The following is a 229,391-nucleotide window of genomic DNA, read 5'->3' as shown; positions in this document are numbered from 1 at the left end:
CGACGCCGAACCATTCGCGAAAGCCCAGTCGCGCCTGGTGCAGCAGCATGCCCGTTCCGTCCACCACCGGCAGCCCCCGCGCGGCGGCGGCCCGCAGCAGCGGGGTCATGCGCGGAACATAGACGATGTCGGCCACCACCATGCCGGCCGGCGCACGCGCCAGGTCGGGCGCGAACACGTCGTCCGGTCCGCCATGCATGCCCAGCGACGTCGTGTTGACCAGCAGGGCATGGTCCGGCAGGCCGTCCGTCCAGCGGTCCCAGTCGGTCACGGCAATCCGTGTTTCGGGGGATGCCAGCGCGTGGGCCAGATCTTCCGCCCGGGCGCGGGTCCGGTTGGCGATCGAAACCGCAATCCCCCTGTCCGTCAGGCTGGCCACGATCGCCCGCGCGGCACCGCCGGCGCCCAGCACCAGGGCGGGACCGCGCGTGACATCGACGCCGTGGGCTTCCAGATTGGCGACGAAGCCGTCGCCATCGGTCGAATGGGCTTCGATCCGGCCGTCCCCGGCGAAGACCAGGGTGTTGACCGACCCGGAACGCACCGCCGAGCGATGCAGGTGATCGGCGATGGCGAACGCCGCTTCCTTGTGCGGGATGGTCACGTTGGCGCCGCGAAAGCCCGCCGCCTGCAAGCCGCGCACCGCGACATCGAACAGGCCCGGCCGCACCGGCAGCGGGACATAGGCCCCGTCGATCCCGTACCGGGCCAGCCAGAAATTATGCAGCAGCGGCGAGCGCGAATGCGATACCGGCCAGCCGATCACTCCGGCCAGCATCGTCCCGCCGCCGATCGCCCGTCGCATGGGGGCGGTGCCGGTCATGCCGAGTACCGTGCCCAGGCGCGCGGCAGCAGCCGCGCCAGGCGCCCGGCCCATTCGCGCTGTCCTTCCGCATCGGCCACCAAATCCTGGCGGATTTCCAGTTCCACATGCGGCAGGCCACGGGCCTCGGCATGGACGGGGATCGTGTAGTCGCTGCCGTCGGTCAGGGCATAGGGTTCGTTGTCGCCCACGACCAGGCCGCCTTCTTCCTCCAGCAGATCCTTCAGGATCAGGCCGAAGCGCGGGTCGTGGTTGTGCAGGATGCCGACATGCCAGGGGCGCGCGACGCCGCCCATTTCCGGGGTGAAGCTGTGCAGCGCCACCACCACCGTGGGCCGGTCCCGCCGGGCGGCCAGTTCGCCGGCGATGCGATCATGATAGGGGTGAAAGATCGCGGACAGGCGCCCCGCGACCGCCTCCGCATCCAGATCCGCATTGGCGGGAACCACGACCCCGTCGCTGGCGCCCACGATCGAGGTCGGATGGCCCGGCGCGCGGTTGCAGTCGATCACCAGCCGGGAATAGGCCTGTTCGATCAGGATCGTGTCCAGCCGTTCGGCCAGGAGGCGGCCCAGTCCGGCCATGCCGATATCCCACGCGATATGACGGTCCCAGTCCGGCGCCGCCACGCCCAGGTCGCCCAGTCGCGCGGGCACGGCCCGCCCCCCGTGGTCGCTGACCAGAAGAAAGGGCGATTCCCCGCTGCGGCCACACACGGCGACCGGCGCCGGATCACCCGCCCCCAGCAGCGTTCCCTGCCCGGTTTCATCGCGTCGCGCTGCTTCGTCCCTCACCTGTCTTCGCCCCCTGCCGGCTCCGTCCGTCGGGCAGCTTTACCCCGTGCGGGAATGCGGCGAAAGCCGCATGGCATCACCCGCCGGCCGCCAGATGGCGCAGCCGGGCGGGCAGGTCCGGCGCGTCCCACAGCACGGGGCCGCTGATGCGCAGGATTTCGCGCCCGCCACGGTCGATCACCAGGCTGACGGGCACCCCGTCCTCGTGCAGCGCGGTCGGGACGCGCATGTCCGGGTCGCACAGGACCGGCAGGCCCGCGATGCCATGGGCATGGTAGAATCGGCGCACGGTCGCGGCCCCGCCATGGTCCACCGACACGGGCAGGACGGCGATGTCGCCCGCAGGCGCCACCTGCCGGGCCAGCACCGACAGGGCGGGCATTTCGGCGACGCAGGGCTGGCACCAGGTGGCCCACAGATTCAGTACCACGATCCGCCCGCGCCAGTCGGCCAGGCGGTGCGTCGCCCCGCCTTCATCCGTGAAGGCAAGGTCCGGCAGCGCGCGCGGCGGATGCCCCGCCCGGGTCGGCAGCGCGACCGGGGCCGGTCCCTCCTCGGCCGTGGCACGAGGCGCGAGGATGGAATTGCACCCGAGCCATGCGGCCAGTAGGGTGCCGCCATTCGCAAGCAGGGCGCGGCGATCGACGGGTTCCGTCAGAACGCGTTTCGTCAGGATCTGGGGCATGGAATGTCTGTGAACGAAGAAAATGGTGCGGGCAACGACGCGTCACGGGCGAACGCCCAGTGGGGCGGCCGGTTCGCGGGTGGCCCTTCGGCCATCATGCAGGACATCAATGCCTCGATCGGCTTCGATCATGTGCTGTGGAGGCAGGATATCGCCGGGTCGCTGGCTCACGCCGCCATGCTGGCCAGGACCGGCATCATCAGCGCGGACGATGAAGCCGCGATCCGCCGGGGCCTGACCGAAATCGGGGCGGAGATCGAAGCCGGACGCTTCGATTTCAGCACCGCCCTGGAAGACATCCACATGAATATCGAGGCCCGCCTGTCCGACCGGATCGGCGAGGCGGGCAAGCGCCTGCACACCGCACGGTCGCGCAACGACCAGGTGGCCACCGATTTCCGCCTGTGGGTACGCGACGCCATCGACGGGCTGGACGCGCAGGCGGCGTCGCTGATGCGCGCGCTGTGCCGCCGTGCACAGCAGCACGCGGCCGACCCCATGCCCGGCTTCACGCATCTTCAGACGGCCCAGCCCGTGACCTTCGGCCATCACCTGATGGCGTATGTGGAAATGCTGGGGCGCGACCGGGGGCGGCTGGCCGATGCGCGCCGCCGCCTGAACGAATGCCCGCTGGGATCGGCCGCGCTGGCCGGCACGTCCTTCCCCATCGACCGGCGGATGACGGCGGCGGCGCTGGGCTTCGACCGGCCCACCGCCAATTCGCTGGACGCCGTGTCGGATCGCGATTTCGCCCTGGAATACCTGTCGGCGCTGTCGATCATGGCCATGCACCTGTCGCGCCTGTCGGAGGAAATCGTGATCTGGTGTTCGGCCCCGTTCGCGTTCGTCCGCCTGTCGGACGCGTTCACCACCGGGTCGTCGATCATGCCGCAGAAGCGCAACCCGGACGCCGCCGAACTGGTGCGGGCCAAGATCGGCCGCGTCACCGGGGCGCTGGTCGGGCTGCTGACCGTCATGAAGGGCCTGCCGCTGGCCTATGCCAAGGACATGCAGGAGGACAAGGAGCCGGTCTTCGCCGCGACCGATGCCGCCGCCCTGTCGCTGGCGGCGTGCGACGGCATGATCCGCGACCTGACCGCCAATACCGACCGGATGCGGGCCTATGCCGGATCGGGCTTTTCCACCGCGACCGACCTGGCGGACTGGCTGGTGCGGGTGCTGAAGCTGCCGTTCCGCACCGCGCACCACGTCACCGGCCGGCTGGTGGGCCTGGCGGAAAGCCGGGGGGTCGATCTGTCCGACCTGTCGCTGGCGGACATGCAGGCCGAGGAAGCCGGCATCACCCAGGACATCTTCTCGGTCCTCACCGTCGAATCCTCGATCGCCTCGCGCACCAGCGAGGGGGGGACCGCGCCGGACAATGTCCGCGCCCAGGCCGCCCGCTGGCTGGCCGTGCTGGAGACCGGGGCATGAAGCGCGCGACCGGCCTGCTGGGTGCCGTGCTGCTGCTGGGCGTCCTGGCCGGCAGCCTTGCGGCCTGCGGCAAGAAGGGTGCCCCCGAGGCCCCCGGGCCGGCCTCCAAGATGACCTATCCCCGCACCTACCCGGCCCCCGACTAAGGGGGCCGCTCCTAGACACGCGCCGGGGCGGTTCCCTTTCCCGAAGGATCGGATGCCCGTTGCGTGCCGTCGATGACCCTGCGGATCCGCTTCGTCAGCGGGCTCTCGACAGAGCGATAGACCGCGACACCGGTTGCGATCGCCAGAAGGACGGCGGCACATCGTGTCGGCACCGTATGCAGGCCCGGTCCGTAATGCAGCAGCCGGAGCGCCGCCTGGGCCGCGTCGAACGCGACCTGCTGGAACAGGTAGATGGAATAGGACGCATTTCCCAGCATCAGCGCGAAGGGCAGCGTCGGCATCAGGTCCCGGCGTTCAATCCACATCAGCATGGCGACCAGGAAAACCGTCGCCGCGCCGCTGAACAGAAGGGGAAAGACAAACCCTGCCCCGATCATGGCGCCGACAAGGGCCGCGACAAGACCGGCCGTGGGCCAGGGGCGCAGCTTCGCGAGGTTGAGCCCGAATATCGCCCCGAGGCAGCAGCCGGCCAGGAATTCCAGCAGATACGGACTGGTATAAAAACGCAGGAGATCGCCCCCCTGCGGGACGACCACGCCACAGACTGCCAGCGAGAGGAATATCAGTGCCAGGACAGCCAGCCGGTAGCGGCCCGGCATCAAAAGCAGGGCGCCGAAAACCAGATAAAAGAACATCTCGTAATTCAGCGTCCAGCCGATAAACAGCGTCGGCATCATGACGCCGTGCTCGTTCGGCGAGGGAACGAACAGGCACGAGAGGAAAAGATGCCCGATCCCATGGGAATAGATGGACGGCGTGCAGATCCCGACGGACGCCAGCACGAACGTGGCAGCCGTGGCGATCCAGTACATCGGCGCGACACGCGTCACCCGGTCGACATAGAAATTCAGCGGCCTGATCGTCCGCCCTTCCGTCAGCGAGACCATGATGATGCCGCTGATGATGAAGAACAGGCCAACCCCGTATTTCCCCACGCGCAAAACGGGCGACACGCTTTGAAACTGGTGAAACAGCACCACCCCGACAGCGGCAAGGGCCCGGAGATACTGAAGCGACAGTATGACCCTGCGGCCTTGCCTTATGCTTGACGGCATTCGAGCATGTCCTGTCCTGTCGGGGTCCGGCAAAAAGCGTAAAGACCGGCCTCGGGGCTTGTCCACGCTTTTCTGCCTTCCTGTCCCCGGGGCTTCTGGACAGCCTCAGAAGGATTTCAGCAGCCGGTCCAGGTAATCCAGTTCCTCGCGCGGGCGGGTGCGGTCGGAGTCGCGGCGGCGGAGTTCCTGCTCGATCTCCCGGGCGCGTTCGCGCGACATCGTATCCGGCACGTGGGTGTCGGAATCCAGCCCGTCCTTGCCCTCGCCGGTCCGGCGGCCCAGCGGGTCCCGGTCGCCGTGCTGGTCGTCCGCCTGGTCGCCTCCCTGGTCACTTCCCTGATCACTTCCCTGGGCACTGTCGCCGCTATCGCCCGGTTCGCCCTGGCCGCCCTCGCCCGATCCGCTGGCGAAGCCGGGCAGGAAGCTGGTCGCGCCGCCCTTGCCCGAGCCCTTCATCGCCTGGCGCATCTGCTGGTCGCCCTTCTGCAGGTCGGCCAGGGCCTTGCGCTGGGCCTCGGCGGCGGCGGTGTCGTTGCCCTGGGCCAGGGCGGCGCGCGCGTCCTTCATCGCGCCCCCGGCATCGGCGAAGCCGGACGGCGCGTCCTTTCCGGTCAGGCCCTTGAATTCCTGCCCCAGTTCGTCCAGCGCCCGCCCCAGCGCGTGCTGCACGGCGCGGTCGGCGTGCCGGACCTCCTCGTTCGGCGGATTGGGCGCGCCGGGTGCGGACGCATCCCCCGACGGCGGCGCGTCGGGCCCCTGCGCCGGCCCGGCGTCTCCGGGCTGCGGCTCGTCGGCCGGCGGCCCCTGCATGTCCGGCGGGGGGCGCAGCCCCAGCCGGCGCAGCAGTTCGGCGGTGGGCATGCTGGCCAGGTCGCCATCCATTCCCTGTCCCGGCATCTCGCCCTGGGCGGCGCGGCGCGCGGCCTCGGCGCGTTCCTGGGCGTGGCGGACGCGGTCCAGGCGAGACTGGCTGTGGTCCAGCAGGCCGGATTGCCGGCGGATCAGGTCCTGCAGCGCGTCGCGCTGTTCGTTGGCCTGCTGGCGGGCCTGCATCTGGCGCGCCATGTCGGCCAGGTCCTGCGGCGTGGCGGAGCGCATGTGCTCCAGCATGTCTTCCATGCGCTGCAACGCCTGCATCGCCTCGGCCGAGCGGCCGTTGCGGGCGGCGTCCTGCATCTGCTGCATCATGCGCGACAGGGCCTGGTCGCCGTTGCGGGTCAGGCCCTGCAGGTCGGGTATGGCGGTGTGCGACTGCACGGCCTGCTGCGCCAGCGCCTGCATCCGGCGCATGATCGCCTGGCGCAGCGTCTCCATCCGGCGCTGCAGTTCGGCCTGTTCCTCGGGCGACTGGCCCTGCGCCCCCAGCGCGCGCATGCGGTTCAACTGCGCCGCCACGGCGTCCTGCGCCGCGCGGACATCCAGGGCCGCTCGCGCCGCGGCGCTTCCGCCCTGCCGGCCGTCCTCGATCTCCAGCGCCAGGTACCACAGCCGCGCCACCGCCTGGTCCACCGCCGCGTGCGGATCGACATCCGGGCTTTCCAGCAGGGCGGCGGCGCTGGTCAGGTTCAGCAGCAGGCCGGCGTCGTTCTGGAACGGATCGGGCGTTTCGCCCAGCGCCATCAGGTCGCTCGCGGCGGCGGTGCGGCGCTCGCGGCCCGTCGCGACCCGTCGCCGGACATCCAGCACCGCCTTGGCCATCGGGCTGCGGAACAGGCGCGCGCCCAGGTGGAACCGGGCTTCGGGGCTGACGCCCTCATGGCCGCTGGCGCTGGTTGCCACCAGCCGGCCCACGACCTCCTCGCCCGCCCACGGGTCGGCGGACAGGTCGGGCATGGCGATGCCCGTGACGTCCTTCGGGTGGCCGTCGATCGGAATCGGCACGGTCAGCACGCGCGGGGCTCCCCCCTTTTCGCCGCCGGCCAGACGCAGCTCGGCCCGCAGCGACGTGATGCCGTAGGCCTGCCGCGCGGCATAGGGCAGCCGCGTGCGCCATTCGCCCCGTCCGGCGCCGGCACCCGCCCCCCATGCGACCGTCGGCGCCGCATCGGGCAGGACAGTCACGGTCCACCGACTGAACGACCGCCCCCGTCCGCGCAGGGTCAGCGACGCGCTGGCCAGCAGCGGAACGTCCGCCGACCAGCTTTCCGCCCCCAGGGCGCGAAACCGGTCGGGCCCCACTGCCGGGCCCGATGCCGATCCGGTGGCGGCGACGCGCAGCGACGGACGGCCGCGCAGGTCGGTCACGCTGATGCTCAGCACCGCCCCCTGGGGCACGGTGGCCTGGCCCGTGCGATCATCCAGGAAGACCGGGGCCCCGGGGGCGTAGGATGGCGGCGTGATCCAGGCCTGGATATGCGGGCGCGGCGCCCCCGGATCGTCCAGGCCAGGCCAGAAGGCGGCTTCCAGCCGGCCGCGGGCGTCGCCGCCCGCCCACAGCAGTGCGGCCAGCAATCCCGGCAGCAGCACATAGCCCACGCGCCACGGATCATGCGCCGCCAGCGACAGGCGCGGCCAGCCGGCCCGCAGCCGGCCGATCGCCCGCCCCGTCCGCCGCAGATGCGCGTCCCACAGGGCGACCCGTTCGACCCGGGCGGCGGCATCATGGGGAGCGGCATCGGCACCGGCGGGGTGGTCGCCCAGGGTCTGCAACGGGCGGTGCGCCAGACCCGACGCGCGTTCGATCCGCCGGTCCACTCCGGCGGGGGTGGGCGCGGTCACGCGGCGCCCGCGCCAGACGATCCACGCGGCCGCGCCACCGGCCAGCGCCAGCAGAAGCGCCGCATGCGCCAGATCGGGCAGGTCCTGCGGCAGGCCCAGCAGGCCCGCGATCAGATAGGCGGCAAGTCCGCCCAGCACCGGCAGCAGGACCGGCCAGGCGCCCTCGACCCACAGGACCTGCCGCGCGCGATACCGCGCGGCCGCCAGCCGGACCGGAAACGACGACAGCGCCGCCCCCGTATCCGCGACATCCTGGGGGGGAGCGGTCCCGCCCGTCATGCGGCGCTCAGGCCCCCACCGGCTGGGGGGCAAGCCAATCGGGAACCCGGTCCGCCGCCCACAGGCTTTCGACCGGCTGCCGGGCGCGGATCACGCTCCAGCGCCCGCCATCGACCAGGACCTGCGCGGCCAGCGGGCGGCCGTTATAGGTCGAGCTCATGACCATGCCGTAGGCGCCGGTATCCAGCAGGGCGACCGCCGCGCCGTCACCCATGCGCGGCAGCATCCGGCCGGTGGCGAAGGAATCGGCGCTTTCGCAGACCGGTCCCACGACGTTCACCGATTCGACCGGCTGGACCGCGTCACGGGCGGACAGCGGCAGGATGCCATGCCACGAATCGTACAGGCTGGGCCGCGCCAGGTCGTTCATCGCCGCGTCCAGGATCAGGAACGGCGGCAGCCCGTCCTGCCCGGCCTTGCGCAGGATCACCCGCGACAGCAGCACGCCGGCCGGACCGGCCAGCCAGCGGCCGGGCTCGATCGCCAGGCGCACGTCCAGGTCACCCAGTTCGGCGCGGATCGCACCCGCCAGGGCCATGGGCGCGCCCTCGACCTCGTCACGGTAGCGGATTCCCAGGCCGCCGCCGCAATCGACCAGCCCGACGGACAGGCCGCGCGCCCGCACCGCGCGCACCAGGTCGGCCACCCGCGCGAATGCGGCGCGGTAGGGGGCCATGGCCACGATCTGGCTGCCGATATGCACCGAGAACCCCAGCGGATGCAGTCCCGGCAGCGCCGCCGCGCGGGCATACAGGTCGGCGGCCCGGGCATAGGCGATGCCGAACTTGTTGGTCGAAAGGCCGGTCGTGATCTTCTCGTGCGTTCCGGCGTCCACATCCGGGTTCACCCGCAGCGTGATGCGCGCCGTGCGGCCGGCCGCGACGGCGACGTCGGACACGACGTCCAGTTCCTCGGCGCTTTCGACCGCGATGTGGGCGATGCCCTCGGTCACGGCCAGGTGCAGTTCGTCCCGCGACTTGCCGACGCCGGAAAAGACGATACCGGCCGCCGGAATGCCGGCGGCGCGGGCGCGGCGCAGTTCGCCGCCGCTGACGACGTCGGCCCCCGCCCCTTCGGCCGCCAGGATGCGCAGCACCGCCAGATGGTCGTTCGCCTTCACCGCGAAATGGATCGACGGGGCCAGCCCCGCGTCACGCAGGGCGCCCGCCAGGCGGCGATAGCGCGCGCGCAGGGTCCCTGCCCCCATGACCCAGGTCGGCGTTCCCACCGCGTCCGCGATCGCGTTCAGCGGAACGTCCTCGAACACCAGGCCGTCGAGCGCATGCATCGACAGATGCGGGCGGGCGGCCAGCAGGTCTGCCACGGTCGGGTCCTGCTCGGCGAGCCGGGAAGATGGGTCGGTCATCCCGTCAGGATAGTGGCTCCGGCCCACGGTTCCAAGGTCCGCGCGCATGGGCCGCGCGATACTGTTCGCAGCACCGGCGATCCGATAGACAGACCCTGCCTTCGGGAGGAACGACAATGTCCGACGATCCGCTGATCGATGCCGCGGTGGCCGTCCGCGCCAACGCCTATGCCCCCTATTCGCGCTTCCACGTCGGTGCGGCGCTGCGCTGCGCGGACGGCCGGATCTTCGTGGGCTGCAACACCGAAAACGCGGCCTATCCCGAAGGCATCTGCGCCGAAGGGGGAGCGATCGCGGCCATGGTGGCCGGCGGCGGCCGGCAGATTGCCGACATCGTCATCAGCGGCGGGGGCGATCGGGCCTGCGCGCCCTGCGGCGGATGCCGGCAGAAGATCCGTGAATTCAGCGCCCCCGGCCTGACCGTTCGCATGGTCGGGCCGCAGGGCACGCCGCTGCTTGTCCGCTCGCTGGCCGAATTGCTGCCCGACGCGTTCGGCCCCGAAGACCTGGCCTGACTCTGCCTAGGCCCGCCGCCCTGCATTCAGCCGCCGTTCGCCCGCCACGTCGCGCGACGCCGCCAGCCCCCATCCGACCATCAGGAAGAACCACCCCGCCGTCCGCACCGTGAACAGCGCGCTGTTCGAGGCCACCGGCCACAAGATCACGCAGCAGATCACGCACAGCATGGCCTGCTGCGGGGCCTCGACGGGCGAAAGGGCCCGCAGCATCCGCCACAGCCAGGCCGCCGCCATCGCGACGAAACAGGCCAGGCCGGGCAGCCCCGCCGTGGTCGCGACCTCCAGATAGATATTATGGGGATGAATGTTGCAGCCGGCGCCGACGGGGACGTGGAAATCGTATCCGAACAGCGACAGGTCGCGGGCAAAGGACGGATTCGGACAGAAATCGCGAAACCCGTCCGCGCCCAGCCCCAGCCATGGATGCTGGCGCACCATGGCGGCCGCGCGAATATAGATATGGCCGTAATCGCTGTCGGGAAAATCGCGGATCTGCGCCAGGAAATGCACCACCAGCTTGGCATAGGCCGGCGGCGAGAGGATCGGCAGCAGGAACAGCCCCACCACGCCGGCCATTCCGGCCGCGAAGACCGCCCAGCGGGTCGAGGGAACGAACAGTGCCGTCAGCACCAGCCCCAGCCCGAACAGCAGGGTGGGCATGCGCTGCCCGATCAGCAGCATCGTCACCACCAGGAACATGATAAGGGCGATGCCCGCCAGTTTCGGCCGCCAGGACGCTGCCTGCAGCCGGCGCAGGGCGAAGGGCATCAGGCCGGGGAACACGACCATCAGCAGCGCGGCGCCCGCGCGGGGTTTATAGAACGGCCCCGTCAGCGCCCCGTCCGGCCAGCGCGGGAAGCCCCAGATGTTGTAGCCCAGCAGATATTGCTGCCAGCATTCCACCACCAGCCAAAGCGCGGCCACAGTCACGACGGCCCCCAGCCAGCGCCGTGAGGCCGCGTCGCGCAGCACCCAGCGTTCCAGCGCCGCGCTGAACAGGAAGAACCGGATCAGGACGCAGGCCTCGGCCACCGCATGGGACGATCCATGCAGGGCCGACGACAGGATCGCGAGCCCGCAGAACAGCAGGGCGAAGGCGAACCATCCCCGGCGCCACCAGTCATTCGCGCGCGTGCGGATGCAATGCACGAGGAACAGCAGGCCGATGGCCGACATGATGCCGTCGCTGATCGCCCGTCCCCGCAACTGGAAAAACGGCATGACCATCATCATCGCCAGGGCGATCCATCGCGCGACCGAATCGAATGCCGCACCGCGCCAGGTCGCTTTTTCCATCGTCATCCACACGCTCGTGTCCGTTGTCCGGGGCATCTTCCATACAAGCAGGACCTGCGCATGGCGACCCGTGGCGCACGATCAGGCCGCCGGAGCCTCGCGGGTCGTCACGCGGCGAATCCGGCTGCCGGCGTGCGGATTGACGTAATGGAACAGGGCCGTCGCGCGGATCTGGTCGTGATCGCAGGGTTCGTTCGCATGGACCGAGCGATAACCCCAGAAAAAATAGACATTCCCCGGTCGCATGCGCACCAATGTCGGCCGCCGGGTGCGCGACGTGGCGATCCTTTTCAGGGCCATCTGGGTCAATATGTTGTCCAGCAGGACCTTGTCGACCAGGTTGCGCAGATAGGTCTTCCTGATTGTCCGCGTGTTGGGAAACATGATCAGGTCCCCGGCCCGCCCGGTCGACGGCATGATGATCGGGACAAGCGCCGTGACGACATAGGAATCATAATGGAACAGGTAGGCGTGCCGTTCCCCGATCCTGCCGGACAGGCAGCGCAGGACCTGATAGAACGGCTTGTCCGGCGCGGGCTCCCCTACTCCCTTGCGATAGATCGTCCGGACGGCCTGCATGAATTCCGGCGACGATGCCAGCATGCCCAGCAGCGTGTCCCGTACGCCGTCCAGCCCGGTCAAGGCGACATATTCCCCGCCGGCATCGGCGACCTTGCGTTCGACGAACAGCCTCAGGGACGCCAGATGGTCCACGGAAATGCAATCGACGGCCACGCCAAATCCCTGCCGGTCCATGTCCCCGGCGATGCGGGCCAGACAATCGTCGGACAGGGCGGGAAATACCGGTTCGGACACGGCGGCCTACGAACCCGGACCAGGATCGCAGCCGGAAGCGTACCGTACACCTTCGTCGTCGCTCATTGCCGCGCCCTCGGGAGTGCGGAACACACAACGACACAGAAAGGCCCCCGGTTGCTACGAAGGCGTTGTCATCCCGCAACGGGAGCTGTCGAAAACCGGCCATAAAATCAGGTGGCAAAACGGCACCGAACGTCCGAAAATACGTTATCAAATCGACAACGATACAAAAACGCCCCGATCTTGTTTCAGGTTAGAAACAAATAGAGCGAAACGACGACATCTCGGCTCACTGAATCGTGATTTCTGATTCGTCTATGATACCATTGGGACGTCCGCTCACGACCGGAGCCGGCCTGCAGAACATTGTTGGAAATCATGGAATTGGCGGAGGGGATGGGATTCGAACCCACGGTACGGCTTGACACCGTACAACGGTTTAGCAAACCGCCGCCTTCAGCCACTCGGCCACCCCTCCGCCGAGGAGCGTGTTTACACACGGCGTTTGCAGCGCTGCTTGTAGACTGTCGTCACAGCGCCGTCAAACCCCAAACCGGCCCGTGGCGGGCGGTTACAGAACTTTCTTCAGGGCCTCGTTCACCAGGGCTGGATTGCCCTTGCCGGCCATCGCCTTCATGACCTGACCGACGAAGAATCCGAACAGCTTGTCCTTGCCCGAACGGTATTCGGCCAGCTTGTCCGCGTTCGCCGCCAGTACGGCCTGCACGGCGGCGTCGATCGCCCCGGTATCGGTGACCTGCCGCAATCCCTTGCGCTCGACGATCGCGGCGGCGGGGTCGCCGGTCTCCAGCATATCCTCGAACACTTCCTTGGCAATCTTGCCGTTGATCGTGCCGTCCGTGACCAGGTCCAGCATACCGCCCAGCGCGTCGGCGCTGATCGGGCTGTCCTGGATCGTGCGGCCGGTGCGGTTCAGTGCCGCGAACAGGTCGCCGATCACCCAGTTGGCCGCCAGGCGCGGGTCCCGCCCGCGCGCGACAGTTTCGTAGAAATCGGCGGTCGCCTGTTCGGCCACCAGCACCCCGGCATCGTAGCGCGGGATGCCGTACTCGTCCTGGAAGCGCTGGCGCTTGGCATCCGGCAGTTCCGGCAGGACGGCGGCCAGCGATTCGACCCATGCTTCCTCGATCACCAGCGGCAGCAGGTCGGGATCGGGGAAATAGCGGTAGTCGTGGGCGTCTTCCTTGCTGCGCAGCGAGCGTGTCTCGCCCCGGGCGGGGTCGAACAGGCGGGTCTCCTGATCGACCTCGCCGCCGCTTTCCCAGATTTCCACCTGGCGGACGGCCTCGACCTCGATCGCCTGCATCACGTAGCGGATCGAATTGACGTTCTTGATCTCGCACCGGGTGCGGAACGGCTCGCCCGCCTTGCGGACCGACACGTTCACGTCGGCGCGCATCGAACCCTCTTCCATGTTGCCGTCGCAGGTGCCCAGGTAGCGCAGGATCATGCGCAACTTGCGCAGATAGGCCCCGGCTTCCTCGGGCGTGCGGATATCGGGTTCGCTGACGATTTCCATCAGCGCGACGCCCGCGCGGTTCAGGTCGATGAAGGACCGCGTCGGGTCCTGGTCATGCATCGACTTGCCGGCATCCTGTTCCAGATGCAGGCGCGTGATCCCGATGGTGCGGGTCGCGCCGTCGGCCAGTTCGATTTCCACCGCGCCCTCGCCGATGATCGGGTGGGCGAACTGGCTGATCTGGTAGCCCGTCGGCAGGTCCGCATAGAAATAGTTCTTGCGGTCGAACCGGCTTTCCAGGTTGATCCGCGCCTTCAGCCCCAGGCCGGTCCGCACCGCCTGGGCCACGCATTCGCGGTTGATGACCGGCAGCATGCCGGGGAAACCGGCATCGACCAGGCTGACATGGGTGTTCGGCTCGCCCCCGTACGAGGCCGAGGCGCCCGAGAACAGCTTGGACCGGCTGATGACCTGGGCGTGGACTTCCAGCCCCACGACCAGTTCCCAGGGGCCGGTACGGCCTTCGACCAGATAGGTCATCACACCACCTCCGCGCGCAGGGCGGGACGGTGCGTGAAGGCCGCCGCCCGTTCGATGGCGCTGGCGGCCGCAAGCACCGATTCCTCGTCGAACGACCGGCCGATCACCTGCAGCCCCAGCGGCAGGCCCGTGGTGCTGAGCCCCGCCGGGACCGACATGGCGGGTACGCCGGCCATGCTGGCGGGCACGGTAAATACGTCGTTCAGATACATCTGTACCGGATCATCCATCTTTTCGCCCTGCGCGAAGGCCGGCGACGGCGCGGTCGGCGTCAGCAGGACATCGACCGTGCGGAACGCCTGTTCGAAATCCCGTCGGATCAGGTTGCGGACCTTCTGCGCGCGCAGATAGTACGCGTCGTAATAGCCTGCCGAGAGGACGTAGGTCCCCATCAGGATGCGGCGCCGGACCTCGGCCCCGAATCCCTCGCGCCGCGTCGCCTCGTACAGCTCGTCCAGAGACGCCGCCGGCACGCGGCGACCGAAGCGCACGCCGTCATAACGCGCCAGGTTGGACGAACATTCCGCCGGCGCCACGATATAATAGGTCGCCAACCCGTATTTGGTGTAGGGCAGCGACACCTCCACGATCTCGCACCCCGCGTCGCGCAGCCAGGCGATGCCCTGCTCCCACGCCGCCTCGATTTCGGCGGGCATGCCGGCGACGCGGTATTCGGCGGGAATGCCGACCTTCATGCCCTTCAGCGACCGGCCGCAGGCGGCGCGGTAGTCCGGCACCGCGATATCGACGCTGGTGCTGTCGCGCGGATCGAACCCCGCCATCGACTGCAGCAGGATGGCGCAATCCTCGACCGTGCGCGCCATCGGGCCCGCCTGGTCCAGGGAACTGGCGAAGGCGATGGTGCCCCAGCGGCTGCACCGTCCATAGGTCGGCTTGATCCCCGCGATGCCGCAATAGGATGCCGGCTGGCGGATCGACCCGCCGGTGTCGGTGCCGGTGGCGCCCATGGCCAGGCCGGCGGCCACCGCCGCCGCCGACCCGCCCGACGACCCGCCGGGGACCAGAACGGTGTCGGCGTCACCCGCGCGCTTCCACGGATTTTCCACCGCACCGAAGGCCGAGTTGATGTTGGCCGAACCCATCGCGAATTCGTCCAAATTGGTCTTGCCCACGAACACCGCGCCGTCGCGCAGCAGGTTCGCCGTCACCGTGCTTTCGTACGGGGGGACGAAATCCTCCAGCATCCGGCTGGCGGCGGTGGTGCGCACGCCGTCGGTGCAGAACAGGTCCTTGATCCCCAGCGGAATGCCGGTCAGCGGCGCGGGCGCATCCCCACCGGCCAGGATCGCATCGGCGCGGCGCGCGGCGTCCAGCGCCTGCGGGGCGGTGACGGTGATGAAGGCGTTCAGCCGGCCGTTCAGCTTCTCGATGGCCGCCACGTGGGCGCCGACCAGTTCGACGGCGGAAAATTCCCGGCGCCCCAGCCCGTCCCGGGCCGCGGCGATCGTCAGTTCGGTCAGCATTATTCAACCACCTTCGGCACGGTATAGAACGGCCCCGCCGCGTCGGGCGCGTTCGACAGGACGGCATCGCGCGCGGCCCCGTCGGTCACCACGTCCTCGCGCATGCGCAGGGCGGCATGTCCGGTGCCGACCATCGGTTCGACGCCGTCGATATCCACCTCGTTCAATTGCTCGATCCAGCCGAGAATGCCGTTCAACTCCCCCTGGAGGGCGTGCAGGTCGGATTCGTTGATACCTATCCGCGCCAGCCTGGCGATACGTCGGACGGTCGCGGGATCAAGCGACATGAAGCATAACTTTCCATCATGATCTGAGGGGAATATCCTGCCGGCAGGACACCGCGCGGACCATAGACCCAGACCATGCCCCTGTTCAACATGCACCAGATCCGCGGCCAGCTTGGCCGCGACCAACGGCTGCTGGGACTCGATCCCGGCCAGAAGACGATCGGCCTGGCGCTGTCGGACGTGTCGCTGATGCTGGCCTCGCCCTACGGCGCATTGCGGCGGGGCAAGCTGTCGGTGGTGGCGGCCGAGATCCGGCGCATCGCCGCGCGCGAAGGCGTGGGGGGGCTGGTGTCCGGCCTGCCGCTGTCCATGGACGGCAGTTTCGGCCCGGCGGCCCAGGCGGCGCGCGACTGGATGATCAGCCTGTCCGAACAGGTCGGCCTGCCGGCGGCGATGTGGGACGAACGCCTGTCGTCCAGCGCCGTGAACCGCATGCTGATCCAGGATGCGGACATGACCCGGCAGCGCCGCGCCGAACTGGTGGACAAGCTGGCCGCGTCCTACATGCTGCAGGGCGCGCTGGACGCCACGGCGGAATGACCCCGCCACGATAACGCGGCGGCGGTTCGACATGGCATGATTTCAAAAGGAAATCCCGAAGGATGGTGGGCGCAACAGGGATTGAACCTGTGACCCCTACCATGTCAAGGTAGTGCTCTACCGCTGAGCTATGCGCCCATCCGTTCGGTGAACAGGCTTCTAGCCGGGCTGGTGGCGTTGCGCAACCCGTCCGTGCGGAAAAAACGACATCCCGTATCCATTTTCGCGAAGCCTTTGAGAAAACGGGATAAATCATCCTGACGATCATGATATGGATGCGCCGGAGCGTCTGTGAGCAACCGAGGTGAATGACGAATCAGCCCCTGTGCCGGCCCCTTTCGTGCTGGTGCCGCCGCGTGTCGCGGGCATACCGCTGGTCGTCGCCTCGCCCCATTCGGGCCGGGCCTATCCGCGGGATTTCCTGGCGCTGTCCCGCGTCGACCATATGGCGCTGCGCCACAGCGAGGATTTCCATGTCGACGAATTGCTGGCCGACGCACCCGACCTCGGCGCCAGCCTGATCCATGCCACGTTCCCGCGCATCTATTGCGATACGAATCGCGAGGCCGGGGAACTGGACTCCGCGATGTTCGACGCGCCGCTGCCGCCGGGCTGCAACAGCACGACCCAACGGGTGCGGGCCGGACTGGGCGTGATTCCCCGCATATCGGCCACCGGCCTGCCCCTGTATCGCCGGCGCCTGCCCCTGGCCGAGGCGCATGCGCGAATCAGCCGGTTCTGGGCGCCCTACCACGCCGCGCTGTCAACGCTGCTGGACGCGCAGGTCGCGGCCCATGGGGCCTGCCTGCTGGTCGATTGCCATTCGATGCCCGGAATCCGGCCCGGCATCGGGCAGGAGGCGCCGCATTTCGTGCTGGGGGACGTCTGGGGCACATCCTGCGCCGCCCCGATCACCGCCGCCGCCGAGGAGTCGCTGCGTGCGCAGGGGTTCAGGACCTGCCGCAACGCGCCCTATGCCGGGGGGTACATCACCCGCCATTACGGCAACCCGGCCGCCGGGCGGCACGCGCTGCAGGTCGAGATCAGCCGGCCGCTCTATATGGACGAGAGCCGGCTGGTCCGTCGCGAGGGATTCGCCGCCATGCGCACCGTCATGACGACGCTGCTGCGCGCGATGGCCGGTGTGGCCGCCGGATTGTCCCGCGCCCCCGTGCCGTTACCCTGACGCGGTCAGCCCGCCGCGGGCGGCTGCCCGTTGGGGGTCTGCTGGTTCACCGCGGCCGGCAGGAACTGCGCCAGCGCCGGCAGCAGCGTCGAGGCCGGCAGGCCCGTGCGGTCCACCATGGCCTGCACCTGCTGGTTCGACAGGATCGAACGCAGTTCGTCGGGCGATACCGGCAGGTTCTGCCCGTTGCCGATCCAGGATCGCACCTTGTCGCCCAGGCCCGCCTGCTCGGCCTGCGCCAGCAAAGTCGAGATTCCCTGGGGCGAGGTCAGTTCGCCCAGATGCTGATGAAGCTGATCGGTCAGGCCGAACTTGTCGGCCAGTTCCGTCACCGTGTTCATCAGTCCGTCAAAGAGTCCAGCCATGATCCACCTGCCTATGCCGATCGCGCGTCTCGCGAACGTCCTATTATCACGCAGGCCTGCGCGCCCGGGGCAAAAAAAAAGCGGTGCCGAAGCACCGCCAAGTCTAGGGAGGAAACGTCCAAGAAGCAGGTGCTCACGCAACGCTGCAACACCCCATTGATGACCCAAATCACATTTAAGTGTCAAGAAAATTAGTGAGCCGCACTGCAACTGCCAGGCCCGCCGCGAATCGCGATGATGCGCGACACCGCTATGCTGCTGGATATGCTGGGAATATGCCGGGCCTGAAAAGCTGGATCTCTATGGCGAATCCAGCCGGATGGTGGGTGCGACAGGGATTGAACCTGTGACCCCCGCCGTGTGAAGGCGATGCTCTACCGCTGAGCTACGCACCCATCCGTGCCGGTGGGGCCCTCTTAATGGATCTGCCCCCCCGTCGCAAGGGGGGCATGTCACACGGACGTCAAAAACCGAACATATGGTCCAGCGAGAAGGCCCCGTCCTGGCCCATGACGCCGTGATATCCGAACAACCGGCATGTGGTGTCGCGGATCATGACATAGGCCCCCTGCCCCGCCTGCGCGATGGCGGCGGCACCGAACAGGCGGTGCGGCCAGATCATGGCCGAGCCCGAGCAGGCGATGGTCATCGCCGTTTCCGCCACCATGCGCCCCGCCCCGTCATGCAGGCCCAGCACGGTATGGGAATACGGGCGCCACGCCGCCGATGCCGGATAGATCAGGCAGCAGAACGAGTCGCCCAGCCCGTTGCCGCCCTTCAGGAACAGGCGCGTGCTCAGGCCCGGCGGCGGCCCGGAATAGGATTGCGGCTCGCCCCGATAGGTCATGACGGTGTTGAAGACATGGGCGCCGAAGCTGGTTTCCGCCGCATGCCCACCGTCACGGGCCACGAATCGCACCAGGGCGTGCAGCCAGCCATCGGCCTGCCCACCGTCGCGGAAATCATAGACCAGTTCGGCATGACCCTCCGGCACGCCCAGTTCCGCCAGATCCTGCGCCAGATCGTGGTCGCGCGGCAGGCAGCCCAGGAATTTCCGGCCGGTCGGCCGGCCCGCCGGATCGAAGCAATCCAGGCGCAGCGGCAGGGTCATCTGCGAGTCGGCCATCGGCACCGGCTGGACGATCGTGCGGAACCGCGCGGGGTCCAGAATCGGGAACGGCAGAAGGTAGCCACGCCCCAGGCTGGCCGGCAGGGCCGGAATGCCTGGATCGGGCCGCAGGTCCGCCCGCTCGACGTTCAGGTGGGCGATGCGCGTCCTGGCGGCCGAGGTGACCTCGTAGCGCGGGCGCACGACATGGCGGCCCGAGCGGAATTCGATCTGCGCCGGCCATGCCAGACCGGACAGGCTGTCGGAAACGCGAATCGCCACCGTCTGGTAGGGACCGATGGACTGCGTGATCGGGACATGCCGGTCCTCCCCCATGCGATTGAGGCTCATCGTCCCCGGGGGAATCGTCATGGCGTGGCTGTTCTGCACCCACAGCACCACGTCCTCGCCCGCATCGGGGGCCGGCAGGTTGGCGTAGCGGTCGGACGGCCAGGCATTGGCGTCGTGCGTCACCGACAGGCTGCGATTGCCACCGGTGCCGTATGTGTCCAGCGCGTATTTCACCACGTCATGGCCCGCAACGCCGACGGCATGCACGAAAAGCTGTCCCACGAAGGGCGCCAGACCGAAGCGCGCGCGCACCGCGCCGCTGTCGATGACGATGGCGCCGCCCCCGTCGGGCACGGTTTCCTGCCACGTCGCCAGCACCGTCCCGTCCGCGCCGAACAGGCGCAGCCACAGCCGCACCCCGGACGCGCCATAGCGCGACCAGTAATTCGCCGTCACCAGCCGGGTGGACAGCCCGTCCGCATCGCGAAAGAAAGCATGGTTGGTCGCGAAATTCAGCCGGTCCAGGTAGCGGTCACGAACGGTCAGCAAGTCGTCCGGAAGGCGCAGCGCGTCCAGCGCCAGGAACCGCGCCCCCGGCGGCAACAGATGGGCGATACGGTCGCGGATACGCGCCCCGTCGAAGGTCACGGCCAGCACGACCGAAGCCCGCGCCTGCCCCAGATCGACCAGCGCCCGCGCCGGCCCCGCCGCCGTCGGCTGCCCGACACGCAGCGTGTCATGGACATACACGCCCTCGACCACACCCAGTCCCGCCGCCTGCCCTGGCGCCGGATCGGGGCACAAGGCGTGCAGCATCGCGAACACGCCGTCCGGATCATACACGGCCACAGGCCCGGCGGCGCGGATCTCCGCCGCCAGGACGGCCAGCGCCTCGGCCGCCAGCGGATGGGCCAGCGCCTTGTAGAGAACATTGCCGCCCGCCTGGGCGTCGTAGGTGTGGATGTCCAGCATGCGGCATTCATATCGCAGAATCCGGCAGCCAGAAATCGGGCGGCGGATTACGCTATGGACACCTATCGCCACACAGAAGAAATCGAGTCAGAAATCAGAAATCAGACAGCTATCTCCAACTATACCGTAGAATAGAAACCGATTTATCCTCACATTGCGCTCATATAAAAGATGAATTTTTTATTTATCGATAAAAGTGCACTGCAATTATCTACACACATCGACAGATTTATTTTCTTTTATAGATATATTAATAGATTCTACAACTCTAATATTTGAAAGTCCAGCCGATGCTGGCATAAGTGGGACATCCAATCCGAGTACTACATCCTCGAAATGATGAAGTTGCTGTTCAAACGGGTCGGTTTTCAGCGCCGAGAGTTTGTGCGTATCAAATTTTTTCCACCAGGACGGAGTTTGATTTCCACTATAGGTACGAACATTGAACGTCGGGAAATCAAGAGAACCAAGCGTCCCGGCAAAATGGTAACAATTAGCGTCATCGAAATATGGATAAGCGGGATTTTCTCCAGATGTCATTTCCCAACTTTGGTTGCTAGCGGCAATATCCGAAAGGATGAACGTGCCCAACGCTCCATTTTCGAATTTAAACCCAATAATAACAGTATCTTCAACCTCAAAACCTCGCCGCTCATTGCTTGCCTGCGCCCAAACGGAGCAGATAGGACCGTACAAATACTGCAAGATCCCGACTTCATGAATCATATTGATGAGAATCGGACCGCCCCCTATCCGCGCACGCCATGGCCCATCGTTGAAGTAGTCATCAGGTTTGTAAAAAAGCGCTGATCCATGCACCGCAACAGGCTGACCGAAAGAAGGAGAGCAAATAAACTTCTTAGCAACAGGAAGAAGACCACTATAAGTTCTGTGATGACCCACGAGGACGGGGGTAGAATTCCGTTCCGATGCTTCGCAAATCACAAGAGCCTCCCTAGAATTAGTGGCCAGAGGCTTCTCGACTAAAGTAGGTATACGACGATCGAGACACATCAGCGCCTGCTCGCAATGAAAAGCGTTGGGAGAAGCGAGAATCGCGGCATCTATGGGAAAGCGGTCCAGTGCCGCGTCAATCGTTTCCACGAGAGCGACGCCGCGTTCCTGAGCAAACGTCATATTTCGGGCCGTTCGTGGAGCCACAATGACCTTAAGGGCACAGCGCGGTGAATTGGCCAACAGGTCGGCATGTTTCCGACCAATCAGACCCGGCCCCGACAGCAGGACGTTCAAGATGGACATTAGCGTGACGACAACGTGTTAGTGAGTTGATCAAATAAATGACGCACGGTTGGATAGGACGGTGCCTCGATAAACATCAGCGCAGTCCTCTGATAGCCGACACCGGACAGGCGTTCACCCGGAGTACGAAGGGGAATAAGACGCATGACGGCCCCCATAGTGGGAACAGTAAATTGAGTAAAAATCGTTCCGGCCCTCTGCTTGACGGTGTGTCGAAGCACAGATCGCGGAACAAACTCCCATTCCGGCTCAGACAGTCCCAGAAAATAAGAAGCATAACACGCGGCATAGCGGAAGCCTGTACTCTCCTGGATTAAGCGAGAATAGAGATCACCAGGACATCTGCGTGTTATCTCAATAATTCGTGGGCCCTCTTCTCCGACGATGAACTGAACATGCACAAGTCCATCACACAGATTTAGTTTGTGAGCGATACGTTCAATAGCGTTTCCAATAACGACAGCTTCAGGCATATCGTTTGGGTGCACGACATAACTGGTATCGACAGCAAAGAGATCATACCGCGAGCCTTCCCTCACGATAAAAGCGCGCGTGATTTTTCGATCCGTCAGGAACGCACTGTAGCTGAAAAGAGAACCACTGATGAAAGATTCGCATAGAATGCTACCAGAAGGACTGTGGCCTCGCGCTAACTCAAAAGCGGCTCTAGTCGCCTCCGCGTCAGTTGCATCAAACACGGACACTCCGCGCCCGCTAAATCCGTCTGTAGGCTTGCAGATAAAATGACCTCGCGAAGGGAGGCATTCGGGTAGAAACGCTCGTGGGGCAGGCAAATCGAGCTCTTCACAGAGATCGCGGAAACGGCTCTTGATGTTAAGGATACGATCAACGTCTGGATCATATGGATAAGCGCGATTGCCTCCAAGGCGAGCGAAAGTCGCCATGGAAACGTCTGTACAGCCAGGAACCACATCGGCGATTGCATATTCGTTTATAATGGAACGAATAATATCCGCATCGCTATAGTCAGCCTGTATCCAACGCTCGGGGAATGCCAGAGCCAAAGCATCATGAGGGCGGTTGCCGACGGTCCAGACGGTGCAGCCAAGGAGTACAAGCTCATCATGTATAGGAACCGCGGCAAAGGACGCATCAAGAAGAAGAACGTTACGTGGCGACGGGTCGATACTCATATACGTTTCTCTCGAAGGGTCTTAAACAAAGGCCAAAGCATCAGGAAATCCAGAACGAAGGATGCCCGCCACCCTGATTTCATCAGCAATTCGAAGAAGAGAATTCATCCAGACTCTCCCATCAAAATGGCTAGAAATAAAATCAGCCCCGATTTGGGTTGCGTCAGTATAGTCCACATCGGAAAAATAAATTTCAGAAATACAATCCGAAAGATTGGGTTCGTTTACATTTATCCCAAAAAACGTAGGAATATGTCTGATATTTTTCTTCGTAAAAGCATTTTCGTCTGACACAACACAACAACGGGCATCCATTCCGTAAGCAACACGCTCGTGAATGCCAGAAGATATATTGGGACTCGTGTTCAGAATAAATTGCGTAGCAGAATAGATCGATGACAGGTTGGAAGCGTCGATAGGAGCATGGAAGCGCGCCCGTGTCGTCTTGTGCGAAAGATGATCCCATCCACGTCCGTAGATGTCTACCGGCAGGTCTAACAGAGCCGTGACAAGAGAAGTCATGCGACACTCCCTCACGTAAAGATCAAGTTCCTGCATGAGGGTGAAGAGAATTTCAAGACGATGCTCATTAGAAAGTCCGTGCTCTTTGCAAGATGCGAATAAAATATCTGTAATATCTCCACTACCATGCCGAAGGGCGACAACAGCGGCATCTTCCAAAATGGCACGCCAACGCGGAGGCAGCACCGTCCATTTTTCCCGGCGATCTTCTGGGTTTCCACCGGTTTTGATAAACGCCATCCTCTGGGGGCGATCACGCCAGGGGATAATGTTCCGTTCCGATTGCGGAACCACACCAACGCAATTGATGAGGGTGGAATACTGCGGCGAACGAATGATTTCCCTCTGAATACGAAGCCATTCAGAAAATACGTACGCATTGGCCACATAGTGTGCACGCATGAAGTGATTTTGCGGCATCGCGCAGGGAGGATCAGCGAGAACCGACACGAAGGGAACTTTGATGGTATCCCACAAATTTTTGCCTTGATGGTCTATGTTCGCGCCGATCCCTGCATGGCTCCAGGCCATGGCAATTCCGTCGTCGATAATCTCCGCAAGCTTCTGAAACCAGTCCGACGTCTTGAGATCAATGATGTGCCCCCGGTAGCCGTCTGGTTCAATGAGATGCATGAGATCCTTACTGAATTGGCGCAGAACTCCATTTTCGTTCTCACCAACAAACGCAACAACATTACGTAAGGAAGACATGACAACTGACCTGACATTGGTAAAAATTTAAAAAAATTCTGGAGATTCATTATTATAATAATTTGGCCTCTTCCGGCAGGACGTCCCGAAGCGTGGCGCAGACACGCGTGACCTGTTCCTCGGTCATGTCCTGATAGAAGGGCAGACCGATGCCGCGATATCCATATTGCTGCGTCGTCGGAAGGTGTTCCCGTGGGTAGCCCGCATAGGCGGGTTGGGTATGACAGCCGCTCCCCCACCAGGAGACCGTTCCTATTCCGCGCCTTGCCAGCGTTTCCGCTACTGGCTGGGATTTTTCAGGACAGATGACGGCAAGTGTCGAGGCCACCCAGTTGTGGCCGAAAGCAGGCGGCAGTCTGACGGAAGCAGGAAGCAGGCCCAGATAGAGACGTGTCAACGCATCCCAATGTGACCGGGTCTCGGCCCAGACATCGAGGCCGGCGAGACCGACGGCAGCCGTATATTCCGATATTTTCGCATTAATTCCAGGGGATTGAGCGGATCGGCTGCCGGAAAAACCGAACCGGGCAAGGGTACGGATATGCTCGGCCAAGACCGGATCGCGGGAAATAACCGCGCCTCCTTCGCCAATACCGAACACCTTCGTCGCATGGAGGCTGACAACGACCGTACTCTTGCCGATGCGCATGGGACCGTCGGAGCGCAACGTGTCGAACGCGGCGGCCGCGTCGATGATGACAGGGCGACCCGTCCGCTGGCTGACCGCATCCCATACCGCCAGGTCGATGGGTGACCCGAACGGAACCACAATGAGGATCGCCCCGACATCGGGGGACCGGGCGAGATCTTCGATCGTGTCGGGGTCAGGGATCCATGTGTCGGGATCGACGTCGACGAAGTGGGGCACGAGGTCGGCAGCCGCAACGGCAGCGGCACTTGCCACGAACGTCCATGACGGCATCAGGCAACGGGAGCCCTGTCGAAGAGCCTGCGCGCGCAAGGCCAGGGTAAGGCCAGTGGTCGCGTTGGCCACAAGGGCGATGTTATCATATGCCATGCCCCAGAAGCGGCCCAGGCGCTCCTGGAAGGCCTCGCACAGAGGTCCCTGATTCGAGTACCAACGGTTTGCATCGATCTGGTGGAGATAGGGTGCGATATATTCCATGGCAGGCAGGCGCGGCCAGGCGACGGGAATGTCGATAATATCGGAACTACTCGATTTTGTATTTGCAGCCTGAGTTGAAATATCGCGGTCCAGGGGTTTTCTATTGAGTGTTTCCGGTGCGTTTTGAACTGACAATACCACCGTTGATTCCCCCTAAATCCACCGCCCGGTGCGGTTGCGAGAACGGTGGAAGACGCGTTGAGCACCCTCGGTGCAAGGCCAGCTTATTGCTTTGAGTGGCAAGGTCAACGGGCGGTATGTAAGACGTTGCGTCGGTACTCCTCGCGGTCGGGCAGTCTCAGGCTGCCAAAATGGGACGGTGGACCGCGGAAAGAAGGCGAAAATAACTATGGGAAACGGTGAAATCCTCTCGGAAGACGAGAAAAACCAGCTCGTTCATGGGAAAATTGCTTTATCTATATTGGGCGCACTAAGCGGAACCGACGGCAATATACTTGCCAATCATATCTTGCAAACCCCCTCTTCTGTCAAAGATATATTGTATAAAATTTCAACGGGAACGCCGGTTGAAATGTTGAGAAAGGAAGCCGCTTCTCATACTTCTGACGAAGGAGGGAGGATAGAAGCGGACTTCAATTACGTCGGTTTGCCGGACGAAGCGAGCCACGTCAGTTTCGAAACAGGATTTCAGGAATTCATGCGGCCTCGCCTGGGGGCGCGTCAGAAAGGGTTTTCGGTTTTATTCGAACACCTGTCTCGTCATGATCGTCCGTTCATTCTTGAAACAGGCTGTTTGCGCATCCCGAACAATTGGGAAGGAGATGGACAAAGCACTTTCCAGTTTGATTGGTATGCCAGAGAAAACAGCGGAACGGTCATCACGATCGATTTAAACAGAGAGAGCATAGAGAGCGCCCGCCGCGCATGCAGCAATGTCACCAATACAATACTCAATGATTCCGTTTCAGCACTTAATGCATTGAGTTCTTTGACATCCTCTCCCGCATCCCTCATTTACCTTGACAGTTTTGACCTGGATCCGAACAACCCGATGCCGAGTGCCATTCATCATGCAAAGGAAATGATGGCAGCGCGTCACTTGATTGGACCAGGAACCTTGATTTGCGTTGACGATTTTCAGGTCGGGCCATTGGATGGCGGCGGCAAGGGGCTGATTATCGATCAGTTCATGGACACAATCCGAGCCAAGGTCCTGTATTCAGGCTACCAGAAAATCTGGCAGATAGCCTCCTGACACGACATTCGGGTACGGGCCGGATGCTATGACGTGGTCACGTTCGGCCCCATGCCCGGGCAAATTTCGCCAGATCAGCCGTGATACGGTGCATGGGAGCCGACCAGTCAAGCGGCTGGCTTTGCTGGTAGATCCGCAGGCTGTCATACCACGGCGAGTCCGAGCGGCCGGAAAGCCATCGCCAGCACTGATCGTAGCGGGACAGCATCCAGACGGGCTTTCCCAGTCCGGCGGCGACATGTGCGGTTGACGTATCGACCGCGATGACCAGGTCCAGATTGCTGACGAAGGCAGCCGTGTCGCTGAAATCATGAAGCAAGGGCGTATGGTCAATCAGTTGCATTCCGGCGGGGGGCGTTTTGGCCTGAACGGATTTTTCCCCGATCTGCAAGCTGTAGAACAGGGTATCGGGCACGGAGGCGAGCGATGCCAGCGTCGCCAGATCGGTGGAACGGCGCTGGTCGGCGATGTTGACCTCGCGGACGCCGCGATGCGGCGCCCCCGCCCAGACGAGGCCGACGCGAAGGGGCGCTGAAGACAAGCCCCTTTTTTCCAGATCGTCCTCGAGTTTTTCAGCCCAGAACGCCACCTTTTGCGGGTCTGCCTTCAGAAAGCCCCCTGGCGACGGAATGGTTTCCAGAGTCGTGCCTAACGCACGCGGAAGACTGGCTGCCGGACATTGCAGATCGTGAGGCGGAACAGGGTCGTCGATCGATATGAATGTCTGGTCCGGGAACGAAAGTCGAAACAGGGACAGTAATTCCTTCCGGACCCGAACGAGGGTGCGCCCGCCGAATTGCGCTGCAAACGGAATGAAGCGGGAAAACTGAAGCATATCCCCGAAGCCACCTTCCGTATGAATCAGCAGGGTGCGTCCGGTGAAATCTCCACCCTCCCACAACGGGGCGGTCATGCGGTGATGACCGAGCATCCGGGTTTTCCAGCGCCATTCATATTCCTCGAACCCCTCCTGGTACTCGCCCAGGGCTAGGAGGCAGATGGCGTAGTTGGCGTGGCTTTCCGCGTTTTCCGGGTCCAGCCTGACCGCCACGCGATGGAAGTTCCGCGCCAGCGCATGCTCCCCACGCCGGTCGAGCGCGACCCCGAGATTGCTGAGGGCCAGGACATGCTGGGGATAACGGGTCAGGCACTCCTTGTACGCGGCAATCGCGTCGTCATAGCGCTGGAGTGCCAGCAATGCGTTGCCGAAATTGGACCAGGCATCGACCAGCGTCAGCTTCAGATTGAGCGCACGAATCAAGACGTCATGCGCCTCCTGGAAATCACCAAGGGTGCAGAGCAACCCGCCATAGTTACTCAGGGTACGCGCATCATCCGGCGTCTGGACCAGTTCGTGCCTGTAGGCCTCCGCCGCTTCCTGCAACAGACCGGCCCGATGCAATGCCTCTCCATCCTTCGGACGCTCTCTCTCGTGTCCAGAGGTTGCCGACGAGGCATCGGAAGAAAAAGACCCGCCATTGTGGCTCATGAAGCGTGTGACCTGATTTCTGTGACATACCCGCGCAGTCCGGCCCGGCAGTCTATTCCCCCGGGGATAGCCGGTCGAGGGGCGCTTTGCGCGCCAACGATCGCCACTCGACCATCTGGGACCGGCAGCCTATGCTGCGGCGCATCTCGCCGGGGTCTTTCGAAACCTTCTCCAGGTCAGGACGCCCGGGGCGTTGTGCCCGCGCACGCCAGACCATGAGAAAGAGAGTTTCCCCGCATGTCGTCCAGCGTCCAGGACTTTCTTCAGCACGATTCCGACCGTCCCGTGGGGATTACGATCTGCGCGGTGGACGACATAACGCCGCGGCTCGCCACGGATGCACTCAGGCGGTCATGTCGGAAAATGCGCTTCGACCGGGCCGTGCTCCTGTCATCTTCCCGGCCCGGAAGCCTTGCGGAGGGGATCGAGCATATCGCGATTCCGCCCATCACCAGCCATGAAGAGTATTCGCGCTTCATGCTGCACGATCTTCATCGCCATATCGACACGCCCCATGTCCTGATCGTGCAGTGGGATGGCTTTGTCCTGGACGGTTCAGCGTGGGACGCGTCGTTTACGGCTTATGACTATATCGGCGCTGTATGGGGAGGGCACGCCCAGCGCAGGGTAGGAAACGGTGGCTTTTCCCTCCGCTCGCGCAAGCTGCTGAAAGCCGTGGCGCAGATCGCGCCGGACCAGCCGGCGGGAAGGGGCGAGGACGATCTGATCTGTCGCATTCTGGCCCCTCGGCTGGAGAGCGAGTTCGGCATCCTTTTCGCGCCCGAGGCCGTGGCCCATCGCTTCGCATATGAACGTGTCCTGCCGGACGCACGCACGTTCGGATTCCATGGATTGTTCAACCTGTGGCGCCATCTCGGGGACGATGAACTGCTTCAGGTCATCGAGGATCTGCCTGCCAGCGTTGTCACGGGCCGCGATTTTCTGCAGTGCATGGCCTGCTGCCTGGGGGTGAAAAGATTCTCGATGGCGCGTGCCTTTGTACAGCGACTTTCGACCTACGTGGACAAGGACAGGCTGGACGCGCATTTTCGCCTGATCGGTGCCAAGCCGGGGTTTGCGGAATTTCTGTCGAAACTATAGCCGCGAGCCCCTCGCGCCCCCTACCCCAGACCCAGCCGGCGGCGCATCTCCGCCGCCACGGTGATCGTGTCGTCCAGCGGCGTGACCGGCCAGTCCTGCATCCGGCCGGTGAAGGGGCGGGTACGGCCGGCATCGGCCAGGTCGCGCAGGAACAGGCCGATCCGTCGCGACCGCCCCGGCAGGTCGGCGATCATGACCGGGGCCGTGCCCGCTACGGCCTCGGACACCATCGAGACACTATCCTTCGTCACCACCACCGCGTCCGCGCAGGCCAGCAGGCCCAGATAGGGATTGTCGCCCTGCATGTCCCACACCCAGCCGCCCAAGGGGGACAGGGTATCGCGCATGATGCGGCAGACCGCGTCGCCCGTCCGCCGCGACGGCGTGACCGCCGCCCCCACCCGGTCGCGACGCATCATGTCGGCCAGTTGCCCGGCCAGGACCTGCCCGACCGCCTCGTCCAGCCGGAAGCGGCCGTTGGACCCGCCCAGCAGCACGGCGACCAGCGGACGCGGCAGGTGCGCCAGGCGCGGCAACCATTCCGCCCGCGCGGCCGCCAGCAGAGCCGGGGAGACACCGTGCAGCGCGGTGCGCGACAGCAGGACGTTGGGCCCCGCGATTTCGTCGTGACGGTTGGCGATCACCAGGTCGAAACGGTCCAGCCGCATGCGGGGATTCTGGATCTGCACGACGCGCCGGGTCGTGCTTCGCAAAGCGGCACCGACCGCGCCCCCCTTGCCGGCGACACTGAACACCAGGTCGGCCGTTCCAGGATCGACCGGCGGATCGATGGCACGCAACGGGGCGGGCCACCAGGCGGCCGGCATGCGCCTCCACACGCCGCGCGCCTTCACCGGACAGAAAAACGGTGCCAGCCCGGCCCGTGCCGCCAGCCCGAACGCCTGCGAGCGCATCCCGGCCAGGTCTTCGGCCACCACGGCCACCGGGGGCGTCTCGGATCGGGCGGAGGGAGGCGAAGTCGGCTCGGTCATGCCGCCATCTGCCGACAGGCCATACGGGCCGTCAATGGCGCGCCGCGCGGGAATCGCTTCCCCGGTACCGTCCGGGCGCGGTATCCCGTCACACGATGACCGATACCGCCCCCCTTTCCGACCCCAGCGACATCCCCGCATTCGATACGTTGGGCCTGGACCCGCGCATCGTGGCGAATGTCGCGCGGGCCGGCTATGCCACCCCGTCGCCGATCCAGGCCCTGGCCATTCCGCCGATCCGCGACGGCCGCGATGTCGAGGCCCTGGCCCGCACCGGAACCGGCAAGACGGCGGCCTTCGCCCTGCCGGTGATCCATCGGTTGCTGACCGGTGCAGGAGGCGCCGCACCTTCCGGGCCTCCGGGCGCGGTGCGGGCCCTGATCCTGTCGCCGACCCGGGAACTGGCCAGCCAGACCGCCGGCACCGTCCGGACCTGCATCCGCGGCTGCGGGCTGACGGTGGCGCTGGCCATCGGCGGGGCGCCCAAGGACCGGCAGGCACGCGCCTTGCTGGACGGCGTCGATATCCTGGTGGCGACCCCGGGACGCCTGCTGGACCATCTGGCGGACGCAACCATCACGCTGGACCATACGACCTGCCTGGTGCTGGATGAGGCCGACCGGATGCTGGACCTGGGCTTCGTCGAGGATGTGCGGGCCATTGCGGCGCGCCTGCCGGTGCGGCATCAGACCCTGCTGTTTTCGGCCACCATGTCACCCGCCATTTCGGCGCTGGGGCGGCAATTGCTGCACAAGCCGCTGCAGATCGCCCCGCCGGAGCAGGCCGCCCCGCCGCCGCGCATCCGCCAGCAGGTGATCTTCACCCCGGCCGCGCGAAAGGCCGCGTCCCTGCTTGCGGTGCTGCGCCGCGAGGCAGGCGGCCGGACAATGGTCTTCACCCGTACCAAACAGGCGGCCGACGCGCTGGCGCGGACGCTGAATACGGGGGGCGTGACCGCCGCCGCGCTGCATGGCGACCACGGCCAGGTCCGGCGCGACCGCACGCTGGACGATTTCCGTCGTGGCAGGCTGCTGGTGCTGGTCGCCACCGACGTCATGGCGCGCGGCATCGATGTCGAGGACGTGGCCCTGGTGGTCAATTTCGATATCCCGGAGCAACCCGAAACCTATATCCACCGGATCGGCCGCACCGCGCGGGCCGGACGGCGGGGCACGGCGCTTTCGCTGTGCGATCCCGCCGAGCGGCTGAAGCTGCGCGACATCGAAAGACAGAGCGGCGCGCGCATCACCGTCATCGATCCCACCTGAGCATTCTTGGGAAACAGGCCTGCGCAGAGACGTGAAGGGAGACCGCACGTCTGGCGGCATTGCAGCGGCGGCCCGACGCTATAAAGTCTGTCGCCATGGCCTGGCCGATCCATCCCGTCGCGCGTGGCGATACCGGAACAGACACACGCCCGCCGGGCCGGCGCATCGGCCAGGAGGGGAATGCGGCATGATGAGCTGTGGATCCGGAGCCCGCCTCGGCCGGTCGCCCCGCACACGCGGGCGTCCGACCTTTCTGGAGACGCTGCCGACGCCCCCCCAGCCCCTGCCCCGCTTCGCGGTCAACATCGCCCCGCCCGACCTGTCACCCTGGCTGATGGACCATGGCGGCATTCCCGGCATCATCCACCGCGAGGGAGCGCAACCCGGCCCGCATGTCGTCCTGACGTCGCTGATCCACGGCAATGAATATGCGGGGGCGGTGGTGCTGGACCGGCTGCTGCGCGAGGACATTCGCCCGGCACGCGGACGCCTGTCCCTGGTCTTCGCCAATCCGCAGGCCTTCGCGCGCTTCGACCCGGACAATCCCGTCGCCTCGCGATTTGTCGAGGAGGACATGAACCGGCTGTGGTGCCGGCAGGTCCTGTCCGGCCCGCGCCGTTCGGTGGAACTGGACCGCGCCCGGGCGATTCTGCCGGTGATCGAATCGGCGGATATCCTGATGGACCTGCATTCGATGCTGTGGCCCGGGACGCCGCTGATCCTGGCCGGGCGGATGGAAAGCGGGCGCAGACTGGCAGCCATGATCGGCGATCCCCGGCTGATCGTCTCGGACCATGGGCATCAGTCTGGTCCGCGCCTGATCGACTTCGAACGGTTTTCGGCCCCGGGCAGCCCGGCCGCCGCCTGCCTGCTGGAAGCGGGCGCGCATTGGAACAAGGACACCGTCGAGGCCACCGACCACGCCGTCCGCGCGCTGCTGCGGCATTCCGGGTTGCTGCCGGCGGATGAGGCCGCCCCCCTGCCGCCACCCCGGCACATGATGGTGACGGATATCGTGACGGCGCAGACCCCGCGCTTCCGTTTCGTCCGTCCCTTCCGGGGCGGCGAGGTCATTCGCCGGCGCGGCACCCTGCTGGCGCAGGACGGCCCCGACGAGATCCGAACCCCCTACCCCGACTGCATGCTGGTCATGCCCAACCTGCGTCCGGGCCTGGGGCAGACCGCCGTCCGGCTGGCGACGGTCGTCCCGGAATCTTTCCCCCCCACACCGTGACCGCGACATGCGGCATCACTGCCGGATGTCCTGCCTTTATCCACCTTCCCAAGCCATTGATTGGATGAATTTCCTGATTTAACGTAATCCTCCTCCTTATCGGAAGGCGTTTAGCAGGGTATCGCTCAATTTCTTCCATATAAAACTATTTCTTGCGATTGGATAAGTTATAATGGGAAGCGCTCTTCCATCATCCCTGGATGAATTTTACCAGTCAGTTCTCGGAATAAGCATTCACGGTCTGAAGTTTAATTCCTATCAGGACAATTTTGATGCATCGCGCTTCAACACTGACGAAAAGGACCATTCTCAGGACTTCGACCTGAATTCAAAAATTTTCTATTTTACGTGGTTTTTCTTTAATCGTGAAAATTTATTCCGGGCATATTGCAACCTGTCCGACGATTCTTCAAAACTGCTTTTCATATGCTTATACCAACTCCTGTTTGTTAAAACCCATGTGCCCATTGTCGTAGCCCGAGGGACATGATGCGCCAGGGCTGGTCGACGAGCTGGTTCCAGGCGTGGCAGCAGATATCGACGATGTCGTCGTAGGTGCGGAAGATCCGGTTCGACAGCCAGGTATTGCGCATGAACTGCCAGACGTTTTCCACCGGATTGAGTTCGGGCGAGCGTGGCGGGAGCGGCAGGATGGTGATGTTGGCGGGGATATCGAGTTTCGGGCTGGTATGCCACGCTGCCTGATCGACGATGAGGATAGCGTGAGCGCCCGGCGCTACGGCCTGCGAGATCTCGTCGAGATGCCGGTTCATGGCGTGGAGGTTGCACCAGGGCAGGACGAGGGCCGCTCCCTTGCCTAGCGCCGGACAGATCGCTCCGAAGATCCAGGCCGAACGTGTGCGCTGATCGGCAGGCGCGCGTGGACGGGTGCCGCGTCTGGCCCAGCGGCGCGTCAGCTTCGTTTTCTGGCCGACCCTCGCCTCGTCGCCCCACCAGAGTTCGATGGCCTTGCCGGGATGCCGGGCCCGGATCCCGGCCATGACGTCGGGGAAGCTTTTTTAAAAACGTCCTGGGCCTCGGGATCCTGGGCATGGTGCCGGGGGCGTCCCGTCAGAAGGCGGAAGTCGAGGCCCCGGATAACGGCGCTCAGCCGGCTGCGCGAAAGAGAGACGCCGAATTCCTCATAAAGCCATTGCCCCAGATCAGCCTGCCGCCAGCGCACCACCCCATGCACGGCAGCGATCGGGCCGTCCTCGATCCGGCGCATCAGCGCTTCCAACATGGCTGGTGTCAGGCGGGGAACGACACCGCCCCCATGATGATCCCGCACGCCATCCGGGCCCTCGGCGTTGAAACGCACCACCCAGTCCCGCACAATCTGCCGATCCGTCCCAGCCAGTCGTGCCGCGTCTCCGCGTGACGCACCATCGTAGATCGCCGCCAGCGCCAGAAGCCGACGCGCCTGGCCCGCATGCCTCGTTGTCCGCGCCAGAGCACGCAGTCCCGCCGCATCATAATCCTCACGCAACGCTAACGCCCCGCCCATTCGGATGCCTCCCGCCCGGTTCGGCATCCTGTGAATCACAGCTCGTTCCAGAACGATACCGTCAGGCAATCACATATGAGTCAGGGCGGACCGGAGTTGGTATTAATTGCATACCGCATGGCGGGACACCTCTCCTTCAAGATTCCAGCCGAATTTCTTCGGCGGACGGAAGAACTGGCAGCCTATCGCAATGCCGAAAAGTCGGTCGAAAGTTCTCTTCCCGTCACGGGAATGTTCGGAAAACTGCGGCATTTCGATTTTGAGTTCGAGGGCAAGCGCTACGTGGTGGACTGTCTCGGCCTCGAGTATTGTTTGCACCGACACCAATATTTTTACGATCAGGACGGTATCCGAATCGCACCTGAGCAAGGCGATACTGTCATCGATGGTGGCGCCTGCACGGGAGATACAGCGATCGTATTCTCGAATGCGGTAGGGGCGGAAGGAAAAGTCTATTCCTTCGACCCCGTCCAGGAACACATCGATATATTGACGTACAACGCCAATCAGTTCCCCTATCACAACGTCGAAATCATGCCCTATGGCCTTTCGAACCGTGAAGTGAAGGCGGCACCGATCATAACGAACTACTATGCACCCGGATTTTCGTCCGCAACTCCGAACATTCCACTGACGTCCCTCGATATTCTGGTCAGGCAGGGGACGATCGGAAAAATCGACTTCATCAAGCTTGATGTGGAAGGAGCCGAACTGGACACGCTAAAGGGGGCCGAAGACAGCATTCGAAAATTTCGGCCCAAAATGGCCGTTTCCCTTTATCACAAGCCGAATGATATTTTTGAGATAATCAATTATATAAAAACAAACTTTGATTTTTATAGTTTGCATTTGGGACACTATACGATTCATTCAGAAGAAACCGTTTTATATTGCCGCCCTATCCCGGTCTAATAGTGAAAATCTCCTCCGACCGTTATGACCAACACGAGATCAGGTGTACCACCTGATCTCGTGTTCTATTTATCCTAGCGATAGATCGGGAAGCGCGCGCACAGGGCGCGGACCTTGTCGTGCACCGCCTGTTCGGTGGCGGGGCATCCGTCCTCGCCCTTGCCGGCCATGGCGGTCAGGACCTCGTCGATCATCTCGCCCACCGCGCGGAATTCGTCGGTGCCGAAGCCGCGCGCCGTGGCGGCGGGGCTGCCCAGGCGAATCCCCGACGTGATCGCCGGCTTTTCCGGGTCGAACGGCACCGCGTTCTTGTTCGCGGTGATCCCGGCGCGTTCCAGGCTGCGTTCGGCGGCGCGGCCCGTGACCTTCTTGGGGCGCAGGTCCACCAGCAGCAGGTGGCTGTCCGTGCCCCCCGTCACGATGTCGAACCCGCGCGACAGCAGCGTTTCCGCCAGCACGCGGGCATTCGCCGCCACCGCTTCCTGATAGGCGCGGAATTCCGGCTGCAGCGCCTCGCCGAACGCCACGGCCTTGGCCGCGATCACGTGCATCAGCGGGCCGCCCTGCAGCCCGGGGAAGACCGCCGAGTTGATCTTCTTCGCCAGGTCCGCGTCATTCGTCAGGATCAGGCCGCCGCGCGGGCCGCGCAGGGTCTTGTGCGTCGTGCTGGTCACCACATGCGCATGCGCCATCGGCGAGGGATACAGGCCCGCCGCGACCAGTCCGGCATAATGGGCCATGTCGACCATCAGGTAGGCCCCGACTTCGTCCGCGATGGCGCGGAAGCGGGCGAAATCGATCGCGCGCGGATAGGCCGAGCCCCCCGCCACGATCAGCTTCGGCTTCTCGGCCCGGGCCAGGCGCTCCATCTCCTCGTAATCCAGCAGCCCGTCCTCGCGCCGCACGCCGTACTGCACCGCGCGGAACCATTTGCCGGAATAGTTCGGCGCCGCCCCGTGCGTCAGGTGGCCGCCCGCCGCCAGGCTCATGCCCAGGATGGTATCGCCCGGGCTGACCAGCGCCATGAACGCCGCCTGGTTCGCGTTGGCGCCGGAATGGGGCTGCACGTTCGCGAAGCCCGCGCCGAACAGCGTCTTCACCCGCTCGATGGCCAGGCTCTCGACCTTGTCCACCTCGGCGCAGCCGCCGTAATAGCGGCGGCCGGGATAACCCTCGGCGTATTTGTTCGTCAGCACGCTGCCCTGCGCCTGCAGCACCGCCTCGGACACCATGTTCTCGCTGGCGATCAGTTCGATTCCGTCGCGCTGGCGCTCCAGTTCACCCGCGATGATCTCCGCGACCAGGGGATCGCGTTCGGCAAGCGGGGAGCGGAAATAGGCGTGCAACCCGCTCTGGCTCATCTGGTCCGGCATCGTTATATTCTCCAGTTCCTTCAACGCCGCAGCCAGTCACCGGAAGAGTTCCAATGGCCCTTGCACATGCGTCAATGTGATTTCGCGCATTCTAGCGTCTCCACGTCGGCGAGGCCACACAACGATGCCCGTTGGCCGCCGTTCCGCGTTTCATCGACCCGCTTTTCACCACCCCCGCTTCGGGGGGCCGCTTTTTCAGGAGACGCATTGCATGGCGCAGCCGCCCGCTAACCCGCCGACTTCCAGCCTGCTTCGCCGCAAACGAATCGAAATCCCCGCCGACGCGCAGGGGCTGCGGCGGGTCCTGGGGCCGGGCAGCCTGATCGCGCTGGGAATCGGTTGCACGATCGGCGCCGGGCTGTTTTCGCTGACCGGCATCGCCGCGTCGGAAAACGCCGGCCCCGCCGTCGTGCTGTCCTATATCGTCGCGGCCATCGCCTGCGGCTTCGCGGGCCTGTGCTACAGCGAACTGGCCAGCATGATCCCCATCGCCGGCAGCGCCTATACCTATGCCTACATGGCGCTGGGCGAGGTCGTGGCCTGGATCATCGGGTGGGACCTGGTGCTGGAATACGCCGTCGGTGCCGCCGCGGTGTCGGTAAGCTGGTCGCGCTATGTCACGTCGCTGCTGGGGGGATGGGGAATTTCCCTGTCGCCCCGGCTGGTGGCCTCGCCGTTCGAAGCGGTGGTATTGCCCGACGGCAGCCATGTCGCGGGAATCATGAACCTGCCCGCCGCCTTCATCATCTGCGTCGTGTCGCTGCTGCTGATTCGCGGGGTGTCGGAATCGGCACGGGTCAACAGCGCCATCGTGGTGGTGAAGCTGGCGATCATCGTCGCGGTGATCGCGTTCGGCCTGCCCTATATCAAGACCGCGAACTACGTGCCCTTCATCCCCGCCAATACCGGCACGTTCGGCCATTTCGGCCTGTCGGGCATCATGCGCGCGGCGGGCACCATCTTCTTCGCCTATGTGGGCTTCGACGCCGTGTCCACCGCGGCGCAGGAAGCCCGCAATCCCGCCCGGGACATGCCCATCGGCATCCTGGGCAGCCTGCTGATCTGCACCGTGGCCTATGTGGCGTTCTCGCTCGTGCTGACGGGGCTGGTGAATTACAAGGACATGCTGGGCGATGCGGCGCCGGTGGCCACGGCCATCGACCAGACGCCATTCGGCTGGCTGAAGCTGGCCGTGAAGTTCGGCATCATCTGCGGCTTCACCTCGGTACTGCTGGTCCTGCTGCTGGGCCAGAGCCGCGTCTTCTACGCCATGGCGCGTGACGGGCTGCTGCCGGGGCTGTTTTCGTCCATCCATCCGCGGTGGCGCACGCCGTGGTATTCCAACCTGCTGTTCATGGTCATCACCGGCGGGCTGGCCGCCTTCCTGCCGATCGACCAGCTTGCGCACATGACGTCGATCGGCACCCTGCTGGCCTTCGTCATCGTCTGTATCGGGGTGATGTTCCTGCGCCGCAGCGCGCCGGACATGGAACGCCGCTTTCGCGTGCCCGGCGGCCCGGTGATTCCGGTGCTGGGCATCGTCTGCTGCCTGGCGGTCATGCTGTCGCTGGACCGGCTGACCTGGGTCCGGCTGGTGGTCTGGCTGATCGTCGGCATGGCGATCTATTTCGGTTACAGCCGGCGCAGCAGCCATCTGGCCCGGGGCGCATAGGCGCCCCGCTGCCCGAAGCTGGCGGGACAGGTGGACGCGGTCCATACTGCCCCACCTGGCCCCGCCCATCTGGGCCCCCGCCAATTTCGGAGTTCGCTTTCATGACGCTCGGCCGCTTTCCCGCCACCCGTCCGCGCCGCAACCGCCAGGACGATTTCACCCGACGCCTGGTCGCGGAAACGACGCTGACGGTCGACAACCTGATCTGGCCGATCTTCGTCATGGAAGGCACCGACACGCAGACCGAGGTCGCCTCGATGCCCGGCGTGCGCCGGGTGACGCTGGACCGGCTGGCGGCCCATGTCGAACCGGCGGCGGCGCTGGGCATTCCGGCCCTGGCGCTGTTCCCGATCACCCCCACCTCCCTGCGCGACGCGGAGGGGACCGAGGCGATGAACCCCGACAACCTGATGTGCCGGGCGGCGCGCGTGCTGAAGCGTGAATTCCCCGACATGGGCCTGATCGGGGACGTGGCGCTGGACCCCTATACCGACCATGGGCATGACGGACTGATCCGCGACGGATATGTCGTCAACGACGAATCCGTCGCCGTCCTGTCGCGGCAGGCGGTCAACCAGGCGGCGGCCGGCATCGACATCATCGCGCCGTCCGACATGATGGACGGCCGCATCGGCGTCATCCGCCGCGACCTGGACGCGCAGGGCCTGACCGGCACGCGGATCATGTCCTATGCCGCCAAATATGCCAGCGCGTTCTATGGCCCGTTCCGCGACGCGCTGGGATCGGGCGGGCTGCTGAAGGGCGACAAGAAGACCTACCAGATGGACCCGGCCAACAGCGACGAGGCCCTGCGCGAGGTGGAGCAGGACCTGGCCGAGGGGGCGGACATGGTCATGGTCAAGCCCGGGATGCCGTATCTGGACATCATCCGCCGGGTCCATGACCGCTTCGCGGTGCCGACCTTCGCGTACCAGGTATCGGGCGAATACGCGATGCTGACCGCAGCCATGGACCATGGCTGGCTGGACCGCGACCGCACCATGCTGGAAAGCCTGATGGCCTTCCGCCGCGCCGGCGCCAGCGGGGTGCTGACCTATTTCGCGGTGGACGCCGCACGCCGGCTGCGGGGCGGCTGACCCGACCCGGCCGGGGGAACAGCCTCTTTCATCCAGACGTCACAAATCCTCGCTCACGCGGCGGATTGTGATGCAAACCGGGCCCTGTACCGTTACCATCCGTTTCGGAGCGGTACCGCGTGGCGCCAGGAGACATGCGGACCCGTCGCCGTTGGCCCCTGACATCGGCCGTGGGGGCGCTGAATCCCGTCGAGGAGGCGTATGACCTATACATCGCCGCGTCGTCCGCAACTTTTCTACACGACCGCCCCCATGCCGTGTCCCTATGTCGCAGGCCGGATGGAACGCAAGGTGGTGACCGACATTGGCGGGCCGGACGCCGAACGGCTGCATAACCGCCTGTCACGCGCCGGTTTCCGGCGCAGCCACACCATCGCCTATGCCCCGGTCTGCCCGTCCTGCAGCGCGTGCGTGCCCATCCGGGTGCCGGTGGCCTCCTTCGCGCCCGACCGCACGCAGCGCAGGACCCTGCGCCGCAATGCGACGATCGAGGGGTTCGAGGTTCCGGCCCACGCCACGACCGAGCAATTCACCCTGTTCCAGCGCTACCAGTTCGCCCGCCATGCCGAGGGCGACATGGCGGCGATGAATTTCTACGATTACCGGGCGATGATCGAGGACACCCCGATCGACACGATGATGATCGAGTTCCGCACGCCCGAGGACCGGCTGGTCTGCGTCAGCCTGATCGACCGGCTGGATGACGGGCTGTCGGCGGTCTACAGCTTCTTCGACCCCACGATGGACGCCCGCTCGCTGGGGTCCTACGCGATCATGCACCTGATCGCGCACACGCGGCGGCTGGGGCTGCCCTATCTCTATCTGGGCTACTGGATTCGCGACAGCGCCAAGATGGCGTACAAGGCCCGCTTCCAGCCGGCGGAAATCCTGTTCCACGGCGCCTGGACGCCGCTGGACCGCGACCGCCTGCCCGAGGAAGGCGATCGCGGGCCCGCCCGCTTCCCGGCCAGCCTGACCGAGTAGACCGGCCTACCCGCCGGCCGGGGTCTTCGGCTTGGGCTTGCGGGTCGCCCAGGCCGGGGCGGGTCGGCCGACATCGGCGCGCTTGCCCAGATAGTCACGGAAATCGGCAAAGGGACGGATTCGCGCCGGATCGGGCCACGCCGCGCCGTCCGTCGAGGACAGGAGGCAGGCGTCCATCAGGCCGCCTTCCTTGTATTTCTGCAAGGCCACGCCCAGGCCGCGCGCCATTTCCGGCAGTTGCGCTACCGGGAAGACCAGCATGCGCCGGTTCTGCCCCAGCACCACGACGTGGTCGCCCTCGACCGGCAGGCAGATCCGCGCACTTTCGGCATCCTTCAGGTTCAGCACCTGCTTGCCGGTACGCTTTTCGGCCACCAGGTCCTCGTCGCGGATCACCAGGCCCCGCCCGGCGCTGGAAGCCAGCAGGTGGCGCGTGCCCTCGCGCACCGGGAAGACCGCCACCAGATCCTCGTCATTCGACAGTTCGATCAGCAGGCGGATCGGCTGGCCGTCGCCGCGCCCGCGCGGCAGGTCGGCGGCGCGCAGGGTGAAGGCACGGCCGTCGGTGGCGAAGACGCACAGCCGGTCGGTGGACTGGCATTCCACCGCCAGGCGGAACCCGTCGCCTTCCTTGAATTTCTGCGTCGTCGGGTCGATGCCGTGGCCCTTCAGCGTCTTGACCCAGCCCTTGGCGGACAGGATCAGGGTCAGCGGCTCACGCTCCACCGCCTCGATGGCCGACAGTTCGATCGCGCGCGGCGGGGCGGCCAGTTCGCTGCGCCGCGTGCCCAGCGCGCCGGCGCCGAATGCCTTGCGGATGGCCTTCACTTCCTCGGTGATCTTCTTCCAGCGCAGGGGCTCGCTGTCCAGCAGGGCCGTCAGGTCGCCGCGTTCGGCCGTCAGCGCCGCGTGTTCCTTGCGGATTTCCAGTTCCTCGAGCCGGCGCAGGCTGCGCAGGCGCATGTTCAGGATCGACTCGGCCTGCAATTCGGTCAGCGAGAACGTGGCCATCAGCCCGGCCTTGGCGTCGTCTTCTTCGCGGATGATGCGAATGACTTCATCCAGGTTCAGATAGACGGCCAGGAACCCGTCCAGGATTTCCAACCTGCGGTCCACCGCCTGCAGCCGGTGGCGGCTGCGGCGTTGCAGCACATCATGCCGATGGTCCAGCCACGCGAGCAGGACCTCGCGCAGGCTGCGTACGCCGGGCACGCGGTCGGCGCCCAGCACGTTCATGTTCAGGGCGAAGCGGCTTTCCAGCGCGGTGGCGCGAAACAGCGTTTCCATCAGCACTTCGGGTTCCACACCGCGCGACTTGGGCTCCAGCACCAGGCGGATGTCGGTCGTGCTTTCGTCGCGGATATCGCCCAGAAGCGGCAGCTTCTTCTGTTCCATCAGGTCGGCGATCTGCTCGATCAGGCGGGATTTCTGCACCTGGTACGGAATTTCCGTCACCACGACCTGCCAGGTGCCGAATCGGCCCTGCTCGACCGACCAGCGGGCGCGGATGCGCATGCTGCCGCGCCCGGTCTCGTAGGCCTGCAACAGGGTCGCGCGGTCCTCGACGATCAGGCCGCCGGTCGGGAAGTCCGGACCGGGCATGTCCTCCATCAGGTCCGCCACCGTCGCATCAGGCGACCGGATCAGCCTGATCGCGGCCGAACAGATCTCGCCGACATTATGGGGGGGAATGCTGGTGGCCATGCCGACCGCGATGCCGGCCGCGCCGTTGGCCAGCAGGTTCGGAAAGGCCGCCGGCAGGACAACGGGTTCCTGCTCCTCGCCGTCATAGGTCGGGCGGAAATCGACCGAATCGTCGTCGATCCCTTCCAGAAGGGCGCGCGCGACCTCGGTCATCCGGGCTTCGGTATAACGCATCGCCGCCGCGTTATCGCCGTCGATCGAGCCGAAATTGCCCTGCCCCTCGACCAGTGGGTAGCGGACGGCGAAATCCTGCGCCAGGCGCACCAGCGCCTCGTAGACCGAAGCATCGCCGTGGGGGTGGTATTTACCGATGACGTCGCCGACGACGCGGGCGCATTTCTTGAACCCCGATGTCGGGTCCAGGCGCAATTGCCGCATCGCATAGATCATCCGGCGATGCACCGGCTTCAGCCCGTCGCGCACGTCGGGCAGCGAACGCGACATGATGGTGGACATCGCATAGGCCAGGTACCGCTCGCTCAACGCGTCCGCGAGACGGGTTTCCTCGATATGGCCGCTGGTATCCACTGACATGCGCACTCCTCCTGTCCCGGGAACAGATAGAGAAAATCCGCGATTTGTCCATCGCGTGCGTGCCTCAATCGTCGGGGTGGAGGGCGCCGGGCTGAAGGGCATCGATCATATCCACCAGCCGCAACCGCGCGGGCGGCAGCGGGCGATGGCGCTGGCCGAAGGCGTCACGGGCCAGGAAATGCCCGGTCAGGCGCAGCCCGTCCCGCCAGTCCTGGACGGTGCCGGGATCGGATTCGTTCAGGAACAGCGGCGGCAGGCGCAGCAGGCGCGGCCGCCATTCCCCCGCCGCCGCGTCGCTGACCGCGCGCCCGGTCCGGGGCGAGACCCAGGCCAGTTCCGCGCTGCCCCCCGTCACCGCGCATGCCGACAGGTCCATGCCATAGCCCAGGTCGCCGAGCAGGCAGGCCTCCCACCGCAGCAGGGCCGCCATGCCGCCCCACCCGGCCATGTCGGGGTCGAGGCTGAGCAGGCTGAAGAAGCGGGTCAGCAGGTGGAAGATACGGGGATGGGGTTCGCGCTCGGGCAGGGTGCCGTCGGCCACCGCGCAGGCCGAGGCCAGCATCGCCAGGGCCAGCGGCGCGGACATCAGCCGCGCGGCGGACCCATGGACCAGTTCGCCGGACAGATTGCCCAACTGGTCCGGCAGGCGCCCCCGCCAGGAGGCGCGGATCAGGTTACCGGGCTGCCACAGCGCGCGGTTGGCGCGGGCGGTGCCCCCACGGGCCAGGCCGTGGACCAGGCCGAGATCCTCGGTCAGCAGATGGACGATGGCGCTGCTTTCGCCATAGGGGGACGCAGACAGCACAAGGGCGGGTGCCTCCCATTCCATCAGGAAGGCCCCGCCCCGTTCAGGCTGCGATCAGAGGGTCGCGTGCCGGTCAGACGCCGGCCGCCTTGGCGACCTCGGCCGCGAAGTCGTTCTCTTCCTTCTCGATGCCTTCACCGAGCTGGAAGCGATCGAAGCCGCTCAGCTTGGCGCCGGCCTTCTGGACGACCTTGCGGACGGTGCTTTCGCCGTCATGCACCCAGACCTGCTCCAGCAGGACCACTTCCTCGTAGAACTTGCGGATGCGGCCTTCGACCATCTTCTCGATGATCGCTTCGGGCTTGCCGGAGGCACGGGCCTGCTCGACCAGCACCGCACGCTCGCGCTCCAGCGACGCGGGATCGACGCTGTCGATGTCCAGCGCGGCCGGGCGGGTGGCGGCGACATGCATGCCGACCTGGCGGCCCAGCAGTTCCAGCGCCTCGCTCTCGGACGGGGCTTCGATGGCGGCCAGGACGCCGATCTTGCCCAGGCCCGGACGGACGGCGGAATGGATGTAGCTGGCGACGACGCCCGACGGCACGCTCAGCACGCGGGCGCGGCGGATCGACATGTTCTCGCCGATCGTCGCGATCAGGTGGGTCAGCTCGTCAGCGACGGTGCGGCCGCTGTCCAGCACCACGGCCTTGATCTTCTCCAGGTCCTCGCCGGCGGTCAGCGCAGCGCGGGCCACGGCCTCGACGAACGCCTGGAAGCTCTCGTTGCGCGCGACGAAGTCGGTTTCGGCGTTCACTTCGACCATCGCGGCAGCGCGGGGGGCCGAGGCCACGGCCACCAGGCCCTCGGCCGTCACGCGGCCCGACTTCTTCGCGGCCGCCGCCAGGCCCTTGGTGCGCAGCCAGTCGATCGCGCCCTCGATCTCGCCGCCGGCCTCGTTCAGGGCCTTCTTGCAGTCCATCATGCCGGCACCGGTCTTCTCGCGAAGTTCCTTCACCAGGGCTGCGGTAATCTCCGCCATATGCGTCACTCCTCAAGGCAGGCGCGCGCCCTGCCGTGACGGCAGGGCGCGCCCTTGCATCTGTCATCGTGAAGATCCCACCCCGCGCCGCCCGGGCGGCGCGGGGTGGGACCCGTCAAACTCCAGTCCGCGACACTCAGGCCGCGGGGGCAGCCTCGGCCGCGGCGGCTTCGGCCGCCGTGTCGACCGGCAGTTCCTCGGCGGCGCCGAAATCCTGGCCCGACGCGCCCAGCTCGGCCGAGATGCCGTCCAGCACCGCGCCCGACACCAGTTCGCAATACAGGGCGATGGCGCGGATGGCGTCGTCATTGCCCGGGATCGGGAAGGTCACGCCGCGCGGATCGGAATTGCTGTCCAGGATCGCGACGACCGGGATGCCCAGCTTGTTGGCTTCCTCGACGGCCAGCTTCTCCTTGTTCGTGTCGATCACGAACAGGATGTCCGGCAGGCCGCCCATCTCCTTGATACCACCCAGCGACCGCTCCAGCTTCTCGCGGTTGCGGGTGATGTCCAGGATTTCCTTCTTCGTCAGGCCGTGCGTGTCCCCGGTCAGCATGTCGTCGATCTGGCGCAGGCGCTTGATCGAACCGGTGATGGTCTTCCAGTTCGTCAGCATGCCGCCCAGCCAGCGGTGGTTGACGTAATACTGGCCGGACCGCTTCGCGGCCTCGGCGATCTGGTCGGCGGCGGCGCGCTTGGTGCCGACGAACAGGACGCGGCCACCGCCGGCGACGGTGTCACGGATCGCCTTCAGCGCGCGGTCCAGCATCGGCACCGTCTGCTGCAGATCGATGATGTGAACCTGGTTGCGCACGCCGAACAGGAACGGCGCCATGCGCGGGTTCCAGCGGCGGGTGTGGTGTCCGAAATGAACGCCGGCTTCCAGCAGCTGGCGCATCGTGAAATCGGGCATAGCCATGATCGGCCAAATCCTTGATCTTCTGGTTGGTCCTCCGCGAAGCGCCGGTCCCGGGGGAAATCCCGCAGGACACCAGAGGCACTGCTTCGCGTGCGAATTGCCGGCCGAGGGGCCGACGGGCGTCGATATGACCTTTTTTGCCGTGCAATGCAAGCGCGGCGCGGCGGGAAACTGCCCCTATCCCTGTTCGACCCGGGCCACGCCGGCGACGGCCTTGATCATCTGGGCCATGCGCGGCGTGACGCGATAGGCGCCGCCCAGCCGCACCTCGACATCGCGGGTTTCGGCCACCGACGGCAGCAGGATGACCTTGCCGCGCCCCCCCTTCTCCTCGGACAGGATGGCGTGGATCGGGGTGATCGCGTCCTCGCGGTCGAACCAGATGCGCAGTTCCGCCGCCGCGTCGGCCGCCGCCTGTTCCAGCGCCACCACGTCGCTGCCGGTGATGCGCAGGGCCTCGCCGTCCAGGCGCAGATCGGCCGTCACCAGCACGGCGGTGCCGGCGGTCAGGATGTCGCGGGTGCGCGACAGGACCTCGGAAAACAGCGTGACCTCGCACCCGCCGCTGGAATCGGACAGGCGCACCCAGGCCATCTTGCTGCCGGTGCGGGTCGGGCGTTCCTTGCGGTCGACCACGCAGCCGGCGATCTTGACCCGCGTCAGCCCGGCCTGGGCGGCGGCCTCCAGCGCCGTGGCGCGCACGGCCCCCAGGCGGCGCAGCAGCAGGCCGTATGAATCGAGCGGATGCGCCGTCAGGTGGAAGCCGATGGCCTCGGCCTCCATCCCCAGCCGTTCGAATTCCGGCCAGTCGGTCACGTCCGGCAGGCGCAGCGGTTCCGGCGCCGGCGTGGGCCCTCCGCCGCCGAACAGGCCGATCTGGCCGCTCGCGGCCTCCTGCGCCTGGGTATTGGCGCGGCGCAGGACCGTCTCCGCCGCCGCCGCGACCAGGGCGCGGTTGGGCACCACCGTGTCGAAGGCCCCGGCCTTGGCCAGGTTTTCGATCTGCATCTTGTTCAACTGGCGCGGGTCCACACGCGCCGCCAGGTCCGACAGGTCGGCGAACGGACGGTCGCCGCGCGACGCCACCAGGGCCTCCATCGCCGCGAATCCGACCTTCTTGACCGCCGCCAGCGCGTAGCGGATGCCCAGGCGGCCGTCGGCCAGGCGCTCGACGGTGAAATCCGGCCCCGATGCGTTGATGTCGGGCGGCAGGACGGGAATGCCCAGCCGCTCGGCCTCCTGCCGCAGGGCCGCCAGCTTGTCGGTCTTTTCCCGCGCCAGAGACATGCAGGCGGCCAGGAACGGCACCGGATGGTTCGCCTTCATCCACGCCGTCTGGTACGACACCAGCGCATAGGCGGCGGCGTGGGATTTGTTGAAGCCGTAATCCGCGAACTTGGCCATCAGGTCGAAGACCTCGGCCGCCTTCTCGGGGTCGATGCCGCGACCGACCGCGCCCTCGGTGAAGATCTCGCGCTGCTTGTCCATCTCGGCGCGGATCTTCTTGCCCATCGCGCGGCGCAGCAGGTCGGCACCGCCCAGGCTGTAGCCCGCCATCTTCTGGGCGATCTGCATCACCTGTTCCTGGTAGACCATGATGCCGTAGGTCTCTTCCAGGATCGAGCGGATCTCCTCGTGCGGGGGCTCCCACGCCTCGCCGTGCTTGCGGCGGCAGTAATCGGGGATGTTGGCCATGGGGCCGGGACGGTAGAGCGCCACGGCGGCGATCAGGTCCTCCAGCCGCGTCGGGCGCATCTGCTTCAGCACGTCGCGCATGCCCGCGCCTTCGAACTGGAACACGCCGCCCGTGTCGCCGCGCGCCAGCATCTCGTACGTCGGGGCGTCGTCCAGCGGCAGCGTGGTCAGATCGACCGTCACGTCCAGCCCCTTCAGGAACTGGCAGGCGCGCTGCAGGATGGTCAGGGTGGTCAGGCCCAGGAAGTCGAACTTCACCAGCCCCGCCTGCTCGACGAACTTCATGTTGTACTGGGTGACCAGCATGTCGCTCTTGGGATCGCGGTAGAGCGGCACCAGTTCGACCAGTTGCCGGTCGCCGATCACGACGCCGGCCGCATGGGTGCTGGCGTGGCGGTACAGCCCTTCGAGCTGGAGCGCGATTTCCATCAGGCGGCGGATCGCCTCGTCGGTATCGCGCATCTCCTGCAGGCGGGGCTCGCCGTCGATCGCCTGTTTCAGGGTCACGGGCTTGGCCGGATTGTTGGGGATCAGTTCCGCGACCTTGTTGACCATGCCGAACGGCAGGCCCAGCACGCGGCCCACGTCGCGTACCGCCGCCCGGGCCTGCAGCTTGCCGAAGGTGATGATCTGCGCCACGCGGTCGGGACCGTATTCGCCGCGGACGTAGCGGATGACCTCGTCCCGCCGGTCCTGGCAGAAATCGATGTCGAAGTCGGGCATCGACACGCGTTCGGGGTTCAGGAACCGTTCGAACAGCAGGTTGAAGGGAATCGGGTCGATATCGGTGATCGTCAGCGCCCAGGCCGCCAGCGACCCCGCCCCCGATCCGCGCCCCGGCCCCACCGGAATGTCATGCGCCTTCGCCCACTGGATGAAGTCCGCGACGATCATGAAATAGCCGGGGAAGCCCATCTTCGCGATGATATCCAGCTCGAACGTCAGCCGGTCGCGATAGACCTGACGGGTCGCGTCATCCATGTCCATGCGCGCCAGCCGGCGGGCCAGCCCGTCCTCGGCCATGGCGCGCAGGGTCTGCTCCTCGGTCGCGCCCGGCTGCACCTTGGGGCAGACCGGCAGCAGGGGCTTGCGGGTTTCCACCCGCACCGCGCAGCGCCGGGCGATGGCCAGCGTGTTGTCGCAGGCTTCCGGCAGGTCCGCGAACAGGTCGCGCATCATCGCGGGGGGCTTGAACCAATGTTCCGGCGTGACCCGCCAGCGGTCGCGCTCGGCCATCGTGCGGCCCTGGGCGATGCACAGCAGCGCGTCATGCGCCTCGTACATCTCCGGCCGGGGGAAGAAGCATTCGTTGGTCGCGACCAGCGGCAGGCCCATCCGGTCGGCCAGCGCGATCATGCCGGGTTCGACCGCCTTTTCGACCGGCAGCCCGTGCCGGTGCAGTTCGACCGCCAGCCGGTCTCCGAAGGCGGCGTGCAGCCGTTCCAGCCACTGCGCGACCTCGTCCTGCTGCCCGTCGGCCAGCATGCGGAACAGCGGGCCGCGCGTGCCGCCGGTCAGCAGGATCAGTCCCTCCGCCCGCTCGCACAGCACGTCCAGCGTCACCGTCGGCTCGGCGGTGTCGCCCGTCAGGAACCCCTGCGAAGACAGGTATTGCAGGTTCATCAGCCCGGTTTCGTCCTGCGCCAGCAGGACGACGGGCTCGGCCGGCGCGCCGGGCTTGTCGTTGCGCGGCGGCAGGCCGACCTGACAGCCGATGATCGGCTGCACCCCCTTGCCCGAGCAATATTGCGAGAATTCCAGCGCCCCGAACAGGTTGCCGGTATCGGTGATCGCCACCGCCGGCATGCGCATGTCCTGCGCCAGGGACGCGATCTCGGGGATGCGGATCGCCCCCTGGCTGAGCGAATAGGCGGAATGAACGCGAAGATGGACGAAATCGGCGTGGGGCATGGCGCGATCCTACGCCACGGGGGCCACGTCCACCAACCGTCCGTCGCGCAGGGTCACGACGCGGTCCATGCGGGCGGCCAGGGCCTCGTTATGGGTCGCGATCAGGGCGGCCACGCCCTCGCCCCGGACCATGCGCAGCAATTCGTCGAACACCGCGTCCGAGGTGTGGACGTCCAGGTTGCCGGTCGGTTCGTCCGCCAGCAGGATGCCCGGCCGGTTGGCCAGCGCGCGGGCGATGGCCACGCGCTGCTTTTCGCCCCCCGACAGGCGACCGGGCAGATGGTCCAGCCGGTGCGCCAGCCCGAACGAGCCCAGCAGCGCGTCCGCCCGGGCACGGGCGTCGGCCCTGGCCACACCCGCGATCAGTTGCGGCAGCACCACGTTTTCCCGCGCCGTGAATTCCGCCAGCAGGTGATGGAACTGGTAGACGAAGCCGATGCGGCGGCGGCGGATGGCCGTGCGCCCGGAATCGTCCAGGCGCCCCGCATCCTGGCCGCCGACCAGGACCTGCCCGCGATCAGGGGATTCCAGCAATCCGGCCAGATGCAGCAGGGTCGATTTGCCGGTGCCCGACGGCGCGACCAGGGCCACGATCTCGCCCGCGCGCAGGGTCAGGTCCGCGCCCTGCAGCACGTCCAGCCGCTCGTCCCCGCTGTGGAACGTGCGCCAGACGTCGGACAGCACCAGCGGGTCCCGGCCAGCCTCATTCACGGTCTCACTCATGGCGCAGGGCCTCGACGGGATCGGTCCGGGCGGCACGCCAGGACGGGTAGAGCGTGGCCAGCAGCGACAGGACCAGCGCCATGACGATGACCTCGGACACCTGGGACCAGACCAGCTTGGCCGGCAGATGTTCCAGGTAATAGATTTCCGGGTTGAACAGGTTGGTCCCGGTCAGCGATTGCAGCCCCTGCCGGATGCGTTCGATATTCAGGCAGAACACGATGCCCAGCACGGTGCCGACCACCGTGCCCGTCACGCCGACCGAGGCCCCGCACATCAGGAAGATGCGCATGATCGCCCCCCGGCTGGCGCCGATGGTGCGCAGCACCGCGATGTCGCCGGTCTTGTCCTTGACCATCATGATCAGGGACGAAATCACGTTGAAGGCCGCCACCAGCACGATCAGGGTCAGGATCAGGAACATCACGTTCTGTTCCACCGTGACCGCGCCGAAGAAGGCGTTGTTGCTCTGTGTCCAGTCCAGCACGCGGATGCGCGGGTCGGCGACGGCCTGCTCGATCGCCATGCGCACCGGCTGGACGTTCGTCGCATCCCGGGTCGTCACCTGGACCTGCGTCACCTGGGCGGGCATTTCGAAATAGATCTGCGCCGCCGGCAGCGGCAGGAAGACGTAGCTGGAATTATAGTCGTGCATTCCGGCATCGAAGATCGCGACCACGCGATAGGCGCGGATGCGCGGCATGGTGCCGAAGGGCGTCGCCGCACCGTTGGGCGAGATCAGCGTCAGCTTCGACCCCACGGAAAGCCCGGCCCGTTCCGCCAGGGTCACGCCGACGATGATCGCATCATTGCCCGCGAAATCGTCCAGCGACCCGGCGATGAGGGAATCGCTGATTTCATGCAGGTCGTGCAGCCCGGCGCGGGTCATGCCCCGTACCATCCCGCCCGCGTTGTAGCTGCCGGAATTGAGCAGTACCTGCCCTTCGATCAGCGGTGTGGCGGTGACGACGCCAGGCACCTGCCGCACGGTCGCCGCCAGGTCGTCGTAGTTCTGGATGGTGCGGGTCACGCCGAACAGGCTGAGATCGCCGTTCAGGCCGAGAATCCGCCCCATCAGGTCGGCCTTGAACCCGTTCATCACCGACATGACGATGATCAGCGTGGCCACACCCAGCGCGATGCCGACCAGCGAGAAAATGGCGATGACGGACACGAACCGCTCACCCTTGCGGGCACGCAGGTACCGGCCGGCAACCGCCCGTTCGAACGGACCGAACATCGATCAGCCCCCGAGGATTCGGGCCAGGGCGTCATCCACCGACAGTTCGAACCGCGCGCCGTCGGCGCGGCGCTTCAGTTCCACCTTGCCCTCCTTGGCGCCCCTGGGGCCCACGATGACCTGCCACGGATGGCCCATCAGGTCGGCATCGGCGAACTTCACGCCCGCGCGCTCGCCCCGGTCGTCATACAGGAAGGATTCGGGGGCGGCGGCGTACACCTGTTCGCAGATCGCGTCGCAGGCCGCATCCCCCGTCTTCAGGTTCAGGATCGCGGCGCGGAAGGGGGCCACGCTGTCCGGCCAGATGATGCCGTTATCGTCATGGCTGGCCTCGATGATCGCGGCGACTAGGCGCGACACGCCGATGCCGTACGAGCCCATTTCCGGATAGAGCGGCGCGCCGTCCGGACCGCTGACGGTGATATCCATCGATTCGGTGTATTTGCGGCCGAAATGGAAGATGTGCCCGACTTCGATGCCCCTGCCCTCGCGCCGGCGCTCGGCGGGGACGTCGGCCCAGGCGGCCTCGTCATGCTTTTCGTCGGTCGCGGCATAGAACGAGGTCATGCGGGTGAAGAACGCATCCAGCGATTCGCGGTCGTCGATATCCACCGGGTCGGACAGCCAGTCCTGTTCCTCGAACGCGCCGTCGAAGAACACGCCGCTTTCGCCCGTGGGCGCCAGGATCAGGAATTCGTGGCTCAGTTCGCCACCGATCGGGCCGGTATCGGCCACCATCGGGATGGCCCGGACACCCAGGCGCTGGAAGGTGCGCAGGTAGGCCAGCATCATCCGCCGGTACGAATCGACGGCCGACGCGTAATCGAGGTCGAAGCTGTAGGCGTCCTTCATCAGGAACTCGCGGCCGCGCATCACGCCGAAGCGCGGACGGACCTCGTCACGGAATTTCCACTGGATATGGTACAGGACCTGCGGCAGTTCGCGGTACGACTTGACCACCTGGCCGAACAGGTCGGTGATCATTTCCTCGTTGGTCGGGCCGTACAGCAGTTCGCGCTCGTGCCGGTCCTGGATGCGCAGCATTTCGGGGCCGTAGGCGTCATAGCGGCCCGACCGCTTCCACAGTTCCGCCGACTGGACGGTGGGCATCAGCAGTTCCTGCGCGCCGATCGCGTCCTGTTCCTCGCGCACGATCCGGGCGATGTTCTGCAGCACGCGCCAGCCGGCCGGCAGCCACGCATAAATCCCCGCCGCCGTCTGGCGGATCAGACCGGCCCGCAGCATGAGCCGGTGCGAGATGACCTGCGCCTCGGCAGGATTCTCCTTGAGAGTGGGCAGGAAGCCGCGGGACAGACGCATACCGTTATCAACCTCGGAAAAACCGGCGGACGCCGGGCGGATCGTGAAACAGGAGAAGACGAATACGCCAGAATCCGGGCCGCCGCCACGCCCCACCGGCAGGTATCCGTCCACCCCTACACCCAGGCGTGAAACCCGGCCCGTTCAACAACTGCGTGAGGCAGGTGACAGGCCCGCCGCAGCCTCCTACAGTCCCGCCCGTCTGATCCGGTCGTGACGATACGCCGGGTCTAGGGAAAAAAACGTCCGGGAACGGCAGGAAGGGCGACCGCCTTTCCTGCCGTAATCCTTTAGGGCCCGATCCCTTCAGATATACCCACAAAAGTCGGTCCGGAAACGTGGTCTGGTGAGCGAGAGTGCCGCAAAGCGGCACGCCCGTCGCGTGTTTCCGAGCATCGCAGCGGAGCGGCCTTGTGGGCCGTGAGCAGCGAAGCGCAGGAAACGCGCGTCGGATCGCCACCAGAGCGCGTTTACGGACCGACTCAGACGCGGAGGAGGTGGACGTCGACCAGCGGCCGCTTCTGCAGCTTGCGGCCCAGGGCGCGGCGGAGCGCGGTCTTCGCGGCCTCGCGGAAGGTGGTGTCGTCGCGGCGCAGTTCGTCGGGGATTTCGTCCAGGGCGTCACCGAATTCCTCGGTCATGCGCGAGGTTTCCGGGTCCTCGGGGTCCAGCAGGCCCGGCGCGCTGACCTTGGGGTCGCCGATCAGGTAGCCCTCATCATCCACCGCGAAGCTGCCGATGACCATGCCGTTGAACAGCATGCGCCGACGGGCGGCCAGCACCCCGCCATTGATCGGCAGCAGGCGGCCGCCGTCCAGCACCAGGCGGCCGGTCGGCGCGGTGTCCACGACCTCGACCGCGCCGGGGGCCAGGTTCAGGATGTCGCCGTCTTCCAGCAGGATGGGGGACACACCCTTTTCCCGCGCGATGGCGGCATTGGCGGTCAGGTGGCGCCATTCGCCATGGACCGGCACCGCGAAGCGCGGCCGCACCATGTCGAACAGGCGCCGCACGTCGCCGCCGGTGGCGTGGCCGGACACATGCACCAGATGATCGCGGTCGGTCAGCACGCGTACGCCGCGGCGGGTCAGGTTGTCCTGCACCTGCATGACCGCCTGTTCGTTCCCCGGGATCATGCGGCTGCTGTAGATGACGGTATCGCCCTGGCCCAGCGAGATGTTGGGATGGCTGTCGCTGGCGATGCGCGACAGGGCCGAGCGCGGCTCGCCCTGGCTGCCGGTGATGATCAGCACTACCTCGTCATCCGGCAGCGAATTGGCTTCCTGTTCCGACAGGAAGGGCGGCACATCGACCAGGTAGCCGCATTCCCGCGCCGCCACGTCCAGGTTACGCAGCGACCGGCCGACGATCACCACCGAACGCCCGGCGGCCTGCGCCGCCTTGGCGATGGTTTCCACCCGCGCCACGTTGCTGGCGAAGCAGGTCACGGCAATCCGCCCCTGCAGCGAACCGATCAGGTCGGTCATGCCGCGCCGCACGTCGGCCTCGGACGCCGAAGGGCCCTGGGTCATCACGTTGGTGCTGTCGCAGACCAGGGCCAGCACGCCCTCGTCGCCCAGCGCCTCGAACGCCGCGATGTCGGTCGGCGGCCCGACCATCGGGGTGGGATCGAACTTCCAGTCGCCGGTATGCACCACGATGCCCTGCGGCGTGCGCAGGACCAGCGCCTGGGCCTCGGGCACCGAATGGGTGACGGGGATGAAGCGCAGGTCGAACGGGCCGACCATGAATTCGCCGCCCGGGGGAATGATGTGGATCTTCACCTGCTGCTGCAGATGGGCCTCGCTCAGCTTGCGGCGCAGCACGGCGGCCGCGAACGGCGTGGCATAGACCGGGCAACCCAGGCGCGGCCACAGATGGGCGACAGCGCCCAGATGGTCTTCATGCGCGTGGGTGATGACCAGTCCGGCGAGATCCGCCTTGCGGTCGACGATGAAGACGGGATCGGGCATCAGGATCTCGGCTTCCGGCGTGTCGTTGCCGCTGAAGCCGATTCCGCAATCCACCGCCAGCCATGTGCCGCCCAGCCTGTAAAGGTTGAGATTCATGCCGATCTCGCCCGTTCCGCCCAAGGGCAGAAAGGCCAGACCATCACTCAAATCGTTCATAACCAAGTCCTTTTATACCAGAGCAGATCGTGATGGGGTTGATGGCCTCATCTTATGAATACGCTCGTTAAAATCAGTCTCATGCGTCGTCTGGACCTGCCGGTCCGCACCCATCGCGGACAAAGCCCTGTCCGCCAGAATTCCGTACCGCCGGATCGGGCGGCAATCCCGTATCGGCCCTGGCCCCATCCGAACCGACCGGAGCCGAAGGGTGCGCCTCCGCTCGACGATCGTCCCGGCCTGCCGTCAGGCCAAAAAAATTCAGGCGTCGCGCCTGTCACCGTCGATCCCGCCGGCACCTAGTCCAGCAGCAGGATTTCGCCGGTGGAAATCCGTTTCAGTCCGTCGGCGCAACGCAGCAGGAGCATGCCCTGCGCGTCCAGACCAGCGAACGAACCTTCTACCTGCCCGCTTTCAGCGCGCACCACAAGCCTTGTGCCCATGGGGTGCGCGTGCGCCAGCCACGCCTGCCGCACCGCTTCGAACCCCAGGCCGTCCCCCTGCCCGCCACAAACCGCCATCCAATGGTCCAGTCCGGCGCAGATCGCCCGTGCCACGATCTCCGGCTCGGGCGCCGTTCCGTATTCGGCGACACAGGCCAGGTCCCGTCCCGTAATGGCGGGGGCCGCCCGCAGATTGGCGCCGAACCCGATCACCAGCCATCGCCCGGACGAATCCGTGCCGGCCTCGATCAGGATTCCAGCCGCCTTGCGCCCTTCCAGAAGCAGGTCGTTCGGCCATTTCAGCCGGAGAGATATGGGGTGGGGAATCCAGGGTGCAATCGCCCCGTGGAAAGCCAGGCCGGCAATGAAGGGCCACAGCCCGACGGGCCATTCCCCTTTCCCGCCCGGCCGGAGCAAGACCGAAAACGCGAGGTTCCCGCCCGGGTCCTGCCAGTCCCGCCCCCGGCTGCCACGCCCGCGCGTCTGGCGGCGGGCCATGACGGCCAGGCCGGAGCGTTCGCCCTGCCCGGCCCGGGCCAGGCAGGTATCGGACGTCGAGTCCAGTTCGTCATGAATCTCCAGCCGCCAGGGTGTCGGCCCCGGCGGCGGTACGGGTGCGACCGGCGTCGCGCCGTTCACCTGAACAGGGCCTGGGCCGCCGCCTGCGCCGCGCTGGATACCGGTCCCAGCACCAGCAGGAAGCCGGTGGTGGCGATGCCCATGCCCACCGAGACGAAGGACAGCGACAGCGGCCGGCGATCGAGGGGGGCCGCGGCGTCGTCAAAGAACATCACCTTGACGATGCGGACATAGTAGTAGCCGCCGATCACGCTGCTGACGACGCCGATGGCCGCCAGGCCGAACAGGTGGGCGTTGATCGCGGCATAGAACACCATCATCTTGCCGAAAAACCCGGCCAGCGGCGGCGCACCCGCCATGCTGAACATGAAGATCGCCATGGCGGTGGCCAGGCCCGGATCGGTCTTGCCCAGCCCGGCCAGGTCGGCGATCCCGGTCACTTCACGCCCCTTGCGGCGCATGGCGATGATGACGGCGAAGGCGCCGACATTCATCAGCAGGTACGTGGTCAGATAGACCAGCGTGCCGCGCATGCCCTCGGCCGTGCCGGCGCACAGGCCCATCAGGGCGTAGCCCATATGGCCGATCGAGGAATAGGCCATCAGCCGCTTGATGTCGGTCTGGGGAATGGCCGCCAGCGAACCGAACAGCATCGAGAGCATCGAGACGCCTTCGACCAGGATCTGCCATTGCGGCGCGACATGGCCGAAGGGACCGGCCATGACCCGCAGCAGCAGCGCGAAGGCCGCGAATTTCGGCGCGCCGGCCATGTACGCGGTCACCGAGGTCGGCGCGCCCTGGTAGACGTCCGGTGTCCACATATGGAACGGCACCGCCGACAGCTTGAAGGTCAGCCCGGCCAGCATGAACACGATGCCGAACATCAGGCCCATCGGCACGGCGGTGGAACTGGTGCTGAGCGCCATCTGGATGCCGCCATATTCCATCGTGCCGGCATAGCCGTAGACCAGGGACGAGCCGTAGAGCAGCAGGCCGGAGGCCAGCGAGCCCAGGACGAAATATTTCAGCCCGGCCTCGCCGCCCCTGACCTCGTCCCGTGCGAAGGCGCAGAGGATGTAGATGGCAAGCGACGACAGTTCCAGGCCGATGAACAGCGTCATCAGGTTCTCGGACGACGCCATCATCATCGCACCCAGGGTCGAGAACAGCAGCAGGACGGGAAATTCGAACCGTTCCACCTTCATGTTCCGCGCGTAGCCGACCGTCAGCATGGTGGCGAATGCCCCGCCCGCCAGGCTGAGGATCTTCATGAAGCGGGCGAAATCGTCATTGACGAAGATATGGTTGTATCCGACCCCGTCCGGCGACATCACGACCAGGAAACCGGTCAGCACGAACGCGCCGATCGTCAGCATGGAGCAGGACAGGAACGGCTGCTCCTTCTTCTGCACCACGCCGAAGACGAGGATAGCGAGGCCACAGAGCGCCAGGACGATTTCCGGCAGTGCAAGTGTCCAGTTCATCGGTTCAGACCCGTTTCCCGGAAAGATCAGTGGAAGACCAGCATGGTGGAGACGAGCACCACCAGGCCGATCAGCATCGTGAAGGCATAGACCGCGATCGACCCGGTCTGGGTCCGCACCGCCTGGGTGGCGGTCCCCGCCGTCATGCGGGCCAGCCCCTGGGGGATGGCTTCGATCACGCCTTCGTCCGCGCCCTTCCAGAGCAGGCGCGCCAGGGCACGGTACGGCCGGACGAAGATGTGGTCATACAGTTCGTCGAAATACCATTTGTTCAGCAGGAACAGGTAAAACGGCCGCAGGCTGTTCGCCAGGACGGACGGTATCGCCGGGTTGGCCATGTAGCACAGGTAGGCCACCACGATGCCGGCGATCCCGGCGAAGGTCGGCACCAGGGCGATCAGTTCCGGCGTCTGTTCCAGCGTCGCGATGATGGTGTTGCCCGGCGCGTTCACGATCGCACCGTTCCAGAATGCCGCCTGGCCCGAGCCCACGAAATACGGCGCCAGCAGCAGGCCGGCGAGGACCGCCCCCAAGCCCAGCAGCACCAGCGGGATGGTCATCCAGGCGGGGCTTTCATGCGCGCCTTCATGCAGGTGCGCGTCGCGCGGCGTGCCGTGGAAGACCAGGAAGATCAGCCGCCAGCTATACAGCGCGGTGATGAATGCCGTGATGCAGCCCAGGCTCCAGGCATAGAAGCCCAGTCCGCTATGCGCCATCCAGGCCGCTTCCAGGATCGCATCCTTCGACCAGTATCCGGCGAAGGGGAAGATGCCCGCCAGCGCCAGGCTGCCCACCCACATCGCGCCGTAGGTCAGCGGAATCTTCTTCCACAGGCCGCCCATGCGGAACATGTCCTGTTCGTCATGCACGGCATGGATGACCGAGCCGGCGCCCAGGAACAGCAGCGCCTTGAAGAAGGCATGCGTCGTCAGGTGGAACACCGAGGCCTGATAGGCGCCGACCCCGACCGCCGCGAACATGTAGCCGAGCTGCGAGCAGGTGGAATAGGCGATCGTACGCTTGATGTCCGGCTGGACCAGGCCGACCGTGGCGGCGAAGAAGCACGTCGTCGCGCCGATGAACACGACGAAGGCCTTGGTGCCCGGGGCGAATTCCACCAGCGGCGACATGCGCGCCATCAGGAACACGCCCGCCGTGACCATGGTCGCGGCATGGATCAGGGCCGAGACCGGCGTCGGGCCTTCCATCGCGTCGGGCAGCCAGGTGTGCAGGAACAGCTGCGCCGACTTGCCCATCGCACCGATGAACAGCAGCATGCAGATGACTTCATAGATATGATGGGTGCCGAACAGCGTGAACGTGTCGTCGCCATGCGCCGGGACGAGCGCGAAGATATTGTCGTAGGTGACCGAGCCGAATTCCACGAACAGCAGGGCGATGCCCACCATGAAGAACAGATCGGCCACGCGATTGACCACGAACGCCTTGATCGCGGCGCTGTTCGCGCTGGGGCGGTCGTACCAGTAGCCGATCAGCAGGTAGCTGCACAGGCCCACGCCTTCCCACCCGAAGAAGAGCTGGACCAGGTCGTTGGACGTGACCAGCATCAGCATCGCGAAGGTGAAGAGCGAGAGGTATGAGAAGAACCGGTAGGTCGGCGTCGTCTCGTGCCCCATATAGCCGACGCTGTAGAGGTGAACGAGCGCCGAGACACAGGTCACCATCGCGACCATCGACAGCGACAGCGTATCCAGCCGCAGGGTCCAGGCGGCGTGGAAGCTGCCGGCACGGATCCAGTCCGCCAGTTGCACCACGACGGGCATGCCGCCGGCATGCATCGCCAGGAACAGCGCGCCGGCTCCGCACAGGGCGGCGATGATCATCAGGCCCGTGGTCAGCGCCTGGGCCAGGCCGTCCCCCAGCAGCCGGCCGAACAGGCCCGCCACGAGGGCAGCGAACAGGGGGCCGAGGACCGCGATCTCGAAAAGGTAGGATGCCGTTTCCATGACCCGCTCAACCCTTCATCATGGTGATGTCTTCGACCTCGATCGATCCGCGGTTGCGGAAATAGACCGTCACGATCGCCAGCCCGATCGCGGATTCCGCCGCCGCGATCGTCAGGACGAACAAGGTGAAGACCTGGCCCGACAGGTCGCCGAGCGCGGATGAGAACGCGACGAAATTCAGGTTCGCCGACAACAGGATCAGTTCGATCGACATCAGGATGATGATGACGTTCTTGCGGTTCAGGAAAATCCCGAACACGCCCAGCACCAGCAGGATGGCGCTGACCGTCAGGTACGGGCCGATGCCGATGCTTCCGAGTCCGCCGGTCATTGCGCCAGCCCTCCATGCGTATCACTGGGCGTCGTGCCGGGCGTTCCGCCGGCCGGGGCGGGCTGCGGCACGGCATCGGCGCTGACACCGTACGATCCGGGGACCGACGCGACGTAATAAGACTGCTTCGGACGGCGGTATCCGCCATTGTCCACGACGCCCTGCCCCAGCGGCAGGGCCATCATGTCCAGGGAATCCGCTGCCGTACGCTCGTGCTGGCGTTCGATGTTCTGCCGCCTGCCCACCGGGCGTTCGCGCAGCGTCAGCACGATGGCGCCGATCATGGCGACCAGCAGCACCAGGCCGCAGGATTCGAACAGGAAGATGTAATGCGTATACAGGACATCGCCCAGGGCCGCGGTATTGGTCCGCCCCGGGGTCGGCACCAGGTGCGACACGTCCGCGATGTTCCGCGCGACCTGCCAGTGCCCGAAGGCCAGCGCCAGCTCCGCGAACAGGACGGCGCCCACCGCCGCGCCGAAGGGCGCGTAGCGCTGCAGTCCCTCACGCATCTCGGTGAACCGGACGTCGAGCATCATCACGACGAACAGGAACAGGACCGCGACCGCGCCGACATAGACGATGACCAGGATCATCGCCAGGAACTCGGCGCCCGCAACCAGGAACAATCCGGCAGCGTTGAAGAACGCCAGGATCAGGAACAGGACAGAATGCACCGGATTGCGGGCGCTGACCACCATGCCGGCCGACAGGACCAGCACCGTCGCAAAGACGTAAAAGACGATTTGGGCCATCATCTGTGACCTTGCTGTTTGTAGCGGGGCTGTTTGTAGCGGGCCTGCCGCATGGATATGTCCTCCCGATGCCCGGGGCTCGATGTCCCCACGCTGGATGTCCCTACGCCGGATGTCTCAACGATAGGGCGCATCGAGCTCCAGCCGCCGTGCCAGGACGCTTTCCCAGCGGTCGCCGTTGGCGAGCAGCTTGTCCTTGTTGTACATGAGTTCCTCCCGCGTCTCGGTCGCGAACTCGTAATTCGGTCCCTCGACGATCGCATCGACCGGGCATGCTTCCTCGCACAGGCCGCAATAGATGCACTTCGTCATGTCGATGTCGTAGCGCGTGGTGCGCCGCGACCCGTCATCGCGGGGTTCGGATTCGATGGTGATCGCTTCCGCCGGGCACGTCGCCTCGCACAATTTGCAGGCGATGCAGCGTTCCTCGCCGTTCGGGTAGCGGCGCAGGGCGTGCTCGCCACGAAAGCGGGGCGAGAGCGGTCCCTTTTCATAGGGATAGTTGATCGTCACCTTGGGCTTGAACATGGCCTTGAACGTGGCCCCCATTCCGGCCACGAGCTCGGCCAGAAGGAAGGAACGGACCGTCCGGTCGAAATGTCCCATCAGCTTGCTCCTCCCTGGGGCAGAAGCCCGGTCGCCAGCAGGAAGCCCGCCGTCAGCACCATCCACACCAGCGAGAACGGAAGGAACACCTTCCATCCCAGCCGCATCAGCTGGTCGTAGCGGTAGCGCGGGAATGTCGCGCGCACCCAGATGAAGACGAACAGGCAGAACAGGATCTTCGCGATCAGCCACAGCGGCCCCGGGATCCAGGTGAAGGGCGCGATCCCCACCGGCGGCAGCCAGCCGCCCAGGAACAGGATGCTGACCATCCCCGACATCAGGAACATGTTGGCGTATTCGCCCAGGAAGAAGAGACCGAAGGCCAGCGCCGAATATTCGACGAAGAAGCCGGCCACCAGTTCACTCTCGCCCTCGGGCAGGTCGAACGGCGCGCGGTTGGTTTCCGCCAGCGCCGAGATGAAGAAGACGATGAACATCGGGAACATCGGCAGGCAGAACCAGACATGGCGCTGCGCGAGGACGATGTCGTTCAGGTTCAGGCTGCCGACCGCCAGCAGGACCGAGACGATGACCAGGCCGATCGAGACCTCGTAGGACACCATCTGCGCCGCCGAGCGCAGGCCGCCCAGGAAGGCGTATTTGGAGTTGGACGCCCAGCCCGCGATCAGGATGCCGTAGACCCCCAGCGAGGAAATCGCGAGCAGGTAGAGTATCCCGACATTGATGTTCGCTATCGCCCAGCCGTTATTGGTGGGAATGACCGCCCAGGCGACCATGGCCAGCGAGAAGGTCAGGAACGGTGCGAACAGGAACAGGAACCGGTTGGCCCCGGACGGGATCACCGTTTCCTTGGTGATCATCTTGATCGCGTCGGCAAAGGCCTGCAGCACGCCGAACGGGCCGTTCACGTTCGGCCCCTTGCGGAGTTGCATCGCCGCCATGACCTTGCGTTCCCCGAGGGTCAGGTAGGCGACCCCCAGCAGCAGCGGCACCAGCACGGCCAGGGCCTCGAGGACCGTCAGGATCACCTGACCGATCAGGGTGTGCAGAAAGAAATGCGCCACGTCGCCTTACTCCGCCGCCAGGGCCCGGGGGGGGACATAGATCCGCGAACATTCGCCCATCGTCGGACTGGCCCGGCAGATCGGATTCGTCTGGTAATAATCGTCGAAGACCGGGCGGAACGGCGCCGACGATACCGCGCGCGGATCGCCGGCCGGCCCGGTCAGGCCCGAGACGTCCACCGCGTCCCGCCCCCCGATCACCCGGAAGACCGGGTTGACGGCAGCCAGATGCTCGCGCAGGGCTTCCAGCGTGTCGTAGGGCAGCGTCTTGCCCACGACCTCGGAAAAGGCGCGGAGAATACGCCAGTCCTCGCGCGCGTCGCCCGGCGGCATGACCGCGCGGAACGACCGCTGGACCCGGCCCTCGGTATTGACATAGGTGCCGGATTTCTCGGCGTAGGTCGCGCCGGGCAGGATCACATCCGCCCGGGCCGCGGCCGCGTCACCGTGATGGCCCTGATAGATGACGAAGGTCTCGGGCCCGATCTGGGCGGTGTGGAATTCGTCCGCGCCCAGCAGCCACAGCACTTCCACGCCGCCGCTCATCATCCCCGCGACGCTGCGGCCGCCCTGCCCGGGCACCAGGCCTAGGTCGAGGCCGGCCACGCGGCTGGCCGCGTTGTGCAGCACGTTGAACCCGTTCCAGCCGGCGCCGATCGCGCCCACCGCCTGCCCCAGCGCCCAGCTTGCCGCCAGGATCGCCTGCGCGTCCTCGCGCACCAGGGCGCCGTGGCCGACGATGATCATCGGCCGCTTCGCGGCCTTCAGCGTATCGGCGAAGGGGTGCGTGCCGTCCAGGAGGGCGGTCAGCACGTCCGGCCCATCCCCGAGGACCTGGGCCGCATAGGTCGGGTCGGCCGTGGGGGCGCCGATCAGGCCGATCGGGAACCCGCCCCGCCCCGCCGCGACGAAGCGCTTGCGGATGCGCGCGTTCAGGACCGGTGCTTCCTGCCGGGGAACGGAGCCCACGATCAGCAGCGCGTCGGCGTCCTCGATCCCGGCGATGGAACTGCCGAAAGTATAGTAGGCGCGGCTGGACAGGTCGTACTGCGCGCCGTCCTGCCGGCAGTCGATGTTGCGCGAGCCCAGCGCCGTCATCAGGTCCTTCAGCGCCAGCATGCTTTCGGCGTCGCACAGGTCACCGGCGATGGCGCCGATCCTGTCACCCGCCACGCCGTCCAGCCGGCGGCCGATGGCGACGAAGGCCTCCTGCCACGAGACGGAGTGCAGCTTGCCGTGCACGCGGACCCAGGGGCGATCCAGGCGGCGGTGCTTCAGCCCGTCGACCGAGAAGCGCCCCTTGTCCGCCAGCCATTCCTCGTTCACCTCGTCGTTCACGCGGGGCACGGCGCGCAGGACGGCGCTGCCGCGCGCATGCAGGCTGATATTGGTGCCGACGGCGTCACAGACGTCGATCGAATCCGTGCGCTTGAGTTCCCACGGCCGTGCGACGAAGGCGTAGGGCTTCGATGTCAGCGCGCCCACGGGGCAGATGTCGATCAGGTTGCCCGACAGTTCCGATGTCAGGGCCTTTTCGACGTAGTTGGTGATTTCCATGTTCTCGCCGCGCGAGACGGCGCCCAGTTCGGGCACGCCCGCGATTTCGGTGGCGAAGCGCACGCAACGCGTGCACTGGATGCACCGCGTCATCACCGTCTTGACCAGCGGGCCGAGATATTTGTCCTTCACCGCCCGCTTGGCTTCCTGGTAGCGCGAATGGTCCGCGCCGTAGCCGAACGCCTGGTCCTGGAGGTCGCACTCGCCGCCCTGATCGCAGATCGGGCAGTCCAGCGGATGGTTGATCAGCAGGAATTCCATGACCGCGCGCCGCGCCTTGCGCACGATTTCCGTGTCGGTCAGGATTTCCATCCCTTCCGACACCGGAAAGCCGCAGGACGCGACGGGCTTCGGCGCGCGCACCACCTGTACCAGGCACATGCGGCAATTGCCCGCGACGGACAGCCGTTCATGAAAACAGAAGCGCGGAATTTCCTTGCCCGCGGCCTCGCACGCCTGCAACGCGCTGGACCCGCCGGGAACTTCGACCGGAATCCCGTCGACGGTAACCTTCACCATCGCCCTTACTCCGCCGCCACGGGGATACCCGGGGGCACCTGCGTGATCTGACCGCCGCCGTGGGTGGCCTTGTAGGCCCGGATCCGCTCCTCCATCACCGGGCGGAAATGCCGGATCAGGCCCTGGATCGGCCATGCCGCCGCATCGCCGAGGGCACAGATCGTGTGCCCTTCGACCTGGCGCGTCACCTGTTCGAGCATGTCGATTTCCTCGATTTCGGCCCGGCCTTCGACCATGCGGTGCATGACCCGCATCATCCAGCCCGTGCCTTCGCGGCAGGGCGTGCACTGGCCGCAGCTTTCATGCTTGTAGAATTGCGAGAAGCGGGCGATGGCGCGGATGACGTCGGTGGATTTGTCCATGACGATCATGCATGCCGTGCCCAGGCCCGACCGTTCGGCCCGCAGGCTGTCGTAATCCATCAGCACGGTCTCGCAGACCGAGGCCGGCAGCAGCGGGACCGAAGAGCCGCCCGGGATCACCGCCAGCAGGTTGTCCCAGCCGCCGCGCACGCCACCGCCATGCTTTTCGATGATGTCCTTCAGCGGAACGCCGAGTTCTTCCTCGAACACGCAGGGCGTGTTCACGTGGCCCGATATGGCCATCAGCTTGGTGCCCGCGTTGTTCGGGCGTCCCAGCGACGAGAACCACGTAGCCCCGCGCCGCAGGATGGTCGCGGCGACGGCAATGCTTTCCACGTTGTTCACCGTGGTCGGGCAGCCATACAGGCCCATTGCCGCCGGGAAAGGCGGCTTCATCCGGGGCTGGCCCTTCTTGCCTTCCAGGCTTTCCAGCAGCGCGGTTTCCTCGCCGCAGATATAGGCGCCGGCGCCGCGATGAATGTAGAAATCGAAATCCCAGCCCGAGCCGGCGGCGTTCTGGCCGATCAGGCCGGCGGCATAGGCCTCGTCGATCGCGATCTGCAGATGCCGGGCTTCGTTGAAGAATTCGCCGCGAATGTAGATGTAGGCGACATGCGCCCCCATGGCGAACGAGGCGATCAGCGCGCTCTCGATCAGCTTGTGCGGGTCATGGCGCAGGATCTCGCGATCCTTGCAGGTGCCGGGTTCGGATTCGTCGCCGTTGATCACCAGGTAATGAGGACGGCCGTCCGAATTCTTGGGCATGAACGACCATTTCACGCCGGTGGGGAAGCCCGCGCCGCCCCGGCCGCGCAGGCCGGACGCCTTCATCTCGTTGATGATCGCATCGCGCCCGCGGGCGATGATCTCGGCCGTGCCGTCCCAGTCGCCGCGCGCCCGGGCGCCGGCCAGGCGCCAGTCCTGCTGACCATACAGGTTGGTGAAGATCCGGTCCTTGTCCTGAAGCATTGCCGTCTCTCCCGCTCAACCCTGGTCCGACCGGCTGTCCGCCGGACTGTCCGTCAGCGTCTTGCGCCCCCCCGCGGGGGCGGCACCCATTCTATCGATGGTCGGGCCCGGCTTCGGGCGATCGCCGCGCCGCAGCGCCTCGATCAGTTCGATCGTGCGCGGTCCGTCCAGATCCTCGTAGAAATCGTCATCCACCTGCAGGATCGGCGCGTTGGAACATCCCCCCAGGCATTCGACCTCGGTCAGGGTGAACAAACCGTCGGCGCTGGACTGGCCGAAGGCGGAGATGCCGGTGGCCTTCTTGCAGGCCGCGACCACGTCGTCCGAACCGCGCAGCCAGCACGAGGTGGTGGTGCAGACCTGCAGGTGATAGCGGCCGATCGGCTTGGTGTTGAACATCAGGTAGAAGGTCGCAACCTCGTAGACGCGGATCGGCGCGACCTCCAGCCGGCGGGCGATCTCGTCCATCGCCACCCGGGGCACCCAGGCGCTGCCGGTGACGCGGCCCATCTGCTTCTGCGCGACATAGAGCAGCGGCAGCGTGCCGCTGGCTTTGCGCTCGGGCGGGTACTTGACCAGGATCGTGGCGATCTCGGCCTCGCTCTCGGCATCGAAGGCGAAGGAGGAAGGCTGCTCGATCTGGTCAATGGGGGAGTGAGCGGACATCTCTTTCACCTGTCAATCTCGCCGAACACCAGGTCCAGCGACCCGATGATCGCCACCGCGTCGGCCAGCATGTGGCGGCGCGACATCTCGTCGATGGCCTGCAGATGGGCGAAGCCGGTCGGCCGGATCTTGCACCGGTAGGGCCGGTTGCTGCCATCCGCGACCAGATAGACCCCGAATTCGCCCTTGGGGCTTTCGACCGCCGTATAGGTTGCCCCCGGCGGGACGTGGTACCCTTCCGTGAACAGCTTGAAATGATGGATCAGGGCTTCCATCGACCGCTTCATCTCGCGCCGGGGCGGCGGCGTGATCTTGTGGTCCTGGATCTTGATCGGGCCGGGCTTCATCTGGGCCAGGCACTGTTCGACGATCCGCACGCTCTCGCGCATTTCCGCGACGCGGATCAGGTAGCGGTCGTAGCAATCGCCCTGGCGCGCGACGGGGATGTTGAACTCGACCTTGTCGTAATTGTCATAGGGCTGGGCGCGGCGCAGGTCCCACGGCACGCCCGAGGCGCGCAGGCACGGACCGCTGAAGCCCCAGGCCAGCGCCTGCTCGGTCGTGAAGATGCCGATCCCGACCGTGCGCTGCTTCCAGATCCGGTTGTTGGTCAGAAGCGATTCCAGATCGTCGATCCAGGCCGGGAACTGGCGCGCCCATTCGGCGATCCGATCCTCCAGCCCCGCCGGAAGGTCACGCGAGACCCCGCCGGGACGGAAGTAATTGGCATGAAACCGGGCGCCCGACGCGGCCTCGTAGAACTCGATCAGCTTTTCGCGTTCCTCGTAGCCCCACAGCGCCGGGGTCACCGCGCCGCAATCGAGCCCGAGCGCCGTCAGGTTCAGGATATGGTTCAGGATCCGGGTGATTTCCGCGAACATCACGCGAATCCATTTCGCGCGATCGGGAATGTCGATCCCCAGCAGCTTTTCGGTCGCCAGCGCGAAAGCCTGCTCCTCGCACATCGGCGAGACGTAATCGAGCCGGTCGAAATACGGCAGGGCCTTGGGATAGGTCTTGTATTCGATCAGCTTTTCGGTGCCGCGATGCAGCAGGCCGATATGCGGAATGGCGCGGGCGACGACCTCGCCCTCCATTTCCAGGACCAGGCGCAGCACACCATGGGCGGACGGATGCTGCGGGCCGAAATTCAGGGCGTGGGAATCGATTTCCACCGTGTGGGTCGCGGCCGCCGCGGCCTCGCCACCGGGCAGCAGGGATTCCGGAATATCCTCATGAAGGACAATGTCGCTCATCGTCCGCCTCCCCTCACCTTGCGCATGCATGTCCCGGTCATCGCGGCAGCTTCAGCCCCTGGCGGGTTTCATGCGCCTTCTCGTCGCCCGGCAGGGTCAGGATACCTTCCCAGGGCGATTCGAAATCGAAATTGCGGAAATCCTGCGTCAGTTTGACCGGCTCGTAGACCACCTCGCGCCGGTCTTCGTCGTACCGCACCTCGACATAGCCGGTCAGCGGGAAATCCTTGCGCAGCGGATGCCCTTCGAAACCGTAATCGGTCAGGATACGGCGCAGGTCCGGCTGGCCCGAGAACAGGACCCCGAACAGGTCGTAGCATTCGCGTTCCCACCACGTCGCCGCGGGCCACAGATGATGGACGGACGGCACCGGATTCGTCTCGTCGGTCGTGACGATGACCCGAATCCGATGGTTCAGCGTCACCGACAGCAGGTTGTAGACGACGTCGAAACGCTCGGTCCGCGCCGGATAATCCACCCCGCACAGATCCATGAGCTGCTCGCACGCATAGCGTGGATCGTCGCGCAGCATGCCCATCAGCGCGATCAGGTTGTCGCGTCCGGTGCGCACGACCAGCTCGCCCCCTTCGATCGCCGCGGACTGGATGCCCGGCACCGAGGTGGAGAGTGCGAACGCCAGGGACCCCAGGGCCCCGAATGCCCGGGTCGTCCGGGCCATCAGATCCGTTCCGGTGTCAGCCACGGAGAATCGTCCCTGTCCTGCGAATTTTCTTCTGCAGTTGAAAGATGCCGTAGATCAGGGCCTCGGCCGTCGGCGGGCAGCCGGGGACGTAGACGTCCACCGGCACGATCCGGTCGCAGCCGCGCACCACGGAATAGGAATAATGGTAATATCCCCCGCCATTGGCGCAGGAGCCCATCGAGATGACCCAGCGGGGCTCGGCCATCTGGTCATAGACCCGGCGCAGGGCCGGCGCCATCTTGTTGGTCAGGGTGCCCGCCACGATCATCACGTCCGACTGGCGCGGCGACCCGCGGGGGATGATGCCCATCCGGTCCAGGTCGTAGCGCGGCATGTAGGCGTGGATCATTTCAACGGCGCAGCAGGCCAGACCGAAGGACATCGGCCACAGGCTGCCGGTTCGGCCCCAGTTCACCAGCTTGTCCAGGCTGGCGACGACGAAGCCCTTCTCGGTGATTTCGCCGGTGATGCCCTTGATGACGGCATCCTGCTCCGGCCCCGGAGGCAGCATCTCCCTGTTCCAGGCGATGGCGTCCTGGCCCTCGCCCGTCGCGTTCGCGGCACTCATGCCCGTGTCTCCTTGCCGTACATCAATCCCAGTCCAGCGCGCCCTTGCACCATTCGTAAATGAACCCGACCGTCAGGATGCCCAGGAAACCCATCATCGACAGGAAACCGAACAGGCCGATCCGCGACAGGCTGACCGCCCAGGGAAAGAGAAAGGCGACCTCGAGATCGAAGATGATGAACAGGATCGCCACGAGGTAGAATCGCACATCGAAGCGATGCCGCGCGTCATCGAACGCATCGAACCCGCATTCGTAGGCCGATACCTTTTCGGCATACGGCTTCTGATGGCCGAACAGAAGGCAGCTTCCCAGCATGGCGCCGGCGATGACGACGGCCAGCACGCCGAAGATGAGGACCGGAAAGTAATCCGCGAGGACGGACTGCATGTTGCTTCCCCTGACTGGTGGCACGCCGTTCCGACGTCATGACGAAAACAGGGCTTCGACATGGCCGACAGGTTAGACCCAACATCCGGATGCGACCAGTGTGCGATGCACCATGGAATGGTGAACATTCCCGTGATGATGAAAAAACGCGCGTATCCGCGCGTTTACCACGATTTACTTGCGTGGCAATCAAATTCCGCATCAGATTTTTTCATGAATATTGGAGCGGGCAAGAAATGATCCGCTGGGCGCCGGTCGGCATCTTCAACGATGCGACCCTGGCGCGAGTGACGGGGCTCGAACCCGCGACCTCCGGCGTGACAGGCCGGCGCTCTAACCAACTGAGCTACACCCGCGAAGGCGTGAGCCGGTGTTTAGCCATCCCCCCGGGACGCGTCAACCGACGAGCAGGATTTTTGTTCGAACTATCCGAGGTATGGGACCCCGGCATGGTGGGCGATGACGGGATCGAACCGCCGACCCTCTCGGTGTAAACGAGACGCTCTACCGCTGAGCTAATCGCCCCAAAGACGGAAAAAAATAAAAGGGGCCACGGCACGACGCGCGGCCGGCCAGGCCCCTGCCAAAGTCAGCGCGTGATCAGCTCACGGCCTCCTTCAGGTTCTTGCCCGGCTTGAAACGAACCGAGGTGGACGCCGGAATGTCGATTTCCTCGCCCGTACGGGGGTTGCGACCCTTGGCTGCCTTGCGCGTCGCCGTCACGAACGTGCCGAAACCCACCAGACGCACTTCCTGCTTCTTCGACAGGGCCTTCTCGATAGCGCTGAACACGGCATCGACCACTTCTCCGGCCTTTGCCTTCGGCAGATCAGCGTCGTCGGCCACGGCGGCGACGAGTTCCTGCTTGTTGAGTGGCTTCTCCATTTTACGCCTTTCTTTCACTGCGCGCGCGCCAGGACCGATATGATTGCCTACGCCGCATTGGGCCGCACTATGCAGCCGTTTTTCGCGGCGTCAACCGACCAGCCCGCCCGGTCCGGCGGAAAACCCGGCCAAATCGGAGGGCTGGTGCGTTTTTGACACATTCAATGCGGCAGGGACGAGGCAGCTATTCCCGCGGCGGGGGCCGAAGCGGCGACGGGCTCGGGCGCTTCGCTCCACTCGATGGGTTCGGGGCGCGTCACCAGGGCCTGGCTGATCACGTCGTCGACATGGGCGACCGGCAGAATCCGCAGGCCCTTCTTCACCGTGTCGGGAATGTCGACCAGGTCCTTCTCGTTGTCCTTGGGGATGAAGACCGTCTTGATGCCGGCCCGATGGGCGGCCAGCAGCTTTTCCTTCAGCCCGCCGATGGCCAGCACCCGGCCACGCAGGGTGATTTCACCCGTCATCGCCACGTCACGCCGCACCGGAATACCGGTCAGCACGCTGACCAGCGACGTCGCCATGGCGATGCCCGCCGACGGACCGTCCTTGGGAGTCGCCCCTTCGGGCACGTGGACATGCAGGTCGCGCTTTTCGAACAGGGTCGGCTTGATGCCGAACGTCACCGCGCGGCTGCGGACATAGGACAGGGCCGCCGCCACGCTTTCCTGCATCACGTCACCCAGCTTGCCCGTCTGCTTGACCGCGCCCTTGCCCGGCACCATCACGCTCTCGATGGTCAGGATCTCGCCCCCGACCTCGGTCCAGGCCAGGCCGGTCACGACGCCGACCATGTCCTCGGCCTCGGTCTCGCCATAGCGGAACCGCTTCACGCCCGCGTATTTTTCCAGGTTCTTGCGCGTGATGGAGACCTTCTTGGCCTTGCCCGTCACGATCTCGCGCACCGCCTTGCGGGCCAGGGTCGCGATTTCGCGTTCCAGGTTGCGGACCCCGGCCTCACGCGTGTAGCTGCGCACCAGTTCGCGCAGGGCGTCGTCGCTGACCGACCATTCGTCGGCACGCAGGCTGTGGGCCTCGCCCTGCTTGTTCAGCAGGTGCCGCTTCGCGATTTCGACCTTCTCGTCCTCGGTGTAGCCGGACAGGCGGATGACCTCCATGCGGTCCAGCAGCGGCTGGGGCATGTTCAGGCTGTTGGCCGTGGTCACGAACATGACGTCGGACAGGTCGTAATCGACCTCCAGGTAATGGTCGGCGAAGGTGGAATTCTGTTCGGGGTCCAGGACCTCGAGCAGCGCCGAGGACGGATCGCCGCGCCAGTCGGCGCCCAGCTTGTCGATTTCATCCAGCAGGAAGAGCGGATTGGACGACTTGGCCTTCTTCATCCCCTGGATGATCTTGCCGGGCATCGAACCGATATAGGTCCGGCGATGCCCCCGGATCTCGGCCTCGTCCCGCACGCCGCCCAGCGACATGCGCACGTAATGCCGCCCCGTCGCCTTGGCGATCGACCGCGCCAGCGAGGTCTTGCCCACGCCCGGCGGCCCGACCAGGCAGAGAATCGGTCCCTTGATCTTCTTGGCACGGCTCTGGACCGCCAGATATTCCAGAATCCGCTCCTTGACCTTCTCCAGCCCGTAATGGTCGGTATCCAGCACCTTCTCGGCACCGTCCAGGTCACGACGGACCTTGGACGGCTTCTTCCAGGGGATGCTGAGGATCCAGTCGAGATAGTTGCGCACCACCGTCGATTCGGCCGACATCGGGCTCATGGTCCGCAGCTTCTTCAGCTCGGCCAGCGCCTTGTCGCGCGCTTCCTTCGGCAGGCGGGTCTTGGCGATGCGCTCTTCCAGCTCGGCGGTCTCGTCCTTGCCTTCCTCGCCCTCGCCCAGTTCCTTCTGGATCGCCTTGAGCTGCTCGTTCAGGTAGTACTCGCGCTGCGTCTTCTCCATCTGCCGCTTGACGCGGTTGCGGATTCGCTTTTCCACCTGCAGGACGCCGATTTCGGCTTCCATATGCGCGAAGACGCGTTCCAGCCGGGCGTTGACGCCCGGGATCTCCAGGATTTCCTGCTTCTCGGCGATCTTCAGGTTCAGGTGGCTGGCGATCGTATCCGCGAGCTTCGACAGATCCTCGATCTGGTTCAGCGACACCAGGACCTCGGGCGCGATCTTCTTGTTCAGCTTGATATATTGCTCGAACTGCGACACGACCGTGCGGCCCAGCGCCTCGCCTTCGCTGCCGCTGGCCGGGTCCTCGGCCACGGGTGCGATCTCGGCCTCGAAATGGCCGTCGATGTCGTGCAGCGCGGTGATGTGGGCGCGGCGGCTGCCCTCGACCAGCACCTTGACCGTGCCGTCAGGCAGCTTCAGCAGTTGCAGGATCGTCGAGACCGTGCCGTAGCGATAGATGTCGTCGGCCGCCGGATCGTCCTGCGACGCGTTCTTCTGCGCGACCAGCAGGATCTGCTTGTCATGCTTGGTCACGGCCTCCAGGGCGCGAACCGATTTCTCGCGGCCGACGAACAGCGGAACGATCATGTGCGGGAACACGACGATGTCGCGCAACGGCAGCACCGCCATCATCCCGGGGTCGGAGTCGGACACCGCCTGCGCGTCATCGGTGGTTTCGGGCGCGTGGACGGAGGTTTCCGCCTCGGCCGCAACGGACTGGTCGCGGTTTAGCCGTTTGGAATCGGACCGATTGGAATCGGGCATATCGTGTGACCTCCTGAAGGACGATCCCGGGCGGGCATCCAGACGCGGCCTGCACCACCCGGCGTGTCGCTGACGCGATCACCTGAGAGATATGTCGTCATTCGGGACCGCCACGGCAAGACCCCCGAATGACGGGGAAGGAACAGGCGAACCGGACCAGGCGGGCAGAGCCCGGTTCGCCGTGTGGAACGGGATGACCTTGCCGGGGCACCCCTGGAAAGCGGAAATCAGGCCGATTGTTCGGCCGGCTTCTCCTTGCCGTAGACATAGACGGGGCTGGTCTTGCTTTCAGCCACGTCCTTGTTGATCACGACCTCGTCCACGTTCTCCAGCCCCGGCAGGTCGAACATCGTGGACAGCAGGATGCTTTCCATGATCGCGCGCAGGCCGCGCGCGCCGGTCCGGCGCGCGATCGCGCGCAGCGCCACCTGCTTCAGCGCATCGTCGGTGAAGGTCAGCTTCACGCCTTCCATCTGGAACAGGCGCGCGTACTGCTTCACCAGCGCGTTCTTGGGCTTGGTCAGGATCTCGATCAGCGCGGCCTCATCGAGGTCCTCGAGCGTCGCGACCACCGGCAGGCGGCCGATGAATTCCGGGATCAGGCCGAATTTCAGCAGGTCCTCGGGTTCGACGTCGCGCAGGATCGCGCCGGTGCGCCGTTCGTCGGGGGACTGCACGTCCGCGCCGAATCCGATGCCCGAGCCCTTGCCCCGCGCGCTGATGATCTTGTCCAGCCCCGCGAACGCGCCGCCGCAGATGAACAGCATGTTGGTGGTGTCCACCTGCAGGAATTCCTGCTGCGGATGCTTGCGGCCGCCCTGGGGCGGAACCGAGGCCACCGTGCCCTCCATGATCTTCAGCAGGGCCTGCTGCACGCCCTCGCCGCTGACGTCGCGGGTGATCGAGGGGTTGTCGGACTTGCGTGAGATCTTGTCGATTTCGTCGATATAGACGATGCCGCGCTGCGCGCGCTCGACATTGTAGTCGGCCGCCTGCAGCAGCTTGAGGATGATGTTCTCCACATCCTCGCCGACATAGCCGGCCTCGGTCAGCGTCGTCGCGTCGGCCATGGTGAAGGGCACATCGAGGATACGCGCCAGCGTCTGGGCCAGCAGCGTCTTGCCCGAACCGGTCGGCCCGACCAGCAGGATGTTCGACTTCGCGATTTCGACGTCGTTGTTCTTCTGGCTGTGGGCCAGGCGCTTGTAATGGTTGTGGACCGCGACCGACAGCACCTTCTTGGCGTAGAACTGCCCGATCACGTAATCGTCCAGGACCTTGCAGATCTCCTTGGGAGTCGGCACGCCGTCGCGCGACTTCACCAGGTGCGTCTTGTGCTCCTCACGGATGATGTCCATGCAGAGTTCGACGCATTCGTCGCAGATGAAGACAGTCGGACCAGCGATCAGCTTCCGGACCTCATGCTGCGACTTGCCGCAGAACGAGCAATACAGTGTGTTCTTCGAATCGCTGGATTTGTTGTTCATAACCGCTCCTACCCCCGGGATGCCGGGCCGCGTGGCGCCCGGACCGGGGTCGAAAATCCTGACTCACGACAGGGTTTCATCAACCCTGCCCAAGCCCGCGGGCGCCGCCAAGCTAAAAAAGCGTGCCCGCCCCCGCCCCTCAGCTCTTGGCCGATGCCGGAGCCGCGTGATTGCGTACCACTTCGTCCACGATGCCAAAGGCCTGGGCCTCTTCGGCCGACATGTAGCTGTCGCGTTCCAGCCTGCGCTCGATATCCTCGAGCGTCTGGCCGGTATGGGTCTCGTAGATCTCGTTCAGGCGCTGGCGGATCGTCAGGATCTCGCGCGCCTGGATTTCGATGTCGCTGGCCTGCCCCTGCGCGCCGCCCGAGGGCTGATGCACCATGACCCGTGCGTTCGGCAGGGCGAAGCGCCGCCCCTTCTCGCCGCCGGCCAGCAGCAGCGAGCCCATGGATGCCGCCTGGCCGATGCACACGGTGCTGACCGGGCTGCGAATGTACTGCATCGTGTCGTAGATCGCGAGTCCGGCCGACACGACGCCGCCCGGGCTGTTGATGTAGAACGAGATTTCCTTGGTCGGATTCACGCTCTCCAGATACAGGAGCTGCGCCGACACCACGGCGGCCACCTGATCGTAGACCGGCCCGGTCAGGAAGATGATCCGTTCCTGCAGCAGGCGGGAATAGATGTCGAAGGCCCGTTCCCCGCGCGAGGTCTGCTCGACCACCATGGGCACTAGGGCGCTGCTGAAAATCTCCACGGGATCCCGATCCCTCATAGTATCATTCCCGTTCCTGAAACGCGAAGACCCGACGCACCGCCTGGGAACGGCGCCATGGGCGCCGGTCGAAGCCGGTGGCCGGGTCGTTCCCCGGTTATTCTGGATAAGATAGAGATAAACCGTGCGGATACCACCCCGCCGCCATCATTTCATGGCGATAAATCCGGCGAAGGGCGGTCCTCCGCGCCCGGCGCGCGCTGCGCGCCGGGGCGTTCCATCCAGGACCCGCGCCGCTCAGAGGTCGGCGGGCGGGATCTCGGCCAGTTCCTCGGGGGTGACGTCCTTGTCCTCGACCGTCGCCAGCTCGATCACATAGTCGACAACCTTGTTCTCGAAGATCGGGCCACGGAGGCTCTCGGCGGCCTGCGGGTTCTTGCGGAAGAACTCGAACACCTGCTGTTCCTGGCCGGGATAGCGCATGGCCTCGGCCCGGATGGCCTGCAGCATCTCGTCCTGCGAGACGGTGATGGCGTTGGCGCGGCCGATCTCGGCCAGCAGCAGGCCCAGCTTCACCCGCCGTTCCGCGATCTTGCGGTAGTCGGCGCGCAGGGTGTCCTCGTCCTTTTCCTTGTCTTCCTCGTCCAGCTCGCCGGCCTTCCGGTCGGCTTCGACGCGCTGCCAGATCTGCGCGAACTCGGCCTCGACCATGCCCTGCGGGGCCTCGAAGTCGGTCTTCTCGGCCAGGGCGTCCAGCAGCTCGCGCTTGATGCGCAGGCGCGACAGCTGCTCGTATTCCTGCTCGACCTGCCTGGTGATCAGTTCGCGGACCTGTTCCAGCCCCTCGAATCCGATCTTCTTCGCCATCTCGTCGTCGATCTCGACATCGACCGGGCGCTTCAGCGCCTTGGCGGTGATGTCGAAGGTCGCTTCCTTGCCCGCCAGGTTCTCGGCCGAGTAATCCGCCGGGAAGGTCACGGTGATGACCTTCTCCTCACCCGGGGACATGCCTTCGATCTGCTCGGCGAATCCGGGGATGAAGCCCGCGCCGCCGAGTTCGACATTGACGTCCTGGGCGGTGCCGCCCTCGAACGCCACGCCATCGACCTTGCCGACGAAATCCACGACCACGACGTCGCCCTGCGCGGCCGGACGGACGTCCTCGATCGTCTCGAAATCGCGCTGGCGGCTGGCGATGTCCTTCAGCGCCTTGTCGATCGTCTCGGCGTCCGGGGTGGCCTTCAGGCGGGTCAGCGACAGGGTGGACAGGTCGGGCTGCGCGATGTCCGGCAGCAGTTCGACCTCGACCTTGAATTCCAGGTCGGCCTTGCCGCCCGGCTCGGCACCCGCCACCAGGTCGACGCGCGGCTGCATCGCCGGACGCAGGCCACGCTCGTCCATCAGCGCGCGCGTGGCGTCGCTGACCGCCTGTTCCAGCACCTCGCCCTGCACGGCGTCGCCGTAGCGCTGCTTGACGATGCTCAGGGGCACCTTGCCGGGACGGAAGCCCGGCAGGTTCATGGACTGCCCCAGTTCCTTCAGGCGGGCGGTCCGCTTGCTCTCCAGTTCGCCGGCGGGCACCGTGACGGTAAATCCGCGCTTCAGGCCGGCGGAAAGCGTTTCAGTAACCTGCATCTGCCAGGCCATCCTCTCGGTCAGAACTTCATAGAACGCACGGGGCCCTTCGGGCCGGCATCCGCGCGCGACTGGCCGGGCTGGTGCGGGCGGAGGGACTTGAACCCCCACGACTTGCGCCACCAGAACCTAAATCTGGCGTGTCTGCCAATTCCACCACGCCCGCAACGACGCCCGGTCTTCCAAGGGCGCGGCTTTAGCGCACGAGACCCGATCCGGCAAGCCGACAATGCCGATAGGCCGGGCGCCGCGCGCCCAGTTCCACCGCCCGCGCCCGCGCGGCGCCCAGATGCTGGTCGAACTGTTCGGCCAGCGGCCAGGGGCCGGCCCGCATCCCGGCTTCGCCATGCATCCACACCCCGGCGCAGGCGGCCGGCCACGGCTCCATCCCCGCCGCCAGCAATGCCGCGATCACCCCGGTCAACGTGTCGCCCGACCCGGCGGTGGCCAGCGCCGAGGACGCGTGGGCATTGATCGCGACCCGCCCGTCCGGCGCGGCGACCACGGTATCGGGGCCCTTCAGCACCACCACCGCGCCGGTTCGCGCGGCGGCGGCGCGCGCGGCCGCCGGCCTGTCGTCGCCGGGATGGCCGAACACGCGGGCGAATTCCCCGGCATGCGGGGTGATCACCGCCACCCCCCGCAGCCGGTCCGGCTGGTCCGCCGCCACGGCAAAGGCCCCGGCATCGGCCAGCACCGTGCGCCCCGCCCCGACCAGGATCGGCAATGTATGATCGACCTCGTCCACCGTCAGGCCGGGGCCGCAGACCCAGACCGCGCGGCGCCGGTCGGCCAGCAGGTCGGTCAGGTCGCCGCCATCGACCACCAGCCCGGGTTCGCCCAGCCGGTACAGATCCGCTGCCGCCCCCGCCGCCAGACGCACCAGCCCCGCGCCCGCCGCCCGGGCCCCGGCGGCGGACAGGCGGGCGGCGCCCGGCATCGTGGCGCCGCCGCAGATGCTGACGACGCCGCGCGCGTATTTGTGACTGTCCACCGCGTCGCCCGGCACCCGCCACAGCCCTGGCTCGTTCCGCCAGGTGCGGATGTCCACCGCGTCCCAGACCGTGTCGGGCATGCCGATATCCGCCACCACCAGCCGCCCCAGCCGCTCGCGCCCCGGCAGCAGCAGATGGCCCGGCTTGGCGCGCACGAACGTGACCGTCATTTCGGCGTGCGGGGCATAGCCCCGGACCGCGCCGGTGCCGCCGTCGATGCCGCTGGGCATGTCCACCGCGACCACGCGGCGGGCCGCCGCCAGCACCGATGCCAGGCCGGCATCGATATCGCGGCTGAGGCCGGCGCCGAACACCGCATCGACCACGAGGTCGGCCCGCGCGGCCTCTTCCGCCGTGAAGGGTACGCGGGGGCCGCGCCAGTCGGCGGCGGCGGCGGCCGCGTCCCCGCCCGGACGGGGCGGCGCCAGGGCGGCGACCGCGACCGGCCAGCCGGCCTGGACCAGCCGGCGGGCGGCGACATAGCCGTCGCCGCCGTTATTCCCCGGGCCGCATAGGACCAGCACCCGGCACGGCCTGACATGCCGCAGCACGGCCCGCGCCACGGCCCGGCCCGCGTTTTCCATCAGGTCGCGCACCGGCACGGTGCGGCTGGCGGCGCGGTCGATCAGCCCCATCTGCGTGGGATCGGGAAGAAGAAGCGACGTACAGGTACCATCCATCGCGCGATATCACTCCCGTTTGCTGCCGACTTGCGCGGCGGTCCGGAATTAGCGATCAAGCATACCATCGGCGTGCACGGCAGGTCACCCGAGCTATCCCCGATCTCAGCGGAGCAGACATGTCCCATTCGATCCTCTGGAGCCTCGTGCTCGCCATCCACCTGATCGGAATGACCGCCTGGGTCGGCGGCATGGTCTATGCCGTCTTCATCGTGCGGCCCAGCCTGGGACTGCTGGATGCGACACAGCGCGCCTCGGTGCACCTGCAGACCCTGACCCGCTTCTTCCGCATCGTCTGGCACACGATGCCGACGGTTCTGGTCACCGGATGGCTGATGATCCTGCATGAGGGCGGCTTCGCCGCCGTGTCGTGGCAGGTGAACGCGATGCAGGTGCTGGGCCTGGCGATGGCGGCCCTGTTCGCCCGGATCTATTTCGGCCCGTTCCAGAAGGTCCGGCGCGCCATCCGCCCGCAACCCGCGACCTTCGACAGCATCCGGTCGCTGGTGATGATCAATATCGGAATGGGGTTCCTGACCATCCTGGCCGCCGCGATGGCGCGCGGGCTGTAGGCCCCGCGCGCCGCGCCCGCTACAGGACCGGCAAGGGGGCCGCGCCCATCACCGTGATGCGCCCGGCGCTGAGGATCGCCGCGGTGTTGATCAGCGAGAGGTGGGAGAACGCCTGCGGGAAATTGCCCACCTGCCGCCCGGTCACGGCGTCATATTCCTCGGCCAGCAGGCCGAGATCGCTGCACAGCGCCAGCAGCCGGTTGAACAGGGCATGGGCTTCCTCCATCCGTCCCTGGGCGACATAGGTATTCACCAGCCAGAACGAGCAGGCGATGAACGAGCCCTCGCCCCCCGCGACACCCTCGACCGCATGGTCGGGAAGGTAGCGGCGGACGAATCCGTGCTCGTCCAGCAATTCGCGTTCGATGGCGGCGATGGTGCCGGCCACGCGCGGGTCCTCGGCGGGCAGGAAGCCGACGACCGGGATCAGCAGCAGCCCGGCATCCAGCCCGCTGCCGCCAAAATACTGCACGAAGCTGTTCTTTTCGGTGTTGAAGCCCTCGCGGCAGACCGTGTCGTGGATTTCCTGCCGCAGGGCCTTCCATTCCTCCAGCGGGGCTTCCAGCCCGTATTTCTCGACATCGCGAATCGCCCGGTCGAATGCCAGCCAGCAGGAGATCTTGGAGACCGTGAACTGGCGCCGGCCGCCCCGCACCTCCCACATGCCCTCGTCGGGCTCCTTCCAGATCGTGGCCAGGTGCGTCAGCAGCCCGACCTGCAGCCGCCAGCCGTCGGTGATCGCGGACAGGCGCGTCTGACGCGCGACATGCAGGGCGGAGATCGCCTCGCCATACACGTCGAGCTGCAATTGCCCGGCGGCGGCGTTGCCGATCCGCACAGGGGTCGAGCCCGCATAGCCCGGCAACCACCCGGCCTCCCATTCGTTCAGCAGGCGTTCACCGCCGATGCCGTACATGATCTGTACCTGGTCGGGACTGCCGGCGACGGCGGCCTGCAGCCAGTTGCGCCATTCCATCGCCTCCTCATAATAGCCGCCGGCCATGATCGCGATCAGGGTCAGCGAGGCGTCGCGCAGCCAGCAATAGCGGTAATCCCAGTTGCGACCGCCGCCCAGTTCCTCGGGCAGCGAGGTGGTCGGGGCGGCGACGATTCCGCCCGTGGGCTGATAGATCAGCGCCTTGAGCGTCAGCAGCGACCGCCGCACCACCGGCGCGTGCTCGCCCTGATAGGTGCAGCGCGAGATCCAGTCCGCCCAGAACTGTTCCGTCCGGCGCAGCGCGGCCAGCGCGTCGATCGGGTCCGGCACCGGGCCGTGCGATTCCAGGTGCGTCAGCACGAACGGCACCTGGTCGCCCTCGGACACGATGAAGCGGGACACGGTGTGGCGGTCCTCGCCATGCAGGGCGACGGGGCAGCGCAGCACGCAGCGCGACGGGCCCGCAATGGCGGTGATGCCCATATTGTCCGGCAGGCGCGTGACCCAGGGTACGGACAGGCCGTAATCGAAGCGCAGCACCAGCCAGTTCAGGACCGGAACCGAGCCCCTTCGTCCCTCGACGATGCGGATCAGGGTCGGGGTTTCGGTGCCGATGGCCATGAAATCCAGGACCGCGATCGCGCCGGTACGGGTTTCGAACACGGTTTCCAGCACCATGCCCTGCTCGCGGTACGAGCGGGTGATCGAAACCGGCTCGCCGCCGCGTTCGTCGTCCGGGGCCAGCAGCCAGTGCCCGTTCTCGCCATCGCCCAGCAGGGCGGCGAAACAGGCCGGACTATCGAATCGTGGCCAGCACAGCCAGTCGATCGATCCGTTCCGCCCCACCAGCGCACAGCTTCGACCATCGCCGATCAGCCCGTAATCCTCAATTTTCAGCGGCTCGACAGTGACCACGACACCTCCAAGGGACACGACGCCAGGACCCGTTGCAACCCGATACGCATGAACCCGTATCCCCAACGCTCCGCGCTTGATTTTCGTTCCGTTTGTCGATAGGGACAGACACGCGGAATCGGGGGATTCGCCTTCATTTTCGCAAGGCCCTGCTTCGTTGCAGGAAAAACAGGCCGAAATGCCTGCCGAACCGCATCGTGGCGGAACGAACGGGACCACACCACTGACACGTTCGAGAGAATTTTGAGCGCCAAGACGAATGCCTCCCCTTCGGCCGCGCAAGAAGCCGAAGCCCATCCCGTCGCCCTCGTTCCGTCCGCCACGGACGCAGAGTCGCCCGCCGACGAATCGCCTGTTCCGGATGCCGGGGAGTCCGCCGCCCCGCAACCGCTCTTTTCCGACCTGGGGCTGTCCGACCCGATCCAGCGCGCGATCGACGACATGGGATACCGCCATCCCACGCCGATCCAGGCGCAGGCCATTCCTTATGTGCTGATGGGGCGCGACGTGCTGGGCGTGGCCCAGACCGGGACAGGCAAGACCGCGTCCTTCACCCTGCCGATGCTGGAAATCCTGTCCGGATCACGGGCGCGGGCGCGCATGCCGCGATCGCTGATCCTGGAGCCGACGCGCGAGCTGGCGCTGCAGGTGGCCGAGAATTTCGTCAATTACGGCAAGTATCTGAAGCTGAATCACGCGTTGCTGATCGGCGGCGAGAGCATGGCCGAGCAAAAGGACGTGCTGAATCGCGGCGTCGACGTGCTGATCGCGACTCCGGGCCGGCTGATCGACCTGTTCGAGCGCGGCGGCCTGCTGCTGACGCAGACGCGCCTGCTGGTGATCGACGAGGCCGACCGCATGCTGGACATGGGGTTCATCCCGGATATCGAGAAGATTGTCGCCATGCTGTCGCCCGTGCGGCAGACGCTGTTCTTCTCGGCCACCATGGCGCCGGAGATCCGCCGCCTGGCGGACATGTTCCTGCAGAACCCCAAGGAAATCACCGTCAGCCGCCCGTCCTCGGTCGCCACCACCATCGAGACCGGGCTGGTCGTCGTCGACGAGGCCGACAAGCGGCGGGTGCTGCGCCGCATGCTGCGCGACGACGCGGTGCAGAACGCCATCGTGTTCTGCAACCGCAAGCGCGATGTCGATGTCCTGTACAAATCGCTGGTGAAGCATGATTTCTCGGCCGGGGCGCTGCATGGCGACCTGCCGCAGTCGGTCCGTTTCGCGACCCTGGAGCGTTTCAAGTCCGGCGAACTGAAGATCCTGGTCTGTTCGGACGTGGCCGCGCGCGGCATCGATATCGGCGGCCTGTCGCATGTCTTCAATTTCGACCTGCCGTTCCATGCCGAGGATTACGTCCACCGGATCGGCCGTACCGGCCGCGCCGGGCGATCCGGCCATGCCTACAGCCTGGCGACCCCGTATGACCGCGCGCTGGCCGAGGCCATCGAAACGCTGATCGGCCATGCGATTCCCCGGCTGGAGGTCGAAGGCGTGACCCAATTGGAATGGTCCGAGGAATCGGGCACCCGTGGCGGGCGTGGCCGTGGTCGCGGCAAGGGCAAGGCCCCGGACCGGCGGGGCGGCAAGCCCGACCGCGCCCGGAACGACGCCACGCCGGTCGAGGACAAGGCCGAACCCGTCGCGCCCCCCCAGCCCGTTTCCGCCCCCGTTCCGCCCCCGTCCCCCGCGGCCGTCCCCGCCGAGGCGGCGTCGCCGCGCCGGTCCGGCCCGAACCGCCAGCGGGACCGCGATCGCGACCGGCATGCCGAGGACGGGATATCCGGCCAGAACGGGACGGTCATCGGGTTCGGCGACGACGTCCCCGCCTTCATGACGCTGCCCCGGCGGGGCCCCGCCATCGTGCCCGGTGTCGATGAGGTGATCGACGAGACGGCCTGAGAAAGGCCGGGGCCCTGCCCTTCGAAACCCCATTCGCCTGGATGACATGACGATCGAAGCCGATATCGCCCTTCTGGGCACGGACGGGGACGGCATTGCCCGCACCGCCGAAGGCGACCGCCTGTTCATCCCCGGCGCGCTGCCGGGCGAGCATGTCCTGGCCGACCGGGTGGACGAACGCACCGCCCACCTGACATCCATCCTGCGGCCCAGCCCGGACCGGGTGACGCCGCCCTGCCCGCTGTTCGGAACCTGCGGCGGATGCGCGATCCAGCATCTGTCGCTGGCCGCCGCGCTGGACTGGAAGGCCGGGCTGGTCGTCCATGCGCTGGAGCGCGCCGGATTCGCCGCCCCCGCGATCACCGGAACGGTCCAGAGCCCGCCCGGATCGCGCCGGCGGATCGACCTGGCGGTCCGGCGCCGGCCGGAGGGCGTATGCATCGGGCTGCATGCCCGGCGCGGCGACGTGGTGGACCTGACCGCCTGCCCGGTCCTGGAACCGGCGCTGTTCGCCCTGCTCCCGGCCCTGCGTGCCGTGATGCAGTCGCTGGGGGCCCTGCGGCGCGACGGTGACGCCCTGATCAACATGCTGGATTCAGGCCCCGACCTGCTGCTGGCGACCGACGGCCCGCTGGAAGCGGCGGACCGTGCCAAGCTGGCGTCCTTTGCCCGCGACCACCGGATTCCCCGCATCGCCTGGCGCCGTGCGGGCACGACGGACGTGCCGGAAACCGCCGCCCAGACCGCGTCGGTTCGGCATGAACTGTCCGGCGTCGCCACCATGCCGCCGCCCGGCGCGTTCCTGCAGCCGACGCGCGAGGGCGAGGCCGCGATCATCGCCGCCGTACTGGCCGGCCTACCGCGCCGACTGGTGCGGAAGGATACGGTGATCGAACTCTATGCCGGGTGCGGCACGCTGTCCTTCGCGCTGGGGCAGCACGTGCGCACCCTGGCGTTCGAGGGACAGCCCGACGCGGTCGCGACCCTGCGCCGCGCCACGACGGGCACGCGCGTGGTCGCCGAACAGCGCGACCTGAACCGCCAGCCGGTGATGGCGCGCCAGATTGCCGACGCGCGGGCGGTGGTGCTGGACCCGCCTTATACCGGGGCCGGGGCGCAGATGGCCGAGATCGTCGCCGGCCGGCCGGAGCGAATCGTCTATGTCAGTTGCAATCCGCAGGCGCTGGGCCGCGACGCCGCCGGACTGCAGGCGGCGGGCTATCGCCTGGACGGCGTGACGATCATCGACCAGTTCCTGTGGTCGACCGAGGTCGAAGCCGTCTGCGTCTTCACCGCCCCACCCGCCCCCCGCCGCCGGACGCGGTAATCACGGCGCTTTGGGTGACGACAGGGCCTGCCTTGCGCTAGGCTTGACCTGCTGTTCTGCATCAAGACGGTCTGTCCGGCCGGAGAGCCTGCCGCTGACGAAACCGGGCTGTGCCCGTCACGCTGGTATCGAACGTCCATCGGAAGCGATCGGGGCGGGTATGGCGAGCAAGGATGAACCGGATGAAGCCGAAACAACCGCGTCCAGTGTCGCGACGGCCCTGATCCGGATTTACGGCGCGGTGGCCATCGGCACGATCCGACGCCATATCAGCCGGTGCGTGGAGGACAACCTGACCGACGAGGCCGAATTCTGGCTCCGGGTCAGGAACCGGGCCACCGTGCTGCTGAGAACGTCCCGCTGGAAAAGCGACACGATCCATTGATCGGTCACATTCCACTGCAATTCCTGTTACGCTCCGAGTCCGACATCTTAGGAAAGTGGACTCATGACCACACGCAGGTTCTTCATTATTTTCGGCCTTGTCGGACTATTCAGCGGCACGGCGATCATGCCCGCCTCGGCCCAGCTTGCCGCGCCCGCCCTCCGTCACGGCGAGGGGGTTCGCATTGCCGCGGCGCTGAGCAACCGCGACCGGCCGGAGGCGGACCGTGCGGCGGACGCAAACCGCAAGCCCGCCAGCCTGCTGGCTTTCGCCGGCGTCAGGCGCGGGATGAACGTCGCGGACATCATGCCGGGCCAGGGCTATTTCACGCGGATCTTCAGCAATCTGGTCGGCGCGGGCGGCCATGTCTGGGCGGTGGTCCCGGCCGCGCGCCTGGCGCAGAATCCCAGGGCGGCGGACGCGGTCAAGGCGATTGCCGCCGATGCATCCTTCGGCAACGTCACCGCACTGGTCCAGAAGCTGGATGCGCTTTCGTTTCCCAAGCCCCTCGATCTCGCCTGGACATCGCAGAATTATCACGACGTCTATTACGGCGCCGGACCGGATGCGGCGCTCGCCCTCGACAAGGCGGTTTTCGCGTCACTCCGGCGGGGCGGGACCTTCATGGTGGTGGATCATGTCGCCAATCCCGGCATGACGCCGGACGCGGTCCGCAAGCTGCATCGGATCGACCCCGCCATCATCCGCCAGCAGGTCGAGGCCGCCGGCTTCCAGTTCGAGGGCGAGAGCAAGCTGCTGGCCAATCCCGCGGATTCCCACACCCTCACGGTCTTCGACCCGTCGATTCGCGGCCATACCGACCAGGTCGTGCTGAAATTCCGCAAGCCCTGATCCTCAAGAAGAACAGGAGGGGACCGAATCTGCTGCTGGACCTGGCAGGCGCGCCGGACCTGCAGCAGGCCCGCCAGGCCGGGCTCTTTCCGCTGACTCTCGGGGACCCGGGATCAGACGTGGAAGCTCTCGCCGCAGCCGCAGCGTCCCTTTTCGTTGGGATTGCTGAAGGTGAAGCCGGATTCGAGCTGTCTGGTCTCGTAATCCATCGTCGTGCCGATCAGGAACAGCGTCGCCTTGCGGTCCACCAGCACGGTCACGCCCTTGTCGGTCACGACCTCGTCCCCGGGGCCGGCGGCATCGACGAAGTTCATGTCGTAGGCGTGGCCCGAGCAGCCCTTGGTCGAGACCGCGATGCGCAGCTTCTGGCCGGCATGCGCGGTTTCGTACAGCACGCGCAGCCGGTCGGCCGCCCGGTCGGTCAGCGCCATCAGCGGTGGCAGGGGCCGCGCGGGGCGCGAGGGCGTGGCCGTGTGTTCGGTCGGAAGGGTCATAGGCGTCCTCCTGGGAATGATCAGAACATGTTCAGGGCCAGGCGGGCATCGTCGCTCATGCGCGACATGTCCCATGGCGGGTCCCAGACGATTTCGACATCGGCGCTGGTCACGCCCGCGACGGCGCGCACGGCTTCCTGCACCTGGGCCGGCAGTTCCTGGGCGCTGGGGCAATTCGGGGCCGTCAGCGTCATCTCGATATGCACGGCACCGTCGCGGTGCAGGTCGATGGCGTAGATCAGGCCCAGTTCGTAGATATTCACGGGAATTTCCGGATCGTAGACGCTGGCGATCGCGGCGATCACCGAATCCTCGTCCGGGGCATCCGATTCCGTCCGCGCGTCGGCGGCCGGCATGTCGTCCGGCGTCCAGCTTTCGACCGATCCCCCCTCGGCCGTCGCGGGGGGAGCGAACGAAAATGCCTCTTCCGCCGGTCTGGTCGCGGGTTCGTCCATCGCTTCCGTCTTCTCGGGTTGTGCGTTCATCCGCCTCATCCCTCCTTCGACTCGTTCAACGCGTCATCCAGCGCCGACCACGGCAATGTGGCGCAGCGGATTCGCGAGCGGTGCCGGTGCAGGCCGGCGAAAGTCGCCAGTTCGGGGTTCGGCGCGTCGCCCCCGGTCCGCAGCATGTCGGTGAAGGCGCGGGACAGAACCCCCAGTTCCGCGACGCTGCGCCCCGGCGCCAGGTCGGCCATCATATCGGCCGAGGCGACGCAGATGGCGCATCCCCGTGTCTGATGCCGGACCATCACGACCCGGCCCGCCGCGTCCAGCGTCACACCCAGCCGCACCCGGTCGCCGCACATCGGATTCGTGCCCTCGCCCTGATGGGTCGCCCCGTCCAGCGGGCCGGCATGAACGGGCGCGCGGGCCCGCTCGATCACCTGCCGCTGGTAGAGCCCGTCCTGGTCCATCGTCCTCTTCCCCCCGCGCCTTACAGGAAGAAGGAGCGGATCTGCTCCAGCGTCCTGGCCAGAGCGTCCACCTCCTCGCGCGTCGTATAGAGGCCGAAGCTGGCCCGCGCGGTGGCGGACAGCCCCAGGCGCCGCATCAGCGGTTCCGCGCAATGATGGCCGGCCCGGATCGCGATGCCGTTCCGGTCCAGCAGGGTGGCGATGTCATGCGGATGCACGTCGTCCATGGTGAACGAGATCACGCCGCCGCGTTCGACCGGCGACCCCACCACGTGCAGGCCGGGCACCTCGCCCAGCCGCCGCAGCGCATGGTCCAGCAGCGCGGATTCATGCGCCGCGATGGCGTCATATCCCACCGATTCGACGTAGGAGATGGCGGCCCCCAGCCCGATGGTCTCGATAATGGCGGGCGTGCCGGCCTCGAACTTGTGGGGCACGGTCGCCCAGCTCGATCCCTCGAACCGGACGGAGGAAATCATGTCGCCCCCGCCCAGGAAGGGCGGCATTTCCTCCAGCAGTTCGCGCCGCCCCCACAGCACGCCGATGCCCGTGGGGCCGTACAGCTTGTGCCCGGTGAAGGTGTAGAAATCGGCGTCGATCGCCCGCACGTCCACCCGGTGATGGACCACCATCTGGCTGCCGTCGAACAGCACCCGCGCACCGGCGGCATGCGCGATGTCCGCGATCTTGCGCGCCGGGGTGATGGTGCCCAGCACGTTGGACATGTGGGTGACGGCCACCAGCGCCACCTTGCCGTCATCCAGCAGCCGCGCCAGGGCATCCAGTTCCAGGTCGCCGGAATCGCTGATCGGCGCCACGCGCAGTTCGATGCCCGCGCGGTCGCGCAGCATCTGCCAGGGCACCAGGTTGGCGTGATGCTCCATTTCCGAGATCACGACCGCCTGGCCCGGACGCATCAGGCTGCCGAAGGAATGGGCGACCAGGTTGATCGCCTCGGTGCTGTTGCGCGTGAAGATGATTTCCTCGCGCGCCGCACCGATCAGGCCGGCGACCTGGTCGCGCACGCCCTCGTACGCGTCGGTGGTCCGCTCGCTCATCCAGTGCAGGCCGCGATGGATGTTGGCGTACTGGGTACGCATCGTCTCCGCCATCGCCTCGATGACCGGAAGCGGCTTCTGGGCCGAGGCCGCGCTGTCCAGGAAGACCAGCGGCTTGCCGTGCACCCTCTCGTTCAGGATCGGGAAATCGTCGCGGCGGGCGCGCAGGGCGTCGATCGGGTCGGGCATGACGGCGGGCGAGACATCCATGTTACGCGTCCTTCCGGTTCCACCAGGATTCGACCGCGCGATCCAGCACCGCGCGCAGGCTCTCGTCCCCGATCAATTCGACCGCATCGTGCAGGAAGGCCTTGACCAGGATGGCGCGGGCTTCATGCTCGGCCACGCCGCGGCTGCGGAGATAGAACAATTGATCCGGGTCCAGCGCCCCCACGGTCGCACCGTGGCTGCAGCGCACGTCGTCGGCATAGATTTCCAGTTCCGGCTTGGCGTCGATCTCGGCGGTATCGGACAGCAGCAGCGCCTGATTCATCTGGTAGCCGTCGGTCTTCTGCGCAATGCGTTCCACCAGGATCTTGCCCTGGAATACCCCGCGCGCATGGCCCGACAGCACATTCTTCACCGTCTGGCGCGAATTGCACGCCGGCGCCGCATGGGTGATGACGCTGGTCAGGTCGGCCACCTGCCGCCCGTCCAGCAGTTGCGCGCCGTTCACGTGCACGATCCCGCCTTCGGCCGCCAGCCGGGCGTGGACCTCGTGCCGCGCCAGCGAAGCGCCCAGGGTCAGGGTGAAACTGTCATAGCTGGCGCCCGCGCCGACTTCGGCGTGGATGACGGCCAGGTGCTGCGCCGCCGGGTCCTCGGCCTGCAGCTTGGCATGGATCAGGGCGGCATTATCCGCGACCGTGATGTCGAAGACCGGGTTGTGCAGGTAGGCCCCGCGCCCGACCGCGAGGTCCAGCACAGACAGGCGCGCGCCCTGGTCCAGCACGATACGGTGCCGGGGATGGACGGACAGCGGCGCGGAGTCCGCCACCGTCACCGACAGCAGCAGCATCCGCCCGGCATCGACGCCCGGCCCCACATGCAGCACCAGCCCGTCATCGGCCAGCAGCGTGTTCAGCGCCGTCGCGACATCGTCGTACGGCGGCAATTCGTCCCGCGCGGTCAGGCGCGTGACCGTCACGCCGTCGGGCAGGCGCGACAGCGCGGCATCGAACCGGCCATCGACCACGACGGCGCGCGGCAGGTCCGCATCCAGGGCGAACTCCCGCTCGGCCTCGGCCACGATGGCGTGGACCGCCGCCATGTCGGGCCGGGCCGGCGCGGCGGCGAAGGGAATGTCGGCCAGGGCCCGCAGCGAGGTGTATTTCCAGGCCTCGACCCCGGTGCGCGGCAGGCCCGAAGCCCGCAGCAGCGCGGCGGCGCGGTCGCGCGACGGGTTCGCGCCCGCCTGCCCGTCATACCGGGCCAGGAAGGACGCGGCGCTGGCGCCGGCGGTCCTGCCCCCCCGGGCGACCGCGTTCTCGGCGACCGCGTTCACGCGGCCTCCGCCAGGAAGCGGGCATAGCCCTGGGCCTCGAGTTGCTTCGCCAGTTCGGGACCGCCGCTGTGGATGATGCGCCCGCGCGCCATCACATGGATGCGGTCCGGGACGATATAGTCCAGCAGGCGCTGGTGATGGGTGATGACCAGGGCCGAGAAATCGGGCGCGCGCAGCGAATTGACGCCTTCGGCCACGATGCGCAGCGCATCGATGTCCAGTCCGCTGTCGGTTTCGTCCAGAATGGCGAAGGAGGGCTGCAGCATGCGCATCTGCAGCACTTCGTTGCGCTTCTTCTCGCCGCCCGAAAAGCCCACATTCACGTTGCGCTTCAGCATGTCGTCGGACATCGACAGATGCTTGGTTTCCTTGCGCACCGCCTTCAGGAAGGCCACCGCGTCCAGTTCGTCCTGGCCCCGGGCGCGGCGCACCGCGTTGACCGCCGTGCGCAGGAAATTCGCGTTGTTCACGCCGGGCAGTTCGACCGGCGCCTGGAAGGCCAGGAACAGGCCCAGCGCCGCGCGCGCCTCGGGGTCCAGCGCCAGCAGGTCCTGGCCCTTGAAGGTCGCGGTGCCGGCCGTCACCTCGTAATCCTCTCGCCCGGCCAGGACGTAGGACAGCGTGGACTTGCCCGACCCGTTGGGCCCCATGATCGCGTGGACCTCGCCCGCGGGGATGTCGAGATCGACGCCGCGCAGGATTTCCTTCTCCACTCCGCCATCCGAAATTCTGGCGCACAGGCCGGCGATCCGTACAAACTCGTTGCTCACGTCACTCATCTCCGTTCAGCCGACGCTGCCTTCCAGGCTGATCTGCAGCAATTTCTGGGCCTCGACCGCGAATTCCATCGGCAGTTCCTTCAGCACGTCCTTGCAGAACCCGTTGACGATCAGCCCCACCGCGTCCTCCTCGGACAGGCCGCGCTGGCGGCAATAGAACAGCTGGTCTTCCGAGATCTTGGACGTCGTCGCCTCGTGCTCGATCTTCGCCGACATGTTGCGGCTTTCGATGTAGGGCACGGTGTGCGCCCCGCATTGGTCGCCGATCAGCAGGCTGTCGCACTGGGTGAAGTTCCGCGACCCCGACGCCTTGGGCATCATCCGCACCAGGCCGCGATAGGTGCTGTCGGAATGGCCGGCGCTGATGGTCTTGGCGATGATCGTCGAACGGGTGTTCCGCCCGATATGGATCATCTTGGTCCCGGTATCGGCCTGCTGGTGGTTGTTGGTCACCGCGACCGAGTAGAACTCGCCCACCGCGCCGTCGCCCTGCAGGATGCACGACGGATATTTCCAGGTGATGGCCGAGCCGGTTTCGACCTGGGTCCAGGAAATCTTGGACCGCGCGCCCCGGCAGGCGCCGCGCTTGGTGACGAAATTATAGATCCCGCCCCGCCCGTTCTCGTCGCCCGGATACCAATTCTGGACGGTCGAATATTTGATCGACGCATCGTCCATCGCCACCAGTTCGACCACCGCCGCGTGCAGCTGGTTCTCGTCGCGCATCGGCGCGGTGCAGCCTTCCAGGTACGAGACCGAGGCTCCGTCCTCGACCACGATCAGCGTACGTTCGAACTGGCCGGTATTGCGCGCATTGATGCGGAAATAGGTCGACAGTTCCATCGGGCAGCGCACGCCCCTGGGCACGTAGACGAACGATCCGTCGGTGAAGACGGCGGAATTCAGCGCGGCATAGAAATTGTCGGCCACCGGCACCACGCTGCCCAGGTAGCGGCGCACCAGGTCGGGATGCTCGCGCACCGCCTCGGAGATCGGGCAGAAGATGACGCCGGCCTTGGCGAGGGTCTCGCGGAACGTGGTGACGACCGAGACGCTGTCGAACACGGCATCGACGGCGACGGGGGCGCGTGCCTCCTGCCCCTCGGGCACCTCGACGCCGGCCAGCAGCGCCTGCTCGTGCAGCGGGATGCCCAGCTTCTCGTAGGTGCGCAGCAGTTCGGGATCGACCTCGTCCAGCGATTTCGGGCCGGTCTTCTTCTTCGGCGCGGCATAGTAATGCGCGTCCTGGAAATCGATCGGCGGATGGCTGACCTTCGCCCAGGTCGGCTCGGGCATCGCCTGCCAGGCCTGGAACGCCTTCAGCCGCCATTCCAGCAGCCACTCGGGCTCCTGCTTGCGGTGCGAGATCAGGCGGATCGTGTCCTCGGTCAGGCCCTTGGGGGCCAGATCCATCTCGATCTCGGTCTCGAACCCCCATTTATAGGTGGATTGACCCAGGCCTTCGACCGTATCGCGGGTTTCGGCAACCGCTGGCATCTCTTTCCTCTCCCTCAGACCGCGACGGCCGGGCCGGCGCCGGATGTATCCTGGAGCCCGTGACGGCCCCCCTGCCCTTCGACGCATGGGCCCTGGACACCCTGGCCGTGCGCGCGCATGTCGGCCAGCGTGATCGCGGACAGGGCCCCGCGGATCGCATCGTTGACCGCATCCCATTGCCCGCACACGCCGCAGAACGGGCGCGTGTCGCACCCGCCGCCATCCACGCATGCCGTCAGCGAAATCGGCCCGTCCACGGCGGTAATGACCCGCGCCACGGAAATATCGTTCAACGGACGGGCCAGCCGGTATCCCCCCCGCGCGCCGCGCAGGGATACCACCAGGTCATGGACCGCCAGGATCTTCAGCACCTTGGCCACGGTCGGTTCGGGAATACCCGTCGCCTGCGACAGCGCGGGCGAGGTCATCACCTCGTCCTCCTGCGCCAGACGGACCAGGGCCACGACGGCATAGTCGGTCAGCTTCGACAGCTTCAGCATCCGCGCCCCTTTCCTACCCGGCCTGTGCGCCCCCGGCCTGTACGCCAGAGACATAACGGACCAAATCAGTCCTGATTTACCCAGATGCTTCGCCGCGACGCCAGCGTCAAGTGCAATCGGCGCAGTTCAGCACCCCTTTGGCCGCGCCACCGGCCGTACGATGCGGGCCGGCGATGCCGAGATCACCTTTTGGCGATAAGGGATATCGCCCCGCGGAGCGTCAGCCGGCGCCCCGGCCGAAGAGCAGTTGCAGCAGCAGCGACAGGCCCGCCCCGGCCAGGAAACCGACCAGCGTGCCGTTCAGCCTGACGAACTGCAGGTCCTTGCCGACCCGTAATTCCAGGCGCGACGACAGCAGGTCGGCATCCCATCCCGCCACCACCGAGGCGATGAAGCGCGACAGGCGTTCGCGCAGGAACGGCAGGCTGCCCAGGATCATGCGCCGCGCGGTGCCGACCATCCGCTCGCGCAATGCCGCATCGGTGCGCATCTGGTCGGCCAGGCGCAGCAGCGTGTCCTGGACGATCGACGCGGACCATCCGTCGGGGCGGCGCATGTCGGCCTCGATCATCACGCGCATCCGCCGCCAGACATCGCCGCTCCAGCCCCGGATACTGTCATGGGTCACCACGCCCATGATCGCGCCGGTGATGTCCCGGCGGCGTTCGGGATCGGTCTCGATCCGGTCGATCTCGCCACGGACCCAGTTCGTGAAGCTCTCGCGCAGTTCCGAGTTCTGGGGATCGACACGGTCCAGTTCCTGGTTCACCGCGACCAGGACCTTGGTCGCGATCGACCCGCCGATGGCCCAGCCCAGGACGCGGCCGCCCTGCTCGCGCACGCGGTCCTCGATCATCGCGCGCAGCGATGCCTCCTTGGCCTTCAGCCCGTCCTTCAGCCGGGCCAGCAGGAAGGACAGGACTTCCTGGTGGCGGTCGCCCTCGACCAGCGCGCGCAGGGTCCGCGCCACGATGGGGGCCACGTCCTCGCCGCCCAGGATCATGGGCATGATCCGCCCCATGGCCGATCCGGCACGGCCGTCCTCCAGCCGGTTCATCACCCCGGGGGCCGCGCCGGCCAGCATGCGGCTGACGGTCTCCGCCGTCGCGGGGTCGTCCAGCAGGCCGGCCACGATTTCCGGCAGGTCGATCCGGTCCAGCGCCGCGTTGACGTCGTCCTCGGTAAAGACATGGGTGGCGACAAAACGGCCCAGCGCCTCGCCCAGCCGGGCCTTCTGGGCCGGCAGGATGGCGGTATGGGGAATCGGCAGGCCCAGCGGATGGCGGAACAGCGCGGTGACGGCAAACCAGTCGGCCAGCCCGCCCACCACCCCGGCCTTGGCGCCGGACCGCAGGACATCCAGCCACAGCCCGTCCCCCACCAGGCCCGCGGCCGGCGCCGCGTATCCCGCGGCGGTCAGCACGCCCATCCCCGCCAGCAGTCCCGTGGCCGCGCGACGGTAGCGCCGCAGATTCAGCCAGGCTGCCCTGTCCGCTTCGGACAGCGTGTTCTCCGCAGTGGGGATCGTGTTCATCCCTCCGTGGATACCACCCCCCGCGCGCCGACCCAAGCACCCCCCACGCCGGCCACCGGTCACATTGATGCTGCCCGCGAAGGCCGCCCGGGGGGCCGCCCGGGGGACCGACAGCCCCGGTTTCGGCGAAATTCGGCGTGAAGTTGCCCCGGCAGACATTGCGATGGGAACGCGAACATGGAACCTTGCCGCCACGCACGGAATGGATGATTGGGCCCCGCGATGACCGATACCCCCACCCGCGATGCGGCAGAGATGCTGCTCGACCTTACGCGGCAAGCTGTCGCGGATCACGAGAACTCGTCATCGGGCAATCCCATCATCGCCCTGGCGCGCCGAATCGGCCGCCAGCTGACGGCCGGCACCCTGACCACCGACACGCTGGAACAGGTGGTGCGCCAGTTGCGCGACACGGCGTTCCGCGACCGGGCGGCGCGGCTGCATGCCTATGTCGGGGGCACGGATGACGCCGCCATCGCCGGGCGGATGCGCGGCGTGGCGCAGACCGTCGCCAGCGAACCCGGACCGGACGGCACCCCGCCGAATTTCGGGCATTTCCGCAAGAACCTGGAACGCAGCCGCTTCGCGGCCGTGTTCACCGCCCATCCGACCTTCGCCCTGGCCAACCCCGTCTATGACGTGCTGGCGACGCTGGCATCGTCCGATGACGGGCGTACCGGCACGGTGCCGGCCCTGGCCACCCACCGCCGCCCCGCCCCGCCGACGCTGGAGGAAGAATTCGCCCTGGCCTCGGCCGCGATCGTGCGCGGGCGCAACGCGCTGGACCGGCTGACCGGAATCCTGCTGGCCGAGGCCCGCACCCGCTGGCCCCACGAATGGTCGGTGCTGAGCCCCCGACCCGTGATCCTGACCACCTGGGTCGGGTACGACACGGACGGGCGGACCGATATCGGCTGGTGGGACACGATCCGCCTGCGGCTGCGCATGAAGCGCCTGCAGCTTGAACGGCTGCGCGACCAGATCACCCCGCTGCGCCCGGTGGCCGACGGGCTGCATGAACGCGTGGCCCGCGCGCTGGACGCGGTCACGGACCAGATCGAGGCCTGCCCCGTGGGCGCGGCGCCCGGCCCCGATTCCGTCGCCGCATTCGCCGCCGTGCTGATCGGCCGGCGCGAGGACGCGATCATGGGCGCCAGCGAACTGGCGTCCTCGTTCCAGGAAGCCATCGACACCGCGCCGCCGGACGACCGGATGGCCCTGGCCATCGCCCGGGCCGGCCTGATGGCCCACGGCATGGCCGCAGCCCACACCCATGTCCGGCTGAATTCGACGCAGATCCACAACGTCGCGCGCCAGCGCCTGGGCATCGACGACAGTCCCGAGATCCCGTCGCAGCGCCGCGCGCTGCTCAGCCGCATCAACGAGGCACTGGACCACGTCCAGCCGGTCAACATCGATTTCGGATCGCTGCTGGTCGAACAGGCGACGGCCGCGCGCCTGATGATGACGGTGCGCCAGATCGTGCGCCACATCGACCGCGAGAGCCCGGTCCGTTTCCTGATCGCCGAGACCGAGAGCGGCTATACGCTGCTGGCCGCCCTGTGGCTGGCCCGGACCTTCGGCATCGAGGAACATGTCGAGATCTCGCCGCTGTTCGAGACGCAGGAGGCGCTGGAGAACGGCGCCCATATCGTCGAGGAAGCGCTGCATTCCCCGCACTGGCGCGAGTATCTGCGCCGCACCGGCAAGCTGAGCCTGCAATTCGGCTATTCCGATTCCGGCCGCTATGTCGGGCAGCTGGCCGCGACCTACCTGATCGAGCGGCTGCGGCTGAAGATCTGCGAATTGCTGCGGCGCTGGAACCTGACGGATGTCGAGGTCATCCTGTTCGACACCCATGGCGAGAGCATCGGGCGCGGCGCGCATCCGTTCCGCCTGTCCGACCGGCTGGATTACCTGTCGCCGCTGCACGCCCGCGCCGTCTTCGCCGATGCCGGCCTGCGCATCCGCGAGGAAACGGCCTTCCAGGGCGGTGACGGCTATCTGCTGTTCGGCACCCAGGCGCTGGCCGACGCGACCATCAGCATCATCGCGTCGCATGTCTTCGCGCATACCGTGGTCGATCGCGACCCGGTCTATGACCAGCCCGATTTTTCGGCCGATTTCTTCTCGACCATCGGGGCCGGCATGGCCGGACTGGTCGAAGATCCGGGCTATGCCGCGCTGCTGGGCGCCTTCGGCCCGTCGCTGATCGACAAGACGGGGTCCCGCCCATCGGCCCGGCAGAGCGATTCCGGCGCCGCCGCCAGCCGCATCACCCACCCCAGCCAGCTCCGCGCCATTCCCAACAACGCCATCCTGCAGCAACTGGGCTGGTGCGCGAACACCATCCAGGGGCTGGGCACGGCCGCCGCCCGCCACCCCGAGACGTTCGAGGAATTCCTCAGCCGCAGCCCGCGCTTCCGCCGGGCGCTGGATTTCGCATCGCATGCGCTGGCGCATTCCGACGATACGGTACTGCGCGCCGTGGTCTACATGCTGGACCCCGACATGTGGCTGGACCGCGCCACCGCCGAGTCCGACCCCGCGCGGCGCGATGCCTACCTGGCGCTGATGCACGGGCTGGAGCGGCTGAATTTCTGGGCCAGCACCCAGGCCATGTTCCGCCGCATCCAGTCGGACCACCTGGCGCTGCGCCGCGCCTGGCAACAGGCCCCCGCCATGGGGGCCGAGGAAAAGCTGCTGCACGCGATCCGCATCGCCACCATCGAGCGGATCTGGCTGCTATCCACCCGCATTCCCTACTTTTCGCCGCGCAACGCCTTTTCGCGCGACGAACTGACGACGCGGGTGCTGTGCCTGGAAATTCCCGCCGCGCTGCGGGAGCTGGACTATATCTTCCCCTCGGTCACCGGCGGCGGACTGGACCTGGATTATCACGAGGACCACGGCCCACGGAACGAAGGGGCCTATATCCGCGAGCACGCCGAGATTTTCGAGCCGATGCTGCACCTGTTCAATCTGGTCCGTGAAACCGGCACGGCGATCATGCACCATGTCGGGGCCTTCGGCTGAACGCTTCGCCCGAACGCCGCACCCGCCGGACCTGGCAGGTGCGCGAGGCCGCGCCGCCGGTCGGGCAGCCGCTGGCGGCCGCACCCGGCATCCGGCGGATCGTCGCCCCCAATCCCGGAGCGATGACCGGGAACGGCACCAATTGCTGGCTGGTCGATCATCCCGGGGGCACCGCGATCATCGATCCCGGATCGGACGATCCCGCCCACCTGCACGCCATTCGCGCGGCGGCGGGTCCCGTCACGCATATCCTGCTGACCCATACGCATCGCGATCATCTGACGGGCGCGCGCCCCCTGGGGGCCGCGACAGGCGCGCCGGTCTGCGGCTTTCGCCACAGCGCCGTCGCCGATTTCACCCCCGATATCGCACTGGATGACGGCTCCGCCATCGCCGGCCTGACGGCCGTGCATACCCCCGGTCACGCCACCGACCATCTCTGCTTCGTCACGGCGGACGGCATCGTGTTCACCGGGGACCACATCATGGGCTGGTCCACGACGATGGTCCCCCCGGCCCCGCAGGGTTCGGTCCGCCAGTTCCTCGACGGGCTGGCGCGAATCGATGCGCTGGACGCGCGCCTGCTGCTGCCTGCCCATGGGCCCTCGATCACCGCCCCCGCCGCCTGCATCCGGGCCCTGATCGACCATCGCCTGACGCGCGAGGCCACCATCCTGGCGGCCCTGGATGCCGTCCCGGCCACGCTGGAGGACATGATGCGCCGCGTCTATCGCGCCGTGCCCCCGGCCCTGCATCGCGCGGCGGAGATGAACCTGCTGGCGCATCTGGAAAAATTGCGGGAGGACGGGCACGCGGTTCACGGGCATGATGGCTGGCGCGTCGCCCCCGGCCGCCCCGGCCGCGCGGGCAGCCCCCATCCGGCATAAGCCCGGTATTCCCCCCCTCTCCGGCCCCTGCGTGCCGGACGATCCTGTTCGGAGAGAGAGTTGAAGACACGCCTGTCGCTTTTGCTATCGGCCTCGCTGCTATGCCTGGGCCAGATGCCCGCCCGGGCCGATGACCGCGCCGATGCGCCCCATGCCGTCCACGCCCCCGCCCATGCCGCGCCGGCGGTGGAGCGGACCAGCAGCGGAACCGTGACGATCGGCGGCAAGACCATCGCCTATCAGGCCGTGGCGGGCACCCTGCTGGTACATCCGCAGAAATGGGACGATTCGGACGATATCGTCCATCAGGAGACCCCGGGCAGCGACGTCCACACCACCGACGGCAACCCCGACGCCACGGCGTCGATGTTCTATGTCGCCTATTTCCGCAAGGATGCCCGGCCCGAATCCCGGCCCATCACCTTCGTCTTCAACGGCGGGCCGGGATCGTCCTCGGTGTGGCTGCACATGGGCGCGTTCGGTCCGCGCCGGGTGGTGACCGCCGACGATACCCATACCCCCGCCAGCCCCTACCGGCTGATCGACAATCCGCAGAGCCTGCTGGACGCGACCGACCTGGTCTTCATCGACGCGCCCGGCACCGGCTTCGGCCGGATCACCGGCAAGGACAAGGAAAAGCAGTTCTGGGGCGTGGATGAGGACGCACAGGCCTTCACCAGCTTCGTCACCCAGTTCCTGGCGAAATTCGGCCGCTACAATTCGCCCAAATACCTGTTCGGCGAAAGCTACGGCACCATGCGGTCCGCCGTGTTGATCAACGATCTGCAGAACCAGGAAAACATCGATTTCAACGGCGTGATCCTGCTGTCGCAGATCCTCAGCTACGACAACAGCGTCGACCAGCCGACGCTGAATCCCGGCGAGGACGAACCCTTCGTCCTCGCCCTGCCGACCTATGCCGCCACGGCGTGGTACCATCACAAGCTGCCGCAGCAACCCGCCGACCTGAAGGCCTTCCTGGCCGAGGTCGAGCATTTCGCCAGCACGGACTATCTGGTGGCCCTGCAGCAGGGCGCGGCGCTGCCGCAGGCCGAGCGCGCGCGCATCATCGACCGGCTGCATGCCTATACCGGCCTGCCCGCCGATTATATCCGCCGGGCCGACCTGCGGATCGACGGCGGCGAGTTTTCCAAGACCCTGCAATCGGACAGCGACACGACCACCGGGCGGCTGGATACCCGCTTCTCGGGCCCCAGCCTGGACCCGCTGAGCCAGGAGGCCGGGTATGATCCGCAATCGACCTCGATCAGTTCGGCGTACGTGTCGCTGTTCAACGACTATGTGCGCAAGGTCCTGAATTATGGCGATGGGCTGGCCTACCGGGCGGAAATCGCCATCCCGCACTGGGATTTCCACCATGCCCCCGGCGGCCCCGACACCCCGGCCTCGGACGGGCCCGCCAACGTCATGCCGGACCTGGCACAGGCGCTGAAGACCAATCCGACGCTGAAGATCATGCTGAACGCCGGATATTTCGACCTCGCCACCCCGTATTACGAGGGGATCTACGAAATGCAGCATCTGCCGGTCCCGGCAGCGCTGCAGAAGAACATCGAATTCCAGCAATATCAGTCCGGGCACATGGTCTATGCCAACGTGCCGTCCCTGACGCAACTGCATGACAATATCGCGGATTTCATCCGGCGCACGGACAACCAGGCCGGGCCGCAATAAGGAAGACCCGGTCGTTTCTCCATAAAAAAAGCCGGCCCCGCGAGGGGCCGGCTTCTTTCGTTGCGATCCGGTCGGGATCAGGCCGACTTGGCCATGATCTCTTCGGCCACGTTGCGCGGCACCGGGTCGTAGTGATGGAACTGCATCGTGAAGGACGCACGGCCCTTCGTGATCGAACGCAGGTGCGAGATGTAGCCGAACATTTCCTTCAGCGGCACCTGCGCGCGGACCATGACGGTCGAGCCCGAGCTTTCCTGGTTCTGGATCATGCCGCGGCGACGGTTCAGGTCGCCCACCACGTCGCCGACATGGTCGTTCGGCGTCGTGACCTCGACATCCATGATCGGCTCCAGGATCACCGGGCCGGCCTTCTTCATGCCTTCACGGAAGCAGGCCTTGGCGGCGATTTCGAACGCCAGCGCCGAGGAGTCGACGTCATGGTACTTGCCGTCCAGCAGCGTGTACTTGAAGTCCACGGTCGGGAAGCCGGCCAGCACGCCCGTCGAGGCCTGCATGCGGATGCCCTTTTCGACCGCCGGAATGTATTCCTTCGGCACGGTGCCGCCGACGACCTTGTTCTCGAACTTGATCTCCTCGTTCCGCTCCAGCGGCGCGAACTCGATCTTCACTTCGGCGAACTGGCCCGAACCACCCGACTGCTTCTTGTGGGTGTAGGTCTCGACATGCGGCTGGGTGATCGTCTCGCGATAGGCCACCTGCGGCGCGCCGATGTTCGCATCCACGCCGTATTCGCGGCGCAGGCGGTCGATGATGATGTCCAGGTGCAACTCGCCCATGCCCGACAGGATGGTCTGGCCGGTTTCCTGGTCCGTCTTCAGGCGCAGCGAGGGGTCTTCACCCGCCAGCTTCTGCAGCGCCAGCGTCATCTTCTCGACGCCGTCCTTGGTCTTCGGCTCGACCGAGATGTCGATGACCGGCACCGGGAAGCTCATACGCTCCAGCACCACCGGATCGGCGGCATCGGCCAGCGTGTCACCGGTCTGCGTGTCCTTCAGGCCCACGAACGCGGCGATGTCGCCGGCGTGGACTTCCTTCACTTCCTGGCGCTTGTCGGCGTGCATCTGGAAGATGCGGCCGATACGCTCCTTGTGGCCCTTCGTGGTGTTCAGGACCGAATCGCCCGAACGCAGCACGCCGCGATAGACGCGCACGAAGGTCAGGGTGCCGTACTTGTCGTTGATGATCTTGAACGCCAGGCCGGCGAACTTGCCGTCCGGATCGACCGGGATGATCGGCAGCTTGTTCTCGTCGACCTCTTCGTCCTCGGGCGGCGCGATGCGGATGCCCTCGACATCGTCAGGCGCCGGCAGGAAGTCGATGACCGCGTCCAGCAGCGGCTGCACGCCCTTGTTCTTGAAGGCCGTGCCGCACAGGACGGGACGGAACTCACCCGAGATCGTGCCCTTCTTGATGCAGCGCTTCAGGGTCGCGACATCGACGTCGCCGTTCTCGAAATACTCCTCCATCGCCTTCTCGTCGACGGACAGGGCGGTGTCGAGCAGTTCCTGACGGGCTTCCTTGGCCTTTTCCAGCAGGTCGGCCGGGATTTCCTCGTCATGGTACTTCGCGCCCAGCTCACCGCCTTCCCAGACAATGGCCTTCATCTCGACCAGGTCGACCACGCCGACGAAGTTTTCCTCGGCCCCGATCGGCAGCTGGAGCGGAATCGCGACGATGTCCAGCTTCTCCTTCAGCGTGTCGAACGCGCGGTAGAAGTCGGCGCCGGTGCGGTCCAGCTTGTTGATGAAGATGATGCGCGGAACGTTGTAGCGGTCCGCCAGGCGCCAGTTGGTCTCGGACTGCGGCTGCACGCCGGCCACGCCCTCGATGATGAACACCGCGCCGTCGAGCACGCGCAGGCTGCGGTTCACCTCGATGTTGAAATCGATGTGGCCAGGGGTGTCGATGATGTTGATGCGGCGACCATTCCATTCGCAGGTGACGGCGGCCGAGGTGATCGTGATGCCACGCTCGCGTTCCTGGTCCATGTAGTCGGTCGTGGTGTTGCCCTCATGGACCTCACCGATCTTGTGAGAGACGCCGGTGTAATACAGAATCCGCTCGGTGGTCGTGGTCTTGCCGGCATCGATGTGCGCGGTGATGCCGATATTGCGAATCAGCGAAAGATCGGACTTTTCGGACACGGGGGAACCTCCACAAAACAATTCAGGCGCGAACGGAACCCTTCCCCTCGCGCCTGCCGGAGCCGGAAGCTGCCCCCGCCCCGAAACCGGGGTTCCGGAAGATGCAGACCGGCGAAATAGACAGTTGGGCCTGACATGCGTCAGGCGCCTGGAACATGCAAGCCCGGTTCGACCGAAAAGTCGCGCCGGGCCCGATGCCGGAACCTTACGCCGTGGCTTCGGCCTTCTTTTCCTTGGCGCGCAGGATGCGGCGCTTCAGGGCCTGGGCCTCGGTCGGCAGCTTGCGGTTCGGGGTCGACAGCAGGAACGCGTCCAGACCACCGTTATGCTCGACCGTGCGGATGCCGTTGGTGCTGAGGCGCAGACGCACGGCGCTGCCCAGGATATCGGACAGCAGGGACGTTTCCTGCAGGTTGGGCAGGAAACGGCGGCGGCTCTTGTTGTTGGCGTGGCTGACGTTATTTCCCGTCAGCACGCCCTTGCCCGTGATCTGGCAACGGCGAGACATGGTATCATCCTCGGATAACTGGGGCCGAGGCAAGATGCCCGGCAACGATCGTCAAGATTAGGCGCGGCTTATGGCCAAGGTAGCGGGGTCCGTCAAGCCGAAAGGAACGATTCGAGGCATTTTCGCCCGATTCACCCTCCCCTTGCCGCCCCCCGGCCGCCCTGCGCTATTCGGGCCGGGACACCGCGTCGCGGTCGGGATGCAGGTCGCCCGAGCGGACGCTGTGCATGGCGTTTTCCAGCATGGCCAGCATCGTGGCCTGGTTCATCGTCCGGGCCAGCAGGCCCAGCGAGCCACCCAGCAGGGCGGAGGCGATGGCGATGGGCGGCAGATTCTCGCCCAGCATGTATTCGATGGCCTTGTCGACCACCGCGCCGCAATGGCTCAGTTCCTCGGGCACCGATCCGTCCTGGCCCAGGGTGGGGTCTTCACCCGGGGTGGGGCCCTGTGTCTCGGTCATCTCACGCTCTCCCTCGTTCTTTCACGACCGTCCGCGCGGCCGCATGGCGGCGCAAGGTGCCCCCGTTCACGCCGGAAGGCCAGCCCCGCTATACTTCCTCGTCCTCGCGCTCCTCGGCCTGGGCCGCCCACATGCGGGCATAAAGTCCGTCGCGGGCCAGCAGGCTGCGATGGGTACCGCGTTCCTGGATCACGCCCTCTCCCATCACAAGGATTTCATCCGCATCGACCACGGTCGACAGACGGTGGGCGATGATGACGGTCGTCCGCTCGGCCGAAACCGTGCGCAGCGCGGTCTGGATTTCCTGTTCGGTGTGGGTGTCCAGCGCGCTGGTGGCCTCGTCCAGGATCAGGATGCGCGGGTTCTTCAGGATGGTGCGCGCGATGGCCACGCGCTGCTTCTCGCCCCCCGACAGCTTCAGCCCGCGCTCGCCCACCCGGGTCGCGTATCCGTCTGGCAGGCTGACGATGAAATCATGGATCTGCGCCAGCCGGGCCGCGTGCTCGATCTCGTCCCGCGACGCCCCCAGGCGGCCATAGGCGATGTTGTAGCCGATCGTGTCGTTGAACAGCACCGTATCCTGCGGCACCACGCCGATCGCCGCCCGCAGCGCCGCCTGGGCGTAGTCGCGCACGTCGTGCCCGTCCACCACGATCCGGCCCGAACTGACGTCATAGAAACGGAACAGCAGGCGGCTGATGGTCGATTTGCCCGCGCCGGTGGGGCCGACGATGGCCACCCGGCCGCCCGCCGGAACACTGAAGCTGACATCGTGCAGGATCTCGCGGTCCGGCCGGTAGGCGAAGCGGACATGCTCGAAGCGGATCGCCGCCGCCGGTGCCTCGTCCAGCCGGGCGGGCAGGCCGATCGAATCCGGCCGGTCGACGATTTCGGGCGTTTCGTCGGTCAGCCGGAACATCTGCTCCAGGTCCACCAGCGCCGTCCGCAGCGACGAATAGATGCTGCCCAGGAAATTCAGCGGCAGGTAGAGCTGCATCAGGTAGGTATTGACCAGCACGAACCGCCCGACCGTCAGCCGCCCCTGCGCCACGTCGTGCGCCGCCAGCAGCATGACCAGGGTCAGCGTCACCGCGATGATGGCCGCCTGCCCGAAATTCAGCCCGTTCAGCGATACCTGGGTCCGCACGGCGGCGCGTTCGTAGCGGCGCTGGGCCTCCTCGTACCGGTGGCTTTCATGCTCCTCGTTGCCGAAATACTTGACCGTCTCGTAGTTCAGCAGGCTGTCCAGCGCCTTCCAGCTTGCCTCGGTATTGATGTCGTTCATCACGCGCCGGATGCCGATGCGCCAGGACGTGAAGCTGACCGTGAAGCCGACATAGGCCGCGACCGCGGCCAGCATGATGACGGCATAGCGCCAGTCGAACAGGCGCCAGATGACCGCGATGACCATCAGCGCCTCGATCAGCGTGGGCACCACATTGAAGACGCCGACGCGCAGGATCGTTTCGATCGCCTCGGTCCCGCGTGCGATGGCCTGGGTCACGCCACCCGACTGGCGGTCCAGGTGGAAGCGCAGCGACAGGGCATGCATGTGCCGGAAGCTGCGGATGGCCGCGGCGCAACTGATGCGGCAGCGCACCGGGGCGAACAGCGCGTCCCGCCATTCCCCCAGGCCGGCCGACAGCAGCCGCAGCAGCCCGTACCCGCCGATCAGCGCCAGCGGGATGGCCGCCACGCCGGCACCGTCCAGGCCGTGCAGCGCATCGACCACCCGGCTGTAGAGATACGGCACGCAGATCGTCGCGACCTTGGCGGCGATCAGCAGGGCGCATGCCCCCGCCACGCGCAGGCGGGTGCGGGGATCGTCGCGGGGCCAGAGATAGGGCAGCAGCGCGCGCAGGGTCTCGCGCACCGGGCGTTCCGGCGCGCGCCCGGTATGGGATGGGGGCGGTGTCATGCCACTGGATGTGGCATGCGCGCGTTGATTTGCAAACAGCGTGCCACACGACGGGGGCCGGAAAGCGGCATTGTCACGATCGGACCCGCCCGGTATGGCAGGCACACGCATCAGGAGCAGACCGGCATGACATCGGACGCCGCTTCCTTTTTCCGGCACCTTGAATCCTGCAACACGGCCCGCCTGCCCGGGGACCGCACGCCCTTCCGGTTCGGCAGCCAGAAGGCGGACGAGGCGCCCTCCGGCTGGATTGCCCCCGCCCTGGTTCCGGAACTGGAGCGGCTCGGCCTGCCCCGGCGCGCGGGCGCGCTGGTGCTGGACGACCCGGCCCGGCTGGAATCGCTGGGCGACGACCTGGCGGTGTCCGGCCTCTACCGCTCGCATCACGAACTGTTCGATGTCGCGCCCACGGCCGACGGGCCGGCGATCGCACGGATCGACCGGGGGGCGCTGCCGCTGTTCGGGCTGATCGCGCATGGCGTGCACATGAACGGGCTGGTCCGGCGCGCGGACGGGCTGCATCTGTGGACGGGGCGCCGTGCGATGGACAAGCGCCTGGACCCGGGCAAGCTGGACCATCTGGTCGCCGGCGGCATTCCGGCCGGCCACACCCCGGAACAGGCGCTGCACAAGGAAGCGGCGGAAGAAGCCAGCATTCCCCCTGACCTGATCGCCCGGGCCGTGCCCACGGCGCGCATCCGCTACGCCATGGAACGGCCCGAGGGCCTGCGCCGCGACGTGCTGCATTGCTACGACCTGGACCTGCCGCCCGACTTCACGCCCGCTCCCGCGGACGGCGAGGTCGAATTCTTCACGCTGATCCCCCTGCGCGAGGCATACCGGATCGTGCGGGACAGCGACGAGTTCAAGTTCAACGTCAACCTGGTCCTGATCGACCTGTTCCTGCGCCACGGCATGATCGACCCGGATAGTGTGGAGGGACGCCGGCTGCGCGCGGGGCTGGACGGACGCGACACTCCGGCCTTCGCATGAGGGCGATACCGATCCTTGGCCTGCTGGTCCTCGCCACGCTGGCAGGCTGCGCGCCCGCGTCCCGGGACGAGGCCCTGTGCGCCCGTTTCGGCGCGCATCGGGGAATCGAGATCTCGCTGCTGTTCGGCCTGACCCGACCCGATGGCGGTGTGGTCACCGACGCCGAATGGGCCGATTTCCTGCGGCGCGAGGTCACCCCGCGCTTCCCGGACGGGCTGAGCGTGTTCCAGGCCATGGGCCAGTGGCGGGACCGGGTCAGCGGCCAGGTAACCGCCGAGCCGTCGCGCATCGTCTGGATCGCCGCCGACGCCTCCGCGCCGGACCTGAGGGCGCGGCTGGACGCCATCCGCGCGGGCTATCGGCATGATTTCCAGCAACAATCGGTGGGTCTTACGATCCGCGGCGGGTGCCAGACGTTCTGAGCGTCTGTCGCACCCGCGAGCGGTCGGGTATGGTCTTGAGCCAATACCGGCCCCGCCCCCGGCGGACAGCGATGGAGAGGATGCACGATGACCACCCCCCCGGTCGCCCGCACGGACCCCCAGACGATCACGCAGCTCGGCCGGGTCCGCATCGACGAATATGGGTGGATGAAGGACGAGAACTGGCAGGCCGTCCTGCGCGACCCATCGGTGCTGCGCGCGGACATCGCGGCGCACCTGCGGGCCGAGAACGCCTACACCGCCGCCATCCTGGCCCCGACCGAATCCCTGCAGGCCACCATCGCCGCCGAGATGAAGGCCCGCATCCGCGAGGATGATACCTATCCCGCGCTGCCGCACGGTCCCTGGCGCTATTACATGCGCTACGCGGCCGGCGCCCAGCACCCGATCCATGCCCGCCACCCCGAGGGCCGGCCCGAGGCCGAGACGATCCTGCTGGACGTGGACCGGATGGCGAAGGAGCACGAGTATTTCGCCGTCGCCACAGCGACCCACAGCCCCGACCACCTGCTGTTCGCCCATGCCGAGGACAATCAGGGGTCCGAGGTCTATCGCGTCGTCATCAGCGACATCGCGCGCGGCACGCCGGTCGGGCCGGCGATCGAAAACTGCAGCGGCAATTTCGCGTTTTCGTCCGACGCGCGGCATCTGTTCTGGACCTGGCGGGACGCGCATGGCCGCCCGACGAAGATCTTTCGCCGCCGCATCGGCACCGACGAGGACGTGCTGGTCTACGAGGAAACGGACCCCGGCTTCTTCATCGGGGTCGAGGCCAGCCGCTCCGGACGCTGGATCGTCATTTCGGCCAGCAACCAGGACACGTCCGAATCCTGGCTGATCCCCGGCGGCAATCCCGAGGCGGCGGCCGCGTGCGTCGAGCCGCGCCGCACCGGCGTGCTCTACAGCCTCAGCCACTGGGGGGACCGCTTCGCGATCCTGACCAACACCGACGGCGCCGTCGATTTCAAGCTGATGGAAGCGCCCGATACCACCCCGGGGCGGGCGCACTGGCGCGACCTGGTCCCGCACCTGCCCGGCCGCTACATCACCGACTGCATGGCCTTTTCCGGGCATCTGGTCTGGCGCGAGCGCCGGGATGCCAACACCGCGCTGGTCGTCCGCCGCGTCGACGGGACCGAGCATGTCCTGTCATCGGACGAGGACGCCTATGTCCTGTCCTTCTCGGGGTCCTTCGAATACGACACGCGCGAATTGCGCTATGTCTACCAGTCGCCGACCACGCCCCGGCAATGGTACGCCTATGACATGGACAGCCGTACCCGCCACCTGCTGAAGACGCAGGAGGTACCGTCGGGACACGACCCGCGCGATTACAGATGCTGGCGCCTGACCGCCACCGCCCTGGACGGGACGCAGGTGCCGATCACCGTGCTGGGGCGGCACGGCACGCCCATCGACGGCTCCGCCCCCCTGCTGCTCTATGGTTACGGCTCGTACGGCCATGCGATCGAACCGACCTTTTCCACTGGGGTCTTCAGCCTGGTGGACCGGGGATGGTTCTACGCCATCGCCCATGTGCGCGGCGGGTCGGAAAAGGGCTGGAACTGGTTCCTGGGCGGACGGGGCCGCAACAAGCCCAACAGCTTCACCGATTTCATCGCCTGCGCCGAACACCTGATCGCGGACGGCTTCACCGGGGCGGGACGGATCGTGACGGACGGGCGTTCCGCCGGCGGGATGGTCATGGGGGCGATCGCCAACATGCGCCCCGACCTGTTCGCGGGAATCGTCGCCGTGGTGCCGTTCGTGGACGAGCTGAACACGATGTCGGACACCAGCCTGCCGCTGACGCCGCCGGAATGGCCGGAATGGGGCAATCCGCTGGAAGATGAAGCGGCCTACGACCTGATCGCCAGCTATGCCGCCTATGAACAGGTGGCGCCGCGCCCGTATCCGGCGATCCTGGCCATCGGCGGCCTGTCGGACCCGCGCGTGACCTACTGGGAACCGGCGAAATGGATCGCCCGGCTGCGCGCGCACACGACGTCGTCCCGCCCGCTGCTGCTGCGCATCAACATGGAGGCCGGGCATGGCGGCGCGTCCGGCCGCTTCGACGCATTGAAGGAGGCCGCCCTGATCCAGGCCTTCGCCATCTGGGCGGTGGATACGACCGACCATACGAGAACCGAATGAGCGAGACGGACATGAAACAGGCATCCGCCCAACGAGGAACAGCATGACGGATCAGCCCCCCTCGCCCCTTCTGCCGCCTCCCGACCGCTCCCCCTTCCGCCTGATGCGCGAACGCCATCGCGTGCAGCGCGTCGCCCGCTTCCTGCTGGCGATGTTCTTCACCCTGCTGGCGCTCTACACGATCCGGGGCTTCCTGCCGTCCCTGATCTGGGGCGGGATTTTCGCCATCGTGGCCTGGCCGCTCTATGCCGCCACGCGGGAACGCTGGAAATCGCTGCCGGGCGGCACGATCCTGCCGCTGCTGTTCACCACCGGGATCGCCCTGATCTTCCTGGTGCCGATGGGATTGTTCGCCCTGGAAGCCGCGCGTGAGGCCCAGAGCGTCGTGACCTGGGCGAACGAGGCCCGGCATTCCGGCATGCCCGTGCCCGGCTGGATCCAGCGCCTGCCCCTGGGCTCCGCTACGCTGGCCGGCTGGTGGCAGGACCATCTGGCGAATCCGGACGACGTGTCGGACCTGCTGCATTCGTTCAATATCGGGCATGGCATGCAGGTGACGCAGCGCGTCGGGACGCAGATCTTCCATCGCGGCGTGCTGTTCATCTTCGCGATCCTGACCCTGTTCTTCCTGCTGAAGGACGGCGAAAGCGTGACCCGCCAGTGCCTGGTCGTCTCGCGCCGGGCCTTCGGCAAGCGGGGCGAGACCATCGCCCAGCAGATCATCGCCTCGATCCACGGGACGGTGGCCGGCCTGGTGCTGGTGGGCCTGGGTGAAGGCGCGCTGATGGGGGTGGCCTACCTGATCGCGGGCGCTCAGCATCCGTTCCTGTTCGGCGTGTTCACGGCCGTCGCGGCCATGATCCCGTTCTGCGCCGTCATCGCCGTGGCGGCGGTGACGCTGATGCTGCTGGTCAAGGGGGCGACGATCGCCGCCATCGCCATCCTGGCGCTGGGGCTGGCCGTCATTTTCATCGCCGACCATTTCGTCCGGCCCGCGCTGATCGGCGGATCGACCCAGATGCCATTCCTGTGGGTCCTGACCGGCATCCTGGGCGGCGTGGAAAGCTGGAACCTGCTGGGCCTCTTCGTGGGCCCGGCCATCATGTCCGTCCTGCACCTGCTGTGGCGCAACTGGACGCGCGACCGCGTCCAGGATGGCCTGCGGGAAGAGGCTGACGATTTGTGCTGAAAATGGTCGCAGACGGAGATATCGGGCAGGCGGGATTCGAACCCACGACCCCCAGTCCCCCAGACTGATGCGCTACCAGGCTGCGCTACTGCCCGTCCGTCTGCGACGACACGCCGTGTAGCAGCGCCCGCCGCGAACCGCAACCCGTGTTCGGCACCGAATCCGAATCAGACCGGAATCAGCCGCCGCAGGGCCCGCAACTCCACCAGAATCCCGCGCAGATTCTCTTTCAGGACCAGGTTTTCGCTCAGGATTCGCTCGATCTCCGCCGCGTCCGCCGCCGCATCTTCAGGCGACTGCGCAGGGGGGGCTGCCTCGTTCCGATGCACCAGGGTCATCTCGATCTCCTCGCCCCGCACGGCCTCGCTTCCACCACGCGCCTCGTCCATTCCGGACTCGTCTTCCGGAACCACCGAGATGTCCGGGGACAGGAACAGGTCCTCCCCTTGCCCCGATTCGGGCGCGGCCTGGGTGGTGGGAACGCCGGTGTCGCCCTCGCGCAGCATCCGCTGCACGCCCTTGATCGTGTAGCCCTGCACGTAAAGCAGATCGGCGATCCGGCGCAGCAATTCGATATCGTCAGGGCGGTAATAGCGTCGGCCGCCCCCGCGCTTCAGCGGGCGCACCTGGGTGAAGCGTGTTTCCCAGAAACGCAGCACATGCTGCGGAACGTGCAGTTCGTCCGCGACCTCGCTGATCGTGCGGAAGGCATGCGGCGCCTTCTTCAGGCGAGCCGCCCCGTCAGCCATGCCGTCAGCCGCGCCGTCCTCGGCCGCCTGCGGCCCTGCCTCGCCCAGGCCGGGCATGTCGGCATCCTGCCAATATCCCTGGCCTGATCCCCGGACTGGGCCGGCGGTGCTCATTCGCCGTCATCCTCGATCCCGTCGACCGGGCCGCCATTCACCCGCGCACGCAGCAACTGGCTGGGCCGGAAGACCAGCACCGAGCGCGGCAGGATCGGCACCTCGACCCCCGTCTTGGGGTTCCGGCCCGTCCGGCGCCCCTTCTGACGGACCGAAAAGGTCCCGAAGCCACTGATCTTGACCGTATTTCCGGACTCGAGTTCCTTCGCGACCCGCTCGAGCACATGTTCGAGCAGATCGGCGGATTCGTTCCTGGAAAGTCCGACCTGACTATAGATATGTTCTGCCAGACTGGCGCGGGTCACTGTGCTCATGCGCCAAGGGTATGCATGCGGCGATGGGCCGTCAATTCAATGCGTTGGGACACACTATTTTTTCACACCCGGCGCCTACAGGGCCACACCGGCAGCCGGCCCGCGTTACATTCGGGCCAGGGCCGAGCCCCATGTCAGGCCGCCGCCCAGGGCTTCCATCAGCACCAGGTCGCCGGGGCGGATACGCCCGTCGCGCACGGCTTCGTTCATCGCCAGCGGGATCGAGGCCGCCGAGGTGTTGGCGTGGCGGTCCACCGTCACGACCACCCGTTCGGGCGGCAGTTCCAGCTTGCGGGCCACACCCTCGATGATCCGCAGATTGGCCTGGTGCGGCACCAGCCAGTTCACGTCGGCATAGGTCAGGCCATTGGCGTGCAGGACCTCGTCCACCGAAGAAGACAGCTTGGCCACCGCATGGCGGAAGACGTCCCGCCCCCGCATGCGCAGGAAGCCGGAACTCTCCCGCAGGCCGATCGCCCCATCGACATACAGCAGGTCGCCCGAGCTGCCGTCGGAATGCAGATGGGTGGACAGGATACCCTGCGGCCGGGTGTCTCCCGGCTCCGGCCCATCCGCGGCCTTCAGCAGGACCGCGCCGGCCCCGTCCCCGAACAGGACGCAGGTGCCGCGATCCGACCAGTCTAGAATGCGCGAATAGACCTCGCTGCCGATCACCAGGACGGAATCGACCTGACCGCTGCGGATCAGCGAATCCGCCATCGACAGCGCGTAGACGAAGCCCGAGCAGGCGGCGGCGATGTCGAAGCCGAAACCGCCCCGCAGGCCCAGTTCGGCCTGGACCCGCACGGCGGTGGAGGGAAAGGCCTGATCGGGCGTGCTGGTCGCGACGATGATCGCGCCGACATCGGCAGCCGCCATGCCGGCATAATCCAGTGCCCGGGCCCCGGCCGCCGCCGCCATGCTGACGGCGGTGTCGTGCGGCCCGGCGATATGACGCTGGGTGATTCCGGTGCGGGCCCGAATCCACTCGTCCGACGTCTCCAGGCGCGCCGCCAGTTCGTCATTGGTCACGATCCGGTCCGGCAGATATCCGCCAAACCCGACCAGAAGCGAACGTCTCGCCATCATTCCCATCATTCCAAACCCGGCGCCGGACCCGACCCGCCGCACAGCACCCGCGGCATGACGTCCGTCCGGCCCGTCACGCGGTCAGCTTACCGCCGCGACCGCCGGATGCTCTTTTTCCGCACCCGAGCGCATGGCCGCCAGCGTATCCAGCCGCGACAGCTGCTCCCGTATGCTCTCATTGAAACGGTGCGTTACCATATCCATGGCAACATCCACGGCGGATGCAAAGCCTTCGGCATCGGTCCCGCCATGCGATTTGACCACGACACCATTGAGGCCCACGAATACCGCGCCGTTATAACGCCGTGGGTCCAGCCATTCCCGCATGCGCTCCAGCCCCGGACGCACCAGCAGATAGCCCAGCTTGGCCAGCAGGCCGGAGCGGAAGACCTGGCGCAGAAGGACGAACGCCATCTTCAGCGCCCCTTCGCCGGTCTTCAACGCCACGTTGCCGGTGAAGCCGTCGGTCACGACCACGTCGGTCGTGCCCGCCGTGATGTCATGCCCTTCGACGAAGCCGTGGAACTGCGCCGCCAGGGATGAATTGCGCAGGACATCGGCTGCCTGGCGCAGCTTCTCGTCGCCCTTCAGTTCCTCGGACCCGACATTCAGCAGGCCGATCGTGGGGGCGGGCAAACCCAGCACCGCCTTGGCGAAGGCCTCGCCCATCACGGCGAATTCCACCAGGTTGCGCCAGTCGCAGGCGACGTTGGCCCCCAGATCCAGCATCACGACATCGCCCTTCAGCGTCGGGCTGATGGCGGCCATGGCGGGGCGGGAAACACCGGGAAGGGTTTTGACAACGATCTTGGCCAGCGCCAGCATCGCGCCGCTGTTGCCGGCGGAGACCACGCCCTGGGCTTCCCCCTGGGCCACGGCGTCCATCGACAGCCGCATCGACGAATCGCGCACGCGCAACGCCGCCGTCGGCTTCATGTCCATTGGAATGGCACTGTTGGCGGGCCGGATGGTGCAGATTGCCGCGGCCTTGGGGTGACGGGCCAGTTCCTGGCGGAGCGTCGCTTCATCCCCGATCAGCAGGACCCGCGCACCGGGATGCCTGTCCGCCGCGATCGCCAGACCGGCCACAACAACTTCCGGACCGCCGTCCCCACCCATGCCGTCGACGGCCAGCGTGAAGGGCTCTGCCCCGGAAAAAGAGGAACCTGTCTCGCTCATGCCTGCCTTCTGCCGGGAGTACACCAAATACGCAAGGCGGTCACGGGATCGTGTCGCATGAAACGGCACGGCCCGCTCTTACCCGGACCACGCCATTTCCTCCGCATGACCATGCGCTGTCGGGTCAGGCCCGGACAGCGGTCTTCAGCGTCTTGCCGGCGGCAACGACTTCACGGCCGTCATAATGACCGCAATGGCTGCAGACGTGATGCGGGCGCTTCAGTTCGCCGCAGTTCGCGCATTCCGCATGGGCCTGGACGCTCAGCGCCTCGTGGCTGCGGCGCATGCCGCGACGGGACGGCGAGGTTTTTCTCTTGGGTACAGCCATGGGCCCGGGCCCCTCCGATCTGGGATCTTAATCGGGTCCGGCTGGACCCCGATCAGTTATCGATAATTGAGGGGGCGCCTCTAGCAGACAGGAACACATTCCGCAAGGCATGTTCTCCCAACCCCTCTTTCCCCCTGCCTAATGCGACCCCTTTTTCAGGGCCGCGAGGGCGGCGAAGGGCGATGGACGGGCGCCCTCCTCCTCGTCCTCGGGATTGGCCGGCGGCGCGTCGACATGCCCCACGCCCTCGGGCAGCACGCTACCCGGCGCGCGCGGATAGGGGGCCAGCACCAGCGACAGTTCCTCGGCCGCCAGTTCCCCCAGGTCGATCATGTCCCGTTCGTAGGGGATCTCGTCGATCGCCTCGGGGTCCAGGTCCTCGTCCTCGCGGAACCGTTCGGCGGGGACGAAGCGCGCCGTGAAATTTTCGGCCAGCACGTCGGTGAAATGGTCGGTCGTGACCACGCAGACCTGTTCCACCTCCGCGGTCAGCCAGCCTTCGGCCAGGACCTCGCCCTGCCGACCCGGCGTCAGGCGATAGCGGCAGGACAGCGCGTGGACGGCCGGCAGGCCCAGGCGCCTGGCCAGGGCGACGCGTTCCGCCTTTTCGGCCTCGATGGTCACTTCCTTGCCCGACGCCGCGATTCGGCCCACCGCCACCTTGCGGGAAAATTCCGCCTCCATTCCGTTCCTGCTCCTTAGCGGCGATCCGCGCGCGGCCCGCAATCCACATGATATTCACTCATGTATGGCGATGAAGAATTGACTTCGCCACCCCAATCAGGCACCCGACAGAGGAGTTTTTCCCGGATCAGGACGCCCTTCAGGCCATGCGGTCATCTTCGGACACGACGCCGACTTCCCGCCCCATCAGGCGCCTGCTGCCTTGCGCCGTCATCGGAATGGGACTGCTGCTGTCCGGGTGCTCGGTCTTCCTGTCGCGGCCGGTGCCGCGCGGATCGCTGGTCGAGCCGGACGATTATGCCCAGCTCAAGCCGGGGGTCAGCACGCGTTCTGACGTCATGGACCTGCTGGGGTCGCCGACGACGCACGCGACGTTCGACGACAACACATGGATCTATATCTCCATGGAAACCGTCTACGTCCCGATCAGCTTTCCGGGCATCCGGAAGCAGGATGTCGTGGTCCTGAACTTCGACAATGGCGGCGTGCTGCGCAACCTGCGGACGCTGAACCTCAAGAACGCGCGCCCCGTGACCATGAGCCCGGACGTGACCCCGACCCCGGGCACCCGGATCAACATCGTCCAGCAGATCCTGGGCAATGTCGGCCGCTACAACCCGATGAGCAACCTGAACAGCACCTTCGGCGGCAGCACCGGCCCGATGGGCTTCAACAGCGGACCGGGCCACGGGGGCACGGGCAACTCCCTCCCCTGACGGCGGCCCTATACGGGCAGTATGATCCTGACCTGAAGGCCGCCCAGGCGGCTGGGCTGCAGGGTGATGTCCCCGCCATGGGCGCGCACGATATCGCGTGAGATCGTCAGCCCCAGGCCGGTTCCCCCGTTCTGTCCGCTTTCGAATGGGCGAAAGACCGTCTCCAGCCGGTCCGTCTGGATTCCCGGTCCGTCATCATCGATGCAGACGACGATGCCGCGTCCATCGCGGCTGGCACTGAGGGCGACGCGGCCGCCATGGCGGCGCGCGTTCTGCATGACGTTGTCCAGCACCCGGCGGAAGGCATCGGGCCGCAGCGTGGCCTCGACCGGCGCAGGCAGCGAGATCGACAGGACGGTGCCGCCCGCCCTGCGGAAGGCGGCGGCGGTCTCGTCCAGCAATGCGCCGACATCGACCGCGACCGGTGTCTCGGCCCCCTCGCCCCGCGCGAAGGACAGGTAGCTTTCGATCATGCGCTCCATTTCCGCGATGTCGCCGATCATGTCCGCCACGTCGGCGCGGAGCATTTCGGCATCGATCGCGCCCTGGTGCGGGATCATGGCCAGCGAAAGCCGCAGCCGGGTCAGCGGCGTGCGCAGGTCGTGCGACACGCCCGCCAGGACGGCGGTGCGCTGCGCCACGAAGCGGAAGATGCGGTCCTGCATGCGGTTGAAGGCGACGGCCGCCTTGCGTACCTCCTGCGCGCCTTCGGGACGGATGGGCCCGGTGTCGCGGCCCAGCCCGAACAATTCCGCCGCGCGGGCCAGACGACGAATGGCACGGACCTGGTTGCGCATGAACACGCTGGCAACCAGGAACAGCAGCAGCGTGCTGCCCACCGTCCAGACGACGAACAGCCAGATCGGCGCGACATCCAGCCGCTTGCGCGGGGCGCCGACATCCAGCACCCCGTCGGGCATCTGGATGCGGATACGAACGGTGTGCGGGTCGTCGATCCAGTCGATGAAGGCGGGCCGGCCGATCGACGTCTCCAGCGCCTGGGCCAGATCCTCGTCCATCGGTCCCAGCACGTGGGTCGATCCCGTCCGGTCCAGGCGCTGACCCGGATTCCAGATCATGTCCAGCTGCGTGCGCTCACGCACCCGCCGCATGATCCAGGCCCGGTCGCCGGCCGCGTGATACCGCCCCATCAGGTCCAGCGTCAGGACGATGTCCGCCGCGACGCTGCCCGACATGCGGCGCGAGACGACCTGCAGGTAATTGCCGTAAAACAGTTCCAGCGAGATCCCCTGCGTCACGACCAGCGGGATCAACACGATCAGCAGGGTCCGCCCCAGCAGGGAACGCGGCAGGACCCGGCGCACCGGCCGGTCCATCCGGCGGCGCAGCCACGCCATGGGCGAGGATGGCTTGTCCCTCCCCACGCCGCCGTTGGCGCCGCCGGCCGTCACAGCCCGGGCTTCAGCACATAGCCCTTGCCGCGCACGGTCTGGAGGAATCGGGGTTCACGCGGGTCGGGCTCGATCCGGCGGCGCAGGCGCGTCACCTGCACGTCCACCGCGCGCTCGCCGATTTCCTCCATGTCCAGCACCCGGGCGATCTCGTCGCGCGACAGGGTCTCGTTGGGGCGGCGCGCCAGCACGGTCAGCAGCGCGATCTCGCCCCCCGTCAGGTGGACGCTGCCCTCGGGACCCGACAGCAGGCCCCGTGCCGGGTCGAATTCCAGCCCGCCCAGCCGGACCACGCGCAGATTGTCCGACGGCGGCGGCGGCGCGAACCGCCGCAGATGCGCCTTCAGCCGCAGCAGCAGTTCGCGCGGCTCGAAGGGCTTGCCCAGGTAATCGTCGGCCCCGGCCTCCAGCCCGGTAATGCGGTCCTCGGGCTCGCCGCGCGCGGTCAGCAGCAGGATCGGCAGGTCCTGCCCCTCCTGCCGCAGGGCGCGGGTCAGCAGCAGTCCGTTCTCGCCGGGCATGGTCACGTCCAGCACCATCGCGTCGGGCTGCATGAAGCCCAGCACCTGCCGGGCCTCGGCCGCCGACGCGGCGGCGCTGATGCGAAACCCCTGCTCGGTCAGGTAGCGTTGCAGCAGGCGGCGCAGGCGCGGATCGTCATCCACCACCAGAATATGCGCCCCGGCGATCGACCCGTCCCGCACCGCGTTGTCCCGTCCGTCCGTACCCATCACATCCTGTCCCGGCTCATGTCCTGCCTCGGCGTGTACGCTCGGTCGCAGCATTGACGCTGTCCAGCACGCGGCGCGTCCTGTCGTCCATAAGGCCCTGCATGACGCGGCGAAACCCCTCGATCGCCGCCGCCCCCGCATCGCGGTAGACGCCCATCAGCTTCTCGCGCTGCAGATCGAACAACTGGCGTTCCACCGCAGCGCCGGATTCGGTCAGGTGCAACAGGCGCAACCTGCGGTCCCGCCGGCCCACTTCCTGCGTGACATAGCCGCGCGATTGCAGGTCGGCCAGGACGCGGCCCAGGCTCTGCTTGGTGATTCCCAGCAGGTCCAGCAGCGCGCCGACGGCAATGCCCGGGTGGTGGCCCACCAGTTGCAGGACCCGGTGATGCGCGCGGCCCAGCCCCAGCCCCTCCAGCACCGGATCGACCACCGCGCCAAAATCGCGCCATGCCAGGCCCATCAATTCCTGCGCCTGGCGCATCTCCTCCTCGCGCAGGAACAGCAGGCCGGACCCCGCCGCCGCGCCGCCGGGTCGCCGCGCCGGCGCCTTGGATTCGTTCGCCACGTTCCCCGTCCGCTCAGGCGGCCCGCCGCGCCATCATGCGCTGCTTCAGCCGGCCGAATCGTGCAACAGCGGCCAGCCGCCGGTCCAGGAAGTCCGCAACCGCGGCCCGGTCATCGCCCCGCGCCAGCCAGAACAGCAGCACCTGCGCATAGATCGTGCCCAGGGTCATGCGCTTGGTCTGGCGGGTGACCCCGGTCGCGCGGTCGCCCGCGGCCTCCCAGATCGCATCGACCGTCCGTACCATGGTGCGCGCCAGCGCCGCGCCATGGCCGGGCGTCACCAGCACGCCCAGCGCCCGGCGCACCGCCGCGCGGTCGGGCGTGACCCTGTCCAGCCGCAGCAGGATGACCGCGCGCACCCGGCGGCTGAGGCGTGGTTCGTCCAGGCCATGCGCGGCCTCGATCATCGCGCGGTCGGCATGGTCGAACCAGGACTCGACCAGATCCGCCGGGCCGCCGGGAAACAGCAGGTCGGCATCCGCTCCGGCGACGTCGCGCAACACGTCCATGCCCCATCCGCGCTGGCCCGCCACGTCGCCCATGCGGGCCAGGGCCGCGTCACGCGCCGCGCTGCGTTCCGGCCGCCCCGGAAGGGCGCAGGCGGCGGCGCATCCTGCCAGCCGGGCCGCCAGGCCGCTGGCGCATCGCTTCACGATCATGTGCGTACTCCGTATCGTCCGATTTCCTCGTCGAATCCCATCTGCCCCAGATCGGTCATCCGCATCGGGTAGAGAATACCGTCCAGGTGATCGTATTCATGCTGTAGCACGTTCGCCAGGAAACCCGACGCGACGCCCTGCACCGCCTGCCCTGCCCGGTCCAGGCCGGAATAGGCGATGCGGACATGCCGGGGCACCATGCCGCGCAGGCCGGGAATCGACAGGCAGCCCTCGGGCCGCAACGCCATCTCGTCATCCACGAGGCTGAGGACGGGATTGATCAGCACGCTGGTCTCACGGGGCGGATCGTCCCCTCCGGCGCTGCGTTCGGCCGGCACGCGGTAGACGAACAGCCGCAGCGAGACATGGACCTGCGGCGCCGCCAGGCCCGCGCCGCGCGCGTCCTCCATCGTCTCGATCATGTCGTCGATCAGGCGCGCGATGTCGGGCGCGGTGGGGTCCGCGACCTCGTCCGCGCGGCGCAGCAGCACGGGATGGCCCATCCGGGCAATCTTGAGCAGGGTCATGGTCTGTAGCCGTCCTTCGCCGGTAAAGCAGGGCCTCTAAAATAGTCTGGCCGCTTCCTGCGGGAAACGGGCGGAATGATTTGTGTTTTCCGCGAAGCCCATGTTATAGGTCCGCCCCACTCGGGAATCGCATGCAGGGCTGGGCCTTGGGCGGTCATCCCGCCATGACGGATTTCGTGGCCGATCAGGACAGCCACAAACAGGAGTTGACGACCAAGTGCAGGTTCTCGTTCGCGACAACAATGTCGACCAGGCTCTCAAGGCGCTCAAGAAGAAGATGCAGCGTGAAGGCATCTTCCGTGAAATGAAGCTGCGTCGCCACTACGAAAAGCCGTCCGAGCGCAAGGCGCGCGAGGCTGCCGAAGCTGTGCGCCGCGCCCGCAAGATGGAGCGCAAGCGCCTGGAGCGCGAAGGGTTCTAATCTGCCCCTCCGGGTCAGTCCGAATCAGAAAGGCCGGCATCCTGGGGATGCCGGCCTTTTCCATATCTGTTGTCCCAAAAGGCCGGGCCCTGTCCGGGCCCGGCGGGAACAGCCTCAGCCGTTCAGTTTGTCGAGTTCGCGCACCACGGCCTCGCCCATGACAGCGGTGCTGACCGGGGCCATGCCGGGGCTCATGATGTCGGCGGTGCGCAGGCCGCTGGCCAGGACGTTGGCGACCGCCTTTTCGATCAGCGCGGCCTCGGCCTCCATCGCGAAGGAATAGCGCAGCAGCATCGAGAACGAGAGGATCTGCGCCAGCGGATTCGCGATGCCCTTGCCCGCGATGTCGGGCGCGCTGCCGTGGATGGGTTCATACAGCGCGGGCCGGCGGCCGGCGGCGTCCACCGCGCCCAGCGTGGCGGAGGGCAGCATGCCCAGGCTGCCGGTCAGCATCGACGCCAGGTCGGACAGCAGGTCGCCGAACAAGTTGCCGGTCACGATCACGTCGAACTGGCGCGGGTTGCGCACCATCTGCATCGCGCAATTATCCGCCAGCATGTGGCTGAGTTCGACATCCGCGTACTCGCGCGCGTGCAGGTCGGTCACGACCTCTTTCCACAACAGGCCGCTTTCCATCACGTTGCATTTTTCGACCGAGCAGACGCGATTGCCGCGCTGCCGCGCCAGGTCGAAGGCGACGCGGGCGACGCGCTCGATTTCCGCCGTGGTGTAGACTTCCGTGTTGATGCCGCGCTTCGTGCCGTCGGGCAGGGTCTCGATCCCGCGCGGCTCGCCGAAATAGATGCCGCCCACGGTTTCGCGCACGATCATGATATCCAGCCCGGCCACGACCTCCGGCTTCAGCGTGCTGGAATCGACCAGCGCGTCGAACACCTTGGCCGGACGCAGGTTGGCGAACAGTCCCAGTTCCTGGCGCAGTTTCAGGATCGCGATTTCCGGGCGGCGGTCGAAACCGGCCGACGCCCATTTCGGATCGCCGACCGAACCGAACAGCACCGCGTCGGCCGCCTTCGCCGCCGCGATCACCTCGTCACGAATCGGCACGCCATGCACCGCCAGCGACGCGCCACCGACCAGGTCCTCGGAAATGTCGAAGACGATGCCGCGCGTGCGGCTCATCCACGCCACGACCCGCGCGACTTCGTGCATGATCTCGGGGCCGATCCCGTCTCCGGGCAGGACAAGGAGCTTCTTGGTAACGGTCATCTCGGTCTTCCAGTAGTGACGACGGGTGCGGCGTCAGTCGATGACGATCCGCGTCTGCCAGGGCTGGGCCCGTTCGCGCGTGGCCTCGAAAGTGTCGATCGCGCCTTCGTGCTGCAGGGTCTGGCCGATATCGTCCAGCCCTTCCAGCAGCAGGTGCCGGCGCAGCGGATCGATCTCGAAGGCGATTTCGGCGCCGTCCGGGCGGATGACCACCTGGCGTTCCAGATCGACCGTCAGCCGGCCGTTGCCGCCCAGCCGCGCATCGTCCATCAGCGCGTCGCAGACCTCGCGCGGCAGCCGGATCGGCAGGATTCCGTTCTTGAAGCAGTTATTGAAGAAGATATCCGCAAAGGACGGCGCGATCACGCAGCGGATGCCGAAATCCAGCAGCGCCCACGGCGCATGTTCGCGCGACGAACCGCAGCCGAGATTGTCGTAAGTGATCAGGATGCCGGCCTGGCGATAGGGCGCCTGGTTCAGCACGAAATCGGGCTTTTCGGACCCGTCCGGATTGTAGCGCATGCCGTCGAAGGCATGCACGCCCAGCCCCGACCGCTTGGTGGTCTTCAGGAACCGGGCGGGAATGATCTTGTCCGTGTCGATGTTCGCTTCGGGCAGCGGCGCCGCGATCGCGGTCAGGACGGTGAATTTCTCCATGGCTCAGATCAGCTCCCGCACGTCTGTCAGATGTCCCGTGACCGCCGCCGCCGCCGCCATGGCGGGCGACAGCAGGTGGGTGCGGCCGCCCGGGCCCTGCCGTCCCTCGAAATTGCGGTTCGAGGTCGAGGCGCAGCGCTGGCCGGGGGTCAGCTTGTCCGGGTTCATGCCCAGGCACATCGAACAGCCTGCCTCGCGCCATTCGAAGCCGGCATCGCGGAAGATGCGGTCCAGCCCCTCCTGCTCGGCCTGGGCCTTCACGATGCCCGAACCAGGCACCACCATCGCGCGCACGCCCGGCGCGACATGACGGCCCGCCACCACCGCGGCCGCCGAACGCAGGTCCTCGATCCGGCTGTTGGTGCAGGACCCGATGAAGACGACATCCACCGGCACGCCGGCAATCGGCTGCCCGGCCTGCAGGCCCATATAGTCCAGCATGCGCCGCATCTGCCCGCGCCGGGCCTCGTCGGGCTCGGCCTGCGGATCGGGGACCGTGCCCGTCACCGGAATGACGGTTTCCGGGCTGGTGCCCCAGGTCAGGACCGGCGGAATGTCCTCGGCCCGCAATTCGACGACCTTGTCGTACTGCGCGCCCTCGTCCGCAGGCAGCGTCTTCCACCAGGCCACCGCCTGGTCGAACGCCTCGCCCTGCGGGGCGAAGGGGCGGCCGCGCACATAGTCGAACGTCGTCTGGTCGGGCGCGACCAGGCCGGCGCGGGCGCCGGCTTCGATCGCCATGTTGCAGATCGTCATCCGGCCGGCCATGTCCAGCCCGCGAATGGTCGATCCCGCGAATTCGATCACATGCCCGGTGCCGCCCGCCGTGCCGATGCGGCCGATGATCGCCAGCATCACGTCCTTGGCCGTCACCCCCGCGCCCAGCGGGCCCTCGACCACCACCTTCATGTTCCGCGCGGGCTTCTGGAGCAGCGTCTGGGTCGCCATGACATGCTCGACCTCGGACGTGCCGATGCCGAACGCCAGCGCACCCAGCGCGCCGTGGGTGGACGTATGGCTGTCGCCGCAGACGATGGTCATGCCAGGCAGCGAAATCCCCTGTTCCGGCCCCACGACATGTACGATGCCCTGGCGTTCGGACAGCAGCGGGAAATAGGGAACGCCAAATTCCCGGACATTGCGCTCCAGCGTTTCGACCTGGTTGCGGCTTTCCGGTTCCTCGATCGGCCGGGTACGGTCCGACGTCGGCACGTTATGGTCCACCACCGCGATGGTGGCGTCCGGGCGGCGCAGGCGCCGGCCGCTGGCGCGCAGCCCCTCGAACGCCTGGGGGCTGGTGACTTCATGCACCAGGTGGCGGTCGATGTAGAGAATGGCCGTGCCGTCCTCAAGCCGTTCGACGACATGACTGTCCCAGATCTTGTCGAACAGCGTGCGTGCGGCCATCGGTCTTTCTTCCTTTCTCTTCGTCATCGGATACGCCAGCGCCGCCATCCGTCACGGGGACGAATGGCGGAGCGACGAACCCGGTCCTGTCCGCGTCGCGGGCGGAGAGGCTCAGGCCTCGGCCGACACCGTCTCACGCGCGCGCTCGGCGATACGGGCCGACTTGCCGCGACGGCCACGCAGATAATACAGCTTCGCGCGACGGACGGCACCGCGACGCACGACCTTGATCTCGGCGATCGTGGGGGCATAGAGCGGGAACACGCGCTCGACGCCTTCGCCATTCGAGATCTTGCGGACGGTGAAGTTGCTGTTCAGCCCCTTGTTCGACCGCGCGATCACCACGCCCTCGTAGGCCTGGATACGCTTGCGCTCGCCCTCGACGACGCGGACGGACACGCGGACCGTGTCGCCGGGGCCGAATTCCGGCACTTCGCGGGCGGCGGAAAGGCGCGCGATCTCGTCGGCCTCATACTGCTGGATAATGTTCATGATCGAGTCCCTCGTTTCAAAACTGTCTGTCAGTGCAGCCGGTGCGCTCCAGATGTGCGGCCCACAGGTCGGGCCGACGGGTCCGGGTCGCCGTCTCGGATTCAGTCTGCCGCCATCCGGCGATGGCGGCGTGGTGGCCGGACAGCAGGATGTCGGGCACGTCGCGCCCTTCCCAGCTCGCCGGCTTGGTGTAGTGCGGATATTCCAGCAGCCCGTCGGAAAAGCTTTCCTCCGTGCCGCTGGCGTCGGAGCCCATGACCCCCGGGATCAGCCGGACGCAGGAATCCAGCAGCACCAGGGCCGCCATCTCCCCCCCCGACAGGACGTAGTCGCCGATCGAGACCTGTTCGGCACCGCAGGCCTCCAGCGCCCGTTCGTCCACCCCCTCGTACCGGCCGCACAGCACGACCAGGCCCGGGCCGCCGGCATAGCGGCGCACGTCGTCCTGGCGCAGCGGGCGGCCGCGCGGCGTGGGATAGACCAGCGGACGCCCGGCCGGCGCCACGTCGCGGATCGCGGCCGACACCACATCGGGACGCATGACCATGCCGGCCCCGCCCCCGAACGGCGTGTCGTCCACGACGCGATGCCGCCCCAGCCCGTACTCGCGCAGGTTCCGTGCCTCGACCGACCACAGGCCGCCTTCCAGCGCACGGCCGGCCAGCGACTGGCCCAGCGGGCCGGGGAACATGTCGGGGAACAGGGTCAGCACGGTGGCCCGCCAGGTCATGACGCACCCCCGGTTGCCGAAACCTCGACCTCGCCCTTGTCGGACAGGTCGCCCTGCACCTCGATCTCGTCCGGCAGGACCGCCTCGATCCGGCCGGCGGCGACGTCGACCACCGGAAAGCACGCCCGGGTGAACGGCAGGATCAGGGGTGCATGCCCCTGGCCACCGAGTTCCAGGCTGACCCCCGCGCCGTAATCATGGACGACCAGCACGCGGCCCAGCGGCGCGTCGGTGCCCTGGGCGCGGACATCCATGCCGATCAGGTCGGTGAAGTAGAATTCGTCCTGATCGGGCTCCGGCAGGCTGGTCCGCGCGACATAGAGGCGCCGGTTGACCATTGCCTGCGCGGCGTCGCGGCCCGACAGGGCCTGCCCCGCCGCGTCGCGCAGCTCGGCAATGCCGTCACCCCGCCAGCGCAGGCTCCAGACCTGTCCGTGCTCGTCGATCAGCGCCCCATAGGCGGTCAGGTCCTCCGGCACGGCGGCGTAGCTGTGCACGCGCACCAGCCCCCGCACGCCATGCGGACGTCCCACCACACCCATCAGGATACGCTCGCGATCCACCGTTCAGCCTGCCTGTGATCCTGTCCGCGCGTCCGAATCAGGCCGCGGCAGCGGCGGCGGCGGCCGCACGCTCCTGCGCGCGCTTCTTCGGCGCCGACTTCTTCGGCTGTTCGGTGTAGGCGGGCTTCGGCGCCAGGCCGGCATTGCCCAGGAAGCGGGCGACGCGGTCGGTCGGCAGCGCGCCCTGCGACAGCCAGTGGGTGATGCGCTCGTTCACCAGGCGCACGCGGTCGGCGTGGTCGGACGGCAGCATCGGGTTGTAGGCGCCCACCTTCTCGATGAAGCGGCCATCGCGGGGCGAACGGCTGTCGGCGATCACGATGTGATAGTACGGACGCTTCTTCGCACCGGCGCGGGCAAGGCGGATCTTGAGGCTCATTGAGACGATTCTCCGAAGTGAAATTCTGAATGCGGACAAAGGCGAAGCAAAAGCGGCGGGCCGTTCATCCGAACGGACGGCCGCCGGGCGGCTTCGCCCCCTTGGGCATGAGAGCGGACATTCCCTGGCGCATGAGTCCCTTCATGCCGAGCTTGTTGATCCGCTTCATCATCGTGGACATGTCATCGAACTGCTTCAGCAGCCGGTTGACGTCCTGAACGCTGGTTCCCGACCCGGCGGCGATGCGCTTCTTGCGCGACGCCTTGATGATGGCGGGCGTCTTGCGCTCCGCCCGGGTCATGGATGAAATGATGGCCTGGTGCCGCTTCAGGACCGAGGTATCCAGGTCCTTGTCGCCCATCGCCTGCTTGATCTTGCCCATGCCGGGCAGCATGTCGAGAATGCCCGACAGCGACCCCATTTTGGCGATCTGGCGGATCTGGGCCGCGTAGTCGTCCAGGTCGAACTGGCCCTTCATCATCTTGAGGGCGAGTTTCTCGCTCTCTTCATGATCCAGGGTGTCGGCGGCCTTCTCGACCAGGCCGGCGATGTCGCCCAGCCCCAGGATGCGGCCGGCGACGCGTTCGGGGTGGAATTCCTCCAGCGCGTCCAGCTTCTCGCCCGAACCGGTCAGCTTGATCGGCGCGCCGGTCATCGCGCGCATCGACAGCGCAGCGCCGCCGCGGGCGTCACCGTCCATGCGGGTCATCACCACGCCGGTCACGCCCACGGCCTCGTTGAACGCACGGGCGGTGTTGACCGCATCCTGGCCGGTCATCGCATCGACGACCAGCAGGGTTTCGGCCGGCGTGGTCTCGGTGCGGATCGCCCGCACCTCGTCCATCAGGGCCTCGTCGATCGACAGGCGGCCGGCGGTATCGAGGATGACGACGTCATAGCCTTCGCGCCGGCCGGTATCCATCGCCCGCCGCGCGATCTCGACCGGGGTCTGGCCCGGCACGATCGGCAGGGACGCGACGCCCGCGCGTTCGGCCAGTTGCTGCAACTGAAGCTGCGCGGCCGGGCGCTGGGTGTCCAGGCTGGCCAGCAGCACCCGCTTGCGCTCGCGCGTCGCCAGGCGCAGGGCGATCTTGCCCGACGTCGTGGTCTTGCCCGATCCCTGCAGGCCGACCATCAGGATCGGCACGGGCGGGACGGCGTTCAGGTTCAGCGGAACGGCACCCGCCCCGCCCAGCGCGTCGATCAGCGCGTCATTGACGATCTTGGCGACAGCCTGGCCGGGCGAGATGCTGCCCAGCACCTCGTGCCCCACGGCACGTTCGCGGACCTTGGCGACGAAATCCTTGACGACGGGCAGCGCCACGTCGGCGTCCAGCATCGCCAGGCGCACTTCGCGCATCGCCTCGGCCACATCGGCCTCGGACAGCGCGCCGCGCTTGGCGAGGCCATCGAACACACCGGAGAGCTTGCCTGACAGCGTCTCGAACAAAAGACATTCACCCCAAAAGAAGTCGCGCCACTGCGCGAGTCTTCGCGGAGTGGCGTTCCTGATTCGGGGGAGGCTTTACGCGCCTCCCCATCACCTGTCAACGATTTCGCCGGCCCCGGGCCGGAGCGACCAGGACCGGGACGGGCTTACTACTTCCCGTCCGGGCCCTGGTCCGGCTTCATCAGCGCGCGCATCTGCTCGTGCAGGGCGTGGATCTTGTCCGCACGCTCCTTGGCCTGGGCAAGCTGCGCGGGCGTCAGGATGTCATGAATCTTCACCGCGATATCCAGCCGCTCGGCGGCTTCCGCCTGATGCGCGGCGTCGATCTGCTGCGTCAGCGCCGTCAGCTTCGCGCGGTCGACCGGGCCGGGCGTCAGCAGAAGCTCCTCGATCTGCTGGTGCAGGCCGTGAAACTGCTGCCAGTCGCCCTTGTGGTCCTTGTGCGCGGCCGCGAAGATCGCATGCAACTGCTTGTGCTGCGCCGGCGTCAGATTCAGCCCGGCCAGGAACCCCATATCGCCGTGCATGCCGCCATGGGGACCATGATGGCCCCATTCCCCGTGCATGCCGCCATCCGGCGGCGGCGCATCCTGTGCCATCGCGGCGGTACCGGACAGGCCCGCCAGCACCGTCACGGCCATGATCGTCTTCTTGAACATTATCTGAGCCTCTTTCATTCCCCGATCCGGAATCGCGATTCCGGACTGACCTCGGGAATGTAACCACGGACGCGCGTTCCGAAATCGGGCGAATATGCTACGAAATGTAAGCATGGCCGCCCCCATGTTACAGCATGGCAAATCTATCGCGATACAGTTCCACCGCCGCGCGGACGCTCCGCCGGCAGCATTTCGCCGGTCGCGGCGTAATAGACGCGCTCGGCGATATTGGTCGCGTGGTCACCGATCCGCTCCAGGTTCTTGGCGATGAACAGCAGGTGGGTACAGGACCGGATGGTACGCGGGTCCTCCATCATGTAGGTCACCAGTTCGCGGAACATGGCGGTGTACAGCTCGTCCACCGCCGCGTCGGACTGCCAGACCTCGACCGCGCCCGCGCTGTCCTGGCCGCTCATCGCGTCGATGGCGCGGCGCAGGTTCTCCTGCACCAGCCGCCCCATGCCGCGCAGGCCGCCGGTCGGCACGTCGACCGGGGCGGCCTCCACCTTCAGCGACCGCTTGGCGATGCTGGCGGCGGAATCGCCGATGCGCTCCAGGTCGCCGGTGATCTTCAGGGCCGACACGATCTCGCGCAGGTCGCCCGCCATCGGCGCGCGCAGCGCCAGCAGCCGGATCGCCAGCGCCTCGACATCGCGCTCCAGCGCATCGACCTGCGGGTCGAGGGCCTGGGCCTCGTGCGCCGCGTGGATGTCGGCCTCGACGATCGCGTCGATCGCAAGCCCGGTCTGCCGCTCGACGAGACGGCCCATGGCGGTCGTCATCCCACGCAGTTGGGTCAGCTCCTGCTCGTAGCTCTTGACGGTATGCGCCTGTTCCTTGCCCATGCTGCCCCCTGTCTGTCAGTCCGTGTCAGCCGAAGCGGCCGGTGATGTAATCCTGGGTGCGGCGTTCGCGCGGGGCGGTGAACATGCGGTCGGCGTTGTCCACCTCGACCAGTTCGCCCATGTAGAAGAACGCCACCCGGTCGGCGCAGCGCGCCGCCTGCTGCATGTTGTGCGTCACGATCGCGATCGTGAACTCGCCCTTCAGCTCGTCCAGCAGCTCCTCGATCCGCGCGGTGGAAATCGGGTCCAGCGCGCTGGTCGGCTCGTCCAGCAGGATCACCTCCGGCCGGGTCGCGATGGTCCGCGCGATGCACAGCCGCTGCTGCTGCCCGCCCGACAGCGCCAGCGCCGACGCCCCCAGCCGGTCCTTCACCTCGCCCCACAGCGCCACCCGCCGCAGCACGTCCTCCACCCGCTCGTCCATCTCCACCCGCGTCAGCCGGTCGTGCAGCCGCACCCCGAAGGCGATGTTCTCGTAGATCGACATCGGAAACGGCGTCGGCTTCTGGAACACCATCCCCACCCGCGCCCGCAGCACGTTCAGGTCCAGGTCCGACGACAGGATGTTCCGCCCGTCGAACATCACCTCGCCCGTCGCCCGCTGCCCCGGATACAAATCATACATCCGGTTCAGCACCCGCAGCAGCGTCGACTTGCCGCAGCCCGACGGGCCGATCATCCCGGTCACCCGCCGCGCCGGGAAATCCAGCGTGATGTCCTTCAGCGCGTGGTTCGACCCATACCAGAAATCCAGGTTCCGCACCGCCAGCGCCGCCGTCGACGCGGCCGCCGCCGGCACATCCTGCATCACCGTATCCCTCATGCCATCATCCTCGTGGATATCCCTTTGGGCCATCCTACCGCGCCAGGCCCGCGCGCCGGCTCCATACCCGCACCAGCACGTTCAGCACCAGCACCCCCGTCGTCACCAGCAGCGCCCCCGTCCACGCCAGTTGCACCCAGTCGTCATAGGCCGACCCGGCATACTGGTAGATCGCCACCGGCAGGCTGGCCATCGGCGCGTTCAGGTCCAGCGACCAGTTCATGTTGCCCAGCGACGTGAACAGCAGCGGCGCCGTCTCGCCCGACACCCGCGCCACCGCCAGCAGGATGCCCGTCAGCACCCCGCCCCGCGCCGCCCGCAGGCAGATCTGCAGCACCACCCGCCATTTCGGCGCCCCCAGCGCATACGCCGCCTCGCGCATCGTCAGCGGCACCAGCCGCAGCATGTCCTCGGTGGTGCGCACCACCACCGGCACGAACAGCACCGCCAGCGCCACCGCCCCCGACAGCCCCGAGAAATGCCCCACCGGCGCCACCAGCGCCAGATACACGAACAGCCCGACCAGGATCGACGGCGCCGACAGCATCATGTCCGACACGAAGCGCACCACGTTCACCACCCGCCCGTCCTGGCTGTATTCCGACAGGTAGACCCCGGTCAGCAGCCCCACCGGCGTGCCGATCGCCGCCGCCAGCCCGGTCTGCAGCAGGCTGCCGACGATCGCGTTGGCCAGCCCGCCCCCAGCACCCGGCGGCAGCGTCGCCCGCAGGAAGGTCGCGGGCGACAGCCCGGGCAGCCCCCGCACCAGCAGCGTCAGCAGGATCGAGCCCAGCGCCGCCAGCACGATCCCCGTCGCCGCCAGGCTCAGCCCCGTCGCCACCCGGTCCACCAGCCGCCGCCGCACCGCCAGCGGCCCGCCGCGCGCCCAGCCATGCCCGGCCGCCGCCGTCCCCGTCATGCCCGTCGTCACGCCCGCCATCCTAGACCCCGCCCCGGCGCAGCAGCAGCCGCGAGCACGCCAGCGTCAGGAACGAGATCACCATCAGGATGAACCCCAGCGCCAGCAGCGACGACAGCTTCAGGCTGCCCGCCGGGCTCTCGGGAAATTCCAGCGCGATCAGCGACGCGATCGTGTTCCCCGGCGCGAACAGCGACCAGCCGATCCGGTTGGTGTTGCCGATCACGAACGTCACCGCCATCGTCTCGCCCAGCGCGCGGCCCATCCCCAGCATGATCCCGCCGATCAGCGCCGGGCGCGACCACGGCAGCGTCACGCTGCGCATCACCTCCCACCGCGTCGCCCCCAGCCCATACGCGCTCTCGCGCACCTGTGCCGGCATCGCCATGAACACGTCGCGCATCACCGCGCACACGAACGGCGTCACCATCACCGCCAGCACCAGCCCGCCCGTCAGCAGCCCGGTGCCATACGGCGCGCTGCGCAGCACCGCCCCCAGCACCGGAACAGGACCCAGGTGGTGGTTCACCCACGGCTGCACATACCGCGCCATCACCGGCACGATCACGAAGAAGCCCCACATGCCGAAGATGATCGACGGCACCGCCGCCAGAAGCTGCACCGCCATCCCGATCGGCGCCGCCACCACCGCCGGCGCCATCTCCACCAGCCAGAACGCAATCCCGAACGCCAGCGGCACCGCAAACAGCAGCGCCAGCACCGTCGTCACCACCGAACCGAACACCGGCGCCGCCGCCCCGAAATGCTCCGTCACCGGGTTCCACACCGTGCTCCACACAAACCCCGGGCCAAACGCCGACCACGCCGCAACGCCGCCCCACGCCAGAACCGCCACCAGGCCGCCCATCAGAACCAGAATCGACAGCGCGCACGCCCGCACCACACCCGCAAACAGGCGGTCACCCGCCACACCCGATGCCCCGCCCCACACGCCGCGCTCCGCCGCCGGGGGCGAAGGGGCCAGAATCGAGGAAGGGGGCGTCGCGGAATTGTCCATGCGGGCTCCGGCCGAAACAAAAGGTCCAGGGCGCCCGGGTCGGACGCATCGTCAGGGTCGTTCGCGCCCAACCGGCGCGGTCGCGCGACCATTACTGGACCACCCCCCGATCCCGCAACCGTCCATCGCCGAACGGCGGCCGCTTTCCGGTCGGGCGATGCCCAAACGCGACAGGCAATTGATTACCAAAGCCGCTCAGAACCTGTTTGAAAATGTGGGCTGGCGAGCGAGAGCGGCCCGAAGGGTCGCGCCCGTCGTGTGTTTTCGAGCACCGAAGCGGAGTGGCCTTATGGGCCATGAGCATCGGAGCGCAGGAAACGCGCGTCGGATCGCCACCAGCGCGCATTTTCAAACAGGCTCTCAGGCGGCGGGATCGTCCGAAATCCAGTACACCATCCGCGCCAGCGCCCGGTCCACCCCCCACCACAACAGGATGGTCATCGTCGCCAGGACCAGCAGCGCCGCGAACATCAGGTCCGTCTCGAACCGCGTATTGGCCGTCTGCATCAGGAACCCCAGCCCCGACGACGCGCCCACCCATTCCCCCACCACCGCGCCCAGGGGCGCGATGGCCGTGGCCACCCGCAGCCCGGAGGCAAAGGCCGGCAGTGCCGCCGACAGCCGCACATGCAGCAGAATCCGCCATGGATGCGCGCCCATCGTCCGGGCCAGGTCCAGCCATCCGGGCGGCGTGCGCCGCAGCCCGTCGAAGAAGGACGAGGTGACGGGAAAGAAGATCACCAGCACCGCCATCACCACCTTCGAGGCGATGCCGAAGCCGAACCACAGCACCAGCAGCGGGGCCAGGGCGAAGACCGGCACCGCCTGGCTGAGCAGCACCAGCGGCATCATCCAGCGCCGGACCGGACCGGACGCCGTCATCAGCACCGCCAGGACCGCGCCGCCGGCGGTGCCCAGCGCCAGGCCCAGCACGGTTTCCAGCAGCGTCGTCCCCGCTGCCGCGACCAGCAGGCCGCGCTGCGTCCACAGGGCGCGCGCCACCTCGGCCGGCGGCGGCAGCAGATAGGGCGGCACCCCGCCCAGGCGCACGACACCCCACCACAGCAGGACCAGCCCGCACAGCGTGCCCAGCGGACGGCCCACCCTCGTGACGATGCTCATGCGGGGCTCATGCGGGGGCCGCGTCCAGCAGGCGCCGCATCAGGACACCCTGGGCATGCAGCACGCCGTCATCGTCGGCCGGGCGGGGAATCGCGCCAGGGGGCGCCGCGACCAGGGCCAGGCGCGCGGGCCGGCCCGTCAGCAGCAGGATCGCCTGGCCCAGCCGGCAGGCTTCCAGCGGATCATGCGTGATCAGCACCACCGTGCGGCCCTGCAGCATCCCGGCCGCCAGATCCTGCATCCGTGCGCGCGTCACGCTGTCCAGGGCGGAAAACGGTTCGTCCATCAATACGACGGGACGGTCTTCATACAGGGTGCGGGCCAGCGCCACGCGCTGGCGCATGCCGCCCGACAGTTCGGCAGGCAGCGCGGCCAGCCTGTCGCCCAGACCCATCCGGCGCAACAGGTCCGCCGCCCGGTCGCGATCGGGGCGCCGGCCGCGCAGCCGGTCCCCCAGCGTCACGTTGTCGACGGCCCGGGCCCAGGGCATCAGCAGGTCCTGCTGGCCCATCCAGGCCACGCGTCCCGCCAGGGGGGCGCCGTCATCGGCCGTGATCTGCCCGGTAGCGGGTGCATCCAGCAGGGCGATCGCGCGCAGCAGGCTGGTCTTGCCCACCCCGCTGGGACCCAGCAGCACGGAGAACGCGCCGGCCGGCAGGGTCGCGTCCAGGCCGGAGAAGACGGCCCGGCCGCCATGCGAGACACCGAGATCCTGAAGCCGGATCGCCGGGGCGCGCATCACGCCGTCAGCGGCGGCCACGGACCGGATAGGCGAGTCCCAGCGCGTCGCGGGCGGCGGTGGCCAGCCGATCCACGCGTTCGTTGTTTTCGTCGCCCGAATGGCCGCGCACCCAGCGCCAGGTCACGTCATGGCGGGCGGAGATGTCCAGCAGCCGGCGCCACAGATCCATGTTGGCCACCGGATCGCCCGAGGCGTTGCGCCAGTTCCGGCGCACCCAGCCGGTATGCCAGCGCGTGATGCCATTGCGGACATATTCGCTGTCGGTATGCAGCACCACGCGGCAGGGCCGCTTCAGGGCCTCCAGCGCCTCGGCCGCCGCCGTCAGTTCCATGCGGTTGTTGGTGGTTTCGGCCTCGCCGCCCGACAACTCGCGCTCGGTGCCGCGGCATTTCAGCAGCACCGCCCAGCCGCCGGGGCCGGGATTGGGCTTGCAGCCGCCATCGGTCCAGATCTCGACCAGGGCGAGGTCGGTTTCGGCATCCGCCTCGGGCGGGTGGTGGGGGTCAGAGGCCATAGGACGCCATGTTCCGTGCCGCGCGGTGGAACCGCAGGCGCTTCAGGTAATCCAGCGGGTCCTTGCGCGTGACCATGGCCCCCGCCGGGGTGTTCACCCAGTCATACAGCCGGGTCAGCAGGAAACGGGTCGCGGCGCCGGCTGCCAGGACCGGCAGGGCCCGCCGTTCGGCATCGGTCAGGGGCCGCACGGATTCGTACCCCGCGATCAGCGCCCGCCCCCGGGCGGCGTCGAACGTTCCGTCCGCATCGAAACACCAGGCATTGAGGCAGATCGCGATGTCGTAGGCCAGCAGGTCGGTGCAGGCGAAGTAGAAGTCGATGATTCCCGACACCGCGCCGTCCAGGAAGAACACGTTGTCCGGGAACAGGTCGGCATGGATCTGCCCGCGCGGCAGGTCGTCGCGGGCGGGCCAGGCGGGCAGGATCTCGGCCAGGGCCGCGTCCAGTTCCGCCATCAGGCCGGGCTGGACCGAATCGCCATCGGCCCGGCATGCCGCGACCAGGCCGGGCCAGGCATCCGGCCCCAGCGCGTTGGCGCGCTCGGCCCCGAATCCCTGCCCCGCCATGTGCAGCGCTGCCAGGGCGGCGCCCACCGGGGCGCAATGCGCCACCCGCACCTCGCGCGGCCACACGCCGGGCAGGAAGGTCGTAATCGCCGCCGGGCGGCCGGCCAGCGTGCGCAGCGCCTGCCCGTCCCGCGCCACGACGGGACGCGGGCAGGACAGGCCGTGGTCGGACAGGCAGCCCATCAGCCCCAGGAACCAGGGCAGGTCGGCCGGGTCCACCCGCCGTTCGTACAAGGTGAGGATGAAATCGCCGCCGGTGGTCCGCAGGACGAAATTGCTGTTCTCGACGCCCTCGGCAATGCCGCGATAGGCCGTCAGGTCGCCGATATCGTACAGGGACAGGAACGCGCGCAGCGCCCCGTCCGACACATCCGTGTAGACCGCCACGTGGAAGGGCCCGGCCTAGCCCAGCGGGGCCGGCAGGCGGAAGGTCACGTTCTCTTCCTTGACCGTCCGTTCCTCGATTTCCAGGGTGAAGCGCTTGGCCAGCGCCGTCACCATTTCCTGCACCAGCGCCTCGGGCGCCGAGGCGCCGGCGGTGATGCCCAGCGTGTTCACCCCGTCCAGCACCGACCAGTCCAGGTCGCTGAGGCGCGGCACCAGCAGGGCGCGCGGCGCGCCGGAGCGTTCCGCGACCTCGCGCAGGCGCTGGGAATTGGAGGAGTTCGGCGAGCCGATCACGATCACCAGGTCGCAGCCCGGCGCGATGGCCTTGACCGCTTCCTGCCGGTTGGTGGTGGCGTAGCAGATGTCCTCGCGCTTCGGCCCTTCGATCAGCGGAAAGCGGCTGCGCAGGATGTCCACGATCTCGGCCGTGTCGTCGACCGACAGCGTGGTCTGGGTGATGAAGGCCAGGCGCGCGGGGTCGGCCGGCTGGACGGTGCGCGCTTCCTCGGAATCGTTGATCAGGGTCACGGCGCCGGGCGGCAACTGGCCCATCGTACCCACGACCTCGGGGTGGCCGGCATGGCCGATCATCAGGATATGCCGGCTTTCCGGACCGCCGTCGGCGAAATGACGCTCGGCCTCGCGATGGACCTTGGATACCAGCGGGCAGGTCGCATCCAGGTACAGCAGGTTGCGCCGCTCGGCCTCGGCCGGGACGGTCTTGGGCACGCCATGGGCCGAGAAGACGACATGGCCGTCGGCCGGGACCTCGTCCAGTTCCTCGACGAAGATGGCGCCCTGGGCCTCCAGTTCCTCGACGACGGTACGGTTATGGACGATTTCGTGCCGGACATAGACCGGCGCGCCATAACGGCGGATCGCTTCCTCGACCACGCGGATCGCACGGTCGACGCCGGCGCAGAAGCCGCGCGGGCCGGCCAGCAGCACCTTCAGCGACCGCATCGGGACCTGGGAGGGAGCGGTGTCGGAAGTCTGAATCATCTGGTCGGGCATGGTGTTCCCCAAACGGCCGGCGAGCGGTATAGGATACAGGCCGGGGGCAGCGACCGGCCGGCCGCGCATCCCGGTGCTGGTCCGGCCCTACGCAAAGCGGGGCCATGGCGCAAGCCATTTTCCTGCGACCCCGGTGCATTTGGACATAACCGTCCAGCCGGTGCCACACAAGCGGACCGTCGATCCGGCGGCCCCGCAACCACGACCGAGAACGAGACCCCGGAACCCCGCATGACCCCCCGCATGACCACAGTCATTCCGACCGGCCCGCGCCGTCCCCGCCGTCCGGCTCTCTTCCCGGGGCTGGCGATCCTGCCCCTGGCGATCCTGCTGTCGGCATGCGGCCTGGACAATCCGGACGCCTTCGCGCCCTCCTGCCCGGTGGTCGAGGTGCCCGGAGCGGCCGCCGACCTGGTGTCCTATGACGGCGATACGCGCGATATCGGCCACCTGATCGCCCGGGCCGGCGTGACGCGCGTCACCGGCAGCTGCCGCAATGCCGGCGGCCGTACCAATGCCGTGGTCACCGATATCAGCCTGGGCATGACCGTCACCCGCGGCCCGACGGCCGGCCGCACGGTCAAGATCCCGTATTTCATCGCCGTCGTGTACGACGGCACGATTCGGAACAAGAAGCAGTTCGTCGAGACGGTGGAGTTCCCGTCCAACGTGACGCAGATGCTGACCCACGCCCCGGTCGTGCCGATCACGCTGCCGCTGTCACGCCATGTCACGATCGACGGCTACCATATCGAGGTCGGATTCCAGCTGACGCACGACCAGCTGGAATATAATCGCACCCATCTGGTCGCCCCGTCGTTCCATCCGATGTGACCGGCCCGACTCCATCATGACAGATACGACAGTCCCCCTTTCCCGCCCCGCGGCACCGTCCGCCGAGCGGGAGATGACGATTCGCGGCCTCGTCCTCGGCGCCCTGATCACCATCGTCTTCACGGCCTCGAACATCTATCTGGGACTGAAGATCGGCCTGACCGTCGCCTCCTCGATCCCGGCGGCGGTGATCTCGATGTCCGTGCTGCGGACCATGGGCGGCGCGACGATCCTGGAGAACAACCTGGTCCAGACCCAGGCCTCGGCGGCGGGAACGCTGTCATGCGTCTTCATCTCGTTCCCCTGCCTGGTCATGATCGGCCACTGGCAGCATTTCCCGTACCTGGAGACGACGCTGCTGTCGCTGGCCGGGGGCATGACGGGGGTGCTGTTCACCGTTCCGCTGCGCCGCGCCATGGTGACGCACAGCAGCCTGCCCTATCCCGAAGGGGTCGCGGCGGCGGAAATCCTGAAGGCGGGATCGGAAGGCGGCAATCCCGACAGCCTGAAGGCGCTGATGACCGGCGGCCTGGTCTCGGCGGTCGTGACGTTCGCGACCGGCGGGCTGCGGCTGCTGTCGGACGGCGCGTCGGCGACGGCGGTATGGGGCGGCGCGGTCTTCCGGGCCTCGACCGGCTTTTCCCTGGCCCTGCTGGGCGCGGGCTACCTGGTCGGAATCGCCGGCGGGCTGGCCATGCTGGTCGGCGCGATCATCGCCTGGGGCATCGCGGTGCCGGTGCTGAGCACCATGCTGCCCAACACCGCGCACCTGGCGCCCGCCGCCTTCGCCACCCAGGTCTGGGCGCAGAAGGTCCGCTTCATGGGGGCGGGCACGATCGGCGTCGCGGCCATCTGGACGCTGGCCATGCTGGCGCAGCCGGTGGCGGCGGGCATCCGCGACATGCTGCGCGCCGGCCGGTCGGTCGGCGAGGACAGCCAGTCCCGCGACCTGTCGCCCCGGACCATGGTGCTGCTGACCGGCGTGTCGCTGGCCATCCTGTTCGGCCTGTTCGTCGCCTTCCAGGCGCCGATCATGGGGGCGCCGGGCGCGGCCGAGCATGCGATCATCGGCGCGGCGCTGGCGGCGGTGCTGTTCTGCGCGCTGTTCGGCTTCCTGATAGCCGCCGCCTGCGGCTACATGGCCGGGATCGTGGGGTCGTCATCCTCCCCCCTGTCGGGGATCGCCATCATCGCGGTCGTCATGATCGCCCTGTTCCTGCTGGGGCTGGAGCAGGTGGGCCTGCTGCCGGCCCAGATGTCGGCGAACGGGCATCACCTGGCCATCGCCTTCGCCCTGTTCATCCTGTCCGCGATCGTGGCGTCGTCGGCCATTTCCAACGACAACCTGCAGGACCTCAAGACCGGGCAACTGGTCGGGGCGTCGCCCTGGCGGCAGCAGGCCGCGCTGCTGGTGGGCTGCATCAGCGGCGCGGTCGTCATCCCGCCGGTGCTGGAACTGCTGTACCAGGCCTATGGCTTCGTGGGCGCGATGCCGCGCGCGGGCATGAATCCGGACCATGCCCTGGCGGCGCCGCAGCCCGCCCTGCTGGTCACGATCGCGACCGGCATTTTCCAGCACCAGCTGGACTGGAACATGATCGTGCTGGGCGCTGGCCTGGGGGGCGTGCTGATCGCGGCCGACCTGCTGCTGCGCCGCTGGGCGCGCGCGCTGCCGCCGCTGGCAGTGGGGATCGGCCTGTACCTGCCGCCTGCGGTCAGCGTGACCCTGGCGATCGGGGCCGTGCTGGGCTGGGCCTGCACCCGGCGGCGCCCCAGCCTGCGGGCGGAAACCGGAATCGGCACCATGCTGGCGTCGGGCTTCATCGTGGGCGAGAGCCTGACCGGCGTGCTGCTGGCCGCCGTGGCCGGGGCCACCGGCCGCGACGATACGCTGTCCGTGCTGCCCGCCGGAGCCGACGCGATGCCCATGGTTCTGGGATTCCTGGTCTTCGTCGCCATATGCACATGGTTCGGACGCAGCATCCGCCGCGTGTGACGATGGAGGGAACCAGCCCGTGATTCCGCTTTCGATACTCGACCTGTCGCTGATCGTCCGGGGCAGCGACGCGGCCGTGGCGTTCCGCAACAGCCTCGACCTGGCCCGCCACGCCGAATCCCTGGATTTTCATCGCTACTGGGTGGCGGAACATCATGCCATGCCGGCCATCGCGTCCGCCGCGACATCGGTATTGATCGGTCATCTGGCCGCGGGCACCAGCCGGATTCGCGTCGGCGCCGGCGGAATCATGCTGCCCAACCATGCCCCGCTGACCATCGCCGAGCAGTTCGGCACCCTGGAAAGCCTGTTTCCCGGACGCATCGACCTGGGGCTGGGCCGCGCCCCGGGGTCGGACCAGGAAACCATGCGCGCCCTGCGCCGCGACCCCGCCAGCGCAGACCGCTTCCCCCAGGACGTGGTGGAACTGCTGCATTATTTCGACCCGCCCGCACCGGGCCAGAGGGTGCGGGCCGTGCCGGGCGCGGGGCTGGACATTCCGGTCTGGCTGCTCGGCTCGTCCCTGTTCTCGGCCCATCTGGCGGCGCAGCTGGGCCTGCCGTTCGCCTTCGCCTCGCATTTCGCGCCCGACCAGATGGACGACGCCGTGATGCTGTACCGCCAGCGATTCACGCCCTCGGCGCGGCTGGCGCGGCCCTATGTCATGCTGGGGCTGAACGTGGTGGCGGCCGACACCGACGCCGAGGCACGGGTCCTGTTCACGTCGCACCAGCAGCAGTTCGTGGCGCTGCGGCGCGGCATGCCGGGGCAGTTCCCGCCCCCCGTCGCCTCGACCGAGGGGCTGTGGACGCCGATGGAGCAGGCCGGCATCGACCGCGCCCTGGCCTGCGCCGTCGTCGGCGGGCCGGCGACGCTGCGCGCGGGGCTGCGCGCCTTCATCGACCGGCACCAGCCCGACGAACTGATCATCGTCGGCGCGATCCACGACCATGCGGCACGGCTGCGATCCTTCAGCCTCGCCGCCGAGGCATGGCGGGACCTTGCCCACGCCTAACACGACGATGGACGGGGCCGTGTCGTCGATGCGATGATCGGAGCATGTCGATTTTGTTCAAAGACCTCGCCTTCCCCACCCCTACGGCCGACGGCCTGGCCGCCGCGTTCGGCCGCGTGACGGCGTTGCTGGATGCCGGCCAGCGCGACCAGGCCCTGGCGCTGTTCGATACCGAACGCCGGGCCTATGACAGTTGGGCGTCGCTGGTCGCGCTGCGCTTCGCCCAGGACACCACCGACCCGCAGGCCCGTGCCGACCGCGACCTGGCCGACAGCCTGACCCCGCGCGTGACCGAGCACGAGATCGCGATCAAGCGCCGGCTGCTGGACGACCCCGATCGCCCCGGGCTGGTCGCCGCCGTGGGCACCCATACCGTCCGGCTATGGGAGACCGACATCACCACCTTCGACCCGCGCATCCGCGACGCGCTGGAGGAAGAGGCGCGGCTGGGCGCCGAATACACGGCGCTGCTGGCGTCGGCGCGCCTGACCGTGGACGGGCAGACCGTCAATCTGTCCGGACTGGCGCCGTTCGCCGAAAGCCTGGACCGTGACGTGCGCCACGCGGCGGAACAGGCGCGGTGGGATTTCTTCGCCACCCACGGCACGGAACTGGATGCGCTGTACGACCGGCTGGTCCAGGTCCGTCACGGCATGGCGCGGACCCTGGGCTACGACACCTATACCCCCCTGGGCTACCGCCGGATGCGGCGCGTCGATTACGGACCGGCCGAGGTCGCGCGCTTTCGGGACGACGTGCTGACCCATGTGGTGCCGCTGGTGCGCGCGATCATGGAAAACCGCCGGCTGACCATGAACTGGGACCGGCTGCGGTCCTGGGACGAGGCGCTGATCGACCCACTGGGCAACCCCCGGCCGGCGGGCGACCACGACGTGCTGGTCGAACGGGCGCAGACCATGTTCGACCGGATGGGCGGCGACCTGGGCGCCTTCTATCGCAAGATGACCGAGGGCGGGTTCCTGGACGTGCGCAATCGCCCGACCAAGGCCGGAGGCGGGTTCTGCACCGCGTTTCCCAGCATGGGCATGCCGTTCATCTTCGCCAATTTCAACGGCACGCAGCACGACATCAACGTCTTCACCCACGAGATGGGCCACGCCTACCAGAACTGGAAGAGCCGCGACCTGCCCGGGATCGACCTGCTGTGGCCGACCATGGAAGCCGCCGAGATCAATTCGATGGCGCTGGAATTCCTGACCTGGCCGCAGATCGACCTGATGGTCGAGGACGGGCTGGCGGACCGGTTCCGCCGCGTGCACCTGATCGGCTCGCTCAGCTTCCTGCCCTATGGCGTCTGCGTCGATCATTTCCAGCATGAGGTCTATGCCCGGCCCGACATGACGGCCGAGCAGCGCCATGCGACCTGGCGGCGGCTGGAACAGCTTTACATGCCCTGGCGGGACTATGGCGACCTGGCGCGCCCGGCCATGGGCGGGCGGTGGCAGGCCCAGGGCCACATCTACCGCTCGCCCTTCTATTACATCGACTACACGCTGGCCCTGTGCTGCGCGATGCAGTTCTGGCTGCGCAGCCGGACCGACCAGGACGGCGCGATGGCGGTCTATACCGACCTGTGCACGCTGGGCGGGTCCCAGCCCTTCACCGGCCTGGTCGCCGCCGCCGGCCTGGCCAGTCCGTTCGAACCCGGAACCCTGGCCGACATCGTGCAGGAGGCCGAACGCGTCCTGCAAATGCGGTGAGGTAAGAGGCTGTTTTTAAAGGTAGCTGCGGCGGCCTCAGTGGTCGCGCGCGTCCCAGCCGGCCAGCAGGTCGACGACCGCCTGGGCGGACATGCGGCGCGCGTCGCCCAGCGCCAGCGCGCCGTCGGGGTTGAGCAGCCTGCCCTGCGGGGTGACGATCAGCACCGTAGGCACCGCGTGGATCGTCACGCCGTAATGCTGGGCGATGTCGAGGTTGGTGTTGATCCGCCCGACATTGACCGTCACCGTGACGAAACGCTGCGCCACCCAGGGTGCGACCGACGGCAGGGCCAGCACCCCGGCCAGCATGCGGCAATCGGGGCACCAGTTGCCGCCGAAATCGATCAGCACGTTCCGGCCGCTGGCCTGCGCGGTCCGGAAGGCGGCATCGACCTGCGCCTGCGCGCCTTCCGGCGCGCCATAGGGGGCGGCGACCGGGCGCGGCGTTTCCTGCCCGACCTTCGGCACCGGGGGCATGTCGGCCAGGGCGGGCGTCACGAGGGCCGGCGTGGCGATCAGCCCCAGCAGGGCGGCCAGCGGAAGAATACGCGGAAGAACGCGATGAAAGGGCATGATATCAATCCGTCAGATTTTGATGAACGAAGCATGATGACATATTAACATGAACCACAGTCAGCGTCCGTTATACAAGCCCGCCATGGAAGGATTCCCCGGATGACAGAGGCCCCGCCGCCCAGCATCGCCCGCACCCTGATCAAGACCGTCGCCCTGGTGGGACTGACGGCGGCCCTGATGACCAGCCTGCGTTTCAGCACCACGATCGCGAACGGGGTCGATCACATTGCCGGAACGCGGCTGTGGAGCAGCCTGTACAGCATCGCGGGCGCGTCGGACGCCACGCAGCGCGAACGGTTGATCGTCATCGGGGTGGCCGTCGCCTGCTTCCTGCTGGCGCTGCCGATCGTGCAGGCCGGCGAGTGGGCGGTGGACCGGTTTCGCGCCCGCCGTTAGAGGCTGCCTAGGTGTTTTGTCCCGGGATTTGGTGGTGCGGATTATGTATGAACCGTGATGGTTCTTTTTCCCACTGCTGACAAATGAATTCATATGGAGTGAGGCCGCGCAGGGTCTTGAGCCTGCGGGCGAAATTGTAGGCGGTAACGAAGTCGGCGAGGTGTTGACGCAACTGGTCATGTGTTTCGTAGTAGAAGCGCTTGACGGTGGCGTCCTTGATCGTGCGGTTCATCCTCTCGACCTGGCCATTCGTCCAGGGATGTCGCGGCTTTGTCAGTCGATGCTCGATATCGAGATCAGCACAGGCCAGTTCAAAAGAGTGGCACCGGAACAGGACACCATCCGCCCGCATGGCCTTGATGTCTTCGGGTGTCCATCCATTGCCGGCCGGATCGGTAAAATGCGTGCCGTTATCGGTCAGCACGGTATGGATGCGGTAGGGAACCGCAGCGGCCAGAGCACGCAGGAAGTCACCGGCAACGCGACGTGTCGCTTTCTCGTGCAATTGGACAAAAGCGAATTTCGAGGTCCGGTCGATCGCCACCAGAAGATAAAGGCGCCCCATTTCAGTGCGGACTTCAGCAATGTCGATGTGAAAATAGCCGATCGGATAACTCTTGAACTTCGACCGTTTTGGTTTGTCGCCTTCGGTCTCGGGCAGGCGGCTGATCCCATGGCGCTGAAAACAACGGTGCAGGGAAGATCGCGTCAGATGCGGGATCGTCGCCTGAAGCGCATAAAGGCAATCATCAAGAGGCAGCAGGGTATGGCGACGGAAGGCCACAACGATCGCTTCTTCTTCGGTCGACAGGATGGTTGAGGATGCGACCTTCGGACCGGTGCGTCGATCCGACGTATCGGTCCGCCCCTTCCATTTGGCGACCGTCTTCGGGTTGATCCCGTAGCGTTTCGCCAGAACCCTCAGGCTCTCTTGACTATGTTGTATCGCTCGACGGACTGCCGCTGTCGTCGTGGCGCTTCCGTGGTGAACCTGGCCCATAGCGCATCCTTCCACTCATGTGAAAATAATGCACCACCAAATCCCGGGACCAAACACATAGGCCTCGACCGCCTCGCGATTCCAGAAGAAGGTCAGTTCATGCTTGTTGTGCCACAGGTGCAGCACGCGGCCGCCCGGGATGGCGGCGAAGGCCTCGGCGGTCTCGTGATCGGTTTCGCCCTGGAACTTGATGGTCATCACGATCCGGCGCGCGGCGCCCTCCGCGATCCATCGCCGGGCCAGCGCCAGCAGGCGCGGCGGATAGGCGATGATGTCCGAAAACAGCCAATCCACCGGGCCGATATCGGCGGGGTCGATCCCGAACGCGCTCTCCCGGCGCAGCGTCACTCCTGGCATCGCGGCCACGGCCGGGTCCAGGTCGGCGCGGTCCACGGCCACCACGTCCGCCCCGCATTGCGCGATCGCCCACGTCCATCCGCCCGGCGATGCCCCCAGGTCGACGCAGCGCTCGCCCGGTACTGGCCAGACGCCCAGGCGGGCACAGGCCTCCCATAATTTCAGGTAGGCCCGCGACGGCGGCCCGACCCGGTCCTCGACGAACTGGACGATGCCGTTCACGAAGGGCGAGGATTTGCGCGTGGACAGCAGCATGCTGTCCGCCGCCAGCAGCGTCCATGCCCCCAGATGCCCGCCCGGCGCGGCGGCCGGGAAGGTCAGCGGTCGGGCGGCGACCGGAGGCAGCCGGTCGGTGATCAGCGTCGCCCGGCGGTGATGCCGCACGGCATGGCACGCCCAGTTGCGCTGCCGCGCGCGCAGCAACGCCGCCGCGGCACCGATCGAGGCCACGGGATGGCGTTCGGGCTCGAGCCAGGTGTCCAGCGACCAGGCCGCCGCGACCGGCGGTTCGGCGGACAGCGCCAGCCGCCCGTGCCAGGCCATGATGCCCACGCCCTTGCGCCGCAGTTCCTCGGACAGGGCGTCCTCGAACCCCTCGGCGGCCAGATAGGCCGCGCCCACGGCATGCGGCAGCTCCACCGGCACGCCGGCCACGTCTTCAGTCATTCGTCCGCCCTCAGCGCCGCATTCCATCCACGGCCAGCAGCAGCCACGCCAGGATCAGCAGGCTGCCCCCTGTCGGCGCCACCGGGCCGGGATGCAGGCCGGTGACGCCCGTCCAGGCGACGGCGCCGCAGAACAGGACCGTTCCCAGCACGAATCCCGCCCCCGCCAGCAGCAGCAGGATACGCCGGCCGCGCACGGCCAGCAGGATGCCAACCGCCAGCAGGACCGGCGCGTGCCATATGCCCATCTCCACGGCCTGGTGCGCGAGGGAGCGGCCGGCGGGGGCGAACATCGCATCGGGCAGGTGCGCCGCCAGCGCGCCGCCGATGACCGAGAGCATGCCGATCAGGCCCCCGGCGGCCAGGAACGGCCGCCCGTCCGCCGGGGACGGGGCAGCGGGAGGAACGGAAGACGAAACAGGCAAGACGGTCATGATGGCATCAGTCTAGCCGCGCCGCCCGCTTGACGTATAGTCGCCCCATGCCACGCCACGACCTGTTCCCGGACATCGCGCCCTACGACAGCGGCTACCTGCCTGTCGGCGACGGGCACGAACTCTATTGGGAACAGGCGGGCAACCCCGCAGGGCGGACGGTGCTGTTCCTGCATGGCGGTCCGGGCGCGGGCGCGGGCGCGGTCCATCGCCGCTTCTTCGACCCGGAACATTGGCGCGTCGTCCTGTTCGACCAGCGGGGGGCCGGGCGGTCGCGGCCGCATGCGTCGATCGCGGCCAACACGACACCGCACCTGGTGCGCGATATCGAAACGCTGCGCCAGGCGCTGGGCATCGGGGACTGGCTGCTGTTCGGCGGGTCGTGGGGATCGACGCTGGCGCTGGCCTACGCCCAGGCGCACCCCGAACGGGTGCGCGCGATGATCCTGCGCGGGATCTTCCTGGGCCGGCCGCGCGAACTGGACTGGTTCTTCCACGGCCTGGCCCATGTCTTCCCCGACGCGCACGCGGCCTTCCTGTCGCACCTGCCCGAAGCGGAACGGGATGATCCGCTGGGCGCCTATGGCCGGCTGCTGTTCGATCCCGACCCCGCGATCCACCTGCCGGCGGCGCGGGCCTGGTCGGCCTACGAGGGAACGTGCTCGACGCTGATTCCCGCCCCCGCCGCCGTCGCCGGCTTCGCGCAGGACCGCGCCGTCATCGGCCTGGCGCGGATCGAGGCCCATTATTTCCGGCACGGCCTGTTCCTGCCGCCCGAGGGCCTGCTGGGCGCGATGGAGCGGATCGCGCATATTCCCTGCACCATCGTCCAGGGCCGGTATGACATGATCTGCCCCAGCGAGTCCGCCTGGGACCTGTCCCGGCACTGGCCGCGCGCCACCCTGGTCATGGTGCCGGATGCCGGGCACTCGGCCCTGGAACCGGGCATCCGCCGCCGGCTGGTCGCGTGCGTCGAGGAGATGCGCGACGCATGACAGCCCGTACCAAACCCGCCGCGACCGGATGCGTTCGGTATCCGTTTACCTCTTTCAGGAACGGATCGCATCCATGAAGACATATGTACGCTGGGCATTCGCCGCCGCGCTGCTGCCGCTGGCCGCCTGTGCGGAGCATCCGAAGCCCCCGCCGGCGCCCCCGTCACCGCCGGCCTTCACGGACGCCGACATGACGTTCATCGAAAAGGCGGCGCAGACGAATGCGTTCGAGATCGCGACCGCGAACCTCGCCACCGCCCAGTCGCATAATCCGAAGATCAAATCCTTCGCCGCGCAGATGGTGTCCGACCATACATCCAACCAGGACAAGCTGAGCGGCATCGCGTCCCAGCATGGGCAGACCCTGTCCACGGACCTGAACACGGACGAAGAGCATGTGCTCGATACCCTGAAGGCCGAGAAAGGCCGCGCCTTCGACCATGATTACGCACAATTGCAGGTCGCCGGGCACCGCGACGCGCTGGCCCTGTTCCAGGCCGAGGCACAGGGCGGGTCGGACCCCGCGCTGAAAGCGTATGCCGCCGAGACGGTGCCCACGGTCCAGTCGCATCTGGACATGGCGCAGACCCTGGAGCAACACGATCATCATCGCCGCCGCCATCACCACTGAACCGGCGGCCTGAAGATAGAGACGACTGCATGAGCATCAGGATCGATCGAATCGTCACTCGCGGCGGCGACGGGGGGCAGACATCGCTGGGGGACGGCACGCGGGTGGACAAGTCCAGCGCGCGGATCGAGGCCCTGGGCGCGGTCGATGAAGCCAATGCGACGATCGGCGTGCTGCGCCTGCATCTTTCCCCCACATCGCCGGACGAGGCGTGCCTGGCGCGGATGCAGTCGCTGCTGTTCGATATCGGCGGCATGCTGTGCGTGCCGGAAAACGGCACGCCGGACACCGAGGCACTGATCGACGGCTTCCAGGGGGGTGACGAAGCCGTCGCGTTCATCGAGGAGGCGACCGAACGGCTGCGCGTGCGGCAGGAGCCGCTGCGCAGTTTCGTGCTGCCCGCCGGCAGCGCCGGCGCCGCCCACGCCCACCTGGCCCGCACGGTGGTGCGCCGGGCGGAACGGCGGGTCGTCGCCCTGCGGCAGGAGGATACGGTCAGCCCGTCGCTCCTGCGCTGCCTGAACCGGCTGTCGGACTATCTGTTCGTGCTCGCCCGCCATCTGAACGATGACGGGCGCGGCGACGTGCTGTGGCAGCCGAACAAGGGCCCGTGACCTGCTTGTGGTCTACTTCAGCGGCTGACCGGGCACTGCCAGGTCGGACAGCGTTTCATAGGCGGCCTCGACCAGGCGGGAGCGGCTGGCCGTGACGTCCAGTTCCAGCAGGACCTCGGAATCGTCCGGTTCCTCCAGCGCGTCGAACTGGCTGGTCAGCATCGTGGACGGCATGAAATGGCCCGTCCGCTGCCCCAGGCGCGGCGCGATATCTTCCGGGCGTCCCTTCAGGTAGACGAAACAGACCTGCGGATTGCCGCCGGTGATGACATCGCGATAGCGACGCTTCAGCGACGAACAGGTGACGATTCCGCATCCGCCGGACGACAGCCAGTTCCGTGCGACCTCGGCGATCTTTTCCAGCCAGGGGGCGCGATCCTCGTCCGTCAGGGGAATGCCGGCGCTCATCTTGGCGATGTTCGCCTCGGGATGCAGTTCGTCGCCTTCGACGATCGGCCATCCCATGCGCCGGGCCAGCAACTGCGCCAGGGTGGACTTGCCGGACCCCGACACCCCCATCACCACCAGGACACGCGGCGCCCCGGCCTGCTTCAGGCGCGCCGAGGCGCGGGCCAGGGGAACGGGCGGCGCCGCAAGCGGACCGGCCGCGGACATGGTCATGGGAGCATGCTGTGACATATGAACGTTATTCCCTTTTTGGTATTCTTGCTTTGCGGCTGCCCCACCCGAGCCCTTCACGCCAGGGGCCAGTCAACCCGGGAAGCCACCATTGTCCGCGGCTACGTTGCCAGCCGACACCGAACCAACCCGCATAGTGGTGTCTCTACCCATCGGTCAGGGCAAGCGTTTAGATTCGGAAGTCACATAAAAGTGAACACGGTCGAAACCATCGCCACCGTGGGGCAGTATAAAACGCTGACCAGCGCGTTAATCGACGAAAAACATCGTTACCATTAAAATCAAAACATGACATCGTCCTGACTTTTAAGGTAAATCGAGAGACAGAACGACGAAGATCACCCCTGATCGATTCCCATATTTTTTCCATTTCATCTAAAATCCGCAGATGTTCGATCCGTTTATCGTATTGAATATAGAATCCCAACAGCGATGCAGATTTGACGGGCCGGTTGACGGACCCGACGGCAATGAAAAGCCAGCACATCATGTCGTGCCATGAAATAAATTAATGCCAGATGACAGTTTGCACATCTACCTTCGCTGGAAGAAATGGCATCCCAAGAACTCCAGACACGAGACCCTTGAATTTTCTTGGCGAAACGTGTTAAGTAACCCTCATTAGAGCAAATTGCTTTCGCGCCGCAGATCGTCGCAGATCCTGCAAGTGTCGGAACGCTCGTCAAAACCACCATCTCCAGGCCGGCGGTCGCGAAGCAACCAGGTTACCAGACCGGCTTCGGCATCAAAATTTCTACTTTATGTTCCCATGAAAAGCCTGATCGAAACAAACGACACAAAACAAAATAATTCACAAAAAATCGACTTTGGATCGTCCATCTTTTCTTTTCATTTCGAGAGTCCCTGCTGTGTCCGCATATAATGAATCGTTTCCGTTTTCCGGCGAAACGGAACACGCCGATATTGAAAATCGTGATGAAGTCAGCGAGGACGCGCTGCGTCAGGCCCTTGCCCGCCTGGGGTCGAAACCCGCCGGGTCATCGGCGCCGAGCCCGTCCGCACCGCGCAATGCCCGTGCCTTCGACCCCGCGCAGCGGCGGCGCAAGTTCGTCCAGGACGGCGACGTCCGGGTCGAACATCATGCCCTCGCCCGCCCGGCCTCTGCCCGCACGCTGCATGCCCCGCAGGATGACGGGGGCGAGGTCGAGCGCCTGCGCCACCAGATGCGGCACGAGCAGAAGCTGCGCGAAGACGCCGAGCGCGCCTGTCACGACGCCCAGTCCAGCCTGCGTTCGATGGAAACCCGGATCGGGCATGCCGATATCGAACTGGCCGAGGCCCAGGCCGGGCTCGCAAGCCGCGACGAGGAGATCCTGGCGCTGAGATCCAGCCTGGCAGCCGCCCGGGCCGATATCGCCCGCCTGGAACAGGATCTGGCCCGCAGCATGCGCGAGGCCTCGGCGCCCCGGCCGCCCGCGCCCGTCCGCGCCACGGCGCCGCGTCGTCCGCGCCGGACCGCCGCCCCGCCGGTGGTGGAAGACGAGCCCGAGCCCGTCAAATGGTGGATCAAGAAAAAATAGGACGCGTCGCGATCGTCACCGTCGTCGCCAGCATGGGCGGCGCGGTCGCCATCCTGATGATGGCGCCGCTGATCAGTGGATTGTTCCTGCTGCTGCGCGACGTGTTCGGGGCGCTGATCCTGCCCTTTTCCTTCCTGTTCGGAATGGCGGGGCGCACGGAACACGCCGCGCCCCTCGGCCAGGTCGTGGGCGGCATGGGGTCGGACCTGCTGAATCACCCCGTCCGCGCGCTGGCGGCCGCCCTGCTGTGCGCCCTCAGCACCGGGCTGTTCCTGCTGGCCCGGGGGGGCGGGGCACGGATGATGCTGGGCGGTGCGGCCCTGGCCGCGATCCTGGCCGGATGGCTGGGCGGCCCTGCGATCTATCTGGTCCTGCTGCCCGGCCTGTCGGTCGAATGCCTGTGCCTGCTGCGCCCGATCACGCGAACATGATGGCAGGGTCGGACATCGACCCGGTAATGGTCTGGATGACGAAATAAGCAAAAAGCAACCGTCACCTCGACAGGATTCCCCCATGGCAGGAATGACGTCCCGCCGGCCGGTACCAGACCGGGCGGCTCCCCATCCCTCCTCCCGCTTTTCCCCCCATGCCGCGCCCATCGTCACCGATATCCCCGCGCGTCTGGACCGGCTGCCCTGGTCGCGCTTCCACATGCTGGTGGTCGTGGCGCTGGGCATCACCTGGGTTCTGGACGGGCTGGAGGTCACGGTCGTCGGCTCGGTGGCCCCGGTCCTGCAGCGGGGGGACACGCTGGGCCTCTCGCCCGCAGGTATCGGCGGCGCGGCCTCGGCCTATGTCGCGGGCGCCGTCATCGGCGCGCTGCTGTTCGGCTGGGCGAGCGACCGGCTGGGCCGGCGGCAGATCTTCACCGTCACGCTGGGCCTGTACATCCTGGGCGTGGGCATGACCGCGCTGTCGTGGAACCTGACCAGCTTCGCGCTGTTCCGCTTCGTGACCGGCATGGGCATCGGCGGCGAGTATTCCGCCATCAACTCCGCCATCGACGAACTGATGCCCGCCCGGCTGCGCGGCCGGGTGGACCTGATCGTCAACGGCACGTTCTGGGCCGGGGCCGCGCTGGGCGCCGGGGCGTCGATGCTGCTGCTGCGCGGCAGCATCATGCCGGTCACCATAGGGTGGCGGGCCGTCTTCGCCATCGGCGCCCTGCTGGGCCTGACGGTCATCGCCCTGCGCCGCTGGATTCCGGAAAGCCCGCGCTGGCTGATGACCCACCGCCGGATCGACGAAGCGACCCGCATCGTCACCATGATCGAAACCCGGCATTGCGGCGTGCAGCGGGGTTCGGAAGTGCTGGACACCATCCAGATCTATCCCGCCGGCACGTTCGGCCTGCCGCAGGCTTTGCAGGTCATCATCGGGCCCTATCGCGGGCGGGCCGCCTACGTGCTGGTGCTGATGGTGGCGCAGGCCTTCCTGTACAATGCCGTCTTCTTCACCTACGGGCTGGTCCTGACCCAGTACGACCATGTGCCCGACAGCACGGTGGGGATGTATATCCTGCCGCTGGCGATCGGCAACCTGCTGGGCCCGCTGGTCCTGGGGCGCTGGTTCGACACGGTGGGGCGGCGGCGCATGATCGGCCTGACCTACCTTATATCCGGGCTGATGATGGCCGGCGTGGCGGTGCTGTTCGCCAAGGGCATGCTGGACGCGTGGCTGCAGACGGCGGCGTGGGTCGCGATCTTCTTCTTCGCCTCGGCTGCCGCCAGCGCGGCCTACCTGACGGCCAGCGAGATCTTCCCGCTGGAAATCCGTTCGCTGACCATCGCGCTGTTCTATGCCCTGGGCACGCTGTTCGGCGGCGTGGCGTCGCCGTTCCTGTTCGGATGGCTGATCGGCCAGGGCAGCCTGCTGGCGCTCGCGGCGGGATATGCCGCGGCGGCGATCCTGATGATCATCGCGGCCGGCGTCGCCATGCGCTGGGGGGTCGATGCGGAATGCCAGTCGCTGGAACGGATCGCCCCGCCCCTGTCCAGCATGCTGTAACCCCGCGCCACGTGACGCGGGGGCGGTCCGGCGGTAAGGATTCGGTCATGACCGACACGCCCGAATCCCCGGCCGGATATCGCACGCTGGATGAAGCCGGCATCCGCGCGTTCCTGGCGAGCCGGCCCGCCCTGGCCGCGCGGCTGGGCGGCACACCGGGGACATGGCGGATTCGCGAGGTCAGCGACGGCAACCTCAATAACGTCTTCCTGGTCGATGGCGCCCAGGTCGATGGCACCGGGGGCGGTGTCTGCTTCAAGCAGTCCCTGCCCCATGTCCGGGTCGATCCGAACTGGAAGATGCCGCTGGACCGCACGGGGTTCGAGGCCGCGTACCTGCACGCGGTCCGGCCCCATGTCGGGGACCTGACCCCCGACATCCTGCATTTCGACCCGGATCTGTATGTGCTGGTGGTGGAAAGCCTGGACCGGCATGTCGTACTGCGCCACGGGCTGATGCGGGGCGGCGACTGGCCGGATGCCGCGCGCGCCGTCGGCACCTTCGTGGCACGCGCCACGTTCCCCACCACGACGCTGGCCCTGCCGTTCGAGGACGTGTCCCGCCTGCTGGAGCCGTTTTCGCGCAACCATACGTTGACGCGCATCACCGTCGACCTGGTCCTGACCGACCCGTATCGCGTTCATCCGCGCAATCACTGGCTCAGTCCCGCACTGGACGGCATCGCGGCGCGCATTCGCACCGATCCCGGCGTGCGCCGCAGCATCGGCCGGATGCAGGCGCGCTTCCTGACCTGCCGCCAGGCGCTGCTGCATGGCGACCTTCATACCGGGTCGGTCATGGTGTCGGACACCGACACGCGCATCATCGACGGGGAATTCGCAACACCCGGGCCGATCGGATTCGATTGCGGGCTGTTCGTGGGCAATCTGCTGCTGCACCTGTTCGCCATGGGCAACGCGGCCGGCCGCGACCGCGCGCTGCGCGATATCGGGCGGTTCTGGACGGCTTTCCGGGACGAATTCGTGGACCTGTGGCGCGTCGCCACCCTGCGGGGCGGCACCGGGGACTCCTATGCCGCCAGCCTGTTTCGCGACGACGCGACCGGCCTGCTTCAGGCGCAGGACGATATGATGCGCGAGGTCGAGGCCGACACGATCGCCTTCGCCGCGATGGAGGTCATTCGGCGCATCGTCGGATATGCCCACGTGCCCGACTTCGACACGATCCCGGACATCGTCGCCCGCGTCGGCCGCCAGGGCGCGGCCCTGTCGCTGGCGTGCGACCTGCTGGCCGATCCGAAGTCCGCCCCGTCCATCGCGGCACTGATCGACCTGGCACGTGCCCGCGCGTGCGATCGCGCGTAACGTTCACGCTCTGGTTGAGTTCCGCGCAATGTGCCCATAATGTGACATAACATTGCAGGCAAGGAGCCCGATGACGCACGCAACATCTGCCGCGACCGCGCCATCGGTCGTCGAAATGGCCGATCTGGTCAAGACATTCGGCAATCGTCGGGCGCTGGACGGCATTTCGGCTTCCATCGCCCCCGGCGAGATCGTGGCGCTGCTGGGGCCGAACGGGGCGGGGAAATCCACCCTGATCGGCTGCCTGCTCGGCTTTCTCCTGCCCAGTTCGGGCAGCGTCCAGATCTTCGGGCACGAGGCCGGCGAGTTGCCGCCGGACATTCGCGCCCGCACGGGGTACGTGCCCCAGAGCATGAACGCCTTTTCCTCGTTCCGCGTGGGGCAGTTGATCGACTATCTGGGCACGTTCTACGCCGTGCCGCCCCCGCCCCCCGACCCGGCGCTGCTGGCTTGGGCGAACCTGGATATGGCGGCCCGGGTCAAGGGGCTGTCCGGCGGGCAGAAGCAGCGGCTGTCCATCGTGCTGGCCTTTCGCCATCGGCCGGATTTCCTGGTGCTGGACGAACCGGTGGCCAGCCTGGACCCGCAGGCCCGGCGCGATTTCATGACGCTGCTGGCCGATTACTGTGCCGCGTCGCAACGCAGCGTGCTGATTTCGTCGCACATCCTGTCGGACCTGGAAAAGGTCGCCACCCGCGCCCTGTTCGTCGCGCGGGGCAGGATCGTCCATGACACGCCGATGGCCCGCTTCCGCGATTCGATCCGCTGGGTCGTGCCGGCCGAGGGCGTCCCGGCGCTGCCGGCGGATCTGCTGCGGGGTTGTCCGGCCCTGAAAATGCTTGGAGGAAACGAGGCGACGGGTGCCGTCCTGGTGGATGGCTGGTGCGACAGCATGCGCGGGCATGTGGCGGAGGTGGCGGAGATCCGCACGCCCGACCTCGAGGCCGCGTTCCTGGAAATCACCCGATGACCCGTGCCTGGACGTGCTATCGCGCGGCCCTGCGCAACTATGCCTCGCGCGCGTTCGTCGTCGGGAATCCAACCCTTTATTCCGCCCTCCTGTTCCTGGCGATCACGCCTTCCTGGGTCGCGAAGGTAGGGCCCGGATTGCGGCACGGCACAACCGCCGCGATGGACCATGCCGGCGCCAATCCGTTGTCCATGACCGCGTTCATGGGCATGACCAGCATCAGCACCTATTACTGGCGCCAGGTCGGTGAATCGGCTGTGTCCCGAGGTGTGGTATAGGAGCGAGTCTGGCTGCTGAGGCGGCCATCGCCGGTCTTTGATAGGGTTCGGGTGCGAACTGAACCTGAAGGACCTGACGATGACCGACGAGAAGATGGCGCTGCTGGAGCTTGTGGAGCAAGCGTCGGATGGCGATTTTGTTCGTGAGATGCTGGCGTTCGCTGCCGATCGGATGATGGAGATGGAGGTTGAGGCCGGGACCGGTGCGCCGCTTGGCGCGCGTTCGGCCTCCCGCTCGACCCAACGCAACGGCTACCGCGCTCGGAACTGGGACACCCGGGCGGGCACGGTGGAGCTTGCGATCCCGAAGCTACGCAAGGGCAGCTATTTCCCGACCTTCCTGGAGCCGCGGAAAACGGCGGAAAAGGCACTGCTGGCGGTCATCCAGGAAGCCTACGTCCAGGGTATTTCCACGCGATCGGTCGATGATCTCGTCCGCGCGATGGGCGCCGGGGGCATCTCCAAAAGCCAGGTCAGTCGTCTGGTGGGCGAGATCGACGAACGGGTCAACAGCTTCCTGTCTCGGCCGATCGAGGGCGAATGGCCGTATCTCTGGATCGACGCCACCTATCTGAAACTGCGCCAGGGTGGCCGGATTGTCTCGATTGCCGTGATAATCGCCGTGGGCGTAAATACGGACGGCCGTCGTGAGGTGCTCGGCGTGGCGACGGGACCGTCCGAAGCGGAAGCGTTCTGGACGGATTTCCTGCGCTCCCTGGCCGATCGCGGCCTGCGCGGCGTGAAGTTGGTGGTGGCCGACGCGCATGCCGGACTGCGGGCCGCGGCCGGTCGCGTGTTCAATGCGACCCTGCAACGCTGCCGGGTGCACTGGCTGCGCAATGCGCTCGCCCATGCCCATGCGAAGCAGCGTCCTGCCATCTCGGCCCTGTTGCGCACGATCTTCACGCAGGAAACCGCCGAGGATGCGTCACGCCAATGGCGGCACGTCACCGACAAGCTGCGCGAAGGCTTTCCGAAGCTGGCCGAATTCATGAAGCGGACGGAAGTGGACGTGCTTGCCTACATGGGCTTTCCTCGGGAGCATTGGACGCAAATCTCGTCGACGAACCCGATCGAGCGGGTGAACAGGGAGATCAAGCGTCGCTGCGACGTCATCGGCATTTTCCCCAACGATGCCGCCATTATCCGCCTCGTCGGCGCGCTGATGCTCGAACAGAACGACGAGTGGGCGGTCTGCCGACGTTACATGACGCTGGAAGGACTGGCCGCCATCAGCCATAATCCCACAATCAGCCTGCCCGCCGTGGCCGCCTGATAACCTCGAACCCTTCGAGGAACGGTGCTCCTACACCACACCTCGGGACACAGCCGGTGAATCGCTCGCCACGACCATTCCGGGGTTTCTGGCGGCGGAATTGCGGGCGGGACTTACGGTCGTGGCCCTGCTGTTCGTGGCGCTGACGATCCCGCTTCTGTGGTGCGGCCTGCCGGTCGCGGGTGCGGCCGCGTTCGTCGCCTTCAGCTTTACCTTCGCGGCGGGCGGCCGACCAGTGCGGGGCGAAAAGCGCTCGCTGAAATGGCTGCGCGTCGGAATCATGACAGGCGGCGCGCTCTTTTCGTTCATTCCGCAATGGCAGATCTGGCTGCTGTTCCTGCCGTGGCCGCTGGCGGCCGGCATCGTGGCCGTGTGCGGCACGCTGGTGGTCCTGGGCATGACCTATCATGCCGGACGCACCCAGGCGGAGCAGGAGCTGGCCGAAAACCGGGCCGACAGCCGGCGGACGTCCGTCATGCAGCCGGGCGTCGTGGGCCGGACGCTCGGACACCTGATGCTCTGGCAGCCGCCCATGCTGCGGCAGGCGCCGCTGCCGCCCACCCTGGCACGCCCCCTGGGGCCGGCGGGAATCCTGCTGATGGCACTGGCATCGGTTACGGGCATGCTGGCCATCAGCGCCATGACCGCGTCCATCATGGTCCTGATGCATGAAGGCGCGTTCGCCCCGATCTTCCGCGATACCGCGCGGGGGGGCCTGGTCACGCTGCCGGGCGTGACGCTCATGGTGCTGAGCAACTGGCTGCTGAATCGCAAGGACTGGCCGTTCTTCTTCATGGCCGGGCGATATGGCAGCCGCGTGGCCTTCGCCCGGACGATGTTCCGGGCCTACCGGCTCAACGTCCTCCTGTGGGGCGTCGGGGTCATCGTGCCGGTGATGCTGGTGCTGGTCCTGCTGGGCAGCGTCCCGGGCGCCGTGGCCGGGTGGCTGGGCGTGCTGCTGGTCCTGATGTTCACGGGCGCATGCTACGGGTCCTCGGTCCCCCTGATCTGGCGGGAACTGGGGGGCAAGGGCGTCACGATCGCGGCCGGCATGGCCGCATACATGGCGATGATCCTGGCCAATCCGGTCGTCCTGTACCGCGCCCACCATGCCGACCTGGCCATCGCCGCGTCGCTGGCGATCTTCGTGGCCGGGATGGCAGTCTCGCAAGTGGCCCCCCGGCAACTGCCCCGCATGGACTGGCCGTTCGACGGGGAATAGAGCCGGCGTGCGGTTCCTCAGCCCAGGCCGGCGACGAACGTCGCGATGCGCGCGCAGGCTTCGCGCAGCGTCCCGTCATCCGTGGCGCAGGACAGGCGCAGGTAGGGTCCCTTGCCGAAGGCGCTGCCTTGGACGCAGGCCACGTGCTGTTCATCCAGCAGGGCGATGGCGAAATCCTCGTCCGTTCGCAGCATGCGGCCGCCCTGGCTGGTCTTGCCCAGGCATCCGGCAATCCCCGGATAGGCATAGAACGCGCCCTGCGGCATGGCGCATGTCACCCCGGGGATGGCGCGCAGGGACTCGACCACCATGGCGCGGCGCCGGGCATAGGTGTCGCGCATTTCGGCCACCAGCCCGGCCGGTCCGTCCAGGGCGGCCGCGGCGGCGGCCTGGGCGATGGAACACACGCCGGAGGTCGCATTCCCCTGCACCCGCGTCATCATGCGGATCAGCCGCGCCGGGCCGCCGCCATAGCCGATGCGCCAGCCGGTCATGGCATAGGATTTCGACACGCCGTTCAGCGTCAGGATACGGGATTTCAGGTCGGGCGCCACGGCGGCGAGGGAATGGTGCCGCGCCCCGTCGAAGACCAGATGTTCGTAGATTTCGTCGGACAGGATCCAGGCCTGCGGATAGCGGCGCAGTACCTCGGAGATCGCTTCCAGGTCCGCGAGCGTGACCACCGCGCCGGTCGGGTTGTTGGGAAAATTCAGCACCACCCAGCGCGTGCGCGGCGACAGCGCGGCCTCCAGCGCCGGGGCGGTCAGGCGGAATCCGTCTTCCTCGCGGCATGCGGCGAAGACCGGCACGCCGCCGAACAGCCGCGCCGCCAGCGGGTAGCTGACCCAGTAGGGCGAGGGAATGACGATTTCGTCCCCCGCATCGATCGTCGCCATGAAGGCGTTGAAGATCACCTGCTTGCCGCCGTTGGACACCATCAGTTCCGCAGGCGTGTAGGCCAGGCCATTCTCGCGCTCGAACTTCCGTGCGATCGCCGCCTTCAGCGCCGGCGTGCCGTCGACGGGCGGGTATTTCGTCTGCCCATCCAGCGCGGCGCGATGGGCGGCCTCGATCACCGCGTGCGGCGTCGCGAAATCGGGCTCGCCCAGCGCCAGGGACAGGACCTGGTGCCCTTCGGCCCGCAGGGCGCGGGCCCGGACCGCCATGGCGATGGTGGCGGGCGAGTCCAGGCGCGCGGTGCGCGCGGCAAAGCCCGGTTCGGCCACCCCGACGCCCGCCGGACCCGTGCCCGTCACGTTCAGCGCAACCCGGCGCAGAAGCGCTGGATGCGGGTGCAGGCTTCGCGCAGGCTTTCGGTATCGGTCGCGTAGGAAATGCGGAAATGGCCGGCGAACATGAAGGCCGCGCCATGCACCGCCGCCACGCCCTCTTCCTCCAGCAGGGCGGTGACGAAGGCCTCGTCATCGACGATGGCCGTCCCGCCGGCGCTGACCTTGCCCAGGCATCCCTCGATCGACGGGAAGACGTAGAACGCGCCCTCGGGCCGGGAACAGGTCAGGCCGCGCGCCTGGTTCATCATGCCCACCACCAGGTCGCGGCGGTCCTGGTAGGCGCGCACCATGTCGCCGATGAAGTCCTGCGGGCCGGACAGGGCCTCCAGCGCCGCCGCCTGGCTGATCGAGCAGGTGCCCGAGGTCGACTGGCTCTGCAGCTTGTTCATCGCGCGCGTCAGCACGGCCGGCGCGCCGGAAAAGCCGATGCGCCAGCCGGTCATGGCATAGGCCTTGGACACACCGTTCATCGTCACCGTCCGGTCGCGCAGCCGGGGTTCGACCTGCACGATGGTGGCGGGCGTGAACCCGTCATAGACCAGCTTGTCATAGATATCGTCGGTGAAGATCCAGACATCCGGGTGCCGCAGCAGCACGTCGCAGATCGGCCGCAGGTCCTCGGCCGAATAGGCGGCGCCGGTCGGGTTGCAGGGCGAGTTCAGGAAGAACCACTTGGTCCGGGGCGTGATGGCGGCCTCCAGGTCGGCCGCCCGCAGCTTGAACCCGGTCTCCGCCGCGCACGGGACGATGACGGGCACGCCATCGGCCAGCGCCACGATATCGGGATAGGACACCCAGCACGGCGCGGGGATGATCGCCTCGTCCCCCGCATTCAGCGTCGCGACCATGGCGTTGTAGATCACCTGCTTGCCGCCGGTGGAAACGATGATCTCGTCCGGTGTGTAATCCAGGCCGGAATCGATGCGGAACCGCTCGGTCACGGCCCGGCGCAGCGGCAGCGTGCCGGCGACGTCGGTATATTTCGTCTGGCCCGCTTCGATGGCGCGGATCGCCGCGTCCTTGATGTTCCGGGGGGTGTCGAAATCGGGCTCGCCGGCCGACAGGCTGATGACGTCCTGTCCGGCTTCCTTCAAGGCGCGCGCCTTGGTGGAGATGGCGATGGTCTGGCTGGGGCTGACCTTGTTCAGACGGGCGGCGATAAGATCCATGACACCGAAGATCCAGAGGAACGGGAAACGCGCGCCCCTGTCGGGCCCGACGCGGAAACCACCGTAATGCGAAGCGCAGCGCGAGGTAAACCGCTGATCCGCGCCGCGCGCACGCCACCGATGCCGTTCTCAGATGGGAAGGGGGGCGCCCCCCATGGCCGCGGCGCGCACGGCGGCGGCGGTCTGGCCGGCCTCACGTAGCGCACGCAGGGTCTGCGCCCGGTCGCGCTTGGCCAGACGGCGGCCGTCGGCGTCCAGCAGCAGCGGATGATGGGCGTATTCCGGCGCGGGCCAGCCCATAAGGATCTGCAGCAGGCGATGCACGGCCGTCGCGGGGCGCAGATCCTCGCCCCGGGTCACCAGGCTGACGCCCTGCAGCGCGTCGTCATGCGTGACGCACAGATGATAGGACGCCGGGCAGTCCTTGCGCGCCAGGACGACGTCGCCGAACGGCGCGACGGGCGCGGACAGCACGCCCTGCCCGCGCGCGTGCCCCCGCTCGTGCCACGTCATGATCCCGCTGCCCGCCTGGTGCACCGCCCGGGCCATGTCCAGGCGCAGCACATGCGCCTGCCCTGCCGCGATCCGGTCGGCCCGCTCCGCCGCCGACAGCGCCCGGCAGGTCCCGCCATAGGCCAGCGTGCCGTCCGGGGCGCGATGGGGCGCGTGCGCGGCCTCGGCGGCCTCGCGCCGGATGTCGGCGCGGGTGCAGAAACACGGATAGAGCAGCCCGCGCTGCGCCAGCGCGTCCAGCACGCGACGATAATCGGCCATATGGTCGGACTGAAGCCGGACGGCGCCGTCCGGGCGGATGCCCAGCCAGGCCAGGTCCTCGACGATCGCATCCGTGTAGTCCGGGCGGCAGCGGCCGGGGTCGATATCCTCGATCCGCAGCAGGAAACGGCCATCCGATTCGCGCGCATGGCGCCAGGCCGTCAGCACCGACGCCGCGTGACCCAGATGCAGGTACCCGGTGGGGCTGGGGGCAAAGCGTGTCGTGACGGTCTTTCCGCCACGAAAACAGGATGATGCCGTCATGAATGCCCTCCCCGCCCGGGCCCGCTGTGCCGGACACGGGCATCCCTTGCGATATCGGGGAATGTTTGCGATATAGATGGCAGGTTCTCAACGGCGCATATCATTCGGCGTTCGGTTATTGAGTACAACGCCTGATGATGGTGTGGCGGCATCGCGAAAGGATGCGCCCCTTGCTTGCTGGCAGTCCACATTATCCGGCCCTGGTTCTGAATGCCGATTTCAGGCCGCTTTCCTACTTTCCACTGTCGCTGTGGTCCTGGCAGGACGCGATCAAGGCGGTGTTCCTGGACCGCGTTTCGGTCCTGAGCGAATATGACGAGGAAGTACGGTCCCCCAGCCGGTCTCTCCGATTACCCAGCGTCATCGCCCTGAAGGATTATATCCCGACCGCTCGCCGCCCCGCCTTTACCCGGTTCAACGTTTTCCTGCGCGACAATTTTTCCTGCCAATATTGCCTGGACCGCCTGCCGACCCACGACCTGACGTTCGATCACGTCATCCCCCGCTGCAAGGGGGGCCGGACGACCTGGGAAAATGTCGTCACCGCGTGCAGCCCCTGCAACCTGATGAAGGGCTCGCGCATGCCGCACGAGCTGAAGATGTATCCCCGCCGCACGCCCTCGCAGCCTTCCACCTGGGAATTGCAGGAAAACGGCCGCTCGTTCCCTCCCAACTATCTGCATGAAAGCTGGCGGGACTATCTGTACTGGGACAGCGAACTGGATACCTGACCCGCAGGTCAGCGGTTGCTTCGCCGGCGGCAGTGCCTATCGGTGGTAGCTGTAGCCGTATTCATCCGCCAGCCGCTGCAGGTCCGGCGCGCCGCGCAGGTTCAGCGGAATCGGCTGCGGGTTCTTTGTCCCGATGGCGAAGTTGCCGTCGGTCATGCGCTGGCAGGTATTGGCCGCCAGGGGAAAGCTCAGCTTCAGTTCCGCCCCCATCTGGGCGCGCAGGCAGGACACGTCGGTATCCAGCGGGCGACGCCCGATTTCCGACGAGCATCCCGCCAACAGGATCGCGCCGCACGCAACCCACCCCAGACCCGTCCAGTTCTTCCGCTTCATCTCGACCGCCGCCGGCGGCCCGCCGAGGGGCCGTCCATCACATGATCCCGCGCGGTGCCGCCCGAACCGGACGTGCCCGCGCATATCGTTCGCGCCAACCTGCCATGGATCGGCCATCCGCGATAGGGCGCCCCGACCGGGGGCGCCGTCCCGCCCCGCGCATGACGGCGGCAGCCGCCACGCATGGCGGCACGGTCACTTTTTGCTGAAGATCGATGGCAATTCGGGGGTTGCGTGACAGTATCTGGGCATCTCGTCATCCTGACCGGTCGGTTATCACCCCGGAATCCGATGGCGCGCGCGCCGATGACGGCGGTGCCCGGGCATGCATAGGTGGCATTACGTCAGGTCCGGATGACACCCACCCCGCCCGTCTGAAACAATTATGCAGACTGATCCTGCATTCACGACCAACGGTGGCGTTTCGTCCACCGAATGCATGACCGCCCCATATCGCTCCGCCGCATTGCGGCCAGAAAGATCAAGGTGACAGCATTGAGAGTACTTGCCGTCCATCCCAGCGCCCTGATGTATACGAAGATCTTCCTTCGCCTGGAACCACTGGGGCTGGAACTGATCGCGGGCGCCGCGCGCGATGCCGGACACACGGTGCAGATTATCGACCTGCAGGTGGAAACCCATCAGGATTACTGGCGGATGATCCAGGAATTCCGCCCCCACGCCGTCTGTTTTTCCGGCAGTTACCTGGCCAACATCCCGGAAATCGTCGATCTGTGCCGCGAGACCCGGGTCCGGATGCCGGGGGTCTTCCTGTTCGTCGGCGGCCATTCGGTGTCGTTCATCGCCCGCGACGTGCTGGCCCTGGCCGATGGCGCGATCGACTGCGTCCTGCGGGGTGAAGGCGACGCCACGGTGGGTCAGTTGCTCGACACGCGCCAGGCGGGCGGGGACATCACCACGGTGCCCGGCGTCGTGACCCTGACGGCCGAGGGGCCGCCGCCGACCTTCGTGAAATCGCTGGACATGATCCGCCCGGCGCGGGACCTGCTGCGCCACCGGGGGAAATACTTCATCGGCACGCTGGACCCGGCGGCCTCGATCGAATTCGCGCGCGGCTGTCCGTGGGACTGCACGTTCTGCAGCGCCTGGACCTTCTACGGACGGTCCTACCGCACTGCCAGCCCGACCGTCATCGCGGACGAACTGGAAGCGATCCGCGAACCCGGCATCTTCATCGTCGACGACGTGGCCTTCGTCCATGCCGAGCATGGGATGGCGATCGGCGAGGAAATCAAGCGGCGCGGCATCCGCAAGGAATATTACCTGGAAACCCGCGCCGACGTGCTGCTGCGCAACAAGGAGGTCTTCCGCTTCTGGAAGGAACTCGGGCTCAGCTACATCTTCATCGGCATGGAGGCGGTGGACGAGGAAGGGCTGAAGCAGTTCCGCAAGCGCGTGTCGCTGGACCGGAATTTCGAGGCGCTGGAATTCGCGCGTTCGCTGGGCCTGATCGTCGCGATCAACATCATCGCCGATCCGGCCTGGGACCGGAAGCGCTTCGAGGTCATCCGGCAATGGTGCCTGGAAATCCCCGATATCGTGAACATCTCGGTCATGACCCCCTATCCGGGCACCGAGATCTGGCAGAGCGAGGCCCGACGCCTGACGACGCGCGATTACCGCCTGTTCGACATCCAGCATGCGGTGCTGCCGACCACCCTGCCGCTGGAGGAATTCTACGAGGAACTGGTCAAGACCCAGCAGGTGCTGAACCAGAAGCATCTGGGCTGGAGCGCGATCAAGGACACGATGGGCATCGCCCTGCGCCTGGCCCTGCATGGACAGACCAATTTCCTGCGGATGATCTGGAAATTCAATTCGGTCTTCAATCCCAAGCTGCAGCTGGCGGACCATCGCCGCACGCCGCGCTATGAAATGCCGCCCCAGCCCGAGGCGGCGGAGAAGGTCGATCGCCGGACGCTGTACGTCCATAACCCCGCCGGCCGGCGCAGCCGCACGATCGACGACGCGACCGAGAAGTTCGTCGAGGAAACGCGCATGACGGCGGCCGAATAGAAGGCAGCCGCCGCCGCTCGGTTGACGGCAGCCTGCCCCGACCCCACCTTCCGCACGGGGTCCTGCGTGCCAGCGGGATCGCGGAACGGAAGGCGGCGTCGGAACATGACATCCGGTCAAACCATCACCCTGCCCCCCAGCACATCGCCCCCGGGCGCCCTGGCCCCCATCACCGTGCCCATCGAGGGCATGAGCTGCGCCGCCTGCGCCGCCCGGATCGAGAAGGTGCTGGGCCGCCTGCCGGGGGTGACGGCTTCGGTCAATTTCGCCACCGCGACCGCGACGGTGGAACGGCAGGGCGCCCCCCCGCCGGACGCCCCCGGGCTGGGCGAGATCGTGGGGGCCATCCGCAAGGCGGGGTTCGACGTGCCGGCCCGCCATGTCGTCCTGGCGATCGACGGCATGACCTGCGTCGCCTGCGCCACCCGGATCGAAACGGTGCTGAACCGTCTGCCGGGGGTGGACGCGCATGTGAATTTTGCCAGCGGCCGCGCCGATATCGACTACGTGCCGGGCCTGTCGGACCCCGATGCCCTAGTGCGGCAGGTCGAAAAGGCGGGCTATGGCGCCGCCCTGCCCCATGACGTCGCTTCCGGCGCGACGGGGAGCGAGGCGGCGGACGACGCCGCGCGCCATCGGGCGGCCTGGCAGCGGCAGGTGCGGCTGTTCGCGCTGTCGGTGGTGCTGACCCTGCCGCTGCTGGCCGGCATGGTGGCGATGCTGGCCGGCCTGCACGACATGCTGCCGGTCGGGCTGCAATGGGTGCTGGCGACGCTGGTGCAGTTCGTCTGCGGCCGGTCCTTCTATCGCCATGCCTGGAACGCCGTGCGTGGCGGCGGCGCGAACATGGACGTGCTGGTGGTCATGGGCACCAGCGTCGCGTGGCTGGCCAGCACGGCCACGGTCGCGCTGGGCCTGCCCGGGCCTCTCTATTTCGAATCCGGCGCCACGGTCATCACCCTGGTGCTGCTGGGCCGCCTGATGGAGGCCCGGGCCCGCAACCGCACGCGTGAAGGCGTGGAAAGCCTGATCCGCCTGCAACCGCAGGTCGCGCATGTCGAGATCGACGGCGCGATCCAGGACCGGCCGGTGACCAGCCTGCGGGTCGGCGACATCTTCGCCATCCGCCCGGGCGAGAGCATCCCGGTGGACGGCACGATCCTGGACGGGCGGTCCGACATCGACGAATCCATGCTGACCGGCGAATCCGTTCCCGTCGGCAAGGGACCGGGCGATCCGGTTTCCGGCGCCACGATCAACCGCGACGGCGTGCTGCGCGTCCGTGCCCGGCGCGTGGGCGCCGACACCACGCTGTCGCGGATCGTCCGCATGGTGCAGCAGGCCCAAGGCACCAAGGACCCGGTGCAGCATCTGGTGGACCGGGTCTCGGCCGTCTTCGTGCCGGCGGTCCTGGCCGTCGCCGCCGTGACGTTCGCCATCGGCTGGGCCGTCAGCGGGCATCCGGCGGGGGCGCTGGGCGGCACGATCGCGGTGCTGGTGATCGCCTGCCCCTGCGCGCTGGGGCTGGCCACGCCGACCGCGATCATGGTGGGTACCGGCCTGGGGGCACGGGCCGGCCTGCTGTTCCGCAACGCCGAGGCGCTGGAGCGCCTGCATACCGTCACCACCCTGATCATGGACAAGACCGGCACGCTGACCCTGGGCCGGCCGGGCGTAACCGACATCGTGCCCGCCCCGGGCGTCGCGGCCGACACGCTGCTGTCGGCCGCCCTGGCGCTGGAGCGCAATTCCGAACATCCGCTGGCCCGCGCCATCGTCGATCATGCGGTATCGCGCGACATCGAGGCCGCCCCGGTCCGCGATGTCCGGGCCATACCGGGGCGCGGCGTCCAGGCCCAGGACGCGGATGATTCGGGCGCCACGCTGCGCCTGGGCTCGCCCCGCTTCCTGGCCGAATCCGGCTGCGGCGGGGACGAGCCCACGGTCCAGCGCCTGGAACAGGACGGCAGGACGGTGATCGGGGTGGCGCGCGGCAGCACCCTGCTGGGCCATATCGCGCTGGCCGACCAGATCCGCCCCGACGCCGCCGCCGGCCTGGCCGCGCTGCGCGCGCGCGGGATCAGGCTTGTGATGCTGACCGGCGACAACCCCCGCACCGCCGCCGCCGTCGCATCCCGCCTGGGACTGGACGAGACCATCGCCGGCGTACTGCCCGAGGACAAGGCGCACGAGGTCGAACGCCGCCGGGGTGCGGGCCGGATCGTCGGCATGGTGGGCGACGGCATCAACGACGCCCCGGCCCTGGCGGCAGCCGATATCGGCATCGCCATGGGCAGCGGGTCGGACATTGCGCTGGATACTGCCGACGTCGTGTTGATGCGCAGCGAACTGCGCGGGCTGGTGGATGCGATGGACCTGTCGCGCGCCACCCTGGCCAAGGTAAGGCAGAACCTGTTCTTCGCATTCATCTATAACGTGCTGGGCATTCCGCTGGCGGCGGCGGGATGGCTGAATCCCGCCCTTGCCGGCGGCGCGATGGCCATGAGTTCGGTCTCGGTCGTCTCGAACGCGCTGCGGCTCAATCGGTGGAAGCCGGGGTCCGATGCCTTGCGGAGCCGGCCCCGAACATCGAATACTTGAATATTGTCCCGAATATTGACAAGGTCTGCCGGGAACATGAACAGCCGCGCCCGCGCCATCCGGAATGGCCTGCGGCACCGGAAGGATGGGGCAATGGACGCGATTACGCTGAAAATCGGGGGCATGACGTGCGACGGATGCGCCTCGGCGGTCCAGAAAGCGCTGGAACGCACCAACGGCGTGAGCACGGCCAGCGTGTCCATGACCCCCGCCCCGCGCGCCGCAGTTACCTATGATCCGAACCTCGCGACGCCCGCGACCCTGTGCACGGCGGTGCAGGACGCAGGCTACGACGTCACGGTCTAGAAATCATTTTTTCAGGGGCTGATTTAAACGCGGTTCAGTTCAGTCGCACGGCGTAAAGCTCGGGCTTGAACCCGACCGTCAGCGCGCCGTCCACGTCCAGCACCGGCCGCTTGATCATCGACGGTTGCGCCAGCATCAGGTCGATGGCCCGCGCGGCATCCAGGTCGGCCTTGTCCGCGTCGGGCAGATTGCGGAAGGTGGTGCCCGACCGGTTCAGCAGGATTTCCCATCCCACCTGTCGCACCCACCCCTCCAGCACCTCACGCGTGATGCCCTGGCTCTTGTAGTCGTGAAAGACGCAGGCCACGCCGTGCGTCTCCAGCCAGGCGCGGGCCTTCTTCATCGTGTCGCAGGCCTTGATGCCGTAGATCGTAACCGAACGCGCCATATTTCCGTTTTCCACCCCTGCCCAGACGCGCGGCGGCGCGACTATTCGCCATGACGATAAACATGCTTTAATATCAATTCCGAAGCCGTAGCAATCGGATGAAGATCCCAGGAAACTGGACGAAACATGGCAGGGAACACGATGGCATCCAGAAAAACGCATCCCATTTCAGGCCGCATGCCCCAGATGATGCTGGCGCTGTCGCTGGCCGCGACCGGTGCCGCCCTGCCCCGGCATGCCCATGCGCAGGCATCCGCCATCACCGGCAGCCAGGTCACCACCGCCACCGTCGAGACGATCGATTCCGGTTCGGGCGAGGTGCTGCTGCGCGATCGCACCGGCGGCTTCATCACGGTGCGCGTGCCCAAGGACGTGCATAACCTGCCCCACGTGCAGCCGGGGGACCAGATCCATATCCGCTTCTTCCAGACCATCGCCGCCGACATCGCGGCCCCCGGCAGCCCGCCCCCGCAATCGACCGTGACGTCCGCCCACGGGCTGGCGAACCGCCACCCCCACGGCATGATGGTTTCCTACCAGCGGGAGCGCGTGCGCGTACTGGCCGTCGATGCGCCGCACAATGTCGTGACCTTCGTCGATCCGGGCGGGATCACCCGGACCGTCACCGTAAAGGAAAAGCCGATCCAGGCGCTGCTGGCGACGTTGAAGGTGGGTGATTCTGTCGACGTGACCACCGCGGACGCCGTATCATTCGAGGTCATGAACCGCGTGGTCACGCCGTCCACCACCGTGACCGAAGGGGCGGGTCAGACCGCCGGCACGGCGCCGCCCGCCCACCCCTGAACTGGCACCGCGAACCGCTACTACCGGGAAGGAACACAGGATGGCCACCATCAGCCCACTGGCGGGCAAGCCCGTTGCGCCGTCACGCCTGATCGACGTCGCGAAGCTGACTACCGCCTATTACGACCTGAAGCCCGATCCCCGGATCACGGCCCAGCGGGTTACCTTCGGAACGTCGGGCCATCGTGGCTCGCCGCTCCAGACCGGCTTCAACGAGGCCCATATCCTGGCGATCAGCCAGGCGGTCTGCGAGTACCGCGCGGCGGCGGGCATCGACGGGCCGCTCTATATCGGCATCGACACCCATGCGATCTCGAAGCCGGCCCTGGCCTCGGCGCTGGAAGTGTTCGCGGCCAACGGGGTGGACGTCTTCATCGACGCGCAGGACGGCTACACCCCCACGCCGGTGATTTCGCACGCCATCCTGACCTACAACAAGGGACGCACCAGCGGCCTGGCGGATGGCGTCGTCCTGACGCCCTCGCACAACCCGCCGGAAGATGGCGGTTATAAATACAACCCGCCCCATGGCGGCCCGGCGGACACGGGCATCACCCGCACCATCGAACGCGCGGCCAACGACTTCCTCGCCTCCGGCTTGGCGGGGGTGCGGCGCATCCCGTACGAACAGGCACTGCGCGCCGCCTGCGTGCATCGGCACGATTACATCACGCCCTACGTCGCGGACCTTGGTTCGGTCCTCGACATGGCGGCGATCCGCGCCTCGGGGGTCAAGATCGGCATCGATCCGCTGGGGGGGGCCGCCGTCGCCTACTGGCAGCCGATCATCGAACGGTACGGCATCGACGCCACCGTGGTCAGCGACGTCGTGGACCCGACCTTCTCGTTCATGACGGCCGACTGGGACGGGCAGATCCGCATGGACTGTTCCTCGCCCTACGCGATGGGCCGGCTGATCGAGGCCGGACGGACGTTCGACGTGGCTTTCGCCAACGATACCGATGCCGACCGGCACGGCATCGTCGCGGGCAGCGACGGGCTGATGACCCCGAACCATTACCTCGCCACCGCCATCGCCTACCTGTTCGCCAACCGGCCGGGCTGGAGCCCCCAGGCGGCGGTGGGCAAGACGGTGGTCAGCAGCAGCATGATCGACCGGGTGGCGGGCAAGCTCGGGCGCCGTCTGGTCGAGGTGCCGGTCGGCTTCAAATGGTTCGTCGACGGGCTGATCGACGGCTCGTTCGGCTTCGCGGGCGAGGAAAGCGCCGGCGCCTCGTTCCTGCGCACGGACGGCACCGCCTGGACGACGGACAAGGACGGCATCATCCTGGGACTGCTGGCCGCCGAAATGACGGCGCGCACCGGGCACAATCCCGGCGTGGCCTATCGCGACCTGACGGCCGAACTGGGCACGCCCTATTATGCCCGGATCGACGCGCCCGCCACAGCCGAGCAGAAATCGCTGCTGAAGTCGCTGTCGGCGGAACAGGTCGGCCTGCAGGACCTGGCGGGCGAGCCCATCCGGGCGACGCTGACCCGCGCCCCCGGCAATGACGCGGACATCGGCGGCCTGAAGATCGTCACGGACAATGGCTGGTTCGCCGCCCGCCCCTCGGGCACCGAGGACGTCTACAAGATCTATGCCGAGAGCTTCGTCAGCGAGGACCATCTGCACCGCATCCAGCACGAGGCGGCGGACGCCATCTCGTCCCTGTTCGCGACCCAGGAAGGTTCAGGCTGACAGCACGAGGAAGGCCCGAGGGGTCGTGGACCCTTCGGGCCTGGAGCGCCTTGCGGTTGCGTGACGCCATCCGATCACGATCTGCCCTACTGGAAGTCTGCCCTACTGGAAGATCGCGGCGTGCGGCACGCCGTCGCGACCGACCCAGGCGCGATACATCCCGTCGGTATTGAACGGCATCGCGATATCGCCGGCCGAATCGACCAGGATGGCGCCGCCGTTTCCACCCAGCGCCGGAATTTCGTGGTTGATGACGTCGTCGGCCGCATGGGCCAGCGAATCATGCATCGCCGTCACGCGCATGCAGATCTCGTGCGCCGCCACGGTGCGGATATAGAATTCTCCCCACCCGGTCCCGGACATGGCACAGCCCGCATTCGCGTATGTGCCCGCGCCGATCAGCGGCGAATCCCCGACCCGGCCCCATAATTTGTCGGTCATGCCGCCCGTCGACGTCCCGGCGGCCAGATGCCCCGCCTTGTCCAGCGCAACGGCGCCCACCGTGCCGAAATGACGGTCCGTGGTTTCGTCCGCGTGCTGGGCATGGGCCGCATCCTCCTTCAACGCGCGCTGAAGCTGGTCCCAGCGGCGCTGGGTCCAGAAATAGGACGTATCCACCAATGCGATCCCCTGCGTCCTGGCAAACGCCTCGGCCCCCGCGCCGATCAGCAGGACGTGCGGCGAATGGTCCATGACCGCCCGCGCCAGGGAAATCGGGTTGCGCACGTGCTGTACGCCCGCGATCGCGCCGGCCCGCAGGGTCGCGCCGTCCATGATGGCCGCATCCATTTCGTTATGGCCGTCATGGGTGAAGACCGCCCCCTTGCCGGCATTGAAGTTCGGATCGTCCTCCAGCACGCGAATGGCCGCCACCACCGCATCCGGTGCCGGCTTGCCCGCCTTCAGGGCGGCATATCCCGCGTCCAGGGCGTGGGCCAGCGCCGCCAGGACGATCTTCCGCCGCTCGGGCGACATGTCGGCCTTGATGACGCCCGCGCCCCCGTGAATGACCATCACGGGCACGGTATCGGCGCGCGCCGTCACCGGCCGCATGACCACCGACGCCGCCGTCATCACCATGGCCGCCGCTATCCCGCCCGACAGAACCCTCGATCCGCGCATTCCCGCCCCTCCCGTTGCGCCGTGACGGTAACATCGGAATCGAAACGAACAAGGGGGAGCATGCGCGGCACGGCGGGACAGGCCAACCGCCTAAAGGGGCGCGCGCAGATGGGACAGGAACCACCCCACCGCATGGTTCGCGACCTGCTCCAGCGTTCCCTCCTCCTCGAACAGATGGGTCGCACCCGGGACGATCACCATGTCGCATTCGCAGGTCATCGCCCGCATCGCCGCCCGGTTCAGGGCGATGACGGCCGTATCCCGGCTGCCGACGACCAGCAATGTCGGGGCACGGACCCGCGCCAGCGCCGTGGCCCCCGCCAGGTCGGGCCGGCCGCCGCGCGAGACGATGGCGGTAATGCGCGCATCGTCGGCTGATGCCGCCAGCAACGCGGCCCCGGCCCCGGTACTGGCCCCGAAATAGCAGACCGGCAACGCCGCCAGATGGGGCGCCTGCTGGACCCAGTGCGTCGCCCCGCGCAGCCGCTTGGCCAGCAGGGTGATGTCGAAGACGTTCCTACGGTCCCGTGCCTCGCCGTCCCGCAAAAGGTCCAGCAGCAGCGTCGCCAGACCCACGCGCTGCAGGGCCTGGGCCACCATGGTGTTGCGCGGGCTGAACCGCCCGCTGCCGCTGCCATGGGCGAACAGGACCAGGCCATGCGCCTCCGGCGGGATGCCAAGCAGCCCGGTCACATAGCCCGCTTCCACCGTGACGGCATCGACCGCCTCGAACGGTCCGGCGGCGTTTCGGCTGGCATTCATGACCCACCTGCCCCATCCCCTGTGCGGATCCCCCTAAACGACCCAACCCCACCTTGGTTCTCCTGCCGTCCTGGCTGTGGAAAAGTCTCGGTCGCCGGTCAGTTCACGCTTGCGCCCGGGATGGAAGTCCTGCTGATTTAGCGCACGAAAAACGGAACGGACGCCCGTTCGAACGGCGTCGCAACGGCGGGAAAGACCTCATGAAAATAGCCCAGTGGATGACGCAGTCGGGCGTCGCGTTCGGCACCAGCGGCGCGCGCGGCCTCGTCACCGCCATGACGGATGCGGTCTGCTTCGCCTACACCGTGGGTTACCTGAAGCATCTGGCGACCCTGGGCGAATTTTCCCCCGGCACCCCGGTCGCCGTCGCGGGCGACCTGCGTCCCAGCACGCCCCGCATCGTCCGCGCCTGCGTCGCCGCGATCCGCTCCATGCGGGGCGAGCCGGTATTCTGCGGCTTCGTTCCCACGCCCGCGCTGTGCGTGCATGCCTTTGCGCGCGGCATTCCCTCGCTGATGGTCACGGGCAGCCATATTCCGGCCGACCGCAACGGCATCAAGTTCAACCGCGCGCATGGCGAATTCCTCAAGACCGACGAAGCCGCGATGCGGGAACAGGATGTCGAACTTCCCGAAGGGTGGTTCGATGCCGACGGCGCGCTCGCGATTGCCGCCGACCTGCCCGCGATCACCGACGTGGTTCCCCCCTTTGTCGCCCGCTACCGCGATTTCTTCGGCCCGGACGCCCTGTCGGGCCTGACGCTGGGCGTGTACCAGCATTCCGCCGTCGGCCGCGACGTGCTGGTGGACATCGTCGAGGCGCTGGGCGGCAAGGCCGTGCCGCTGGGGCGGATGGACAGTTTCATCCCCGTCGATACTGAGGCCGTGCGCCCCGAGGATGCCGCCCTGGCCCGCGACTGGGCCGCCGCCGGCACGCTGGACGCCATCCTGACCACCGATGGCGATTCCGACCGGCCGCTGCTGGCCGACCGCGCCGGGAACTGGCTGCGCGGCGACGTGCTGGGCATCCTGGCCGCACGCTTCCTGAACGCGGCCGCCGTGACCACGCCCGTCAGCAGCAACACGGCGCTGGAACTGTCCGGCTTCGCGAAAGAGGTCCGCCGCACCCGTATCGGTTCCCCCTTCGTCGTGGCCGCGATGACCGAGGCCGCCGAGGCCGGGCTCGTGCCCTCGGTGGGCTACGAAGCCAATGGCGGGTTCCTGCTGGCCAGCGACGTGACGCGCTACGGCCGTACGCTTGCCGCCCTGCCGACGCGCGATTCCGTCCTGCCCATGATCTGCGCGCTGGTCGCCGCCCGCGAGCAGGGCCGCGATCTCGATGCCCTGGTCGCCACCCTGCCCCCGCGCTTCACCCTCAGCGACCGCCTGGTCGAAATGCCGACGGCGCAGAGCCAGGCGCAGATCGCGAAACTCGGCGAGGACCCCGAAGGCGGCGCGGCGGCGCTGGGCTTCACCGAAGCATGCGGCCCCCTCCATCACGTGGACAAGACCGACGGCCTGCGGATGATTTTCGCCAATGGCGAGATCATCCACCTCCGCCCTTCTGGCAATGCACCGGAACTGCGCGTCTACGTCGAAGCCGACAGCCCCGAACGGGCCGATGAACTGCTGAAGACCGGACTGGCCGCCGTCAGCACGTGGCGGCAAGGCTGAAGCCCCCACCAGCGATCCGGACGGCATATCCGGTCCGGATCACGACTTCAGGAGCGCGCAAAAGAGTATCAGCGGCCAGAGGAAAACGACCTAGACGCCCCCGCGGGGGCCCGTCATAGAATCCGGGCAACGAACGACAAGCGGCCCCGATAGATCCATCGAGAGGCCGCGGGAGGAAAAAATGCCCGTTGCCCTCGTCCTCGAACGCAAGGACGTCCTGTCCTTGCGCGACATCGACATTCCCCAGACGCTGGGTCCCCGCGACGTCAGAGTGAAAATCGACACTGTCGGCATCTGCGGCAGCGACGTGCATTATTATACCCATGGCCGGATCGGCCACTTCGTGGTCGAGAAACCGATGGTGCTGGGCCACGAGGCATCGGGCACCGTGGTCGAGCTCGGCACGGCCGTCACGAACCTGAAAGTCGGCGACCGGGTCTGCATGGAACCGGGTATCCCCGATCCCACCTCGCGCGCATCGAAGCTCGGCATCTACAATGTCGATCCCGCCGTCTCGTTCTGGGCGACGCCGCCGGTGCATGGCTGCCTCACCCCTCTGGTGGTGCATCCCGCCGCCTTCACCTATCGCCTGCCGGACACCGTCAGCTTTGCCGAAGGCGCCATGGTCGAACCGTTTGCGATCGGCGTGCAGGCGGCCGTGAAGGCGAAGATCAAGCCTGGCGATACCTGTGTGGTGACCGGATGCGGGCCGATCGGAATCATGGTGGCGCTGGCGGCCCTCGGCGCGGGCGCGGGCAAGGTCATCGTGTCGGACATCGCCGCGCCGAAGCTGGATATCGCGGGCCGGTATGCCGGCATCATCCCGGTCGATGTCGCGCGGGATTCGCTGCGCGACGCCGTGCGGGCGGAATGCGGCGAGGGCTGGGGCGCGGACGTGGTGTTCGAGGCCAGCGGCAGTCCGCGCGTCTATGACGATGCGCTGGCCGTCGTGCGGCCCGGCGGCACGCTGGTGCTGGTGGGCATGCCGGTCGACAAGGTGTCGTTCGATATCGTTGCCGCCCAGGCCAAGGAAATTACGATCGAGACCGTATTCCGCTACGCCAATGTATACGACCGGGCGATCGCGCTGATTGCTTCCGGCAAGGTCGATCTCAAGCCGCTGATCTCGGGAACCTACAACTTCGCGGATGCGGTCGAGGCATTCGAACGGGCGGCGTCCGCCCGGCCCGGGGACGTCAAGTTGCAGATCCGCATGGCGTAGGGCCGCCAACGAAACACGTCCCCCGCTCCAGGGAGAAGAACGGAAGAATGGTCCACGGCACTCATTCCGCCCGGAAGGCGCGCGCCGCGACACCCGTCTTTGAAGTCGTGCGTCCCGAACCGCGCAACAGCTTCGTCTGGCATACGCATGATTATCCGGCGCCCTGCGCGCGGTGGAACTATCACCCCGAATATGAACTGCACCTGATCACCAAGGGGTGCGGCCAGTATATGGTTGGCGATTATTTCGGCTTTTTCGCGCCGGGAAACCTCGTGCTGATCGGGCCGAACGTGCCGCACGGCTGGTTCAGCGACGTAACACCCGGCGAAAGCGTACCGGACCGCAATATCGTTCTTCAGGTCAACAAGTCCTGGTTCACGGGCCTGATGACGCTTTGTCCGGAACTTGACGTTCTGCACGGGCTTCTCGCGGCGTCAGGACGTGGGGTCGAATTCCTCGGCCCGGGGGTCGCTGCCCTTGGCGCGCGCCTGGCCGGGCTCGGCACGATGGACGATGCCGCGCGCATTCCCGCCATCATCGGCCTGTTGCTCGACCTGGCCCAGTGCTCTTACCGGACGTTATGCAGCGCGGGCCTGACCCTGTCCCCGGATGACAGGGAACTGGAGAAAATAGATTCCATCATCAGGAATATAATCGACGACAACATCGTTTTTCGTCAGCAGGCCGAAATTGCAAAAGCGGTCGGATTGTCCGCACCCGCGTTTTCGCGGCAGTTCCGGCGCGCCACCGGCGATACGTTCGTATCCTTCATGAAAAAGCTGCGGATCGGCAAGGCATGTCAATTGCTGATGACAACAGACGCCTCGATTGCCGACATCAGCGCGGCCACGGGGTTCGGCAACCTGTCCAATTTCAACAGGCAGTTTCTCCAGATTCGCCAGACGACCCCTTCGCAATACAGGCGGGACGTCCGACGCCTGGTGAAACAGGATGCTGAAACAGCAAAAATTCGAAACGACCGCCCATACGGAATGCACAGTCACCACGCACAGCGATACGTACAATAGGAAAAAAGACATGAAATACCTGAAAGAAATCGCACTGATCGGAACGATTCTGGCCTGCGACGCGCATATGGCGCATGCCCGGGAGCTGCGCACCGTAGGCGTCTCGGTCGGCTCGCTGGGCAATCCGTATTTCCTGTCCCTTGTGAAGGGGGCGACCGACGCCGCGCACAAGATCAATCCCAACGCGCAGGTCTCGGCGGTGTCGTCGGATTATGACCTGGGTAAACAATCGTCGCAGATCGACAATTTCATCGCCTCGGGCGTCGACCTCATCCTGCTGGCGGCCGCCGACCCCCACGCGGTCAGCGCGGCGGTGGGACGGGCGAAGGCGGCCGGGATCGCGGTGGTGGCCGTGGATGTGGAGGCCGATGGCGCGGACGCCACGATCCAGACCGACAACACGCAGGCAGGCAGGGTATCGTGCGCGTTCCTGGCATCCGCCATCGGCGGCAAGGGACATGTCATCATCCAGAACGGTCCGCAGACCTCGTCGGTGATCGAACGCGTCAACGGCTGCAAGGAATCCCTGGCCAAATATCCGGACATCACGATCCTGTCCGACAACCAGAACGGGAAGATCTCCCGCGATGGCGGAATGGACGTCATGATGGGTTACTTGACGCGCTACCCTGATTTTCAGGGCCTGTTTACCGTATCCGATCCCCAGGCCATCGGCTCCGACCTGGCAGCGCACCAGTTGAAGCGGACCGGTATCGTCATCACCTCGGTGGACGGCTCGCCCGACGCCGTCACCGCGTTGAAGGCCGACACGCTGATCGCAGCCACGGCCAGCCAAAGCCCGGCCGAACAGGGAACCTTGGGCGTCCAGACGGGCTACGACATCCTGAACGGGAAGAAACCCGCCCAGAAGGTCACCCTGCTAGCGCCGCAACTGGTCGACCGCAGGAACGTCGCCGCCTACAGGGGGTGGTAACCGCGTCGCACGGGGACAGTTGTACTCGTTCTGACGACGGTTACATGATATAGTGATCATTGTAGTTGCAGGAAGTTCTGATGCAGGGAACCCAGTTCAGCTATGCCAAGGCGATCGGTAATGACGCGTCACGGCAAGCCGACGGCGGCGGTCCTTTCTTATTGAGTAATACATCCGCCTGAGCAACGTGACGCCGTTCGGACGATTGGTGGCCTCTTGACCGGATGAACTTGAAACGGAGCGCGTGGCCGGCAAGGGCTTGCGGGAGCGGTTGCCACGAACAGCGGCAGGCTGTCCATGAGTGTGATCAATGACGGATCAAATGCAGGTGCAAGGGCCTAATACCAACGGTTATAGGTACTGACCCGTGTGTGCCCATTTCCTGAGTCCGATGGATCGGATGGTGTCAGGCAGGGCGGCAAGCTTGTTCCAAGCGGAACAGGCGGCGTCGATGATATGATCGATGCCGTCGAAGACGGTGTTGGACAGCCAGTTGGCGCGCAGGAACTGCCAGACATTTTCGACCGGGTTCAGTTCGGGCGCGCGGGACGGCAGGAAGATCAGGCTGATATTGCGGGGCAGCTTCAGCTTGTCGGTGGTATGCCATCCTGCGCGATCGAGCAGCACGACGGCGTGGGCACCGCGGACGACGCAGCGCGAGATTTCCTCGATGTGCAGTTGCATGCTGGCGGTGCCGATGAACGGGAGCGCCAGGCCGGCGGCTTTGCCACGCGCCGGACAGATCGCGCCGAACAGCCAGGCATTCTCGTAGCGCTGATCAGCCGGCTGGCGTGGCCGCGTGCCACGCCGGGCCCATTGTCGGACGATGCCGTTCTTCTGGCCGATCCGGGCCTCGTCCTTACATGAGGGTTCAGGTGTCAACGTATTTTCGCGATGGCGTGTCTCCTGTCCCTATGGTCTTAAGTCAGGTGCTTTTATGGGCTCGGGGCCCTTCCGTATCGCAGCAGCGGCTGCATCACCTTACATGCGGTCGGATCGCGCGAGCGACCCGCACCATAATGCCTCTTGCACGAGGCTCTGCCCCGACGACGCGCGACCCACCTGAAACGCGGTAGCGTGGCGCTACCAAAGAAGAAGACGGTCGCGTTCCCCGTATCGCCGCCGACGACTGATCGGCCCGCGGCACTTCTGTCTATCTATTCTGCGGTCGTTCCGGTGCCGAATGCGAGACCGTCCGGTATCGATCCTGTCTCCACATAGCGCCAAAGCGCAATCAGAAGCTTTCTCGCCATGGCCACGATCGCAATGCGGCGTGTCCGCCCTTTCAAGGTGCCGACGCGCTCACGAAACCATGAGGCGAGCCCGCTTGCGGGCTGATAGCGTAGCCAAAGCCAGGCGAGTTGGATCATCGCCGTCCGCGCTCGCGGGTTTCCGGCCCGGCTGATGCTTCGATCACGATCCATGCTGCCACTTTGATAAGGCATAGGCGTAATGCCGACGTAACTGGCCAGTTGGCGACGGTTGTCGAAGCGGCGATAGAACACCTCCCGAACGAGAACGGCAGCGAAATTCTCGCCGATGCCGCGGATCTGTTTCAGCGAGACGATCTTTTGAGTCACACGGTCATCCATCGCTGCGGCGTCCAGTGTCTTGGCCCGTTCAGTTTCCAGTTCTCGGATCAGTTCCAACGCCAGGAGAAGCCGACGACGCAGGCGGTCGAGTTCAGCACGAAGGAACGGCGGCAGTTCCCGCCCGTCGCCCGTGCGCAACGCGGCGACGTCGCGTTCCCAGGACCGTAACGACGGTCTACCCCGGATGCCCTGGGTAAACAGCAGCGCCTCTATTCTGTTTTCGATACGCAGCCTTTCCTGAACAAGGTGTTCGCGTTCGCGGTGTGTACGTTTGGCATCCTCCTCGTCGGGCGTCGGCACACGCACCATGCTGCATATCTGGCGATCACCATTAAGCCATGCCGCAAGAACACGCAGCATGCCTTCCGCGTCGAGACGGTCCGTCTTGGCCCGACGTGCGCGACGATTGACCAGAATGCTCGTGGGCTCAAGCACATACGCGGCGATGCCGTGCGCTGTCAGCAAACGATACAGCCAGAAGCCATCGCGGCCGGCCTCGAAACAGCATGACACCTCCGCGACATCACCCGGCTGGGTCGACGCGCGCGTTTGAAGCTCCGCGATCAATTTCAGCAGCCCTGAGGCGTCTCCACCTTCGAGGCGATGCAATCGGGATTTCGTGGCTCCCGAGATAGTCTTTACCGCGACAAGCCAGGAGGAAACGCTGAGTTCGATGGCAATGTGAATGGCGTTCTCGGATGACATGGCAGGAACTCCCTCGTCATTGGTGCTGACACGCTTGAGATTGAGCCTTTCTTGCCGGCGGTGTCTGCCCTCATAGCATCTGGAACCAGATCTCGATCGGCTTGCCCTTGGGCAGATGGCCGGTATGGGCATTCAGGATGCGGGGGAAGTTTTTTTGAATGCCTCCATGACGCCAGCGTCCTGACCCGGGTGACGTGGCCGGGCGCTGACATAGGAAAAACCAAGCCGTTTCAGCAGAGTGGACACATGACGCTCATGATAGACGACGCCGAAGCGCTCTTCGATCACGCGTTGCAGATCGACCCGGCGCCAGCGCACCACGCCATCGCGCTGCCGATCCGGGCCTGCCTCGACCAGGGCCTTCAATTCGGTCTGCTGTGCGACACTCAGACGGCAGGCCGGCCCTGCGTGCAGATGATCGCGCAGGCCATCCGGCCCTTCAGCATTGAAGCGGTGAACCCAGTCCCGCAGCGTCTGGCGGTCCATGCCGCCCACGCGGGCCGCATCGGTGCGGCTGGCCCCGTCACGGATCGCCGCCAGGGCCAGAAGCCGGCGCGCAGCGTTCGCCTGCCGGCTGCGCGCCGCAAGTCGCCTCAGCTCAGAGGCCGAATAGTCATCCCGTAGCTTCACCGCTCTCGTCATCTGCCAGATCCTCCCAAAATCAAGAGAATCAGAGCCGGCGCCGTTCGTCACTTCACACACGAGTCAGTGGCTACGGCCTTTGGTATAACGGTACTGGCCCGCAATATTCGTCATTTTCCGTCTATCGCAAATTTTAGCAACCAATCCGTTTGAGGAACTGCCGGGTGGGACCGCCTGGGACACATGATCGAGTTGGACCCATTACCGACAAAAAATCCTCCGCAAGACGCCGGATATAGGTATCGGCATACCCGACATATGCCTGTGGCAAGGCATGCGCGCCCAGAAGGGTAACAAAGGTATGTGTGCGTTAGCCTCATAAGAAAACCAAAGAAAAATCCTTTGGCATAGAAGAGGCGATATTGATTTTTTTTCCATCGTTGCGATGATAGCGTGCTCATGATAGGGGCATGATACGCTTGATAAACTCTCTTACTTTGGTAATCGCAAGATGAATTATTACCTCGGAAAGCTTTCACTTACCACAATCGCGGGCTGCATGCTTTTGTCGGCGTGCGCAGCGCCTGCTTACGATTCATCCCTAAGCCCAGAAGAAAACCAACTGCGGCAGCGCCAGGCGCAATTCAACACCACTGTCGGCGAAGGTGCCGCCCTAGTTGGCGGCTTGGCAGCGCTCGGCGTCGGTCTGGCAACGCATAGCGCAGCGAACGCAGCGATCGCGGGAGCCGGCGGCGCGCTGTTAGGCGGTGCAATCGGTTACGCCGTGGCGAGCCGGACCCAGGCTCAGCAAATGAGCGAAGATGGCGCGAACAAGGCCATTGCACACTATCGCGAGGAAGTCGTTAAGGCACAGCAGGACGCCACCGCAGCCGAGCAGACTACGGCGAAGGCACAGCAGGACTTGGTTGTCCTGAGGCAGAAGCTGGCCGCGAACCAGATTTCGGCTGCGGACTACCAGGCGAAAATCGCCAATTACCGTCGAGATATCGCGGCGATGCAGGCGGTCCAGGCCCATTACGCGCAGACCGCCGCCAGCGCCGAGAATATCGCGAGCGGGCGGAAGAACGTCGAAGCTGGAACCATTTCCACAACGCTTAAGACGCAGGAGGTCAGGATCACCCGGGCAGCCAATGAATTGACGGCGGATGTCGGCGCAATGCCGACTGCCTCTGCCAGCCCGACCGTCAGCTGATGACAGCACCGGCATCTCGCGCCCGCCTTGCGGGTTTGCTGCCCCTGGCGCTGCTGGCCGCCTGCTCAGCGCAGCAATGCGATCCCAATCGCGCCGACCTGTTCACGGGAATCGGGTGTTCCGCTGGCAATGGATACCAGCAGAGAACCCAGGACCTGGACGCGCAACGCAACCTCCTGCGCCTTCAGGCGGCGCAGGCGCAAGGTAACGCCGCCGTCGCACAGAACCAGGCCGCGTGGGCACAGGACGCCGTCGCCCAGCAGCGCCAACGCCTGCAGGCTTTCCAGAGCCGGAACGCCGCACTTCGCGGGCGGCTCGCGGCGCTGGAACAAAGCAAGCGCATCACCGCCGCGCAGTACCAGACAGCAGTGCAGAACCTGAACGAAGCCGGTAAGCTGGCCAGCAGCCACGACGCGGCCGACAAGGCCCGGGCCGACAAACAGCAGCAGGCCATCGTGGACAGCCTTTCCGGCCTGTAGCAGCCGAGAGGCGACGAAAACGACATGACCGAGTGCGTGACCGGGTTTATCCGGTCACGCACTTTTTTCATTGGCTGGAAATCTTCGCCACCTCCGCCTGCACGTCCTTGGCCGAGACCATCTTCCTGTCCCGCAGTGCCTCCAGGTTCTTCTGGGCCAGCGCGAGCATGCCGAACAGATAATCTTCCCCCCTCGCATGCAGCCCGTCGCGCTGGACCGCGATGATCGACCCGGCATCCTTGATGGCGGGGCTGGAGGACGCGGCTTCAAGAAGTCCCAGGTAACCTTCCGTGGTGGCGTCGAGTTCCTTCTGGCGATCGGCGAGATGTTTCTCTATCTGCTGTGTCTGCGCGGCTGTCAGGGTCCCGAGGGCCGCCTGCGTCTTGCGAATCGTCTCGATGGCGTGATTGACTTCCCATATGTCATTGCCCAGGGCGACCAGCGCCTGGACCTGCGCCCCGAAGGTTTTCTTTTCGGCATCCTCACGCGCGCGGCCGTCGGCGGCCAGGGCATTTTCGATACGCGCGAGCTTGGCCAGCGTCGCCGGGTCCGCCTGGGACTGTTCCTTCAGCGCGGCAAGCGCGGCCTGCGTGTCGCCCGATGCTTCCGTGGCTTTGTGGAACAGAGCGTCGAATTCGTTCTGCGCCTCCTGCGTTTCCTTCAGCGATCCCAGCGCGTCCGCGCCGATGACCAGGCGGAAACCGATCGCCGCATCGCGGGTCGGCTGCGCCGTCTTCGGGTTATAGGGCGGCCATTCCACGCGGATATTCGTCGTCAGGTCTTCCGGATTGGCGTGGAAGTCGCCGCCCCGCACCAGCAGTCCGCCGACCTGACCCTGCAGCCGCCCGACCCTGTTGAGCTGGTAGGGGTCCAGCATCATCTGCCCGGCATTGCCCAGCATGTCATACAGGCCCAGGGGATTGGGCTTCATCTGCCCAACCGCCTGCATTTCGCCGATATCCGGTCCGGCGGCGATATAGGCTTCCGGCCCGCCATCGGGCATGGGCCAGAGCGGCGCGGTGAATTCCGACGGCTTGACGCGCATGCCGCCCCGCGCCGCGTAAGACCATTCGTCATCGACCGGAAGCCGCAGGAAACCGGGCGTGCCGTCTATCTTCAGCGCCGAGGCCTGATGCGCGAGCACCCATGATGTCAGCCTGCTGGCATAGGTCACCGCTTCGTCCCACGAGACGCCGGTCCTGGGCTTCTGCCCCGCCCGGGTCGGGGGCGTGCAGGACCCCGACAGGGCAGCATACTGGTTTTCCGTCACGTCGTATTTGGCGATATAATAGCGGCGAAGTTCCGGATGCCCCGGCACCCGGAAGGGAGCGGCGAGGTACGTCCGCCGGATGAACTGGTTATAGCCGTCCGCCGTGTCCGGCCGTCCGACCGTAATTTCGGTATCGTCCAGCACCCCGTCGCCGCCGGGAACGTCGACAGGACGGAACACCATTCCCCCGCCGCATGGCAGCGGCAGCTTCAAATCGTCGGACAACGGATGGGGATCGACGAATTTCGCGTCCCATGACGACGTATCCGCCCGGGACGACGCGGGCAGGGACACGGCCGCCATGGCACAGAGACACAGGACGATGGAGGATTTCACGGGGTGCTGACTCCTTCCCAGGGATCGATGCGGCCCGCCCGGAACGCTGCCGCCGCCGAGGCCAGGAACGCCCCGGCGATCGTCAGCGCACTGGCCAGGACGCAAAGCCGCCCGTCAATGATGCACAGCGGATGCCCGGGCGGCAGGACTTGCGCGAACTGATGATTGATCACCCGCCCCACCAGCGCCGCGCCGCACAGGGCCAGCGCGATGCCGCCGATCGCCAGGATCTGCGCCTGGATCAGCGGAAATCCCCCCAGGAACGGCACCCCGACGAAACGCAAGGTCGCCAGCGACAGCCGCTTACGTTCGACATTCGCCCACAGCCCCGCCGCAAGGCTGGCGACAAATCCGGCGACCCCCATGCAGGCGGTCAGCCGGAACAGCAAGGTCATGCGACGGTCGAGGGTCAGCAGGCCGGACACGTCCCCCGCCCGCGACACGACGTCGATTCCCGCCGCGCGCAGGGCGGCATCCTCGGCCGGAACGTCGTCCAGACGGCGCACATACAGCCTGAAACCGGCCCATACATGTGCCGACTGCCCGGCCTTCGCCCAGGCGTCGGGCCAGGACAGCGGGTCCTCGCGGAAGACCTCCACCGTCTGGGCCAGCCGGAGGGCCACGAATGCCGTATCGTGGGCCGTGGCGCGCTGCGGCGCCACCGCCGCGACCCGCACGGGCAGGATTTCCTGCGCCGCGCCTTCCCCCAGCCGTGCGACATGCAGGTCCAGCCCGTCACCCGCCCGTACATGCAGTGCCGCCGCCGCCGGCGCCGACAGGACGATGCCGGAGGGATCGGCCGGCATGTCTGCCGGCGTCAGCAGCGGGTCACCGGCGTGCGAGGGCAGAAGCTCCACCCGCCGCGCATCCTGCGGCCGGTCCGGGGGAACGAGAAGCGCGCTGGCGGCCAGGGTCCGGGTCCGGGGGCTGACGAAAACGACCTCGGGACGGCGGCCCAGCGCCGCCAGCCATGCGGCATCGAAATCCCGGTTGCCGGCATTCGATATTTCGCGAATCCTAGGATCTTCCAGCAGCGAGGCCCGCAATCCCTCGACCAGGCCGGCGCGCAATCCTGCGATGACCAGCAGCGGCGCCGCCGTAGCCGCCAGACCGACGATGAGGCAGAGGGCCATGATCTTCTCGGACAGCACGTCCCGCCACGCCAGCCTTCCGATCAGCAGCATCTGCTTCATGCCGCCTGTCCGGCCCCGGCGGTCGCAATCCGTGCGCCGCCCACATGCGGCACGGCGCTGACAATCGAAAACCCGGTTTCGGCCGCCCGGGCGCCGTCATGCGTCACCATGACCACCGCCGAGTCCGCGCCGCCCTGGTCGAACAGAAGCCGCATTGCCCCGGCCGCCTGGTCGGGATGCAGGGCCGCCGTCGGCTCGTCCGCCAGGACCAGGCGGGGCCGGTGGACCACCGCGCGGGCGATCGCGGCCCGCTGGCGCTGGCCGACGGAAAGCGTGACCGGCATGCGGTCGAGTTGCCCCAGGATGTCCAGCCGCGCCGCCAGGTCCTGGACGCGCGCGCGATCCGTCCGGCCCAGCACGTCCAGCGGAAGCGCGATGTTCGCGCGGACGGACAGGAACGGCAGCAGAGCGCTCATCTGGGGCACGAACCCCATGCCGGCCGCGCGAATCCGCCCCAGGGCTGCCGCGCCGTGCTGCCCGTTCCAGCAGGGCGAAACGTCCTGGCCACCGATTTCCAGCCTTCCGACCGCGCGCGGCCGCAGCGCGAGCGACAGCAGGCCGAGCAACGTGCTTTTGCCGCAGCCGGACGGCCCGACGATGGCCACGCGATCACCGGCGCGCAGGATGAATTCCGGCACCGACAGCGCAAAGCTGCCGTCGGGGGATCGCCATTCCAGCGCCTGGGCACGAAGGAGAACAGGCCCGGCGGTCAGGGAAGCGCCTCCAGCGGTACGGGATAGACTGCCTCGCCCGCGTCCTGCGCGTGGCCCAGATGAACCCACAATTCGGGACGGGAATCGAATTCCTCGTAAAGGCGCAGGCGGCTGGAGATGTTGTTCAGGATCGTGCGCTGCGCGATCGCCCCCATCGCCAGCCACGAATCCTGCGTGATGCTGGCAATGTCGGACTTGTACGGCAGCCCATCGAGATATTCGCCCAGCAGCGGCCCGATCCTGTCGACATGCCGGATGGCCGACGGGTCGCGCGCGGATGCGGCGAAAGCCGATTGGAGCTGGGTGAAGAACGTCTCGGGCGCGGTGCGGCCAGCGATGCCGGCATCCAGGATGGTGCGCAGCGCGGCCGCCAGATCGGACAGCTGGTTGCGCGTCATCAGCACGCGAATATCGACCGATTTGTGCAGGGCGTCCGCCGGATCGCGGTCCGCGGTATAGCTTTGCACCACATCCGGCGCCGCCGTATTCTGCGCCCGTCCCAGATAGGCAAGGCGCATCGCCTGGCTGACGACGGCGGTCCTGGGGTCGGGCTTCGCGCCCTGGGGCGTCAGGCCGGCAACCGGCCGGCCCGTCGTGTCCGCGACCTGCTGGAGCAGCGACGTCGAAAGGGATTGCACCACCGGACGGAAGGCCTCGGGCGCCCCGCCCGCGACGGGATAATAGAGGCTGCCGGCGGTGCCGAATTTCGACAGGGCGCGATATTGCGACGCCGCATGGGCATGATCGTACGCCGTATCGCCAGCCGGCGTCAGCAGATGCACGACGAACAGCGCGATGCCCTTGGCCGCAGCAAGCTGCCGCGCCTCGTCGATGCCCAGATGCGTCAGGCTGTGCGGATCGTCGCCACCCCGCGCGCCCGCGTCGGTGATCAGGACCATGTAGCGGCCGCCGAACTGGTCCCAGTTCACGCTATCAATGGCGGCCCGGACACCGGCCACCGCGTCCTCGTCGAAGCTCGATGACGAAACGGACGCGTCATGCACGCCGGAAATAGCGGGCAAGACCGCGTCGATCGGTTGACCGAGGTCCGGCGTGGCATAAACCTTGGTGGCGTATTCGAGCCCCGGCGTATCTGCCAGACTGTCGCGATAGGCGACCAGTCCGAAACGGAAATTCTGGGCGACCGCCGTGTTCTGCACGGTATGGACGATGTCGCCAATCGCCGCGCGCGTCTGGTCGATATAGGGCTGCATGCTCGCCGTCGTATCGATCACGAACACCAGGCCGGCCCGAAACTGCCTGAGCGCCTCGGGCGAGGAAGGCGGTCGCGTCCCCGTGCTGGTGGCCGGGGCGGAAATGACGTGCAGCATATGGACCGACGGCCCGCTGTCACGGTCTGTCACCGTGGCGTCGAGGATCGGCAGAAGATAGAAATTCTTCGCGATATCGACATAGTTTTCTGGTTCGACCGCCACCACCGGCCCTGCCTTGCCCGCCTGCGCGTCCTTGAGCAGCGCGGCCGCCCGCGCTCCGGAATCCGGCGCGGTCAGAAGATCCTGCTCATGCCCGGGCGTGTCGAGAAACAGGGTGCGATTACGCCCGGCGGGATTGGTGAAGGTGGCGATCATGGCGTGCGGCCATGGGATCGTCCTGCTCTCCTCGATCCAGCCCAGCGCCGGGCCGGACACGCTGCTGCCGACCTGTATCCGGTCATGGCCGCGGGCAAAGACGTAGAATGCCTCGAACCCATCGACCGGTTTGGGGGCATTGCCGGTTTCGTCCGCCGCCATGGTGGCGCCCGGACGGGTGATGACGCGCTGGTACAGGCTGTGCTTGCCCGGCTGGAGCAGCGGCGTCAGGCCCGCCGCCAGGCCCGCCTGCGGCAGCATCCAAGCGAAGAACGCAGTGGCGACGAAAAACCCGCGCGCCGTCATGGCCAGAAATCCTTCAACGCCAGTTGCGCCCCCATGTCACCGGTGCCGGCCTGCTTTTCCAGCGCGTCATGCAGCCGTGCGCGGTCGGCGGCCACGTCCGTATCCCCGGCCTTGGCCGCGCTTTGGTAATACTGGGCCGATTCACGGATATCGGGACTGGGAACCGGTCCATGCGGGTCGAAGACCGTGGGATCGTACAGATGCGCCAGATGGGTCATCGCGCCGACGTCGCCACGGGTCGCCGCTGCCTCCATCAGCAGCACGCCGTCATCCGGCTTGCCGTTTGCCAGCCGCCGCTCCCCTTCCTGTTCGATCGCCGACGCCGTTCCGGCCTGCGCGATCACGGCGGGAACCGACAATCCGACCAGTCCGTCCGACGGTACCGGGGGCGGGGACGGCGGCGACGGCAGGGCGGCGGACGATGCCGCGGCCGGCCCCACGGAGGGCGCGCGCGCCGACGCGACGGGGGGAGAAGCAAGCGGCGCGACGGCGGGCGGTGACCGATGCAGCAGGAAGAACGCCGCCGCCGCGATCGCCAGCACCGCGCCGCCGCCCAAAACGGGCAGCGTCCACTTCCCACCCCACCGGTTCGCCACCCCGTCGCTGCCGGCAGGGGGTGCCTCCGGCAGTGGCGGTACGGGAGGCGCTACGGGGTCCAGACCCTTTTCCGCCGCCCCCGGCGCCGGATCGTCGCCCGAAGCGGTGCGCCGCGCCCGCGCTTCCGCCTCAAGCTCGGCGTACGTCTTGCCGGACACGGGCAGGGCCGGCCAGGCGAGAATGTCGCCGCTGACCCGCAATTCGGGAATTTCGACCTGATAGCCGCTATCGGGCTCGAAAGAACGCGCCACGGCGGGTGGAATCCGGACCAGCAGGTCGCGTCCTTCCGTGGCCAGCGTGCATTCCCCCTTCACTTCGGGATGGTCGCCGGGGACCTTCAGCGTAACCGTCCGTTCCGAATCCTCGGCCGCCCGCCCGGGAAGGACGATCGTCGCCCCTTCGACATGTGGCCCAGGCGTGACGATGATCTCGTCGTTCATGCTTCCACCGTCCCCAGTTCGCTTAGGACCGTCCCCAGTCGTTCGTTGGCCGCAATGTCGAATTGCGGACCGCTTTCCTCGAACCGCGTGCGCAGCGCCAAGACCCAGTCATGGAAGAAACTGTCCAGATAGACAGAAGGCTTTTCCGAAAGGGCGGGCAGGCCGGACGGGGGCGACGGACGGTCGAAGATCGGCAGGTCGGAATTGACCCGTCGCGGCCTGTCGGCGGCCGGCTGGTCCGTGTAGCCCAACCCGGTGAGGAACCGGCCGATCAGTTCCACGCAGATGACCGACTGTTTTTCCCCCGACAGGTTCAGTCTGTTCACATGGTTGCAGTCGCGGCGCAACGCCCCGGCAATCCGCCCCTGCAGGCCCAGCATGCGCGCCAGGGCTTCCATCCGTTCCGAAAACTGGCGCGCGGCGTGGTCCTCCAGCCCGAAGCGACGGCTGCGTTCGCCGGGAAGCGCGGCCAGGTACTCCTTCACCCAATGCGCCATGACCCGCACCGCGAAGCGGTCATGCTGGTCCTCGCGCACGGCGGGCGCAGGCGCGGGCACGGCGTCCCCCAGGATCAAGGCCAGCGGATCGTCCTCCGGCACCGGGGGCGGTTCGGCATCGGTTTCCGCGAAGTCGCGCCATTGCGCGATCACGGCTTCACGGTCCGGCCCCAGGCCCAGGAAGAATGCCCCCAGCAGACGGTTGCGATGCAGTTCCCGCAGCGCCAGCGCGATCGACGCGACGGCCTTGCGGGCTTCCTCGCCCGCGTCCAGCGTTGACGGGTCGTGATAAAAGGGCCGGATCAGGCCCAGCACGTTCGCAACGCACTGCTTCAGCCGGGCTTCCAATTGCTCGGCACGGACCGTGCTTTCGCAGATTTCGTGAAGCCGTCCGGCGAGATAGCTGACGCCCCCGTCATTCCGCCGGATCGCCTCGTCGAACGCCCGCCCGTAATCGCGGATGTGCTTCCGTACGATGTCGCTGGTCATGTAGGAGGCCCGCCGGCGGTCGATCCTGTCCGTGACCTCCGGCAGCATTTCGCCTTCACGCCCGAACGCATCACGCCGGTACAGGCTGCCCACCGTGGAGGCACGCAGCCACTGGACATTGTTGAACGGCTGCCCCGGCTTCCATTCCTCGACCCAGGACGACTTGAAGAAATTGGTCAGCGACGCTTCAAGCCGTTTGTCCCAGACGTCGCTGCTGCTTTCGTCCGCACCGCCCTTTTCCTCGAACTGCCGGTCGAATTTCGTCAGGATGACGAACAGCGCGTCGGCCTGCCCGCGCCGTTGCGCCGCCGTCCGGCCGATCGTATCGTCGATCCAGCTTTCGATCATCGCGGGCAGGCCGGTCACTTCCTGTGCCGAATCCGCAACGCACAGCAGGGTCGCCGTCGTTTCCATGTTGGCCTGGTAGAGTTCGAACAGGTAATCGACCTTCCCCCGAAGGAAAAGCGTCCCTTCCTGCCCCCTGGCTGCCGCGATTTCGGGGATTTGCAGGCGCGACCGGGCGCCCGGGAAATCCAGCAGGTCGGTGTGCTGCATGAAGTCCCAGCGGGCAGCGGACACCGGCACTACCAGTTCGGAAATAATGGCCGAGACCACATTGCGCGGCAGGGTCGCGGCCGTTCCCTTCTCCCCGACCAGCCGGACCGGCCCCGCCCCTTCCGGCGGCCGGAACAGGGTCGAGACATTGAGCACGCTGTCCGATCGCGGAACCAGCGCCTCGACCCCGCAGAAGGCAAGTTCCGGCTGCCCCAGCGCAATCAGCGCATCGACCAGTTCCCCGGCATAGCGGCCCAGTTCCCCGACCTGCCCCCATAGCGGGGAAAGCGCCGTCAGCAGCGCAGGCGGGGCCAGCGCGCCGACATGCCCGGCCAGCCAGTCCCAGTACCCATCGCGCAGTTCGGCGATCCATGATTTATCGCCGAACTTGCGCGCGAAATACTCCCGCAGGGCCTCGATATCATCGATGTCGAGAATCCCCTTTCCCTCCGAGCGGGGCAGGTCCTCCAGCATCCGCATGGTTTCGGACAGGAGCGGTACCGAGACCCCGATCAGCTTGAAATCGGACAGGAACGCATTGCCGACGATCCGCACGATATCGGAAACCGACAGCAGGCGGACCGGCACCGGCGGCGCACCGGCCGGCGGCTGCGGCGGGACAAGCGTGAAGCGCGAGACCAGCCCCGACGATTCATCGCCGCCGGGCGGGTTGATGTCCTTGAGGAAATCCAGCGTCCGGTCGCCATAGCTGATTTCCAGCGCCCCTTCGGCGGGACAGGAAAGGCTGGACATCAAGTACGATTTTCCCGCCTGTGACGCGCCATAGACCGCAACCGTCGCCCGCCGCGCGACCGCCCGCTTCAGCCCGCGCGCGACCCGCCGTTCCCGGCGCAGCGCCTTGCGGCAGTCCGCCCCGGCTTCGGGGGCATGGTTTTCGACCCAGTCCGCGGCCTCCGCCGCCAGCCGGGCAAGGGTCGCGGTTCGTTCGACGAGTGTCGTCACGGCAGGGTCGCTCCCAGCGTCAGGCACCCGGTATCGCGCCAGTAGCCTTCGGGGTTCAGCGTGGTCTGCAAGCGCAGGATGATCAGGCTGCGACGAACAGGCTGCCCGTCGGCATCGGTAATCTCGCTGACGCTAAAATCCTCGCGTCCCGAGAAATCACCCTTTTCCTCGGCGTCCTCGATATCGGGTTTCCGGTCGAATTCGATGGTCAGCGGCATGGCCAGGCGCTGCGTTTCCTCGCGCGTGCCAGCAGCGAACTCCGCGCAATAAAGAGGCGTCGTCGTCCACCGCTCCAGCGGGAGCTGGCGGAAACCGATCATGGTCATTCCTTCGAAATCCCCCAGCGGGAAGCGGATATCCTCGTCGCTGGGACGATCGTCCAGATCGACGTTCTCCAGCAGAATATCGGCTTTGCGGATCATTCCGGTCCGCTCCATCCTGCCTAGGAACCGCGCTGTCGAGCGCATGACCAGCTTCCCCGTTCTCAGGACAAAATTCTGGAGCTTTCCCTCGGCCTTGATGCACAGCGCCGCACCGACGACGACGGTCGTCTTGGGGTCGCTGATCCGGCCCGCGGAATCCGTGAAGGGATAGTGCCGGCCCACCGTGTAATCGTGCATCGCGACGATCCGGTGCGGGGCGACGGGCATCGCGCCCGTGACCAGGTTCCTCACCCGGCGCAGCTTCGACGGGCGCCCCGACAACAGCAGGACATCGCATCCATAGGCCCAGACCAGTTCGGTGAGGCTGCCCAGAACCGTATCCAGCGTCGCGCGGATCGCCTTCTCGATCGTTTCCACCTCGACCTCGACCACCACGCCGAACAGGTCAAAATCGGGCGGGCCGTCGCCGATGTTCAGGCCACGCATATGGGTATCGACCTGCTCGCGCAGGAAAGCGGCACAGCGTTTCCGATGGTCGTCATCCCTACGGGCCACCGTGTCGTCACCCAGCGCGAATCGCCCGATTCCCCCCTGCGTCAGGTCGTCCACCTGTTCGTAGAGGCTCAGCGCCCGCAGCGCGGTGGGTTCGAGAACGGTCGAAACGAACAGCCTGCGGCGGTGACGGTCGCGCTCGTCCTGGTTGCCGTAATCCCGTTCCAGCAGACGGACCAGAAGCTGGTGCGCCTCGGCGATGCCCGCGTCGGTCAGCGCCTTTTCCAACGGGGGCAGCACCACGGTCAGGATGACACGTTCAAGCAGGTCATCCCCGGCGATCTTGAAGCTCTCGCGGAAATCCTGGTGCGGGGACAGCGCGTCGCCCCCTATATGGGTATAGGTCGTGATCATCAGGTCGGTGGTGCCGCCCCCGATGTCGATGCTCGCGACACGGACTGCCGGCCGCCCGTCCTCGCCCACGCGGCCGTCGCCATATAGATCGAACAGCGCCTCGACATGGCCGCCGAGCCGCTCCGTCACCTCGTTATGCAGCCAGACGATCTGCGTCGCCGTGGCCTCGTCCAGTTCGGCGCGCAGCGTTGGCGGCTTGCCCGTGCGCCCCGTCACGCTCCAGACGAACGCGATCGCCGCCTCGGCCCGGGCACGGAAAATCCGCTGTTCCGCCACGGGCATTCCAGGCGGCATTGTCAGCATCACCGAACGCAGCAGGCGCGGACGCGCGCTGTCCCGCCGCTTGGACCGAAAGCCCGGCGAATTCATATACATGATCGCCTGCATGATCAGTTCGCTCAACATCAGCATGAACAGCAGGCTGCGCGACAGCACGCTCGGCCCCACGGGCTGCGCCGCCTTCACGTCGTCCAGGCTGACCCTGAACCGCCGCTGGGCGCCCAGCGTTTCCTGGATCGCACGGCGGAACGGGCCGTTGACCGCCGGATCGGACGGCTGGCCGTCTCGGTTAAGGCCATTATTGAAGCGCCATCCCTGGTCGGACGGCCGGGTGTCCCACAGATAGCGTTTGGGAGCAGACAGGCCCGACAGCCCCTCGTTACCGATCCGTGCCCCCATCATCCGTTCGGCCTCGGGCCCGGTCCGCACGGGGCTCTGCCACACGAAGGCATGGGGCCGGCCGGAGCGGCGCGAATGGGAATCCCGCCCGAACGTCGCCCGTCCGAACTCGATCCGGCTGGAAAACGGGTCGCCATAGGCCAGTTCAGGCTGGGCGAGGTCGCGCAGTTCCAGGACGTAGCTGTCGGCTTCGCGCTGGCGCGTCCCCGGATGTTCCTCGATCAGGATACCGCAACTGCGAAAATTCCCCAGATCCAGCACCAGATCGACCGCGACCGGCGGTTCGTTCGTCACCGTCAGGATCTGCGCGATCGGCGGCGCTCCGGCCTGCGCCACCATCCGCAGGAAGGCCAAATAGGTCGCAAGATGCTTCAGGACCGGCTGCTTTTCCTCCTCCTCGGGCGCCGGGCGCTTCCGGCCGGGGACGGCAAGCGCGGCCTCGCGCTGCAATTCCTCCAGCCAGTCCTTCAGCCAGGAACTGTCGATCAGCCAGGAAATGCTTTCCAGGTCGGCGACGAACGCGAATTTCTGGCCCCGCGCCTCGTCATCGGGGGTCGGCGCCAAGTAGCGCCCGTCGAAATGCGGCGCGACCGTGGTGTCGAAGGCGATGTTGAGGAGAATCGCCTCCTCCCCTTCCCGGGTTTCCGTGCGGCGCAGCCGGCCCCTGACCCAGTTTGCCGGACCGGGGCGAAATCCCTCATTGTCGGTGCTTCCGATCCGCGCAAGATACGGCAGCGGCACCCACTCATTCTCGAAAACCTCGAAAATGTCCTTGCGCCTGATGACATACCCTGCATCGTCCGGCGCCACCCGCTGGCGGCCATCGGCGTGGAACACCATGTTCCTGCTTTCGGGGTCTTCCTCAAGCGCGCGCAGGATGAATTCCGGCGCCCCGTCCCCGTTGATCCCGGTGGACTCCTCCCAGAAATTCGCCCGGATTCTGCCGCATTCGGCGGCGTCCAGCGTAATGGTCTCGAATTGGATCAGGCTGTCGGGAATCAACGAGATCAAGCCTGGCATCCGTTTCCTCGCTCCCGTCCCTGCATGGTCATCTGTGGCCGCTGTTTTACGGCTTTATTGCCGGTTTTACACGTTGCAACAACCCCTCGTGTCCCTGCCGGTATTGGGGTGGAAGATGTTCATCCGCGACCACGACATGAATAGTGCAGGCGATATGGTCATCGTCGCGATGTGTGCAGCTCAATACCCTTGGCAGGTAGGTCGAGCCAGCCAGGGGGCACGCCGCCGTTCGAATGACGGCCCTGTCCCCCTCGACCCGCGCGGTGGCGTCGCCCGTGCATTGTCCCCTCTCCGACAGGTCCACGGACAGATGTCCTGTCTTCCCGTCCGGGTCGATGCAGACCTGCCACAGCCGGTAGTCGTTCTTCGTCAGGACGTCATTCTCGGCCGAGTCCAGGTTGGTCATACGCTGCCAGCAACCGCTGACGACACGCGGATCATGGGCCTGCCACGCCGCGACATCACGGGTCTCCAGGCAGGCTGCATCGAACGGCATCAGCATCGTGAGTGCCGCACCAAGGGCAAAGCCAAGAATGCTGCCGATCTGCGCCGTTCGCATCAGCGCCGGCGGGCGTCTCCTCGCGCGGGGAAAATCCGGCGCCCGCCCGTCGTCATATGCGCCCACCCAGGCAGGAACACCGCCATCCGCCCGCCCCCAGCCCACGATCACAGGTCGCCCGTCGACAGCAAACAGACCACCCCGCTCGGGAAACGCGGGTAGAGCGGCGAATCCGTCGCGGATCATTCCGCCTTCCGCCTGCGCGACCCGCCTGATGTCAGACAGGATGCTGCCCGCATGACGGTGAAGTCGCTTCAGCGAGTCCGCATCCAGACGCTCCGCCGGACTCATTGTCTCGCCGTCCGCGTGCCAGTCCGTCCCCCCCTCCCGGGACATAACCGGACGTGCGAAAATTGCCGCGTGCGCCGGAGAGAGCCGGGCAGCAATCTCGTCAAGTAGCCTTCGGGCACGATCGCCATCGACCGTGCCGCAATCCGTCAGAAGGATCATCGCAACCCGGACCGCTGAAACACCCCCGGCCCCCACGCGCGGTCCGCTTCCACCAGCGGATCATCCGCGTATGCCGGGCAGGACGCCTTAAGATCGTCCAGCCGTGTACAGCGGAAGATCGTCCGGAGGAATACGAACATCCGATCATGCGTATGATCGACGCACCGCTCCGCCGAGATCACCAGCGTGTCGCCCTCGAAGCGCGCCGTGACGTTGCTCGAACATGCGGCGCCGCTGCTGTAATGCAGGGTCTGCCGACCCGTCCTTCCGTCATCGGCGAAGCATAACGTCCATTCTGCGACGGGATTTTCAGCATTGGTGCGAATATCCGTCACCACCATGTTGCTGATCCTGTGCCAACATCCTCTCAGCATGGACAGGTCATGAGATTGCCACTTTCCTTGGGGCAGGTCTGCGGTTGCAGGCGCTACGCAGGCCGGTGCCGCCGGCATGGCTCCAAGCATCAGGGCCGCGACGAGGAAACCCGCCGCCGCCCCGGCCAACGCGGATGACAGAAGACGCGGTGGCAGCCTGGGAAATCCCTGGCGGATGACGAAGGACCTGCCATCGTCCAGCGCGCCGAGGGGATCGTGCCCTTGGGCGGCGCCCCATCGCGTGACGACCGCGCGACCATCCACGGCATAAAGGTAATCAAGCGACGGAATACGCCGCATCGCGGCGAAATGCCGCCGGATGACGCTATTTTCCCCTTCGGCGACCCGCCGGATGTCCGACACCACCGAACCCGCATAACGGCGCAACGCCTCGCGATCCGCCGGGTCGAGATCCGCGAACGCCCGGCTATCGCCACCCTGGACGACCCATGCCGTCCCGCCGCCGTCCGAGAGGGGCGTCGCGAAGAACGCCGCATGCGCCGGCCCCAGCCTTTCCCCGACCGCGGCGAGAAAATCCTGGTGCGTGCCCGATACCGCCCCGGGCGTCCTGTCCAGTTGCAGCGTCATGCCGGGATATCGAAATTGCAGATCGGCATCATGCGCTCACCCGCCGACACGGTGCCCCGGTGCGAGACCAGGACCGCGCCGCGATAGCGGACCGTCACGCTGAACCGGCTGGCAGCGACGGCCGGCATGGCGAAGGGATCGACGATGACGGTGTAGAATCCGGGCGGCGGCGCCGAGCGCCAGACGGTGGTTTCGACCGGTCGGCGCGTGGGCGGCGGCGCGCCGTCGCGCCGCGCGTTGGCATCGCGCAGCAGGTGGCCCTCGCCATGCGTTCTGTTCTTGAAATAGATACGCTGGCCATCCGGGCATATGACATGAAGATCGAGGTCGTTCAGGTCCCCCCAGCACAACACGACCTGGAGCACGCCCCCGAGGGCACCGACCCTGCGGACCCGCCACAAATCGCCCCAGGCGCGCCAGGGCAGGCGCGACGCCAGCAAGCCCAGGAACAGCAGCGCCAGCAGCAGGAGCAGCCAGAGCGGCAGGGACGGATGCAGGCACAGCCAGGGCGCCATGACGAAGCCGAGATGCGCGAGCAGCCAGATCAGCAGGGCCAGTCCCCCCAGCATTCCCAGCACGACCGCCCATTCCCGCCAGGCGCCGGGCAGGCGGGGCGGGGCGGGGGCGGGCGGGGGCGTCAGGATCTCCATCCGCTCCACCACCGGCGGCGCAGGGGACGCCTTGGGGGGCGGGGGCGGAGGAGGCGGCGGCCGGCCCTCGCCCGTGATATCGACCCGGGCCAGCTTCTGGGTAACCGCCTGATGCCCCCATCCGACCAGCACCGGTCCGTTCGCGCCCGAGCGGATATAGGTCTCGTCCGGGATGGAGAAGACCTGCGGTAACAGGGCCAGCAGGCCCTTCTCGGTCGAGGAAAGACGATCGGCCTGCCGGGTGGCCGCCTGCTGGATCTCCGCGCGCAGGCGCACGAACCAGGCGACACGCTCCGCCTGCGGAATATCCGCGCCCGGCGCCCCGTACCAGTCGATCCTGCCGTTGCCGTGATCCTCCGGTTCGGCCAGCAGTCCGGCACCCGCGGCGCCGGATATTTTCTCGAACAGGCGGGAAAACTCGGACCACAGTTCGATAACCCGCTGGCCCCGATATGCAAGCGGCGTGATGTCCCTGACATCGGTCGTGGCGATCAGCTGCATCATCGGGGCAGGGCACTGAAAGGATGGCCGCCGATCGTCACGATACGGGTATGGGCGACGATCGAGAAAGCAGCCCACATCGCCAGGGCGAAAAAGCAGACGAATGTCAGCCCGTGCAGCGTGGCCGCAACAGGCCGCGACAGCGGCCTGTGTGCCCCATAGGACACCGGCGCGACGGGAACCGCCCGCGCTGGCGAGGACGCCGCGCCACCGGGGGCGCCTATGGGCTCCCGAGCCCCCCCATGGGCACCGGCATCCGGGGGAGGCATCTCCAGGGGGTCCGGCTTTCCACCGTCCTCCCCCCCCACCCGCGTGGCTACCGGCTCGCTTCCGGCGGCCGTCAGCCGCCCAAGCACCGAGCCCGCGAAATCCACGCCCTCGGACTCGGTCTTCAGCGTGCCCCCATTCCCGAAAAGCATCCCCCACGGAGCAAACAGGAACATCCGGCCATCGGTGAAGATCGCCTCTTGATCCGGAATGACCAAGGCCCGGTCGAGCAACAGCGCCTGGGCGCGTCCTGCGCGCGACGCCGCCTCCCGCACACGGGCGACCTCGACGCCGAGATCGTGAACCAGTTGGCCCCGCTTATCATCGGGAAACGACGACAAGCGGCGCAGTCCCTCGCCATCGTCGGCGTACCAGGTAATCTCGCCGGTTTCATTGTCACGAGGCCACCGGACCAGTGGCTCGGCAAAGCCAAGCCTCGTCCGTGGAATCGTACCCAAAAAATTGGAAAGAATACCGTTGCTCTGGATGACGGGCTGTCCCCGCCACTCTAGAAGAACCAGCTTACTTAGATCGCTGCGGAGAAGAACATTTGCCACAAACCCGCTTTTGTCCTTCGACTACTCTTGAGGCCAGCAATAAATTTCTGCAGAAATTTGCTTCTGTCAAGCCTCTATGTGCCAGTTTTGCACATCCATTGAAGTCAATATCGAGCATATCGCAAAGTGGACTTTGTCCGTCTGCGGCCCTCAGCCGGTCGAACATCTCGCAAAGGATCTTCTCTGCGAGCCCTTATGCGTATGAAAAGGAATCCTGCTTTGCAATATTAGTCGCCCGGTTTCTCGAACCGTATGTCGCCCGGGCAATTGTCGCGAACCCGATGCGGATATGATTCATATCTATCAATAGATCATGAAGAAAAACCGTCACAGGATGCCCCCCTGACGGCATCCTCCGAAATCGACTTCCGCAATGCGGGCATGGACCGTCGGCAGGCATCTCTGCCGGCCGACGGTCCATGCCAACATCGATAAATTTATTTTTTATCAATGTTTTATATTGTTTTCCGAGAAACTGCGGGACGCCGCCGGATAGGGAGGAATCATTCCCACTCGATCGTGCCAGGCGGCTTCGAGGTGATGTCGTAGGTCACGCGGTTCACGCCCTGGACTTCGTTGACGATGCGGCTGGCGACGCGGTTCAGGAAGCCGATGTCGAAGGGGAAGACGTCGGCCGTCATGCCGTCGGTGCTGGTGACGGCGCGCAGCGCGCAGGCGTAGTCGTAGGTGCGGCCGTCGCCCATCACGCCGACGGTGCGGACCGGCAGCAGCACCGCGAAGGCCTGCCAGATCGCGTCATACAGGCCGGCACCGCGGATTTCCTCCAGGAAGATCGTGTCCACCCGGCGCAGCAGCGCCAGCTTGTCGCGATCCACCGCGCCCGGGATGCGGATGGCCAGGCCCGGGCCGGGGAACGGGTGGCGGCCGACTATGGCCTCGGGGATGCCCAGTTCACGCCCCAGTTCGCGGACCTCGTCCTTGAACAGTTCGCGCAGCGGCTCGACCAACTGCATCTTCATCCGATCGGGCAGGCCGCCGACATTGTGATGCGACTTGATCGTCACCGACGGGCCGCCGGTGAAGCTGACGCTTTCGATCACGTCCGGATACAGCGTGCCCTGGGCCAGGAAGTCCGCGCCGCCCAGCTTCGCGGCCTCTTCCTCGAACACCTCGACGAACAGGCGGCCGATCGTCTTGCGCTTGATTTCCGGGTCCGTGACGCCCTCCAGGGCCGACAGGAACAGGTCCGACGCATCGCGATGGACCAGCTTGATGTTGAAGCGGCCGCGGAAGGTCTTGACCACCTCCTCGGCCTCTCCGGCACGCAGGATGCCCGGATCGACGAAGATGCAGGTCAACTGGTCGCCGATCGCCTCGTGAATCAGCACTGCGGCGACCGAGGAATCGACACCGCCCGACAGGCCGCAGATCACGTGGCCCGAACCGACCTGTTCGCGGATGCGGGCGATTTCCATGTCGCGGAAGCCGGCCATGGTCCAGATGCCCCGGCAGCCCACCACGTCATGGGTGAAGTTGCGCAGCAGCGCCGCCCCATGGGGCGTATGCACCACCTCGGGATGGAACTGCACGCCGTACAGGCGCCGCCCCTCGTCCGCGATGATGGCGAAGGGCGCGCCCTCGCTGACCGCGACCGAGCGAAATCCGGGCGGCAGCTTCGTGACCCGGTCGCCGTGGCTCATCCACACCTGTTCACGCCCGCCACGCGCCCAGGTGCCGCGGAACAGGGCGCAATCCTCGATGATGTCGATATGCGCCCGCCCGAATTCGCGATGTTCATGCGTTTCCACCGCGCCGCCCAACTGATGACACAGCGCCTGCTGCCCGTAGCAGATGCCCAGCACCGGCACGCCGAGCGCGAACACCACGTCGGGGATGCGCGGCGCCTTCTCGTCCAGCACGCTGGCCGGACCGCCGGACAGGATGATGCCGCGCGGGGCGAAGGCGCGAATTTTGGCCTCGTCCGTCGAAAACGGCCAGATTTCGCAATACACGCCGCTTTCGCGCACGCGACGGGCGATCAGCTGCGTGACCTGGCTGCCGAAATCCAGGATCAGGACCCGGTCCTGATGCAGGGCACCTTCCAGGGCGGCGACGTCCTGGGGGGCGGTCTGGGCGGGTCCGGCACTCTTCACTTTATCGCTCATCATCGTTCTTTCGGTCGCGGCATTACGGTCACGGGGCGTGCTGCACGGGCCGGGCGGGCCATGCAAGCGCAAGCGCGGGATATGCGTCGATGCCGAGTATAGCGCAAGACCGCGCCGGCCGGGACCCTATGGCCCGCCGCGCCGCCCGGGCCCATATTGGGGGCCGTTCCCCGCGTTACGGAGCATGAATGTGACCCTCTTCCGACCGGCCCTGCACTCCCCCCTCGCCCGCGCCATGCTGCTGGCCATGCTGCCGGGGGCCGGGCTGCTGGCCGTGGCCCCGGCGCGGGCGGCCGACGACGCGGCCAGGGACCCGATCGGGATCTGGACGGGCACGCTGGTCGCCGATCGCGGCGTCTGTCCGGAGACCAACGCGCCCTCGACCCTGCAGGTCGGCACGAAGCGCATCGCCTTCACGCCCGGTGACGGCGCGCTGGTCCTGCACGGCACGCGCGACGCGACTCCCGGGCGTTTCCATGCCCAACTGGTCCTGAGCGACATGAACCGCAAACCCTATCCCCTGGTGTTCGAGGGCAAGCCCGACGGCAGCGCCATCAGCGGCACGTACGGCACCCCGCGCTGCCGCGCCCACGTGACCCTGACACGTCCCAAGAGCAATGGGATGGCCCATTTCCTGGGCCACTGAGCCACCCTTAAAACCACGGACATGTCCGGCGAGGCCCGGTTGCTTGATCCGTTCGGTTGCGACATGGTCATGCCAACGAAACACCTTGTCCTCCGCCGTGGCGGAGATCAGCAGGAGCGTATGGTTTGACACTTTCTACACGTCGTCGCCCGGGCGGGACGATCACCTTCCTGACCGCCCTGACCCTGGCCAGCAGCATCGGTGCCATCGGCCTGGGCAACCCGGGCCACGCCGCCCCCAAGCCGTCCCGGACCGCCACCCCCGCATCCACGCAGCAGGGTGCCTCGGTGCTGACCGTCCAGACCGGGAGCGACATCCCCGCCCATGTCACCTTTCCGACCGACGGGCGCGACTACGTCAAGCGCGACGTCATGATCCCGATGCGCGACGGGGTGAAGCTGCACACCGTCATCGTGGTGCCCCGCAACGCGCATGACGCGCCGATCCTGCTGACGCGCACGCCCTATCACGCGTCGCAGCGGCTGAACCGGGTCGAGGATTCGCCGTCCATGCGCGCGCTGCTGCCGCAGGGCGACGATGTGTTCGTCGAATCGGGCTATATCCGCGTCTTCCAGGACATTCGGGGCAAGTACGGGTCGGAAGGCGATTACGTGATGACGCGCCCGGTGCGCGGGCCGCTGAACCCCACCCGCACCGACGAGGTCACCGACGCGTGGGACACGATCGACTGGCTGGTCAAGAACCTGCCGGAATCGAACGGCCGCGTGGGCATGCTGGGCTCGTCCTATGAGGGGTTCACCGTGGTCATGGCGCTGCTGAACCCGCATCCGGCGCTGAAGGTCGCGGCCCCGGAAAGCCCGATGGTCGACGGCTGGATGGGCGATGACTGGTACCATTACGGCGCCTTCCGCCAGGGCGGGCTGGATTATTTCACCGAGCAGATGACCGTCCGTGGCGAGGGCAACCCGATTCCCCGCGTGGACCGCGACGATTACACGAACTTCCTGCGGGCCGGATCGGCCGGGCAGTTCGCCACCGCCGCCGGTCTGGACCAGTTCCCGTGGTGGCAGCGCATGCTGGCCCACCCGGACTACGATGCCTTCTGGCAGAACCAGGCCCTGGACAAGCTGATCACCCGCCACCCGCTGACGGTGCCCACCCTGTGGGAACAGGGCCTGTGGGACCAGGAAGACATGTGGGGCGCGATCCATTCCTGGCAGGCGCTGAAGAAGACCAGCCCCAGCGTGCCGAACATCCTGGTCATGGGCCCGTGGCGGCACAGCCAGGTCAATTATGACGGATCGGAACTGGGCCCGCTGCATTGGGACGGCGACACCGCGCACCAGTTCCGGCGCGACGTGCTGCTGCCGTTCTTCAACCAGTACCTGCGCCCCGGCGCGCCGGCGGCGAACCTGCCGGAAGCCATCATCTACAATTCCGGCGAGAACCACTGGGACCGCTTCCCGCGCTGGCCCCTGGCCTGCGATGGCAAGGGCTGCGCCCATCCGATGAAGCCGCTGTTCCTGCAGGCGGGATACGGCCTGTCGTTCGATCATCCGGCGGCGGACGGGCAGGATTCCTATGTGTCCGATCCCGCGCATCCGGTGCCCTTCCTGCAGCGCCCGTTCAATTTCGCGACCGACGGCGCACGCTGGAAGACGTGGCTGGTGCAGGACCAGCGCCAGGCGGAAAGCCGCCCGGACGTCCTGACCTATGAAACCCCGGTCCTGACGCAGTCGGTCCGCGTCAGCGGCGTGCCGGTGGCGGATCTGTTCGCGGCGACCAGCGGCACCGATTCGGACTGGGTGGTGAAGCTGATCGACGTGCAGCCGGCCACCAACGGCGACCGGCCGGAGATGGGCGGATACGAGCTGGCGGTGTCGATGGACATCTTCCGCGGCCGCTATCGCGAGGGCTTCGATCATTCGGTGGCCACGGTGCCGAACCAGGTGGCGCGCTATCGCTTCACGCTGCCGGCGGTCAACCACGTGTTCCAGCCGGGGCACCGGATCATGGTGCAGATCCAGTCCTCGCTGTTCCCACTCTATGACCGCAACCCGCAGACCTTCGTGCCCAACGTGCTGCGCGCCACGCCGCATGACTTCGTCGCCGCGACGCAGTCGGTCCATCGCGGCGGCGACCAGTCCACGGCGATCTGGCTGCCGGTCGTCCCGTAACCGCCCGGCGCACAACGGCGTCACGGAGTGGCCGGAGGGGGAGTCATGCGTCTATGATGGCCGCATGAACTCCCCCTCCCCCGTTTCGGCCGCGATCCTCGCGGTCGTCGTACGCGACAGGCGCCTGCTGCTGATCCGGCGGGCCAACCCGCCGGACCAGGGCCTGTGGGGTTTTCCCGGCGGCCGCATCGAGCATGGCGAGACCGTCATGCAGGCCGCCGAGCGCGAACTGCGCGAGGAAACCGGCTTCATCGCCCGGGCGCAGGGCGTGCTGACGGCATTCGACGTGCTGGACCACGCCCCGGACGGTGCCCTGCGGTTCCATTACGTCATCGTCGTCGTGCGCTGCGCCGATTCGGGACAGGATACGGTGCGCGCGGCCGACGATGCGCTGGATGTCGACTGGTTCACGCTGGACCAGGTGCGCGACGCCCCCGAACGCATGAGCCCCGGCCTGCTGGAACTGGGCACGCTGGCCCTGTCGGACCGGGGCATCGCCCCGTGGCCCGTTCCCACCGCCGCCCCCCTGCGGCGGCGTCCGCCCGTCCCCGCACAGGGCTCCACGCCATGACGTCCCCCCGCCACGTCCTGCTGGTCGAGGACGAATCCGCCATCGCCGACCTGGTCCGCACGGCGCTGGAGGCGTCCGGCCTGCGCGTCACCCCATGCGCCGACGTGCAATCCGCCCTGCGGGAACTGGACCGGGGCGCGTTCGACCTGGCCATCCTGGACCTGACCCTGCCCGACGGGTCGCCCGATCCCCTGGCCAGGCGCCTGGCGGATGCAGGGGTGCCGATCATCGCCATCAGCGGCGACCCGGCACGCCTGGCGACATTCGCATATGGCCAGGGCCTGGAAAAACCGTTCCGGATTCGCGCCCTGCTGGACCGGATCAAGGATACCCTGCCCGCGTCGCGGTGACGGGCCTTATACAGCTCCGGAGGGCAGGCGCGCCGTCCAGGCCGGCGCTTCGGGCGCCAGCGTCACGCGAAAGACCGCATAGCGTTCGGCCAGCCGGGCGCCCCGCCCGCGCGCCAGCGTGCCGATCCGCGTCATCCGGCTGAACGGGGTGGGATCGACGGTGCGCAGGCGTCGTTCGCTGCACAGGAAGATCCCCTGCTGGCCGCCTGCCGCGCGCGGCAGGTCGAACAGGGCCCAGCGCGGCTCGATCCCGATCACCGGCCGGCGCGGCAGCGCCAGGGCCAGTTCCGACGCCAGTCCGTATTCATCGGCGGCGATGAAGCCGCCGGAAGGGGCCATGCCGTCAGCCGCACGGGCCAGGTCCTGCCAGCCGGCCATCTGGCGCAGGGTGATGTCCAGATGCGGCGACAGCGCGACGGGCGACAGCGTGGACTGCACATAGACCAGCAGCGTCAGCACGAAGCCCAGCGCCGATGCCGGCCCCCAGAAGCGCCAGGTCAGGGAAGCCGCCGCGATCGCAAGACCGGGATAGAGCAGCACCGGCCAGTTGGCCTGCACCCGGTCGCCCAGCGCATGCTGCACGAACACCACGATGGCGGGCACGGTCCAGCAGGCCAGCAGCGCCGCCGCATCGTCCCGCCACGCGCGGCGCAGGGCCTGCCACAACCCGCCCGCGAAGAACAGGGCGACCAGCGGCGTTGCCAGGCCGACCTGTCCCCCCGCCAGTTCCCCCAGGAACTGCACCGCCCGCGCCGGCCGCCAGTCGCCCGCCCGGCCGCCCTGGCGGACGAAGCTGGCCCAGTGATGCGCCGCGTTCCACCCGATGACGGGCAGGAACAGCAGCAGGGCCAGCATGGCGGCACACCAGGGCCAGGGCGTGCGCAGCCACACCCGCCCGGACCGGCTGCCCAGCAGCCAGAACGCCAGCCCCGCCCCCGGCAGCACCGCCGTGTATTTGCTGTCGCACGCCAGGCCCAGCGCCAGCCCCAGCACCAGCCACCAGCCACCCCGACCGGTGACGTGCAGCCGCCCCAGCGCCCACAGCGCCGTGGTGATGAAGAACAGCAGGGGCGTGTCCGGCGTCATCGTCACCGCGCCGATGCCCAGCGCCAGCGTGGCATTCAGCAGGATTCCGGCCCGAACCATCCGTCCGGCCGCCAGCCCCCATCCCAGGTCCCGCGCGGCGGCGGCCAGGAACAGCGTCCCCACACCGGCGGAAAGCGTCGCCAGCAGGCGAATGCCCAGCGTCGTATCGCCCAGCAGCGCGGTCCCGCCGCGAATCCACAGGGCGACCATCGGCGGGTGGTCCAGATAGCCGGGCGCGAGCGCGCGGGACCACACCCAGTAATAGGCCTCGTCCGGCGAAGGCGGGGTGCAGGCGGCCACGATACCGCGCAGCACCGTCAGCAGGCCCAGCGCAACGCCGCCCCATACCAGCAGATCGCGATCGGCGTACCCGGCCCTGCCGGTCAACGCACCCGCCAGATCAGCGTCGACGACACGGCGTAATTCCACACCACGGCGATCGCGGCCCCCGCGGCCCCCGCCTGGTTCCATTTGCCGTCCTCGCTGAAGACCGCGCGCGCGATGCCGATATCGGCGAGTGCGCCCACCGAGCAGATCGCCAGGAACAGCAGCAGCCCCAGCCACATCCGGCCGCCGCGTAGGCGGCAGTCGCGGTAGGTCAGGGAATTGTTCATCCAGAAATTGGCCACCATGGCGGCCACGGTCCCGATCCCCTGCCCGGACGCGAAATCGGCGCCGCACCGGCGGGCAACGTCCAGCACCACCAGGTTGACCAGGATGCCCACCAGGCCGACCAGGGCAAACGCGATGAAGCGGGTCGGCAGGAACCCGCGGCATACCTTGTCGCCCAGCATCGCCAGGAACTGGATCAGGACCAGGACGTCCAGCTTGCTCTCGCCCGCCGCGCGGGGGCGGAAGACGAACGGGACCTCCAGCACCCGCGGGCGCTGGGGGGCGGACAGGAACACGTCCAGCAGGATCTTGAACCCCGTCCCCGACAGATGCGGCACCGCGCGTTCGAACAGGTCGCGCCGCATGGCGAAAAACCCGCTCATCGGGTCCCCCAGCCGCACCTGCAGGATCATCTGCACCATGCGGATGCCGGAATCCGACAGGAATTTCCGCCAGCCATTCGCCAGCCCGGCATTGTCCCCGCCTTCGACATGACGGCTGCCGACGGCGATGTCGTAGCCGTCGCGCACCACCGCGTCGATCAGCCGACCCAGACAGCTCTCATCATGCTGCATGTCGCCGTCCATGACGGCGACCACGCGCGCCGAGGACGACAGGACGCCCTCGATCACCGCCGAGGACAGGCCACGGCGACCCACGCGCAGGATGCCCCGCACCCGGCCATCGCATTCCGCAAGCGACCGGACCTCGTCGATCGTGCCGTCGGGCGAGTTGTCATCGACGAAGATGACCTCCCACTCCCGCCCCGCCAGGGCGGCGGACAGGGCGGCGACCATGGGGCGCACGTTCGCGCGCTCGTTGTAGCAGGGGACCACGATGCTGATATCGGCCGCCAGCCGGACCGTGTCGGGCCGCGCCTTGGTGGCCGGCGGTGCATCGACGGGGGGCAGGACGATGCTCACATGTCCGTCCCTGCCACGCCCATGCCGCCGGCGCCGGGGGGCTGCACGGGCACGCCGGCGCGGCTCAGCGCCGTGCGGATGGTCTGCAATGTCTGGACCCGGCTGACATGCGGGCTTTCGGTCAGGCGGCGGGTCAACTGGTTTTCATGCGCGGCGTCGCGCGCCACCAGCCGGACCAGGAAGTCCCCGCCGCCCCGGATCATGTGGCACTCCCGGACCTCGGGCCATTCGGCCACCTGGGTCTCGAACGCGGTCAGGACGGCTTCCTTCTGGCTGTCCAGCCCGATCAGGGCGAACAGCGTGATCGTCCAGCCCAGCAGGGCGGCGTCGGTATCGGCGTGGTAGCCGCGGATCAGCCCTTCTTCCTCCAGCCGCCGCACGCGCCGCAGGCAGGGCGGGGCGGAAATACCGACCCGGCGCGCCAGTTCCACGTTCGTCATGCGGCCATCCGCCTGGAGTTCGGCTACGATCCGACGGTCAATCGCATCCAGGTCCATCACTTCAGTCATTTCCGTCCCAAATCTGATGGCGCGCAGGATATGGCATGCGCCCGTTGCCGAAAAGGGCGCAGCAGATCCCGCGCGCCTTGTGTCCAGCGCATTGGACGGCCATATCCCCTGCATTGTGATCACATCGACGCCCGAGTCCATGACCCAGACCCATACCACCGACCTTCTTGTCATCGGCGCCGGCCCCGCCGGCTATACCGCCGCGATCTATGCCGCGCGCGCCAACCTGAAGCCCATCCTGGTGGCCGGCCTGCAGCCGGGCGGACAGTTGATGATCACCACCGACGTGGAGAATTACCCGGGCTTCGCCCGCGGCATCCAGGGCCCCGAACTGATGGAACAGATGGCGGCCCAAGCCGCGCATGTGGGTACGCAGATCATCCACGACATCATCACCGAATGCACCCTGAAGGGTCACGGCGGGGCGGGCGAACCGTTCCGCCTGGTCGGCGATTCCGGTGACGTCTACCTGGCCCGCTCGGTCGTCATCGCCACCGGGGCACAGGCCAAGTGGCTGGGCATTCCCGGCGAGGCCCAATACCAGGGGTCCGGGGTTTCGGCCTGCGCCACCTGTGACGGATTCTTCTATCGCGGCCGGACCGTCGCCGTCATCGGCGGCGGCAACACGGCGGTCGAGGAAGCGCTGTACCTGACCCATCATGCCGAACATGTGATACTGATCCACCGGCGCGACAGCCTGCGCGCGGAAAAGATCCTGCAGGACCGGCTGTTCGCCCACCCCAAGATCACGGTGAAATGGAATTGCGTGGTGGACGAGATCGTGGCCACCGGCACCCCGCCCGTCGTCACGGGCCTGAATCTGCGCGATATTTCGTCGGGCACGAACGAACACCTGGCGGTCGACGGCGTTTTCGTCGCCATCGGGCATGCCCCGAACACGGCGGTTTTCAAGGACCAGGTCGAAACCGACGACGAGGGATATATCGTCACCAACCCGGGCGGCACGCGCACGTCGGTGCCGGGCGTCTTCGCCGCCGGAGACGTGCAGGACCGCATTTACCGCCAGGCCGTTACCGCGGCGGGAACCGGCTGCATGGCCGCGCTGGAGGCGGAACGTTACCTGGCGGGAATGTCGCACTGAATACCATAAATCCTTGACCGGATCGGGTATTTCCGTCACCAGAACCAGATTGTAACGACAGGTTCTCCAACCAGGATCGGAATGCAGCGTTGGACTGGGATAAACTCCGTATTTTCCATGCGGTGGCCGAAGCAGGGTCCTTCACACACGCGGGTGACGTACTCAATCTTAGCCAGTCGGCGGTCTCCCGCCAGATTTCGGCGCTGGAAGAAGCGCTGCAGGTTCCCCTGTTCCACCGACACGCGCGCGGACTGATCCTGACGGAACAGGGCGAAACCCTGAACCAGACGGTGCGCGAGGTCTTTTCCAAGCTGGCGATGACCCAGTCCCTGCTGACCGAAAGCAAGGAAAAGGCCGCCGGACGGCTGCGCGTGACCACGACGACCGGTTTCGGAACCTGCTGGCTGACGCCGCGCCTGCATCGTTTCATGGATGCCAATCCGGACATCAGCATCACCCTGATCCTGGAAGACAACGACCTGGATCTGGGCATGCGCGAGGCCGATGTCGCGGTGCGGATGCACCCGCCGCGCCAGCCCGACCTGGTCCAGCGCCATCTGGCGGACTTCCCGCTGCCGATCTACGCCTCGCCCGGCTATCTGGAGGAATTCGGCACCCCGGCGACGCTGGACGACCTGTCCAGCCACAAGCTGGTGCTGTTCGGCGGCTATCATCCGCCGGTGCCGCACATCAACTGGCTGGCCGAAGCCGGCGTGCCGGCGGACGAGAAGCGCCCCGCGCGGATCGAGGTCAACAGCCTGCCGGCCATGGCCGAGGCCATCGCCTCCGGCGTCGGAATCGGGTCGATCCCGGCCTATGCGGCGGTCCTGCACCCGCATCTGGTCAAGATCCTGCCGGAAGTCACGGTCCCGACGGTCGATGCCTATTTCGTCTATCCCGAGGAACTGCGCACATCGAAGCGCGTCGCGGTCTTCCGCGATTTCCTGCTGGCCGAAATCAACGGCCGTCACTGACAGGTCCGCATCCAGCCAGGCAGCATTCGAATGCAACAGGAAAAACGGACAATGGCCGGCGGCGGCACAGGCACACAGGGCAACGGAACAGCCAAGCAGGCGTACGAGGCCCGCCGCGCCGCCAAGGCCGGCGTCAGCCTGGATCGCTGGATGGACCAGAAGGACGAACGCCGGACCGTGGCCAAGGCCGCGCCTGCACGGTCCAATCCCCCGCCGGCCAATCCGCTGCTGGCCCTGGCCCGGTCCACCTGGCGCCGCCTGATGGACCGGGCCCACCGACCGCTTTAGCGGCTTGGGGCGAAAAGCCGGGACTTTGCCCCGGCGTGCCGTCCCGCTCAGCTATGCCGATGCGCCGTGCGTCGCAACTGGCACCGGCGCGAGGTATCGCGATAATACATCGCCTGCCCGATCGGGGCGAAATAGCGACGCCGCCCGACCGCCCGCAACCTGTGCCCGGGGGTCGTGATGACGGCGTCATGCGTCGCACAGAGATGCGCCGCCAGACCGGTACGACGATGGGCATGGCGCTGCCCGTCCCGCGCCCATGCCGGACCGCCGGCACCCAGTGCCATGCACACTACCAGAAGACCCGAGATCACGTCCCGCATCCTGCGCCCCTTCATGGCCCGCCTTCTTCCATAGAGAAGAACCCGTAGCAGCAGCAATTGGAACATATCAAGAACATTCGGCAGGACGAACCGGAACACGAAGGAATGACCGTCCTTCGTTCCCTCAGTCCTCGGCGGGGGCGCCGTTGTTCACGCGCTCGCGCAGTTCCTTGCCGGCCTTGAAGAAGGGGACGACCTTTTCATCCACCGCCACCATTTCACCGGTGCGGGGATTGCGTCCGGTGCGGGCGTCACGCTTCTTGACCGTGAAGGCCCCGAAGCCGCGCAGTTCCACACGGTCCCCCCGGGCCAGCGCCGCGCTGATCTCGCTGAAGATCGTCTGGACGATCAATTCCACGTCGCGGCTGAGAAGGTGCGGATTCGCCGCAGCCAGTTCGGCGATCAGCTCCGATTTGGTCATCCTTCCCCTCCCGAGATCGTGTTCAAGGTTTCCAGATCGCAACAGCCCCGTCAAGCGCAACGCCTTGCGAAAGCACGCTTCCTGCCCACTCGTCACCGAAAACGACGCCCAGCATGCTGCGCGTGATCCGGTGCATCCAGCCCTGCCCGGTCGTCACTTTCAGGTCCACGACCGGAATCGTCCCGCTCAGGTGCCGGGTACTGGTCAGCCACGCCTTGGCGTCGCGCTCGTCCCCGATCTGGTCGATCAGTCCCAGCGACAGCGCCTGCCGGCCGGTATAGGGCCGGCCGTCGGCCAGGGTCCGCACCCGTTCGACCGGCATATGCCGCCCGTCGGCCACCATGGTGACGAACTGGTCGAACAGGTCCGCCACCACCCCCTGCAGCATCTGCCGCCCTTCCGGCGACAGGGGCTGCGTTCCCGAAGGCTGGCCCTTCATCGGGCCGGAGACCAGTTGATCGACCTTGACCCCTACCCGGTCCAGCAGGCCCGACACGTCCGGTGCTTCCATGATCACGCCGATCGACCCCGTCAGGGTGGACTGGACCGCGAACACGCGCTGCGCCGGCACCGAAATCATGTACCCCGCCGAAGCGGCCAGGCCCCCCATCGTCACCGCCACCGGCTTGCGGGCCGCGAAACGGGCCACCGCGTCATGCAGTGCCTCGCCCCCGCTGACCGATCCGCCGGGGCTGTCCACGGCCAGGATCATGCCGCGTACCGAATCGGTTTTCGCCGCCTTGTCGACCAGGTCGATCAGCTTGCGATTGTCCGATCCGATGATGCCCGCCACGCGCACGCGCACCAGATGATCGCGCGACGCGAAACCGCCGCTGCGCATCAGCGAATGACCGCCCACGCCGACCAGGGCCAGCACGAACGAGGCAACGGCGGCGATCCGCCAGAATACCAGCCGACGCCGCAGTCGCAGCCGGTCGACCGTCAGGTCGGGATCAGTCGCCATGCGGCATCACCCGGACCAGCCCAATACCAGAACCCACCATCGTTACGACACGGCGGCCTTGCGTCCGCGCCGGGCCGGCTTGGCCGCGGAATCGTCGTTCGAGGAGTCCTCGACCACCGCCGTGATCTTGCGGCCCAGCCCGATCTCGCGCGCCAGGGTCGACCGGCGCTCGGCGTAGTTCGGCGCAACCATCGGGTAATCCGACGGCAGGCCCCAACGCTCACGATACTGTTCCGGCGTCATTCCATAGGCGCTCTGCAGATGCCGCTTCAGCATCTTCAGTTTCTTCCCATCTTCAAGACAGACGATGTAGTCAGGAAACACCGACCGCTTGATCGGCACCGCGGGCTGCAGCTTCTCGGGTTCCGGCGCGACCTGCCCCAGCGAAGCCAGAGCCTGATAGACCTGCCGGATCAGATCCGGAACACTATCAGCAACGACGGTGTTATTCGAGACATGAGCTGATACGATCTGGGCGGTGAGTTCCAGGAAGGGGGCATCCTGCTCAATTTCCGACATACCGTTTTTTCCATTCCGTTTATTATATCAGGAGCGATTCGTAACAAAAATTTACGATGAAACACAGCAGAATTATAGTGCATTTCAATAATTAATACAACGACTTTTTCTAAATTTAACGAAAGCCGGATATCCATGCCCCGACCCAAAAGTAAAAATCACCCTCTGGTTGTATTCGGTAGCATCAATATCGATATGGTCGCCCGGTTGCATCACTTTCCCGCGCCAGGCGAAACTTTACACGCACAGGGCACCGACCTGGGGCTTGGGGGCAAGGGCGCCAACCAGGCGGTGGCGGTCGCGCGCCTGGGGGCGGAGGTCCTGCTGATGGGCCGGACCGGCGACGACATGTTCGCCGACTACGCCGCTACCTCCCTGCGGCGGCGCGGCGTCGGGCCGGACGGCCTGTTCCGCTCGCCCGGCGACACGACCGGCCTGGCCATGATCTGCACCGACAGCGCGGGGGAAAACACCATCGTCGTCGCCGGGGGCGCCAACCTGGCGATGGATGGCGACGATGTGGCACGCCTGGTGCCGCTGCTGACGCCGGGCGCGATCGTGCTGATGCAGTGCGAGATCCCGATGGACACCATCCTGGCCGCCGCCCGCCGGGTCGACGCCGCCGGCGCGACCCTGATCCTGGACCCCGCCCCGGTCCCCGATGCCGGCCTGCCCGACGAATTGTTCCGTCTGGCCACGCTGATGACCCCCAACGAAACCGAGACCGAACGCCTGACCGGACTGCGCCCCCACGACCCCGACAGCGCGCGCCAGGCCGCGGGCCGGCTGCACCAAAAGGGGCTGCGCCGGGCCATCATCAAGCTGGGCGCGCGGGGCGTGCTGTATTCCGACGAGTCGGGCCACGGATTCATTCCCCCTTTCCACGTCACCGCCATCGACAGCGTGGCGGCGGGCGATTGTTTCAATGGCGGGCTGGCCGTAGCGTTGTCGCAGGGCCTGGACCTGGCCCGGGCCACGCGCTTCGCCGCCGCCTGCGGCGCGCTGGCCACCACGCGCAAGGGCGCGGCGGACGCCGCCCCGACCCGCGAGGAAGTGGAGGGCCTGCTTTCGGCACAGCCGCGATAAGTATCCGACCTTTTGGCGCGACCCCGCGTTGCGTGCGGTATGATCACCCTGCCGGCCGTCCCATCGGCCGGCGATCGGGAGGCACCATGATCGACCTGTATTACTGGACGACGCCGAACGGCCACAAGATCACGCTGTTCCTGGAAGAAACCGGGCTGCCCTATCGCCTGATCCCGATCAATATCGGCAAGGGCGAACAATTCGCCCCCGACTTCCTGAAGATCGCGCCGAACAACCGCATCCCCGCCATCGTCGATCAGGACCCGGTCGTGGGCGGGCCGCCGATCCCGCTCTTCGAATCCGGGGCGATCCTCTATTACCTGGCCCGCAAGACAGGCCGTTTCCTGCCCGCCACGCTGCGGGAGGAAACCGAGGTCATGACATGGCTGTTCTGGCAGATGGGCGGCCTGGGCCCCATGGCCGGGCAGAACCATCATTTCCGCCTCTACGCCCCCGAACGCCTGCCCTATGCAACCACGCGCTATACCCAGGAAACCGAGCGCCTGTACGGCGTGCTGGACCGCCACCTGGCGGGCCGGGACTTCATCGCGGGCGGCGGATACAGCATCGCCGACATGGCCTGCCACCCCTGGATCATCCCCGAAAACCAGGGACAGGACATGGCCGCCTTCCCCAACCTGGCGCAATGGCATGCCCGGATCGCCGCACGACCGGCGACCCGACGGGCCTACAGCCTGACCGACCCCGTCCGCGCCGGGCAGCCGCCGGTGCGCGAACCGGCCGAACGCGCGGCGCTCTATGCCACGCTCGACACAACCGCCGATTGAACGTCTGCATCATGCCGCACGCGCACGCCAGAGTGACGCTGGCCCATGAGGTCGATTTCGCGGGCTGGCGAACCGCGACGCGCCGCCTGGTCATGGCCGGCCAGCCCGCCGGGCGGATTGCGTGGCGAATCGACGCACGCATGGCCGACCCGATCGAGGACCAGGGCGCCGAAGCACCGGAGGGCGACCCTTTTCACGTATCCCGCGCCCTGCTGGACCTTGCCGAGACCGTCATCCAGGCGCGCGATCCCGACCGTTTCGCGCTGCTCTACCGGCTGGTCCAGCGCAACGCGGCCGGCGAACGCGACCTGCCGACCCGCACCGACGACACCGACATCGCCCGCGCGCTGGTCCTGGCCCAGGCGGTGCGGGACGATACCGCCCGCCTGCGCGCGCATCTGGAGCTGCCCGCCGAGGACGTGGCCATCGGGCAGTGGACTTCGGAGTCCCACGTCCTCGTCCCCAATGCGCGATTCCTGACCGTTCAGCGTTCGCTGCGCCCCTGGGCGGTCTCGACGCCGGACGAAACCCTTCTGTGGACGGGCCGCAGCCTGCATCTGCTGCCGCCGGGCACCGCCCCGTCCGCCCTGCCCACGGACAGGGAGTCCTGGGAGGGGACGGGCCTGACGCTGCGCCCCGCCGATCTGCCGCGTCCGGCCCTGCGCCTGACCGAGGGACTGGATATCGCACGGATCGACAGCCTGCCGGCCCTGATCGCGGCGGCGCGCGACTGCCTGATCTGCGCGATGGCACGCCAGACGACGCAGACGGTCTTCAGCGATGGGCGCCCGGGGGCCGCGCTGATGCTGGTGGGCGAACAGCCGGGCGACCAGGAGGACCGCGTCGGCCGGCCTTTCGTCGGGCCTGCCGGGCAATTGCTGGACCGCGCCCTGCACGAGGCCAGAATTACCCGCGATGCCGTCTACGTCACCAACGCGGTCAAGCATTTCCGCTTCCAGAGGCGCGGCACCCGGCGCCTGCATGAAAAGCCGACCGTGGAAAACGTTACGGCCTGCGCGCCCTGGCTGGCGGCGGAACGGCGCATCGTGGCGCCGCGCGTGCTGGTGATGCTGGGCGCCACCGCCGCCGGTGCCGTCCTGGGCCGCAGCGTCACGATCGGGCGCGAGCGGTCGCGCCCGATCCCACTGGCCGACGGGTCGACCGGGCTGGTCACCGTTCATCCGTCCTTCCTGCTGCGCCAGCCGGACGAGGATGCACGCACCCGGGAATATGCCCGCTTCGTGGCCGATCTGCGCCTGGCGCGGGACCTTCTGCCGGCGGCTACGCTCCCGTCCTGACCCCGCCGGTCCATGGCTGATGACTGATATGCAGTCTCACCATCGTTACCCTGGGCGTGGTTCTGTTCTATCACAACCCCCCCCCGTCGCTGCCGGAAGCCGTGCATCGTGCCTGTTTTTCCCTCGTCTTTGACCCCCATGCTGACGCGTCTGGCGTGCTGGCGGCCACCGAGCATCCGGCCGCCCGGCTATGCGCGGATGAGCGGCCTCAAGTGGCTCTACGCCCCGAAGGGCGAGGCGATCGGTTTCGCGGTACGCACCACGATCGCGGCACTGCTGTCCCTGCTGCTGGCGATGTGGATGGAACTGGACAGCCCGCAATGGGCGCCGATGACGGTATGGATCGTGGCCCAGGGGTCGCGCGGCGAAAGCCTGTCGAAGGCCCGCTGGCGCCTGGTCGGCACCGCCATCGGCGCCACCTCCGCCGTGGTCCTGATCGCGGCCTTTCCCCAGGCGCCATGGCTGTTTTTTCCCGCGATCGGCATATGGATCGGCCTGTGCTGCGGGCTGGCGACGCTGGTGCGGAACTTCCGGTCCTACGCACTGGTGCTGTCGGGCTATTCCTGCGCCATCGTCGCACTGGACGCCATCCGCAGCCCCGACGACGTGTTCATGATCGCGATGTCGCGCTCGACCTACATCGTGCTGGGCATCGTCTGCGAAAGCCTGGTCGCCGGGCTGTTTTCCCATAACCTGGCGGAAACCGCGCGCCGCAACATCCGTGAAAAGCTGCAGACGGCGCTGTCCAGCAGTTCGTCCGCCATCGCTGACCTGCTGGCCGGCGACCAGCAGGCCTTCATCCGGTCGCGCGCCCTGTTCGGCACCATCCTGACCATCAACGACCAGATCGAGTTCAGCGAGGTCGAGATGGGCCCCCACGGGCACGAGGGCGACCATGCCCGCGCCGCCCTGGCGGCCGTGTCCGTGCTGCTGTCGCGCGGCCTGGGCATGACCGCGCGCATGCGTGCGCTGGGCGTGCCGCACCAGACGTTCACCGAGACATCGCTGCTGGTGCGCACCTATCTGCAGGGGCTGCCGCAGCGCCTGAAGCGCGACGAGGACGTCCTGGCCGCGATCGACGATCTGCGCGCCCTGCGCGGCGTGTGCCGCCAGCAGGTGGTCAATGCCCTGACCGAGGAAAGCAACGGCCGGTATCCTGCCGACGGCCCGGAAATCCAGGCCCTGCTGGACCTGCGCATCCTGCACAGCGCGCTGGAGGAACTGCTGGCGGAACTGCAGCAGGCGATCCGGGAATTCGACGCCAGCCAGCATGTCATTCGCGGCGACCATTTCCATTTCCGCCTGCAATCCCATCGCGACCTGAAGGAAGCGGCCCATAACGGCATCCGCGCCGCGGTGGCCATCACCTGCGCCGGCCTGATATGGGAAGTCACCGCGTGGTCCAACGGCCTGCCCTTCATCACCATGGTCGCCCTGACCTGCGGCCTGTTCGCCACGCGCGAAAACCCGGTGCTGGGCACGATGAACTTCCTGCGCGGGGCGATGTGGTCGGTGGCCGCGTCCTTCATACTGGTCATGCTGCTGCTGCCCCGCCCGGCCGACCCGGAAATGCTGGCGGCCTGCCTGGCGCTGCCGATGATCGCGGGGGGGCTCGCCACCCGCAACCTGGCCACGGCGGGGGCGGCCGCCGCCTATACGCTCTTCCTGCCCCACCTGGTCGGGCCGTCCAACCAGGGACGCCTGAACGAGATCGCGTATTTCAATTCCGCGTTCTCGCTGCTGTGCAGCATCGGCTTCTCGGTCCTGATCTTCCGCACGATCCTGCCCTTCAGCAGCGCCCGCGAACGCTGGCGGATGCGCAACCGCAACCTGCACGACCTGCGCCACCTGGCATCCGCCCTTCCGGTGCCGCAGACCCGCGACTGGATCGGGCGCAACACCGACCGCTTCTCGCGCCTGATCCGCCACGCCGGCCCTACCCCCACCCCGACCATCGAGGCCTATCTGCAAGGCACGCTGTCGGTGATGACGATCGGCCTGAACGTCATCCGCCTGCGCACCGTGCTGGCCCGGGACCAGTTGCCGCTGTCCGCCCGGCGGCCGATTACCGTGGTGCTGGGCCGCATGGCGCAACTGACCGGACGCTACGGCCGCACCGCACGCTCGGCCCGGGTCGCCACCGCCAGCCTGCGCCGGATCGAGGCCCGCGAGGCCAATATCGGCGCGCGCATCGAAATGACCCGCGCCATCGCGTACCTGCTGGTCATCTCATACGAACTGGATGCCAACGCCGCCTTCCTGGACGCGTCGAAACCCTATCGAATCGCCCAGTCCTGACCGGCTTCCAATGGCCGGACGAAACAGGCAAGACTGACCGGCAATTCCCGAGTGCCGAGCCCCGATCATGACATCGCCCCCGTCCGCCCCACCCCGCCGCCGCGCCCTGCGCGGACCGGCCGTCACCTTCCGTGCCGATCCGTTCCTGGACGATCCGTCCCGGGCCCTGGTCCATGAGCCCGACGCGCTGATCCTGGTCGAGGACGGGCACATCACCCGTTTCGGCGCCTTCGACGCGCTGCGCGATGCCATTCCCGAAGGCACGCCGGTCACGTCCTATCCCGACTGCATCCTGTCGGCCGGGTTCGTGGACACGCATGTCCATTACCCGCAACTGCCGATGATCGCGGCCTATGGCGAGCAGTTGCTGGAATGGCTGGAACGCTACACCTTCCCGACCGAGGCCCGCTTCGCCGATCCCGTCCATGCCGGCCAGGTCGCCCGGCGCTTCCTGCGCGAACTGCTGCGGGCCGGCACCACCAGCGCCGCCGTGTACTGCACCGTCCATCCGCAGTCGGTCGAGGCGTTCTTCGCCGAATCGGCCCGGCTGAACACCCGCATGGTGGCGGGCAAGGTCCTGATGGACCGCAACGCCCCCGACGGCCTGCGCGACACCCCCCAGGGCGGATATGACGAATCGCTGGCCCTGATCGACCGCTGGCACGGGCGCGGACGCCAGTTGTACGCCGTGACCCCGCGCTTCGCCGCCACCAGCACCGAGGAACAGCTCGACCTGGCCGGCAGCCTGCTGCGCCAGCGCGACGGGCTGTTCATGCAGACCCACCTGTCGGAAAACCAGGCGGAGGTCGACTGGATCCGCCAGCTCTTCCCCCGGCGCCGGTCCTATCTGGATGTCTATGCCCATGCGGGGCTGGTCGGGCCGCGCAGCGTGCTGGGCCACGGCATCCATGTGGACGAGGAGAATTTCTGCACCTGCCACGCCGCCGGCTGCGCGCTGGCGCACTGCCCGACATCGAACCTGTTCCTGGGCAGCGGCGCGTTCCGCCTGTTCGACGCGGTGGACCCGCGCCGTCCGGTCCGCGTCGGGCTGGGCACCGATATCGGTGCCGGAACCAGCCTGTCGCAGCTCCAGACGCTGAACGAGGCTTACAAGGTCGCGCAATCGACCGGCCGGCGGCTGCACCCGGCGCAGGCCTTCTGGCTGGCCACCGCCGGCGGCGCGCGATCACTGTACCTGGACGACCGGATCGGCACGATCGCCCCGGGCATGGAGGCAGACCTGTGCGTACTGGACCCCCGCGCCACCCCGCTGATGGCCCAGCGCGCCGAACGGTGCGAGACGATCGAGGACCTGCTGTTCGTCCTGATGATGCTGGGCGACGACCGCAGCGTCCGCGCAACCTACGTGGCCGGCGAACTGCTGCACGACCGCGACGCGGCCCCGCAGGCGGCGTAGGCCGGACCTGCGCCCCGCGCCGTCAGGGACCGGTCGTGGCGTGATGGTCCGCCGGGTCCGCCTGTCCATGCGACGGCGGACCGGAAGCAGCTGAAAAAAGACAATAGCCGTTTCGACCGGCCCGTTTTGCCTGATAGAGCGCGACATCCGCGCGGCGGATGATCTCGCCCGGCTGCAGATGCGCGTCCGTCGCATGAAAGAACGCCGCGCCGATGCTGGCGGTCACGGACCGTTCGCCGCACGACAGGATATAGGGCTGCAGAAGCAGGCCGTCGGCGAACGACGAGCACAGGACATCGAGCATCTCGTGCGTGAAGTGTCCGGGCACGATGGCTGCGAATTCATCGCCGCCCAGGCGCGCGATATGCGCGTTGCGGCACGCGAGAAGATCGACCATGCGTTTGCTGAACGCCTTCAGGACCTCGTCCCCGATATGGTGGCCCAGGCTGTCGTTGATCTGCTTGAAATGGTCGATGTCGATCAGGAACACGGCCCCCGGAGAGCCCTCGACGAGCAGAGAGACAAGAATATGTCTCAAACGTCGCCGGTTGATCAGGGATGTCAGGGAATCATGCGTGGCCGCATATTCCAGATGCTGCTTCATGAGGGAAAGGCGGTTCGTATGCCGGCGATTTTCCCCGCTGGCGTTGCTGACGAGGACCGCCGTCAGGAAGAGCGAGAAAAGATAGGGCTGGAGCATCGCCGCGCGCATCAGATGCCCGTCGGGCGAGAGGCGTGCGATCGGTCCCAGCCCGTGGGCGGTCAGTGCCGAGGTGAAAACCGAGACGAAGAAGATCGACGTGAGCACCTGTCCGGCCGAGGCGCGGAAAGCCAGCAGCACAAGAACGGGGTAGGTAAACAGGAAAAAGGACGATCGCGAGAACGAAAACAGAAAGATCGCCAGGACGACCGAAACGACCGACAGGATGACGGGCCCGGCCGGACCATTCCGGTGGGGCTTCCGTCCTTCCCAGTACCGCACGACGGACAGCATCGCCGGGGTGGCAAGCAGAAGCCCCAAAGCGTCGCAGAAGACCCATTGCAGCCATTCCCCGAGCTGCTCGCTGGGGTCGTCCAGCACGACGCGTTCGAAGGTCGTCCCTGCCCCGGCCTCGACGGCCGCCGCCAGCACGGCGATGATCGTGAAGGCCACGAAACGCCGTGGGCGCGTCAGGTTCGTCATGGCCCCGCAGAATCGCCGGGTGAAGGGCGCGGCCAACACGACCAGGAAAACGTTGAGGACGCAGGCCAGCAGGGATTCGGGCGGAGAAAGGGCGCTCTGTCGGTTGACCAGCAGGTTAAGCAGGAAGCACGCAACGAGAACGCATGCCGCGAGACGCATGCGAAGCGTAAGCAATGCCGCGAGCATCACGGCGTTGGGCGGCCAGAACGACGTATAACCCTCGTCGTCGGAGCACAGGAAACGCGTCACCACGGTAATGGCGCCAAAAATCAGTACCAGGACGATTGCGTGCCTGATGCTTCGATTGGGCTCGGCTCGTCTACAGGGCCGCCAACGCATGCAAACCCCTCCGGGTACCACGTACGAGTTATGTCATGGGCTGAAATGCGACTGCAGGTGGTTCCGACCAATTAACACAACGTCGACGTTTCCGAAATGACCGCAGATCCGAGTCCCTTGCGGGGTCAGAATTCCTCGTGCCGGGCCGGGTCCTGGTCGAAGGTCCGCCCGTCGGGACGGGCCAGGGTCGCGATGGATGCCATGTCTTCGTCGGTCAGCGCGAAATCAAAGATCGACATGTTCTCGATCTGCCGCGCGCGCGACGCCAACTTGGGGATCGGGACCGCACCGACCTGATGATGCCAGCGCAGCACCACTTGCGGGATCGACCTGTCCAGGCGAGCGGCGATTTTTCCCAGCAGCGGGTCGGAAGTCAGCCTGTTGGCGCGTCCCAGCGGGCTCCAGGCCTGGGTGGCGATGCCATGCGCGGCGTGCCACGCGCGCAGGTCGTCCTGCGGGAAATAGGGCGACAGCTCGACCTGGTTGATGCTGGGCGCGACGCCGGTTTCGTCGATCAGGCGCTGGATGTAGTCCGGCAGGAAGTTGCAGACCGCGATCGAGCGGATCATCCCGCGCTTCTTCGCCTCGATCAGGGCGCGCCATGCCTCGACATAGCGATCCTGCGACGGATTGGGCCAGTGGATGTAATAGAGGTCGTAATCCGGCGGGTTGCCATGACACGCCCCCTGCGTCGTGCATTGCCTCCCCGAAGAACGGAATGGCTGCGGCCCGATCCCGAGCGGCTGCGGCGGGGCGACGCGGAGATTTTGGCGGGTTTCGCTGTCGAGGAGGGGCAAACGCGGGCCGGAACGTTCCGGCGCATTCATGCCAACGTGGCGGGCGATTGAGGCCGCCGGCGTCATGGGATCGAAGCCGGCAAGAACGATTGTTGCTAAACTGGCCACACGCCAAAGGCGTTTCAACGTGGCGGAGAGGGTGGGATTCGAACCCACGGTACGCTTGCACGCACAACGGTTTTCGAGACCGCCCCGATCGACCGCTCCGGCACCTCTCCATTCGCTAGCGGCGATGGGTCGGCCTTATAGGGTGGGGATGAGTCCCACGCAAGAGACCTTCATGCGTTTTTCCGTCATAATGTTTCGTCCCCCCTCCTCCGCGGCCCTGGAATGGCCGGGGCCGAGATTGGCGGTTGACGTGGGGCGGGACGGGGCAGTAAAAGCCCGACCTCGCCCTCGCGCAGACGGGGGATTGCCATGCCCGCCCCACGGCAGGCCATGGCCAATGACAAAAAGCGACTGGGCCGCGTCGCCTGTTCCGCAAGGGGCCGCACGCGCCAAGAGATCGGAAAGACAGGTTAGAACATGTTTGCAGTCATTCGCACCGGCGGAAAGCAGTATCGCGTTTCCCCGGACACCGTGCTCAAGGTCGAGAAGCTCGATGCCGAGGCCGGCGCCACCGTGACCTTCACCGACGTCCTCGCCGTCGGCGGCGAGAGCGGCACGACCATCGGCGCCCCGCTCGTCGCGGGTGCCACCGTGACCGCCACGGTCATCGCCCAGGATCGCCTGGATACGGTCATCATCTTCAAGAAGCGCCGCCGGCAGAACAGCCGCCGCAAGAACGGCCATCGCCAGCCCGTCACCGTGCTGCGCATCGCCGCGATCAACGCCGCCTGAACCCTGCCCCGGGGCCATGACGCCCCGGACAGGCTTATCAGGTCAGATCAGATTCAGGAGTTCAGGCAATGGCACAAAAAAAGGCAGGCGGTTCGTCCCGCAACGGACGCGATAGCGCCGGTCGGCGCCTCGGCGTCAAGAAGTTCGGTGGCGAAACCGTCGTCGCGGGCAACATCATCATCCGGCAGCGCGGCACCAAGATGAAGCCGGGCAGCAATGTCGGCCTGGGCCGCGACCACACGATCTTCGCGCTGGTCGACGGCCATGTGAAGTTCGAGCGCCGCGCCGAAGGCCGCGTCCACGTGTCGGTCGAGGCGTTGCCGGTCGCCGCCGAGTAAGCTTTCCCGCTTCTCGGGACCGTTTTCGACCCCGCAAAGGGCCGGTCCTCGGGACCGGCCCTTTTTGCGTCATGGCGCGGCGTTGCACCCGCGCCGTGGCCGCACGATTTCACGGCATGCCCCACCGGCATGCCTGCACAGGGCGCGCCTTCGCCCCGACCGGACCAGTACGATGAAATTTCTCGACCAGGCCAAGATCTACGTGAAGTCCGGTGACGGCGGCGACGGCGTCGTCGCCTTCCGGCGCGAGAAATACATCGAATTCGGCGGTCCGGACGGCGGCAATGGCGGGCGCGGCGGCGACATCGTGTTCGAGGCCGCGGGCAACCTGAACACGCTGATCGATTTCCGCTACACCCAGCATTTCCGCGCCCGCAAGGGCGGCAACGGGGCCGGGTCCGACCGGACGGGCGCGGCGGCCGCCCCGGTGCTGATCCAGGTCCCGGTGGGCACGCAGATCTTCGACGAGGACCGCGAGACGATGCTGGCGGACCTGGACCAGCCCGGCAAGCGCATCGTGCTGTGCCACGGCGGCGACGGCGGCCGGGGCAACGCCCATTTCAAGACCAGCACCAACCGCGCCCCCCGCCGCGCGGACAAGGGCTGGCCGGGCGAGGAGCGCTGGATCTGGCTGCGGCTGAAGCTGATCGCCGATGTCGGACTGGTCGGCCTGCCCAATGCCGGCAAGTCCACCTTCCTGTCGGTCGTCTCGGCCGCGCGGCCCAAGATCGCGGATTATCCGTTCACCACCCTGCATCCGCAACTGGGCGTCGTGCGCCTGTCGGTGGCCGAGGAATTCGTGATCGCGGACATTCCCGGCCTGATCGAGGGCGCGCACGAGGGCGCGGGGCTGGGCGACCGCTTCCTGGGCCATGTCGAACGCTGCGCCGTGCTGCTGCACCTGGTCGACGGGGCGGCGGGCGACGTCGTGAAGGCGTGGCGCACCATCCGGCACGAACTGGAAGCCTATGATGGCGGGCTGGCCGCCAAGCCGGAAATCATCGCCCTGAACAAGATCGACGCCATGACGCCGCAGCAGATTTCCAGCCGCCGCCGCGCGCTGGAAAAGGCCAGCGGCATGCCGGTCGTCACCCTATCCGGCGTCACGCGGCAGAATCTGGACGACGTGCTGCGCCTGCTGCAGGACCGCGTGACCGCGACCCGCGAGGCCGCGCGCGACGCGGCCCCGCCGCAGGCCGCGGCCGGGCGGGAGGAAACGGCGTGACCGCCCCCGAATCCACCGGCCTGCCCGACCTGGGCGCCGCCCGCCGCGTCGTCGTGAAGATCGGCAGCGCGCTGGTCGTGGATTCGGGGACCGAGCCCGGCCAGGCCGCGCCGCGCGCCGCCTGGCTGGACAGCGTCGCCCGCGACATTGCGGAGCTTCGGCGCGCCGGCACCGACATCATCGTCGTGTCCTCGGGCGCCATCGCGCTGGCGCGGCACGGGCTGGGACTGACGCGCCGCACCCTGCGGCTGGAGGAAAAGCAGGCCGCGGCCTCGGTCGGGCAGATCCGCCTGGCCCAGGCCTGGACCGACGCGCTGTCGGCGCACGGACTGGTCGCCGCGCAATTGCTGCTGACCCCCGACGACACCGAGGACCGGCGCCGCTACCTGAACGCCCGCGCCACGCTGGACACCCTGCTGGGCCTGGGCTGCGTGCCCGTGATCAACGAGAACGACGCGATCGCCACCACCGAAATCCGCTTCGGCGACAATGACCGCCTGGCCGCCCGGGTGGCGGAAATGACCGGCGCCGACCAGTTGATCCTGCTGTCGGACATCGACGGGCTCTATACCGCCGACCCGCGCATCGACCCCACGGCGCGGCACCTGCCGGTCATCCCCGCCCTGACGGCGGAGATCGAGGCCATGGGTGGCGCCCCGCCACCGGGCTATTCCTCGGGCGGGATGCGCACCAAGCTGATGGCGGCGCGCATCGCCACCCAGGCCGGCTGCGCGATGGCCATCACGATCGGCAAGGACGTCCACCCGCTGGCCCGGCTGCGCCAGGGGGCGCGCTGCTCGTGGTTCCTGCCGATGCCGGACGGGCGTTCGGCGCGCAAGCGCTGGATCGCGGGCGGCCTGGCCCCCGCGGGGCGGCTGGCCATCGATGACGGCGCCCGCCGCGCGCTGGCCACCGGGTCGTCGCTGCTGCCCGCCGGGGTACGCACGGTGGAGGGCGACTTCGAACGCGGCGACCTGCTGCTGGTCACCGACCTGGACGGGAACGAGATCGCGCGCGGCCTGTCGGCCTACAGCGCCGCCGACGCCCGCCAGATCGCCGGCCACCGCTCGGACGATATCGAAGGACTTCTGGGCTGGCGCGGCCGGGACGAGATGATTCACCGCGACGACCTGGTACTGGGCTGATTACCAAGCTGAAAGACAGGCATTAGAGTCGTCTCTAGTTCCGGGGCGGCCAGCGCAAGGTGGGTTCCGACCGGGGACGGCGGTTGCCCCATTCGTCGTCCGGCCTCTCACGGTCCGCCCGCGGCGGGACAGGCTGTTCGGGCGGGGGGAAGAAAGGCGGCTCGCGCAGCGGGGACGCCGAGGCAGCGGGTGCTGCCGGTCGGTCGTGCCACGGCATCGGCCGGCCCTCGTCCAGCGGCGCGCGCACGCTGGGGCGCGGTGCGGCGGCGGGCGGGGGCTCGACGGGCGGCGCGGCGCGCGCGGGGGCTGGTCCGGGCGGCGGCGGATCGAAGCGGGTGGGGCGGGACGCCGCCGGGCGCTCGGGACGCGGCGCGTAGGCATCACTGGCGGCGGGAAGATCGGCCGCTCGGGCCACCATGGGCGGCGGGTCGGCCGGCCGCGCCGCCATGGGCGCGGGTTCGGCCACCGGAGCAGCGGCGCGGGGCGCGGCTGGCATTGCCGGGCGCCGTTCCTCGGGCGGCACCGCCAGGACGCGCAGTTCGGCCTGCAGATCCTCGATCTGCAATGCCAGCGCGTCCAGCCGCCCTTTGACGCCGAAGACGGCGAAGGGCATCAGCAGCCAGACGAAGGCAAACAGCGTCCCCAGGATCAGCAGCGTCAGTTGCAGCCACCAGGGCATCCAGTCGGAAAACGGGAACGGCATCGGCGTACGACCAGAATGAAGGATGTCCCCGCGCCGACGGGACCGGATCGGTCCCGCCCGGCGCAAGGATCACGGTGAAGGCTACATTCCCAAAGCGCGCCGGTAGATGTCCAGCAGGGTCTCCTGCTCCTCCACCTCGGCGGGCTCCTGCTTGCGCAGGCGGATGATCTGGCGGATGACCTTCACGTCGAAACCGGCGGATTTCGCCTCGGTGAAGATGTCCTTGATGTCGCCGGCCAGCGCCTTGCGCTCTTCTTCCAGGCGCTCGACGCGCTCGATGATGCTGCGCAGCCGGTCCGCCGCGATTCCGCCGACCGCCGCCTTGTCGTCAGCAGCAAAATTTTCCGCATCCATGGAACGGCATGCCTCCAGCATCGTGGTTGGAACCTCGCCCGTCCGGGACAGGGGGAAGAGGAAAACCGCCCGAACCCGAAGGGAACGGCGGGCTTATCGTGACGGTGGCGGCCGGTCAATGGCAACTTGACAGGCCCGGGGACCTCGGCCCAAACCGTGGACAAGGCAGGTCGTCCCCACGGCAACGGGGCCGGCTTCTGCACGTCCGTGTGATACCCCCGATACCAAGCGCGACAACAAGTACAACAATCAAACACTTGCAGGAGGCCGCACCCGATGGCTCAGCTCCCCCCCGTGGATATCTTCGACTACATCGTTTTCGGAGCCACCGGCGACCTGACGATGCGCAAGCTGCTGCCGGCGCTGTATTACCGCTATCGCGACGGGCAGATCCCCGACGAGGCCCGGATCATCGGCACCGCGCGTTCGCCGCTGTCGCGGGCGGATTTCCAGGGCCGTGCCGAAAAGGCGCTGCATAACTTCGTCAAGCCCGCCGACCTGGACCCGGACACCGCGCGCCGCTTCCTGGACCTGGTCCATTACGTCAGCCTGAACGGCGCCGAGGCCGACAGCACCTGGCCGGCGCTGAAGAGCCTGCTGGCCGAAGCCCCCGCCGACCGCATCCGCGTCTACTACCTGGCGACGGCGCCGGGCCTGTATGGCCAGATCTGCGAGAACCTGAGCAACCAGGGCCTGGTGACCGAGCAGTCGCGCGTCGTGCTGGAAAAGCCGATCGGCACGGATCTGCAGAGCGCCAATGCCATCAATGACGGGGTGGGCCGGCACTTCCCGGAAAACCACATCTTCCGCATCGACCACTACCTGGGCAAGGAAACCGTCCAGAACCTGATCGCGCTGCGCTTCGCCAATCCGGTGTTCGAGCGGCTGTGGTCCAGCGACGCGATCGAATACGTCCAGATCACGGCGGCCGAGACCGTGGGCGTCGAGGGCCGCGGCCCGTATTATGACAAGTCCGGTGCCCTGCGCGACATGATCCAGAACCATCTGCTGCAGGTGCTGTGCCTGGTGGCAATGGACCCGCCCGGCTCGCTGGAAGCCGACAGCCTGCGCAACGAGAAGCTGAAGGTGCTGCACGCGCTGCGCCCCATCACGCCCGACGATGTCGCGACCTACACCGTGCGCGGCCAGTACACGCGCGGCAAGGAAGGCGACAAGACGCTGGCGGGCTATCTGGAGGACCTGGGCGAAGATGCGACCAGCAGCACCGAGACCTTCGTCGCCATCCGGGCCGAGGTGCATTCCTGGCGCTGGGGCGCCGTGCCGTTCTATCTGCGCTCGGGCAAGCGCATGGCCGAGAAATGCAGCGAGATCGTCATCCAGTTCAAGGCCGCGCCCTGGTCGATCTTCGCCACCAAGCCTCCGGCGAACCGCCTGGTCATCCGCATCCAGCCCGATGAAGGCGTGACGCTGTCGGTATCCACCAAGGACCCGACGCCCACCGACAGCCTGGCCCTGCGGCAGGCGGATATCGACATCGCCTTCGAAAAAGCCTTCGGTACCCGCTATCCGGATTCGTACGAGCGCCTGCTGCTGGACGTCGTGCGCGGCGACCCGGTGCTGTTCATCCGCCGCGACGAGGTCGAGGCCGCGTGGCGCTGGGCCGACCCGATCCTGCAGGGCTGGGCCGAGGACAAGGTGAAGCTGGAGCCCTACCCGGCCGGAAGCTGGGGCCCCGAGGCGGCCCGCGCCCTGCTGGCACGCAGCGGCCACCAGTGGCACGAGGACATGGCGTAAAAGAGCACGAACCTGATGGCTTCCCTGAACCCCAAGCCGGCGATGCGCCGCCCGCGCCTGACGATGCGCCAGCGCATTGTCAGGCGCCTGTTGATGGTGGTGCCTCTGGCCCTGCTGGCGGTCCTGGCCGCGCGCATGGGCTGGCTGGACCAGGCAGCGGACCGGATCACGTTCGACCATGCCAGTTGGTTCGATGACACCGCGCTGGTGGAACATTTCCGCACCGTGGTAACGCATAACGGCATGACCGACGCGCCCGGCCGCTGCCTGCTGTTCATCGTCAACGGCAACGATCCGCCGGATGCCGCGCGGTTCGACGTCATGGAAAAACATTCCGGCTCCTGCCCCCCTGCCAAGGACGCCAAGGACCCGCTGCCGAAGCTGTTCACGCTGAAGGTCGACCGGGTGGACAAGACGGTGCAGACCGACTGGGGATCACCCGGAACGTTCCACCCCATGCCGCGCTGACGCCCCTTCCATCCCACCCCGAACGCTTGGCCGACAGGACCACGATGACGACGACCGGAACGCCCGAGACAGGCCCCCACCCGACCGGAACCGCCCTTCCCGGCACGGGGCGCCGCGATTTCCTGACGCTGGTCACCCTGGCCGCCGGCGGCGCGGGGGCGGCCGCGTTCGCATGGCCGTTCCTGGACAGCCTGCGCCCCGGCGACACGAAATCGGCGCGTGCGCCGGTCGACGTGGACGTGTCGAAACTGCCGCCCGGCCAGCAGATCACGGTGGTGTGGCACGGCAGCCCGGTCTTCATCACCCACCGCACGCCGGAATCCCTGGCCCGGCTGCAGGAGGCCGCGCTGGCCGCCCGGCTGCGCGACCCGTCATCGGGCGCGCTGCAGCAGCCGCCCTATGCCGCCAACTGGCACCGTTCCATCAAACCGGAATTTGGCGTGGTGGTCGGGATCTGCACCCATCTGGGCTGCGTACCGACCTATTCCCCCGCCCCCGATCCGGCAACGCCGATCGCCAACTGGCCCGGCGGCTATGCCTGCCCGTGCCACGGGTCCAAATTCGACCTGGCGGGCCGGGTCTTCACCGGCGCGCCGGCGCCGTACAACCTGCCCGTCCCGCCCTATTCGATGCCCGGCCCGACGACGATCCGCCTGGGGCAGAACCCGGCGGGGTCCGATTTCGACTTTTCCTCTATCCAGCAGATCTGACCGGGTCCTGCCCGGCAAACGCCGCGCGCAGGCGTTTGCCGCCGAAACGGATGGCCGCCTTCCCCCACGGCATGAACGAATACAGGTTCAGGTAGCCGTGGATCGTGCCGGGATAGCAGCGCACCTCCGCCTGGCCGCCCGCTTCGCGCAGGGCGGCGGCATAGCCCGTGGCCTCGTCATGCAGCGGGTCGCACTGCGCGGGCACGATGACCGCCGGCGGCAGTCCCGCCAGCGAGTCGGCATGGATCGGGGCCATCAGCGGATGACGCAGGTCGTCGGGCGTGCGGATATATTGCTGCGCGTACCATTCCATCAGTCGCGTCGTCAGCATGTAGCCCTCCGCATAGCGATGGCGCGACGGCACGTCCCGCTCGCCATAGAGCGAGGGGTAGTACAGCAGTTGCAGCGCCAGGTCCGGCCCGCCGCGATCGCGCGCCAGCAGGGCCAGGACCGCCGCCAGGTTGCCGCCCGCGCTGTCCCCGGCCACCGCGATCGGGCCGCCCCAGCGCCAGGCCTCGCCCGCCAGCCAGTCCAGCGCGGCCAGGCAGTCCTCGACCGCGCCCGGAAAACGGTGTTCCGGCGACAGGCGATAGTCGTAGGACAGCACGGCGGCGCCTGATGCCCGTGCCAGGCGGCAGCAGATTCCATGATGCGAGTTCAGGCCGCAATGCACGAACCCGCCGCCATGCAGGAACAGGACCACACCCCGGACGCGGCCACGGGGAACATACAGCCGCGCGGGGCGCAGTTCCGTCGCCCCGGGAACCCGTACCGCCAGGACCCGGCGCAGCGGCAGGCTGGACAGCGCCTGCGGGAAGCAGGGGCGGTCCAGCGCCTGTCGCAGGGATTCGAGCGTATGCGGCACCTGCGCCCGCTGCCTCGCCCGGCTGGTCATGTGCCGCAGCAGCAGCCGCGCCGCCAATCCGGGCGTGGTCCGCCCCGCCGGTCCGACATCCATGTCCGCGCCTCCCCCCATCTGCCTCTTTTTGATGCGGCGCATTCCCCCTTGACGCAACCCGGACAGGTCGTCAGTTTCCGCAGGCCAGATGGTCGGGCGGCCGCTGTCGCGTGGATTTCCCACGCGGTGGAGGAAAGTCCGGGCTCCACGGAGGAACGGTGCCGGCTAACGGCCGGCGGGGGTGACCCCAGGGAAAGTGCCACAGAAAACAGACCGCCCCCACGGCATTCCGGTTCGCCGGAGATGGTGCGGGTAAGGGTGAAACGGTGCGGTAAGAGCGCACCGCGCGTGCGGTAACGCAGGCGGCAGGGCAAACCCCACCGGGAGCAAGACCGAATAGGAACGGCAGACGGACCGCCTCGCGCGGGGTCGTCGGGGGTCCCTCCGCCCCGTCGTTCGGGTTGGTCGCGTGAGGCGCGCCGCAAGGCGCGTCCCAGAGGAATGGTCGCCCCCCTTCATCGAAGGTGGACAGAACCCGGCTTACAGACCATCTGGCCGTTCTCCCCATGCCTTGCCCTAATTATGCACCAAAATGTTCTCGTTTTGATCCAAAACCCAGAAGAACATAACATAAACATTCATATTTATTCCGCTTTGTTCCACAGGTCCGCAGACAATTGGCCTCCGCCCGATCCGCGACTTGGCCAATCCTCAAAAAACAGCGGTTTTCCGCCAGAATTTCAGCGCGTTTAATTTGACGTCCCATAAAATCCCATGATATCCCATAAAAACCCGGGCCGAAGGGGCTGCCGGGCCCGTGTGCGCGCATCGCACGTCATTCCAGCCAGGGGGCATCGCATAGCGTGAGTGTGTTCCTTGGCACCCATCAGAACCGTCTCGATGCCAAGGGCCGCGTTTCGATTCCGGCCGGCTTCCGCACGGCATTGCGCGCCCAGGCGGCGGCGGGCGAGGCGCTGGTCATCCTGCGCCCCTCGCACCAGTATCCGTGCATCGAGGCCTGGCCGACCGCCGCCTTCGCAGCACTCAGCCAGCCGCTGGACCGGCTGGACATGTTTTCCGACGAGCATGACGACATGGCCGCCGCGCTGTACGCCGACGCCTACCCCGTCGATGCCGACCGCGAGGGCCGGATCATCCTGCCCGACACCCTGAAGGAACACGCGGCCCTGACCGACAGCGTCGCCTTCATGGGGCTGGGCCGGACCTTCCAGATCTGGGAACCCGCCGCCGCCGAGCGCCGCAGGGCGGAGGCCCGCACCCGCTCGCGCCAGCTCGCCCTGCCCGCCCAGGGCCGCCGCCAGGGGGGCGCGGACGCATGAGCACCATCCCTACCTCGGGCCACATCCCGGTCATGCTGGCCGAAGTGCTGGAGATGCTGTGCCCGCGCGACGGCGCGACCTATCTGGACGGCACGTTCGGCGGTGGCGGCTATGCCCGCGCCATCCTGGGGGCCGCGCGCTGCACCCTGTGGGCGATCGACCGCGACCCTGCCGCCATCCGGCGCGGCCAGGCGCTGCAGGCCGAATTGCGCGACGCCGAGGGCGGGATGCGCCTGCACATGCTCCAGGGCGGGTTCGGCGACATGCAGGGCCTGCTGGCCGAAAGCGGGGTGCACAGCCTGGACGGCGTGGTGCTGGATCTGGGCGTGTCGTCCTTCCAGCTCGACGAGGTCGAACGCGGCTTTTCCTTCCGCACCGACGGCCCGCTGGACATGCGCATGGGCGATACCGGCCCCACGGCGGCCGACATCGTGAATACGATGGGCGAATCCGACCTGGCCGACATCATCTATGAATATGGCGAGGAACGGATGTCCCGCCGGGTCGCGCGCGCCATCGTCGCCGCCCGCGCGCAGGCGCCGATCACGACCACATTTCAACTGGCCGACATCATCCGCTCGGTCGTGCCGGGCGACCGTTCGGGCATCGACCCGGCCACGCGTTCGTTCCAAGGCATCCGCATCCACGTCAATGACGAGCTGGGGCAGATCGTAACGGGACTGGAACAGGCGCTGGCGCTGCTGGCCCCCGGCGGCCGGCTGGTCGTGGTGTCGTTCCACTCATTGGAAGACCGGCTGGTCAAGCAGGCGCTGAACCGCGCCGCCGGCCGCATGCCCGGCCCCTCGCGCCACGATCCCCGCTCCATGCGGGCCGAGCAGGCGGCGCCGGACTTCCGGCTGCTGACCAGCCGCGCCCTGCGCCCCGGCGAGACGGAATGCCGCGCCAACCCCCGCGCCCGCAGCGCGCGTCTGCGCGCGGCGGAGCGCCTTGCGGTCCCGGACACCCAGAACAGCACCCATAATAATACCAGCCCCCAGGAACGCCGCCCATGATGCGATCCTTCACAATCCTCTGCGCCATGATGGCCGGCCTGTCCGGGCTGTACCTGTATTCCACGAAGCACCAGACCACGCTTCTGGACCAGCAGATCTCGCAGATCGTTGCGGATACGCAGCATGTCCGCGAACAGACCGCGATGATGCGCGCGGAATGGGCGCTGCTGAACCAGCCGGACCGGCTGGCCAGCCTGTCGGCGCGCTTCCTGCCCGACATGAAGCCGATGGCGCCGACCCAGTTCATCCAGATGACGGCTCTGGCCGACCGGCTGCCGGCCCCGGGCGCACGGCCGCTGCCGGTGGCCAATCCGCGCGCCACCATCAGCGCCACGATCGGCGCGACCCTGGCGGCGGCCCAGCCTTCCGCGACCGCGACCCTGGCGGCGGCGCGCCGTCCGCAGGCGCCGGCGGTCGAACAGCCTGTCCGTCTGGCCGCGTACCGGCCGGCGACCGGCGAATCGGCCCCGGCCGCGCACCCGGATCGACCGGTCATGGTGGCCGAGGCCGCGCCGGTGGCGTTCCATGCCGCCCCGATCGTCCCGGCCGCGGTCACCCCGGTCCAGCATTCCAGCCACGCCGCCCCGGTTTCGCCCGATTTGACGCATAACTCCGCGCGTCGTGCCGTACTCCCCGTTGCCCCTGCCGCGCGCCCCGTGCTACCGCCTGCCGCCGCTCCCGCCGTCCGCATGGCCGCCTATCGCCCGGTGCGGCCGGTGCCCATGGCCGTGGCCGCCTGGCGGCCGGCGGCTCCGGTCCCGTATCAGGAGGCCCGGGGCTATGGCAGGGGGTCCTCGCTGGGTTTCACGCATTCCGCTTCTCTTCCGCCCCCCGTCCCCGTCAGCAACTGACGACCCAGCCCCCGATGACCTAGCGCAGGTACCATGACCAACGGCCCGACCGACACACCAGACAGCATGCGGAGCGGGCCCTCCCGCCCCCAGCGGATGGATGTACGGATCACGGGCGACGACCTGCGCAGCCGGACGGCGCGCGAACGCACCCAGTCCCGCCTGCTGGGCGTCTCGGTCGGGTTCTGCGCCCTGTTCGGCGCGGTGGCGCTGAAACTGGCCGCCGCCACCGTCATCATGCCGATGGAACCGGAACGCCGGCAGGTCGCCCCCCAGGTGCCCACGATCCCCAAGAGCGATCCCAAGGGCATGATGGCCGGCGATTTCGCCCTGCCGCAGGTCCATCGCGCCTCGATCACCGACCGCAACGGGCAGGTGCTGGCGATTTCGCTGCCCGTCGCGCAGGTCTATGCCAATCCGCAGGAAATGATCGACCCGCAGGACGCCGCGCAGAAGCTGAAGAGCGTGCTGCCCGCGCTGGATACGGACGAGACGATCCGCCGCCTGTCCACGAAGAAGCAGTTCGTCTATCTGGCGCGCGATATCTCGCCGATGCAGGAAGTCGCGATCAACAACCTGGGCATTCCGGGCATCTATTTCGAACCGGGCGAGCGGCGCCATTACCCGCTGGGCCGCGTCGCCGCCCACATCATGGGCGCGGTCGACATCGACGATCACGGCGTGGCCGGCGTCGAACGCTTCCTGGACAAGCGGCTGGATTCCGACCGCACGCCCCTGCGCCTGTCGCTGGACGTGCGCATCCAGGCGGTGGTGCGCGACGAACTGGCGGCGGCCAAGGACATGTTCCAGGCCATCGGCGCGTGCGCCATCGTGATGGACGTCAATACCGGCGAGATCATCGCCATGGTCAGCCTGCCCGATTACGATGCCAACGATTTCGGCCGCGCGGACCCCGATGCCCGCTTCAACCGCGCCGTGACGGGCATGTACGAACCGGGCTCGACCTTCAAGCTGCAGACGGCCGCCATGGCGCTGCAAATGGGTGTGGCGCATATCTGGGACCGGTTTTCCACCATTCCGATCCATATCGGCCGCTTTACCATTTCGGACATGAAGACGGACCATTTCGCCCCCTGGCTGTCGCTGCCCGGGGTCATGGCGTTCTCCTCCAACCCCGCCGCCGCCCATATCGCGCTGGATGTCGGTGCCCAGCGCCAGCAGGACTGGCTGCGGAAGATGGGCTTCTTCTCCCCGGCGCCGATCGAACTGCCGGAAGCCGGACGTCCCATCGTGCCCCAGACGCGCAACTGGGGGATTTCCACTGTCATGACGGTGGGCTTCGGCCATGGCGTCGCCGAACCGCCGCTGGCCATCGTCCGGGGCACCGCCGCCACCGTGAATGGCGGGCTGCTTCTGCACCCCACCCTGCTGGCCCGCGACGATGCCGGCACCGACGCGCCCGCCGCCCCGTCGTCCGACCCGTCGCCCACCGAACCCGGAGCGCCCGCCGCCGCCGGCACGCGCGTCATCTCGCCCGAAATCTCGGCACTGCTGCGCCGCATCCTGCGCCTGGACGTGACACAGGGGACCGGAAAATCGGCGGAATCACCGGGCTATTTCGTCGGCGGCAAGACAGGCACCGCCGAGAAGATCGGGCCGCATGGCGGCTATCTGAAACATGTCAACGTCGCGGCCTTCACCAGCATCTTTCCGATGAACGCACCGCGCTACGCCGTCTACGTCATGCTCGACAGTCCCAAGGCGACGCCGCAGACCCATGGCTGGACCACGGCGGCGTGGAACGCCGCCCCCACGGTGTCCAAGATCGTGACCCGCATCGGCCCGATGCTGGGGCTGTTCCCCAACACCGCCAACGCCCAGGCCATCGACGAGGCGCTGGCCATCCCGATGGAGCCGGCGGTGCCGCGCGGCTATCGCGCGCTGGGCCCGGGCAACGACCCCGGCGATCCCCGCAACGCACCGAAGCCGCCGAAGACGCCGAAGAAGGGCGAGCGGCATGGCGACATGCCGGTGGCCGACCTGTCCACGCAGCCGCGCCTGCACGCCGCCCGGGCAGAACGGGCCGCGCGGTCCTCCGACCCGATGGAATCCCGCGGATGACCCACCCCCTGTCCCAGGTGCTGGCGGCGGCCGGCCTGTCCGCCCCGCCCGGCGCCGACCCGGCGATTACCGGCGTGACCGCCGACAGCCGGCGGGTGACGCCGGGCATGCTGTTCGTCGCCATTCCCGGCACGCGCGCCGACGGCAGCGCCTTCA

At 67.0% G+C, this 229,391-nt stretch carries 209 protein-coding genes, 8 tRNA genes, 1 other RNA gene and 2 pseudogenes (2 of these 220 cut by a window edge); 80 read left to right on the top strand and 140 right to left on the bottom strand.

All coding sequences use genetic code 11. The features are described from left to right. The 3 genes from GDIA_RS17020 to GDIA_RS17010 all read right to left on the bottom strand — a co-directional run. Positions 1-823 carry the 5' portion of a shikimate dehydrogenase gene (locus tag GDIA_RS17020; RefSeq protein WP_012554923.1) on the bottom strand. Its footprint begins 56 nt before the window's first position, so only the first 823 of its 879 coding nucleotides appear in the window; it begins with the start codon at positions 821-823; its stop codon lies beyond the left edge, outside the window. Further along, positions 820-1,617, bottom strand: a complete 798-nt coding sequence (locus GDIA_RS17015; RefSeq protein ID WP_012554922.1) for an N-formylglutamate amidohydrolase — start codon at positions 1,615-1,617, stop codon at positions 820-822. The genes GDIA_RS17020 and GDIA_RS17015 overlap by 4 nt, the downstream gene beginning before the upstream one ends. Before the next feature lie 76 nt (positions 1,618-1,693). Continuing rightward, on the bottom strand, positions 1,694-2,302 hold the full coding sequence (locus GDIA_RS17010; protein WP_012554921.1) for a TlpA family protein disulfide reductase: 609 nt from the start codon (positions 2,300-2,302) through the stop codon (positions 1,694-1,696). A gap of 3 nt (positions 2,303-2,305) precedes the next feature. Here GDIA_RS17010 and argH point away from each other — a divergent pair, with 3 nt between their 5' ends. Further along, a complete protein-coding gene (gene argH, locus GDIA_RS17005) occupies positions 2,306-3,736 on the top strand; it encodes an argininosuccinate lyase (protein WP_012554920.1) in 1,431 nt (476 codons plus the stop codon). Continuing rightward, positions 3,733-3,882: a hypothetical protein gene (locus GDIA_RS19490; protein WP_012554919.1), complete on the top strand. Its 150-nt coding sequence runs from the start codon at positions 3,733-3,735 to the stop codon at positions 3,880-3,882. The genes argH and GDIA_RS19490 overlap by 4 nt, the downstream gene beginning before the upstream one ends. Positions 3,883-3,893: 11 nt before the next feature. Here GDIA_RS19490 and GDIA_RS17000 read toward each other — a convergent pair whose 3' ends face one another. The 3 genes from GDIA_RS17000 to lysA are packed head-to-tail and all read right to left on the bottom strand — an operon-like array spanning position 3,894 to position 9,321. Beyond that, the gene (locus tag GDIA_RS17000) at positions 3,894-5,024 is read right to left on the bottom strand and encodes an acyltransferase family protein (protein WP_049762963.1); all 1,131 of its coding nucleotides are present in this window, start codon (positions 5,022-5,024) and stop codon (positions 3,894-3,896) included. A 39-nt stretch (positions 5,025-5,063) separates the two neighbouring features. Beyond that, entirely contained in the window at positions 5,064-7,955 is a 2,892-nt protein-coding gene (locus GDIA_RS16995; RefSeq protein WP_012554917.1) for a DUF4175 domain-containing protein, read from the bottom strand. A 7-nt stretch (positions 7,956-7,962) separates the two neighbouring features. Next, the gene (lysA, locus tag GDIA_RS16990; protein ID WP_012554916.1) at positions 7,963-9,321 is read right to left on the bottom strand and encodes a diaminopimelate decarboxylase; all 1,359 of its coding nucleotides are present in this window, start codon (positions 9,319-9,321) and stop codon (positions 7,963-7,965) included. Positions 9,322-9,437: 116 nt separating this feature from the next. Between lysA and GDIA_RS16985 the strand changes: the two genes are divergently transcribed. Then, a complete protein-coding gene (locus GDIA_RS16985) occupies positions 9,438-9,836 on the top strand; it encodes a cytidine deaminase (protein ID WP_012227224.1) in 399 nt (132 codons plus the stop codon). Positions 9,837-9,842: 6 nt separating this feature from the next. Here the strand turns inward: GDIA_RS16985 and GDIA_RS16980 are convergent, their stop codons facing one another. The 6 genes from GDIA_RS16980 to gatC form a co-directional block, all read right to left on the bottom strand. After that, positions 9,843-11,141, bottom strand: a complete 1,299-nt coding sequence (locus tag GDIA_RS16980) for an O-antigen ligase family protein (RefSeq protein WP_012554915.1) — start codon at positions 11,139-11,141, stop codon at positions 9,843-9,845. 75 nt (positions 11,142-11,216) lie between these two features. After that, positions 11,217-11,951: a hypothetical protein gene (locus GDIA_RS16975; protein WP_012227227.1), complete on the bottom strand. Its 735-nt coding sequence runs from the start codon at positions 11,949-11,951 to the stop codon at positions 11,217-11,219. A 388-nt stretch (positions 11,952-12,339) separates the two neighbouring features. After that, positions 12,340-12,432: transfer RNA gene (locus GDIA_RS16970), tRNA-Ser, on the bottom strand. Between the two features lie 93 nt (positions 12,433-12,525). After that, complete coding sequence (gene gatB, locus GDIA_RS16965; protein WP_012554914.1) at positions 12,526-13,974, bottom strand: Asp-tRNA(Asn)/Glu-tRNA(Gln) amidotransferase subunit GatB; 1,449 nt, start codon at positions 13,972-13,974, stop codon at positions 12,526-12,528. Beyond that, on the bottom strand, positions 13,974-15,458 hold the full coding sequence (gatA, locus tag GDIA_RS16960) for an Asp-tRNA(Asn)/Glu-tRNA(Gln) amidotransferase subunit GatA (protein ID WP_012554913.1): 1,485 nt from the start codon (positions 15,456-15,458) through the stop codon (positions 13,974-13,976). The genes gatB and gatA overlap by 1 nt, the downstream gene beginning before the upstream one ends. After that, complete coding sequence (gene gatC, locus GDIA_RS16955; RefSeq protein WP_012554912.1) at positions 15,458-15,745, bottom strand: Asp-tRNA(Asn)/Glu-tRNA(Gln) amidotransferase subunit GatC; 288 nt, start codon at positions 15,743-15,745, stop codon at positions 15,458-15,460. The genes gatA and gatC overlap by 1 nt, the downstream gene beginning before the upstream one ends. A gap of 75 nt (positions 15,746-15,820) precedes the next feature. On the opposite strand from gatC, the gene ruvX reads away from it, so the two are divergent. After that, a complete protein-coding gene (ruvX, locus tag GDIA_RS16950; protein ID WP_012227231.1) occupies positions 15,821-16,285 on the top strand; it encodes a Holliday junction resolvase RuvX in 465 nt (154 codons plus the stop codon). A gap of 63 nt (positions 16,286-16,348) precedes the next feature. Here ruvX and GDIA_RS16945 read toward each other — a convergent pair. After that, a tRNA-Val gene (locus GDIA_RS16945) sits at positions 16,349-16,423 on the bottom strand. A 166-nt stretch (positions 16,424-16,589) separates the two neighbouring features. Between GDIA_RS16945 and GDIA_RS16940 the strand changes: the two genes are divergently transcribed. Beyond that, complete coding sequence (locus tag GDIA_RS16940) at positions 16,590-17,471, top strand: N-formylglutamate amidohydrolase (RefSeq protein ID WP_012554911.1); 882 nt, start codon at positions 16,590-16,592, stop codon at positions 17,469-17,471. 5 nt (positions 17,472-17,476) lie between these two features. On the opposite strand, the gene GDIA_RS16935 is transcribed toward GDIA_RS16940, so the two are convergent. From GDIA_RS16935 to GDIA_RS16905, 7 genes are all read right to left on the bottom strand, one after another. Further along, on the bottom strand, positions 17,477-17,836 hold the full coding sequence (locus GDIA_RS16935; RefSeq protein WP_012227234.1) for a YidB family protein: 360 nt from the start codon (positions 17,834-17,836) through the stop codon (positions 17,477-17,479). A gap of 320 nt (positions 17,837-18,156) precedes the next feature. Continuing rightward, positions 18,157-18,231 (bottom strand) — tRNA-Val (locus tag GDIA_RS16930). Between the two features lie 68 nt (positions 18,232-18,299). Further along, positions 18,300-20,207, bottom strand: a complete 1,908-nt coding sequence (locus GDIA_RS16925) for a hypothetical protein (RefSeq protein WP_012554910.1) — start codon at positions 20,205-20,207, stop codon at positions 18,300-18,302. Between the two features lie 207 nt (positions 20,208-20,414). Next, positions 20,415-21,467: a Gfo/Idh/MocA family protein gene (locus GDIA_RS18870; protein ID WP_012554909.1), complete on the bottom strand. Its 1,053-nt coding sequence runs from the start codon at positions 21,465-21,467 to the stop codon at positions 20,415-20,417. Continuing rightward, positions 21,467-22,621 (bottom strand): ATP-grasp domain-containing protein, encoded by a 1,155-nt coding sequence (locus GDIA_RS18865; RefSeq protein ID WP_012554908.1) that lies wholly within the window; start codon positions 22,619-22,621, stop codon positions 21,467-21,469. Before GDIA_RS18865 ends, GDIA_RS18870 begins: the two co-directional genes overlap by 1 nt. A 21-nt stretch (positions 22,622-22,642) precedes the next feature. Then, a complete protein-coding gene (locus GDIA_RS18860) occupies positions 22,643-23,854 on the bottom strand; it encodes a hypothetical protein (protein WP_012554907.1) in 1,212 nt (403 codons plus the stop codon). A gap of 52 nt (positions 23,855-23,906) precedes the next feature. Then, entirely contained in the window at positions 23,907-25,121 is a 1,215-nt protein-coding gene (locus GDIA_RS16905) for a DegT/DnrJ/EryC1/StrS family aminotransferase (protein ID WP_244410133.1), read from the bottom strand. Between the two features lie 178 nt (positions 25,122-25,299). On the opposite strand from GDIA_RS16905, the gene GDIA_RS16900 reads away from it, so the two are divergent. Continuing rightward, positions 25,300-26,196 (top strand): O-methyltransferase, encoded by an 897-nt coding sequence (locus tag GDIA_RS16900; protein WP_144880144.1) that lies wholly within the window; start codon positions 25,300-25,302, stop codon positions 26,194-26,196. Between the two features lie 37 nt (positions 26,197-26,233). Here GDIA_RS16900 and GDIA_RS16895 read toward each other — a convergent pair whose 3' ends face one another. Continuing rightward, positions 26,234-27,685 carry a tetratricopeptide repeat protein gene (locus GDIA_RS16895; protein ID WP_081434753.1) on the bottom strand — a complete coding sequence of 484 codons (1,452 nt, stop codon included), beginning with the start codon at positions 27,683-27,685 and terminating at the stop codon, positions 26,234-26,236. Positions 27,686-27,922: 237 nt separating this feature from the next. Here GDIA_RS16895 and GDIA_RS16890 point away from each other — a divergent pair, with 237 nt between their 5' ends. Beyond that, positions 27,923-28,786, top strand: coding sequence for a DUF5672 family protein (locus tag GDIA_RS16890; RefSeq protein WP_049762959.1), 864 nt, complete (start codon positions 27,923-27,925; stop codon positions 28,784-28,786). A 20-nt stretch (positions 28,787-28,806) separates the two neighbouring features. On the opposite strand, the gene GDIA_RS16885 is transcribed toward GDIA_RS16890, so the two are convergent. Continuing rightward, a complete protein-coding gene (locus GDIA_RS16885) occupies positions 28,807-29,778 on the bottom strand; it encodes a mitochondrial fission ELM1 family protein (RefSeq protein WP_012554902.1) in 972 nt (323 codons plus the stop codon). Positions 29,779-29,873: 95 nt separating this feature from the next. On the opposite strand from GDIA_RS16885, the gene GDIA_RS16880 reads away from it, so the two are divergent. Both GDIA_RS16880 and GDIA_RS16875 read left to right on the top strand, forming a co-directional pair. Continuing rightward, positions 29,874-31,046, top strand: a complete 1,173-nt coding sequence (locus GDIA_RS16880) for a DEAD/DEAH box helicase (protein WP_012554901.1) — start codon at positions 29,874-29,876, stop codon at positions 31,044-31,046. 187 nt (positions 31,047-31,233) lie between these two features. After that, complete coding sequence (locus GDIA_RS16875; protein WP_012554900.1) at positions 31,234-32,280, top strand: M14 family metallopeptidase; 1,047 nt, start codon at positions 31,234-31,236, stop codon at positions 32,278-32,280. A gap of 449 nt (positions 32,281-32,729) precedes the next feature. On the opposite strand, the gene GDIA_RS18855 is transcribed toward GDIA_RS16875, so the two are convergent. Next, positions 32,730-33,787 (bottom strand): IS630-like element ISGdi4 family transposase gene (locus tag GDIA_RS18855; RefSeq protein WP_157864088.1). Its coding sequence is split into 2 segments (ribosomal slippage): positions 32,730-33,295 and positions 33,295-33,787, totalling 1,059 coding nucleotides; the frame shifts between segments, so codons are not numbered across the junction. A gap of 75 nt (positions 33,788-33,862) precedes the next feature. On the opposite strand from GDIA_RS18855, the gene GDIA_RS16860 reads away from it, so the two are divergent. After that, positions 33,863-34,699: an FkbM family methyltransferase gene (locus tag GDIA_RS16860; RefSeq protein ID WP_244410132.1), complete on the top strand. Its 837-nt coding sequence runs from the start codon at positions 33,863-33,865 to the stop codon at positions 34,697-34,699. A gap of 74 nt (positions 34,700-34,773) precedes the next feature. Here the strand turns inward: GDIA_RS16860 and glyA are convergent, their stop codons facing one another. Further along, the gene (glyA, locus tag GDIA_RS16855) at positions 34,774-36,072 is read right to left on the bottom strand and encodes a serine hydroxymethyltransferase (protein ID WP_012554899.1); all 1,299 of its coding nucleotides are present in this window, start codon (positions 36,070-36,072) and stop codon (positions 34,774-34,776) included. Positions 36,073-36,283: 211 nt separating this feature from the next. Between glyA and GDIA_RS16850 the strand changes: the two genes are divergently transcribed. From GDIA_RS16850 to GDIA_RS16840, 3 genes are all read left to right on the top strand, one after another. Further along, positions 36,284-37,744 carry an amino acid permease gene (locus tag GDIA_RS16850; RefSeq protein ID WP_012554898.1) on the top strand — a complete coding sequence of 487 codons (1,461 nt, stop codon included), beginning with the start codon at positions 36,284-36,286 and terminating at the stop codon, positions 37,742-37,744. A gap of 101 nt (positions 37,745-37,845) precedes the next feature. Further along, on the top strand, positions 37,846-38,841 hold the full coding sequence (hemB, locus tag GDIA_RS16845; protein WP_012227283.1) for a porphobilinogen synthase: 996 nt from the start codon (positions 37,846-37,848) through the stop codon (positions 38,839-38,841). Positions 38,842-39,042: 201 nt separating this feature from the next. Beyond that, positions 39,043-39,825 (top strand): arginyltransferase, encoded by a 783-nt coding sequence (locus GDIA_RS16840; RefSeq protein WP_012554897.1) that lies wholly within the window; start codon positions 39,043-39,045, stop codon positions 39,823-39,825. Between the two features lie 6 nt (positions 39,826-39,831). On the opposite strand, the gene parC is transcribed toward GDIA_RS16840, so the two are convergent. The 32 genes from parC to GDIA_RS16680 form a co-directional block, all read right to left on the bottom strand. Continuing rightward, positions 39,832-42,063 (bottom strand): DNA topoisomerase IV subunit A, encoded by a 2,232-nt coding sequence (gene parC, locus GDIA_RS16835; protein WP_012554896.1) that lies wholly within the window; start codon positions 42,061-42,063, stop codon positions 39,832-39,834. A 64-nt stretch (positions 42,064-42,127) separates the two neighbouring features. Continuing rightward, positions 42,128-42,892, bottom strand: coding sequence for a DNA repair protein RecO (recO, locus tag GDIA_RS16830; protein ID WP_012554895.1), 765 nt, complete (start codon positions 42,890-42,892; stop codon positions 42,128-42,130). Positions 42,893-42,941: 49 nt separating this feature from the next. Further along, positions 42,942-43,847, bottom strand: a complete 906-nt coding sequence (gene tsf, locus GDIA_RS16825; RefSeq protein WP_012554894.1) for a translation elongation factor Ts — start codon at positions 43,845-43,847, stop codon at positions 42,942-42,944. 136 nt (positions 43,848-43,983) lie between these two features. Further along, a complete protein-coding gene (rpsB, locus tag GDIA_RS16820; protein ID WP_012554893.1) occupies positions 43,984-44,766 on the bottom strand; it encodes a 30S ribosomal protein S2 in 783 nt (260 codons plus the stop codon). Between the two features lie 177 nt (positions 44,767-44,943). After that, complete coding sequence (gene dnaE / locus GDIA_RS16815; RefSeq protein ID WP_012554892.1) at positions 44,944-48,372, bottom strand: DNA polymerase III subunit alpha; 3,429 nt, start codon at positions 48,370-48,372, stop codon at positions 44,944-44,946. Between the two features lie 9 nt (positions 48,373-48,381). Beyond that, a complete protein-coding gene (locus GDIA_RS16810; protein WP_012227300.1) occupies positions 48,382-49,095 on the bottom strand; it encodes an ABC transporter ATP-binding protein in 714 nt (237 codons plus the stop codon). Then, a complete protein-coding gene (locus tag GDIA_RS16805; protein WP_012227302.1) occupies positions 49,088-50,335 on the bottom strand; it encodes a lipoprotein-releasing ABC transporter permease subunit in 1,248 nt (415 codons plus the stop codon). The genes GDIA_RS16810 and GDIA_RS16805 overlap by 8 nt, the downstream gene beginning before the upstream one ends. Before the next feature lie 3 nt (positions 50,336-50,338). Further along, complete coding sequence (proS, locus tag GDIA_RS16800) at positions 50,339-51,655, bottom strand: proline--tRNA ligase (protein ID WP_012554891.1); 1,317 nt, start codon at positions 51,653-51,655, stop codon at positions 50,339-50,341. Between the two features lie 482 nt (positions 51,656-52,137). Beyond that, a complete protein-coding gene (locus tag GDIA_RS16795; RefSeq protein ID WP_012554890.1) occupies positions 52,138-53,784 on the bottom strand; it encodes a ribonuclease J in 1,647 nt (548 codons plus the stop codon). Positions 53,785-54,083: 299 nt separating this feature from the next. Then, positions 54,084-54,866: a biotin--[acetyl-CoA-carboxylase] ligase gene (locus GDIA_RS16790; RefSeq protein WP_012554889.1), complete on the bottom strand. Its 783-nt coding sequence runs from the start codon at positions 54,864-54,866 to the stop codon at positions 54,084-54,086. Further along, positions 54,863-56,290 (bottom strand): NADH-quinone oxidoreductase subunit NuoN, encoded by a 1,428-nt coding sequence (gene nuoN / locus GDIA_RS16785; protein ID WP_012227309.1) that lies wholly within the window; start codon positions 56,288-56,290, stop codon positions 54,863-54,865. Before nuoN ends, GDIA_RS16790 begins: the two co-directional genes overlap by 4 nt. Positions 56,291-56,316: 26 nt before the next feature. Continuing rightward, complete coding sequence (nuoL, locus tag GDIA_RS16780; RefSeq protein ID WP_012554888.1) at positions 56,317-58,257, bottom strand: NADH-quinone oxidoreductase subunit L; 1,941 nt, start codon at positions 58,255-58,257, stop codon at positions 56,317-56,319. 7 nt (positions 58,258-58,264) lie between these two features. Continuing rightward, complete coding sequence (gene nuoK / locus GDIA_RS16775; RefSeq protein WP_012227311.1) at positions 58,265-58,588, bottom strand: NADH-quinone oxidoreductase subunit NuoK; 324 nt, start codon at positions 58,586-58,588, stop codon at positions 58,265-58,267. After that, positions 58,585-59,346, bottom strand: coding sequence for an NADH-quinone oxidoreductase subunit J (locus GDIA_RS16770; protein ID WP_012227313.1), 762 nt, complete (start codon positions 59,344-59,346; stop codon positions 58,585-58,587). Before GDIA_RS16770 ends, nuoK begins: the two co-directional genes overlap by 4 nt. A gap of 114 nt (positions 59,347-59,460) precedes the next feature. Beyond that, complete coding sequence (gene nuoI, locus GDIA_RS16765) at positions 59,461-59,949, bottom strand: NADH-quinone oxidoreductase subunit NuoI (protein WP_012227315.1); 489 nt, start codon at positions 59,947-59,949, stop codon at positions 59,461-59,463. Beyond that, the gene (nuoH, locus tag GDIA_RS16760) at positions 59,949-60,974 is read right to left on the bottom strand and encodes an NADH-quinone oxidoreductase subunit NuoH (RefSeq protein ID WP_012227317.1); all 1,026 of its coding nucleotides are present in this window, start codon (positions 60,972-60,974) and stop codon (positions 59,949-59,951) included. Before nuoH ends, nuoI begins: the two co-directional genes overlap by 1 nt. A 6-nt stretch (positions 60,975-60,980) precedes the next feature. After that, entirely contained in the window at positions 60,981-63,050 is a 2,070-nt protein-coding gene (gene nuoG, locus GDIA_RS16755; RefSeq protein WP_012227319.1) for an NADH-quinone oxidoreductase subunit NuoG, read from the bottom strand. Between the two features lie 5 nt (positions 63,051-63,055). Beyond that, positions 63,056-64,381, bottom strand: coding sequence for an NADH-quinone oxidoreductase subunit NuoF (gene nuoF, locus GDIA_RS16750; RefSeq protein WP_012227321.1), 1,326 nt, complete (start codon positions 64,379-64,381; stop codon positions 63,056-63,058). A gap of 15 nt (positions 64,382-64,396) precedes the next feature. Continuing rightward, positions 64,397-65,047: a complex I 24 kDa subunit family protein gene (locus GDIA_RS16745; protein ID WP_012554887.1), complete on the bottom strand. Its 651-nt coding sequence runs from the start codon at positions 65,045-65,047 to the stop codon at positions 64,397-64,399. A gap of 5 nt (positions 65,048-65,052) precedes the next feature. Then, a complete protein-coding gene (locus tag GDIA_RS16740) occupies positions 65,053-66,303 on the bottom strand; it encodes an NADH-quinone oxidoreductase subunit D (protein ID WP_012554886.1) in 1,251 nt (416 codons plus the stop codon). 37 nt (positions 66,304-66,340) lie between these two features. Beyond that, positions 66,341-66,982 (bottom strand): NADH-quinone oxidoreductase subunit C, encoded by a 642-nt coding sequence (locus GDIA_RS16735; RefSeq protein ID WP_012227327.1) that lies wholly within the window; start codon positions 66,980-66,982, stop codon positions 66,341-66,343. Between the two features lie 16 nt (positions 66,983-66,998). Beyond that, a complete protein-coding gene (locus GDIA_RS16730; protein ID WP_012227329.1) occupies positions 66,999-67,574 on the bottom strand; it encodes a NuoB/complex I 20 kDa subunit family protein in 576 nt (191 codons plus the stop codon). 22 nt (positions 67,575-67,596) lie between these two features. Next, positions 67,597-67,962, bottom strand: coding sequence for an NADH-quinone oxidoreductase subunit A (locus GDIA_RS16725; protein ID WP_012227331.1), 366 nt, complete (start codon positions 67,960-67,962; stop codon positions 67,597-67,599). Between the two features lie 279 nt (positions 67,963-68,241). After that, positions 68,242-68,318: transfer RNA gene (locus tag GDIA_RS16720), tRNA-Asp, on the bottom strand. A gap of 94 nt (positions 68,319-68,412) precedes the next feature. Further along, positions 68,413-68,487 (bottom strand) — tRNA-Val (locus GDIA_RS16715). A 75-nt stretch (positions 68,488-68,562) separates the two neighbouring features. Then, positions 68,563-68,847, bottom strand: coding sequence for an HU family DNA-binding protein (locus GDIA_RS16710; protein WP_012227333.1), 285 nt, complete (start codon positions 68,845-68,847; stop codon positions 68,563-68,565). A gap of 161 nt (positions 68,848-69,008) precedes the next feature. Then, positions 69,009-71,390, bottom strand: a complete 2,382-nt coding sequence (gene lon, locus GDIA_RS16705; RefSeq protein ID WP_244455147.1) for an endopeptidase La — start codon at positions 71,388-71,390, stop codon at positions 69,009-69,011. 359 nt (positions 71,391-71,749) lie between these two features. Further along, the gene (gene clpX / locus GDIA_RS16700) at positions 71,750-73,009 is read right to left on the bottom strand and encodes an ATP-dependent Clp protease ATP-binding subunit ClpX (protein WP_012227337.1); all 1,260 of its coding nucleotides are present in this window, start codon (positions 73,007-73,009) and stop codon (positions 71,750-71,752) included. Between the two features lie 139 nt (positions 73,010-73,148). Next, positions 73,149-73,787 carry an ATP-dependent Clp protease proteolytic subunit gene (locus GDIA_RS16695; protein WP_012227339.1) on the bottom strand — a complete coding sequence of 213 codons (639 nt, stop codon included), beginning with the start codon at positions 73,785-73,787 and terminating at the stop codon, positions 73,149-73,151. 237 nt (positions 73,788-74,024) lie between these two features. Then, positions 74,025-75,362 carry a trigger factor gene (gene tig / locus GDIA_RS16690; RefSeq protein WP_012227354.1) on the bottom strand — a complete coding sequence of 446 codons (1,338 nt, stop codon included), beginning with the start codon at positions 75,360-75,362 and terminating at the stop codon, positions 74,025-74,027. Between the two features lie 81 nt (positions 75,363-75,443). Beyond that, a tRNA-Leu gene (locus tag GDIA_RS16685) sits at positions 75,444-75,528 on the bottom strand. A 30-nt stretch (positions 75,529-75,558) separates the two neighbouring features. Then, complete coding sequence (locus tag GDIA_RS16680; RefSeq protein ID WP_012227356.1) at positions 75,559-77,037, bottom strand: bifunctional ADP-dependent NAD(P)H-hydrate dehydratase/NAD(P)H-hydrate epimerase; 1,479 nt, start codon at positions 77,035-77,037, stop codon at positions 75,559-75,561. Positions 77,038-77,156: 119 nt separating this feature from the next. On the opposite strand from GDIA_RS16680, the gene GDIA_RS16675 reads away from it, so the two are divergent. Further along, positions 77,157-77,609, top strand: a complete 453-nt coding sequence (locus tag GDIA_RS16675; protein WP_012227358.1) for a CopD family protein — start codon at positions 77,157-77,159, stop codon at positions 77,607-77,609. Positions 77,610-77,628: 19 nt separating this feature from the next. On the opposite strand, the gene GDIA_RS16670 is transcribed toward GDIA_RS16675, so the two are convergent. After that, a complete protein-coding gene (locus GDIA_RS16670) occupies positions 77,629-79,461 on the bottom strand; it encodes a glycoside hydrolase family 15 protein (RefSeq protein WP_012554884.1) in 1,833 nt (610 codons plus the stop codon). Positions 79,462-79,704: 243 nt separating this feature from the next. Here GDIA_RS16670 and GDIA_RS16665 point away from each other — a divergent pair, with 243 nt between their 5' ends. The 4 genes from GDIA_RS16665 (at position 79,705) to GDIA_RS16650 (ending at position 83,936) form a co-directional block, all read left to right on the top strand. Further along, the gene (locus GDIA_RS16665) at positions 79,705-81,372 is read left to right on the top strand and encodes a DEAD/DEAH box helicase (RefSeq protein ID WP_012554883.1); all 1,668 of its coding nucleotides are present in this window, start codon (positions 79,705-79,707) and stop codon (positions 81,370-81,372) included. Positions 81,373-81,418: 46 nt separating this feature from the next. After that, positions 81,419-82,699, top strand: a complete 1,281-nt coding sequence (locus GDIA_RS16660) for a class I SAM-dependent RNA methyltransferase (RefSeq protein WP_012227364.1) — start codon at positions 81,419-81,421, stop codon at positions 82,697-82,699. Positions 82,700-82,859: 160 nt separating this feature from the next. Next, a complete protein-coding gene (locus GDIA_RS16655; protein ID WP_012554882.1) occupies positions 82,860-83,084 on the top strand; it encodes a hypothetical protein in 225 nt (74 codons plus the stop codon). A 63-nt stretch (positions 83,085-83,147) separates the two neighbouring features. Further along, complete coding sequence (locus tag GDIA_RS16650) at positions 83,148-83,936, top strand: class I SAM-dependent methyltransferase (protein WP_012227368.1); 789 nt, start codon at positions 83,148-83,150, stop codon at positions 83,934-83,936. 113 nt (positions 83,937-84,049) lie between these two features. Here GDIA_RS16650 and GDIA_RS16645 read toward each other — a convergent pair whose 3' ends face one another. The 9 genes from GDIA_RS16645 to GDIA_RS16605 form a co-directional block, all read right to left on the bottom strand. Continuing rightward, positions 84,050-84,430 carry a HesB/IscA family protein gene (locus tag GDIA_RS16645; RefSeq protein ID WP_012227370.1) on the bottom strand — a complete coding sequence of 127 codons (381 nt, stop codon included), beginning with the start codon at positions 84,428-84,430 and terminating at the stop codon, positions 84,050-84,052. A 20-nt stretch (positions 84,431-84,450) separates the two neighbouring features. Next, positions 84,451-84,885, bottom strand: a complete 435-nt coding sequence (locus tag GDIA_RS16640) for an SUF system Fe-S cluster assembly protein (RefSeq protein ID WP_041249851.1) — start codon at positions 84,883-84,885, stop codon at positions 84,451-84,453. Between the two features lie 35 nt (positions 84,886-84,920). Continuing rightward, entirely contained in the window at positions 84,921-85,346 is a 426-nt protein-coding gene (gene sufU / locus GDIA_RS16635; RefSeq protein ID WP_012227375.1) for a Fe-S cluster assembly sulfur transfer protein SufU, read from the bottom strand. 20 nt (positions 85,347-85,366) lie between these two features. After that, positions 85,367-86,614 carry a cysteine desulfurase gene (locus GDIA_RS16630; protein WP_012227377.1) on the bottom strand — a complete coding sequence of 416 codons (1,248 nt, stop codon included), beginning with the start codon at positions 86,612-86,614 and terminating at the stop codon, positions 85,367-85,369. A gap of 1 nt (position 86,615) precedes the next feature. Further along, complete coding sequence (gene sufD, locus GDIA_RS16625; RefSeq protein WP_012554880.1) at positions 86,616-87,908, bottom strand: Fe-S cluster assembly protein SufD; 1,293 nt, start codon at positions 87,906-87,908, stop codon at positions 86,616-86,618. Then, positions 87,905-88,687 (bottom strand): Fe-S cluster assembly ATPase SufC, encoded by a 783-nt coding sequence (sufC, locus tag GDIA_RS16620; RefSeq protein ID WP_173363384.1) that lies wholly within the window; start codon positions 88,685-88,687, stop codon positions 87,905-87,907. Before sufC ends, sufD begins: the two co-directional genes overlap by 4 nt. A 6-nt stretch (positions 88,688-88,693) precedes the next feature. Beyond that, positions 88,694-90,184 carry a Fe-S cluster assembly protein SufB gene (gene sufB, locus GDIA_RS16615; protein ID WP_012554878.1) on the bottom strand — a complete coding sequence of 497 codons (1,491 nt, stop codon included), beginning with the start codon at positions 90,182-90,184 and terminating at the stop codon, positions 88,694-88,696. A 14-nt stretch (positions 90,185-90,198) separates the two neighbouring features. Continuing rightward, a complete protein-coding gene (locus GDIA_RS16610; RefSeq protein WP_012227385.1) occupies positions 90,199-90,684 on the bottom strand; it encodes an SUF system Fe-S cluster assembly regulator in 486 nt (161 codons plus the stop codon). A gap of 220 nt (positions 90,685-90,904) precedes the next feature. After that, positions 90,905-92,218: a DUF445 domain-containing protein gene (locus GDIA_RS16605; protein ID WP_012554877.1), complete on the bottom strand. Its 1,314-nt coding sequence runs from the start codon at positions 92,216-92,218 to the stop codon at positions 90,905-90,907. Between the two features lie 222 nt (positions 92,219-92,440). Here GDIA_RS16605 and GDIA_RS16600 point away from each other — a divergent pair, with 222 nt between their 5' ends. Genes GDIA_RS16600 through GDIA_RS16590 form a run of 3 tightly spaced genes read left to right on the top strand, consistent with a single transcriptional unit; the run spans position 92,441 to position 97,836 of the window. Beyond that, positions 92,441-95,254, top strand: a complete 2,814-nt coding sequence (locus GDIA_RS16600) for a phosphoenolpyruvate carboxylase (RefSeq protein WP_012554876.1) — start codon at positions 92,441-92,443, stop codon at positions 95,252-95,254. Positions 95,255-95,292: 38 nt separating this feature from the next. Further along, positions 95,293-96,141 (top strand): MBL fold metallo-hydrolase, encoded by an 849-nt coding sequence (locus tag GDIA_RS16595; protein WP_012227390.1) that lies wholly within the window; start codon positions 95,293-95,295, stop codon positions 96,139-96,141. Positions 96,142-96,201: 60 nt separating this feature from the next. Beyond that, positions 96,202-97,836, top strand: coding sequence for a S10 family peptidase (locus GDIA_RS16590; RefSeq protein WP_012554875.1), 1,635 nt, complete (start codon positions 96,202-96,204; stop codon positions 97,834-97,836). A 77-nt stretch (positions 97,837-97,913) separates the two neighbouring features. On the opposite strand, the gene fusA is transcribed toward GDIA_RS16590, so the two are convergent. From fusA to GDIA_RS16570, 4 genes are all read right to left on the bottom strand, one after another. Further along, positions 97,914-100,001 (bottom strand): elongation factor G, encoded by a 2,088-nt coding sequence (fusA, locus tag GDIA_RS16585; RefSeq protein ID WP_012554874.1) that lies wholly within the window; start codon positions 99,999-100,001, stop codon positions 97,914-97,916. A 205-nt stretch (positions 100,002-100,206) separates the two neighbouring features. Further along, complete coding sequence (rpmB, locus tag GDIA_RS16580; protein ID WP_012227397.1) at positions 100,207-100,509, bottom strand: 50S ribosomal protein L28; 303 nt, start codon at positions 100,507-100,509, stop codon at positions 100,207-100,209. 166 nt (positions 100,510-100,675) lie between these two features. Beyond that, entirely contained in the window at positions 100,676-100,969 is a 294-nt protein-coding gene (locus GDIA_RS16575; protein WP_012554873.1) for a hypothetical protein, read from the bottom strand. Positions 100,970-101,057: 88 nt separating this feature from the next. Next, complete coding sequence (locus GDIA_RS16570; protein WP_012227400.1) at positions 101,058-102,887, bottom strand: ABCB family ABC transporter ATP-binding protein/permease; 1,830 nt, start codon at positions 102,885-102,887, stop codon at positions 101,058-101,060. 126 nt (positions 102,888-103,013) lie between these two features. Between GDIA_RS16570 and GDIA_RS16565 the strand changes: the two genes are divergently transcribed. The 4 genes from GDIA_RS16565 (at position 103,014) to GDIA_RS16550 (ending at position 107,666) form a co-directional block, all read left to right on the top strand. After that, on the top strand, positions 103,014-103,880 hold the full coding sequence (locus tag GDIA_RS16565) for an NUDIX hydrolase (protein WP_012554872.1): 867 nt from the start codon (positions 103,014-103,016) through the stop codon (positions 103,878-103,880). Then, on the top strand, positions 103,877-104,302 hold the full coding sequence (locus GDIA_RS16560; protein ID WP_012227403.1) for a DUF3574 domain-containing protein: 426 nt from the start codon (positions 103,877-103,879) through the stop codon (positions 104,300-104,302). Before GDIA_RS16565 ends, GDIA_RS16560 begins: the two co-directional genes overlap by 4 nt. 87 nt (positions 104,303-104,389) lie before the next feature. Continuing rightward, on the top strand, positions 104,390-106,477 hold the full coding sequence (locus GDIA_RS16555; RefSeq protein WP_012554871.1) for a S9 family peptidase: 2,088 nt from the start codon (positions 104,390-104,392) through the stop codon (positions 106,475-106,477). Between the two features lie 43 nt (positions 106,478-106,520). Continuing rightward, positions 106,521-107,666 carry an AI-2E family transporter gene (locus GDIA_RS16550; RefSeq protein ID WP_012227406.1) on the top strand — a complete coding sequence of 382 codons (1,146 nt, stop codon included), beginning with the start codon at positions 106,521-106,523 and terminating at the stop codon, positions 107,664-107,666. 21 nt (positions 107,667-107,687) lie between these two features. Here the strand turns inward: GDIA_RS16550 and GDIA_RS16545 are convergent. From GDIA_RS16545 to GDIA_RS16515, 7 genes are all read right to left on the bottom strand, one after another. Next, positions 107,688-107,761: transfer RNA gene (locus tag GDIA_RS16545), tRNA-Pro, on the bottom strand. 72 nt (positions 107,762-107,833) lie between these two features. Further along, the gene (locus GDIA_RS16540; RefSeq protein WP_012554870.1) at positions 107,834-108,529 is read right to left on the bottom strand and encodes a MerR family transcriptional regulator; all 696 of its coding nucleotides are present in this window, start codon (positions 108,527-108,529) and stop codon (positions 107,834-107,836) included. After that, the gene (locus GDIA_RS16535) at positions 108,526-108,843 is read right to left on the bottom strand and encodes an integration host factor subunit alpha (RefSeq protein ID WP_012227411.1); all 318 of its coding nucleotides are present in this window, start codon (positions 108,841-108,843) and stop codon (positions 108,526-108,528) included. The genes GDIA_RS16540 and GDIA_RS16535 overlap by 4 nt, the downstream gene beginning before the upstream one ends. A gap of 105 nt (positions 108,844-108,948) precedes the next feature. Next, positions 108,949-109,932, bottom strand: coding sequence for a beta-ketoacyl-ACP synthase III (locus GDIA_RS16530; RefSeq protein ID WP_012554869.1), 984 nt, complete (start codon positions 109,930-109,932; stop codon positions 108,949-108,951). Between the two features lie 81 nt (positions 109,933-110,013). Beyond that, complete coding sequence (plsX, locus tag GDIA_RS16525) at positions 110,014-111,111, bottom strand: phosphate acyltransferase PlsX (protein ID WP_012554868.1); 1,098 nt, start codon at positions 111,109-111,111, stop codon at positions 110,014-110,016. A 124-nt stretch (positions 111,112-111,235) separates the two neighbouring features. After that, positions 111,236-111,439: a 50S ribosomal protein L32 gene (gene rpmF / locus GDIA_RS16520; RefSeq protein ID WP_012554867.1), complete on the bottom strand. Its 204-nt coding sequence runs from the start codon at positions 111,437-111,439 to the stop codon at positions 111,236-111,238. Positions 111,440-111,577: 138 nt separating this feature from the next. Beyond that, positions 111,578-112,123, bottom strand: coding sequence for a YceD family protein (locus GDIA_RS16515; protein WP_012554866.1), 546 nt, complete (start codon positions 112,121-112,123; stop codon positions 111,578-111,580). Positions 112,124-112,269: 146 nt separating this feature from the next. Between GDIA_RS16515 and GDIA_RS16510 the strand changes: the two genes are divergently transcribed. Next, positions 112,270-112,839 (top strand): outer membrane protein assembly factor BamE, encoded by a 570-nt coding sequence (locus GDIA_RS16510; RefSeq protein WP_012227420.1) that lies wholly within the window; start codon positions 112,270-112,272, stop codon positions 112,837-112,839. A gap of 8 nt (positions 112,840-112,847) precedes the next feature. Here GDIA_RS16510 and GDIA_RS16505 read toward each other — a convergent pair whose 3' ends face one another. Genes GDIA_RS16505 through def form a run of 5 tightly spaced genes read right to left on the bottom strand, consistent with a single transcriptional unit; the run spans position 112,848 to position 116,735 of the window. Beyond that, positions 112,848-114,197, bottom strand: coding sequence for an ATP-binding protein (locus tag GDIA_RS16505; protein WP_049762957.1), 1,350 nt, complete (start codon positions 114,195-114,197; stop codon positions 112,848-112,850). 50 nt (positions 114,198-114,247) lie between these two features. Further along, entirely contained in the window at positions 114,248-114,982 is a 735-nt protein-coding gene (locus GDIA_RS16500; RefSeq protein WP_012554864.1) for a response regulator, read from the bottom strand. 16 nt (positions 114,983-114,998) lie between these two features. Further along, positions 114,999-115,550 (bottom strand): MarR family winged helix-turn-helix transcriptional regulator, encoded by a 552-nt coding sequence (locus GDIA_RS16495; protein WP_012227426.1) that lies wholly within the window; start codon positions 115,548-115,550, stop codon positions 114,999-115,001. 13 nt (positions 115,551-115,563) lie between these two features. Next, on the bottom strand, positions 115,564-116,208 hold the full coding sequence (locus tag GDIA_RS16490; protein WP_012227428.1) for a ubiquinone biosynthesis protein COQ9: 645 nt from the start codon (positions 116,206-116,208) through the stop codon (positions 115,564-115,566). Next, a complete protein-coding gene (gene def, locus GDIA_RS16485; protein ID WP_012227430.1) occupies positions 116,205-116,735 on the bottom strand; it encodes a peptide deformylase in 531 nt (176 codons plus the stop codon). The genes GDIA_RS16490 and def overlap by 4 nt, the downstream gene beginning before the upstream one ends. A 217-nt stretch (positions 116,736-116,952) precedes the next feature. On the opposite strand from def, the gene rpsU reads away from it, so the two are divergent. Continuing rightward, positions 116,953-117,156, top strand: coding sequence for a 30S ribosomal protein S21 (rpsU, locus tag GDIA_RS16480; RefSeq protein WP_010506446.1), 204 nt, complete (start codon positions 116,953-116,955; stop codon positions 117,154-117,156). A 114-nt stretch (positions 117,157-117,270) separates the two neighbouring features. Here the strand turns inward: rpsU and leuB are convergent, their stop codons facing one another. From leuB to ispH, 18 genes are all read right to left on the bottom strand, one after another. Beyond that, positions 117,271-118,383: a 3-isopropylmalate dehydrogenase gene (gene leuB / locus GDIA_RS16475; protein WP_012227436.1), complete on the bottom strand. Its 1,113-nt coding sequence runs from the start codon at positions 118,381-118,383 to the stop codon at positions 117,271-117,273. Between the two features lie 33 nt (positions 118,384-118,416). Then, entirely contained in the window at positions 118,417-119,040 is a 624-nt protein-coding gene (leuD, locus tag GDIA_RS16470; RefSeq protein WP_012227438.1) for a 3-isopropylmalate dehydratase small subunit, read from the bottom strand. Between the two features lie 3 nt (positions 119,041-119,043). After that, entirely contained in the window at positions 119,044-120,447 is a 1,404-nt protein-coding gene (gene leuC, locus GDIA_RS16465) for a 3-isopropylmalate dehydratase large subunit (protein WP_012554863.1), read from the bottom strand. A 111-nt stretch (positions 120,448-120,558) separates the two neighbouring features. Then, a complete protein-coding gene (gene rplS, locus GDIA_RS16460) occupies positions 120,559-120,939 on the bottom strand; it encodes a 50S ribosomal protein L19 (protein ID WP_012227442.1) in 381 nt (126 codons plus the stop codon). A gap of 16 nt (positions 120,940-120,955) precedes the next feature. After that, positions 120,956-121,669 (bottom strand): tRNA (guanosine(37)-N1)-methyltransferase TrmD, encoded by a 714-nt coding sequence (gene trmD / locus GDIA_RS16455; protein WP_012227444.1) that lies wholly within the window; start codon positions 121,667-121,669, stop codon positions 120,956-120,958. Further along, positions 121,666-122,232: a ribosome maturation factor RimM gene (gene rimM / locus GDIA_RS16450; RefSeq protein ID WP_012554862.1), complete on the bottom strand. Its 567-nt coding sequence runs from the start codon at positions 122,230-122,232 to the stop codon at positions 121,666-121,668. Before rimM ends, trmD begins: the two co-directional genes overlap by 4 nt. A 37-nt stretch (positions 122,233-122,269) precedes the next feature. Beyond that, positions 122,270-122,611, bottom strand: coding sequence for a 30S ribosomal protein S16 (gene rpsP, locus GDIA_RS16445; RefSeq protein ID WP_012227448.1), 342 nt, complete (start codon positions 122,609-122,611; stop codon positions 122,270-122,272). Positions 122,612-122,675: 64 nt separating this feature from the next. Continuing rightward, complete coding sequence (gene ffh, locus GDIA_RS16440) at positions 122,676-124,061, bottom strand: signal recognition particle protein (protein WP_012227450.1); 1,386 nt, start codon at positions 124,059-124,061, stop codon at positions 122,676-122,678. A 149-nt stretch (positions 124,062-124,210) separates the two neighbouring features. After that, a complete protein-coding gene (locus GDIA_RS16435; protein ID WP_012554861.1) occupies positions 124,211-124,720 on the bottom strand; it encodes a Spy/CpxP family protein refolding chaperone in 510 nt (169 codons plus the stop codon). Positions 124,721-124,863: 143 nt separating this feature from the next. Next, positions 124,864-125,565: a phosphate signaling complex protein PhoU gene (phoU, locus tag GDIA_RS16430; protein ID WP_012227453.1), complete on the bottom strand. Its 702-nt coding sequence runs from the start codon at positions 125,563-125,565 to the stop codon at positions 124,864-124,866. Positions 125,566-125,590: 25 nt separating this feature from the next. Further along, positions 125,591-126,388 carry a phosphate ABC transporter ATP-binding protein PstB gene (gene pstB, locus GDIA_RS16425; protein WP_012554499.1) on the bottom strand — a complete coding sequence of 266 codons (798 nt, stop codon included), beginning with the start codon at positions 126,386-126,388 and terminating at the stop codon, positions 125,591-125,593. A gap of 34 nt (positions 126,389-126,422) precedes the next feature. Next, positions 126,423-127,328 (bottom strand): phosphate ABC transporter permease PstA, encoded by a 906-nt coding sequence (gene pstA / locus GDIA_RS16420; protein ID WP_012554498.1) that lies wholly within the window; start codon positions 127,326-127,328, stop codon positions 126,423-126,425. Position 127,329: 1 nt separating this feature from the next. Beyond that, positions 127,330-128,325, bottom strand: coding sequence for a phosphate ABC transporter permease subunit PstC (pstC, locus tag GDIA_RS16415; protein ID WP_012554860.1), 996 nt, complete (start codon positions 128,323-128,325; stop codon positions 127,330-127,332). Positions 128,326-128,685: 360 nt separating this feature from the next. Further along, entirely contained in the window at positions 128,686-129,447 is a 762-nt protein-coding gene (locus tag GDIA_RS16410) for an ABC transporter permease (RefSeq protein ID WP_012554859.1), read from the bottom strand. Between the two features lie 7 nt (positions 129,448-129,454). Next, positions 129,455-130,186: an ABC transporter ATP-binding protein gene (locus GDIA_RS16405; protein WP_012227457.1), complete on the bottom strand. Its 732-nt coding sequence runs from the start codon at positions 130,184-130,186 to the stop codon at positions 129,455-129,457. A gap of 7 nt (positions 130,187-130,193) precedes the next feature. Beyond that, a complete protein-coding gene (rnhA, locus tag GDIA_RS16400; RefSeq protein WP_012227458.1) occupies positions 130,194-130,703 on the bottom strand; it encodes a ribonuclease HI in 510 nt (169 codons plus the stop codon). Next, positions 130,693-131,658: a homoserine kinase gene (locus tag GDIA_RS16395; RefSeq protein ID WP_012227459.1), complete on the bottom strand. Its 966-nt coding sequence runs from the start codon at positions 131,656-131,658 to the stop codon at positions 130,693-130,695. The genes rnhA and GDIA_RS16395 overlap by 11 nt, the downstream gene beginning before the upstream one ends. 15 nt (positions 131,659-131,673) lie before the next feature. After that, positions 131,674-132,672, bottom strand: a complete 999-nt coding sequence (gene ispH / locus GDIA_RS16390) for a 4-hydroxy-3-methylbut-2-enyl diphosphate reductase (protein ID WP_012554858.1) — start codon at positions 132,670-132,672, stop codon at positions 131,674-131,676. A 243-nt stretch (positions 132,673-132,915) separates the two neighbouring features. Between ispH and GDIA_RS16385 the strand changes: the two genes are divergently transcribed. Genes GDIA_RS16385 through GDIA_RS16370 form a run of 4 tightly spaced genes read left to right on the top strand, consistent with a single transcriptional unit; the run spans position 132,916 to position 138,238 of the window. Further along, positions 132,916-133,506 carry a hypothetical protein gene (locus tag GDIA_RS16385; RefSeq protein WP_231854134.1) on the top strand — a complete coding sequence of 197 codons (591 nt, stop codon included), beginning with the start codon at positions 132,916-132,918 and terminating at the stop codon, positions 133,504-133,506. 16 nt (positions 133,507-133,522) lie between these two features. Beyond that, positions 133,523-135,502, top strand: coding sequence for an OPT family oligopeptide transporter (locus GDIA_RS16380; RefSeq protein WP_012227462.1), 1,980 nt, complete (start codon positions 133,523-133,525; stop codon positions 135,500-135,502). A gap of 19 nt (positions 135,503-135,521) precedes the next feature. Beyond that, complete coding sequence (locus GDIA_RS16375; protein WP_012227463.1) at positions 135,522-136,517, top strand: LLM class flavin-dependent oxidoreductase; 996 nt, start codon at positions 135,522-135,524, stop codon at positions 136,515-136,517. A 44-nt stretch (positions 136,518-136,561) separates the two neighbouring features. Further along, entirely contained in the window at positions 136,562-138,238 is a 1,677-nt protein-coding gene (locus GDIA_RS16370; protein WP_012227464.1) for a M3 family oligoendopeptidase, read from the top strand. Between the two features lie 36 nt (positions 138,239-138,274). Here GDIA_RS16370 and GDIA_RS16365 read toward each other — a convergent pair whose 3' ends face one another. After that, entirely contained in the window at positions 138,275-138,811 is a 537-nt protein-coding gene (locus GDIA_RS16365; protein ID WP_012227465.1) for a thioredoxin family protein, read from the bottom strand. 102 nt (positions 138,812-138,913) lie between these two features. On the opposite strand from GDIA_RS16365, the gene GDIA_RS16360 reads away from it, so the two are divergent. Next, positions 138,914-139,210 carry a hypothetical protein gene (locus GDIA_RS16360; RefSeq protein WP_012227466.1) on the top strand — a complete coding sequence of 99 codons (297 nt, stop codon included), beginning with the start codon at positions 138,914-138,916 and terminating at the stop codon, positions 139,208-139,210. A 7-nt stretch (positions 139,211-139,217) separates the two neighbouring features. Here GDIA_RS16360 and GDIA_RS16355 read toward each other — a convergent pair whose 3' ends face one another. From GDIA_RS16355 to GDIA_RS16345, 3 genes are read right to left on the bottom strand one after another with little or no spacing between them, the layout of a single operon-like run. Next, positions 139,218-140,210, bottom strand: coding sequence for an IS481-like element ISGdi9 family transposase (locus tag GDIA_RS16355; protein ID WP_012224956.1), 993 nt, complete (start codon positions 140,208-140,210; stop codon positions 139,218-139,220). A gap of 15 nt (positions 140,211-140,225) precedes the next feature. Continuing rightward, a complete protein-coding gene (locus tag GDIA_RS16350) occupies positions 140,226-141,233 on the bottom strand; it encodes an SAM-dependent methyltransferase (RefSeq protein ID WP_012227467.1) in 1,008 nt (335 codons plus the stop codon). Between the two features lie 10 nt (positions 141,234-141,243). Beyond that, entirely contained in the window at positions 141,244-141,666 is a 423-nt protein-coding gene (locus GDIA_RS16345; RefSeq protein ID WP_012227468.1) for a DUF423 domain-containing protein, read from the bottom strand. Between the two features lie 47 nt (positions 141,667-141,713). Between GDIA_RS16345 and pip the strand changes: the two genes are divergently transcribed. The 3 genes from pip to GDIA_RS16330 all read left to right on the top strand — a co-directional run bounded on the left by pip (position 141,714) and on the right by GDIA_RS16330 (position 143,906). Then, positions 141,714-142,661, top strand: a complete 948-nt coding sequence (gene pip / locus GDIA_RS16340) for a prolyl aminopeptidase (protein WP_012554854.1) — start codon at positions 141,714-141,716, stop codon at positions 142,659-142,661. 73 nt (positions 142,662-142,734) lie between these two features. After that, positions 142,735-143,292, top strand: a complete 558-nt coding sequence (locus GDIA_RS16335) for a DUF4142 domain-containing protein (protein WP_012227470.1) — start codon at positions 142,735-142,737, stop codon at positions 143,290-143,292. A gap of 29 nt (positions 143,293-143,321) precedes the next feature. Beyond that, positions 143,322-143,906, top strand: coding sequence for a cob(I)yrinic acid a,c-diamide adenosyltransferase (locus tag GDIA_RS16330; protein WP_012554853.1), 585 nt, complete (start codon positions 143,322-143,324; stop codon positions 143,904-143,906). Between the two features lie 12 nt (positions 143,907-143,918). Here the strand turns inward: GDIA_RS16330 and GDIA_RS16325 are convergent, their stop codons facing one another. Next, on the bottom strand, positions 143,919-144,527 hold the full coding sequence (locus GDIA_RS16325; protein WP_231854135.1) for a gluconokinase: 609 nt from the start codon (positions 144,525-144,527) through the stop codon (positions 143,919-143,921). Positions 144,528-145,414: 887 nt separating this feature from the next. Between GDIA_RS16325 and GDIA_RS16320 the strand changes: the two genes are divergently transcribed. The 8 genes from GDIA_RS16320 (at position 145,415) to GDIA_RS16285 (ending at position 153,164) form a co-directional block, all read left to right on the top strand. Next, positions 145,415-146,086: a coiled-coil domain-containing protein gene (locus GDIA_RS16320; protein ID WP_012227475.1), complete on the top strand. Its 672-nt coding sequence runs from the start codon at positions 145,415-145,417 to the stop codon at positions 146,084-146,086. Further along, positions 146,065-146,517 carry a hypothetical protein gene (locus tag GDIA_RS16315; RefSeq protein WP_012554852.1) on the top strand — a complete coding sequence of 151 codons (453 nt, stop codon included), beginning with the start codon at positions 146,065-146,067 and terminating at the stop codon, positions 146,515-146,517. The genes GDIA_RS16320 and GDIA_RS16315 overlap by 22 nt, the downstream gene beginning before the upstream one ends. 82 nt (positions 146,518-146,599) lie before the next feature. Further along, positions 146,600-148,093, top strand: a complete 1,494-nt coding sequence (locus tag GDIA_RS16310; RefSeq protein ID WP_012554851.1) for an MFS transporter — start codon at positions 146,600-146,602, stop codon at positions 148,091-148,093. Positions 148,094-148,140: 47 nt separating this feature from the next. Continuing rightward, the gene (gene mtnK / locus GDIA_RS16305) at positions 148,141-149,418 is read left to right on the top strand and encodes an S-methyl-5-thioribose kinase (protein ID WP_012554850.1); all 1,278 of its coding nucleotides are present in this window, start codon (positions 148,141-148,143) and stop codon (positions 149,416-149,418) included. Between the two features lie 70 nt (positions 149,419-149,488). Beyond that, the gene (locus GDIA_RS16300) at positions 149,489-150,388 is read left to right on the top strand and encodes an ABC transporter ATP-binding protein (protein ID WP_012554849.1); all 900 of its coding nucleotides are present in this window, start codon (positions 149,489-149,491) and stop codon (positions 150,386-150,388) included. Then, positions 150,385-150,666: a hypothetical protein gene (locus GDIA_RS16295; RefSeq protein ID WP_043459076.1), complete on the top strand. Its 282-nt coding sequence runs from the start codon at positions 150,385-150,387 to the stop codon at positions 150,664-150,666. Before GDIA_RS16300 ends, GDIA_RS16295 begins: the two co-directional genes overlap by 4 nt. Before the next feature lie 79 nt (positions 150,667-150,745). Next, positions 150,746-151,942 (top strand): IS256-like element ISGdi8 family transposase, encoded by a 1,197-nt coding sequence (locus GDIA_RS16290; protein ID WP_012553962.1) that lies wholly within the window; start codon positions 150,746-150,748, stop codon positions 151,940-151,942. A 121-nt stretch (positions 151,943-152,063) separates the two neighbouring features. Then, positions 152,064-153,164, top strand: a complete 1,101-nt coding sequence (locus GDIA_RS16285; RefSeq protein WP_043459075.1) for a hypothetical protein — start codon at positions 152,064-152,066, stop codon at positions 153,162-153,164. 17 nt (positions 153,165-153,181) lie between these two features. Here the strand turns inward: GDIA_RS16285 and GDIA_RS16280 are convergent, their stop codons facing one another. The 3 genes from GDIA_RS16280 to gluQRS all read right to left on the bottom strand — a co-directional run bounded on the left by GDIA_RS16280 (position 153,182) and on the right by gluQRS (position 156,663). Beyond that, positions 153,182-154,330 (bottom strand): pyridoxal phosphate-dependent aminotransferase, encoded by a 1,149-nt coding sequence (locus GDIA_RS16280; protein WP_144880470.1) that lies wholly within the window; start codon positions 154,328-154,330, stop codon positions 153,182-153,184. Between the two features lie 92 nt (positions 154,331-154,422). Further along, positions 154,423-155,625 (bottom strand): pyridoxal phosphate-dependent aminotransferase, encoded by a 1,203-nt coding sequence (locus GDIA_RS16275; RefSeq protein WP_012554847.1) that lies wholly within the window; start codon positions 155,623-155,625, stop codon positions 154,423-154,425. Between the two features lie 129 nt (positions 155,626-155,754). Then, the gene (gene gluQRS / locus GDIA_RS16270; RefSeq protein WP_012554846.1) at positions 155,755-156,663 is read right to left on the bottom strand and encodes a tRNA glutamyl-Q(34) synthetase GluQRS; all 909 of its coding nucleotides are present in this window, start codon (positions 156,661-156,663) and stop codon (positions 155,755-155,757) included. 161 nt (positions 156,664-156,824) lie between these two features. Here gluQRS and GDIA_RS16265 point away from each other — a divergent pair, with 161 nt between their 5' ends. Then, a complete protein-coding gene (locus GDIA_RS16265; RefSeq protein ID WP_041249857.1) occupies positions 156,825-157,394 on the top strand; it encodes an HNH endonuclease in 570 nt (189 codons plus the stop codon). 36 nt (positions 157,395-157,430) lie between these two features. Here GDIA_RS16265 and GDIA_RS16260 read toward each other — a convergent pair whose 3' ends face one another. Continuing rightward, positions 157,431-157,727, bottom strand: coding sequence for a hypothetical protein (locus GDIA_RS16260; protein ID WP_012554845.1), 297 nt, complete (start codon positions 157,725-157,727; stop codon positions 157,431-157,433). A gap of 495 nt (positions 157,728-158,222) precedes the next feature. Here GDIA_RS16260 and hpnR point away from each other — a divergent pair, with 495 nt between their 5' ends. From hpnR to GDIA_RS16245, 3 genes are all read left to right on the top strand, one after another. Then, positions 158,223-159,764 (top strand): hopanoid C-3 methylase HpnR, encoded by a 1,542-nt coding sequence (gene hpnR / locus GDIA_RS16255; RefSeq protein WP_012554844.1) that lies wholly within the window; start codon positions 158,223-158,225, stop codon positions 159,762-159,764. Positions 159,765-159,869: 105 nt separating this feature from the next. Next, positions 159,870-162,365: a heavy metal translocating P-type ATPase gene (locus tag GDIA_RS16250; protein WP_012554843.1), complete on the top strand. Its 2,496-nt coding sequence runs from the start codon at positions 159,870-159,872 to the stop codon at positions 162,363-162,365. A 93-nt stretch (positions 162,366-162,458) separates the two neighbouring features. Further along, on the top strand, positions 162,459-162,671 hold the full coding sequence (locus GDIA_RS16245; RefSeq protein WP_012554842.1) for a heavy-metal-associated domain-containing protein: 213 nt from the start codon (positions 162,459-162,461) through the stop codon (positions 162,669-162,671). 34 nt (positions 162,672-162,705) lie between these two features. On the opposite strand, the gene GDIA_RS16240 is transcribed toward GDIA_RS16245, so the two are convergent. Beyond that, entirely contained in the window at positions 162,706-163,059 is a 354-nt protein-coding gene (locus GDIA_RS16240; RefSeq protein ID WP_012554841.1) for an ArsC family reductase, read from the bottom strand. 141 nt (positions 163,060-163,200) lie between these two features. On the opposite strand from GDIA_RS16240, the gene GDIA_RS16235 reads away from it, so the two are divergent. Further along, the gene (locus GDIA_RS16235; RefSeq protein ID WP_012554840.1) at positions 163,201-163,863 is read left to right on the top strand and encodes a hypothetical protein; all 663 of its coding nucleotides are present in this window, start codon (positions 163,201-163,203) and stop codon (positions 163,861-163,863) included. Positions 163,864-163,903: 40 nt separating this feature from the next. Further along, entirely contained in the window at positions 163,904-165,565 is a 1,662-nt protein-coding gene (gene pgm, locus GDIA_RS16230; protein ID WP_012554839.1) for a phosphoglucomutase (alpha-D-glucose-1,6-bisphosphate-dependent), read from the top strand. A 102-nt stretch (positions 165,566-165,667) separates the two neighbouring features. Here the strand turns inward: pgm and GDIA_RS16225 are convergent, their stop codons facing one another. Both GDIA_RS16225 and GDIA_RS16220 read right to left on the bottom strand, forming a co-directional pair. Further along, positions 165,668-166,687, bottom strand: a complete 1,020-nt coding sequence (locus GDIA_RS16225; protein ID WP_012554838.1) for an isoaspartyl peptidase/L-asparaginase family protein — start codon at positions 166,685-166,687, stop codon at positions 165,668-165,670. Between the two features lie 90 nt (positions 166,688-166,777). Further along, the gene (locus tag GDIA_RS16220; protein WP_012554837.1) at positions 166,778-167,449 is read right to left on the bottom strand and encodes a dienelactone hydrolase family protein; all 672 of its coding nucleotides are present in this window, start codon (positions 167,447-167,449) and stop codon (positions 166,778-166,780) included. A 218-nt stretch (positions 167,450-167,667) separates the two neighbouring features. Between GDIA_RS16220 and GDIA_RS16215 the strand changes: the two genes are divergently transcribed. From GDIA_RS16215 to GDIA_RS16200, 4 genes are all read left to right on the top strand, one after another. Beyond that, positions 167,668-169,122, top strand: a complete 1,455-nt coding sequence (locus GDIA_RS16215; RefSeq protein WP_173363420.1) for a phosphomannomutase — start codon at positions 167,668-167,670, stop codon at positions 169,120-169,122. A gap of 181 nt (positions 169,123-169,303) precedes the next feature. Beyond that, entirely contained in the window at positions 169,304-170,344 is a 1,041-nt protein-coding gene (locus GDIA_RS16210) for an NAD(P)-dependent alcohol dehydrogenase (protein WP_012227500.1), read from the top strand. A 47-nt stretch (positions 170,345-170,391) separates the two neighbouring features. Beyond that, positions 170,392-171,372: an AraC family transcriptional regulator gene (locus tag GDIA_RS16205; protein ID WP_012554836.1), complete on the top strand. Its 981-nt coding sequence runs from the start codon at positions 170,392-170,394 to the stop codon at positions 171,370-171,372. Between the two features lie 10 nt (positions 171,373-171,382). Beyond that, on the top strand, positions 171,383-172,306 hold the full coding sequence (locus tag GDIA_RS16200) for an ABC transporter substrate-binding protein (protein ID WP_012554835.1): 924 nt from the start codon (positions 171,383-171,385) through the stop codon (positions 172,304-172,306). A 351-nt stretch (positions 172,307-172,657) separates the two neighbouring features. Here the strand turns inward: GDIA_RS16200 and GDIA_RS16195 are convergent. The 3 genes and pseudogenes from GDIA_RS16195 to GDIA_RS18850 form a co-directional block, all read right to left on the bottom strand. After that, positions 172,658-173,167, bottom strand: a pseudogene (locus GDIA_RS16195) (IS630-like element ISGdi5 family transposase); the annotation flags it as partial. A gap of 296 nt (positions 173,168-173,463) precedes the next feature. Continuing rightward, positions 173,464-174,603, bottom strand: a complete 1,140-nt coding sequence (locus GDIA_RS16190) for an IS110-like element ISGdi7 family transposase (protein ID WP_012553902.1) — start codon at positions 174,601-174,603, stop codon at positions 173,464-173,466. Between the two features lie 79 nt (positions 174,604-174,682). Then, positions 174,683-175,245 (bottom strand): annotated as a pseudogene (locus GDIA_RS18850) (IS630-like element ISGdi5 family transposase); the annotation flags it as partial. Between the two features lie 451 nt (positions 175,246-175,696). On the opposite strand from GDIA_RS18850, the gene GDIA_RS16180 reads away from it, so the two are divergent. Next, entirely contained in the window at positions 175,697-176,398 is a 702-nt protein-coding gene (locus GDIA_RS16180) for a hypothetical protein (protein WP_144880069.1), read from the top strand. Continuing rightward, entirely contained in the window at positions 176,398-176,877 is a 480-nt protein-coding gene (locus GDIA_RS16175; protein WP_012554833.1) for a hypothetical protein, read from the top strand. The genes GDIA_RS16180 and GDIA_RS16175 overlap by 1 nt, the downstream gene beginning before the upstream one ends. 67 nt (positions 176,878-176,944) lie before the next feature. Here the strand turns inward: GDIA_RS16175 and GDIA_RS16170 are convergent, their stop codons facing one another. From GDIA_RS16170 to guaA, 12 genes are all read right to left on the bottom strand, one after another. Beyond that, positions 176,945-178,483: a formylglycine-generating enzyme family protein gene (locus GDIA_RS16170; protein WP_012554832.1), complete on the bottom strand. Its 1,539-nt coding sequence runs from the start codon at positions 178,481-178,483 to the stop codon at positions 176,945-176,947. Continuing rightward, the gene (locus GDIA_RS16165) at positions 178,480-179,676 is read right to left on the bottom strand and encodes an ABC transporter permease family protein (RefSeq protein WP_043459067.1); all 1,197 of its coding nucleotides are present in this window, start codon (positions 179,674-179,676) and stop codon (positions 178,480-178,482) included. The genes GDIA_RS16170 and GDIA_RS16165 overlap by 4 nt, the downstream gene beginning before the upstream one ends. Further along, positions 179,673-180,314 (bottom strand): ABC transporter ATP-binding protein, encoded by a 642-nt coding sequence (locus tag GDIA_RS16160; protein WP_012554830.1) that lies wholly within the window; start codon positions 180,312-180,314, stop codon positions 179,673-179,675. Before GDIA_RS16160 ends, GDIA_RS16165 begins: the two co-directional genes overlap by 4 nt. 71 nt (positions 180,315-180,385) lie before the next feature. Then, on the bottom strand, positions 180,386-182,284 hold the full coding sequence (locus tag GDIA_RS16155; RefSeq protein ID WP_012554829.1) for a vWA domain-containing protein: 1,899 nt from the start codon (positions 182,282-182,284) through the stop codon (positions 180,386-180,388). Next, entirely contained in the window at positions 182,281-183,321 is a 1,041-nt protein-coding gene (locus GDIA_RS16150) for an SEL1-like repeat protein (RefSeq protein ID WP_012554828.1), read from the bottom strand. Before GDIA_RS16150 ends, GDIA_RS16155 begins: the two co-directional genes overlap by 4 nt. Continuing rightward, complete coding sequence (locus tag GDIA_RS16145; RefSeq protein WP_012554827.1) at positions 183,318-185,825, bottom strand: virulence factor SrfC family protein; 2,508 nt, start codon at positions 185,823-185,825, stop codon at positions 183,318-183,320. The genes GDIA_RS16150 and GDIA_RS16145 overlap by 4 nt, the downstream gene beginning before the upstream one ends. Next, complete coding sequence (locus GDIA_RS16140; protein ID WP_049762954.1) at positions 185,822-188,803, bottom strand: virulence factor SrfB; 2,982 nt, start codon at positions 188,801-188,803, stop codon at positions 185,822-185,824. The genes GDIA_RS16145 and GDIA_RS16140 overlap by 4 nt, the downstream gene beginning before the upstream one ends. 55 nt (positions 188,804-188,858) lie before the next feature. After that, positions 188,859-189,821 carry a hypothetical protein gene (locus GDIA_RS16135; protein WP_012554825.1) on the bottom strand — a complete coding sequence of 321 codons (963 nt, stop codon included), beginning with the start codon at positions 189,819-189,821 and terminating at the stop codon, positions 188,859-188,861. Then, entirely contained in the window at positions 189,818-190,783 is a 966-nt protein-coding gene (locus GDIA_RS16130; RefSeq protein WP_012554824.1) for a hypothetical protein, read from the bottom strand. Before GDIA_RS16130 ends, GDIA_RS16135 begins: the two co-directional genes overlap by 4 nt. Then, the gene (locus tag GDIA_RS16125) at positions 190,780-191,937 is read right to left on the bottom strand and encodes a YfaP family protein (protein WP_012554823.1); all 1,158 of its coding nucleotides are present in this window, start codon (positions 191,935-191,937) and stop codon (positions 190,780-190,782) included. The genes GDIA_RS16130 and GDIA_RS16125 overlap by 4 nt, the downstream gene beginning before the upstream one ends. Then, positions 191,934-192,758 (bottom strand): hypothetical protein, encoded by an 825-nt coding sequence (locus tag GDIA_RS16120; protein ID WP_043459062.1) that lies wholly within the window; start codon positions 192,756-192,758, stop codon positions 191,934-191,936. Before GDIA_RS16120 ends, GDIA_RS16125 begins: the two co-directional genes overlap by 4 nt. A 503-nt stretch (positions 192,759-193,261) precedes the next feature. Next, positions 193,262-194,884 carry a glutamine-hydrolyzing GMP synthase gene (gene guaA, locus GDIA_RS16115; protein ID WP_390614185.1) on the bottom strand — a complete coding sequence of 541 codons (1,623 nt, stop codon included), beginning with the start codon at positions 194,882-194,884 and terminating at the stop codon, positions 193,262-193,264. Between the two features lie 190 nt (positions 194,885-195,074). Between guaA and GDIA_RS16110 the strand changes: the two genes are divergently transcribed. The 4 genes from GDIA_RS16110 (at position 195,075) to GDIA_RS16095 (ending at position 198,589) form a co-directional block, all read left to right on the top strand. Continuing rightward, positions 195,075-195,530, top strand: coding sequence for a hypothetical protein (locus tag GDIA_RS16110; RefSeq protein ID WP_012554820.1), 456 nt, complete (start codon positions 195,075-195,077; stop codon positions 195,528-195,530). A 125-nt stretch (positions 195,531-195,655) separates the two neighbouring features. After that, entirely contained in the window at positions 195,656-197,668 is a 2,013-nt protein-coding gene (locus GDIA_RS16105) for a CocE/NonD family hydrolase (protein WP_012227513.1), read from the top strand. Between the two features lie 64 nt (positions 197,669-197,732). Next, on the top strand, positions 197,733-198,239 hold the full coding sequence (locus GDIA_RS16100) for an NUDIX hydrolase (RefSeq protein WP_012227514.1): 507 nt from the start codon (positions 197,733-197,735) through the stop codon (positions 198,237-198,239). Then, positions 198,236-198,589, top strand: coding sequence for a response regulator (locus GDIA_RS16095; RefSeq protein WP_012227515.1), 354 nt, complete (start codon positions 198,236-198,238; stop codon positions 198,587-198,589). The genes GDIA_RS16100 and GDIA_RS16095 overlap by 4 nt, the downstream gene beginning before the upstream one ends. 6 nt (positions 198,590-198,595) lie before the next feature. On the opposite strand, the gene GDIA_RS16090 is transcribed toward GDIA_RS16095, so the two are convergent. The 3 genes from GDIA_RS16090 to GDIA_RS16080 are packed head-to-tail and all read right to left on the bottom strand — an operon-like array spanning position 198,596 to position 201,719. Beyond that, positions 198,596-200,062 (bottom strand): glycosyltransferase family 39 protein, encoded by a 1,467-nt coding sequence (locus tag GDIA_RS16090; RefSeq protein ID WP_012554819.1) that lies wholly within the window; start codon positions 200,060-200,062, stop codon positions 198,596-198,598. Next, the gene (locus GDIA_RS16085; RefSeq protein WP_012554818.1) at positions 200,059-201,210 is read right to left on the bottom strand and encodes a glycosyltransferase; all 1,152 of its coding nucleotides are present in this window, start codon (positions 201,208-201,210) and stop codon (positions 200,059-200,061) included. The genes GDIA_RS16090 and GDIA_RS16085 overlap by 4 nt, the downstream gene beginning before the upstream one ends. Further along, entirely contained in the window at positions 201,207-201,719 is a 513-nt protein-coding gene (locus tag GDIA_RS16080; protein ID WP_012227530.1) for an Lrp/AsnC family transcriptional regulator, read from the bottom strand. The genes GDIA_RS16085 and GDIA_RS16080 overlap by 4 nt, the downstream gene beginning before the upstream one ends. 139 nt (positions 201,720-201,858) lie before the next feature. On the opposite strand from GDIA_RS16080, the gene trxB reads away from it, so the two are divergent. The 3 genes from trxB to GDIA_RS16065 all read left to right on the top strand — a co-directional run bounded on the left by trxB (position 201,859) and on the right by GDIA_RS16065 (position 204,083). Then, positions 201,859-202,821, top strand: a complete 963-nt coding sequence (gene trxB / locus GDIA_RS16075; protein WP_043459058.1) for a thioredoxin-disulfide reductase — start codon at positions 201,859-201,861, stop codon at positions 202,819-202,821. Positions 202,822-202,910: 89 nt separating this feature from the next. Further along, complete coding sequence (locus GDIA_RS16070; RefSeq protein ID WP_012554816.1) at positions 202,911-203,795, top strand: LysR family transcriptional regulator; 885 nt, start codon at positions 202,911-202,913, stop codon at positions 203,793-203,795. Between the two features lie 51 nt (positions 203,796-203,846). Next, positions 203,847-204,083, top strand: coding sequence for a hypothetical protein (locus GDIA_RS16065; protein ID WP_012554815.1), 237 nt, complete (start codon positions 203,847-203,849; stop codon positions 204,081-204,083). Between the two features lie 47 nt (positions 204,084-204,130). Here GDIA_RS16065 and GDIA_RS16060 read toward each other — a convergent pair whose 3' ends face one another. From GDIA_RS16060 to GDIA_RS16045, 4 genes are all read right to left on the bottom strand, one after another. Then, positions 204,131-204,418 carry a hypothetical protein gene (locus GDIA_RS16060; protein WP_012554814.1) on the bottom strand — a complete coding sequence of 96 codons (288 nt, stop codon included), beginning with the start codon at positions 204,416-204,418 and terminating at the stop codon, positions 204,131-204,133. 109 nt (positions 204,419-204,527) lie between these two features. Beyond that, complete coding sequence (gene ihfB, locus GDIA_RS16055) at positions 204,528-204,824, bottom strand: integration host factor subunit beta (protein ID WP_012227540.1); 297 nt, start codon at positions 204,822-204,824, stop codon at positions 204,528-204,530. Positions 204,825-204,846: 22 nt separating this feature from the next. Next, positions 204,847-205,788 (bottom strand): signal peptide peptidase SppA, encoded by a 942-nt coding sequence (sppA, locus tag GDIA_RS16050; protein WP_012227542.1) that lies wholly within the window; start codon positions 205,786-205,788, stop codon positions 204,847-204,849. 42 nt (positions 205,789-205,830) lie between these two features. Further along, complete coding sequence (locus GDIA_RS16045; protein WP_012227543.1) at positions 205,831-206,307, bottom strand: Ros/MucR family transcriptional regulator; 477 nt, start codon at positions 206,305-206,307, stop codon at positions 205,831-205,833. Positions 206,308-206,442: 135 nt separating this feature from the next. On the opposite strand from GDIA_RS16045, the gene rbsK reads away from it, so the two are divergent. The 5 genes from rbsK to guaD all read left to right on the top strand — a co-directional run bounded on the left by rbsK (position 206,443) and on the right by guaD (position 213,194). After that, positions 206,443-207,393 carry a ribokinase gene (gene rbsK / locus GDIA_RS16040; RefSeq protein ID WP_012227548.1) on the top strand — a complete coding sequence of 317 codons (951 nt, stop codon included), beginning with the start codon at positions 206,443-206,445 and terminating at the stop codon, positions 207,391-207,393. A gap of 86 nt (positions 207,394-207,479) precedes the next feature. Continuing rightward, entirely contained in the window at positions 207,480-208,181 is a 702-nt protein-coding gene (locus tag GDIA_RS16035; RefSeq protein ID WP_012554813.1) for a glutathione S-transferase N-terminal domain-containing protein, read from the top strand. 11 nt (positions 208,182-208,192) lie between these two features. Further along, a complete protein-coding gene (locus GDIA_RS16030) occupies positions 208,193-209,479 on the top strand; it encodes a UdgX family uracil-DNA binding protein (protein WP_012554812.1) in 1,287 nt (428 codons plus the stop codon). Between the two features lie 138 nt (positions 209,480-209,617). Then, complete coding sequence (locus GDIA_RS16025; protein WP_043459457.1) at positions 209,618-211,777, top strand: FUSC family protein; 2,160 nt, start codon at positions 209,618-209,620, stop codon at positions 211,775-211,777. A 67-nt stretch (positions 211,778-211,844) separates the two neighbouring features. Next, positions 211,845-213,194 (top strand): guanine deaminase, encoded by a 1,350-nt coding sequence (gene guaD / locus GDIA_RS16020; protein WP_012554810.1) that lies wholly within the window; start codon positions 211,845-211,847, stop codon positions 213,192-213,194. Between the two features lie 22 nt (positions 213,195-213,216). On the opposite strand, the gene GDIA_RS16015 is transcribed toward guaD, so the two are convergent. The 3 genes from GDIA_RS16015 to GDIA_RS16005 all read right to left on the bottom strand — a co-directional run bounded on the left by GDIA_RS16015 (position 213,217) and on the right by GDIA_RS16005 (position 215,731). After that, on the bottom strand, positions 213,217-214,629 hold the full coding sequence (locus GDIA_RS16015) for a diguanylate cyclase (RefSeq protein ID WP_043459055.1): 1,413 nt from the start codon (positions 214,627-214,629) through the stop codon (positions 213,217-213,219). Between the two features lie 212 nt (positions 214,630-214,841). Beyond that, positions 214,842-215,543: an aldo/keto reductase gene (locus GDIA_RS16010; protein WP_012554808.1), complete on the bottom strand. Its 702-nt coding sequence runs from the start codon at positions 215,541-215,543 to the stop codon at positions 214,842-214,844. 98 nt (positions 215,544-215,641) lie between these two features. Next, positions 215,642-215,731, bottom strand: a tRNA-Ser gene (locus GDIA_RS16005). A gap of 307 nt (positions 215,732-216,038) precedes the next feature. On the opposite strand from GDIA_RS16005, the gene rplU reads away from it, so the two are divergent. The 4 genes from rplU to proB all read left to right on the top strand — a co-directional run bounded on the left by rplU (position 216,039) and on the right by proB (position 219,061). Then, positions 216,039-216,353, top strand: a complete 315-nt coding sequence (gene rplU / locus GDIA_RS16000) for a 50S ribosomal protein L21 (protein WP_012227565.1) — start codon at positions 216,039-216,041, stop codon at positions 216,351-216,353. A gap of 68 nt (positions 216,354-216,421) precedes the next feature. Then, on the top strand, positions 216,422-216,691 hold the full coding sequence (gene rpmA, locus GDIA_RS15995) for a 50S ribosomal protein L27 (RefSeq protein WP_012227566.1): 270 nt from the start codon (positions 216,422-216,424) through the stop codon (positions 216,689-216,691). Positions 216,692-216,863: 172 nt separating this feature from the next. Then, positions 216,864-217,916, top strand: a complete 1,053-nt coding sequence (obgE, locus tag GDIA_RS15990) for a GTPase ObgE (RefSeq protein ID WP_012554807.1) — start codon at positions 216,864-216,866, stop codon at positions 217,914-217,916. Further along, positions 217,913-219,061, top strand: coding sequence for a glutamate 5-kinase (gene proB / locus GDIA_RS15985; RefSeq protein WP_012554806.1), 1,149 nt, complete (start codon positions 217,913-217,915; stop codon positions 219,059-219,061). Before obgE ends, proB begins: the two co-directional genes overlap by 4 nt. A gap of 34 nt (positions 219,062-219,095) precedes the next feature. Here proB and GDIA_RS19555 read toward each other — a convergent pair whose 3' ends face one another. After that, positions 219,096-219,764, bottom strand: coding sequence for a hypothetical protein (locus GDIA_RS19555; protein ID WP_012554805.1), 669 nt, complete (start codon positions 219,762-219,764; stop codon positions 219,096-219,098). A gap of 81 nt (positions 219,765-219,845) precedes the next feature. After that, positions 219,846-220,118, bottom strand: coding sequence for a DUF2312 domain-containing protein (locus GDIA_RS15975; protein ID WP_012227575.1), 273 nt, complete (start codon positions 220,116-220,118; stop codon positions 219,846-219,848). A 276-nt stretch (positions 220,119-220,394) separates the two neighbouring features. Between GDIA_RS15975 and zwf the strand changes: the two genes are divergently transcribed. Genes zwf through petA form a run of 3 tightly spaced genes read left to right on the top strand, consistent with a single transcriptional unit; the run spans position 220,395 to position 223,051 of the window. Continuing rightward, a complete protein-coding gene (gene zwf / locus GDIA_RS15970) occupies positions 220,395-221,873 on the top strand; it encodes a glucose-6-phosphate dehydrogenase (protein ID WP_012554804.1) in 1,479 nt (492 codons plus the stop codon). 15 nt (positions 221,874-221,888) lie between these two features. Continuing rightward, positions 221,889-222,341: a hypothetical protein gene (locus GDIA_RS15965; protein WP_012227579.1), complete on the top strand. Its 453-nt coding sequence runs from the start codon at positions 221,889-221,891 to the stop codon at positions 222,339-222,341. 44 nt (positions 222,342-222,385) lie between these two features. Then, positions 222,386-223,051 (top strand): ubiquinol-cytochrome c reductase iron-sulfur subunit, encoded by a 666-nt coding sequence (gene petA, locus GDIA_RS15960; RefSeq protein ID WP_012554803.1) that lies wholly within the window; start codon positions 222,386-222,388, stop codon positions 223,049-223,051. Here petA and GDIA_RS15955 read toward each other — a convergent pair. After that, entirely contained in the window at positions 223,035-224,009 is a 975-nt protein-coding gene (locus GDIA_RS15955; protein WP_012554802.1) for an alpha/beta hydrolase, read from the bottom strand. The two genes, petA and GDIA_RS15955, sit on opposite strands and share 17 nt — an antisense overlap. A gap of 84 nt (positions 224,010-224,093) precedes the next feature. On the opposite strand from GDIA_RS15955, the gene rnpB reads away from it, so the two are divergent. The 6 genes from rnpB to GDIA_RS15930 all read left to right on the top strand — a co-directional run. Further along, an RNA gene (rnpB, locus tag GDIA_RS18125) (RNase P RNA component class A) lies at positions 224,094-224,508 on the top strand. A gap of 304 nt (positions 224,509-224,812) precedes the next feature. Beyond that, positions 224,813-225,289, top strand: a complete 477-nt coding sequence (mraZ, locus tag GDIA_RS15950; RefSeq protein WP_012227584.1) for a division/cell wall cluster transcriptional repressor MraZ — start codon at positions 224,813-224,815, stop codon at positions 225,287-225,289. Continuing rightward, entirely contained in the window at positions 225,286-226,302 is a 1,017-nt protein-coding gene (rsmH, locus tag GDIA_RS15945; RefSeq protein ID WP_012227587.1) for a 16S rRNA (cytosine(1402)-N(4))-methyltransferase RsmH, read from the top strand. The genes mraZ and rsmH overlap by 4 nt, the downstream gene beginning before the upstream one ends. Next, positions 226,299-227,153 carry a cell division protein FtsL gene (ftsL, locus tag GDIA_RS15940; protein ID WP_012554801.1) on the top strand — a complete coding sequence of 285 codons (855 nt, stop codon included), beginning with the start codon at positions 226,299-226,301 and terminating at the stop codon, positions 227,151-227,153. Before rsmH ends, ftsL begins: the two co-directional genes overlap by 4 nt. Before the next feature lie 33 nt (positions 227,154-227,186). Then, positions 227,187-229,235: a peptidoglycan D,D-transpeptidase FtsI family protein gene (locus GDIA_RS15935; protein ID WP_012227591.1), complete on the top strand. Its 2,049-nt coding sequence runs from the start codon at positions 227,187-227,189 to the stop codon at positions 229,233-229,235. Further along, positions 229,232-229,391 carry the beginning of a UDP-N-acetylmuramoyl-L-alanyl-D-glutamate--2,6-diaminopimelate ligase gene (locus GDIA_RS15930; protein ID WP_012227595.1) on the top strand. Its footprint extends 1,304 nt past the window's final position, so 160 of the gene's 1,464 nt are visible here — the first part of the coding sequence; it begins with the start codon at positions 229,232-229,234; the stop codon falls past the right edge of the window. The genes GDIA_RS15935 and GDIA_RS15930 overlap by 4 nt, the downstream gene beginning before the upstream one ends.

The sequence above is a fragment of the Gluconacetobacter diazotrophicus PA1 5 genome, assembly GCF_000021325.1.
Taxonomy (GTDB): domain Bacteria; phylum Pseudomonadota; class Alphaproteobacteria; order Acetobacterales; family Acetobacteraceae; genus Gluconacetobacter; species Gluconacetobacter diazotrophicus.
The sequence above is the reverse complement of the archived record's forward strand: the minus strand, read 5'-3'. Positions and strand labels throughout refer to the sequence as shown.

Excerpts from the sequence above, each read along its gene's own strand:
- GDIA_RS16680 (WP_012227356.1), bottom strand. The coding sequence starts at position 77,037 with ATGGATGGTACCTGTACGTCGCTTCTTCTTCCCGATCCCACGCAGATG.
- zwf (WP_012554804.1), top strand. The coding sequence starts at position 220,395 with ATGGCTCAGCTCCCCCCCGTGGATATCTTCGACTACATCGTTTTCGGA.
- rsmH (WP_012227587.1), top strand. The coding sequence starts at position 225,286 with ATGAGCACCATCCCTACCTCGGGCCACATCCCGGTCATGCTGGCCGAA.
- sppA (WP_012227542.1), bottom strand. The coding sequence starts at position 205,788 with ATGGCGACTGATCCCGACCTGACGGTCGACCGGCTGCGACTGCGGCGT.
- GDIA_RS15955 (WP_012554802.1), bottom strand. The coding sequence starts at position 224,009 with ATGGATGTCGGACCGGCGGGGCGGACCACGCCCGGATTGGCGGCGCGG.
- GDIA_RS16180 (WP_144880069.1), top strand. The coding sequence starts at position 175,697 with ATGAATTATTACCTCGGAAAGCTTTCACTTACCACAATCGCGGGCTGC.
- argH (WP_012554920.1), top strand. The coding sequence starts at position 2,306 with ATGTCTGTGAACGAAGAAAATGGTGCGGGCAACGACGCGTCACGGGCG.
- gatA (WP_012554913.1), bottom strand. The coding sequence starts at position 15,458 with ATGCTGACCGAACTGACGATCGCCGCGGCCCGGGACGGGCTGGGGCGC.
- GDIA_RS16410 (WP_012554859.1), bottom strand. The coding sequence starts at position 129,447 with ATGAGCATCGTCACGAGGGTGGGCCGTCCGCTGGGCACGCTGTGCGGG.
- rpsP (WP_012227448.1), bottom strand. The coding sequence starts at position 122,611 with ATGAGCCTCAAGATCCGCCTTGCCCGCGCCGGTGCGAAGAAGCGTCCG.
- GDIA_RS16850 (WP_012554898.1), top strand. The coding sequence starts at position 36,284 with ATGGCGCAGCCGCCCGCTAACCCGCCGACTTCCAGCCTGCTTCGCCGC.
- GDIA_RS16605 (WP_012554877.1), bottom strand. The coding sequence starts at position 92,218 with ATGAACACGATCCCCACTGCGGAGAACACGCTGTCCGAAGCGGACAGG.
- gatB (WP_012554914.1), bottom strand. The coding sequence starts at position 13,974 with ATGACCTATCTGGTCGAAGGCCGTACCGGCCCCTGGGAACTGGTCGTG.
- GDIA_RS16065 (WP_012554815.1), top strand. The coding sequence starts at position 203,847 with ATGGCCGGCGGCGGCACAGGCACACAGGGCAACGGAACAGCCAAGCAG.
- GDIA_RS16575 (WP_012554873.1), bottom strand. The coding sequence starts at position 100,969 with ATGACCGAGACACAGGGCCCCACCCCGGGTGAAGACCCCACCCTGGGC.
- GDIA_RS16660 (WP_012227364.1), top strand. The coding sequence starts at position 81,419 with ATGACGATCGAAGCCGATATCGCCCTTCTGGGCACGGACGGGGACGGC.
- lon (WP_244455147.1), bottom strand. The coding sequence starts at position 71,390 with ATGATGGCGGTGCTGCCGTTGCGCGACATCGTCGTGTTCCCGCACATG.
- plsX (WP_012554868.1), bottom strand. The coding sequence starts at position 111,111 with ATGAGCGAGACAGGTTCCTCTTTTTCCGGGGCAGAGCCCTTCACGCTG.
- GDIA_RS16355 (WP_012224956.1), bottom strand. The coding sequence starts at position 140,210 with ATGGGCCAGGTTCACCACGGAAGCGCCACGACGACAGCGGCAGTCCGT.
- GDIA_RS16515 (WP_012554866.1), bottom strand. The coding sequence starts at position 112,123 with ATGGAGGCGGAATTTTCCCGCAAGGTGGCGGTGGGCCGAATCGCGGCG.
- GDIA_RS16150 (WP_012554828.1), bottom strand. The coding sequence starts at position 183,321 with ATGAACGACGAGATCATCGTCACGCCTGGGCCACATGTCGAAGGGGCG.
- GDIA_RS16560 (WP_012227403.1), top strand. The coding sequence starts at position 103,877 with ATGAGGGCGATACCGATCCTTGGCCTGCTGGTCCTCGCCACGCTGGCA.
- GDIA_RS16675 (WP_012227358.1), top strand. The coding sequence starts at position 77,157 with ATGTCCCATTCGATCCTCTGGAGCCTCGTGCTCGCCATCCACCTGATC.
- GDIA_RS16985 (WP_012227224.1), top strand. The coding sequence starts at position 9,438 with ATGTCCGACGATCCGCTGATCGATGCCGCGGTGGCCGTCCGCGCCAAC.
- lysA (WP_012554916.1), bottom strand. The coding sequence starts at position 9,321 with ATGACCGACCCATCTTCCCGGCTCGCCGAGCAGGACCCGACCGTGGCA.
- phoU (WP_012227453.1), bottom strand. The coding sequence starts at position 125,565 with ATGGGCAAGGAACAGGCGCATACCGTCAAGAGCTACGAGCAGGAGCTG.
- GDIA_RS18865 (WP_012554908.1), bottom strand. The coding sequence starts at position 22,621 with ATGAGTATCGACCCGTCGCCACGTAACGTTCTTCTTCTTGATGCGTCC.
- GDIA_RS16530 (WP_012554869.1), bottom strand. The coding sequence starts at position 109,932 with ATGATGGCGAGACGTTCGCTTCTGGTCGGGTTTGGCGGATATCTGCCG.
- parC (WP_012554896.1), bottom strand. The coding sequence starts at position 42,063 with ATGTCAGTGGATACCAGCGGCCATATCGAGGAAACCCGTCTCGCGGAC.
- GDIA_RS16275 (WP_012554847.1), bottom strand. The coding sequence starts at position 155,625 with ATGGATCTTATCGCCGCCCGTCTGAACAAGGTCAGCCCCAGCCAGACC.
- GDIA_RS16505 (WP_049762957.1), bottom strand. The coding sequence starts at position 114,197 with ATGGCGTGGCTGCGCCGCCGGATGGACCGGCCGGTGCGCCGGGTCCTG.
- GDIA_RS16155 (WP_012554829.1), bottom strand. The coding sequence starts at position 182,284 with ATGACGGCGCGCGGGTTTTTCGTCGCCACTGCGTTCTTCGCTTGGATG.
- GDIA_RS16370 (WP_012227464.1), top strand. The coding sequence starts at position 136,562 with ATGTCGATTTTGTTCAAAGACCTCGCCTTCCCCACCCCTACGGCCGAC.
- GDIA_RS16045 (WP_012227543.1), bottom strand. The coding sequence starts at position 206,307 with ATGTCGGAAATTGAGCAGGATGCCCCCTTCCTGGAACTCACCGCCCAG.
- obgE (WP_012554807.1), top strand. The coding sequence starts at position 216,864 with ATGAAATTTCTCGACCAGGCCAAGATCTACGTGAAGTCCGGTGACGGC.
- GDIA_RS16730 (WP_012227329.1), bottom strand. The coding sequence starts at position 67,574 with ATGAGTGCCGCGAACGCGACGGGCGAGGGCCAGGACGCCATCGCCTGG.
- GDIA_RS16795 (WP_012554890.1), bottom strand. The coding sequence starts at position 53,784 with ATGAACGATTTGAGTGATGGTCTGGCCTTTCTGCCCTTGGGCGGAACG.
- GDIA_RS16095 (WP_012227515.1), top strand. The coding sequence starts at position 198,236 with ATGACGTCCCCCCGCCACGTCCTGCTGGTCGAGGACGAATCCGCCATC.
- nuoN (WP_012227309.1), bottom strand. The coding sequence starts at position 56,290 with ATGAACTGGACACTTGCACTGCCGGAAATCGTCCTGGCGCTCTGTGGC.
- GDIA_RS16935 (WP_012227234.1), bottom strand. The coding sequence starts at position 17,836 with ATGGCTGGACTCTTTGACGGACTGATGAACACGGTGACGGAACTGGCC.
- GDIA_RS16810 (WP_012227300.1), bottom strand. The coding sequence starts at position 49,095 with ATGAGTGAGACCGTGAATGAGGCTGGCCGGGACCCGCTGGTGCTGTCC.
- GDIA_RS16100 (WP_012227514.1), top strand. The coding sequence starts at position 197,733 with ATGAACTCCCCCTCCCCCGTTTCGGCCGCGATCCTCGCGGTCGTCGTA.
- GDIA_RS15975 (WP_012227575.1), bottom strand. The coding sequence starts at position 220,118 with ATGGATGCGGAAAATTTTGCTGCTGACGACAAGGCGGCGGTCGGCGGA.
- GDIA_RS16645 (WP_012227370.1), bottom strand. The coding sequence starts at position 84,430 with ATGACCCTTCCGACCGAACACACGGCCACGCCCTCGCGCCCCGCGCGG.
- pip (WP_012554854.1), top strand. The coding sequence starts at position 141,714 with ATGCCACGCCACGACCTGTTCCCGGACATCGCGCCCTACGACAGCGGC.
- GDIA_RS16490 (WP_012227428.1), bottom strand. The coding sequence starts at position 116,208 with ATGATCGTGAAGCGATGCGCCAGCGGCCTGGCGGCCCGGCTGGCAGGA.
- rpmF (WP_012554867.1), bottom strand. The coding sequence starts at position 111,439 with ATGGCTGTACCCAAGAGAAAAACCTCGCCGTCCCGTCGCGGCATGCGC.
- GDIA_RS16650 (WP_012227368.1), top strand. The coding sequence starts at position 83,148 with ATGACCACACGCAGGTTCTTCATTATTTTCGGCCTTGTCGGACTATTC.
- GDIA_RS16385 (WP_231854134.1), top strand. The coding sequence starts at position 132,916 with ATGACCACAGTCATTCCGACCGGCCCGCGCCGTCCCCGCCGTCCGGCT.
- GDIA_RS16200 (WP_012554835.1), top strand. The coding sequence starts at position 171,383 with ATGAAATACCTGAAAGAAATCGCACTGATCGGAACGATTCTGGCCTGC.
- GDIA_RS16235 (WP_012554840.1), top strand. The coding sequence starts at position 163,201 with ATGGCATCCAGAAAAACGCATCCCATTTCAGGCCGCATGCCCCAGATG.
- GDIA_RS19555 (WP_012554805.1), bottom strand. The coding sequence starts at position 219,764 with ATGCCGTTCCCGTTTTCCGACTGGATGCCCTGGTGGCTGCAACTGACG.
- rpmA (WP_012227566.1), top strand. The coding sequence starts at position 216,422 with ATGGCACAAAAAAAGGCAGGCGGTTCGTCCCGCAACGGACGCGATAGC.
- GDIA_RS16510 (WP_012227420.1), top strand. The coding sequence starts at position 112,270 with ATGCGGTCATCTTCGGACACGACGCCGACTTCCCGCCCCATCAGGCGC.
- gluQRS (WP_012554846.1), bottom strand. The coding sequence starts at position 156,663 with ATGACGGCATCATCCTGTTTTCGTGGCGGAAAGACCGTCACGACACGC.
- GDIA_RS16540 (WP_012554870.1), bottom strand. The coding sequence starts at position 108,529 with ATGAGCACCGCCGGCCCAGTCCGGGGATCAGGCCAGGGATATTGGCAG.
- trmD (WP_012227444.1), bottom strand. The coding sequence starts at position 121,669 with ATGACCTGGCGGGCCACCGTGCTGACCCTGTTCCCCGACATGTTCCCC.
- GDIA_RS16260 (WP_012554845.1), bottom strand. The coding sequence starts at position 157,727 with ATGAAGCGGAAGAACTGGACGGGTCTGGGGTGGGTTGCGTGCGGCGCG.
- GDIA_RS16025 (WP_043459457.1), top strand. The coding sequence starts at position 209,618 with ATGCTGACGCGTCTGGCGTGCTGGCGGCCACCGAGCATCCGGCCGCCC.
- tsf (WP_012554894.1), bottom strand. The coding sequence starts at position 43,847 with ATGGCGGAGATTACCGCAGCCCTGGTGAAGGAACTTCGCGAGAAGACC.
- GDIA_RS16125 (WP_012554823.1), bottom strand. The coding sequence starts at position 191,937 with ATGATGCAGCTGATCGCCACGACCGATGTCAGGGACATCACGCCGCTT.
- leuD (WP_012227438.1), bottom strand. The coding sequence starts at position 119,040 with ATGGAGAAATTCACCGTCCTGACCGCGATCGCGGCGCCGCTGCCCGAA.
- mtnK (WP_012554850.1), top strand. The coding sequence starts at position 148,141 with ATGACCGACACGCCCGAATCCCCGGCCGGATATCGCACGCTGGATGAA.
- GDIA_RS16315 (WP_012554852.1), top strand. The coding sequence starts at position 146,065 with ATGGTGGATCAAGAAAAAATAGGACGCGTCGCGATCGTCACCGTCGTC.
- GDIA_RS16435 (WP_012554861.1), bottom strand. The coding sequence starts at position 124,720 with ATGTTCAAGAAGACGATCATGGCCGTGACGGTGCTGGCGGGCCTGTCC.
- GDIA_RS15935 (WP_012227591.1), top strand. The coding sequence starts at position 227,187 with ATGACCAACGGCCCGACCGACACACCAGACAGCATGCGGAGCGGGCCC.
- GDIA_RS16840 (WP_012554897.1), top strand. The coding sequence starts at position 39,043 with ATGACCTATACATCGCCGCGTCGTCCGCAACTTTTCTACACGACCGCC.
- clpX (WP_012227337.1), bottom strand. The coding sequence starts at position 73,009 with ATGAACAACAAATCCAGCGATTCGAAGAACACACTGTATTGCTCGTTC.
- GDIA_RS16740 (WP_012554886.1), bottom strand. The coding sequence starts at position 66,303 with ATGAGCGACATTGTCCTTCATGAGGATATTCCGGAATCCCTGCTGCCC.
- GDIA_RS16220 (WP_012554837.1), bottom strand. The coding sequence starts at position 167,449 with ATGAATGCCAGCCGAAACGCCGCCGGACCGTTCGAGGCGGTCGATGCC.
- rplS (WP_012227442.1), bottom strand. The coding sequence starts at position 120,939 with ATGAACATTATCCAGCAGTATGAGGCCGACGAGATCGCGCGCCTTTCC.
- GDIA_RS17010 (WP_012554921.1), bottom strand. The coding sequence starts at position 2,302 with ATGCCCCAGATCCTGACGAAACGCGTTCTGACGGAACCCGTCGATCGC.
- GDIA_RS16060 (WP_012554814.1), bottom strand. The coding sequence starts at position 204,418 with ATGAAGGGGCGCAGGATGCGGGACGTGATCTCGGGTCTTCTGGTAGTG.
- GDIA_RS16010 (WP_012554808.1), bottom strand. The coding sequence starts at position 215,543 with ATGAATGCGCCGGAACGTTCCGGCCCGCGTTTGCCCCTCCTCGACAGC.
- GDIA_RS16735 (WP_012227327.1), bottom strand. The coding sequence starts at position 66,982 with ATGGCCCGGACGACCCGGGCATTCGGGGCCCTGGGGTCCCTGGCGTTC.
- GDIA_RS16280 (WP_144880470.1), bottom strand. The coding sequence starts at position 154,330 with ATGGCGGTCCGGGCCCGCGCCCTGCGGGCCGAAGGGCACCAGGTCCTG.
- GDIA_RS19490 (WP_012554919.1), top strand. The coding sequence starts at position 3,733 with ATGAAGCGCGCGACCGGCCTGCTGGGTGCCGTGCTGCTGCTGGGCGTC.
- sufU (WP_012227375.1), bottom strand. The coding sequence starts at position 85,346 with ATGGACCAGGACGGGCTCTACCAGCGGCAGGTGATCGAGCGGGCCCGC.
- GDIA_RS16500 (WP_012554864.1), bottom strand. The coding sequence starts at position 114,982 with ATGGGTACGGACGGACGGGACAACGCGGTGCGGGACGGGTCGATCGCC.
- GDIA_RS16640 (WP_041249851.1), bottom strand. The coding sequence starts at position 84,885 with ATGGACGAACCCGCGACCAGACCGGCGGAAGAGGCATTTTCGTTCGCT.
- GDIA_RS16805 (WP_012227302.1), bottom strand. The coding sequence starts at position 50,335 with ATGTTCGGTCCGTTCGAACGGGCGGTTGCCGGCCGGTACCTGCGTGCC.
- GDIA_RS16995 (WP_012554917.1), bottom strand. The coding sequence starts at position 7,955 with ATGACGGGCGGGACCGCTCCCCCCCAGGATGTCGCGGATACGGGGGCG.
- GDIA_RS16875 (WP_012554900.1), top strand. The coding sequence starts at position 31,234 with ATGATGAGCTGTGGATCCGGAGCCCGCCTCGGCCGGTCGCCCCGCACA.
- GDIA_RS16030 (WP_012554812.1), top strand. The coding sequence starts at position 208,193 with ATGCCGCACGCGCACGCCAGAGTGACGCTGGCCCATGAGGTCGATTTC.
- hemB (WP_012227283.1), top strand. The coding sequence starts at position 37,846 with ATGACGCTCGGCCGCTTTCCCGCCACCCGTCCGCGCCGCAACCGCCAG.
- GDIA_RS16550 (WP_012227406.1), top strand. The coding sequence starts at position 106,521 with ATGACGGATCAGCCCCCCTCGCCCCTTCTGCCGCCTCCCGACCGCTCC.
- GDIA_RS16925 (WP_012554910.1), bottom strand. The coding sequence starts at position 20,207 with ATGCTGGACATCCACACCTACGACGCCCAGGCGGGCGGCAATGTTCTC.
- rpsB (WP_012554893.1), bottom strand. The coding sequence starts at position 44,766 with ATGGCTATGCCCGATTTCACGATGCGCCAGCTGCTGGAAGCCGGCGTT.
- GDIA_RS16175 (WP_012554833.1), top strand. The coding sequence starts at position 176,398 with ATGACAGCACCGGCATCTCGCGCCCGCCTTGCGGGTTTGCTGCCCCTG.
- GDIA_RS16130 (WP_012554824.1), bottom strand. The coding sequence starts at position 190,783 with ATGACGCTGCAACTGGACAGGACGCCCGGGGCGGTATCGGGCACGCAC.
- GDIA_RS16165 (WP_043459067.1), bottom strand. The coding sequence starts at position 179,676 with ATGAAGCAGATGCTGCTGATCGGAAGGCTGGCGTGGCGGGACGTGCTG.
- ihfB (WP_012227540.1), bottom strand. The coding sequence starts at position 204,824 with ATGACCAAATCGGAGCTGATCGCCGAACTGGCTGCGGCGAATCCGCAC.
- GDIA_RS15965 (WP_012227579.1), top strand. The coding sequence starts at position 221,889 with ATGGCTTCCCTGAACCCCAAGCCGGCGATGCGCCGCCCGCGCCTGACG.
- GDIA_RS16880 (WP_012554901.1), top strand. The coding sequence starts at position 29,874 with ATGACCGATACCGCCCCCCTTTCCGACCCCAGCGACATCCCCGCATTC.
- GDIA_RS16535 (WP_012227411.1), bottom strand. The coding sequence starts at position 108,843 with ATGAGCACAGTGACCCGCGCCAGTCTGGCAGAACATATCTATAGTCAG.
- GDIA_RS16570 (WP_012227400.1), bottom strand. The coding sequence starts at position 102,887 with ATGACACCGCCCCCATCCCATACCGGGCGCGCGCCGGAACGCCCGGTG.
- GDIA_RS16345 (WP_012227468.1), bottom strand. The coding sequence starts at position 141,666 with ATGACCGTCTTGCCTGTTTCGTCTTCCGTTCCTCCCGCTGCCCCGTCC.
- GDIA_RS16240 (WP_012554841.1), bottom strand. The coding sequence starts at position 163,059 with ATGGCGCGTTCGGTTACGATCTACGGCATCAAGGCCTGCGACACGATG.
- GDIA_RS16895 (WP_081434753.1), bottom strand. The coding sequence starts at position 27,685 with ATGAGCCACAATGGCGGGTCTTTTTCTTCCGATGCCTCGTCGGCAACC.
- rpmB (WP_012227397.1), bottom strand. The coding sequence starts at position 100,509 with ATGTCTCGCCGTTGCCAGATCACGGGCAAGGGCGTGCTGACGGGAAAT.
- gatC (WP_012554912.1), bottom strand. The coding sequence starts at position 15,745 with ATGTCGCTTGATCCCGCGACCGTCCGACGTATCGCCAGGCTGGCGCGG.
- GDIA_RS16885 (WP_012554902.1), bottom strand. The coding sequence starts at position 29,778 with ATGACCGAGCCGACTTCGCCTCCCTCCGCCCGATCCGAGACGCCCCCG.
- GDIA_RS16190 (WP_012553902.1), bottom strand. The coding sequence starts at position 174,603 with ATGTCATCCGAGAACGCCATTCACATTGCCATCGAACTCAGCGTTTCC.
- ruvX (WP_012227231.1), top strand. The coding sequence starts at position 15,821 with ATGCCCCTGTTCAACATGCACCAGATCCGCGGCCAGCTTGGCCGCGAC.
- ispH (WP_012554858.1), bottom strand. The coding sequence starts at position 132,672 with ATGCCCGACCAGATGATTCAGACTTCCGACACCGCTCCCTCCCAGGTC.
- GDIA_RS16210 (WP_012227500.1), top strand. The coding sequence starts at position 169,304 with ATGCCCGTTGCCCTCGTCCTCGAACGCAAGGACGTCCTGTCCTTGCGC.
- GDIA_RS16890 (WP_049762959.1), top strand. The coding sequence starts at position 27,923 with ATGTCGTCCAGCGTCCAGGACTTTCTTCAGCACGATTCCGACCGTCCC.
- nuoG (WP_012227319.1), bottom strand. The coding sequence starts at position 63,050 with ATGGTGAAGGTTACCGTCGACGGGATTCCGGTCGAAGTTCCCGGCGGG.
- trxB (WP_043459058.1), top strand. The coding sequence starts at position 201,859 with ATGACCCAGACCCATACCACCGACCTTCTTGTCATCGGCGCCGGCCCC.
- pstB (WP_012554499.1), bottom strand. The coding sequence starts at position 126,388 with ATGAGGGATACGGTGATGCAGGATGTGCCGGCGGCGGCCGCGTCGACG.
- GDIA_RS16725 (WP_012227331.1), bottom strand. The coding sequence starts at position 67,962 with ATGCAGTCCGTCCTCGCGGATTACTTTCCGGTCCTCATCTTCGGCGTG.
- GDIA_RS16695 (WP_012227339.1), bottom strand. The coding sequence starts at position 73,787 with ATGAGGGATCGGGATCCCGTGGAGATTTTCAGCAGCGCCCTAGTGCCC.
- recO (WP_012554895.1), bottom strand. The coding sequence starts at position 42,892 with ATGGAATGGGAGGCACCCGCCCTTGTGCTGTCTGCGTCCCCCTATGGC.
- GDIA_RS16380 (WP_012227462.1), top strand. The coding sequence starts at position 133,523 with ATGACAGATACGACAGTCCCCCTTTCCCGCCCCGCGGCACCGTCCGCC.
- pstC (WP_012554860.1), bottom strand. The coding sequence starts at position 128,325 with ATGGACAATTCCGCGACGCCCCCTTCCTCGATTCTGGCCCCTTCGCCC.
- GDIA_RS18860 (WP_012554907.1), bottom strand. The coding sequence starts at position 23,854 with ATGTCTTCCTTACGTAATGTTGTTGCGTTTGTTGGTGAGAACGAAAAT.
- pgm (WP_012554839.1), top strand. The coding sequence starts at position 163,904 with ATGGCCACCATCAGCCCACTGGCGGGCAAGCCCGTTGCGCCGTCACGC.
- petA (WP_012554803.1), top strand. The coding sequence starts at position 222,386 with ATGACGACGACCGGAACGCCCGAGACAGGCCCCCACCCGACCGGAACC.
- GDIA_RS16335 (WP_012227470.1), top strand. The coding sequence starts at position 142,735 with ATGAAGACATATGTACGCTGGGCATTCGCCGCCGCGCTGCTGCCGCTG.
- pstA (WP_012554498.1), bottom strand. The coding sequence starts at position 127,328 with ATGGCGGGCGTGACGACGGGCATGACGGGGACGGCGGCGGCCGGGCAT.
- rplU (WP_012227565.1), top strand. The coding sequence starts at position 216,039 with ATGTTTGCAGTCATTCGCACCGGCGGAAAGCAGTATCGCGTTTCCCCG.
- GDIA_RS16630 (WP_012227377.1), bottom strand. The coding sequence starts at position 86,614 with ATGGATGTCTCGCCCGCCGTCATGCCCGACCCGATCGACGCCCTGCGC.
- GDIA_RS16325 (WP_231854135.1), bottom strand. The coding sequence starts at position 144,527 with ATGACCATGTCCGCGGCCGGTCCGCTTGCGGCGCCGCCCGTTCCCCTG.
- nuoF (WP_012227321.1), bottom strand. The coding sequence starts at position 64,381 with ATGCTTCAGGACAAGGACCGGATCTTCACCAACCTGTATGGTCAGCAG.
- GDIA_RS16360 (WP_012227466.1), top strand. The coding sequence starts at position 138,914 with ATGACAGAGGCCCCGCCGCCCAGCATCGCCCGCACCCTGATCAAGACC.
- GDIA_RS16860 (WP_244410132.1), top strand. The coding sequence starts at position 33,863 with ATGAGTCAGGGCGGACCGGAGTTGGTATTAATTGCATACCGCATGGCG.
- GDIA_RS16655 (WP_012554882.1), top strand. The coding sequence starts at position 82,860 with ATGGCGAGCAAGGATGAACCGGATGAAGCCGAAACAACCGCGTCCAGT.
- GDIA_RS16035 (WP_012554813.1), top strand. The coding sequence starts at position 207,480 with ATGATCGACCTGTATTACTGGACGACGCCGAACGGCCACAAGATCACG.
- GDIA_RS16300 (WP_012554849.1), top strand. The coding sequence starts at position 149,489 with ATGACGCACGCAACATCTGCCGCGACCGCGCCATCGGTCGTCGAAATG.
- leuC (WP_012554863.1), bottom strand. The coding sequence starts at position 120,447 with ATGGCCGCACGCACGCTGTTCGACAAGATCTGGGACAGTCATGTCGTC.
- GDIA_RS16600 (WP_012554876.1), top strand. The coding sequence starts at position 92,441 with ATGACCGATACCCCCACCCGCGATGCGGCAGAGATGCTGCTCGACCTT.
- GDIA_RS16330 (WP_012554853.1), top strand. The coding sequence starts at position 143,322 with ATGAGCATCAGGATCGATCGAATCGTCACTCGCGGCGGCGACGGGGGG.
- GDIA_RS16205 (WP_012554836.1), top strand. The coding sequence starts at position 170,392 with ATGGTCCACGGCACTCATTCCGCCCGGAAGGCGCGCGCCGCGACACCC.
- GDIA_RS16245 (WP_012554842.1), top strand. The coding sequence starts at position 162,459 with ATGGACGCGATTACGCTGAAAATCGGGGGCATGACGTGCGACGGATGC.
- GDIA_RS16215 (WP_173363420.1), top strand. The coding sequence starts at position 167,668 with ATGACGCAGTCGGGCGTCGCGTTCGGCACCAGCGGCGCGCGCGGCCTC.
- GDIA_RS16710 (WP_012227333.1), bottom strand. The coding sequence starts at position 68,847 with ATGGAGAAGCCACTCAACAAGCAGGAACTCGTCGCCGCCGTGGCCGAC.
- proS (WP_012554891.1), bottom strand. The coding sequence starts at position 51,655 with ATGCGTCTGTCCCGCGGCTTCCTGCCCACTCTCAAGGAGAATCCTGCC.
- nuoK (WP_012227311.1), bottom strand. The coding sequence starts at position 58,588 with ATGACCGGCGGACTCGGAAGCATCGGCATCGGCCCGTACCTGACGGTC.
- GDIA_RS16350 (WP_012227467.1), bottom strand. The coding sequence starts at position 141,233 with ATGACTGAAGACGTGGCCGGCGTGCCGGTGGAGCTGCCGCATGCCGTG.
- guaD (WP_012554810.1), top strand. The coding sequence starts at position 211,845 with ATGACATCGCCCCCGTCCGCCCCACCCCGCCGCCGCGCCCTGCGCGGA.
- rnhA (WP_012227458.1), bottom strand. The coding sequence starts at position 130,703 with ATGGCCTCTGACCCCCACCACCCGCCCGAGGCGGATGCCGAAACCGAC.
- GDIA_RS16290 (WP_012553962.1), top strand. The coding sequence starts at position 150,746 with ATGACCGACGAGAAGATGGCGCTGCTGGAGCTTGTGGAGCAAGCGTCG.
- GDIA_RS16555 (WP_012554871.1), top strand. The coding sequence starts at position 104,390 with ATGACCACCCCCCCGGTCGCCCGCACGGACCCCCAGACGATCACGCAG.
- def (WP_012227430.1), bottom strand. The coding sequence starts at position 116,735 with ATGACCCTGCTCAAGATTGCCCGGATGGGCCATCCCGTGCTGCTGCGC.
- tig (WP_012227354.1), bottom strand. The coding sequence starts at position 75,362 with ATGCAGGTTACTGAAACGCTTTCCGCCGGCCTGAAGCGCGGATTTACC.
- GDIA_RS16610 (WP_012227385.1), bottom strand. The coding sequence starts at position 90,684 with ATGCTGAAGCTGTCGAAGCTGACCGACTATGCCGTCGTGGCCCTGGTC.
- rbsK (WP_012227548.1), top strand. The coding sequence starts at position 206,443 with ATGCCCCGACCCAAAAGTAAAAATCACCCTCTGGTTGTATTCGGTAGC.
- GDIA_RS16135 (WP_012554825.1), bottom strand. The coding sequence starts at position 189,821 with ATGATCCTTCTGACGGATTGCGGCACGGTCGATGGCGATCGTGCCCGA.
- GDIA_RS16080 (WP_012227530.1), bottom strand. The coding sequence starts at position 201,719 with ATGACTGAAGTGATGGACCTGGATGCGATTGACCGTCGGATCGTAGCC.
- GDIA_RS16565 (WP_012554872.1), top strand. The coding sequence starts at position 103,014 with ATGACATCGGACGCCGCTTCCTTTTTCCGGCACCTTGAATCCTGCAAC.
- GDIA_RS16295 (WP_043459076.1), top strand. The coding sequence starts at position 150,385 with ATGACCCGTGCCTGGACGTGCTATCGCGCGGCCCTGCGCAACTATGCC.
- sufC (WP_173363384.1), bottom strand. The coding sequence starts at position 88,687 with ATGAGTGACGTGAGCAACGAGTTTGTACGGATCGCCGGCCTGTGCGCC.
- leuB (WP_012227436.1), bottom strand. The coding sequence starts at position 118,383 with ATGACCGTTACCAAGAAGCTCCTTGTCCTGCCCGGAGACGGGATCGGC.
- GDIA_RS16770 (WP_012227313.1), bottom strand. The coding sequence starts at position 59,346 with ATGATGGCCCAAATCGTCTTTTACGTCTTTGCGACGGTGCTGGTCCTG.
- GDIA_RS16225 (WP_012554838.1), bottom strand. The coding sequence starts at position 166,687 with ATGCGCGGATCGAGGGTTCTGTCGGGCGGGATAGCGGCGGCCATGGTG.
- GDIA_RS16265 (WP_041249857.1), top strand. The coding sequence starts at position 156,825 with ATGCGCCCCTTGCTTGCTGGCAGTCCACATTATCCGGCCCTGGTTCTG.
- dnaE (WP_012554892.1), bottom strand. The coding sequence starts at position 48,372 with ATGCCCCACGCCGATTTCGTCCATCTTCGCGTTCATTCCGCCTATTCG.
- GDIA_RS16980 (WP_012554915.1), bottom strand. The coding sequence starts at position 11,141 with ATGACGATGGAAAAAGCGACCTGGCGCGGTGCGGCATTCGATTCGGTC.
- GDIA_RS16310 (WP_012554851.1), top strand. The coding sequence starts at position 146,600 with ATGGCAGGAATGACGTCCCGCCGGCCGGTACCAGACCGGGCGGCTCCC.
- GDIA_RS16405 (WP_012227457.1), bottom strand. The coding sequence starts at position 130,186 with ATGCGCGCCCCGGCGATCCGGCTTCAGGATCTCGGTGTCTCGCATGGC.
- sufB (WP_012554878.1), bottom strand. The coding sequence starts at position 90,184 with ATGCCAGCGGTTGCCGAAACCCGCGATACGGTCGAAGGCCTGGGTCAA.
- nuoI (WP_012227315.1), bottom strand. The coding sequence starts at position 59,949 with ATGGGACATTTCGACCGGACGGTCCGTTCCTTCCTTCTGGCCGAGCTC.
- GDIA_RS16745 (WP_012554887.1), bottom strand. The coding sequence starts at position 65,047 with ATGTCCGCTCACTCCCCCATTGACCAGATCGAGCAGCCTTCCTCCTTC.
- GDIA_RS16250 (WP_012554843.1), top strand. The coding sequence starts at position 159,870 with ATGACATCCGGTCAAACCATCACCCTGCCCCCCAGCACATCGCCCCCG.
- GDIA_RS16365 (WP_012227465.1), bottom strand. The coding sequence starts at position 138,811 with ATGCCCTTTCATCGCGTTCTTCCGCGTATTCTTCCGCTGGCCGCCCTG.
- GDIA_RS18870 (WP_012554909.1), bottom strand. The coding sequence starts at position 21,467 with ATGTCCATCTTGAACGTCCTGCTGTCGGGGCCGGGTCTGATTGGTCGG.
- ftsL (WP_012554801.1), top strand. The coding sequence starts at position 226,299 with ATGATGCGATCCTTCACAATCCTCTGCGCCATGATGGCCGGCCTGTCC.
- guaA (WP_390614185.1), bottom strand. The coding sequence starts at position 194,884 with ATGAGCGATAAAGTGAAGAGTGCCGGACCCGCCCAGACCGCCCCCCAG.
- glyA (WP_012554899.1), bottom strand. The coding sequence starts at position 36,072 with ATGCCGGACCAGATGAGCCAGAGCGGGTTGCACGCCTATTTCCGCTCC.
- nuoL (WP_012554888.1), bottom strand. The coding sequence starts at position 58,257 with ATGGAAACGGCATCCTACCTTTTCGAGATCGCGGTCCTCGGCCCCCTG.